196 protein-coding genes, 2 tRNA genes, 5 pseudogenes and 1 riboswitch (2 of these 204 running past the window's edge) are annotated in these 230,686 nt (G+C 54.5%); of the genes and pseudogenes, 91 read left to right on the top strand and 112 right to left on the bottom strand.

The genetic code is table 11. The features are described from left to right. Positions 1–1,778: the 5' portion of a beta-N-acetylhexosaminidase gene (locus I6L40_RS09715; RefSeq protein ID WP_071911756.1), read on the bottom strand. Its footprint begins 886 nt before the window's first position; the window shows 1,778 of its 2,664 coding nt (coding positions 1–1,778); its start codon is at positions 1,776–1,778; its stop codon lies beyond the left edge, outside the window. Between the two features lie 123 nt (positions 1,779–1,901). Then, a complete protein-coding gene (gene nagE / locus I6L40_RS09710; protein WP_043851328.1) occupies positions 1,902–3,380 on the bottom strand; it encodes an N-acetylglucosamine-specific PTS transporter subunit IIBC in 1,479 nt (492 codons plus the stop codon). 272 nt (positions 3,381–3,652) lie between these two features. Between nagE and nagB the strand changes: the two genes are divergently transcribed. The 3 genes from nagB to I6L40_RS09695 are packed head-to-tail and all read left to right on the top strand — an operon-like array spanning position 3,653 to position 6,827. Then, complete coding sequence (nagB, locus tag I6L40_RS09705) at positions 3,653–4,453, top strand: glucosamine-6-phosphate deaminase (protein WP_071911758.1); 801 nt, start codon at positions 3,653–3,655, stop codon at positions 4,451–4,453. Between the two features lie 9 nt (positions 4,454–4,462). Continuing rightward, positions 4,463–5,608, top strand: a complete 1,146-nt coding sequence (nagA, locus tag I6L40_RS09700) for an N-acetylglucosamine-6-phosphate deacetylase (protein WP_071911760.1) — start codon at positions 4,463–4,465, stop codon at positions 5,606–5,608. Between the two features lie 4 nt (positions 5,609–5,612). Further along, positions 5,613–6,827, top strand: a complete 1,215-nt coding sequence (locus tag I6L40_RS09695; RefSeq protein ID WP_033113459.1) for an ROK family protein — start codon at positions 5,613–5,615, stop codon at positions 6,825–6,827. A 71-nt stretch (positions 6,828–6,898) separates the two neighbouring features. On the opposite strand, the gene I6L40_RS09690 is transcribed toward I6L40_RS09695, so the two are convergent. Next, complete coding sequence (locus I6L40_RS09690) at positions 6,899–8,515, bottom strand: phosphoethanolamine transferase (RefSeq protein ID WP_216995359.1); 1,617 nt, start codon at positions 8,513–8,515, stop codon at positions 6,899–6,901. A gap of 230 nt (positions 8,516–8,745) precedes the next feature. Between I6L40_RS09690 and I6L40_RS09685 the strand changes: the two genes are divergently transcribed. The 9 genes from I6L40_RS09685 to I6L40_RS09645 all read left to right on the top strand — a co-directional run bounded on the left by I6L40_RS09685 (position 8,746) and on the right by I6L40_RS09645 (position 19,697). Next, positions 8,746–9,981, top strand: coding sequence for an HD-GYP domain-containing protein (locus I6L40_RS09685; protein ID WP_042032413.1), 1,236 nt, complete (start codon positions 8,746–8,748; stop codon positions 9,979–9,981). A gap of 353 nt (positions 9,982–10,334) precedes the next feature. Next, the gene (locus I6L40_RS09680; RefSeq protein WP_071911764.1) at positions 10,335–12,005 is read left to right on the top strand and encodes a sensor histidine kinase; all 1,671 of its coding nucleotides are present in this window, start codon (positions 10,335–10,337) and stop codon (positions 12,003–12,005) included. Further along, on the top strand, positions 12,002–12,706 hold the full coding sequence (btsR, locus tag I6L40_RS09675; protein ID WP_071911766.1) for a two-component system response regulator BtsR: 705 nt from the start codon (positions 12,002–12,004) through the stop codon (positions 12,704–12,706). The genes I6L40_RS09680 and btsR overlap by 4 nt, the downstream gene beginning before the upstream one ends. 140 nt (positions 12,707–12,846) lie before the next feature. Further along, on the top strand, positions 12,847–14,268 hold the full coding sequence (locus I6L40_RS09670) for a carbon starvation protein A (protein WP_071911768.1): 1,422 nt from the start codon (positions 12,847–12,849) through the stop codon (positions 14,266–14,268). 210 nt (positions 14,269–14,478) lie between these two features. After that, on the top strand, positions 14,479–14,817 hold the full coding sequence (locus I6L40_RS09665) for a DUF3302 domain-containing protein (RefSeq protein WP_033113465.1): 339 nt from the start codon (positions 14,479–14,481) through the stop codon (positions 14,815–14,817). Between the two features lie 3 nt (positions 14,818–14,820). Next, complete coding sequence (locus tag I6L40_RS09660; protein ID WP_216995358.1) at positions 14,821–15,858, top strand: HlyD family secretion protein; 1,038 nt, start codon at positions 14,821–14,823, stop codon at positions 15,856–15,858. A gap of 103 nt (positions 15,859–15,961) precedes the next feature. Then, on the top strand, positions 15,962–17,722 hold the full coding sequence (locus I6L40_RS09655; RefSeq protein ID WP_216995357.1) for a DEAD/DEAH box helicase: 1,761 nt from the start codon (positions 15,962–15,964) through the stop codon (positions 17,720–17,722). 132 nt (positions 17,723–17,854) lie between these two features. After that, positions 17,855–19,291 (top strand): D-alanyl-D-alanine carboxypeptidase/D-alanyl-D-alanine-endopeptidase, encoded by a 1,437-nt coding sequence (gene dacB, locus I6L40_RS09650; protein WP_216995356.1) that lies wholly within the window; start codon positions 17,855–17,857, stop codon positions 19,289–19,291. Between the two features lie 139 nt (positions 19,292–19,430). Continuing rightward, on the top strand, positions 19,431–19,697 hold the full coding sequence (locus I6L40_RS09645) for a GrxA family glutaredoxin (protein ID WP_033113477.1): 267 nt from the start codon (positions 19,431–19,433) through the stop codon (positions 19,695–19,697). A 75-nt stretch (positions 19,698–19,772) separates the two neighbouring features. On the opposite strand, the gene I6L40_RS09640 is transcribed toward I6L40_RS09645, so the two are convergent. Further along, entirely contained in the window at positions 19,773–20,618 is an 846-nt protein-coding gene (locus tag I6L40_RS09640; protein WP_042032407.1) for an endonuclease/exonuclease/phosphatase family protein, read from the bottom strand. Between the two features lie 105 nt (positions 20,619–20,723). On the opposite strand from I6L40_RS09640, the gene I6L40_RS09635 reads away from it, so the two are divergent. After that, positions 20,724–20,948 carry a hypothetical protein gene (locus I6L40_RS09635; RefSeq protein ID WP_005337874.1) on the top strand — a complete coding sequence of 75 codons (225 nt, stop codon included), beginning with the start codon at positions 20,724–20,726 and terminating at the stop codon, positions 20,946–20,948. Here I6L40_RS09635 and yciA read toward each other — a convergent pair whose 3' ends face one another. From yciA to I6L40_RS09610, 5 genes are all read right to left on the bottom strand, one after another. Then, on the bottom strand, positions 20,949–21,353 hold the full coding sequence (yciA, locus tag I6L40_RS09630; protein WP_033113469.1) for an acyl-CoA thioester hydrolase YciA: 405 nt from the start codon (positions 21,351–21,353) through the stop codon (positions 20,949–20,951). Between the two features lie 59 nt (positions 21,354–21,412). Further along, positions 21,413–22,246 (bottom strand): NAD-dependent epimerase/dehydratase family protein, encoded by an 834-nt coding sequence (locus I6L40_RS09625; RefSeq protein ID WP_216995355.1) that lies wholly within the window; start codon positions 22,244–22,246, stop codon positions 21,413–21,415. A 217-nt stretch (positions 22,247–22,463) separates the two neighbouring features. Next, positions 22,464–23,150: a hypothetical protein gene (locus tag I6L40_RS09620; protein WP_216995354.1), complete on the bottom strand. Its 687-nt coding sequence runs from the start codon at positions 23,148–23,150 to the stop codon at positions 22,464–22,466. Positions 23,151–23,357: 207 nt separating this feature from the next. Then, positions 23,358–26,933, bottom strand: coding sequence for a pyruvate:ferredoxin (flavodoxin) oxidoreductase (gene nifJ, locus I6L40_RS09615; protein ID WP_216995353.1), 3,576 nt, complete (start codon positions 26,931–26,933; stop codon positions 23,358–23,360). Beyond that, positions 26,930–28,576 carry an NAD(P)-binding protein gene (locus I6L40_RS09610; RefSeq protein ID WP_216995352.1) on the bottom strand — a complete coding sequence of 549 codons (1,647 nt, stop codon included), beginning with the start codon at positions 28,574–28,576 and terminating at the stop codon, positions 26,930–26,932. The genes nifJ and I6L40_RS09610 overlap by 4 nt, the downstream gene beginning before the upstream one ends. 428 nt (positions 28,577–29,004) lie before the next feature. Between I6L40_RS09610 and I6L40_RS09605 the strand changes: the two genes are divergently transcribed. Beyond that, positions 29,005–30,807, top strand: a complete 1,803-nt coding sequence (locus tag I6L40_RS09605) for an MOSC N-terminal beta barrel domain-containing protein (RefSeq protein WP_254204093.1) — start codon at positions 29,005–29,007, stop codon at positions 30,805–30,807. Positions 30,808–30,887: 80 nt separating this feature from the next. Here I6L40_RS09605 and htpX read toward each other — a convergent pair whose 3' ends face one another. The 5 genes from htpX to bioB all read right to left on the bottom strand — a co-directional run bounded on the left by htpX (position 30,888) and on the right by bioB (position 35,700). Continuing rightward, positions 30,888–31,760, bottom strand: a complete 873-nt coding sequence (htpX, locus tag I6L40_RS09600; RefSeq protein WP_041208392.1) for a protease HtpX — start codon at positions 31,758–31,760, stop codon at positions 30,888–30,890. Positions 31,761–31,871: 111 nt separating this feature from the next. Further along, the gene (gene bioD / locus I6L40_RS09595) at positions 31,872–32,552 is read right to left on the bottom strand and encodes a dethiobiotin synthase (RefSeq protein ID WP_043851316.1); all 681 of its coding nucleotides are present in this window, start codon (positions 32,550–32,552) and stop codon (positions 31,872–31,874) included. Positions 32,553–32,610: 58 nt separating this feature from the next. Further along, positions 32,611–33,426 (bottom strand): malonyl-ACP O-methyltransferase BioC, encoded by an 816-nt coding sequence (bioC, locus tag I6L40_RS09590; protein ID WP_071911780.1) that lies wholly within the window; start codon positions 33,424–33,426, stop codon positions 32,611–32,613. Then, positions 33,419–34,615, bottom strand: coding sequence for an 8-amino-7-oxononanoate synthase (gene bioF, locus I6L40_RS09585; RefSeq protein ID WP_071911782.1), 1,197 nt, complete (start codon positions 34,613–34,615; stop codon positions 33,419–33,421). The genes bioC and bioF overlap by 8 nt, the downstream gene beginning before the upstream one ends. Beyond that, positions 34,612–35,700 carry a biotin synthase BioB gene (bioB, locus tag I6L40_RS09580; protein WP_071911784.1) on the bottom strand — a complete coding sequence of 363 codons (1,089 nt, stop codon included), beginning with the start codon at positions 35,698–35,700 and terminating at the stop codon, positions 34,612–34,614. Before bioB ends, bioF begins: the two co-directional genes overlap by 4 nt. 234 nt (positions 35,701–35,934) lie before the next feature. Between bioB and bioA the strand changes: the two genes are divergently transcribed. Continuing rightward, the gene (bioA, locus tag I6L40_RS09575) at positions 35,935–37,209 is read left to right on the top strand and encodes an adenosylmethionine--8-amino-7-oxononanoate transaminase (RefSeq protein ID WP_071911786.1); all 1,275 of its coding nucleotides are present in this window, start codon (positions 35,935–35,937) and stop codon (positions 37,207–37,209) included. A gap of 177 nt (positions 37,210–37,386) precedes the next feature. Next, a complete protein-coding gene (locus I6L40_RS09570; protein WP_156852154.1) occupies positions 37,387–38,220 on the top strand; it encodes a HAMP domain-containing protein in 834 nt (277 codons plus the stop codon). On the opposite strand, the gene I6L40_RS09565 is transcribed toward I6L40_RS09570, so the two are convergent. Then, entirely contained in the window at positions 38,217–38,558 is a 342-nt protein-coding gene (locus I6L40_RS09565) for a hypothetical protein (RefSeq protein WP_216995350.1), read from the bottom strand. The genes I6L40_RS09570 and I6L40_RS09565 overlap by 4 nt on opposite strands. Positions 38,559–38,745: 187 nt before the next feature. Here I6L40_RS09565 and asnS point away from each other — a divergent pair, with 187 nt between their 5' ends. From asnS to I6L40_RS09545, 4 genes are all read left to right on the top strand, one after another. Next, entirely contained in the window at positions 38,746–40,146 is a 1,401-nt protein-coding gene (gene asnS, locus I6L40_RS09560; RefSeq protein WP_042032530.1) for an asparagine--tRNA ligase, read from the top strand. Positions 40,147–40,255: 109 nt separating this feature from the next. Beyond that, positions 40,256–40,996: an ABC transporter substrate-binding protein gene (locus I6L40_RS09555; RefSeq protein ID WP_041208382.1), complete on the top strand. Its 741-nt coding sequence runs from the start codon at positions 40,256–40,258 to the stop codon at positions 40,994–40,996. Between the two features lie 388 nt (positions 40,997–41,384). After that, complete coding sequence (locus tag I6L40_RS09550) at positions 41,385–42,728, top strand: anaerobic C4-dicarboxylate transporter (protein ID WP_041208381.1); 1,344 nt, start codon at positions 41,385–41,387, stop codon at positions 42,726–42,728. Between the two features lie 135 nt (positions 42,729–42,863). Then, positions 42,864–43,520: a hypothetical protein gene (locus I6L40_RS09545; protein WP_042032529.1), complete on the top strand. Its 657-nt coding sequence runs from the start codon at positions 42,864–42,866 to the stop codon at positions 43,518–43,520. A gap of 100 nt (positions 43,521–43,620) precedes the next feature. On the opposite strand, the gene I6L40_RS09540 is transcribed toward I6L40_RS09545, so the two are convergent. Together I6L40_RS09540 and dcuC are read right to left on the bottom strand one after the other, a co-directional pair. Then, entirely contained in the window at positions 43,621–44,760 is a 1,140-nt protein-coding gene (locus I6L40_RS09540; protein ID WP_216995349.1) for a M20 family metallopeptidase, read from the bottom strand. Positions 44,761–44,899: 139 nt separating this feature from the next. Further along, positions 44,900–46,276, bottom strand: a complete 1,377-nt coding sequence (gene dcuC / locus I6L40_RS09535) for a C4-dicarboxylate transporter DcuC (RefSeq protein ID WP_201930092.1) — start codon at positions 46,274–46,276, stop codon at positions 44,900–44,902. 284 nt (positions 46,277–46,560) lie between these two features. On the opposite strand from dcuC, the gene I6L40_RS09530 reads away from it, so the two are divergent. The 8 genes from I6L40_RS09530 to I6L40_RS09495 all read left to right on the top strand — a co-directional run bounded on the left by I6L40_RS09530 (position 46,561) and on the right by I6L40_RS09495 (position 53,826). After that, positions 46,561–46,875, top strand: a complete 315-nt coding sequence (locus I6L40_RS09530) for a hypothetical protein (protein ID WP_033112827.1) — start codon at positions 46,561–46,563, stop codon at positions 46,873–46,875. 228 nt (positions 46,876–47,103) lie between these two features. Next, positions 47,104–47,454: an ArsC family reductase gene (locus I6L40_RS09525; RefSeq protein WP_201967471.1), complete on the top strand. Its 351-nt coding sequence runs from the start codon at positions 47,104–47,106 to the stop codon at positions 47,452–47,454. Positions 47,455–47,473: 19 nt separating this feature from the next. Continuing rightward, positions 47,474–48,601: a succinyl-diaminopimelate desuccinylase gene (gene dapE, locus I6L40_RS09520; RefSeq protein ID WP_216995348.1), complete on the top strand. Its 1,128-nt coding sequence runs from the start codon at positions 47,474–47,476 to the stop codon at positions 48,599–48,601. After that, the gene (locus tag I6L40_RS09515) at positions 48,598–49,302 is read left to right on the top strand and encodes a M15 family metallopeptidase (RefSeq protein ID WP_041208373.1); all 705 of its coding nucleotides are present in this window, start codon (positions 48,598–48,600) and stop codon (positions 49,300–49,302) included. The genes dapE and I6L40_RS09515 overlap by 4 nt, the downstream gene beginning before the upstream one ends. Further along, the gene (locus I6L40_RS09510) at positions 49,299–49,445 is read left to right on the top strand and encodes a hypothetical protein (protein ID WP_104015276.1); all 147 of its coding nucleotides are present in this window, start codon (positions 49,299–49,301) and stop codon (positions 49,443–49,445) included. Before I6L40_RS09515 ends, I6L40_RS09510 begins: the two co-directional genes overlap by 4 nt. Before the next feature lie 267 nt (positions 49,446–49,712). Further along, on the top strand, positions 49,713–51,440 hold the full coding sequence (locus tag I6L40_RS09505; RefSeq protein WP_041208372.1) for a potassium/proton antiporter: 1,728 nt from the start codon (positions 49,713–49,715) through the stop codon (positions 51,438–51,440). Between the two features lie 44 nt (positions 51,441–51,484). Beyond that, on the top strand, positions 51,485–52,588 hold the full coding sequence (locus I6L40_RS09500) for a beta-N-acetylglucosaminidase domain-containing protein (protein WP_216995347.1): 1,104 nt from the start codon (positions 51,485–51,487) through the stop codon (positions 52,586–52,588). 29 nt (positions 52,589–52,617) lie between these two features. Next, positions 52,618–53,826, top strand: a complete 1,209-nt coding sequence (locus I6L40_RS09495) for a sodium:proton antiporter (protein ID WP_041208370.1) — start codon at positions 52,618–52,620, stop codon at positions 53,824–53,826. A 74-nt stretch (positions 53,827–53,900) separates the two neighbouring features. On the opposite strand, the gene I6L40_RS09490 is transcribed toward I6L40_RS09495, so the two are convergent. After that, entirely contained in the window at positions 53,901–54,533 is a 633-nt protein-coding gene (locus I6L40_RS09490; protein WP_216995346.1) for a LysE family translocator, read from the bottom strand. A 219-nt stretch (positions 54,534–54,752) separates the two neighbouring features. Between I6L40_RS09490 and I6L40_RS09485 the strand changes: the two genes are divergently transcribed. The 3 genes from I6L40_RS09485 to I6L40_RS09475 all read left to right on the top strand — a co-directional run bounded on the left by I6L40_RS09485 (position 54,753) and on the right by I6L40_RS09475 (position 57,528). Beyond that, positions 54,753–56,375: a methyl-accepting chemotaxis protein gene (locus I6L40_RS09485; RefSeq protein WP_216995345.1), complete on the top strand. Its 1,623-nt coding sequence runs from the start codon at positions 54,753–54,755 to the stop codon at positions 56,373–56,375. A 329-nt stretch (positions 56,376–56,704) separates the two neighbouring features. Then, positions 56,705–57,235: a DUF1523 family protein gene (locus tag I6L40_RS09480; protein WP_041208367.1), complete on the top strand. Its 531-nt coding sequence runs from the start codon at positions 56,705–56,707 to the stop codon at positions 57,233–57,235. Then, complete coding sequence (locus I6L40_RS09475; RefSeq protein WP_005337957.1) at positions 57,232–57,528, top strand: helix-turn-helix domain-containing protein; 297 nt, start codon at positions 57,232–57,234, stop codon at positions 57,526–57,528. Before I6L40_RS09480 ends, I6L40_RS09475 begins: the two co-directional genes overlap by 4 nt. An 86-nt stretch (positions 57,529–57,614) precedes the next feature. Here I6L40_RS09475 and I6L40_RS09470 read toward each other — a convergent pair whose 3' ends face one another. Both I6L40_RS09470 and rihA read right to left on the bottom strand, forming a co-directional pair. Further along, on the bottom strand, positions 57,615–58,085 hold the full coding sequence (locus I6L40_RS09470; protein WP_033113507.1) for a hypothetical protein: 471 nt from the start codon (positions 58,083–58,085) through the stop codon (positions 57,615–57,617). Positions 58,086–58,119: 34 nt separating this feature from the next. After that, the gene (rihA, locus tag I6L40_RS09465) at positions 58,120–59,055 is read right to left on the bottom strand and encodes a pyrimidine-specific ribonucleoside hydrolase RihA (RefSeq protein ID WP_216995344.1); all 936 of its coding nucleotides are present in this window, start codon (positions 59,053–59,055) and stop codon (positions 58,120–58,122) included. Positions 59,056–59,294: 239 nt separating this feature from the next. Here rihA and I6L40_RS09460 point away from each other — a divergent pair, with 239 nt between their 5' ends. Next, positions 59,295–59,990, top strand: a complete 696-nt coding sequence (locus I6L40_RS09460) for an RluA family pseudouridine synthase (RefSeq protein WP_216995419.1) — start codon at positions 59,295–59,297, stop codon at positions 59,988–59,990. Between the two features lie 127 nt (positions 59,991–60,117). Here the strand turns inward: I6L40_RS09460 and udp are convergent, their stop codons facing one another. Next, positions 60,118–60,873: a uridine phosphorylase gene (gene udp, locus I6L40_RS09455; RefSeq protein WP_005337975.1), complete on the bottom strand. Its 756-nt coding sequence runs from the start codon at positions 60,871–60,873 to the stop codon at positions 60,118–60,120. 382 nt (positions 60,874–61,255) lie between these two features. On the opposite strand from udp, the gene yiaY reads away from it, so the two are divergent. The 3 genes from yiaY to I6L40_RS09440 all read left to right on the top strand — a co-directional run bounded on the left by yiaY (position 61,256) and on the right by I6L40_RS09440 (position 63,636). After that, positions 61,256–62,407, top strand: coding sequence for an L-threonine dehydrogenase (yiaY, locus tag I6L40_RS09450; RefSeq protein WP_071911816.1), 1,152 nt, complete (start codon positions 61,256–61,258; stop codon positions 62,405–62,407). 137 nt (positions 62,408–62,544) lie between these two features. Continuing rightward, a complete protein-coding gene (bamE, locus tag I6L40_RS09445) occupies positions 62,545–62,883 on the top strand; it encodes an outer membrane protein assembly factor BamE (RefSeq protein ID WP_033113504.1) in 339 nt (112 codons plus the stop codon). Positions 62,884–63,006: 123 nt separating this feature from the next. Beyond that, entirely contained in the window at positions 63,007–63,636 is a 630-nt protein-coding gene (locus I6L40_RS09440) for an NAD(P)H-binding protein (RefSeq protein ID WP_216995343.1), read from the top strand. A gap of 112 nt (positions 63,637–63,748) precedes the next feature. On the opposite strand, the gene I6L40_RS09435 is transcribed toward I6L40_RS09440, so the two are convergent. Together I6L40_RS09435 and I6L40_RS09430 are read right to left on the bottom strand one after the other, a co-directional pair. Continuing rightward, positions 63,749–65,443: a pyridoxal-dependent decarboxylase gene (locus tag I6L40_RS09435; RefSeq protein ID WP_216995342.1), complete on the bottom strand. Its 1,695-nt coding sequence runs from the start codon at positions 65,441–65,443 to the stop codon at positions 63,749–63,751. 186 nt (positions 65,444–65,629) lie between these two features. Continuing rightward, the gene (locus I6L40_RS09430) at positions 65,630–66,646 is read right to left on the bottom strand and encodes a lipoate--protein ligase A (protein ID WP_216995341.1); all 1,017 of its coding nucleotides are present in this window, start codon (positions 66,644–66,646) and stop codon (positions 65,630–65,632) included. Between the two features lie 434 nt (positions 66,647–67,080). Between I6L40_RS09430 and I6L40_RS09425 the strand changes: the two genes are divergently transcribed. Next, entirely contained in the window at positions 67,081–69,516 is a 2,436-nt protein-coding gene (locus tag I6L40_RS09425; protein WP_071911823.1) for a diguanylate cyclase, read from the top strand. Between the two features lie 60 nt (positions 69,517–69,576). On the opposite strand, the gene I6L40_RS09420 is transcribed toward I6L40_RS09425, so the two are convergent. Genes I6L40_RS09420 through I6L40_RS09400 form a run of 5 tightly spaced genes read right to left on the bottom strand, consistent with a single transcriptional unit; the run spans position 69,577 to position 75,040 of the window. Further along, positions 69,577–72,786: an efflux RND transporter permease subunit gene (locus I6L40_RS09420; RefSeq protein WP_216995340.1), complete on the bottom strand. Its 3,210-nt coding sequence runs from the start codon at positions 72,784–72,786 to the stop codon at positions 69,577–69,579. Next, the gene (locus tag I6L40_RS09415; RefSeq protein WP_216995339.1) at positions 72,779–73,816 is read right to left on the bottom strand and encodes an efflux RND transporter periplasmic adaptor subunit; all 1,038 of its coding nucleotides are present in this window, start codon (positions 73,814–73,816) and stop codon (positions 72,779–72,781) included. The genes I6L40_RS09420 and I6L40_RS09415 overlap by 8 nt, the downstream gene beginning before the upstream one ends. Before the next feature lie 36 nt (positions 73,817–73,852). Further along, on the bottom strand, positions 73,853–74,299 hold the full coding sequence (locus tag I6L40_RS09410) for a YeeE/YedE family protein (protein ID WP_216995338.1): 447 nt from the start codon (positions 74,297–74,299) through the stop codon (positions 73,853–73,855). A gap of 13 nt (positions 74,300–74,312) precedes the next feature. Then, positions 74,313–74,726 carry a YeeE/YedE family protein gene (locus I6L40_RS09405; RefSeq protein WP_216995337.1) on the bottom strand — a complete coding sequence of 138 codons (414 nt, stop codon included), beginning with the start codon at positions 74,724–74,726 and terminating at the stop codon, positions 74,313–74,315. Then, positions 74,726–75,040, bottom strand: a complete 315-nt coding sequence (locus I6L40_RS09400) for a helix-turn-helix transcriptional regulator (RefSeq protein ID WP_005338008.1) — start codon at positions 75,038–75,040, stop codon at positions 74,726–74,728. Before I6L40_RS09400 ends, I6L40_RS09405 begins: the two co-directional genes overlap by 1 nt. An 88-nt stretch (positions 75,041–75,128) precedes the next feature. On the opposite strand from I6L40_RS09400, the gene I6L40_RS09395 reads away from it, so the two are divergent. The 4 genes from I6L40_RS09395 to I6L40_RS09380 all read left to right on the top strand — a co-directional run bounded on the left by I6L40_RS09395 (position 75,129) and on the right by I6L40_RS09380 (position 78,359). Next, positions 75,129–75,314, top strand: a complete 186-nt coding sequence (locus tag I6L40_RS09395) for a DUF2892 domain-containing protein (RefSeq protein WP_033136592.1) — start codon at positions 75,129–75,131, stop codon at positions 75,312–75,314. Between the two features lie 54 nt (positions 75,315–75,368). After that, positions 75,369–76,640 (top strand): NAD(P)/FAD-dependent oxidoreductase, encoded by a 1,272-nt coding sequence (locus tag I6L40_RS09390; protein WP_216995336.1) that lies wholly within the window; start codon positions 75,369–75,371, stop codon positions 76,638–76,640. 379 nt (positions 76,641–77,019) lie between these two features. Further along, positions 77,020–77,409, top strand: a complete 390-nt coding sequence (locus I6L40_RS09385; protein WP_042032493.1) for a hypothetical protein — start codon at positions 77,020–77,022, stop codon at positions 77,407–77,409. A gap of 221 nt (positions 77,410–77,630) precedes the next feature. Then, the gene (locus I6L40_RS09380; RefSeq protein ID WP_033113492.1) at positions 77,631–78,359 is read left to right on the top strand and encodes an MgtC/SapB family protein; all 729 of its coding nucleotides are present in this window, start codon (positions 77,631–77,633) and stop codon (positions 78,357–78,359) included. 61 nt (positions 78,360–78,420) lie between these two features. Here I6L40_RS09380 and dnaJ read toward each other — a convergent pair whose 3' ends face one another. From dnaJ to grpE, 3 genes are all read right to left on the bottom strand, one after another. Beyond that, on the bottom strand, positions 78,421–79,563 hold the full coding sequence (dnaJ, locus tag I6L40_RS09375; RefSeq protein WP_033113491.1) for a molecular chaperone DnaJ: 1,143 nt from the start codon (positions 79,561–79,563) through the stop codon (positions 78,421–78,423). 101 nt (positions 79,564–79,664) lie between these two features. Then, the gene (gene dnaK / locus I6L40_RS09370) at positions 79,665–81,593 is read right to left on the bottom strand and encodes a molecular chaperone DnaK (RefSeq protein WP_041208341.1); all 1,929 of its coding nucleotides are present in this window, start codon (positions 81,591–81,593) and stop codon (positions 79,665–79,667) included. A gap of 268 nt (positions 81,594–81,861) precedes the next feature. Continuing rightward, entirely contained in the window at positions 81,862–82,437 is a 576-nt protein-coding gene (gene grpE, locus I6L40_RS09365; protein ID WP_216995335.1) for a nucleotide exchange factor GrpE, read from the bottom strand. A gap of 315 nt (positions 82,438–82,752) precedes the next feature. Between grpE and nadK the strand changes: the two genes are divergently transcribed. Next, the gene (gene nadK / locus I6L40_RS09360; RefSeq protein WP_041208339.1) at positions 82,753–83,637 is read left to right on the top strand and encodes an NAD(+) kinase; all 885 of its coding nucleotides are present in this window, start codon (positions 82,753–82,755) and stop codon (positions 83,635–83,637) included. Here the strand turns inward: nadK and I6L40_RS09355 are convergent. Beyond that, on the bottom strand, positions 83,634–84,575 hold the full coding sequence (locus tag I6L40_RS09355; RefSeq protein ID WP_216995334.1) for a LysR substrate-binding domain-containing protein: 942 nt from the start codon (positions 84,573–84,575) through the stop codon (positions 83,634–83,636). The genes nadK and I6L40_RS09355 overlap by 4 nt on opposite strands. Before the next feature lie 160 nt (positions 84,576–84,735). Here I6L40_RS09355 and I6L40_RS09350 point away from each other — a divergent pair, with 160 nt between their 5' ends. The 6 genes from I6L40_RS09350 to I6L40_RS09325 all read left to right on the top strand — a co-directional run bounded on the left by I6L40_RS09350 (position 84,736) and on the right by I6L40_RS09325 (position 93,660). Then, positions 84,736–86,049: a 6-phospho-beta-glucosidase gene (locus I6L40_RS09350; RefSeq protein ID WP_216995333.1), complete on the top strand. Its 1,314-nt coding sequence runs from the start codon at positions 84,736–84,738 to the stop codon at positions 86,047–86,049. A gap of 138 nt (positions 86,050–86,187) precedes the next feature. Further along, complete coding sequence (gene recN, locus I6L40_RS09345) at positions 86,188–87,852, top strand: DNA repair protein RecN (protein WP_216995332.1); 1,665 nt, start codon at positions 86,188–86,190, stop codon at positions 87,850–87,852. 245 nt (positions 87,853–88,097) lie between these two features. Next, a complete protein-coding gene (locus I6L40_RS09340) occupies positions 88,098–88,988 on the top strand; it encodes a manganese-dependent inorganic pyrophosphatase (protein WP_216995331.1) in 891 nt (296 codons plus the stop codon). A 205-nt stretch (positions 88,989–89,193) separates the two neighbouring features. Then, on the top strand, positions 89,194–90,357 hold the full coding sequence (gene macA / locus I6L40_RS09335) for a macrolide transporter subunit MacA (protein WP_216995330.1): 1,164 nt from the start codon (positions 89,194–89,196) through the stop codon (positions 90,355–90,357). After that, on the top strand, positions 90,354–92,297 hold the full coding sequence (locus I6L40_RS09330) for a MacB family efflux pump subunit (protein WP_216995329.1): 1,944 nt from the start codon (positions 90,354–90,356) through the stop codon (positions 92,295–92,297). The genes macA and I6L40_RS09330 overlap by 4 nt, the downstream gene beginning before the upstream one ends. A 1-nt stretch (position 92,298) precedes the next feature. Then, on the top strand, positions 92,299–93,660 hold the full coding sequence (locus I6L40_RS09325; protein ID WP_216995328.1) for an efflux transporter outer membrane subunit: 1,362 nt from the start codon (positions 92,299–92,301) through the stop codon (positions 93,658–93,660). A 397-nt stretch (positions 93,661–94,057) separates the two neighbouring features. Here the strand turns inward: I6L40_RS09325 and I6L40_RS09320 are convergent, their stop codons facing one another. From I6L40_RS09320 to I6L40_RS09215, 22 genes and pseudogenes are all read right to left on the bottom strand, one after another. After that, positions 94,058–94,468, bottom strand: coding sequence for an H-NS family nucleoid-associated regulatory protein (locus I6L40_RS09320; protein WP_104015297.1), 411 nt, complete (start codon positions 94,466–94,468; stop codon positions 94,058–94,060). Positions 94,469–95,008: 540 nt separating this feature from the next. Beyond that, positions 95,009–96,733: a PglL family O-oligosaccharyltransferase gene (locus tag I6L40_RS09315; RefSeq protein WP_216995418.1), complete on the bottom strand. Its 1,725-nt coding sequence runs from the start codon at positions 96,731–96,733 to the stop codon at positions 95,009–95,011. Positions 96,734–96,851: 118 nt separating this feature from the next. After that, the gene (locus tag I6L40_RS09310; RefSeq protein WP_083593422.1) at positions 96,852–97,910 is read right to left on the bottom strand and encodes an LPS O-antigen chain length determinant protein WzzB; all 1,059 of its coding nucleotides are present in this window, start codon (positions 97,908–97,910) and stop codon (positions 96,852–96,854) included. 48 nt (positions 97,911–97,958) lie between these two features. Beyond that, positions 97,959–98,498 carry a dTDP-4-dehydrorhamnose 3,5-epimerase gene (gene rfbC, locus I6L40_RS09305; protein ID WP_071911856.1) on the bottom strand — a complete coding sequence of 180 codons (540 nt, stop codon included), beginning with the start codon at positions 98,496–98,498 and terminating at the stop codon, positions 97,959–97,961. A gap of 94 nt (positions 98,499–98,592) precedes the next feature. Next, positions 98,593–99,480, bottom strand: a complete 888-nt coding sequence (gene rfbA, locus I6L40_RS09300) for a glucose-1-phosphate thymidylyltransferase RfbA (RefSeq protein ID WP_071911858.1) — start codon at positions 99,478–99,480, stop codon at positions 98,593–98,595. Positions 99,481–99,592: 112 nt separating this feature from the next. Continuing rightward, positions 99,593–100,480, bottom strand: coding sequence for a dTDP-4-dehydrorhamnose reductase (gene rfbD, locus I6L40_RS09295; protein ID WP_071911860.1), 888 nt, complete (start codon positions 100,478–100,480; stop codon positions 99,593–99,595). Continuing rightward, positions 100,480–101,586 (bottom strand): dTDP-glucose 4,6-dehydratase, encoded by a 1,107-nt coding sequence (gene rfbB / locus I6L40_RS09290; RefSeq protein WP_071911973.1) that lies wholly within the window; start codon positions 101,584–101,586, stop codon positions 100,480–100,482. Before rfbB ends, rfbD begins: the two co-directional genes overlap by 1 nt. A 204-nt stretch (positions 101,587–101,790) precedes the next feature. Continuing rightward, entirely contained in the window at positions 101,791–103,752 is a 1,962-nt protein-coding gene (locus I6L40_RS09285) for a nucleoside-diphosphate sugar epimerase/dehydratase (RefSeq protein WP_071911862.1), read from the bottom strand. A 59-nt stretch (positions 103,753–103,811) separates the two neighbouring features. After that, a complete protein-coding gene (locus tag I6L40_RS09280; protein WP_143241733.1) occupies positions 103,812–104,369 on the bottom strand; it encodes a sugar transferase in 558 nt (185 codons plus the stop codon). Positions 104,370–104,371: 2 nt separating this feature from the next. Then, positions 104,372–105,343 carry an SDR family oxidoreductase gene (locus I6L40_RS09275; RefSeq protein ID WP_071911864.1) on the bottom strand — a complete coding sequence of 324 codons (972 nt, stop codon included), beginning with the start codon at positions 105,341–105,343 and terminating at the stop codon, positions 104,372–104,374. Then, on the bottom strand, positions 105,340–106,551 hold the full coding sequence (locus tag I6L40_RS09270; RefSeq protein WP_216995327.1) for a glycosyltransferase family 4 protein: 1,212 nt from the start codon (positions 106,549–106,551) through the stop codon (positions 105,340–105,342). The genes I6L40_RS09275 and I6L40_RS09270 overlap by 4 nt, the downstream gene beginning before the upstream one ends. Beyond that, the gene (gene wecB / locus I6L40_RS09265) at positions 106,548–107,681 is read right to left on the bottom strand and encodes a non-hydrolyzing UDP-N-acetylglucosamine 2-epimerase (protein WP_071911868.1); all 1,134 of its coding nucleotides are present in this window, start codon (positions 107,679–107,681) and stop codon (positions 106,548–106,550) included. Before wecB ends, I6L40_RS09270 begins: the two co-directional genes overlap by 4 nt. Continuing rightward, on the bottom strand, positions 107,681–108,550 hold the full coding sequence (locus I6L40_RS09260; protein ID WP_071911869.1) for an SDR family oxidoreductase: 870 nt from the start codon (positions 108,548–108,550) through the stop codon (positions 107,681–107,683). The genes wecB and I6L40_RS09260 overlap by 1 nt, the downstream gene beginning before the upstream one ends. 2 nt (positions 108,551–108,552) lie before the next feature. Continuing rightward, positions 108,553–109,590 (bottom strand): polysaccharide biosynthesis protein, encoded by a 1,038-nt coding sequence (locus I6L40_RS09255; protein WP_071911977.1) that lies wholly within the window; start codon positions 109,588–109,590, stop codon positions 108,553–108,555. Between the two features lie 11 nt (positions 109,591–109,601). Next, a complete protein-coding gene (locus tag I6L40_RS09250) occupies positions 109,602–110,612 on the bottom strand; it encodes a glycosyltransferase (protein WP_158025283.1) in 1,011 nt (336 codons plus the stop codon). A 1-nt stretch (position 110,613) separates the two neighbouring features. Next, on the bottom strand, positions 110,614–111,828 hold the full coding sequence (locus I6L40_RS09245; protein WP_216995326.1) for a glycosyltransferase family 2 protein: 1,215 nt from the start codon (positions 111,826–111,828) through the stop codon (positions 110,614–110,616). A gap of 623 nt (positions 111,829–112,451) precedes the next feature. Then, positions 112,452–113,603 carry an O-antigen ligase gene (locus I6L40_RS09240; RefSeq protein WP_071911876.1) on the bottom strand — a complete coding sequence of 384 codons (1,152 nt, stop codon included), beginning with the start codon at positions 113,601–113,603 and terminating at the stop codon, positions 112,452–112,454. Beyond that, complete coding sequence (locus I6L40_RS09235; RefSeq protein ID WP_071911878.1) at positions 113,604–114,854, bottom strand: flippase; 1,251 nt, start codon at positions 114,852–114,854, stop codon at positions 113,604–113,606. 624 nt (positions 114,855–115,478) lie between these two features. Continuing rightward, positions 115,479–116,057: pseudogene (locus tag I6L40_RS09230) on the bottom strand (IS5 family transposase); the annotation flags it as partial. Positions 116,058–116,110: 53 nt separating this feature from the next. Further along, entirely contained in the window at positions 116,111–117,028 is a 918-nt protein-coding gene (locus I6L40_RS09225; protein ID WP_216995325.1) for an IS5 family transposase, read from the bottom strand. Positions 117,029–117,581: 553 nt separating this feature from the next. After that, entirely contained in the window at positions 117,582–120,731 is a 3,150-nt protein-coding gene (locus I6L40_RS09220) for an efflux RND transporter permease subunit (RefSeq protein ID WP_071911884.1), read from the bottom strand. Positions 120,732–120,748: 17 nt separating this feature from the next. Then, positions 120,749–121,927 (bottom strand): efflux RND transporter periplasmic adaptor subunit, encoded by a 1,179-nt coding sequence (locus I6L40_RS09215; protein ID WP_071911886.1) that lies wholly within the window; start codon positions 121,925–121,927, stop codon positions 120,749–120,751. A gap of 143 nt (positions 121,928–122,070) precedes the next feature. Between I6L40_RS09215 and I6L40_RS09210 the strand changes: the two genes are divergently transcribed. The 4 genes from I6L40_RS09210 (at position 122,071) to I6L40_RS09195 (ending at position 125,304) form a co-directional block, all read left to right on the top strand. Next, positions 122,071–122,709: a TetR family transcriptional regulator gene (locus I6L40_RS09210; protein WP_071911888.1), complete on the top strand. Its 639-nt coding sequence runs from the start codon at positions 122,071–122,073 to the stop codon at positions 122,707–122,709. Positions 122,710–122,809: 100 nt separating this feature from the next. After that, positions 122,810–123,331, top strand: a complete 522-nt coding sequence (locus I6L40_RS09205; protein ID WP_143241735.1) for a hypothetical protein — start codon at positions 122,810–122,812, stop codon at positions 123,329–123,331. A 286-nt stretch (positions 123,332–123,617) separates the two neighbouring features. Beyond that, positions 123,618–124,799: a dicarboxylate/amino acid:cation symporter gene (locus tag I6L40_RS09200; protein WP_041208319.1), complete on the top strand. Its 1,182-nt coding sequence runs from the start codon at positions 123,618–123,620 to the stop codon at positions 124,797–124,799. 319 nt (positions 124,800–125,118) lie between these two features. Continuing rightward, positions 125,119–125,304 carry a hypothetical protein gene (locus I6L40_RS09195; RefSeq protein WP_071911890.1) on the top strand — a complete coding sequence of 62 codons (186 nt, stop codon included), beginning with the start codon at positions 125,119–125,121 and terminating at the stop codon, positions 125,302–125,304. Between the two features lie 150 nt (positions 125,305–125,454). Here I6L40_RS09195 and I6L40_RS09190 read toward each other — a convergent pair whose 3' ends face one another. Both I6L40_RS09190 and I6L40_RS09185 read right to left on the bottom strand, forming a co-directional pair. Then, on the bottom strand, positions 125,455–126,576 hold the full coding sequence (locus I6L40_RS09190; RefSeq protein WP_216995324.1) for an HD domain-containing phosphohydrolase: 1,122 nt from the start codon (positions 126,574–126,576) through the stop codon (positions 125,455–125,457). Between the two features lie 799 nt (positions 126,577–127,375). After that, positions 127,376–127,615 carry a hypothetical protein gene (locus I6L40_RS09185; protein WP_042024897.1) on the bottom strand — a complete coding sequence of 80 codons (240 nt, stop codon included), beginning with the start codon at positions 127,613–127,615 and terminating at the stop codon, positions 127,376–127,378. A gap of 110 nt (positions 127,616–127,725) precedes the next feature. Here I6L40_RS09185 and I6L40_RS09180 point away from each other — a divergent pair, with 110 nt between their 5' ends. The 4 genes from I6L40_RS09180 (at position 127,726) to I6L40_RS09165 (ending at position 134,344) form a co-directional block, all read left to right on the top strand. Continuing rightward, positions 127,726–127,953 carry a helix-turn-helix domain-containing protein gene (locus I6L40_RS09180; protein ID WP_080768707.1) on the top strand — a complete coding sequence of 76 codons (228 nt, stop codon included), beginning with the start codon at positions 127,726–127,728 and terminating at the stop codon, positions 127,951–127,953. 1,237 nt (positions 127,954–129,190) lie between these two features. Further along, positions 129,191–131,440 carry a hypothetical protein gene (locus I6L40_RS09175; RefSeq protein WP_139459913.1) on the top strand — a complete coding sequence of 750 codons (2,250 nt, stop codon included), beginning with the start codon at positions 129,191–129,193 and terminating at the stop codon, positions 131,438–131,440. Between the two features lie 382 nt (positions 131,441–131,822). Further along, the gene (locus I6L40_RS09170; RefSeq protein WP_216995323.1) at positions 131,823–133,133 is read left to right on the top strand and encodes a hypothetical protein; all 1,311 of its coding nucleotides are present in this window, start codon (positions 131,823–131,825) and stop codon (positions 133,131–133,133) included. 350 nt (positions 133,134–133,483) lie between these two features. Further along, positions 133,484–134,344 (top strand): TIGR02285 family protein, encoded by an 861-nt coding sequence (locus tag I6L40_RS09165; protein ID WP_156854057.1) that lies wholly within the window; start codon positions 133,484–133,486, stop codon positions 134,342–134,344. 139 nt (positions 134,345–134,483) lie between these two features. On the opposite strand, the gene I6L40_RS09160 is transcribed toward I6L40_RS09165, so the two are convergent. The 4 genes from I6L40_RS09160 to norV form a co-directional block, all read right to left on the bottom strand. Continuing rightward, on the bottom strand, positions 134,484–135,701 hold the full coding sequence (locus tag I6L40_RS09160; protein WP_164537383.1) for a 4Fe-4S binding protein: 1,218 nt from the start codon (positions 135,699–135,701) through the stop codon (positions 134,484–134,486). A 108-nt stretch (positions 135,702–135,809) separates the two neighbouring features. Continuing rightward, positions 135,810–136,151 (bottom strand): DUF1971 domain-containing protein, encoded by a 342-nt coding sequence (locus tag I6L40_RS09155; RefSeq protein WP_075112420.1) that lies wholly within the window; start codon positions 136,149–136,151, stop codon positions 135,810–135,812. A 62-nt stretch (positions 136,152–136,213) separates the two neighbouring features. Further along, entirely contained in the window at positions 136,214–137,383 is a 1,170-nt protein-coding gene (gene norW / locus I6L40_RS09150) for an NADH:flavorubredoxin reductase NorW (RefSeq protein ID WP_058055684.1), read from the bottom strand. Next, positions 137,380–138,861 carry an anaerobic nitric oxide reductase flavorubredoxin gene (gene norV, locus I6L40_RS09145; RefSeq protein WP_017408675.1) on the bottom strand — a complete coding sequence of 494 codons (1,482 nt, stop codon included), beginning with the start codon at positions 138,859–138,861 and terminating at the stop codon, positions 137,380–137,382. The genes norW and norV overlap by 4 nt, the downstream gene beginning before the upstream one ends. Before the next feature lie 170 nt (positions 138,862–139,031). On the opposite strand from norV, the gene norR reads away from it, so the two are divergent. After that, positions 139,032–140,558 (top strand): nitric oxide reductase transcriptional regulator NorR, encoded by a 1,527-nt coding sequence (gene norR, locus I6L40_RS09140; protein ID WP_058053329.1) that lies wholly within the window; start codon positions 139,032–139,034, stop codon positions 140,556–140,558. 125 nt (positions 140,559–140,683) lie between these two features. Continuing rightward, positions 140,684–141,346, top strand: coding sequence for a response regulator (locus I6L40_RS09135; protein WP_193860213.1), 663 nt, complete (start codon positions 140,684–140,686; stop codon positions 141,344–141,346). Positions 141,347–141,459: 113 nt separating this feature from the next. Here the strand turns inward: I6L40_RS09135 and I6L40_RS09130 are convergent, their stop codons facing one another. From I6L40_RS09130 to I6L40_RS09120, 3 genes are all read right to left on the bottom strand, one after another. After that, positions 141,460–142,419 (bottom strand): sensor domain-containing diguanylate cyclase, encoded by a 960-nt coding sequence (locus I6L40_RS09130; protein WP_156854051.1) that lies wholly within the window; start codon positions 142,417–142,419, stop codon positions 141,460–141,462. Between the two features lie 257 nt (positions 142,420–142,676). Continuing rightward, positions 142,677–143,429: a hypothetical protein gene (locus I6L40_RS09125; protein ID WP_107683372.1), complete on the bottom strand. Its 753-nt coding sequence runs from the start codon at positions 143,427–143,429 to the stop codon at positions 142,677–142,679. Positions 143,430–143,617: 188 nt separating this feature from the next. Next, entirely contained in the window at positions 143,618–144,577 is a 960-nt protein-coding gene (locus tag I6L40_RS09120) for a diguanylate cyclase (RefSeq protein WP_058055680.1), read from the bottom strand. An 837-nt stretch (positions 144,578–145,414) separates the two neighbouring features. On the opposite strand from I6L40_RS09120, the gene I6L40_RS09115 reads away from it, so the two are divergent. From I6L40_RS09115 to I6L40_RS09105, 3 genes are all read left to right on the top strand, one after another. Further along, complete coding sequence (locus tag I6L40_RS09115) at positions 145,415–146,455, top strand: cache domain-containing protein (protein ID WP_254204092.1); 1,041 nt, start codon at positions 145,415–145,417, stop codon at positions 146,453–146,455. 67 nt (positions 146,456–146,522) lie between these two features. Then, positions 146,523–147,700 (top strand): IS3 family transposase gene (locus I6L40_RS09110; protein WP_216995149.1). Its coding sequence is split into 2 segments (ribosomal slippage): positions 146,523–146,781 and positions 146,781–147,700, totalling 1,179 coding nucleotides; the frame shifts between segments, so codons are not numbered across the junction. After that, positions 147,645–148,241 carry a GGDEF domain-containing protein gene (locus I6L40_RS09105; protein WP_216995322.1) on the top strand — a complete coding sequence of 199 codons (597 nt, stop codon included), beginning with the start codon at positions 147,645–147,647 and terminating at the stop codon, positions 148,239–148,241. The genes I6L40_RS09110 and I6L40_RS09105 overlap by 56 nt, the downstream gene beginning before the upstream one ends. Positions 148,242–148,613: 372 nt before the next feature. On the opposite strand, the gene I6L40_RS09100 is transcribed toward I6L40_RS09105, so the two are convergent. Further along, entirely contained in the window at positions 148,614–149,066 is a 453-nt protein-coding gene (locus I6L40_RS09100) for an antitoxin Xre/MbcA/ParS toxin-binding domain-containing protein (RefSeq protein ID WP_254204102.1), read from the bottom strand. Between the two features lie 111 nt (positions 149,067–149,177). Here I6L40_RS09100 and I6L40_RS09095 point away from each other — a divergent pair, with 111 nt between their 5' ends. Together I6L40_RS09095 and I6L40_RS09090 are read left to right on the top strand one after the other, a co-directional pair. Then, positions 149,178–149,369: a hypothetical protein gene (locus I6L40_RS09095; protein ID WP_058059819.1), complete on the top strand. Its 192-nt coding sequence runs from the start codon at positions 149,178–149,180 to the stop codon at positions 149,367–149,369. A gap of 595 nt (positions 149,370–149,964) precedes the next feature. Next, complete coding sequence (locus tag I6L40_RS09090) at positions 149,965–150,372, top strand: H-NS family nucleoid-associated regulatory protein (protein ID WP_042024860.1); 408 nt, start codon at positions 149,965–149,967, stop codon at positions 150,370–150,372. 397 nt (positions 150,373–150,769) lie between these two features. Here I6L40_RS09090 and I6L40_RS09085 read toward each other — a convergent pair whose 3' ends face one another. The 6 genes and pseudogenes from I6L40_RS09085 to I6L40_RS09065 form a co-directional block, all read right to left on the bottom strand. Further along, positions 150,770–151,597 carry a Fic family protein gene (locus tag I6L40_RS09085; protein ID WP_254204100.1) on the bottom strand — a complete coding sequence of 276 codons (828 nt, stop codon included), beginning with the start codon at positions 151,595–151,597 and terminating at the stop codon, positions 150,770–150,772. 114 nt (positions 151,598–151,711) lie between these two features. Then, positions 151,712–151,915, bottom strand: a pseudogene (locus I6L40_RS21025) (DUF4172 domain-containing protein); the annotation flags it as partial. A gap of 705 nt (positions 151,916–152,620) precedes the next feature. Beyond that, positions 152,621–153,486 (bottom strand): annotated as a pseudogene (locus I6L40_RS09080) (IS5 family transposase). A 343-nt stretch (positions 153,487–153,829) separates the two neighbouring features. Further along, positions 153,830–155,131: an outer membrane channel protein TolC gene (gene tolC / locus I6L40_RS09075; protein ID WP_043146940.1), complete on the bottom strand. Its 1,302-nt coding sequence runs from the start codon at positions 155,129–155,131 to the stop codon at positions 153,830–153,832. Between the two features lie 86 nt (positions 155,132–155,217). Then, positions 155,218–158,358, bottom strand: a complete 3,141-nt coding sequence (locus I6L40_RS09070) for an efflux RND transporter permease subunit (protein WP_034524316.1) — start codon at positions 158,356–158,358, stop codon at positions 155,218–155,220. Then, positions 158,355–159,899 (bottom strand): efflux RND transporter periplasmic adaptor subunit, encoded by a 1,545-nt coding sequence (locus tag I6L40_RS09065; RefSeq protein WP_017778712.1) that lies wholly within the window; start codon positions 159,897–159,899, stop codon positions 158,355–158,357. Before I6L40_RS09065 ends, I6L40_RS09070 begins: the two co-directional genes overlap by 4 nt. A 208-nt stretch (positions 159,900–160,107) precedes the next feature. On the opposite strand from I6L40_RS09065, the gene I6L40_RS09060 reads away from it, so the two are divergent. The 3 genes from I6L40_RS09060 to I6L40_RS09050 all read left to right on the top strand — a co-directional run bounded on the left by I6L40_RS09060 (position 160,108) and on the right by I6L40_RS09050 (position 162,654). Then, complete coding sequence (locus I6L40_RS09060) at positions 160,108–160,431, top strand: hypothetical protein (protein ID WP_021140715.1); 324 nt, start codon at positions 160,108–160,110, stop codon at positions 160,429–160,431. 191 nt (positions 160,432–160,622) lie between these two features. Then, complete coding sequence (locus tag I6L40_RS09055) at positions 160,623–161,309, top strand: heavy metal response regulator transcription factor (protein WP_216995320.1); 687 nt, start codon at positions 160,623–160,625, stop codon at positions 161,307–161,309. After that, a complete protein-coding gene (locus I6L40_RS09050; protein WP_216995319.1) occupies positions 161,299–162,654 on the top strand; it encodes a heavy metal sensor histidine kinase in 1,356 nt (451 codons plus the stop codon). The genes I6L40_RS09055 and I6L40_RS09050 overlap by 11 nt, the downstream gene beginning before the upstream one ends. A 543-nt stretch (positions 162,655–163,197) precedes the next feature. On the opposite strand, the gene I6L40_RS09045 is transcribed toward I6L40_RS09050, so the two are convergent. From I6L40_RS09045 to I6L40_RS09020, 6 genes are all read right to left on the bottom strand, one after another. Then, on the bottom strand, positions 163,198–163,731 hold the full coding sequence (locus I6L40_RS09045) for a cupredoxin family protein (protein ID WP_005303871.1): 534 nt from the start codon (positions 163,729–163,731) through the stop codon (positions 163,198–163,200). Positions 163,732–163,751: 20 nt separating this feature from the next. After that, entirely contained in the window at positions 163,752–164,609 is an 858-nt protein-coding gene (locus I6L40_RS09040; protein ID WP_005303868.1) for a copper resistance protein B, read from the bottom strand. An 11-nt stretch (positions 164,610–164,620) separates the two neighbouring features. Beyond that, positions 164,621–166,579 carry a copper resistance system multicopper oxidase gene (locus I6L40_RS09035; protein WP_080989874.1) on the bottom strand — a complete coding sequence of 653 codons (1,959 nt, stop codon included), beginning with the start codon at positions 166,577–166,579 and terminating at the stop codon, positions 164,621–164,623. Between the two features lie 140 nt (positions 166,580–166,719). Continuing rightward, positions 166,720–167,046, bottom strand: a complete 327-nt coding sequence (locus tag I6L40_RS09030) for a hypothetical protein (protein WP_017778717.1) — start codon at positions 167,044–167,046, stop codon at positions 166,720–166,722. 163 nt (positions 167,047–167,209) lie between these two features. Next, the gene (locus I6L40_RS09025; protein ID WP_367948932.1) at positions 167,210–167,473 is read right to left on the bottom strand and encodes an ArsR/SmtB family transcription factor; all 264 of its coding nucleotides are present in this window, start codon (positions 167,471–167,473) and stop codon (positions 167,210–167,212) included. A gap of 213 nt (positions 167,474–167,686) precedes the next feature. Beyond that, on the bottom strand, positions 167,687–169,507 hold the full coding sequence (locus tag I6L40_RS09020) for a recombinase family protein (protein ID WP_216995318.1): 1,821 nt from the start codon (positions 169,505–169,507) through the stop codon (positions 167,687–167,689). Positions 169,508–170,969: 1,462 nt separating this feature from the next. Here I6L40_RS09020 and rimO point away from each other — a divergent pair. Then, complete coding sequence (gene rimO / locus I6L40_RS09015; protein ID WP_254204090.1) at positions 170,970–172,397, top strand: 30S ribosomal protein S12 methylthiotransferase RimO; 1,428 nt, start codon at positions 170,970–170,972, stop codon at positions 172,395–172,397. A gap of 107 nt (positions 172,398–172,504) precedes the next feature. Here rimO and I6L40_RS09010 read toward each other — a convergent pair whose 3' ends face one another. Beyond that, entirely contained in the window at positions 172,505–173,086 is a 582-nt protein-coding gene (locus I6L40_RS09010; protein WP_216995317.1) for a DUF1349 domain-containing protein, read from the bottom strand. 47 nt (positions 173,087–173,133) lie between these two features. Beyond that, positions 173,134–173,472: a YcgJ family protein gene (locus I6L40_RS09005; protein ID WP_216995316.1), complete on the bottom strand. Its 339-nt coding sequence runs from the start codon at positions 173,470–173,472 to the stop codon at positions 173,134–173,136. Between the two features lie 209 nt (positions 173,473–173,681). Here I6L40_RS09005 and I6L40_RS09000 point away from each other — a divergent pair, with 209 nt between their 5' ends. Beyond that, positions 173,682–174,359: a Crp/Fnr family transcriptional regulator gene (locus tag I6L40_RS09000; RefSeq protein ID WP_216995315.1), complete on the top strand. Its 678-nt coding sequence runs from the start codon at positions 173,682–173,684 to the stop codon at positions 174,357–174,359. A 78-nt stretch (positions 174,360–174,437) separates the two neighbouring features. Here I6L40_RS09000 and tsgA read toward each other — a convergent pair whose 3' ends face one another. The 3 genes from tsgA to I6L40_RS08985 form a co-directional block, all read right to left on the bottom strand. Further along, positions 174,438–175,601, bottom strand: coding sequence for an MFS transporter TsgA (tsgA, locus tag I6L40_RS08995; RefSeq protein ID WP_203977009.1), 1,164 nt, complete (start codon positions 175,599–175,601; stop codon positions 174,438–174,440). A gap of 53 nt (positions 175,602–175,654) precedes the next feature. Next, a complete protein-coding gene (gene deoD, locus I6L40_RS08990) occupies positions 175,655–176,356 on the bottom strand; it encodes a purine-nucleoside phosphorylase (RefSeq protein ID WP_216995314.1) in 702 nt (233 codons plus the stop codon). 283 nt (positions 176,357–176,639) lie between these two features. Beyond that, positions 176,640–177,017: a hypothetical protein gene (locus I6L40_RS08985; RefSeq protein ID WP_216995313.1), complete on the bottom strand. Its 378-nt coding sequence runs from the start codon at positions 177,015–177,017 to the stop codon at positions 176,640–176,642. 584 nt (positions 177,018–177,601) lie between these two features. On the opposite strand from I6L40_RS08985, the gene I6L40_RS08980 reads away from it, so the two are divergent. Further along, positions 177,602–179,512, top strand: a complete 1,911-nt coding sequence (locus I6L40_RS08980; RefSeq protein WP_216995312.1) for an AIPR family protein — start codon at positions 177,602–177,604, stop codon at positions 179,510–179,512. Positions 179,513–179,694: 182 nt separating this feature from the next. On the opposite strand, the gene thrC is transcribed toward I6L40_RS08980, so the two are convergent. From thrC to I6L40_RS08960, 4 genes are all read right to left on the bottom strand, one after another. Then, complete coding sequence (gene thrC / locus I6L40_RS08975) at positions 179,695–180,969, bottom strand: threonine synthase (protein ID WP_216995311.1); 1,275 nt, start codon at positions 180,967–180,969, stop codon at positions 179,695–179,697. Continuing rightward, positions 180,966–181,961, bottom strand: coding sequence for a homoserine kinase (gene thrB, locus I6L40_RS08970; RefSeq protein WP_201930137.1), 996 nt, complete (start codon positions 181,959–181,961; stop codon positions 180,966–180,968). Before thrB ends, thrC begins: the two co-directional genes overlap by 4 nt. A gap of 2 nt (positions 181,962–181,963) precedes the next feature. Further along, on the bottom strand, positions 181,964–184,441 hold the full coding sequence (gene thrA, locus I6L40_RS08965; protein ID WP_216995310.1) for a bifunctional aspartate kinase/homoserine dehydrogenase I: 2,478 nt from the start codon (positions 184,439–184,441) through the stop codon (positions 181,964–181,966). Between the two features lie 260 nt (positions 184,442–184,701). Then, positions 184,702–185,394 (bottom strand): tRNA/rRNA methyltransferase, encoded by a 693-nt coding sequence (locus I6L40_RS08960; RefSeq protein WP_041208306.1) that lies wholly within the window; start codon positions 185,392–185,394, stop codon positions 184,702–184,704. 206 nt (positions 185,395–185,600) lie between these two features. On the opposite strand from I6L40_RS08960, the gene aceK reads away from it, so the two are divergent. Continuing rightward, entirely contained in the window at positions 185,601–187,328 is a 1,728-nt protein-coding gene (gene aceK / locus I6L40_RS08955; RefSeq protein ID WP_043851432.1) for a bifunctional isocitrate dehydrogenase kinase/phosphatase, read from the top strand. A gap of 78 nt (positions 187,329–187,406) precedes the next feature. Here the strand turns inward: aceK and tesB are convergent, their stop codons facing one another. Continuing rightward, entirely contained in the window at positions 187,407–188,273 is an 867-nt protein-coding gene (tesB, locus tag I6L40_RS08950) for an acyl-CoA thioesterase II (RefSeq protein WP_042032451.1), read from the bottom strand. A 172-nt stretch (positions 188,274–188,445) separates the two neighbouring features. On the opposite strand from tesB, the gene I6L40_RS08945 reads away from it, so the two are divergent. The 3 genes from I6L40_RS08945 (at position 188,446) to I6L40_RS08935 (ending at position 190,344) form a co-directional block, all read left to right on the top strand. Beyond that, positions 188,446–189,180: an ABC transporter substrate-binding protein gene (locus tag I6L40_RS08945; protein ID WP_216995309.1), complete on the top strand. Its 735-nt coding sequence runs from the start codon at positions 188,446–188,448 to the stop codon at positions 189,178–189,180. Positions 189,181–189,487: 307 nt separating this feature from the next. Beyond that, positions 189,488–189,564, top strand: a riboswitch (Fluoride riboswitch). Positions 189,565–189,631: 67 nt separating this feature from the next. Continuing rightward, a complete protein-coding gene (gene crcB / locus I6L40_RS08940) occupies positions 189,632–190,015 on the top strand; it encodes a fluoride efflux transporter CrcB (RefSeq protein ID WP_033116160.1) in 384 nt (127 codons plus the stop codon). 11 nt (positions 190,016–190,026) lie between these two features. After that, on the top strand, positions 190,027–190,344 hold the full coding sequence (locus I6L40_RS08935; RefSeq protein ID WP_043851430.1) for a DUF190 domain-containing protein: 318 nt from the start codon (positions 190,027–190,029) through the stop codon (positions 190,342–190,344). Positions 190,345–191,236: 892 nt separating this feature from the next. Here I6L40_RS08935 and I6L40_RS08930 read toward each other — a convergent pair. The 3 genes from I6L40_RS08930 to I6L40_RS08920 all read right to left on the bottom strand — a co-directional run bounded on the left by I6L40_RS08930 (position 191,237) and on the right by I6L40_RS08920 (position 192,355). Continuing rightward, positions 191,237–191,485: a hypothetical protein gene (locus I6L40_RS08930; protein WP_071911913.1), complete on the bottom strand. Its 249-nt coding sequence runs from the start codon at positions 191,483–191,485 to the stop codon at positions 191,237–191,239. A gap of 27 nt (positions 191,486–191,512) precedes the next feature. Continuing rightward, positions 191,513–191,722 (bottom strand): hypothetical protein, encoded by a 210-nt coding sequence (locus I6L40_RS08925; RefSeq protein WP_204378239.1) that lies wholly within the window; start codon positions 191,720–191,722, stop codon positions 191,513–191,515. 291 nt (positions 191,723–192,013) lie between these two features. Then, positions 192,014–192,355 carry a hypothetical protein gene (locus I6L40_RS08920; protein WP_071911915.1) on the bottom strand — a complete coding sequence of 114 codons (342 nt, stop codon included), beginning with the start codon at positions 192,353–192,355 and terminating at the stop codon, positions 192,014–192,016. A 130-nt stretch (positions 192,356–192,485) separates the two neighbouring features. Here I6L40_RS08920 and I6L40_RS08915 point away from each other — a divergent pair. Beyond that, positions 192,486–193,250: pseudogene (locus I6L40_RS08915) on the top strand (IS5 family transposase); the annotation flags it as partial. A gap of 105 nt (positions 193,251–193,355) precedes the next feature. Here the strand turns inward: I6L40_RS08915 and I6L40_RS08910 are convergent. The 10 genes and pseudogenes from I6L40_RS08910 to I6L40_RS08860 all read right to left on the bottom strand — a co-directional run bounded on the left by I6L40_RS08910 (position 193,356) and on the right by I6L40_RS08860 (position 202,061). Next, complete coding sequence (locus I6L40_RS08910) at positions 193,356–194,222, bottom strand: hypothetical protein (protein ID WP_071911917.1); 867 nt, start codon at positions 194,220–194,222, stop codon at positions 193,356–193,358. Between the two features lie 980 nt (positions 194,223–195,202). Beyond that, a complete protein-coding gene (locus I6L40_RS08905; RefSeq protein WP_239693808.1) occupies positions 195,203–195,418 on the bottom strand; it encodes a DUF2247 family protein in 216 nt (71 codons plus the stop codon). A 498-nt stretch (positions 195,419–195,916) separates the two neighbouring features. Then, positions 195,917–196,147 carry a hypothetical protein gene (locus I6L40_RS08900; RefSeq protein WP_071911926.1) on the bottom strand — a complete coding sequence of 77 codons (231 nt, stop codon included), beginning with the start codon at positions 196,145–196,147 and terminating at the stop codon, positions 195,917–195,919. A gap of 284 nt (positions 196,148–196,431) precedes the next feature. After that, a complete protein-coding gene (locus tag I6L40_RS08895; RefSeq protein ID WP_216995308.1) occupies positions 196,432–196,656 on the bottom strand; it encodes a hypothetical protein in 225 nt (74 codons plus the stop codon). 495 nt (positions 196,657–197,151) lie between these two features. Further along, a pseudogene (locus I6L40_RS08885) lies at positions 197,152–197,517 on the bottom strand (transposase); the annotation flags it as partial. Between the two features lie 541 nt (positions 197,518–198,058). Next, positions 198,059–198,982 (bottom strand): 23S rRNA pseudouridine(2605) synthase RluB, encoded by a 924-nt coding sequence (gene rluB / locus I6L40_RS08880; protein WP_042032448.1) that lies wholly within the window; start codon positions 198,980–198,982, stop codon positions 198,059–198,061. Continuing rightward, complete coding sequence (scpB, locus tag I6L40_RS08875) at positions 198,975–199,562, bottom strand: SMC-Scp complex subunit ScpB (protein WP_033113297.1); 588 nt, start codon at positions 199,560–199,562, stop codon at positions 198,975–198,977. Before scpB ends, rluB begins: the two co-directional genes overlap by 8 nt. Positions 199,563–199,586: 24 nt before the next feature. Further along, entirely contained in the window at positions 199,587–200,456 is an 870-nt protein-coding gene (locus tag I6L40_RS08870; protein WP_216995307.1) for a ScpA family protein, read from the bottom strand. After that, entirely contained in the window at positions 200,449–201,069 is a 621-nt protein-coding gene (locus I6L40_RS08865; protein WP_043851425.1) for an L-threonylcarbamoyladenylate synthase, read from the bottom strand. Before I6L40_RS08865 ends, I6L40_RS08870 begins: the two co-directional genes overlap by 8 nt. A gap of 110 nt (positions 201,070–201,179) precedes the next feature. Further along, entirely contained in the window at positions 201,180–202,061 is an 882-nt protein-coding gene (locus I6L40_RS08860; protein WP_216995306.1) for a PHP domain-containing protein, read from the bottom strand. Between the two features lie 448 nt (positions 202,062–202,509). Here I6L40_RS08860 and I6L40_RS08855 point away from each other — a divergent pair, with 448 nt between their 5' ends. The 10 genes from I6L40_RS08855 to I6L40_RS08805 all read left to right on the top strand — a co-directional run bounded on the left by I6L40_RS08855 (position 202,510) and on the right by I6L40_RS08805 (position 213,431). After that, positions 202,510–204,144 (top strand): anthranilate synthase component 1, encoded by a 1,635-nt coding sequence (locus I6L40_RS08855; protein WP_216995305.1) that lies wholly within the window; start codon positions 202,510–202,512, stop codon positions 204,142–204,144. Then, positions 204,137–204,736, top strand: a complete 600-nt coding sequence (locus tag I6L40_RS08850; protein WP_005359135.1) for an aminodeoxychorismate/anthranilate synthase component II — start codon at positions 204,137–204,139, stop codon at positions 204,734–204,736. The genes I6L40_RS08855 and I6L40_RS08850 overlap by 8 nt, the downstream gene beginning before the upstream one ends. 15 nt (positions 204,737–204,751) lie before the next feature. Then, entirely contained in the window at positions 204,752–205,780 is a 1,029-nt protein-coding gene (gene trpD, locus I6L40_RS08845) for an anthranilate phosphoribosyltransferase (RefSeq protein WP_216995304.1), read from the top strand. Further along, positions 205,780–207,288 (top strand): bifunctional indole-3-glycerol-phosphate synthase TrpC/phosphoribosylanthranilate isomerase TrpF, encoded by a 1,509-nt coding sequence (gene trpCF, locus I6L40_RS08840; protein ID WP_216995303.1) that lies wholly within the window; start codon positions 205,780–205,782, stop codon positions 207,286–207,288. Before trpD ends, trpCF begins: the two co-directional genes overlap by 1 nt. A 76-nt stretch (positions 207,289–207,364) precedes the next feature. After that, the gene (gene trpB, locus I6L40_RS08835; RefSeq protein WP_005347359.1) at positions 207,365–208,558 is read left to right on the top strand and encodes a tryptophan synthase subunit beta; all 1,194 of its coding nucleotides are present in this window, start codon (positions 207,365–207,367) and stop codon (positions 208,556–208,558) included. Beyond that, a complete protein-coding gene (gene trpA, locus I6L40_RS08830) occupies positions 208,555–209,361 on the top strand; it encodes a tryptophan synthase subunit alpha (protein ID WP_042032437.1) in 807 nt (268 codons plus the stop codon). The genes trpB and trpA overlap by 4 nt, the downstream gene beginning before the upstream one ends. Before the next feature lie 905 nt (positions 209,362–210,266). After that, on the top strand, positions 210,267–211,022 hold the full coding sequence (locus I6L40_RS08820; protein WP_216995302.1) for a hypothetical protein: 756 nt from the start codon (positions 210,267–210,269) through the stop codon (positions 211,020–211,022). Between the two features lie 141 nt (positions 211,023–211,163). Beyond that, complete coding sequence (locus I6L40_RS21150) at positions 211,164–211,415, top strand: HNH endonuclease (RefSeq protein ID WP_156852227.1); 252 nt, start codon at positions 211,164–211,166, stop codon at positions 211,413–211,415. 2 nt (positions 211,416–211,417) lie between these two features. Next, on the top strand, positions 211,418–211,750 hold the full coding sequence (locus tag I6L40_RS08810) for a hypothetical protein (RefSeq protein ID WP_156852228.1): 333 nt from the start codon (positions 211,418–211,420) through the stop codon (positions 211,748–211,750). A gap of 1,285 nt (positions 211,751–213,035) precedes the next feature. After that, complete coding sequence (locus I6L40_RS08805) at positions 213,036–213,431, top strand: hypothetical protein (protein ID WP_254204089.1); 396 nt, start codon at positions 213,036–213,038, stop codon at positions 213,429–213,431. Here I6L40_RS08805 and I6L40_RS08800 read toward each other — a convergent pair. The 8 genes from I6L40_RS08800 to I6L40_RS08765 all read right to left on the bottom strand — a co-directional run bounded on the left by I6L40_RS08800 (position 213,418) and on the right by I6L40_RS08765 (position 220,506). Beyond that, positions 213,418–213,960 (bottom strand): metal-dependent hydrolase, encoded by a 543-nt coding sequence (locus tag I6L40_RS08800; protein ID WP_216995301.1) that lies wholly within the window; start codon positions 213,958–213,960, stop codon positions 213,418–213,420. The two genes, I6L40_RS08805 and I6L40_RS08800, sit on opposite strands and share 14 nt — an antisense overlap. Positions 213,961–214,150: 190 nt before the next feature. After that, positions 214,151–215,362, bottom strand: a complete 1,212-nt coding sequence (locus I6L40_RS08795; RefSeq protein ID WP_071911985.1) for a NupC/NupG family nucleoside CNT transporter — start codon at positions 215,360–215,362, stop codon at positions 214,151–214,153. A gap of 358 nt (positions 215,363–215,720) precedes the next feature. Then, positions 215,721–216,146: a glutaredoxin-dependent arsenate reductase gene (gene arsC, locus I6L40_RS08790; protein ID WP_081043504.1), complete on the bottom strand. Its 426-nt coding sequence runs from the start codon at positions 216,144–216,146 to the stop codon at positions 215,721–215,723. 75 nt (positions 216,147–216,221) lie between these two features. Then, positions 216,222–217,286 (bottom strand): ACR3 family arsenite efflux transporter, encoded by a 1,065-nt coding sequence (arsB, locus tag I6L40_RS08785; RefSeq protein WP_216995300.1) that lies wholly within the window; start codon positions 217,284–217,286, stop codon positions 216,222–216,224. Positions 217,287–217,377: 91 nt separating this feature from the next. Continuing rightward, positions 217,378–219,141, bottom strand: a complete 1,764-nt coding sequence (arsA, locus tag I6L40_RS08780; RefSeq protein ID WP_216995299.1) for an arsenical pump-driving ATPase — start codon at positions 219,139–219,141, stop codon at positions 217,378–217,380. Positions 219,142–219,168: 27 nt separating this feature from the next. Then, complete coding sequence (gene arsD, locus I6L40_RS08775) at positions 219,169–219,537, bottom strand: arsenite efflux transporter metallochaperone ArsD (RefSeq protein ID WP_071911990.1); 369 nt, start codon at positions 219,535–219,537, stop codon at positions 219,169–219,171. Positions 219,538–219,541: 4 nt separating this feature from the next. Continuing rightward, positions 219,542–219,910, bottom strand: a complete 369-nt coding sequence (locus I6L40_RS08770) for a helix-turn-helix transcriptional regulator (RefSeq protein ID WP_071911992.1) — start codon at positions 219,908–219,910, stop codon at positions 219,542–219,544. 197 nt (positions 219,911–220,107) lie between these two features. After that, complete coding sequence (locus tag I6L40_RS08765; RefSeq protein ID WP_071911994.1) at positions 220,108–220,506, bottom strand: META domain-containing protein; 399 nt, start codon at positions 220,504–220,506, stop codon at positions 220,108–220,110. A gap of 157 nt (positions 220,507–220,663) precedes the next feature. Here I6L40_RS08765 and I6L40_RS08760 point away from each other — a divergent pair, with 157 nt between their 5' ends. Next, complete coding sequence (locus tag I6L40_RS08760) at positions 220,664–221,143, top strand: hypothetical protein (RefSeq protein WP_071911996.1); 480 nt, start codon at positions 220,664–220,666, stop codon at positions 221,141–221,143. A gap of 1 nt (position 221,144) precedes the next feature. Here the strand turns inward: I6L40_RS08760 and I6L40_RS08755 are convergent, their stop codons facing one another. Beyond that, complete coding sequence (locus tag I6L40_RS08755) at positions 221,145–221,624, bottom strand: putative 4-hydroxy-4-methyl-2-oxoglutarate aldolase (protein ID WP_071911998.1); 480 nt, start codon at positions 221,622–221,624, stop codon at positions 221,145–221,147. 42 nt (positions 221,625–221,666) lie between these two features. Next, positions 221,667–222,074: a DUF3293 domain-containing protein gene (locus tag I6L40_RS08750; protein WP_083593455.1), complete on the bottom strand. Its 408-nt coding sequence runs from the start codon at positions 222,072–222,074 to the stop codon at positions 221,667–221,669. A gap of 395 nt (positions 222,075–222,469) precedes the next feature. Between I6L40_RS08750 and arcA the strand changes: the two genes are divergently transcribed. Then, a complete protein-coding gene (arcA, locus tag I6L40_RS08745) occupies positions 222,470–223,189 on the top strand; it encodes a two-component system response regulator ArcA (RefSeq protein ID WP_005338193.1) in 720 nt (239 codons plus the stop codon). A gap of 146 nt (positions 223,190–223,335) precedes the next feature. Here arcA and I6L40_RS08740 read toward each other — a convergent pair. Beyond that, positions 223,336–223,410: transfer RNA gene (locus I6L40_RS08740), tRNA-Gly, on the bottom strand. Positions 223,411–223,425: 15 nt separating this feature from the next. After that, positions 223,426–223,499: transfer RNA gene (locus I6L40_RS08735), tRNA-Gly, on the bottom strand. A 201-nt stretch (positions 223,500–223,700) separates the two neighbouring features. Here I6L40_RS08735 and cydD point away from each other — a divergent pair. From cydD to I6L40_RS08715, 4 genes are all read left to right on the top strand, one after another. Continuing rightward, a complete protein-coding gene (gene cydD, locus I6L40_RS08730; RefSeq protein WP_216995298.1) occupies positions 223,701–225,470 on the top strand; it encodes a cysteine/glutathione ABC transporter permease/ATP-binding protein CydD in 1,770 nt (589 codons plus the stop codon). Further along, positions 225,463–227,193: a cysteine/glutathione ABC transporter ATP-binding protein/permease CydC gene (gene cydC, locus I6L40_RS08725; protein WP_216995297.1), complete on the top strand. Its 1,731-nt coding sequence runs from the start codon at positions 225,463–225,465 to the stop codon at positions 227,191–227,193. The genes cydD and cydC overlap by 8 nt, the downstream gene beginning before the upstream one ends. 162 nt (positions 227,194–227,355) lie before the next feature. Beyond that, a complete protein-coding gene (gene rcsF / locus I6L40_RS08720; protein ID WP_033113362.1) occupies positions 227,356–227,727 on the top strand; it encodes an Rcs stress response system protein RcsF in 372 nt (123 codons plus the stop codon). Between the two features lie 6 nt (positions 227,728–227,733). Beyond that, positions 227,734–228,120: a DUF488 domain-containing protein gene (locus I6L40_RS08715; protein ID WP_043851406.1), complete on the top strand. Its 387-nt coding sequence runs from the start codon at positions 227,734–227,736 to the stop codon at positions 228,118–228,120. A 91-nt stretch (positions 228,121–228,211) separates the two neighbouring features. On the opposite strand, the gene I6L40_RS08710 is transcribed toward I6L40_RS08715, so the two are convergent. Continuing rightward, entirely contained in the window at positions 228,212–229,192 is a 981-nt protein-coding gene (locus I6L40_RS08710) for an NAD-dependent epimerase/dehydratase family protein (RefSeq protein ID WP_071912006.1), read from the bottom strand. 227 nt (positions 229,193–229,419) lie between these two features. On the opposite strand from I6L40_RS08710, the gene tsaA reads away from it, so the two are divergent. Both tsaA and I6L40_RS08700 read left to right on the top strand, forming a co-directional pair. Next, on the top strand, positions 229,420–230,124 hold the full coding sequence (tsaA, locus tag I6L40_RS08705; RefSeq protein ID WP_043851404.1) for a tRNA (N6-threonylcarbamoyladenosine(37)-N6)-methyltransferase TrmO: 705 nt from the start codon (positions 229,420–229,422) through the stop codon (positions 230,122–230,124). Positions 230,125–230,406: 282 nt separating this feature from the next. Then, positions 230,407–230,686: the 5' portion of a cytochrome b gene (locus I6L40_RS08700; RefSeq protein WP_033113337.1), read on the top strand. The gene runs 269 nt beyond the window's last position; only the first 280 of its 549 coding nucleotides appear in the window; the start codon lies at positions 230,407–230,409; its stop codon lies off the right edge, out of view.

Below are 230,686 nucleotides of genomic sequence, written 5' to 3'. Positions count from 1 at the left end.
ACGTCCTTGATCTTGCCATCGTCGATCATCTTCTGGCACATCGGGGACTTGCCAAACGGCTTGTCCTGCTTGCTGGAGTCGACGTTGCCTTTCCATGCCACCAGCTCTTCTTTCTTGGTGACGGCCGGATCCTGATAACCACCGCCCTGCATGATGTTCTTCGCTTCGTCACCACCGTAGTGCCATGCGGTCAGCGGCTGGCCGGCGGCCTGGTGCATCTGGGCAACTTCATCCATCACCTTGGCCACGAAGGTGGCAGCACCCGGCTGGCAAGGGTTGATGAAGGACATCTTGTCGTAGAACTGAACCGAGGTGACGTTGGAGGTATCAGCCGGGTCAGTCAGGCGGAACTGGTTGGCTTCGGCTTCTTTGCCTTCAGCCATCAGACGCTTGTAACGCGCTTCCATGGAGACCACGGCTGCACGGGCGTGCGCCGGCATGTTGATCTCGGGGATAACGGTCACACCGCGCGCTCTGGCATAACGCACCAGGTCGATATAGTCGGACTTGCTGTAGAAGCCGGAGCCCTGGTTGTCGCTGGTCGGGCCGGAGCCCAGTTGCGGCAGCAGGCACTTGGTTTCGGAGAGATCGTGGCAACGCTGGCTACCGACCTGAGTCAGTTCCGGCAGGCCCGGGATCTCGAGACGCCAGCCTTCATCGTTGGTCAGACCCAGGTGCAGCACGTTGAGCTTCATGGCAGACATCTGGTCAACCAGCTTCTTCATGGTGTCCAGGCTGCGGAAGTGACGAGCCACGTCGGTCTGCATACCGCGGTATTCAAAGCGCGGCGCATCTTCAACGGTCATCTGGCTAACCAGCTTGTCGTTGACCCCCAGGAGGGAGATCAGGGACTGAGCACCCCAGTAGGCGCCTTCGATGTCGTGACCCTGGATAACAGTGCCTTTCTTGCCGATGGTCATGTCATAACCTTCGGCCTGCTTGAGCTTGCTGCCCAGCTTGATGGTGACCGGGTAGCCGGTGTCGGAGAGGGTAACACCCAGCTTGGTCAGTTGTGCTTTCAGGGCTTCGGCACGATCGCTCGGCAGATCCAGGGCATTGAGTTTGATGGTGGAGAAGTCAACCTGCGGGCCAGCCTTGACCACCTGCTTCATCGGGGTCGGCAGGATCTGGTTGTCGACCTTGCCAACCGGCAGCAGAGTGCTGGTCTGGTTGGCAGCGAAACGGGTCTCGCTGTTCATCAGGATGTTCTTGTCATCCTTGATGCGCTTCCAACCATCAGCCGGCATCGGCTTCTCGTAGGTGGTGGCATCATCGATGTTGCTCATGCTGGCCAGCACTTTCGGCTCGGCACCTTCGCTGGCGACATACCAGTTTGGCATGATGTCAGATTCGAAAAGAACCCAATATTCGACCACCAACGGTACTTCGACGGTGGCATCCTTGGCGAACCCCTGGAACTTCTCGGTTGGCGTCAAACGATAGAGGTCGCCGGTCAGGTGAGTGATGGTGAACTGGTCGTTGTCCACCCGCTGGATGCGGCGGATGGAGGAGACATAGATGCTCCAGTCCTTGGAGGTGACGTCAGCACCGGTGTTGGTCAGGTGCAGCTTGGCAACGCCACAGCTCGCCCACTCGGAGCCCAGCGCCTGGCAATCGAGACCGGCACCAGCGCCATCGTTGGTGACCACTTCATACTTGACCACCAGATTGTTGGCGAGGGAGTCGACCACGGCTTGCTTGGCAGCATCGGCTGCCTGGACCTGGCTGACGAAAACGGTAGACATGGCAATGGCTAACAGAGAATGTTTCAAGTTCATAACTGCTGCTCTCATTTGAAGTAAAGGTTGGATTTTCTTGGCTTTTTTTTATATGGGGCCCCGAGGCGGGGCCCTTAGTTATGTCAACAATGGACTTAGACTTGAGGTGAGCGAGTCGCTCGATTAACGCAGGGCTTTCATCTCACCGGCGATGATTTCGGCCAATGGGCCCAGAATCACCTGCAGGTTCTGCTCGCCGAGCTTGACCACACCGGCCGCACCCAGGGCTTTCAGCTTGCGCTCATCGACGATGCTGCGGTCTTTCAGGGTCAGACGCAGACGAGTGATGCAGGCATCGATGGTAACCAGGTTGTCCTGACCACCCAGCACTTCCAGATACTGCTTGGCCAGCTCGGTACGGTTGGTGGACTGGGCAGCAGCCGGAGCAGCAGCTTCATCATCTTCACGACCCGGGGTTTTCAGGTTCAGCTTGGCAATGACTACGCGGAACACTGTGTAGTAGAGGCCGAAGAAGACCAGACCCTGAGGGATCAGCATGTACCAGTTGGTTGCCAGCGGGTTGCGGCTGGAGAGCACCATATCCACCAGACCGGCACTGAAACCGAAACCAGCCATCCAGTGCATGGAGGCAGCGATGAACACGGAGATACCGGTCAGCACGGCGTGGATGACATACAGTACCGGAGCTACGAACATGAAGGAGAATTCGAGCGGCTCGGTTACACCGGTGAAGAAGGAGGCAAAGGCAGCAGCGATCATGATGGACGCAACTTTCTCTTTGTTCTCTTTCTTGGCGGAGTGGTAGATGGCCAGAGCGGCACCCGGCAGACCGAACATCATGATGGGGAAGAAGCCAGCCTGGTACATACCGACCACGCCTTTCACCTGATCCAGGCTCTTGCCAGCGGCCAGAGCGGCATCGATGGTAGCCTGACCACCCAGGAAGTTCGGGATGTCGTTGATACCGGCCACGTTGAACCAGAACACGGAGTTCAGGGCGTGGTGCAGACCAATCGGGATCAGCAGACGGTTGAAGAAGGCGTAGATACCGGCGCCGGTGGAGCCCAGGCTCACGATGGACTCACCGAAGGAGACCAGACCACCGTAGATTGCCGGCCATACTGCCATCAGGATGAAAGATACGACGATCATCACGACGGAGGTTACGATCGGTACCAGACGACGACCGGAGAAGAAGGAGAGAGCCTTGTGCAGCTCTACGCTGCTGAAGCGGTTGTACAGCTCAGCGGCGATAACACCACACAGGATACCCACGAACTGGTTGCTGATCTTGGCAAACGCGGCAGGAACCTGCTCCACCGGGATGCTCTTGATCTGGGCCACAGCGCCCGGGCTCAGCAGGGTGGTAACGACCAGGAAGCCGACCAGACCTGCCAGAGCAGCAGAACCGTCTTTATCCTTGGACATACCGTAAGCAACACCAACTGCGAACAGTACGGACATGTTATCGATAATGGCTGCGCCCGCTTTAATCAGGAAGGCGGCCAACGCGCTCTCACCACCCCAACCATTCGGGTCAATCCAGTAGCCAACCCCCATCAGGATCGCGGCGGCAGGCAATACCGCTACCGGCACCATCAGGGCACGGCCGATCTTTTGCAAATAACCGAGAATGTTCACGGTTCCTCTCCTTAGTTAATGTTTTTCTAGAAATTAAGTGCTTATCACGTTTGACGCATAAGCCATCAAGGCTTGATTTGCAGTCTAGGGCTTTTATTTCGCTGCGCAAATTAATAAACCGATAATCGTGATCGTTATCACCCAAACAAGATAAAGGTGGTGGATAGATGTGGCTTAGTTCGCAATCTTTATTTACGCTATAAAACAACTTAAATTCGTCTTAGCCCATTGCCACCGTCAAGCCGGTCGCAACCCGACACAGAGGTATCCATATGCGCCTGATCCCGTTGAAGTCCGCCAGCCAAGTAGGCCTGTGGTCTGCCCGTTACATCGTTGACCGTATCAATGCCTTCAAGCCGACAGCAGACCGCCCCTTCGTACTGGGCCTGCCCACCGGTGGCACTCCGCTCAATACCTACAAGCGTCTGATCGAGTTGCACAAGGCTGGCGAAGTGAGCTTCCAGAACGTGGTCACCTTCAACATGGACGAGTACGTCGGCCTGCCGGAAGATCACCCGGAGAGCTACCACAGCTTCATGCACAACAACTTCTTCAGCCACATCGACATCCGTCCCGAGAACATCAACATCCTCAACGGCAATGCCGAAGATCTGGTGGCCGAGTGCAAGCGCTACGAAGAGAAGATCAAATCCTACGGCAAGATCAACCTGTTCATGGGCGGCGTCGGCAATGACGGCCACATCGCGTTCAACGAACCGGCCTCTTCCCTCTCCTCTCGTACCCGGGTCAAGACCCTGACCGAGGATACCCGCATCGCCAACTCCCGCTTCTTCGGTGGCGACATGGAGCAGGTGCCCAAGCTGGCGCTGACCGTGGGTGTCGGTACCCTGATGGATGCGGAAGAGATCATGATCCTGGTGACCGGCCACGGCAAGGCACTGGCTCTGCAGGCCGCCGTGGAAGGCAGCGTCAACCACATGTGGACCATCTCCACCCTGCAACTGCATCCGAAAGGAATGATGGTGTGCGACGAGCCCTCCACCATGGAGCTCAAGGTCAAGACCGTTCGCTACTTCCAGCAGCTGGAAGCCGCCAACATCGGCCGTCTGTAAGGAGCGCCCATGTACGCATTGACCAACTGCACTCTCTATACCGGCAGCTGTGTGCTGACCGGTTACGGGGTGCTTATTGAGGGCGACAAGATTGTCGCCATCTCCCGCGAGGCCGAGCTGCCTGCGGGTATCGAACAGATTGACCTCAAAGGCGCCAATCTGACCGCCGGTTTCATCGACGTGCAACTCAACGGCTGTGGTGGCGTGATGTTCAATACCGACATCACCACCGAAACCCTAGCCACCATGCAGGCGGCCAACCTGAAATCCGGCACCACCAGCTTCCTGCCGACCCTGATCACCAGTCCGGATGCGGACATGAAGCAGGCCGTCGCCGTCACCCGTGACTACATGGCCGCCCACCCCAACGAGGTGCTGGGTGTCCATCTGGAAGGTCCCTACACCAACCTCAAGCGCAAGGGGATCCACCCTGCCGCGCAAATCCGCCAGCCAGCGGACGAGATGATCGACTTCTTCTGCGCCAACGCGGACGCCATCGCCAAGATCACCCTGGCACCGGAGCGCAACGATCCGGCCCACGTTCGCCGTCTGGTGGATGCGGGGATCCTGGTCTCTGCCGGCCATACCGCCGCCAGTTATGACCAGGCGATGACTGGCTTTGACAACGGCATTCGCTTTGCCACTCACCTCTACAACGCCATGACCCCGACCCTCAACGGTCGCGAGCCGGGTGTTGTGGGGGCCATTTATGACCGCAAGGATGTCTACGCTGGCGTCATCGTCGATGGCCACCATGTGCACTGGGCCAACGTGCGTCTGGCACACAAGATCCTTGGTGAGCGACTGGTGCTGGTTACCGATGCCACTGCTGCGGCAGGTGCGCCGGAAGGGTTTGAGAAATTTGATTTTTGTGGCACCACCGTCTTTTTGCGCGATGGTCAGTGCATTGACGAGAATGGTACACTCGGCGGTTCCTCCCTCACCATGATTGAAGGGGTGGAGAATCTGGTCAAGCAGGTCGGATTACCGCTCGATGAAGCACTGAGAATGGCCAGCCTCTATCCCGCGCGCGCCATTGGATTGGACTCACGTCTCGGTAGTATCCAGGTCGGTAAAGTAGCCAACCTCACTGTCTTCGATCAGGACTTCACGGTCCGTGGGACCGTGGTTAACGGACACTACACACAACAGTGACATCATGACTGGCGGACAAATAGCAAACGTAGATCTTATCAAGCAGGTCAACAGTGCAGCCGTATATCGGCTCATCGACCTGCAAGGCCCCATCTCGCGGGTCAAAATTGCCGAGTTGAGTCAGCTGGCCCCGGCCAGCGTGACCAAAATAACCCGGCAACTGATCGAGCATGGCCTGATCAAGGAGACCTCTCCGCAAGCCTCCACCGGCGGGCGGCGAGCCATCTCGCTGACCACCATCAAGCATCGCTTTCAGTTTGTCTCCGCCAAGCTGGGCCGTGGCTACCTGCAGCTGAGTCTCTATGATCTCGACGGCAAGGAGCTCGACCAGCACGTCATTCAGGTGACCGAGATCGACCAGCAGCCCGTGGTCGACATGCTGCTGCGGGAAATTGGCGCCTTCATCGACGCCAACGCCGAGCGCAGCCGCAATCTCATCAGCATCGCCCTCACCATGCCGGGTCTGGTCAATCCGGAATCCGGCATGGTCATCTATACCCCCAAGTACCAGATCCGCAATCTGGGACTGGCGAAGCTGCTTGAGAACCACTTTAACCTCCCCTGCTACGTGGGCAACGACACCCGCTCGCTGGCGCTGGCCGAACACTTCTTCGGCGAGTCCCGCGACTGCATGGACTCAATTCTGGTGAGCGTCCACCAGGGCACAGGCTCCGGGATCATCACCAAGGGTCAGGTGTTCCTCGGCCAGAACCGCAACGTCGGCGAGATCGGCCATATCCAGGTCGAGCCGCTCGGCAAGCGCTGCCACTGCGGCAACTTTGGTTGCCTTGAGACCATCGCCTCCAACGAAGCGATCATCGACAAGGTGAAGGAGCTTATCAGCCGCGGCCACCAGAGCTCGCTGCAGGAGAAGCACATCACCATTCAGGAGGTGTGCAAGGCGGCGCTGGCGGGCGACGAACTGGCTCGCAGCGTCATCGAGAACGTCGGCGAGCATCTGGGACGGGCGGTAGCCATCACGGTCAACCTCTTCAACCCGCAAAAGGTGCTGATCGCCGGCGAAATCACCGCAGCCGAAGAGATCCTCTTCCCGGCTATCCGCCGCTGCGTAGAGCACCAGTCCCTGCCAAGCTTCCACCGTGGCCTGCCCATCGTGAAGGCGCGCTTCCAGAACCAGCCGACCTATGGTGGCTTTGCGCTGGTCAAACGTGCCCTGCTGGAGGGAGACCTGCTGCAGATCATCATGGAGCAGAAGTAAGGTTTATCTTTTGCAATAAAAAACGGCAGCCAGTGGCTGCCGTTTTTTATTGGGCGAATCTCGACCCCTTATTACTGACTTCTGCAGGCTTTGAAAAGATCCAGCTCCCCGTCGTAGACCTTGGTCTGCACATCCATGATCCCCAGCATCGAGTGGAACAGGTTGTCGTGGGAGAAGCGCTTGCTGCTCGCCTCCCCGGCCAGGCAGCTCATATCCAGCTGACGGGCGGCCACCATTTGCGGAGAGAGCCAGGTCAGCAGGGGGACTTTGGTCTGATCGTCCGGCGCGAACTTGTAGGGTGTGCCGTGCAGGTAAAGCCCCATGGCCCCTAGCGACTCACCGTGATCCGAGAGGTAGAGCAGGCCGGTGTTGTACTTGCTCTCCAGAGCCTTGAGCTTGTCGATAAGCTGCGCCACCACCTTGTCGGTATAGCGGATAGTGTTGTCATAGGTGTTGACCAGCTCCTCGTCGCTGCAGTTTTCAATGTCGCTGCGCGGGCAGTCGGGCACGAATACCCGATCACTGGCTGGATAGCGGCGATAGTAGGTCGGACCATGGCTCCCCATCAGGTGAAAGACCACCAGCTTGCTGCCCTTCATTCGGGCGATCTGCTGATCCAGCCCTTCCAGCAGTACCTCGTCATAACAGGAACCACCCTTGCAGAAGGCCGGATAATCCTTTGGCGCTATATCGATGGTCGGCACATTGCGGCATACCCCCTTGCAACCGGCATCGTTGTCCTTCCAGAGCACCGAGATGCCGGCATGCTGCAGCACATCGAGCAAGCCATCCTGAGCGTTCGCCTGCTGCTCGTCATAGCCACGGCGAGTCAGGTTGGAGAACATGCAGGGCACCGAAACCGCGGTGGCGGTGCCGCAGGAGCGCACATCCCGAAACGAGACGATCCCTTCCTCTTTATCGGTAAAGCTGTTGGTCGGTTTGTCATAACCGTTGAGGGAGTAGTTTTTGCTGCGTGCCGTCTCCCCCACCACCAGAAACATCAGGGTCGGTTTATCCCCTTTGGCGATGACTTTGGCATCCGTCCCCAAGGGTTGATAAGGGATGGGAGTGGCAAATACCACGTCGCGGGCATATTTGTAGATGCCGTTGACATAGTTGGCCGGCACTATCTGTTTACCCAGGATCCGATGATTGCGGCCGATCGAGACGTAATCCTGATAGTAAAGTGCGGCAACACCTCCTACGAACAGCAGCGAGAGGGCCAGTGCGCCAGCCCTGATGGCCAGCCCCTTGTACCAGTTTTCCGGATAGCGCACCTTCAGCGACCAGAGCACCACCATGGGCAACACGCCGGTCAGCAGGAACCAGAGCACAACCGGCACATTCAGGTAGGAGGTCGCCTCGCTGTTGTTGGTCTCCACTATGTTCTGGATCATGCTGGCATCGAAGATGACGCCGTACTTGAGCATGGCGTAACTGACGATGGAGCCCGTCAGGATCAGCAGCGAAAAGAAGGGCTTGAGCAACCAACGGAAGGTAAAGGGGATAAAGACGGCGTTGAGTGCGGCAAGCAGCACCAGAGGAACCGAGATAACGAAACCGGCCCGGACATGTTCCAGGCCACTGATAACAGAATAAAAACGAAGAAAGAAAGGCCAGTTCAGCACCAGTGCAAAAAAGAGCACCAGCAACAAATTCACCTTCATCACACCGAGCGTGATGCGCATAGAAGACTCCTGAATGCCGGACGACACAATAAATGGCGGGGCAACACTACCAGAAACAGTGCCGCCAGCGTAGAAGGCAAAAATTAAGCGCGAATTAAGAGATAACGCAGCGCTCCGTGCGCATCATCACAGCCTCGCATCCAGTCAACCGTTACCTTGGTTTTTTTGTTGTCTATCCATCGGATTTTGCTAGCTTGTTGGGTAGGCATTCAAGAAATGCGAGTTCATCAATGGCACTGATCGAAGCCTCTATAGAACAGCTGAGGGTTGGCCACTTTATCCATCTTCCCACCGGATGGACTAACCATCCATTTATGTTCAATGCCTTCAAAATCAAGGATCAGCAGCAGCTGGACATCATTCGCCACCTTGATCTGAACCTCATGATGGTGGACCCCGACAAGAGCGACCTGCCGATCGAGCCGCTACTGCGCGGCGATGTGCCCGATGCCGGCCCCGACCTCGAAGAGCTGGAAGAGCTGATCGCCTCTGGCCCGCCCCCCTTTGACGAAAAAGCCTTCCGCCGCTCCATGCGTGCCGCCGACAAGGCATTTGGCCAGTCGATGAGCGAGTTGCGCGACGCATTGGGATCCCTCAACCTGAAACCGGACGAGGGACTGGCCAATACCGCCCAGATTGTTCGCAATGCCGCCCTCCAGCTCAGTCAGCATGAAGGGCCGCTTGGACTGCACCTGATCCGCAACCCCCACACCGACATTTTGCTGCAACACAGCCTCAACGTGGCCTTTATCGCCATGCTGATGGCACGCGAGCTGGGCATGAACCCCATCGAACTGGAAGAGACCGGTCTGGCCGGACTTATCCACGATATCGGCGAGCTCAAGATACCGAGCCAGATCATCCAGAAGCGTGGTGAGCTCAGCAAGGCAGAGCAAAATTTTCTCAATATGCACCCGCAATACGGGCTCGACATGCTGACCCAGCTCAATGCCTTCGAGCCCAAGATCCGTCAGGTGGCACATCTGCATCATGAACGGCTCGACGGCAGCGGATATCCGCTGGGGATCAAGGGAGGGGAGATACCACCGCTGGCGCGTCTGATCGGACTGGTGGACTTTTATGACGAGCTGCTGCATCCGCGCAGCAGCGCCAATCCGGCGGCGCCCAGCCAGGCCATCAGCCAGCTCTACAAATTATCTCAGAAGAAGTTCGATCAGACGCTGGTCAAGCTGCTAGTCAAGGTGCTGGGGGTTTATCCACCGGGATCGCTGGTGAAACTCTCGGACGAAACGGTGGCGCTGGTGTTGTCCACCGAACCGACCATGCCGCTCAAACCGAAAATTCTCACCTATATCAAGGGGCAACGCCCGGAAGCCGTACCGATGATCGATCTGCGCGAAGATGAGCGCACTATCACCGCTTTTATCAAGCAGGAAGAGCTGGATGAGGGGCAACGGCTCTTCTTCAATCTGACCCGTCGCTTCTGCTACTACTTTGCGTTTTGAGTTATCCCCAGAAGCTGGGGATAACTCATTGGACAAACCGGAATAATTGCTCGAAGACCCGCCGAAAGGTTGTCATCTGACCATGTATAAAAAACGCCCAGCCATTGGGCCGGGCGGAGCATGCCACCTCCGTGTGGCGTATCCAGCGGATACATTCATGCTCCATCCACCAATACCAACCCCGGTGCGCTTACACAAATATCAATTTAACTTGCTGATTTAATATGGTTTTATCCAGCCGTTCTGGCAAACTGGCAGACCGTGCCGCCCCGTTCGGCAGCCAGAACAAGATCCTGATCACACTTATGCACGGGCTGGCGATTATTTCACCCGACTTATGAGGAGCGTTTTTTATGCAGTTGGTCCTCTCCTTGCTGCAGCAGATGAGCGTCAGTCTGGTGATCGCCTACCTCTTTTCCAAAAGCCCGCTGCTGCGCCCGCTTGCCAACTATTCCGTCAGACTACCTCACAAGGTACTGATATACATTATTTTTTCCAGCTTTTGCATCCTTGGCACCTATGTCGGCCTCGACATCGATGACGCCATCGCCAACACCCGGGCCGTCGGTGCCGTACTGGGCGGCTTGCTGGGTGGTCCGCTGGTGGGATTTCTGGTCGGACTGACCGGGGGTTTGCATCGCTATACTCTGGGGGGATTCACCGATCTCGCCTGCGCCATCTCCACCACCTGCGAAGGGCTCTTGGGCGGCATAGTGCACTGGCGCCTGATGCGGGCCGGCAAGATGGATGCACTGTTCGAGCCACGCATCGCCTTCTTTACCACCCTCTATGCCGAAATCCTGCAGATGGTCATCATCCTGCTGGTGGCGACCCCGTTCGACAAATCCCTGCTGCTGGTGCGCACCATCGCCACCCCGATGATTTTGGCCAACTCCTGCGGCGCGGCGCTCTTTATCAGCATGATCCGCGATCAGCAGCAGATGTATGAGAAGTTCTCCCGGGTCTTCTCCGCCAAGGCGCTCAATATCGCCAACCGCACCGTGGGGATCATGAGTCAGGGCTTTACCCCCGAGGCAAGTCACAAGATAGCCCGCATCATTCAGGAGGAGACAGGCGTCGGTGCCGTAGCCATTACGGATACCGACAAGATCCTCGCCTTTATCGGCACCGGCGAAGATCACCACTTGCCGGGCACGCCCATCACCTCGGCTATCACCATGCGCGCCATAGAGCGCAACAAGGTGTTGTTCGCCGATGGCAATGCCCAGCCCTATCGCTGCAGCCTTTCGCCTCAATGCCAGTTGGGCTCGGTACTGGTGATCCCGCTGCAGGGGGACAAAGGAGTGATCGGCACCATCAAGCTCTACGAGCCCAAAAAGCGGCTCTTTCTCAAGATCAACCACACCCTGGGGGAAGGGATCGCCAACCTGCTGTCACAACAGCTGCTGGCCGGTCGGCTGGAGCAGCAGCAGCGGCTGCTGGTGCAGTCCGAACTCAAACTGATCCAGGCCCAGATCAATCCCCATTTTCTGTTCAATACCCTCAACACCATCAGCGCCATCACCCGCCAGGATCCGGGCAAGGCGCGGGATCTGCTGCTGCATTTGTCGCGATTTTTCCGCAAGAATCTCAAGCGCCAGAGCGGCCTTACCACCCTGCAGGAGGAGCAGGAGCACTGCCGCTCCTATCTGGAGATCGAGCTGGCCCGCTTTGGCGATCGACTGACGGTGCAAAACGATATTCCGGCCCATCTGGCCACGCTGCAGTTGCCAAGCTTCACCCTGCAGCCCCTTATCGAAAATGCCATCAAGCACGGCATCTCCACCCTGCTGGAGAAGGGGTGCCTGCATCTCTACACGGAAGAGACACAGGAGACAGTAACCATCCATGTGGAGGACAACGCCGGTGCCTGGCAGCCACGCCCGGCCGGGGATGGACTGGGAATGACCATAGTGGACCGGCGCCTCAAGAGCGCCTTTGGCGAGCGCTACGGGGTGACCGTGAGCTGCGAGCCGGAACAGTGGACGCGTGTCTCCGTCACCTTGCCCAAGGAGCAACCATGATCCGGACCCTGATTGTCGACGATGAACACTACGCCCGCGAAGAGCTGAAACAGCACCTTGCCTGTGATCCCGCCATCGAGATAGTGGGGGAAGCAGGCAATGCCATCGAGGCGCTGCCGCTTATTCAGCGCCTCAAGCCAGACGTGGTCTTTCTCGATATCCAGATGCCAAAGCTGAGCGGCATGGAGCTGGTCGCCATGCTTGACCCCCTGCCCCGCATCGTCTTTGTCACCGCCTTTGACGAGTACGCCATTCAGGCCTTCGAGGAGAACGCCTTCGACTACCTGCTCAAGCCGGTGGAACCGGCGCGGCTGGCCAAGACCCTCGCCCGTCTCAAGCAGGATATCTCCCCACAACCAGTCGAAGCGCTGGCCCCCGCCATCCGCCATATTCCCGGCTATCTGCACAACCGGGTACGGCTGCTGCCCATCGAGCAGGTGGAGTATGCCTTCTCCGATCTGGGCGGCGTCCATGTCGCCTGTCAGGGCGAACTGTTCCACACTCAGCTCACCCTCAAATCCCTGGAGGAGAAGAGCCCGCTGCTGCGCTGCCACCGCCAGTATCTCATCGCCCCCGACGCCATCTTCGAGATCCGGCTGCTCGATAACCAGCTGGCGGAGATAGTCACCCCGAGCGGCACCCGGGTGCCAGTCAGTCGCCGCTACCTGAAAGAGCTCAAGGAGCAACTGGGACTGGAGTGAACCGTGGAGTGTGCGCCTGATCACAGCCGCCGACCGTTCGGCACGCCATGGCGCCGCTCATCTTTTTTCACCTGCCATTAACAGCTCAACGTCCTAGAGTGGCTGCGCACACCTAAAAATAACAATGCAGGAGCGTAGCAATGATCTGGTTCTTCCTCTGTGTCGGCTTACTTGTGGCCGGCTACTTCATATACGGCAAATTCATCGAACGGATATTCGGCCCGAAACCGGAGCTGAAAACCCCCGCCATCACCATGGCTGACGGGGTGGACTATGTCCCCATGTCGGACAAGAAAGTCTATCTGGTTCAACTGCTCAACATCGCCGGCGTCGGCCCCATCTTCGGCCCCATTTTGGGTGCCCTCTATGGCCCGGTCGCCATGCTCTGGATCGTCTTTGGCTGCATCTTCGCCGGCGCGGTTCACGACTACTTCTCCGGCATGCTGTCGGTGCGTGCCAGAGGCGCCTCGGTACCGACCGTAGTCGGTGAGCATCTGGGCAATGCCGCCAAACACTTCATGAACCTGTTCGCCGTGGTGTTGCTGATGCTGGTGGGCGTGGTGTTCGTGCTGAGTCCGGCAGGGCTGCTCGCCAACCTCACCTCCACCGATCTGGTCTACTGGATCATGGCGATTTTTGCCTACTACATCCTCGCGACCATAGTCCCCATCGACAAGATCATCGGCCGCTTCTACCCCATCTTCGGCGCCCTGCTGGTCTTCATGTCGGTCGGCCTTATCATCGGTCTGATTGTCTCCGGCAAAGGCTTCTACAACACCGGGATGGACTTCTCCAACCTGCACCCGACCGAGCTGCCGCTCTGGCCGCTGCTGTTCATCACCATCGCCTGTGGCGCGGTATCCGGCTTCCACGCTACCCAGTCACCGCTGATGGCGCGCTGCATGCAGAACGAGAAATCCGGCCGTTTCATCTTCTACGGCGCCATGATCGGTGAAGGGATCATCGCCCTTATCTGGTGCACCCTGGGTCTCTCCTTCTACGACAGCACCGAAGCGCTCAACGCCACCATGGCCAACGGCGGCCCGGCTGCCGTAGTGCACGAAGTCTCCACCAGCCTGCTCGGCACCGTGGGCGGCATTCTGGCCATTCTCGGTGTGGTGATCCTGCCTATCACCTCGGGCGACACCGCGTTTCGCAGTGCCCGCCTCATCGTGGCGGACTTCCTGAAGCTGACCCAGAAACCGATGGCCAAGCGTCTGCTGATCGCCATCCCCATGTTCATCCTTGGTTTCATCATCTCCAAGGCCGAGTTCGGGGTGATCTGGCGCTATTTCGGCTGGGCCAACCAGACCACCGCCGTCATCATGCTGTGGGCCGCTGCCGCCTTCCTCATCAAAGAGGGCAAGCTGCACTGGGTCTGCACCATCCCTGCCATGTTCATGACCGCCGTGGTGTTTACCTACCTGGCCAACGCCCCCATCGGGTTCGGGCTGGAGATGGGGATCTCGACCATCATCGGTCTGGCCGCCACTACCGTGATTACCGTGGCCTTCCTGATGAAATTCCGCCAACCGTTGGTCAGCAACCCCAGCGAAGGGTGATGCCGGTATCCGGTTGTAAAAAGGGGGCCAACAGGCCCCTTTTACATTGACAAAAAAGCCAATAAAACAACCCGTTATTCCCTTAAGCTCCTATACAGCACAAGCCCTTAAGATTCCGTGCGGCCTGACGATAAATATGTGATTTTCAATTGCTTTCCCGAATATATGAATCAATGATAAAGCTGTGCTTGAAGCCAGTGGAGGTTATACATGTTCCTTGATTACTTTGCCCTTGGCCTGCTCGTCTTTGTCGCGCTGGTCATCTTCTACGGAGTCATCGTGATCCACGATATTCCTTACGAAATCGCCAAACATCGGAATCACCCTCATCAGGATGCCATTCACGTTGCCGGCTGGGTCAGCCTGTTTACGCTGCACGTGCTGTGGCCTTTCCTCTGGATCTGGGCCACCCTCTACCGCCCGGATCGGGGCTGGGGCTTTAACCAGCGCCTGCAAAAAGATGAAGATGATATCGCGGCCCTCAGAGAGGAGCTGGCCGAGCTGAAAGGCCGCCTCAACCATATCGAACAGCAAGAGCAACAGGGATAAATCATGGACCTGCTACTGATCCTGACCTACACGGCACTCTGCGTGGCCATCTTCAAAATCTTCCGGATCCCGCTCAACAAGTGGACTGTCCCCACCGCAGCTCTCGGCGGCGTCGTGCTCATCGGCACCCTCATCATGCTGATGAACTACAACCACCCCTACTCCGAGATGGCACGCAACTACTACCTTTCCACCCCCATTGTGCCGCTGGTCAAGGGCCGGGTGGTCGAGGTGCCGGTACAAGCCAACCAGCCGGTGAAAAAGGGTGACGTGCTGTTTCGCCTCGATGACGAGCCTTTCAGACTGAAAGTGGATAGCCTGAGCGCCCGGCTCGATGCCAACAAGGATCAACTCAAGTCGATCGATGCCAGACTGCGCTCCGCCAAGCTGGATCGGGATCGCGCCAGCGACCTGATGCGCCGTGGCGTCGGCAAGCAGCGTGACCTCGACGTCACTCAGGCTAGCGTGGACGAGATCGCCGCCCAGATGGATCAGCAACGCGCCATGCTGGAAGATCTGCAAGCCCAGCTCGATGAAGCCAAATACCAGCTGGCCCAGACCGTGGTCTATGCCCCGAGCGATGGCCATGTGGTGCAGCTCGCCCTGCGTCCCGGCATGATCGCCACCCCCTTCATGTATCGTCCGGTGATGACCTTCATCCACAAGGATGAGACCGCCTATGTCGGCTGGTTCTGGCAGAACAGCATGCAGCGTCTGGCGGTGGGTGACGAGGCCGAAGTGGTGATTGACGGTATCCCCGGCAAGATCTTCAAGGGCAAGGTGACCGCGGTGATCCCGGCCATCGCCGCCGGTAACGTGCAGGCCAACGCCATGCTGCTGGATCAGACCAGCGCTATCCGCCCGGGCCGCATGCCGGTGCTCATCTCCATCACCGACCCCGAGTGGGCCAAGTATCAGGTGATTGCCGGTGCCAGCGGCCAGGCCGCCGTCTATACCGAGTACTTCCACCACGTCTCTGTGATGCGCAAGGTACTGCTGCGCATGGCAAGCTGGATGAACTACATCTTCCCCTTCCACTAAGCACACAATCTATTCAACGGGCCGGCATCATGCCGGCCCGCTGTTTTTTGGCGGCAAGACCCCTATAATGGCGCCATCCTGCCCTGCCCCGCGCCAAACCTGCATGTTCATTCTCAGACCCTACCAGACCGACGCCGTCAACGCCGTTATCAGCCACTTTCGCAAACACCCGGATCCCGCCGTGGTAGTGCTGCCCACCGGGGCCGGCAAGAGTCTGGTGATCGCCGAACTGGCCCGCAAGGCACGTGGTCGGGTGCTGGTGCTGGCCCACGTCAAGGAGCTGGTAGAGCAGAACCACGCCAAATACGAGGCGTGGGGGCTCAGGGCCGACATCTTCGCCGCAGGGCTGGATCGCAAGGAGGCAAGCGCCCAGGTGGTGTTTGGCTCGGTGCAGTCGGTAGCGCGCAATCTGGCTGCCTTCGACGGGGCGTTTTCGCTGCTCATCATCGACGAGTGCCACCGGGTCTCGCTCGATGACGACAGCCAGTACCATCAGGTGATCGACCATCTCAAGGCTGCCAATCCGGCCCTCAAGATCCTCGGCCTCACCGCGACCCCCTATCGCCTCGGGTTAGGCTGGATCTACCGGCGCCACTACCACGGCATGGTCAAAAGCCACGGCGAGCGGCTGTTCGGCGACTGCGTGTTCGAGCTGCCGCTGCGCTTTATGGTCAAAAACGGCTACCTGACGCCGCCGCGCATGGTGGATGCCCCCATCGTTCACTACGACTTCAGCAAGCTGGTGCCGCGGGAGAATGGCCTCTTCAGCGAGGCGGAACTCAACGGCGAGCTCAAGCGGCAGGAGCGGGTCACCCCCCATATCCTGAGTCAGGTACTGGAGTATGCCGCCGACCGGCAGGGGGTGATGATCTTCGCCGCCACTGTCGAGCATGCCCGTGAAATTCACGGCCTGCTTGGCGCCCGAGGCCAGCAGGCAGCCCTTATCACCGGCGAAACGCCGGGGCCGGAGCGCGATGCCCTCATCAACGCCTTCAAAGCGCGCGAGCTCAAGTTTCTGGTCAACGTGGCGGTGCTCACCACCGGCTTCGACGCCCCCCATGTCGATCTTATCGTGATGCTCAGGCCCACCGAGTCGGTCTCGCTCTATCAGCAGATCGTCGGGCGGGGCCTGCGTCTCTCGCCGGGCAAGGAGGATTGTCTGGTGCTCGACTACGCCGGCAACAACTTCAACCTGTTTGCCCCCGAAGTGGGGGAACCTCGCCCCCACGCCGGTACCGAGCCGGTGCAGGTGCCCTGCCCCGCCTGCGGCTTTGCCAACACCTTCTGGGGCAAGACCGACGAGGATGGCAAGGTGATCGAGCATTATGGCCGCCGCTGTCAGGGGCTGTTTGAAGATGACGAGGGCAACCGCGAAGAGTGCGACTACCGCTTTCGCGCCAAGATCTGCCCCGCTTGCGGCAGCGATAATGACATCGCCGCCCGTCGCTGCCAGAGCTGCGATCAGCTGCTGGTCGACCCTGACGACAAGCTTAAAGAGGCGCTCAATCTCAAGGATTGCATGGTGATCCGCTGCGCCGGTCTCACCTTCACCGCAGGGCGCGGCAAACAGGGGGAGCGGCTGGAGGTGATCTATCACGATGAGGATGGTCTCACCCTCAATGAGTACTTCGGATTTCACTCCGAGGGCGCACGGCGCTTGTTTCAACAGCACTTTGTGCGTCATCATTGGCCCGCCCCGGGTCTGGAGCCCGAATTTGCCACCCTGGCGAGCGTGCTGGCGGCAGAAAGCCAGTTTCGCCATCCCGATTTCGTCATCGCCCGCAAATCGGGGCGCTTCTGGCAGATAAAAGAGAAGATTTTTGATTATGAGGGTCGCTATCGCACCGCCAACTCGCTGGCGTGATGGCCAGTGGCGACCGGCATAAATCGTATGAATTGCTTTACCACGGCCGATCATGCATCGGCGGGTGAAACAAGGTTGAATTATCAGGGCCAGTGCTATCGGTCTGGCCCCTTCGTCACATTAGAGGATGTTATGCAGCGGCTGTTGTTTGGTTTTTGTGCTCTTTTCTCTCTGGCGGCTCACGCCGCCCCGCTGACGCCCCCTCAGGGTGGCCAGTACGCCATCATAGTGCAGGGCAACAACGGCGTTGAGTTTGCCCGTCATGCGGATCAGATGATCGCCCCCGCCTCCACCATGAAGGTGCTCACCGCGCTGGCGGCCCGCCTTGAGCTTGGCGCCGACTTCCGCTTTGCCACCGACATTCAGGCCCAGCCCGGCGCCAAGCAGGGCAACGTCATCAATGGCGATATCTGGATCAACTTCGTCGGCGACCCCACCCTGTCACGGATGGATCTGCTGGCCCTGTTCAAGCAACTTGGCGTCAACCAGATCAAGGGCAACGTCTACGTCAATACCGGCGCCTACAACGGCTACGAGCGCGGTAACGGCTGGTCATGGGGGGATCAGACCCTCTGCTTCGCCGCTCCCGTCTCCTCGGTCATCATCGACAAGAACTGCGCCTACGGCACCATTACCGCGACCCAGATCGGCAAACCGGCGGTTGGCAATGTGGCCACCGGCGTACCCATCGGCATCGGTGCCGACAACGTGGAAGTGATGAGCTACGCCGACATGGCGCGCCAGTTCTGCGCACTGGAAGTGGACATGGCCAAGGGCAACTTCTACGAGCTCAAGGGCTGCATCACCCCGAACAAGGATCCGCAGGGTCTGCGTTTCGCCATCCACGACGTGGAAGCCTGGGGCTGGGACAACATCCGCTGGGCGATGGACCGTGCCGGTATCAAGCATGACGGCCTGCTGCGGGTCACCCACAAGGCACCGGACAACGCCGAGACGCTGGGCACCCACTACTCGGTCTCCCTGCCGGTGATGCTGGCCAAGATGCTGAAGAAATCGGACAACCTCTATGCCGATACCTTCCTCAAGACCGTGGGCCGCCACTACTACAACAAGCCGGGCAGCTATCGCAGCGGCACCATGGCAGTGCGCGCCATCCTGACCAAGAACGGTATCGATCTGGGCAACGCCACCCTGGCCGACGGCTCCGGCCTCTCCGCTCACAATCTCATCAGCGCCCGCCAGATGCTGTCGGTGCTGAACTTCATCCAGAAAAATGATGCCGAGCTTGGCCTTATCAAGCTGCTGCCAAGCTCGCAGGTGGATGGCACCCTGGCGTGGCGCCGCAGCGTCACCGCCCCCATGATGAAGAACAAGGTGCACGCCAAGACCGGCACCATCACCGGCACCTCCAACCTGGTGGGCTTTATCGATACCGCCGGTGGCCAGCGCAAGGCCTTCGTGATGTTCCAGCGTGGCCTGTCGCAAGACCCGGCGACCCACGAGCGCTACCGCGCCAGCAAGGCCCCCTGGCCCTGGACCGTGTTCGAGAAGGGGGTGCTGGAGAGCATCTACCAGCAGCAGCCGATCCAGATTGCCGACGAGAACTGAGGCAATAGAAGCGCTCGAATCACGGTATCGACAATTTCAACTTTAAGTCGTGACGAGGGGGGGATATGCTGTCCCCTGCCTCTTATCAATGGCCTGACCTGACGGTTTCACACAACGGCCTCACCAACGGAGAGAAAAGATGTTTGCAGTGATTTTTGGTCGCCCCGGCTGCCCCTATTGCGTTCGTGCCAAACAGATTGCCGAGCAGCTGGTTGAACAGCGCGATGATTTCAAATTCCGCTACGTCGATATCCACGCCGAAGGCATCACCAAAGAAGATCTGGCCAAGAGCGCCGGCAAGCCGGTCAACACAGTGCCGCAGATCTTCCTGGACGAGCAGCACATCGGTGGCTGCACCGATTTTGAAGCCTACGCCAAAGAGCATCTGGGCCTCTATCAGCAGTAATGCCTCTGTCGCTGGCAACAGCGCAAAAAAATCCGGCGCCATTGGCGCCGGATTTTTTATGGGGCAATCACAGGATCACGGCGTCAGCGACTGAGCAGCAAAGCGCGCAATGATGGGGTTGTGATCGGAGCTGTCGGTCGCCGGTGAACTCACCTCGACCAGATCCAGATTGCGGTAGTAGAGGTGATCCAGCGGACGACCGAAAGCGGTGCGGCGCAAGTCAGGCACCGGCACGGCCTCCTGCAGACCCAGCTCTTCAACCAGCTTGCTCAACCAGAACTGGCGCTTGTCGCTCCAGGTGTTGAAATCACCGGCCAGGATCACCGGCCCCTGATGGCGGCGCACCAGCGCGGTCAAATCATTGAGCTGCTCGCGGAAGGTGGCCATCCCCAGTTCGAAGTTGACCGCATGGAGGTTGATCACCAGCACGCCGTCAGGATCGCCCTGCAGCGGATAGAGGCTCACCAGCCCGGATTTGGGGATGCGCAGCAAGGGTTCGGGGGAGCGCACGCCACAGACGAACGCCTGCGGGGTCTTGGCCACCGTCATCACCCCGAACGAGACGCCGCCCTGAGTGAAGGCCTGCAGCTGTTGCCACTGGAAATCACCGGCGCGCAGCCAGTCGAGCATCTCGGGACGGGTGGCCGACTCTTGTAGCAGCACCAGATCCTGCCCCTTGGCGTAGCTGTCCATCCCCTCGCGCCAGTTCTTGCGCTGTCCCTTGTAGAGGTTCCAGACCGTGATGCCGAATTCACGGGGCAGCGCCGTGGTCGCCAGCGCCACCAGCGGCGGACGCTGGCAGTCGATACCCGGCACAATCCCATCGGCCGTGACCAGATGGTTCTGATCCGGCACCTCGAAACAGCCTACCAACCCCAGGGTCAGCAGGGAGGTGCCAAGAATGCGATAACTATTTTTCATCGGCTAAACCGCCCGCCTTTGCTTTGTATCTTGACCATCACAAACGTCATCAACGCCGACTAAGCTGATAGTCCCTGTTCCACTCAACCAGAAGGACGCTGTCTCATGGCGAAAGAACTTCGGTACAACGTGACGTTTTATGATCAACAAGGAAACTGTCATCAAGTGGAGCTGGCCACCGTCTACCAGATAAGACGGGACCCTCAATGCGATCTCTGTCTGTTCGACACCCTTCAGTATGTAGGGTCAGAGGAGATGCTGGAACGCATGATACGGCAAAAAACCGGGCTTGAGCAGGAAATATCCATCATCAACGCCCGGCTTATTTGATCAGGCACTCACCGGAACCGGGCGGGATTTGCCGTGTTCGTCGATGGCGACATAGGTGAAGATCCCCTCTGTCACACAGTAGCGCTGGGCGTCGTTTTCCCGCAGTACCGGCTTGACCCACACTTCCAGCTTGAGCTTCATGGAGCTGCGGCCGATCTTCATGCAGCGGCCGTAGCAGCAGACCACATCACCCACCTTGACCGGACTGTGGAAGGTCATGCCTTCGACGGATACGGTACAAATACGTCCTTTTGCCAGCTCCTTGGCCATAATGCCCCCACCTATATCCATCTGGGACATGATCCAGCCACCAAAGATGTCGCCATTGGGGTTGGTATCGGCTGGCATTGCCAGGGTTCTCAGCAACAACTCCCCATCGGGGTGACGTTTTGTATCTACCATCATTACCGCCTCTCTCTCATGGATGGCGGCATGATAGGGGGCGATCACCCCCTTGGCAAACCTCAATTGCCCGAGGCGGCGAGCTCGGCAAACCAGTGGGCCGGATCGGGCCAGCGATAGTTGAATCCCATCTGCTGGCAAATCAGCTGACCGTCGATAGGCTGAAATTCACCGGCAGGCTCGATAAAGACCGGCACAGGCAGCCCCTGCTGGCGCGCCGCAAAGGGGTAGAACTGCTCGCGGCGCGGATGCACCGGCGCGCTCAGGTTGAAGACATCCCCGTCCTTGCCCCGCTCCAGCAGCAAGATGCAGGCCGCCACCACATCGTCCAGATGGACCAGATTGACCGACTGGGCACCGCCATCGAGAGTCTTGCCCGCGAGGAAACGGCCGGGATGGCGATCCGGGCCATAAAGGCCGGAGGGGCGCACTATCATCACCACCTCGAAACCGGCCGCCAGCACCGCCTGCTCCGCCGCCAGCATCCGCTCGCCACGGGCATGGCGGGGTTTGGGCGGTTCACCCTCCTGCTGCCCCGCTCCCCATACCGAGGTGGCGCTGACAAACAGTACCCGCCGGGTGCCATTCGCTTTGGCAAGCGTGCAGGCCCTTGCCACCGCCTGCGGATAGTCATCGGTCTTGCTCGGCGGTACGCAAATAACCAACGATTCGCAGGGGATGGGCCACGGCGCTTGTTGATCAGCAACGGGCATCTCGGCAGAAATCGTCAGCGGATGAGCATCGATCCCCTCCCCCTGCAAACGGGCCGCCTTCTCGGCGCTGCTGACCGTCACCGCCACCGGCTTGCCTGCCGCCAGCAGGGCCCGCGCCAGCGGCAGCCCCAGCCACCCCGCCCCCAGAATGCCGATCGTCCCGGCGATATGTTGTTCTGTCATCGTCCCGTCTCCTGCTTGACGCTATTTGCCCCGCAGCTTACCTGCCTTGGAATAAAAAGATAGCTTTGGCCTGCAGATAGACAAATGCCGCCAATAGTGGCGGCATTTGTCTATCTGCCATATATGAGTTTAAAGCCATAGATGTATTCTAATAAGAACCGTAAATACAGTCTCACATTCAGCTATTGCTCTGTTGAAAATAGTTGCTGGCATTTATTTACAAACTATATTTTTCAAAATACTGTTCCATTACTTCATCTCCCTGAAGTTCCCTGCTTAGTAATCGTAGCCGTTGAATGTTTTTATCATCACCATCATATGGAACATCTGTATAACCTCTAGGTAGCCCCCCACAGGCTTCTACATCCTCAATTGACCAGCCAAGCTGAGAAAGACCTTCAAGAGTAAATAACGCCCTTGGATCAACATAGACCCAATAGTCACGATAACATGCTTCAACAACCTTTAATATATCGATGAAGTAATTTTCAGCTAAGTGTATTACATCTCCTGAAGGCGCTTCTTTTAATCTATCAATAGAGATAAAGAATGAAACATGCCGGAACATTCCATCTATAATAGCCCCTGAGTGACCGACAGGAACCTCACCTACCTTTTGAAGATAATTCCGTAAATCAACAAAATACCTAGCCAAGTCATTAGATTTTAAGCATTCTTGATGTGGCTTATACCAATCATCAAAACCAGGATATTTAGACATAACCGCCTGCAAAGAAAATGTAATACTCCTTGCTGCGGATGCAAATGCGCTTAATAAAAATGAAAATTCTTCATCAAGCCCTCTCGAATCTTTTAGCTTATCTAAAAAATAATCAGCCTCAGCAACTTTGGTTGCAACAATGTGAAAGCCTCTAGATGGAAATTCATATTTTTCAGTATGCACACAGCCTCCCTCTTTACTACTTATCACTGTATTTTCACACTAAGCATTACGTATCATAAAATACTATAATTAAATATACTAAACAGTCCTATTTACCATGTGGTTAAGAATTGGCCAAACATACATTTAAGTTATCTAAACAGACATTTCAAAATCATCCATAAGCGGGCCAATGGCCCGCTTGTTTATATTTCACTCACCTTATCCTCACACCGGCGGATGGAAATGGCTGGCTTCGCGGGTGGCCATCTCCTCGTAGGTGGCCCACTTCTGCCACGCCACTTTTTGCGCCACCTGCATCAGCCGCTCGGCCTCCTCCGGATGGCTCTGGGCCAGCACCCGATAACGGGTCTCCTCCTGCCGGTATTCAGCGAGGGGGATGGAGGGGCGCAGGCTGTCAAGACTGAAGGGGTTCTGCCCCGCACTGCGCAATACCGGGTTGTAGCGCATCAACGGCCAGTGACCGGAGGCGACGGCCCGTTTTTGCTGGGTCAGGCCAAACTCCATATCGATGCCGTGGGCGATACAGTGGCTGTAGGCGATGATAAGCGACGGGCCCGGATAGGCCTCAGCCTCACGCAAGGCCTGCAGCGCCTGCTGCGGGTTGGCACCAAAGGCGATACGGGCAACATAGACGTTGCCGTAGGAGATGGCTTGCAGCGCCACATCCTTCTTGGCCAGCGTCTTGCCCCCCGCCGCGAACTTGGCGACGGCACCGAGCGGCGTCGATTTCGACATCTGGCCGCCGGTGTTGGAGTAGACCTCGGTATCCATCACCAGCACGTTCACATCGCGCCCGGAGGCGAGCACATGATCGAGCCCCGATGAGCCGATGTCATAGGCCCAGCCATCGCCGCCGATGATCCAGACCGAACGGCGCACCAGCTGATCAATCAAGGAGAGCAGCTCGCGGGCCTTGCCAGATTTCACCTCTTCCAGCCGCTCCCGCACTTGCGCGACCCGGGTGCGCTGGGCACGGATCTCCGACTCCAGCCGCTGCGGCGCGCTAATCAGGGTATCGACCAGCTCGGCGCCCAGCTCCCCCTTCATCGCTTCAAGGGCCGCCACCGCCTGACCGTGATGCTGATCGGCGGTGAGACGAAAGCCAAAGCCAAACTCGGCGTTGTCCTCAAACAGGGAGTTCGACCAGGCCGGCCCCTTCCCTTCACCGTTCTTGGCCCACGGGGTGGTCGGCAGGTTGCCGCCGTAGATGGAGGAGCAGCCGGTGGCGTTGGCCACCAGCATGCGGTCGCCAAACAACTGGGTCAGCAGCTTGAGGTACGGGGTCTCGCCACAACCAGCGCAGGCACCGGAGAACTCGAACAGGGGTTCGAGGAACTGGGTGCCGCGCACCGTGGAGAAGTCCACCCGCTCGCGGGCAGGCCAGGGCAGGCTCTCGAACCAGCGCAGCGCCTGTTTCTGGCCAGCCAGATACGGCGCCTTGTCCATCATGGCGATGGCGCGCTCGCCTTCATGGCTCTCATCCGCTCCGGCCCGCACCGGACAGGCCTGCACGCACTGGCCGCAGCCGGTGCAATCTTCCGGATAGAGCTGCAATGTGTAGCGGCTGTCGGGGAACCCCTTGGCGGTGACGGGTACCGACTGCGCCGCCTCGGGGGCGGTCGCCAGCCAGTCCTGATGGTAGAACTTGGCCCGCAGCGCCGCGTGGGGGCAGACAAAGACGCAGTTGCCGCACTGGATGCAGATATCCGAATGCCAAATCGGGATCTCGCGGGCGATATCCCGCTTCTCGAAGCGACTGGTGGCGGTGGGGTAAGTGCCATCCACCGGCAGCATGGAGACGGGGATCAGATCGCCGCGCCCCGCCAGCATCTCGCCGGTCACCCGCTGGACAAACTCGCTGCCACCCGGTGCCAACGGCAGCGGATAGTCGCTGATCTGCTCCTCACCGGCCAGGATGGCCACCTGATGGAGGTGGGCCAGGGTGTCATCCACCGCCGCGAAGTTGCGCTCAACCACCTCGGGCCCCTTGCGGGCATAGCTCTTCTCGATGCTCTCCTTGATCAGCGTAATCGCCTCATCCCGCGGCAAGATGCCAGCCAGCGCGAAGAAGCAGGTCTGCATGATGGTGTTGATGCGATTGCCCATGCCGTTGCGCTCGGCCACCCGATCGCCGTCGATGCAGTAGAGGCGGATATCGAGGGCGCGGATGCGGGCGCGCAGCCGCTCGGGCAGCTCGGCCCAGACACGGTCAGGCTCATAGGGAGCATTGAGCAGCAGGGTCGCCCCTTCGGCGGCATGCTCCAGCAGATCGACCGACTCGACAAAGCCCCACTGGTGGCAACCGATAAAGCTCGCCTGCTCGATAAGCCAGGGGGCGTCGATGGGCTCGGGGCCAAAGCGCAGGTGGGAGACGGTGCGCGAGCCCGACTTCTTGGAGTCGTAGACGAAGTAGCCCTGGGCGTGGAAGCCCTCCAGCTCGCCGATGATCTTGATGCTGTTCTTGTTGGCGCCCACCGTGCCGTCGGCGCCGAGGCCGAAGAAGAGCGCCCGCACCCGACTGGCGGGCTCCAGATCGCCGATGGGGTGCCAGGCCAGACTGAGGCCCGACACATCATCGACGATCCCCACGGTAAAGCGGGGGCGCGGCGCATCGGATGCCAGCTCCTCGAACACAGCCGCGCACATGGCAGGGGTGAACTCTTTGGAAGATAGGCCATAGCGACCGCCACTCAGCCACGGCAGCCGCTTGATAAGGCCGCGCTGCAAACCGTCGATCAGCGCGCTCTGCACATCCAGCAGCAGCGGCTCGCCACCTGCCCCCGGCTCCTTGGTGCGATCCAGCACCGCCATGCGCCGCACGCTCTGCGGTAGCGCATCAAGCAGCGCCTGTACCGGGAAGGGGCGATAGAGGCGAATGACCAGCACACCGGTCTTGCGATCCTGCCGATTGAGCCAATCCACGGTAGTGCGGGCGGTGGCCGCCCCCGAGCCCATCAGCACGATGACGTCGGTGGCATCGGGCGCACCGTGGTACTCCACCAGCTGGTAGTGGCGGCCGGTCAGCTCGCCGAGGTTGTCCATGCACTGCTGCACCCGCGCCGGTACCGCCTCGTAGAAGGGGTTGACGCTCTCGCGGGACTGGAAATAGGTATCCGGGTTCTGGGCCGTGCCGCGCATCACCGGATGATCCGGGTTGAGGGCCCGGGCGCGGTGGGCGCGTACCCAGTCGTTGTCGATCAGCGCGCGAATTTCATCTTTATGCAGCGCGGTGATCTTGTTCACCTCGTGGGAGGTACGGAACCCGTCGAAAAAGTGGATAAAGGGCACCCGGCACTGCAGGGTGACGCTGTGGGCGACCAAGGCCAGGTCCTGCGCCTCCTGCACCGAGCCGGAGGCGAGCATGGCAAAGCCGGTGCTGCGCGCCGCCATCACATCCTGATGGTCGCCAAAAATCGACAGCCCCTGCGCCGCCAGAGAGCGGGCCGCCACATGAAATACTGCCGAAGTCAGTTCACCGGCGATCTTGTACATGTTGGGCAGCATCAGCATCAACCCTTGGCTGGCGGTGAAGGTGGTGGCGAGCGCCCCCGCCTGCAGGGCGCCGTGTACCGTGCCGGCCGCCCCCCCTTCGCTCTGCATCTCTACCACGGTGGGGATGTTGCCCCACAGGTTGGTCTGCCCTTCTGCCGCCCAGGCATCGGCCAGTTCGGCCATGGTCGAGCTCGGGGTAATGGGGTAGATGGCACACACTTCGCTCAGCTGGTACGCCACCCGGGCCGCGGCTTCGTTGCCGTCAACCATGATCAGTTCATGTTTCATTGGGACTCCTCCGGTTGGCGCAGCTCGATGGCGTGGCAGGGACACTGGTCGTGGCAGGCACCGCAGCCGGTGCAGCGCTCGGCATCCACCTGATACCCCAGACCCGGCCCCAGCTTGGCGATGGCCTGCTCGGGGCAACTGCCGTAGCAGCCGTCGCACTCGAAGCAGTTGCCACAGGAGTAGCAGCGCGCCGCCTCGTAGCGGGCGGCCGTCTCGTCCAGTCCGCCGATGATCTCGCCAAAGTCGTCCCGCGCCGAGGGCGGTTTAACCGGCTGGCTGCTGGCTGGCGCATGGGTCTGGAACCAGAGTTGCAACTGCTCCGGCCCCACCAGCGGGTAGGAGAGCGGTTTGTGGTAGTGGCGACCACGCAGCCAGGCATCCATATGGCGCGCCGCCTTCTTGCCGTGGCCGGTGGCGATGGTGACGGTGCGCTCGGAGGGCACCATGTCGCCACCGGCAAAGAGGCCGGGCACATCCGTCATCAGGTTTTCGCCAACCTGCACCACCCCCTCCTTGTTGACCCGCACGCCGGGGATGCTCTCCAGCACGCTCAAATCAACTTCCTGACCGAGCGCCAGGATCAGGGAGTCCGCTTCAAGGGTTTCAAACTTGCCGGTGGGCACCGGTTTGCCCTCGGCATCCAGCGCCATCACCTCCACTTCGATGCTGGTGCTATCGAGCTGGCGGATAGTGCGCAACCAGTTGATCTTGATCCCCTCCTCCTCGGCCTCATCGGCTTCGAAGGCGTGGGCAGGCATATGGTCGCGGTCGCGGCGGTAGATGATCATCGCCTCTTCCACCCCAAGGCGACGGGCGGTGCGGGCCGCGTCCATGGCGGTGTTGCCACCGCCGTAGATGGCCACCCGCCGTCCCAGTTTGGGCGGTGGCAGTCCTTTCTCTTCGGCCAGACTGGCCTGCTCGAGGAAACTCACCGCATCGAGGATCTTGCCCGCCTCCCGGGCCGGAATATCGACCCGCTTGGCCAGATGGGCGCCGATGGCCATAAAGACGGCGTCAAAGCCCCCCTCGTCGCGCTCGCGCAGCACATCCTCCACCTTGTGGTTGAGAGTCAGCGTCACTCCGGCAGCCACGATACGGGCTACCTCCCGATCCAGCACATCGCGAGGCAGACGGTAAGCGGGAATACCGAAGCGCAGCATACCGCCCGCCAATGGCCCCGCTTCGCGGATCTCCACCTGATGGCCAAGCCGGTTGAGGTGCCAGGCGCAGGAGAGACCGGAGGGACCGGCGCCAATGACCAGCACCTTCTTGCCGCTGGCAGGGGCAGGTGGCGCTGGCTGCCAGCCACGGGCCAGCGCTTCGTCGCCGAGGAAGCGTTCGATGGCATGGATAGAGACGGATTCATCCACCTGCCCGCGGTTGCAGGCGCTCTCGCAGGGGTGATAACAGACCCGGCCATGAATGGCGGGCAAGGGGTTCTCTTCGATCAGGGTCTGCCAGGCAGCTTCAAAGCGACCGGCCTGCGCCAAAGAGAGCCAGGCCTGGATATTTTCTCCGGCCGGGCAGGCGTGATTGCAGGGTGGCAGGGCCGGCCGCCAGACGGGTAGCCGGGTACGCACCGGGCCTGTTCCCGTTTTCAGGGAGAGATCCGGCAATGGGGTCATGTCCAGTTGTTTGCTCATACATTGCTTTCTTCTTTTTGTGTGACAGGCCCCACCCGATGGCGCTTGATACCGTTTAGCCGAGGCGGACGGTGGCCGGATGAGGAAGAAGCGAAAGCGTTAGAAACTGGGAACTGACCTGATAATGGCGGCTTTTTTGTACTGATTAGCGAATCAGGATCAAAAAATGTTGCATTTAATGGGTGGTTTTAAACAGAACGTGACCGGGATAACATCTTTCCCGCTTGACTCCACTCCTTATCTCGCCAAGGTTGCGGTCAAGCGGGCAAAAACCGGATAGCCCGGTTGCCCCTCTGCGATTTTTTGCAAAAAAAACTGCATCTATCGAACCCGCATCTCTGCGCCCCGTAAAGAGATTGCCCCTCGCAGTTGGAACCGTTATGTTCCCCTTTTTCCAGGCGAAAGCGCCGCTTCACAAGGATACGAAGATGCCAAGGCTAGACAGCATTCACCTCTACCCCATCAAATCGACCGCCGGCATGCCTCAGACACGCGCCCGGGTCACCCAGGAGGGGCTCGCAGGGGATCGCCGCTACATGGTGGTCAAGCCTGATGGCACCTTCATCACCGCCCGTACCCACCCCCAATTGCAGCAGGTGGTTGCAACTCCAGTTGCAGGCGGCCTGCAACTGAACTATCCGGGGTTCGAGCCCCTCGCCCTGCAAGAGTCCGACTTCAGCCGTGCCCCGCAAGCGACAGGGGTCTGGGGCGACCGCTTCACCGCCCTGCATACCACCCCCATCGCCGACAGCTGGCTGAGCCGGGTCGCTGGCGAACCGGTAGCGCTGCTTTGGCTCGGTGCAGAGTCTGACCGCTTTCGCGAGAAGACCGGCACCCGGGTCAGCTTTGCCGACGGTTATCCGCTGCTGCTGATAAGTCAGGCTTCGCTGGATGATCTCAATCTGCGCTCCGATGCGCTGCACCAGATGAGCCAGTTTCGCACCAATCTGGTGGCGAGCGGCACCCGCCCCTTCGAGGAGGACAGCTGGGTGCGCATCCGCATCGGCGAGGTGGAGTTTCAGGTCGCCAAGCCCTGCAGCCGCTGCATCATGACCACAGTGGAAGCGGGCACCGATCGCTTCAATGCCCTCAAAGAGCCGCTGGCGACCCTCACCCGTTACCGGCGAGGCGAGGATGGCGAGGTCTACTTCGGCCAGAACCTGATCGCCCTGAACGAGGGGTGGATTGAAGCAGGTAGCGAGATCGAGGTACTGGAGCGCAAGCGCCCAGCCCCCTACCCTGACGGCGCACCGAAAAAGCGCGAGCTGATCTGCGTGGCCCGCGAACCGCTGGCGCGGGATCTGGAGACCTTCTGGTTCGAAGCCGCCGATGGCGAGCCGCTGCCCGACTACCTGCCGGGCCAGCATCTGCCCATCAGCCTCGATATCAAACACGAGCGGGTTCAGCGCCGCTATACCCTGAGCTCTACGCCGGATCGGCCGGAGCGCTACAGCATCAGCGTCAAGAAGGTCGGGGGTGGTCGCATCTCACACTGGCTGCACCAGCAGATGCAGGTGGGCAACACCCTGCTGGCCGCAGCGCCGGCTGGCGAGTTTCACCTTGGTGCCGAGCGCTCGCTTCTGCTGCTCTCGGCAGGCTCCGGCGTCACCCCCATGCTGGCGATGGCCCGCACTCTGGCCCTGCGCGGCGAGCTCGGCGATGTCCACTTCATGCACCTGTGCCGCAGCGAAGCGGATATTCCGGCAGCCAGCGAGCTGCACGCCATGGCGCAGCAGGGGATGACCCTCACCATTATCCTGAGCCAGCCGGACAGTCACTGGCAGGGGCAGCAAGGGCGGCTCGGCGATGAGCATCTCGAGCTGGTCAAAGGGTTGGCCGGACGGGAGGTGTTTATCTGCGGCCCCCACGGCTTTATGGCCGATGCGGCGGCAAAAGTGGCTGCGCGCGGCGTGCCTGCCGCACGCATCAGACAGGAGAGCTTTGGCGGCGCCATTCTCTCGGTTGCCCGCGCTCATCAGCCAGTGCAACTGCGCATCGGTGAGCGGGAGTTTGCCGGCAACAATCAGGGCACCATCCTCGATCAGGCCAGCAAGCAGGGGGTGGATCTCCCCTGGAGCTGCCGCGCCGGCATCTGCGGCAGCTGCAAGCAGACGCTGGTCTCGGGCGAGGTGGCGCATCCCGACGCCCCCGCCATCAGCGCCGCCGAGCGAGCCGAGGGCAAGATCCTCACCTGCTGCGCAGTGCCGCTGACCGACCTCGTTATCAAATAAGGTGATAGAGCCGCGATAATGCGCGGACAATGAAAAACGGCTGCCGAGGCAGCCGTTTTGCTTGGTAGCAACTGGCGAGATTAACCGCGCAGAGCGGCGATCCGCTGTTCGATGGGCGGGTGGCTCATGAACAGCTCGCTCATGGAGCGCTTGCCGTTGATGCCAAAGGCCATCATGGAGCCTTCCAGTTGCGGCTCGGCACCGCGGGAGAGGCGCTCAAGGGCGGCGATCATCTTGTCGCGACCGGCCAGCTTGGCGGCACCGGCATCGGCACGGAACTCACGCTGACGGCTGAACCACATGACGATGATGGAGGCGAGCACGCCAAACACCATCTCCAGCACGAACACGGTGATCATGTAGGCAAAACCGCCGGTGCTGCTGCTCTCTTCATCGTTGTTGGAGCTGAAGAAGTTGCTGATGACGCCAGCCACGATGCGGGCGAAGAACATCACGAAGGTGTTCACCACCCCCTGGATCAGGGTCAGGGTCACCATGTCGCCGTTGGCCACGTGGCTCACCTCGTGGGCCAGCACAGCTTCGGCCTCGTCGCGGCTCATGCTGTAGAGCAGGCCGGAGGAGACGGCCACCAGCGAATCATCGCGGCGGGCACCGGTAGCGAAGGCGTTCATCTCGGGAGAGTCGTAGATCCCCACTTCCGGCATCTGGATCCCGGCTTCACGGGCCTGACGGGCCACAGTGCTCACCAGCCAGTGCTCGGTCTCGTTGCGGGGCTGCTCGATCACCTGGACGCCATAGCTGCGCTTGGCCATCCACTTGGACATCAGCAAGGAGATAAAGGAACCGCCAAAACCGAACACGGCACAGAAGACCAACAGGCCGGAAATGCTGGACTTGTTGATACCCAGAACCGAGAACAGGATATTGAGTACCACCCCCAGCACCAGCATGACGGCCAGGTTGGTCACCAGGAATAGTATTATTCGCTTCATATTGACTCCTTGTGAGAATAACGGACATGGCCGGGGTTCATTGAACCTCCCTATCACCATGTTATGGATGGCATTTTAGGGAGATTCGATGAATGTTCGCTGAATATGCCGTCACAGCAGTGGCGAGATATCGAGGCGGCCCTGCAGGTTAGCTTCAAACGGATTGTTTATAAAGGGAATTTCCCCCAGAAACGGAGCTGGCAACAAGCCCCTGAGGGTGTCCAGATTTTCCTGATAGTGGCTCATCGAGCTGTGCAGCCGATTAATAACCCAGCCTGCGACCGGCAGCTGATCGTTGCGAATGGCGGCAAAGGTAAGCAGGGCATGGTTGAGGCAGCCAAGCTTGGCCCCCACCACCAGAATCACCGGCATGTTCTCCTGCTTCACCCAGTCTGACAGCAGGTGCTTGCGATCCAGCGGCAGATACCAGCCCCCCGCCCCCTCGACGATGGCAAGCTCGGCCCCCGCCTGTTCAATTTTTCGCAGCCCCTCGCTCAGCCCCTGCAGGCTGATGGGCTGGCGCGCCTCGCTGGCCGCGATGTGCGGCGCAATCGGCGGCTCATAGGCATAGGGGTTGACCGTCTCGTAAGGCAACGGCAGGCTCGCCGCCTCCTGCAACAGGACGGCATCGAGGTTGCGCAGCCCCTCGGGCGTGCGGGCACATCCGGCCGAGACCGGCTTGTAACCCGCGCACTTGATTCCCTGTGCGCTGAATTCCCGCAGCAGGGTGCGCGCTACCAGCGTCTTGCCTGCGTCCGTGTCGGTGCCGGTGATAAAGAATGACTTCATAATGCTCTCTCCTTGGCAGGAGAGGGCCCAACGCGCCCCTCCCCCTCATACTCTGGCTGGTTCAGCAAGGTTTGCCGAGCCGGCCCAGACAGACCCGGTAACTGGCCACCAGCTGGCCATCGGGCTGACGAAATGCTTCATACGCCTGAGCCAGCCGCTGCAATCTGGCGCGACCGCTCAGTCCAGCCGGTGCACAGCGGGCACACTCATCATTGATCTGATTTGCCCCGATCCCCTTGAGATCGCGCAACAACTGCGGCAATTCAAGATAGGCAAGATCCCAGTTTCTGCACTCAAGCCCCGGGGCAATGGCGCCCGCCGAGAACAACGCCTGCTCCAATTGTGGCAGGCCAAGGAAGCGGTTGACATGGGCTCGGCCATCTACTTGCTGCCAGGCGGCGCGCAGTTGCCAGAGCGATTCATCGAGCAGGGTGGAGAAGAAGATCTGGCCGCCGGGTTTGACCACCCGCAGCAGCTCGGCGAAGGCCTGCTCCGGTCGCTCGCACCACTGCAGCGCGAGGCTGGAGAATACCCAGTCGAACACGTTATCGGCAAAAGGGAGCTGCTCGGCATCGCCGCAGAGCAGGCGGGCGCCGCTGCCACGCAAGGCCGCCTGCTCCAGCATGCCGGGAGCGAGATCCAGCCCGGTCAGTCCGGCGCAGCGGGTGGCAAGATGAGGCAGGAAGAAGCCGGTGCCGCAGCCCAAATCGAGCCCGCAGCCCCGACGCTCCTCACGTACACCAGCCGCGTTCATCAGCTCGAGCAGCGCCAGCCCCACCTCCTGCTGAAAACGGGCATGGGCGTCGTAGTGACGAGCCGCCGACCCGAAACGGCGGGCGAGCTGCGCCTTGTCCACCGTTTGAAAACGCTCAGCCATGGCGAGCCTCCCCAACCGTTGCCTCTGCAGGGCAGGCACCCAAGGCATCGAGCAGGCGATCCACATCCTGCTCGCGGTGGGCTGCACTCAGCGTAATGCGCAGCCGGGCCGTACCGACCGGCACGGTGGGCGGGCGGATGGCACCAGCCCAGACGCCGCGATCCCGCAGTCGCTCGGCCAGTTGCAAAGCAGCAGAGCTCTCCCCCACCAGTAGCGGCTGGATAGGGGTACTGCTGACCCCGAGTTGCCAACCCTGCCCCTCTGCCCCTTGCCGGAAGCGGGCGATGAGCTTACCAAGATGGGCGCGAGCCTCATCGGCGGCACGCACCAGCTCGATGCTCTTGCTGACCGCGCAAGCCTGCGCTGCCGGCATATGGGTGCTGTAGACATAGTGGCGGGCGAAGTTGACCAGATACTCCACCAGCTCGCGACTACCGCCAACAAAGGCACCGGCGATGCCAAGCGCCTTGCCAAAAGTGCCCATCTGGATGTGTACGCTGGCTGGATCTACTCCCTGCGCCGCCAGCGTGCCGCGCCCCTCGGGGCCCAGCACGCCGAGACCGTGGGCATCGTCGATCATCAGCCAGTTGCCGCTCCGGGCTGCCAATGCCGCGAGTTCACCCCAGGGGGCCTGATCCCCATCCATGCTGAACACCCCTTCCGAAACAATCAGTCCGCGATTTGGCTCAATCTGCCGTTCAAGGGCAGCCATATCGTTGTGACCAAAGCGCTTCATCTTGCAGGGGAGCTGGCTGCCCATCTCCTGCAGGGAGGCGTGGTTGAGTTTGTCCTGCCACAGCAGGTGTTCCTTGCCGAGCAGCGCTTTAAGCACCGCCTGATTGGCCGAAAAACCGCAGTTGAAGAGCAGCACCGCCTCCACCCCGAGCCAATCGGCCAGGGTCTCCTCAAGCTCTTGGTGGGCACGGCTGTAACCGGTCACCAGCGGCGAGGCGCCGGCGCCCGCGCCATAGCGCTCAATCCCCGTGTTGAAAGCTGCTTTGATGGCGGGGTGATCCGCCAGACCCAGATAGTCGTTGGCGGAAAAGTTGAGGTAGTCGCGCCCCGCCACCCTGAGCCGCCCGCCACTCGCCCCGTAGGTCGCGATGCGATTGCGCAGCAGACCCGCCAGCTCGCGCTCGGCCAGCGCCATGCCCAACCCAAAGGGGCCCGTTACTGCAGGGCCGTTCATGACTGCGCGGCCCCGGCTCGGGGGCGGGTAGCGTCATAAAACATTTCGGCAGGTTCGTTCTGGCGGCTCACCTCGGCCAGCAACTCCTCTTCTTGAACCTGATCCGGCTTCTGGGCCCGCTGGGCGGGACGAATGCCGAGCCGCTTGAACAGCTGCATATCGCTGTTTTCGTCCGGGTTGGGGGTGGTCAGCAGTTTGCAGCCATAGAAGATGGAGTTGGCGCCCGCCATAAAGCACATCGCCTGCATCTGCTCGTTCATCTTCTCCCGCCCGGCGGAGAGGCGCACATGGGAGGCCGGCATCATGATCCGCGCCACGGCGATGGTGCGGATAAATTCGAACGGATCGAGGTTCTCCTGATCCTCCAGCGGCGTCCCCTTTACCTTGACCAGCATGTTGATGGGCACACTCTCCGGGTGGCGCGGCAGGTTGGCCAGCGCCATCAACAGGCCCGCCCGATCTTTCGCCTGCTCACCCATGCCGACGATACCGCCGGAGCAGACCTTCATGCCGGCGCTGCGCACATGTTCCAGCGTATCGAGCCGATCCTGATAGGTGCGGGTGGAGATGATCTCGCCGTAAAACTCCGGCGAGGTGTCGAGGTTGTGGTTGTAGTAATCAAGTCCCGCGGCCCCCAGACGCGCCGCCTGATCGGCGGTGAGCATCCCGAGCGTCATGCAGGTCTCCATCCCCAGCCCGCGCACCTCCTCGATCATCCGGATGATGTAGGGCATGTCCTTCTCTTTGGGGTTGCGCCAGGCGGCCCCCATGCAGAACCGAGACGAGCCGTTGGCCTTGGCTTCGCGGGCCCGCTCCAGCACCTTCTCCACCTCCATCAGCCGCTCGGCCTCAAGGCCGGTGTGATAACGGGCGCTCTGGGGGCAGTATTTGCAATCTTCCGGGCAGGCACCGGTCTTGATGGAGAGCAGGGTGCTCACCTGCACTTCGTTCGGGTCGAAATGAGCGCGGTGGACACTCTGGGCCTGAAACAGCAGATCGTTGAATGGCAGGGCAAACAGGGCCTGAACCTCGGCGAGGGTCCAGTCATGACGAAGGGCGTGACCACCCGTGGTGAGAGCATTCATACATGGCTTCCGGTTGTTATTGGTGGGATCCTGCGCCCGCCATCCTTGCAAAAGGTCTTTGCAAGAGGTCCTTGCAAGAGGTCCTTGCAAGAGCGTGAGCGCAAAACCCGCTGCCGGGCTCGTGCGAATCGAGATCTGCGCAGAGCCAAGTGGCTGAAATTGTTGGCTAGTGTAGAGAGCCCGCGTAGACTGTCAACACCGACCAGATCAAGCAAATTGACAACAGAATAACAAATGAACAACCAAGAATTCGACCTGCACCATGTGTGGCACCCCTACACCTCTCTCACTCACCCCCTGCCCTGCTATGAAGTGACCAGCGCCAAGGGGGTGAAGATCACCCTCAGCGACGGCCGTGAACTGGTGGATGGCATGAGCTCCTGGTGGGCTTGCGTGCACGGCTATCAGGTGCCGGAACTGGACGCCGCCGCCACCGCCCAGCTCGGCAAGATGTCCCACGTGATGTTTGGCGGCCTGACCCACGCCCCGGCGGTCGAGCTCTGTCGCAAACTGGTGGAGATCACCCCGAAGGGACTGGATCGGGTCTTTCTGGCGGATTCCGGCTCGGTAGCGGTGGAAGTGGCGCTCAAGATGGCGCAGCAGTACTGGCACGCCAAAGGGACGCCCAGAGCCAAATTTGTCGCCCTGCGCAGCGGCTATCACGGCGACACCTTCGGCGCCATGAGCGTCTGTGACCCGGATGGCGGCATGCACGAGCTCTACAAGGGATTCCTGCCGGAGCACCATTTTGTCGAAGCGCCGAGCTGTCGCTTCCACGCCGAGTGGGACGAGCAGTGCGTGGTGGAGCTGGCCACACTCATGGCGGATCATCACGAGGAGATCGCCGCCATCGTGCTTGAACCCATCGTGCAAGGGGCTGGCGGCATGCGCTTCTACCATCCCCGCTATCTGCAGTGGGTACGCGCCCTGTGCGACGAATTCGGCGTGCTGCTCATCGCCGACGAAATAGCCACCGGCTTTGGCCGCACCGGCCAGCTGTTTGCCTGCGACTGGGCGGGGATCAGCCCCGACATCATGTGCCTGGGCAAGGCGCTCACCGGCGGCTACCTCACCCTCTCGGCGACCCTCACCACCGAGCATGTCGCCCGCACCATCTGTGACGGCAAGGCGGGAGTCTTTATGCACGGCCCCACCTTTATGGGCAATCCGCTTGCCTGCGCGGTGGCCAACGCCTCCATCGAGTTGTTGCTCGCCTCGCCGTGGCAGGAGCGGGTGCGCGCCATCGAACATCAACTGCGTACCGAGCTGGTGGAATTGACTCTCAACCCGGCGGTGGCGGATGTGCGGGTGCTCGGTGCCATCGGGGTGGTGGAGATGAAGGAGCGGGTGGACGTGGCGCGCATCCAGCGCAAGTTTGTCGAACTCGGCGCCTGGATCCGCCCCTTTGGCAAGCTGGTCTACCTGATGCCTCCCTTCGTGATCACCCCCGAAGAGCTTAGGGTATTGACCTGTGCCATCAGCCAGGCGATTGCCGAGGGCGAGTTTTAAACATCATCGCGGGCGGCCTCACCGGTCGCCCGTCTGTGGCATCCCCATTTGATATATAAAGAGGGCAAGTTTATGCACCTCACAGCCCGTTCACTTGCCGGAATGTGAGCAAAACACCAGACCTGAGGCGCCAAGAGGGGTAGACTGCTGCGGTTTTACCATCAAGAAAGATTGCTCATGCGCCTCTCCATTGCTGCCAAAATCAACTTTTTCCTGCTCTTCATCTTCTCCATGGTACTGGTCTTCTCCGCCGCCTATCAGGCGGTGCGCGAGCGCGATCTCATCCTGAGCCTCATCAAGGAGCAGAGTCAGGAACAGACCGAAGCCTACTTTGACGGTCTCAACATGCTGATGCTGACCGGCAAGATGGATGCCCGCGACACCCTGCGCGCCAAGTTTCTCGAGCACGCTCATGTGGAGGATGCCCGCATCGTCCGTGGCGACGCGGTGAGCAAACAGTTCGGGCCGGGGCGCCCCGCAGAGCAGGGCAAGGATGACTATGACCAGCTGGCGCTGGCGGGCAAAGGGAGCCTGGAGGTAGTGCACAACGGCATGCACAGCCGGCTGGTGGTGACCCGTCCGCTGCTGGCCAAGAAGGATTTTCGCGGCACCGACTGCACCAGCTGCCATCTGGTGCCGGAGAATACCGTGCTCGGCGCCGTCCGTTTTGATTACTCTCTCGACTCCCTCTTTACCCGGGTCGAGCAGAATATCCTCACCTCGGCGCTGATCCTCACCGGCATCTTCGGGCTGGGGCTGTTGCTGACCCTCTGGGTCATCCGCACCTGGATCGTCCGCCCTCTCAACCAGCTGACCCGCTCCATGGAAGAAGCCACCGATATGCATGACTTCGGCCACCGGCTGGAGGGGGACGATGGCGACGAGATTGGCCGGCTGGCGCTGGCCTACAACCAGATGCTCGACAGCGTGGAGCGCCAGCTTGGCAAGCGTCCCGCTTGCAGCAAGCGGGATCATGAACAGACCCGTACTACGGGCCAACCAGAAGACTAGAGGTAGTAGAAGAGCAGGCAGGCGATAAGGACAAGCAGGAGGATCGCCAGATGGACGTGCCGGGCATCCTCCCGGCGGCGATGACGCTTGCGGCCAACAAATAGCGCCACCAGGGTCAGCAGACAGCAACCCCACAGCCCGTGCAGCAGCCAGGGGGTAAAAACCGGATCCCATCCGGCCCTCACGCTCTCGCCGCCATAGACCAGAAAACCGTAAGCTCGCTCGGGACGGGCGTGGTGATAGATAGAGAGCAGCACGATAAAGCCACCCCAGCAGAGCAGTACCAGCCCCTGCAACAGCCGTGTCAGCCAATCGGGCCCCTGCCGCCGATCTTTCACTCACCTCTCCTGCCCCGCGACCCCATATCGGGTGAACCATGCCGAAAACCCCACCAGAGTCCGACATTTTTGCTTGTTTATCAAACCCGCGCGGGTAAGATTAACGGCTTAGTCTGCCATGATGGGCCCATGATTGCCCGGGCCAGACCCATAGCGCTGCAAAGAACAAGCTGGAGACAATATTTCGATGACGCACGCATCCGTAGTTGATGTGCTGACCGGTAAACATGCGGTTGGCACCACCCTGACTGTACGAGGGTGGATCCGGACTCGCCGTGATTCCAAGGCGGGGATCTCATTTTTGGCCATTTCCGATGGCTCCTGTTTCCATCCGGTACAGGCCGTCGTCCCCAATACCCTGGCCAATTACGAGAATGAAGTGCAGCGTCTGACCACAGCTTGCTCCGTGGAAGTGACTGGCGTCGTGACCGAATCTCAGGGCAGCGGTCAGGCGTTCGAACTGCAGGCTACCGAAGTCAAGGTCGTCGGCTGGGTCGAAGATCCGGACACCTACCCGATGGCCGCCAAGCGCCACAGCATCGAGTACCTGCGTGAACAGGCTCACCTGCGCCCGCGCACCAACATCGTTGGCGCCGTGACCCGGGTTCGTCACTGCCTGGCTCAGGCCATCCACCGCTTCTTCCACGAAGAGGGTTTTGTCTGGGTAGCGACCCCGCTCATCACCGCCTCTGACACCGAAGGTGCAGGCGAGATGTTCCGCGTCTCTACCCTGGATATGGAAAACCTGCCGCGCACCGACGCCGGCAAGGTGGACTACAACGAAGATTTCTTCGGCAAAGAGGCCTTCCTGACCGTATCCGGCCAGCTGAACGCCGAAACCTACGCCTGTGCCCTCTCCAAGGTCTACACCTTCGGCCCGACTTTCCGCGCCGAAAACTCCAACACCAGCCGCCACCTGGCCGAGTTCTGGATGGTGGAGCCGGAAGTGGCCTTCAACAATCTGGAAGATAACGCCGCGCTGGCCGAAGCCATGCTGAAGTACGTCTTCAACGCCGTACTGACCGAGCGCCGCGACGATCTGGAGTTCTTTGCCCAGCACGTGGACAAGGATGCCATCGGCCGTCTGGAGCGTTTCGTCTCCTCCGACTTCGCCCAGATCGACTACACCGACGCCATCGAAGTGCTGCAGAACTGCGGCAAGAAGTTCGAGTTCCCGGTCTCCTGGGGTATCGACCTCTCCTCCGAGCACGAGCGCTATCTGGCCGAGGAGCACTTCAAGTCTCCGGTAGTCGTGAAGAACTACCCGAAAGATATCAAGGCCTTCTACATGCGCCTCAACGACGACGGCAAGACCGTTGCCGCGATGGACGTACTGGCTCCGGGGATCGGCGAGATCATCGGTGGCTCCCAACGTGAAGAGCGACTGGAGGTGCTGGATGCTCGCCTGGCCGAGATGGGCCTGAAGCAGGAAGATTACTGGTGGTATCGCGATCTGCGCCGCTACGGCACCGTGCCGCACTCCGGTTTCGGTCTGGGCTTCGAGCGTCTGGTGGTCTACGTAACCGGTATGGGCAACGTCCGCGACGTGATCCCCTTCCCGCGTACCCCGCGTACCGCCGAGTTCTGATAACGACAACCTGTCGCACAGATCTGAAAAGCCGACCTTTGGGTCGGCTTTTTTATTGCCCGCTTTATGGCGATACTCAGGATCAATCGGCACAAGGGATCTGTAGCCCATGGGATATCGTCTGCTTCTGTTACTGTTACTGCTCTCTCCCCTGCGGCTAATGGCCGAAACCGTCCGCCTGACCACGCTGGAGTGGCCCCCGTTTACCACCCAGAGCCTGCCCGATGGCGGCCTCACCGGTCATATCGTCAAGCGCGTCTTTGCCGAGGCGGGGCTGGAGGTGGAGTTCGATTTTTTCTCCTGGCAGCGGACGGTGTGGCTCGCCTCCGATCCGGCCCACGGCTATATCGGCTACTTCCCCGAGTATCTGGCCGACAACCAGAGCGACAAGTGGCGCATCTCCGCCAGCGTGGGGGACAGCGTGCTGGGGCTGGCGCAGAAGGCGGGCAAGCCCATCCCCTGGCAACGGCTTGAGGATCTGGTGCCCTACCGGATCGGCGTGGTGGCGGGCTACGTCAACACCCGGGAATTTGACGCAATGATGGCGAGCCAGCAGCTCCACACCTTTGCCGTGGATGGCGATCACCTCAACCTGCGCAAGCTGCAGCGCGACCGGCTCGACCTCGCCGTCATCGACCGGGATGTCTTCTATTGGCTGATCCGCCACGATGACAAGCTCCATCCCGAGCAGCTCCAGTTCAATCCGAAGATCCTCGAGCACAAGAGCCTGCACATCATGTTCCGCCCCGATCAGCAGGCATTGCAGCAGCGGGTGGACAAGGCGCTGGCCAGACTCGATATCCAGAAACTGAGCGAGGAGTACCAGCGCCGCTATCTGGCCGATAAATAAGGACTCTTTCGGAATGAGCGGCAAAAGGCCGCCACTGCCGAAAAAAATACCCGAAGAGCCCCCTTTTTACCCCTCTTGTCCTCCTGCCAACCATCTGCAACCCGTTTTCATTTGTCTCCCTTCCTCCATGCTTTTGCACCATCCTATCGGGCAAGATGCCCCAGCTTAAGGGATGGCAACCGGATGAAAAAATGATGAATTTGTTATTAGGTGGTTTTTAAGTGGTTTAATCAAAAATTCATCGAGTTATTGAAGTAACTCAATTTTTTCACTTTTGCAGGGGAGCAAAATAATAACTAACCCTTTTGGGCTAATTAAAAACAGACAATGACAATTCATGGTTCAGGCTACCCGCGGCAACATGGGTTGAATCACACGAGGTAATGGAATGATCTTGATGGAATTTTTGGTGGTACTCGGCTGCTTGCTGCTCGGTACCCGCTTTGGTGGCATGGGGCTTGGTCTCATCAGTGGTATCGGTCTCTTCCTGCTGACCTTCGTTTTCGGTCTGGTGCCGGGCGAACCGCCGGTGCAGGTAATGCTGACCATTCTGGCGGTGATCGGTTGCGCCGCCACCCTGCAGACCGCCGGCGGTCTCAACCTGATGATGCAGGTAGCCGAGCGTCTGCTGCGCCGTCACCCGCAATACATCACTATCCTGGCACCGCTCACCACCTGGACCCTCACCTTCCTGTGCGGTACCGGCCACGTGGTCTACACCATGTTCCCCATCATCGCCGACATCGCGCTGCAGAAGAACATCCGTCCCGAGCGCCCGATGGCTGTCGCCTCCGTTGCCTCCCAGATGGCCATCTGCGCCTCGCCAGTATCGGTTGCCGTGGTCTCCATGGTCTCCATTCTGGCGGCCGGCCACGGTATCGGTCAGGCTTATGGTCTGCTCGACATCCTGATGGTCGCCATCCCCTCCTCTCTGACCGGTGTCATCGTGGCGGCCCTGTGGAGCCTGCGCCGCGGCAAGGATCTGGACAAGGACGAGGAGTTCCAGGCCAAGATCCAGGATCCGGAGCAGCGCGCCTTCATCTACGGTGGTGGCGAGACCCTGCTCAACACCAAATTCCCGAAAGAGGCCTACTGGTCTACCTGGATCTTCTTCGCCGCCATCGCTGCCGTGGTGCTGCTGGGTGCCGATGAGGCGCTGCGTCCCGTCTTCACCATCAAGGACAAGACTGGCCCGCTCTCCATGAACCTGGTGATCCAGATGATGATGCTGATCGCCGGTGCCATCATCCTGATGCGCTGCAAGGTCAAGCCGGGCGAGATCGCCAACGGCGCCGTCTTCAAGGCCGGCATGGTCGCCATCTTCTCCGTATTCGGGGTTGCCTGGATGAGCGAAACCTTCTTCCAGGCCCACATGCCGCTGCTCAAAGAGACCCTGGCCCACGTGGTACAGGCCCAGCCCTGGACCTACGCGCTGGTGCTGTTCCTTATCTCCAAGCTGGTAAACAGCCAGGCCGCAGCCCTCACCGCCATCGCCCCCATGGGTCTGGCGCTGGGCGTAGAGCCGAAACTGCTGATCGCCTTCCTGCCGGCGAGCTACGGCTACTTCGTGCTGCCGACCTACCCGAGCGACCTGGCCTGTATCGGCTTTGACCGCTCAGGTACAACCCGCATCGGCAAGTTCATCATCAACCACAGCTTCATCATTCCGGGGCTGATCGGGGTGGTGACCTCCTGCTCGCTGGGCTTTATCCTGACCAGCATCCTGCTCTGACCGGCGATCGCTGTTCAATCACTGCCACAGGCCCCCGCACGGGGGCCTGTGCTTTGGTGGCGCACACCATACTGCTTTGCCAACCGCCCGCACTCTGGGTAGCATGGCCCCTCTTTTCTTTGCGGAATCTTCCCCATGTCTCGCGTCATCGTACTCTGGAGCGGCGGCAAGGATGCCATGCAGGCCCTCTGCCATGCCCGTGAAGCGGGCCATCAGGTGGTGGCTCTGGCTACCTTTGCTCCCCCTGCCCCCCGCTTTCTGGCCCATCCCCTGTCGCAAGTACGTCGGCAGGCGGCGGCCCTCGCGCTGCCCCATCTGCTGGTCACCATAGAGGCGCCGTTCGATCTCGGCTATGAGCGGGCGCTGGCCAAGCTTAAGGAGGAGTGGCAACTCGATGGGGTGGTCACCGGCGATATCGACAGCGTGGGCGGCGCGCCTAACTGGATCCGCGAGCGCTGCCGCCCGCTTGGTCTCACCGTGCATACGCCGCTCTGGCAGCTATCCCGCGAGGCGCTGCTGGCGGATCTGCTGGCCCGCGGCATCGTCGCCCACCTCTCCTGCGTCGATACCAAAGTGTTGGCCTCCGAGTGGGTGGGACGCACGCTGGATGCGGCCACCCTCGCCGAGTTGCAGCAGCTGGCAGCAACCCGGGGCTTCGATGCCTGCGGCGAGCAGGGGGAGTACCACACCATGGTGACCGACGGCCCGGGCTTTGCGGCGCCGCTGGTGCTCGGCCACTGGCAGCTTGCCCGTCAGGAACAGCTTGCCTATCTGCTGGAGGATGAGGGTTGAGGGTGCAAGAAAAACTGCTCTGCGGGATGAATCTTCGCAGGCACCGCAGATAAAAAACGGGAGGCGATGGCCTCCCGTTTTGCTTGTCCTTAATGCTGACCTATTTGGCCAGCTTGCCCAGCACCCGTTGCAGCAAGCGGATGCGCGGCTCGATGCTATCGAGCAGCAGGAATTCCGCCTCCGAGTGGAAGCCACCGCCCATGGGGCCGAAGCCATCCAGCGACGGCACGCCCGCCGCTGCAGTGAAGTTGGCATCCGAGCCGCCACCGGCCTCCAGCCAGTTGAAGGTGATCCCCTCCTCTTTGGCAGCCGCCTCCACCAGCGCCATCACGGCCTCGGTGTCGCCACTCGGGCGCATCGCCGGCTTGAAGGTCTGGCGATCCACCTCGACCCGACAGCCCGCAAGGAAGGGGTTGTTGGCCATAAAGGTGAGCCGCTCGTGCACCGCTGCCGCCTCTTCATTGCTCCAGAAGCGCAGATCGACGATCGCCTCGGCATAGTCGGGCACCACGTTGACGCCGGTGCCGCCCTGCACCACGCCGACGTTCATGGTAGTGCCGGTCTCCATATTGACCTGTTCGTTGATGGCCAGCACCCAATGAGCGAGTTCGGTGATGGCGGAGACCCCTTCGGTCAGCGCCGAACCGGCGTGGGACGCCTTGCCGTGGAAAGTAATGCGGTACTTGGCATTGCCCTTGCGGGCGCTGATGAGATCGCCGCTCGGGCGCGCCGCTTCGGCCACCAGCACGCAGCCGCTCTGCCTGGCTTTTTCCACCAGCCAATCTTTGGACCAGGGGGAACCAATCTCCTCGTCGCAGTTGCAGCAGACCAGCACCTTGAGCTTGGCCAGCTGCGCCGGATCCAGCTCTTTCAGGGCATACCAGGTGGAGAGCAGGCCGCTCTTCATGTCCGAGACGCCTGGGCCAAAAGCCTGATTGCCTTCAATCTTGAGCGGGCGCTTGGCCGCCGTCCCCTCGGGGAAGACGGTGTCCATGTGGCCCACCAGCATCACGTCGTAGTGATCGGCCCCCGGGGCATTGGTTGCCTCGAGGCAGGGGCCGCACTCGGCGGCGAACTGATGGCGGGTCACCTGCCAGCCGATGGCCTCATATTTCTCGGTCATGATGTCGGCCACTTTGGCCACCCCGGCCGGGGTGCGGGTGCCGCAATCGAGGTTGATGAGCGGGGCCAGATCGGCCAGATAGGTATCGAGGGAAAACGGGCGCGTGAGGTTGGTCATTATCTTCTCCATGAAACAATCTGCGGAAAAAACAGATTGTTTTTGCAACAATGCGGAACGGCGGGCTGTCACCCCCGCCTTGCCAACAGCGGTCGGCCAGCCCGAACCGGGTGGCCGACCGCCCTGTAAACCACAGCTTTTACATGAACAGCAGATAGTTGAGGGTCAGCGCCGTCACCAGCGCCCCCGCCATGGGCACGCAGGTGCGCTTGACCACCACGAAGGGGGAGACCTTGGCGATGCCCGCACAGGCGATCAGCACCGCCGCAATCGGGGAGACGGTGCGGCCGATGCTGGAGGCGAGCTGCATCGGCAGCAGCATGGTCACCGCAGGTACGCCGAATTTGGCTGCCACGGCAGGTGCCAGGGTCGAGAAGCTCAGGAACGCCGCGTTGCCAGAACCCATGATCACCGCCGCCACCATGATGAGGCCCACCATCACCAGGGTCATCAGACCGCTGCCGATACCGGCATTGCTGGCAGAGTGCAGCAGGGTATCGATGGCGCCGATGGCTTTGAGGGATTCGGCAAACAGCTCGGCACAGACGATCAGCGCCACCACGGGGCCAAACACCTTGCCCATGCCGTCGAGGAAGCTGGAGAGCCCGGCAAAAGCGGTGCGCACCGAGCGGGTACGCAACAGCTCGCACAACATGCCGATAAAGACCGACAGCAGCATGGCCACTTCCACACTGACGCTGATGGTGGTCACCAGCAGTTTGGAGAAGGTCATCATCAGCACGAAGGGGATGATGGGCAGCAGGGCATACCAGGTGGGCGCCGCTACCGTGTCGGTGCCCTTCTCGTCCAGCTCGGCGTGTTCGCCGCGATGCAGGGCCGGATCCCAGCCATCCTTGCGGTCACAGTGCCGCTGCCAGAAGAAGTGCAGCACCATGGTCACCAGCAGCATGGGGGCCACCAGCCAGATCTGGTAGTCAACGAAATAGCTGGTCGGATCCATGCCGGACTGGCCGGCGGAGAAGATGGCGTTGGTCTGGGTCGGGCCAATCTCGAACGCCTGGGAGGTGGCGATGACGCCACAGGCGGAGGCCGGGCTGATGCCGAGGTTGCGCATCACCGGATACATGGTGACCATCAACAGCAGACCAAGGCCGGTGGCGGAGGTGACAAACAGGGAGACAAAGACCGCCACCAGATAGCAGATGGAGAGCATCAGGTAGCTGGACTGAATGCCCGCTACCGGTTTGACCGCCACCCGCACCAGCGCCTGGGAGGCACCGATATGTGACATGTAGGTAGCAAAGCCGGCCACCGCCATGATGGTGAGGCCGAGGCCCGCCGCACGGTAGGAGAAGATCCCCTTGAACACTTCGAACAGATCGAACAGGGCGAAGCCGGTGCTCTTGTCAGCGGGCAGAATGGGGTGCAATCCCAGCCAGTAGGCCAGGGTGAAAATGGCCATACCGGCCAATGCCAGCACCGCCTGCGGGTTGTAATCCTTGATGATGCCGTAGACCACGGCAACCAGTACGAGCAAGACGAAGACGAGTTCCAATATTCACTCCTGATAAATTTATCGAAGAGCGAAATCTAGTGATCTGACCAGAACTTGCCTTTGATCCCCATCAATAAAGGGGCCATCACCGTCATCAGACAGCATAATATGTCGAGCAGGTAACACTTTTTCATCATTCACACTACCGAGAACCGTTTTACACGGTTTAATCGGGAATTGTGTAACGCGACTCCCCTCTTTTTTGCGTTGGATCAACATAAGCCGCCCCCGAAGCGGCCAAGATGCGCATCGACAAGAGCGACCATTTCGCGCCGGAGAGAGTTATGACAAACCAAGCCACCGCAGGTGTCTCGACCTGCGATTATCAGCTGTGGGATATCCTCGTCGAGTCTGCAAAGGAACGCACCACCATTCGTTACTCCAAACTGGCCAAACTGGCCGGACTGGAGCAGCGTCAGGACGAACTGCGCACCCTGCTGCAGCGCGTTCGCATGTACTGCACCGAAAACCATCTGCCAATCCTCTCCGCCATCGTGGTGGACGATGTGGGCAAATACAGCGGCCTCTCCTCCAGTCTGCCCGACGCCCCCTGGGAGCGCGCCCGGGTCTTTGATCACCCCTGGCATCCGCTGCACTGATACCAGCTGCCCCGGCAGCACAGAAGAGACACTCTTCTGCCTCTCCAGAGCGCGCCACCCGGCGCGTTCTGGCTATCTGGCTCCCCGCTTTTCCTCCTCCCGGCCCTTCCGACGGTGCCATCAGCGTTGCCATGGGATCGCCACAATGCCAGAATCGGGCCCTTGCACTCTGTTGATTCGGATTTTCGGGCGCGGCCACGGCCAGCGCCCACAAGAGAAGGACTCCCCATGGCCACCACCCTCTATGGCATCAAGAACTGCGACACCATCAAGAAAGCCCGCAAGTGGCTGGATGAGGCCGGCATCGACTACCGCTTTCACGACCACCGCGCCGATGGCCTGAACCCGGACGCTCTCGACCACTGGCTGGCCAAGCTCGGCTGGGAAGCGCTGCTCAACAGCCGCGGCACCACCTTCCGCTCCCTGCCGGATGAGGCCAAACAGGGGCTCGACACCGCCAAGGCGCGCGCCCTGCTGCTGGAGCACCCGGCGATGATCAAGCGCCCGCTGCTGGATCGTGACGGCGAGCTGACCCTGGGTTTCAAGGCCGATCACTACCAATCCCTCTTCTCCCGTTAAGGACAACTAAGGACAACTGATGTCGGATGTCATCGCACTGGCCAAGGATCTGATCCGCCGCCCCTCCGTTACCCCGCTGGATGAAGGGTGCCAGACCCTGATGGCGGAGCGCCTCGCCAAACTCGACTTTGTTATCGAGCCCATGGTGTTTGAAGATACCACCAACCTCTGGGCCCGCCGTGGCAGCGAGGGGCCGCTCTTCTGCTTCGCCGGTCACACCGACGTGGTGCCCGCCGGCCCGCTGGACAAATGGCACACCCCGCCGTTCGAGCCGACCATCAGGGATGGCGTGCTCTACGGCCGTGGAGCTGCCGACATGAAGGGCTCGCTGGCCGCCATGGTGGTGGCGGTCGAGCGCTTCGTGGCCGAGCATCCGGATCACACCGGGTCGATCGCCTTCCTTATCACCTCCGATGAGGAGGGGCCCTTTATCAATGGCACCACCCGGGTGATCGACACCCTGGAAGCGCGCAACGAGAAGATCACCTGGTGCATCGTCGGTGAACCCTCCTCCACCGCCGTGGTCGGGGATGTGGTAAAAAATGGCCGGCGCGGCTCCATCACCGGCGATCTGCTGGTGCGCGGGGTGCAGGGCCATGTCGCCTATCCCCATCTGGCGGACAACCCCATTCATAAAGCCGCGCCAGCGCTGGCGGAACTTGCCGCCACCGTGTGGGATGAGGGCAACGCCTACTTCCCCCCCACCAGCTTCCAGATAGCCAACATTCAGGCGGGCACCGGCGCCTCCAACGTCATTCCGGGCGAATTGCACGTCCAGTTCAACTTCCGCTTCAGCACCCAACTGACCGACCTGGATATCCGCGAGCGGGTCGAGGCGCTGCTGGATAGACACGGTCTCGATTACCAGCTGAACTGGACCCTCTCCGGCCAGCCGTTCCTCACCGACACCGGCAAACTGCTGGCGGCGGCAGTCTCCGCCATCGAGGCGGTCAATGGCCAGCAGCCAGCCCTGCTCACCACCGGCGGCACCTCGGACGGGCGCTTTATCGCCCCTACCGGCGCCGAAGTGATCGAGCTCGGCCCGGTCAACGCCACCATCCACAAGGTGAACGAGTGCGTGAAGGCGGACGATCTGGATCTGCTGGCCGACATGTACCAAGGAGTGCTGGAGCGACTGCTGGCATGACGCAGGAACAACTGATGGGGCTCGACGAGAGCCACCTTATTGTGGTGGGGCGCGGCCCCCACCGCCTGACCCCGGCGGCGGCTGCCTCCTTCAACGACATGCAGGTGGCCGCCGCCCACGCCGGTTTCAACCTGCAAGCGGCGTCCAGCTGGCGCGGTTTTGATCGCCAGCTCGCCATCTGGAATGGCAAGTGGCGCGGCGAGCGGCCGCTGCTCGATGCCAACAGCCAGCCCATTGATGCCTTGCAGCTGAGCGATGAAGAGCGGCTACACGCCATTTTGCGCTGGAGCGCCCTGCCCGGCACCAGTCGCCACCACTGGGGCACCGATCTCGACATCTACGACCCGGACTGCCTGCCCGCCGACACCAAACTGGCGCTGGAACCCTGGGAGTATGAAGCCGGGGGCTGGTTTGCCGACTTGAGCGAGTGGCTCACCGACCATATGGGGGATTTCGGTTTCTTCCTGCCCTATGCCAAACCGGTCGGCGCAGGCAGCGGCGTCGCCTACGAGCCGTGGCACATCAGCTTCGCCCCCGAAGCGGGCGAGCAGCAGCTCGACCCGGCGGCGCTGGCACTTTGCCTGCAACAGGCGGATATTGAAGGCAAGGCGACCATTCTGGCCAATCTGGACAAGATCCTGGCCCGTTACGTCACCTTGCCATCCACTGAATTGCCCTGCGATGAAAGGAGTAGCACATGAATCTCTGGCTCTGGATAGGGCTGCCACTGCTCTTTCTGCTCGGGCTGTTTCTCAATGCCATCAAAGACATGAAACGGCTGGAGAAGCAGTTGCCCAAATACAAGGACAAGATCCGTGAAGTGAAGGACGATGACGACGACTGAGTCGTGCCATCCGGGGGGCACCAGTGTGCTCCCTTCTCTTTGTCTGCTGTTTATCTCCTCCCCTTGCCTCTACTCCCCCGGCGTCAGGTTTCCATCTGACCATCACCGCCAACATCCCCTCTCACCCACTCTGAGGGGTCAGAAGATGGCGCGCGAGTGGTGAAAAAATGTCAAAAGATGCAAATTAATGCACGATTAAACCACACAAGGGGGTCTTAACTGCATATAATGTGCCTACTTTGCCGTTAGTCAGAAAGGAGTTCGCCCTTGGATGCAGTGACCATCAACAGTTTCTTTTTTGTCGGTGCCCTGTTGGTTGGAGCCAGTGTCCTGCTAAGTGCGCTCTCTTCCCGTCTCGGTATTCCCATTCTGGTCATCTTCCTCGCCGTCGGTATGCTGGCGGGGGAAGATGGCCCCGGCGGCATCCACTTTGCCGACTACTCCATCGCCTATCTGGTGGGCAACCTGGCGCTGGCCATCATCCTGCTCGACGGCGGCATGCGCACCCGGGTCTCCTCATTCCGGGTGGCACTCTGGCCTGCCCTGTCGCTGGCGACGGTCGGGGTAGCCATCACCACCGGCCTGACAGGTCTCGCCGCCGCCTGGCTGTTTGACCTCAACCTGATGCAGGGGATGCTGATCGGCGCCATCGTCGGCTCCACAGATGCGGCAGCAGTCTTCTCCCTGCTCGGCGGGCGCAGCCTCAACGAGCGGGTGAGCGCGACGCTGGAGATAGAATCGGGCAGCAACGACCCCATGGCGGTCTTTCTCACCGTCACCCTGATCGAGGTGCTGGCCAGCAGCCAGCAGGATCTCAACGCTGGGTTTCTGCTGCTGCAGCTCATCAAACAGTTCGGCCTTGGTGCCGGGATCGGCCTTGCCGGTGGCTGGCTGCTGTGGCGGCTGATCAACACCGCCCGCCTGGCACCGGGTCTCTACCCGCTGCTCACCGTGAGCGGCGGCTTGCTCATCTTTGCCCTCACCACGGCGGTCGGTGGCAGCGGCATCCTCGCCATCTATCTCACAGGTCTCTTGCTCGGCAACCTCTCCCTGCGCAGTCGTAGCACCACCTTGTCGGTGCTGGACGGCCTGACCTGGCTCAGCCAGATCGGCATGTTTCTGGTGCTGGGGCTGCTCGCCTCCCCCCACAAGCTGCTGCCCATCGCCCTGCCGGCGCTGGCACTGGCGATGTGGATGATCCTGTTTGCCCGCCCCATCTCGGTCTGGATCGGGTTGTTGCCGTTCAAGAACTTCGCCCCGCGCGAGCGCTGGTTTATCTCCTGGGTTGGCCTGCGCGGCGCGGTGCCCATCATTCTGGCGGTGTTCCCCATGATGGCGGGACTGCCCAACGCCCAGCTCTACTTCAACGTCGCCTTCTTCGTGGTGCTGGTCTCGCTGATTTTGCAGGGCAGCTCGCTGCCGCTGGCCTCAAAACTGGCGCGGGTGGAAGTACCGGCCCCACCGTCGCCCATCAACCGCTCGGGGCTGGAGATCGATCTCGACAGCCAGTGGGAGACCTTCGTCTACCAGCTGGGGGAAGAGAAGTGGTGCATCGGCTCGCCGCTGCGGGATCTGCGCATGCCTGCCGGCACTAGGGTCAGCGCCCTGTTTCGCGGCCGCGAGCTGCTCCACCCCTCGGGCAGTACCTGCCTGCAGGCGGACGATATCCTTTGCGTCATCGGCCACGAGCGCGATCTGCCCGCCCTTGGCCAGCTCTTTAGCCAGGCGCCGGAGCAGGATCTCGGCCCGCGCTTCTTCGGTGACTTCCAGCTGGATGCGGCGGCGCGACTCGTGGATCTCGCCCCTATCTACGGGCTGGATGTGAGCGAGGTGGCGGATCAGACACTGGGCGATTTTATTGCCAGCCAGCTTGGCGATAATCTGGTAGTCGGTGACAACATCGAGTGGCAGGGCCTGATCTGGACCGTGGCCGAAATGGATGAGAGCATTCCCGTCAAGATCGGGGTTCGTTTTCAGGAAGAGGATCCGGTCTAGACGACCGGCCCGTATCAAGTCCCCCAGCAAGAAGGGAGAGAGTTATGCCATATCAGAGTTTGCAGTCCGGTCTGCTGCCCCCCTCTGCCAATCTGGGGGTGATCGAGGGCTTTTTTGGCAAGGGATGGAGCTGGCAGGCCCGTGCCCGCTACGCCCAGTGGCTGCCACGCCACGGCTACGGCTTCTATATCTACGCCCCGAAAGAGGATGGCTATCTGCGCAAGCACTGGGCCCTCCCCTGGCCCGAGCAGCAGCTGGCGGATCTCGCCGAACTGGCGCGCCAGTGCCGCGCCAACGGGCTCGCCTTCGGGGTGGGCTTGAGCCCCATGGGGGCGCATCACGACTATGATCGCAAGCGCCCGGCACTGCTTGAAAAAGTGCGCATTATCGATGAAGTGCTGCAACCCGACATTCTGGCGGTACTGTTTGACGACATGAAGGGGGATACCCCGGATCTGGCCCGGCACCAGCTCACCATCGCCCACGACATTGCGGCCCACTGCAAGGCGAGCCGCCTCATCTTCTGCCCCAGCTACTACTCGACCGATCCGGTGCTGGAGAAGGTGTTCGGTGCCATGCCACCGCGCTATCTGGAGGAGATTGGCGAGCAACTCGACCGCCGCTTCGAGATCTTCTGGACTGGCCCCAAGGTCTGCTCGACCGAGTATCCGGCGGTACACCTCAAGCAGGTGACCGAGCTGCTCGGCCGCAAGCCCTTCCTGTGGGACAACTACCCGGTCAACGATGGCAGCAAGGCGAGCAGCTATCTCTATCTGCGTGCCTTCGAGAACCGCCCCGCCGAGCTGGCGGAGCTGCTCTCCGGCCATGCGGTCAACCCGATGAAGCAGGCGGCGCTCTCCGCCCTGCCGCTCGCCACCCTGCCGATGAGCTACAAGCTCGGCAAGCAGTATGATCCCGACAAGGCGCTGCACGCCTCCCTCAACGCCACCTGCGGCCCGCAGATCTCGGCGATGATTGAGGCCGACCTGCCGCTGTTTCAGGATCTGGGGCTGGCCCGGCTCACTCCCGAGCAGATTGCCGCCCTCAAGACGCGCTACCTGCCGTTTCGTGATCAGGCTTGCGTCGATGAAATCGTGCGCTGGCTGGACGGCGAGTATGTGTTCGACCCGGACTGCCTGACCGATTAAACCGCCCCGCGGGGCTGGAAGGAGGTTGTATGGATGCACACCTGCTTTACCAGAATCTGGCGGTGATCGCCGCCTTTTTACTGCTCTACAGCCTGATCGCGGGGCGCTTCGAGTCAAAACTGGTCAACGGCCCCCTGCTCTTTCTGCTGACCGGTTGGCTGCTGGGACCGGGAGGGCTGGAGCTGCTCTCCCTCTCCATCGACAGCGCCGGCATCAAGCTGCTGGCAGAGCTGACGCTGGTCATAGTGCTGTTCAACGATGCCGCCAACACCAACTGGCAGGTATTGCTGGCCAACCGCCAGCTCCCCATCCGGCTGCTGCTGATCGGCCTCCCCCTCACCCTGCTCTGTGGCGCCCTGTTTGGTCACTGGCTTTTCCCTGACCTGCCACTGCTGGAGATGGCGATCCTCTCCACCATTCTCGCCCCCACCGATGCGGCGCTCGGCAAGGCGGTGGTGAGCAACCCGGCCGTACCGGCACCACTGCGCGAAGGGCTCAATCAGGAGAGTGGCCTCAACGACGGCATCTGCGTGCCCGTATTGCTCCTGCTGCTCGCTCTTATCGCCCCCACCGAGGAGCACACCGGCACCGCAGCGCTCGCCATCACCCTGATGCTGGAGGAGATCGGTATCGGTCTTTTGGTCGCCTTCGTACTGACCGCCCTCACCGTCCGGCTGCTGAAAGTCTCCTATCTCAACGGCTGGCAACTGCCGCTCTGGCGTCAGCTCACCATGCCCGGACTGGCCCTGCTCTGCTTTGCGCTGGCCCAGACTCTCGGTGGCAGCGGTTTTATCGCCGCCTTCGTCGGTGGTTTGCTGATGGGACGGCGCCTTGGCGAGCACAAGCACGCCTATATGGATAGCTGCGAAGGGTATGGCGATCTGCTCTCGGTGGTGATCTGGATGGTGTTTGGCGCCACCCTGATGCCCATCCTGCCGGAGCTGCTGCACTGGCAGTTCTGGCTCTATGCCGCCGCCAGCCTCACCCTGCTGCGGATGGTGCCGGTCTGGCTGAGCCTCATCGGTACCGGCCTCAAGCCGGAGCTCAAACTCTTTATCGGCTGGTTCGGGCCGCGGGGCCTTGCCAGCATCGTCTTTGCGGTGATGGTGCTGCAAAACGAGCCGGCCCTTATCGGCCAGCGCCCCATCATCGCCACCGTGCTCTGCACCATTATCCTGAGCGTCATCCTGCACGGCCTCACCGCCAACCCCTGGGTCGAGCGTTTCAAGTCCCGCTGAGCCACTTTGCTTTCATAAAAAAATGCCACCTTGCGGTGGCATTTTTCTTTGGTGGCATGAGTCACTGACGGCGCTCAACCGAGCGCCAGCCAGACTCCCACTCCCAGCATCAGGGTACCGGCGATGCGGTTCATCAGGGTGACGTTGCCGCTCTTGGCAAGGAAGTGGCGCAGGGTGCGGCCGCCGCTGGCGTAGAGCAGCAGGCAGGAGAACTCGATTACCAAAATCAGCGCCACCAGCGCGGTGATCTGCGGCGCCATCGGTCGGCTGGCCGAGATAAAGGGGGGTAGCAGGGAGATCATGAAGGCCCACCCCTTGGGGTTGGCGATGGCGGTGACAAAGCCCTGCAGCGCCAGCCCCATGGGGCTGGTCTGTTGACCGGCCGAGAGATCGGCCGGAATGGCCATCTTCCCCTTGGCCTGCCACATCTGGATGCCGAGCCAGATGAGATAGGCACCGCCCACATATTTGAAGGCGGCGAAGATAGCCGGATAGTTGAGCATGATGGCCGCCACCCCGATCACCGAGAGCACCGATACCAGCCCGACGCCGATCAGCTCCCCCCACATCATGTGCAGGGTGCGGCGCACACCAAGACTCATCCCCAGCGTCATCGCCAGAGTCATGCACATGCCCGGGGTGACGGAGACAAAGAAGAAGGTGGGGATAAAGAGCGCCAGAATGGCCGGATCAATCCAGCTGGACACGACAAACCTCCATGGCAAAACAGGGTAGCAAACGAGGATCAGGCAGCGGTAAACAGCGCCGGAATGTTATTTGAGCAAGCCTGTCATCTTGCCCATCCCGCGCTTTTCAGACAAGAAAAAACCTTTGCTTTCAGCATATTTCAGCAAGAAAAGGCTGTGACACCCCCTGTCGCGGCTGTGTAAGATAGCGCCTCCTTCATTTTCGGGGTTATGTCTCATATGTCATTGAATAATCTATCAATAAGAATTCAGGTACTGATACCGCTGCTGCTGGCCAGTCTGCTGATGATGGTAATGATTGCCATCAGCAAACAGGGGCTGGACGAAGCCATTAGTGACATAGATGAGACGACCCAGAGCGTGGTGCGCAACAAGGACGACATTGCCAGGCTGATCCACGCCACCTACCGGCTGCGCACCAGCGCCATCTACGGTCTCTACGACGCGGCCCAGTTTGCCGCCCTGCCCGCCAACCTCAACAGTGCCGAGCAGGAGATCACCTCCATCCTCGCCCGTCTGGTGATCCCGGGTGCCGAACAGGATAACCGTCAGGTGGCGGCTGCCCTGCAGGCCTACCTTGGCCACACCCGCAACAACATGCTGCCGCTGCTGACCCAAAAGCATCAGGGGGGTGGCGATGCCGCGGCGTATGAGGCCGCCCGCCTCCAGTTCCGCGAGCTGGGCGAACAGCTCATCAAAGAGATCGACACCATGTCGGCCCACATCAACCAGCTGACCCAGAGCGAGCTGGCGCAAGAGCAGGCCCACTACCATGCCACCCTGCTGCGCACCCTGCTGCTCACGGCCGTCGCCCTGCTGGCTGCTCTACTGTGTGGCTGGTGGCTCTCTGGCCGCATCGTCAGCCCCATCGGCCAGCTGCAGAGCGTGATGCACGCCGTCGCGCAGGGTCGCTTCAACGTCCGCGCCAGGGTCGAGGGTGACAACGAGCTGGCCCAGCTGGCCAAGGATATCAACCTCACTCTGGGGCAGCTTGGCAGCACCATCGAAACCCTGACCGGCATCAGCAACAACGTCGCCTCCGCTGCGACCGAGCTGGCCGCGGTGATGACCCAGGCTGAAGCCAACGCCCAGCAGCAGCGCGGCGAAATTGAGCAGGTTGCCTCCGCAGTCACCGAGCTCTCCAGCACCGCCGACAATGTCAACCACAACGCCGCCGTGGCCGACGAGCTGGCGCGCGATGCCAACAGCCGGGTTGAGCAGGGGCTCGCCCTGTTTGGCGAGAGCATTGCCGCCAACAGCCGGATGGCAGGCAGTCTGGAAGATGCCGCCGCCATCGTCGCTCGCCTCAAGACCCAGTCCGAGCAGATCGGCAAGGTGATTGAAGTGATTCAGGGGATCTCCGAGCAGACCAACCTGCTGGCCCTCAACGCGGCCATCGAGGCGGCCCGTGCCGGCGAAACCGGGCGCGGTTTTGCCGTCGTCGCCGACGAGGTGCGGATGCTGGCGGCCCGAACCCAGGCCTCCACCAAGGAGATCCAGGCCATCATCGAGCAGTTGCAAAGCCAGTCCCAGTCCGCCAATCAGGGGGTTCAGGAGACGCTGGAGATCCTCGAGAACAACCAGCGCCTCTCCGCGCAGGTACAGGATCTGCTGAGCGGCATCACGGGGGCGGTACGCCAGATCAACGATGCCAACGCCCAGGTGGCCACCGCCGCCGAGGAGCAGTCCTGCGTCACTGCCGACATCAACCGCAACATCACCAACATCCACGAGATCGTGAGCCAGAGCTCAGCTGGTATCAGCCAGAGCGCCAGCGCCAGCCACGAACTGTCGGAGCTGGCCGAGCAGCAGCGCAAGCAGCTCTCTCACTTCCAGCTCTGACACGCGGCCTGAAAGATAAAAAGAGGCCTGCGCAGGCCTCTGGATAGCAATAAAGCCCCTTATTTTATAAACAAGGGGCTTTATTTATTCGGCTACATATCCCTTCACACACTCCCCTTACGCCTCCATACAGTGTCAATCAACACGTTTTTCCCCTCCTCCGGTAACCGTCCGAACAACGCATTGCGACAGGTTTAACCACGAAGCGTGGTGCAGGAGGCAGTTGTTTTAAACGCCATTTTTTGGCAGTTGGTGCCATAAGGGGCTGGGCTGTGGGGGCAAATGTGAGTATGGTAGAGGCACGTCACTCCCCCTCACGTGAGACCATCATGAGCCTGAGATTCAAGAAACCCGCTTTTATCGCCCTGGGGCTCATTGCCCTCGTTTCCGCCACCTGGCTCGACTACTACCTGCCGGAGCACACCATCGCCACCATCACCGGGGTGGAGGTGAAGCGCACCGACAAGGATGGCCCTATCAGCCAGAAGAACCCGGCTGACGGCCCCACTACCGATGTCTACTACATCTACACCGAGCGTCCCGGCGAGAAGATCCGGGTGTTCCGCAACGAGGATACCGAGTGGGGCTGGCCCTTCTACTTCAAGTTCAACGCCGCCGACGTACAGGCCAAGGCCAAGTCGATGGAGTTTGAAAAACGGCTCGCCATCATCACCTCCTACGGCTGGCGCATCAACATGTTCTCCATGTTCCCCAACGTCACCAAGATTGAGAGCACCGAGCCTGACGCCTCCACCTGGAGCTTCTTCCGCTGGTTCTGGTTCGGCCTCTGGGCACTGGTGATGGGCAAAGCCGCCATCGCAACCTGGCGCTACTTCGATCGTCTCGAGGACGAGCTATGAGTGAGCCGAGCAAGACACGCACCAGCTTCTACCGCCGCCTCTACGTGGCCTGGCTGATCAGCCAGGGCACGGATACGGTGCCCGCCATCATGGAGGCGACCGGCATGCCGCGCCGCACCGCGCAGGATACCCTGACGGCGCTGGCCGAACTCGATATCAGCTGCGCCTTCGAGCAGACCGAAGGGGCTCGCCACCTGCAGGGGCACTACCGCATCAGCGACTGGGGGCCCATCAACCCAGCGTGGATCAAGGCCCAGCTGCCTCTTATCAAGGAGACGCTGAGCTACCCCTGATCCGGGCGCTGGGCAACAATAAAAAAGAGGGGCCAGCCGGCAAGGCTGGCCCCTCTTTTTTCAGGCCGATGGCACGACAGGCAGCCCTACTCGGGCATGGCCGAATCCTCAAGCTCCCCGTCAGATTCGCCGCGGGTGCAGTCGATGATGGAGCGCTTGGGGTTGTTGGGATCGCGCAAAAGCAGAGGGGCTGAGCCCTCGTTGTGCTTCTGTTCGTCGCTAAACTCGCTGCCGTAAGCGTTGTGGGTCAACCGGCGGGCATTGGCGATGGGGGTATCGACAAAGAGGGCGTGCACTTCGAAGCTGGAGGCGGGCACGATAAAACCGACCACCGGCAAGCCGTGCAGCTCCTCGTGCACCTTGTACCAGGCAAAGCCGTCGCTCACCTTGTAGGGGGTGTAGTTGTTGAGCTGCAGATTGGCTGGCCGTCCCGTCTCACCGTCGATATAGAGATCGTTAAAATCACAGGTCGCCAGCCCCTGCCACATCCGCTCGAATGGCGTCGCGCAGCCCGTCAGTTGCAACCCGGCCAGCAGCGCCAACCCTGTCTTCCACATTCCCTGCCCCTTCTTGCAAAAAGTGAATCGGCCCTCAGCCAAAGGCCCGCAGCCGCTCGACCAGCAGATCGATAAAACCTGCCCGATCCAGCCCCAGCAACACCAGCGCATTGGCTGGTTTGCCGGAGAGGCCATAGCGGTCCACCACCGTCATCCCCACGGTATGCTCGCCCCGTGTCTCGATATCGACCCGGCACTCCACGCCATGGAACAGGGCGGGATTGAGCAACCAGGCAATGGTACAGGGGTCGTGCAGCGGCGCGCCAGCAAATCCCCACTTGGGGTCCCGATGGTAGATCATGAAAAAATCGAGCAGACCGGCCACACACTGGGCCACCGGATTGGTGATGGCACGCACCCGTTCGATATCCTCGTCCATTACCTGCGCCTCGTGGGTCACATCGAGGCCGCACATGGTGATGGGGATGCCCGACTTGAAGACCATATCGGCCGCTTCCGGGTCCACATAAATATTGAATTCCGCCGCAGGTGTCCAGTTGCCGGCCCCTGCGGCGCCCCCCATCAGCACGATGCGGGCGATCTTGCCCTTTAGCTCGGGGTGAGCCGCCAGCAGCAGGGCGATATTGGTGAGCGGGCCGGTTGGCACCAGAGTCACGGGCTCCGGGCTCTCTCGCAGAGCTCTGGCCATCAGCTCGATCCCCGTCATCCCCTGCGGCGCAAAGGCGGGATCCGGCAGTTTGGGGCCATCGAGACCCGATTCGCCATGGACGTTGTCGGCGATAATCAGCTCGCGGGCCAGCGGTTTCGGCGCCCCGGCCGCTACCGGAATATCGTCCCGTCCCAGCAAGGTGAGGATGCGCAGGGCATTGTTGAGAGTCTTGTCCGGGGTCTGGTTGCCCGCGCTGGTGGTGACCGCCAGCACCTTCAGTTCAGGACTGGCCAGCGCCAGAATCAGGGCGATGGCGTCGTCGTGGCCGGGATCACAATCGAGAATAACGGGCAGTGCCATGGAGAGACTCCTTACAACATCAAAGGGAGCCCTACCTTAGCAAGCTCGCGGCGGCTGAACTCGGGAGGGGGTCACAAAACGGTTCCTGATTTTTTTCAATCAGTTACCTTCGCACTGTCACAGCTGGCCAGCAGCAGGCCGCAATGAGGGGATGGTGTGGCGAGCGTATCCGCTACGCCGATTCGCGCCTTACCCGCCACTTGGGTATGATGGCCCCCCGTTTTCTGCCCGTGCACCTTATGTCCGTTATCGTCGACACCTTTATCGCCCCGCCCTGCAATGCAGCCATCGAGATCCTGTTCGAGGATGAACACCTGCTGCTCATCAACAAGCCGAGCGGCCTGCTGAGCCTCTCGGGCATGAATCCGCAAAACCTCGACTCGGTGCATTATCGACTGGTGCAGGATTACCCCGGTTGTACCCTGGTGCATCGCCTCGACTTCGGCACCTCAGGCATCATGGTGGTGGCCAGAAACAGGGCCATCAATGCCCTGCTCTGCCAGCAGTTCAGCCTGCGGGCGGTGAGCAAGGCCTACAGCGCCCTGCTGTGCGGTCATCTAGCGGACGACGAAGGGGTTATCGACGCCCCCATCGCCAAGGATCCGGCCATTTTTCCGCTGATGAAGATCTGCGCCGCCAGCGGCAAACCCGCCCGCTCCCGCTATCAGGTGATTGAGCGGCTGGAACCGCTGATGCAGGGACAGACCGTGCCTTTGACCCGGGTGCGGCTGGTGCCGGAGACCGGCCGCACCCATCAGCTGCGCATCCACAGCCAGCTGCTAGGCCACCCCATCCTCGGCTGCGATCTCTATGGTGGCCTGCTGCCACCCGGCTGCGAACAGGCACCGCGGCTGATGCTGCATGCCAGCGAGCTGGATTTTGCTCATCCGGTGAGCGGCGAGCCGATGCAGATCCGCTGTGCGCCTGCGTTTTAGAGGCAATCAGCGCGAGTGCGACGGGATCAGTGAAAGACGTGACGGGAGAGGAAAAGCGGTAAACGGCGGATAAAGATAGGGGCCGCGCTTTCGCAACGGCCCCCACCCCCCACTCTTTGTGGTGCTATCAGATCAGCTTGCGGGCAGCGCCCAGTACGATCTTGATGGCATCAGATTCGGTCTTCGCCATGGTCTCGGCGTTCGGGATCTCTTGCTGGGTACGGTTGACGATAACGCCAGCCACCATACCGGCACGCAGGCCCTGGCTGGAGCACATGGTCAGCAGGGTTGCAGACTCCATCTCATAGTTCAGCACGCCCATGGCTTGCCACTCTTTCATGGAACCCTGGAAACGGCTCACTACGCGGCCGGATACGGTGTCGTAACGCTCCTGCCCCGGGTAGAAGGTGTCGGAGGAGGCTGTCACACCGATGTGCAGCTTGGAGCCCATCTCTTTGGCGGTGTTGACCAGCGCGGTGGTGCAGTCGAAGTCGGCAACCGCCGGGAACTCCATCGGTGCAAAGTGCAGGCTGGCACCGTCGAGGCGCACGGAGCCGGTGGTCACGATTACGTCACCCACGTTCAGGTGCGGCTGGATGGCGCCGGTGGTGCCGATGCGCAGGAAGGTGCGGATACCCAGCTGGGCCAGCTCTTCTACTGCGATGGAGGTGGACGGGCCACCGATACCGGTAGAGCAGATGATCACGGCCTTGCCGTCCATCTCACCGCGCCAGGTAGTGAATTCACGATGGCTGGCCAGGTGTACCGGGTTATCCAACAGCTCTGCGATACGCTTTACACGCTCGGGGTCACCGGGGACGATCGCCAGGGTGGCGCCTTGCAGATCCGCTTTCTTCAAACCCAAGTGAAATACATCAGACATATTGGACTCCTGGTTGCCCCCTGCCAGCATGGTCAGGACGCAAATTAAGATGATTCTTTATGATACTTTCAAGCCTTTACCCCCCTCTTCGGGGAGGCGCCAACTATGGTCGAAAGCGCTTTCCAATTCCTTGAAGCGCCTCACACTTCCACGCATTGACAACATCAAAGAGCAGGCAAAACGTTTTCTAACCTGATGAATTAATTGAAAAACGTTTTTCATGAAATCGGGATGTAACAGGGAAAGTCAAGCCCGGTTCAACGCTTAATTAATGTCCCGTGATCGCCCCCGTAAAGTTGCAAAACAGATGCTTTTGTATCCCCATCAAGATGGTAACGTGGCAACCAATTACCACTTAATGGCTAACTATAGGGAGTCCATCATGGCTACATTCAAGTTCTATATTCCTGCAATCAACCTGATGGGTGCCGGCTGCCTGCAAGAGGCTGCCGCCGATATCAAGGGTTACGGCTACCGCAAGGCGCTGATCGTCACCGACAAAATTCTCAACCAGATCGGCGTGGTCGCCAAGCTCACCACCCTGCTGGCTGAACATGGCATTGAAAGCGCAGTTTTCGATGAGACCAAACCCAACCCCACCACCAGCAACGTCGAAGCGGGTCTGGCAATGATCAAGGCCAACGGCTGCGACTGCGTCATCTCGCTGGGTGGCGGCTCGCCCCACGACTGCGCCAAGGGCATCGCGCTGGTTGCCGCCAACGGTGGCAACATCAAGGATTACGAAGGGGTGGATCGCTCCGCCAAGCCGCAACTGCCGCTTATCGCCATCAATACCACTGCCGGTACCGCCTCCGAGATGACCCGCTTCTGCATCATCACCGACGAAGCGCGCCACGTGAAAATGGCCATCATCGACAAGCACGTTACCCCGCTGATGTCAGTCAACGACCCCGAGCTGATGCTGGCCAAGCCGGCCGGTCTGACCGCCGCCACCGGCATGGATGCCCTGACCCATGCCATCGAGGCCTATGTCTCCACCATCGCCACCCCGGTGACCGATGCCAGCGCCGTGATGGCCATCGAGCTGATTGCCAAGCACCTGCGCACCGCCGTCAACCACGGTGACGACCTGCATGCCCGCGAGCAGATGGCCTATGCCCAGTTCCTGGCCGGTATGGCCTTCAACAACGCAAGCCTGGGCTACGTGCACGCCATGGCCCACCAGCTGGGCGGCTTCTATGACCTGCCCCATGGCGTCTGCAACGCCGTACTGCTGCCCCACGTTCAGGCGTTCAACGCCCAGGTGAGCGCGGCTCGTCTGAAGGATGTCGCCCGCTACATGGGTGTTGACGTGAGCGCCATGAGCGACGAGCAGGGCGCTGCCGCGGCCATTGCCGCCATCAAGCAGCTGGCGCTGGATGTGAAGATCCCGGCCGGTCTGGAGCAGCTCGGCGTCAAGGCCGACGACTTCGATACCCTGGCCAGCAACGCCCTGAAAGATGCCTGCGGCTTCACCAACCCGAAACAGGCGAGCCACGAAGAGATCGTCGCCATCTTCCGCGCCGCCATGTAACGGCTACCGGATTGCCAGAAAGGGTCGCAGTGCGGCCCTTTTTATTGGCTGATGGATCAATGGCTTTTTACTTCCGTGGAGGGAGTCGGTATGATTTGCCGAGCCAAAAAAGACTGTATGGATGATCTGAACTCGTTATGCGGATGAAACACCTGATTGCCGCGGCCCTGACCGCCCTCACCCTCTCCGGTTGCAGCCTGGTCTATCGTATCGATATTCCCCAAGGCAACTATGTGGAACAAAAACAGGTCGACAAACTGCGCCAGGGGATGACCCGCGAGCAGGTCAGCTATGTACTGGGGACCCCCATGCTGCGTGACGGCTTTGACCCCAACACCTGGTACTACCTCTATGAATTCCAGCCAGGCCACGGCGACAAGGAGCGCAAAGAGCTCACCGTCACCTTCGCCAACGACAGGCTCACCACGGTAACGGGTGACTTCCCGCTGCCAGCGGCATTCCACACCCCGCTCTGATATCTCGCAAAACCGGCCTCGCGCCGGTTTTGTTTTATCCCCCGGCAAACAAGTGCAGATTGCAGAGAGCTGCCGTTTGCCCGATGCTGACACTTCCTACCGGAGCGACACAGGAAGAGAATCATGAGCCGGATCCTGATTGCCGGAGCCAGCGGCCTGATTGGCCGCGAGCTGATCAAACAGTTGCCCGCCGAACACGAGCTGACCCTGCTCTGCCGCAAGCCGGGCAAGGAGGCGCACCACTGGCTGCCGGTCGATTTTGATGATCTGGCCAGCGTCTCCCTGCCCCGACCGGTGGATATCGCCTTCTGCGCCCTCGGCACCACCCGCAAGGAGGCCGGTTCAGCCGAGGCGTTTCGCCGGGTCGATCTCGACTATGTGATCACCTTTGCCGAACTGGCCCGCCGCCACGGCTGTCAACGGCTCGTCGTGGTCTCGAGCATGGGGGCCAGTGCCCGCTCACCGGCCCTCTATCCACGTACCAAGGGGGAGATGGAACAGGCCCTGCTGGCCCAATCCTGGCCGCGGCTCGCCATCGTGCGGCCAGCCATGTTGCTGGGGGATAGGCAACCGCCGCGCCGCTCGGAGCAGATCTTTCAGACCATCTACCCGCTGTTTCGGCCGCTGCTGGTTGGCAAGCTCGCCCGCTGGCGCGCCATCGAGGCCAGTCAGGTGGCCCACGCCATGATTACCCTCTCCCGGCAACCCGCCGGGTGCGAGATTGTCGAGAACGAGCAGCTGCTGCGCCTCTGAACAAGCCATCCCGACCACTCATCAACAACAAGGGCAAGCCGATCGGCTTGCCCTTTTGATACCGGCCTGTCTGGTATCGACTCAAGGCGGTCAGTTCGTGATCGAACGGCCGTTAACCGCAGATATGGTCGATAAAGGCGTCGATCTGCTCGCGGGTGCAGGCGGGGTTCATAAAGACAGCCTTCTCCCCGGCGATGTAAGAGTACTTGCCGCGGGCGTCATAGTCGGAGTGGGCCACCGCCTCCACCCAGTTGGTATAGAGACCCACCTTGCCGCGCCCCTTGAACAGGCTGCGGTGATAGTCGGTATTGCGCTGCAGCCGCGCCTTGTAGGCAGGATCGCTGGAGCGGGCCAGCTCGAAGGCGAACTCGGCCTCCGGATCGCTCACCCACTCGGGGTTGTAGATCTTGAAGCCGACGCTCGGCCCCTGATTCTCCTGCGCCACCAGCTTGACGTTGCCAAGCTGACTCAGGCGATAGCGGAAGTAGTTGGCATTTTGCAGGCAGTGGGCCAGCACGATGCGATACCCCTCCACTCCCATGTAGTTGAGCGCCGCATAGGCACCGAACAGGCCGCTCGCGCCACGGGAGCACTCGATGGTGGATTGCAGGTGGGTCTGGCCCTGAATGTCCCGCTCGAAGTAGGAGAAGTTCTCCGGGTCATTCTCCATCGCCTTGAGGTCATCCTGCTCCTTGATCATCACCAGACTGGAGGTGTAGGGCACATAACCCCACTTCTGGAAGTCGACAGTGAAGGAGTCGGCATATTTGAGCTCGGCAAAGCGCACCACGTTGCGCTCGATCCCGGCCAGGGTCGCGGCATTGATGCCAAGCGGGTTGGCGGCAAAGTCGTAATCGAGGAAGAAGATCATCGACCAGCCGATGGCGGCATCGACGTGAATGTGCGGTTTGACCGCCACTTCGAACTGCTCACAGAGGCGATTGCGCAGCTCGAACACGGGTTTCACCTGATCCACCCCGAAGGTGTCGGTGGTACCCATGGTGAGCATGATGGCGGGCACCACGTGTTTCAGGGCAAAACAGGCGGTCAGGGTGCGTTCGAGGTGGTCGAGATCGATGTCGTTGTTCTCGCCGACCTGAATGCGGATGGTCTTGTTCTCGATATCGACCCCGAGCAGGGAGAGGTTGGTGATGTTGGAGTAGTGACCGCCCTGGGAGTTGATGATGCGGTAATCCTGATAGTGGCCAAGCCCCTTGTGCTTGGCTTCCGGCAAGCTTTTGCGAATGCCGAGCAGATAGCCGTAGAGGTTACAGAAGGTCCCCCCCTGGGTGAAGATGCCGGTGGCGCGAGCCGGGTCGTAACCCGCCAGCAGCGCAATCTGGCGCACCACCTTCTTCTCCAGCTCCTCGGCCACTCCGGCATATTCGGAGTAGACCAGATTGGGGTTGGCAAGAATACCCATCTGGGCGCCATAGATAGCGGGATCCGCTGACATGGTGATGACGTTCTCGACGCTGGAGGGGTTCTCCCAATCCTTCGACAGCGCGGCGGCAAACAACAGCTCGGCCATCGGCTCGCCCGGGGTGCGCATGGTTGCGGGCACCGGCATGGTCTCGCAGAGATCGGCCAGGCGGGCGCGGCCATCTGGCCAGGCATTCAAACGGGCATCGGGAGCCAGGCCACGGGCCCGAAATTCATTGAGGGCGGCGAATCCGGGCTCGCGAAAAACTGGCCAGAGATCGGGATTACGTGAGAAAAAATTGGCTTTAACGCTGGCAAACCGGTTGGCAAACAGGGGGGAGACGGCGTTGACGCCTTGGTCTTGAAGGTAAACTAAGTCACTCATTTTTATACCATTAGTACAGCAAATGTGCGGCCCTTATACTCCCGGGTCTGGCGCATCAACAGAGACAATAACTAATGGTCTGCCATACTTTTTGTTATGTTTTAGCCATGGCAAGGGGCAGAAAAAAGGCGCTTTTTATGCGCCTCTTTATATTTCGTGATCCCGATCACTTCAGCAGTTGTGCCTTCAGCGCAGCGCCGCCAGCAGCCAGTCGGCAAACTCGCTCAACGCCTCGCGACTGGCCGGGAACTCCCCTTGCCACCCTTGCAAACAGCTGGCGACCGCATCAGGGCGATAGGGACAACTCACCAGCAGTTGGGCCAGCCGATCGAAGGGTGCCGGATCCAGGGTGTCGCTGAAAATCTGCGCCCGCACTATGCTCCCCTTCTCCACGTCAAAGTGCAGCTCCACCCCGCCCCAGCCAAAGCGCTCTTCCAGCAGATGGGTGAAGGCGGGCGCGTGGCCAAAGTTCCACTCCCAGCTGCGCTGGCGAGCGAAGGTCTCGGCAAAACCGGGCAGATCGGGCATCTGCTCCGGGGAGATGTGCTCGGGCTGCACCCGCTCGCCATAGTGTTCAAAAAAGGCGGCAGCCAGCGCGTCGCTCACCTGATGGTGGTCAATCCCCGGCAGCAGTTCGCACAGATTGGCCACCCGACCGCGCACCGAGCTGATCCCCTTGGCCGCCAGCTTCTTGGGGTCGGGGTTGAGGTAGTTGGCGAGCCGACCGAGATCGGCGTCCAGCAGCAGGGTGCCGTGGTGAAACCCGCGATCCAGGGTCTCCCTGTAAGCCGAACCCGATACCTTGCGCTCCCCGTCCGGAGTCGCCACCAGCAAGTCGTTGCGACCGGAGGCAAAGGCCTCAATCCCCAGTCGCTTGAGCCCGTCCAGCACGATGGCGGTGGAGACGCTCTTGTCATACTCCGGCTTGCCCGCCATGAAGGTGAAGCAGCTGTTGCCAAGGTCGTGAAACACGGCGCCACCACCGCTGCTGCGGCGAGCCAGCGTCACCCCGTCCTCTTCCATCCGGCGGGTGTTGCACTCCTTCCACGGGTTCTGGGCACGACCAATCACCACGGTATTGGCGTTGCGCCAAAGGAACAGCACCCGCTGACGGGGACCCATCTGGCGGAAGATGCACTCCTCGACGGCGAGGTTGAAGAGGGGGTCATGAGAATCGGAGACAAGCAGACGCAAGCGGGACATGAAACAGCCTTATCCGGAACAGGGGGGAACATCATAACACCAGAGCTCGCCAACCGGGCGACGAGGCTGATTTAACCATCAACAAACAACCGGAATACATATTTCCCTCATGTGGAAAACATCGCAGAAGTATCGCGTGATATGACGACACAGGCTGACGCTTTCCCGACAAAAAGCGGCAATTTAAACGAAGATTCGGAGGAAAAAACGGCATGATAATGGCTAAAATGCAGCCATTTTCGCAAGCCATATGACTCCGTGATGGGGCAGGCAAGTTGTGAAAACAGACTTCGCAGGCAATTAGTGTGATGAAAAACACAAAAACAAATTCTTATACCGCTACTGCCCTGCTCCGCTAGCCTTTTTCCCCTATTGCAGGTTACAAAAAATTGTTTGACTCTAGCTCTGATACCGCCTCCCGAGAGACACCCTGTATGACGGAGCTCGAACCCTCCCCACGCTGTACGCTCTGGTTCCTGCCCATGCTGGCCAGCTGGATGTTCTCTGCGCTTGCAAGCGTGCCGCTGAAGGCCGAAGAGCAAGTCACACTCCAGCTCTCCTGGCAGCATCAGTTCCAGTTTGCCGGTTACTACGCCGCCATCGCCAAGGGCTACTACCGGGAAGCCGGGCTCAACGTCACCCTGCGCGAAGCCACGCCCCGCACCGATGTGGTCAAAGCAGTGACCAGTGGCCAGGCGCAGTTTGGCATCAGCGGCAGCGACTTGCTGCTGGCCCGCGCCGCCGGCAAGCCGGTGGTGGTGCTGGCAGCCATGTTGCAGCACTCTCCCTTGCTGCTGTTGACGCTCGATCGACCCGATATCCGCAATGCCGCCGATCTCGCCGGCAAGCAGCTGATGCTGGAACCCGGCTCCGGCGAGCTGCTCACCTATCTCAGCAAACATATTCCCGCCCGGACGTGGCAGATCCTCCCCTACGACAACGGCGTCGAAGCGCTGCTCTCAGGCAAGGTGGATGCCATCAGTGCCTACAGCACCACGGAGCCCTTCTACCTGCAGCGAAAGGAGATCCCCTATCGGGTCTTCAGTCCCCGCAGCGCCAACAACGACTTTTACGCCGACAACCTCTTTACCTCCGAGCGGGAGCTGGCGACCCGCCCCGGCCGGGTCTTTGCCTTTCGTCAAGCGAGCCTGCGCGGCTGGCGCTATGCCATGGATAATCCGGAGGAGATGATCGACTGGATCATGGAGCACTACCCTAGCGGGGCCGGACGGGAGCAACTCACCTTTGAAGCGCGCGAGACCCGCTCGCTGATGCAGCCCGACTTTGTCGAGCCGGGATACATGCAGCCGGAGCGCTGGCAGCAGATCGCCAATATCTATCGGGAGGCGGGCCTGCTCGCCTCCGACATCAGCCTCGATCGCTTTCTCTACAATCCGGCCCAGGAGCGGCTGCGCCAGCAGCGGCAGCTGCTCGACAAGAGCGTGGCCATCGCCATGCTGATCACCTTTACCCTGTTGATCCTGCTCGGCATCTTCCTCCACCTCTACCTGCGTCTGCGTCAGGAGTCGCGCGACCGCCAGCGCCTCACCCGCGAGCTGGCCCAGAGCGAGCAGCACTACCGCTTCGTGGCGGAGAACAGCGCCGACGTGATCTGGACCATGGATACCGCCAGCCTGCGCTTTCGCTACATCAGCCCGGCCATCCAGCCGCTGAGCGGTTACAACGCAAGCGAGCTGTTCGCTCTGCCGTTCAAGAAGCTGCTGCCCGATGCCGCACGCATAAAACTCAAGGAGGAGATCACCGCCACCCTCGCCGCCTGGTATCGCGGTGAACATGAGCAGACCCGCAGCGTCATTCGCACCGATCTGCGCCACAAGGATGGCCATCTGGTCGCCACCGAGACCATCACCACCCTGCATGGCAACGAGCAGGGGGAACCAGAGGCAATTCTGGGGGTAACCCGCGACATCACCGAGCGGGCGGCCCGCGAGGAGATGATGCGCCGCCTCGCCTTCTACGATCCCCTGACCGGTCTGCCCAACCGCCGCCTGCTCCAACAACGCCTGAAAGAGGCGCTGGAGCACAACGCCGACCAGCCTTTGGCTTTGATGTTCATTGATCTCGATCACTTCAAGCCGATCAACGACACCTTCGGCCACGAGACCGGCGATGTGCTGCTCAATATGGTGGCCAAGCGGATGCGCTATTGCGTGCGGGAACATGATCTGGTGGCACGCCTTGGCGGCGACGAATTTGTTATCCTGCTGCCTGACACCAGCGACGAGGCTCTGACCATCGCCGACCACCTCCATCACAGCCTGCGCCACCCCTTCAGGATGAGCGACGAGCAGGAGCTGCGCATCTCCAGCAGTATCGGGATCGCTCTCTATCCGGAGCACGGCGAGGATGCCAAAACCCTGATGCACCACGCGGATCAGGCGATGTATCAGGCGAAAAACCGCGGCCGTGGCCGGGTCTGTCTCTATACCGCCGGGCTCGACCCCGCGCAGGGCTCGCTGGTGTGGCAAGGCAGCCACGAGTGCGGCCATCCCCGTATCGATGCCGAACATCGCCAGCTCTTTGTGCTCACCAACCGGCTGCTGGAGCGGATGAAGGATCACGAGGCCCATCCCGCCCTCTATCTGGAGAGTCTGGAGAACCTGTTCGAGATGGCGCACCACCACTTCACCTTCGAGGAGAGCCTGCTGGCCGAGCTCGATTACGCCGAGCTCGAGACCCACCGTCAGGACCATCAGCAACTGCTGCAAAAAGCGGCCCAGCTGATGAACGCCGCCCGCGCAGGCACCCTCGGCAACGACGAGCTGCTCAACTTCATCATTCAGGAGCTGGTTGTCGGCCACATGAGTCAGGCTGACCGGCGCTACTTCCCGCTGCTGAAGGGACGCTGACTCAGCGCCCCGGCCACCTGAACGTGTGAAACGAGAAGGGCCACCGAGGTGGCCCTTCTGTCATTGTGCGCCCGGCTCGTTTGCCGTGATCGCGACCCCACGGCGCGACATCAGGCTGTAGTAGAGCAGCGGGATCACCACCAGGGTGAGCAGGGTGGAGACCAGGATCCCGAAAATCAGGCTGATGGCCAACCCGTTGAAGATGGGATCATCGAGGATAAACAGGGCTCCGATCATCGCCGCCAACGCCGTCAGCATGATGGGTTTGGCCCGCACCTGCGCCGCCGCAATCACTGCCTGCTCGAACGCCACTCCGGCGCTGCGCTGCTGTTCGATAAAGTCCACCAGCAGGATGCTGTTGCGTACGATGATCCCGGCCAGCGCAATCATCCCGATCATCGAGGTGGCGGTAAACTGGGCCCCCAGCAGGGCGTGGCCCGGCATCACCCCGATGAGGGTGAGCGGAATGGGGGCCATGATGATGAGCGGCACCAGATAGGAGCGAAACTGGGCCACCACCAGCAGGTAGATGAGGATCATCCCCACCCCGTAGGCGATGCCCATATCGCGGAAGGTCTCGTAGGTGATCTTCCACTCCCCGTCCCACAACAGCGCCACCGCTCCCAGTTTGTCGGGCTGCTGCACGTAATATTGGGGCAGGTTGATGTCGGCACCGGCGGCAAACATGCCGTAGAGCGGGCTGTCGGTGTGACCGCCCATGTCGGCCACCACCATCACCATGGGCTGCATATTCTTGTGCATGATATAGCTGGGGGCCACCTCATCGCGGCGGCTCACCAGCTCGGAGACCCGCACCAGCTGGCCGCTCTGGTTGCGCACCTTGAGGGCCAGCACACCCGCCAGATCCCGTTTGTCACCGGGAGCCAGTTCGATGCGGATCGGCACCGGATACTTGGCGCCGTGCCCCTGCAGCCAGCTGGCATCCTGATAACCCACCCCGCCATTGAGGGTGTTCACCAGATCCCCGAGATCGACCCCGAGCAGGGCCGCCTTGCTGCGATCCACCACCAGCCGCCACTTGGGCTGCGGGTCGGTCAGATAGATATCCACATCCACCAGATCCGCGGTGGCTACAAAGCGGGCCTGTACGGCGCGAGCGGCTGCCTCACGGGCGGCCTGAGTCGGGCCATAAATTTCGGCAACGATGGGTGACCAGACCGGCGGGCCGGGCGGCACCTCTACCACCTTGAGATTGCCCCCCACCGCGCTGGCGATGGCCTGCAGCGGTGCCCGCACCGATTGTGCGATCTGGTGACTGCTGCGATAGCGATCATGCTTGTCCACCAGATTGACCTGAATATCCCCCACGTTGGCACCGCTGCGGATAAAGTAGTGGCGCACCAGCCCGTTGAAGTTGATGGGGGCCGCGGTACCGGCGTAGATCTGGTAATCCTTCACCTCGGGCACCCTGGCGAGCTCCCGCCCGACCGCCAGCAGAGTGCGCTCGGTCTGCTCCAGAGTCGCCCCCTCCGGCATGTCGAGTACCAGCTGGAATTCCGACTTGTTGTCGAAGGGGAGCATCTTGAGCACGACCCACTGCACCATGGGCATGGCGGCGGCGCCCGCCACCAGCAGCAGGATGACCAGCCAGAGTTTGTGTCTCGCTCTCCTGGCGCCAGCGCCAATCAGGAAAGGGGTCATCAACCGCTGGAAGAGGCCGGCCTTGGCCTCGCCGTCGGTACCGTGCACCGAATCCTTGAGCAAATGGCTCGCCAGCCAGGGGGAGAAGATAAAGGCCACCAGCAGGGAGATAAGCATCCCCATGCTGGCATTGATGGGGATGGGGCTCATGTAGGGGCCCATCAGGCCGCTGACAAAGGCCATCGGCAGCAGGGCCGCGATCACGGTCAGGGTCGCCAGTATGGTCGGCCCGCCCACCTCGTCCACCGCCCCCGGAATCAGATCCTTGAGCGACCCCCTGCCCAAACCGCGATGGCGGTGGATGTTCTCCACCACCACGATGGCGTCATCCACCAGAATGCCGATGGAGAAGATCAGCGCAAACAGCGATACCCGGTTGAGGGTAAAGCCCCATGCCCAAGAGGCGAACAGGGTCAGTGCCAGGGTGATGACGATGGCAACGCCTACCACCAGCGCCTCGCGCCAGCCCATGCTCACCAGCACCAGCAGCACCACCGCCGTGGTGGCAAAAATCAGCTTGCCGATCAGGGTGTTGGATTTGGTCTCGGCGGTGACGCCGTAGTCCCGGGTCACCGTCACCTCGACCCCGGCAGGGATCAGCCGATTTTTGAGACTCTCGACCCGCGCCTCCACCCGCTTGGCCACATCAACCGCGTTCTGGCCCGGCTGCTTGCCGATGGCTAGGGTCACCGCCGGATAACTGCGATCCCCCTGCCCCATCCAACTGCGCTGCACCGGGGTCTCCTCCCCGAGCGACACGCTCGCCACATCGCCGAGGTAGACCGGCTTGTCCCCCTGCAGCCCAACCACCAGTTCCCGGGCCTCCTGCTCGCTTTGCAGGAACTGCCCCACCTGCACCTTGATCTCCCGGTTATCTTGCTCGATGGCCTGTGTCGGGCCCACCTGATTGGCGGCCGCAAGGCGCTGATTCAGCTCGCCCCAGCTGATGCTATGGGCGCTGAGGGCCGCCGGATCCGGCATCACCCGCAACACGGCGCTCTGGCTGCCCAGCGTGTAAATATCGCGGGTACCGGGAATGCGCTTGAGTTCGGTCTCCAGCTCATGGGCGACCCGGGTCAGTTCGGGAGCCCCCAGTTGCTTGCTCCCCTCTTTGCTCCACTCTTTGCTCCATAAGGTCAAACTGACGATGGGGACATCATCGATCCCCCTCGGTTTCACCAGTGGCTGACCGACTCCGATCCCCTGTGGCAACCAGTCGCGGTTGGAGTCGAGCTGGTTGTTGAGATCGACGATGGCCTGTTCGCGGCTCACCCCCACCTTGAATACCACCACCAGCAGGGCGCCATCGGGTTGGGAAAAAGAGTAGAGGGTATCGATCCCCTTTATCTGGGAAACCACCTGCTCGGCAGGGGTGGTGACGAGAGAGGCCACTTCAGCCGGAGTGGCTCCCGGGAAGGGAATGTAGACATCGGCGAAGGTGACATCGATCTGCGGCTCCTCCTCCTTGGGGGTCACCAGCACCGCAAACAGGCCGAGCAACAGCCCCAACAGCGCCAGCAGCGGCGTGATGGCCGAGCCCTGAAACAGCGCAGCCAGCCGACCGGCAGGCCCCAGCCTCTCCTTGTTGCCGTTCAGCTCGCTACTCATGGGCCACCTCCTGCTGCTGCGCCCAGCCATCGGGAGCCAGCTTGTCACCGGCTTGCAGCCCGGCCAGGATCTCGCACTGCCCTTCAAAGCAATGCCCGACCCGCACCGGCATCAGGGCCCAGCCAGAGGGCTGCTGCAGATAGACGCCGTTGAACTCCCCTTGCCGCAGCAGGGCGCGATCCGGCACCTGCAACACCTGACGCTCACCCTGCTTGAGCTGCACCTTGAGCCACATGCCGGGCAATACCCCGGCGGTTTGCGGCGGCAAGTCGAGGCGCAACCTGAAGGCATGGCTCTGGCTGTCTGCATAGTTGAAGCGGGTCAATTTGACTGGGGTAACAGACTTGCCATCCGGCAGCAGCACCAGCACATCCGCTGGCTGACTGGCGAGTGCGATCACAGATTGGGGCAGGTCTACATCCACCCGCAGCTCATCAAGGGAAAAGCCGGAGAGCAACGGGGTACCTGGGGCGACAGTCTCCCCCAACTCCACCAGCCGTTTGGTCACCACTCCGGCGTAGGGAGCCAGAATGCGGGTATAACCATAAGCCTCGCGGGCCTGAGTGAGGGCCGCATCGGCCGCATTGACCTCTGCGCGAGCGGCGCGATCAGTCGCCTGGGCATTGTCGAGCTGGGCGCGGGTGATCACCCCTTTGGCGATCAGCGCCTGAAAGCGGGCGAGCTGGCGCTCGGCTTCCACTTGCTGGGCCTGCGCCCGCGCCAGCCGTGCCTGCGCCCCCGTGACGGCGGCAAACTGCTCCTTGCCGCTGATCTCCAGCAGCGGTTGTCCCGCCTGCACCTGATCGTTCACATCCACCAGCATGCGGGAGACCCGACCACTGGTCTGGGCCGCCACCGTCCCCTGATTGATGGCACTGACGGTGCCATCCAGCGTCAGCCAGTCGGTCACCTGACGGGGAACCAGAGTCAGGGTGGCATCACCATTCGCCTCGGCAGACCATGTCATCGGAGAGACAAGAGCGGAGGTCACAGCCAGCATGGCAGCCCCCAGCAAGCGGATCTGTTCCATGATATTTCTCCTTCCCCGACACCAGGGGCAATCCATTCAAACAGAGCGGGTGTGGCAGCGCTTCTCCCGCACCTTCACCAAAACCCGATCAACAAGCAAAATCCCGGCCACCATGGCCGCAATAAACAACAGTATCATGGGCTGGCCACTGGAAATGAGACTCAAGGCAGGCCCAGGGCAGATACCCACCAATCCCCAGCCGATACCGAACAGCGCAGCACCGCCGACCAGATTGCGATTCAGCTGGAGGGCAGGTACGGCCGCGATGGGCTCGCCTAACACACTCTGACGACGAGGTTTCACCAGCAGAAAGTAACCCGGCATAAAGACCAGCAGGGCGCCTCCCATCACAAAGGCGAGGCTGGGATCCCAGGCGCCAGCCAGATCGAGAAAACCGGTAACCCGGGCGGGATCCACCATGCCGGAGATGGCCATCCCCAGTCCAAACAGCAGGCCCGCAAACAAACTTGTCAGCAATTTCATGGCGATCAGCCCCTTACAGCAGATGATGAGTGACGAAGACGGTGATAAAGCCTGCCGCCATAAAGGTCAGGGTAGCGACGATGGAGCGCAGGGAGAGTCGCCCCATGCCGCAGATGCCGTGGCCACTGGTGCAGCCATTGCCGACACGGGTACCGATGCCAACCAGCAGACCGGCCAGCAACACTACCGGCCAACCGGGCAAGGTGGTGAATGCAGGCATGGTGGCCCAACCCAGAGTCAGCGCCAACCAGGCGCCCGCCCCCAGTCCCAGCAAGAAGAACAGGCGCCAGGGCGTTTTGCGTTGCAGCGCACCGGCCAGAATGCCGCTGATCCCGGCAACCCGGCCGTTGAACAACATCAGGATCAGGGCCGACAGCCCTGCCAGCATGCCACCGCCCAAAGAGAGCAGCCATTGGCTTTCCATCATCAAGATTCCTTATTTTCTGAGTGACAAAAATGGGTTTGCAGCGCCCCCAGCACATCGGCGGCCGCCTCGCTCACCAACGAGTAGTAGATCTGCTGGGAAACCTTGCGCGAACGAATAAGGCCGTAGCGCTTCAATACCGAAAGTTGCTGGGAGAAGGCCGACTGCCCCAGCTGGCTGTGGGCCAGCAACTCTCCGACCCCCTTCTCCCCCTCCACCAGCTGGCAGAGCACCATCAGGCGTTCAGGGTGAGCCAACGCCTTGAGCAGGGAGGCGGCGGCTGTCGCGTGTCTGTTCATCTCGTCGAATTGGCTCATAGAAGTAAATTAGCAATTGCTGATATTTGTTCTATTGTATAAAACAACACTAAATTAGCAATATCTAAAATAGATAGAAAGAAAGGCTATGACAGTAGATAACGGAGTCAGAATCGTCGCGGGTTGCATGTTGCTGCTCTCTTTGATCCTTACCACCTGGGTTCATCCGGGTTTTGTCTGGTTGAGCGCCTTTGTCGGGGTCAACCTGATCCAGAGCGCCTTCACCGGTTTCTGCCCGGCAGCGATGATCCTCAAAAGGATGGGATTGAAATAACCGGGTCGGATGACCCTGCTCACATGAGCGTGTAATAAACGCAGGAGGCTGAACATGGCAACGGTAATCGTCATAGGCGCGGGTCTGGGGGGCATGTCCGCCGCCTACGAACTCAAGGCCGAACTGGGCAAGCAGCATGAGGTGATCCTCATCAACGACAAGCCGGACTTTGAATTCACCCCATCCAATCCGTGGATTGCCGTCCAGTGGCGGGAGCGCAAGGAGACCTCGATCCCCATCGAACCCCATGTGAAGAAAAAGGGAATCCACTTTATTCATGCGGCCTTGACAGGATTGCAACCTGGCGAACAGCAGATTGCCCTCTCCGATGGCCAGACCCTGAGTTACGACTTTCTGGTGCTCTGCACCGGCCCGGCGCTCGCCTTTGACGAAGTACCGGGGGCAGGCCCCGAATCGGGCGGCACCGCCAGCGTCTGCACCCTCTCCCACGCCGAAGAGTGCCGTCACAGCGTCAGCTCACTGGTCGATGAGCCCGGCCCGGTGATTGTCGGCGCCATGCCGGGGGCCTCCTGCTTTGGCCCGGCCTACGAGTACGCCTTCATCCTCGATCGCCACCTGCGCGACAAAAAGGTGAGAAAAAATGTGCCCATGACCTTTGTCACCAGCGAGCCCTACATCGGCCATCTGGGTCTGAACGGCGTAGGCGACTCCAAGGGAATGCTGGAGAGCGAATTGCGGATGCGCGATGTGCAGTGGATCTGCAATGCCCGCACCGTGGCAGCAAAGGATGGCAAGATGACGGTGGAGGAGCTGGACGATGAGGGCAACATCAAGCGCACCCACACTCTGCCCTACAAACACGCCATGATGCTGCCCGCCTTTGTCGGCATTGCGCCGCTGCGAGGCATCGAGGGGCTGGTCAATCCCCGCGGTTTTGTCATCGTCGACGAACACCAGCGCAATCCCGCCTTCCCGCAGATTTACGCCGCCGGGGTCTGCATCGCCATCCCGCCCCAGCATAAAACCCCGGTGCCAACCGGCGTACCCAAGACTGGCTACATGATTGAGGCGATGGTTCGCACCCTTAGCCACAACATCAAGGCGGAGCTCAGTGGCCAGCCGCCGGTGACCAAGGCGGTGTGGAATGCCATCTGTCTGGCGGACATGGGGGACACCGGCGCCGCCTTCGTCGCAATGCCGCAGATCCCGCCGCGCAACGTCGCCTGGTTCAAGAAAGGGAAGTGGGTCCATCTGGCCAAGATCGCCTTCGAGAAATACTTCCTGCACAAAATGCAGGTGGGCGATACCGAGCCCATCTATGAAAAACTGATGCTCAAATACCTTGGCATCGACAAGACGGAGTAAGCCGCAAAGGGCGGCCCTGCCAACCTCGCAGGGCCGTCAAGCGGTCGCGGCGAAGTGAGAGCTCAAATTTGTTTCAGGATGTTTCCGCCACTGGCTCGGGGTTTACCCTCTGCGTCAGCTCGGCTATCATTCGAGCCTCTTATCAATAGCGGAGACCATCAGTGGGCAACTCATCAAGTGACAGTTGTAGACCGGCCCTGTCAGCCGGTACCAAGGTCGCGAGCTAGCCGCAGGTCTTTCTCTGCCGCATGCTCGCAGCCCTGCGAGAAGCGGAAATCCACTCCCCTCTTCTCTTTTTACACTTGACGTCTGGCGACCATTGGCCAAAAGCCGTGGCCGTCATGCCTGCATAGTTTCTGCTTCCCACAAGGAGGCTGCTATGCGTTTCGTATCAACCAAGTCCGTTGCCAACCCGATGATGGCAACACAGGCTCATCCCCTGCTGAGCAAGCTGGGCCGTGGCTGGCTGCCACTCTGGCTGCGCGGCAAACAGCGCCAGCACCACTACCGGCTGCAGATCCGCTGCGAGGATCGCGCCGATATGGAGCAGGTGCTGGAGATGGTGAACCACACGCTGCAACCTGCCGGCCTGCAGCCCATGCAGTCGATGCGGCCGGGACGCAGCGGGGGCCGGGAGCTGGTGCTCAATGTGCACTGCACACCGCCCCAGCGCCGCTATCTGGTGCAGTTTGTCCATCAGGTGGGCGTTGCACACCCGGTGCGCTGGGAGTTGCGGCCACGCAGTGATGGCAATCCCCAGCTCAACTGAGCCAACCCGTTAACCTCGGGGCTTGCCAGCCCCGTTCAATCCGAGTGAAAAAGTGCCTGCTTCTCCGTGCTAACGGGAGAGGCAGGCCCATTTGACGTGCGTGCTCATCCCCCTTGTGATGGCCTTCACCACGCGCGTCTACTCATCTGCCCGGGTTATGCCAGCACCATCTGACAGCCCGCTCATCCCGAAGGCCATCGGCAACCAAGAAGGAACAGGCCATGAAAATGTGGCAACAACTTGATCTGATCTCCCTGATCGATACCCTCGCCAGCCTGCTGCTGGCCTTCGTGCTGGGGGCGCTGGTCGGGCTGGAGCGTCAGTACCGCCAGCGTACCGCCGGCCTGCGTACCAACGTGCTGGTCGCCGTGGGTGCCGCGCTGTTTGTCAATCTGGCCCAGCGTATCTATGACCTCCATGGCGGCAGCTACAGCGTGGTCCACGTAGTGGCTTATATCGTCTCCGGTATCGGCTTTCTCGGCGCCGGTGTCATCATGCGCGAGTCGGGCAATATCCGCGGCATCAACACCGCCGCCACCCTGTGGGGGGTGGCCGCCGTCGGTGCCGCCTGTGGTGCCGGGCTCGCCATCGAGGCGATTCTGGGCGCCCTGTTCGTGCTCGCCGCCAATACCCTGCTGCGGCCGCTGGTCAATCAGATCAACCGGCGTCCGGTGGACAATCTCGACACCGAGGTGACCTACAAGGTGACGGCGCTCACTCCGCGCGAGCACCAGAAAGAGGTGCTGCACTGGCTCGAAGAGATGCTGGAGCAGGCCAACTACCCCCTGAGCGAGCTCGATATCGAGCCCTTTGGCGAACGGGATCTGGAGATCTCGGCGGTGCTGCTCGCCACCTCTATCGATGGCGACGAGCTCGATGCCCTGATGGGCAAACTGGGTATTCACCCGCATATCAAACAGGTCTTCTGGCGCGCCAGCACCACGGATTGACCGAAAAAGGCCAAAAAAAGAGCCGGCACAAGGCCGGCTCTGTTGATTCGGGTGGCTGAAATCAGCTGGTCAGATCGTCGAAGAAGCGTTTCACCCCTTCGAAGAAGCCTTCCGATTTCGGCTTGTGGGTCTTGGCAGCGGCACCGCTGAACGACTCATCCAGCTGGCGCAGCAGCTCTTTCTGCTGCTCGGTGAGGTTGACCGGGGTCTCGATCACTACCTTGCACATCAGATCCCCCACCTGACCGGAGCGCACGGACTTCACGCCCTTGCCACGCATGCGGAACATCTTGCCGGTCTGGGTCTCCGGAGTGACCTTGAGCTTGACCCGGCCATCCAGGGTCGGCACTTCGATCTCGCCACCGAGGGCGGCTGCGGTGAAGCTGATGGGCACTTCGCAGTAGAGGTTGTTGCCGTCACGCACGAAGATCTCGTGCTCTTTGACGTGCACCTGTACGTAGAGATCCCCTGCCGGAGCCCCCGCTTCGCCCGCTTCCCCTTCACCGGAGAGACGGATGCGATCGCCGGTATCGACACCTGCCGGGATCTTGACCGACAGGGTCTTGGTACGCTGGTAGCGACCTTCACCGTGGCACTTGCGGCACGGATCCTTGATGATCTTGCCGCGACCGTGACAGTGCGGGCACGCCTGCTGCACCGCGAAGAAGCCCTGACGCATCTGCACCTGACCGGAGCCGTGGCAGGTCGGGCAAGTCTGGGCGCTGCTGCCGGTATGGGCACCGGAGCCGTTACAGACTTCACAGTGAACCAGAGTTGGCACCTTGATCTCCTTGGAGACCCCGCGTACCGCCTCTTCCAGCGTCAGCTCCATGGTGTAGCGCAGGTCGGAACCACGGGCCGGGCCACGACGGCCACCGCCACGGCTGCCACCGAAGATGTCACCGAACACATCGCCAAAGATGTCGCCAAAGTCGGCACCACCGCCGAAACCACCGTGGCCACCGCCACCCTGGCTCGGGTCGACACCGGCATGACCGTACTGGTCATAACGGGCGCGCAGGTTGGCATCGGTCAGGATTTCGTAGGCTTCCTTGACCTCTTTGAACTTCTCTTCGGCACCGGCATCGCCCTGATTGCGGTCAGGGTGATACTTCATGGCCAGACGCTTGTACGCCTTCTTGATCTCGCGCTCGTCGGCATCTTTCGATACCCCCAGCACCTCGTAGAAATCGCGCTTCGACATACTCATCCTGTGGTTACGCAGACGGGCGTTGGTCACCCAACGCCCGTGAATTCATAAACTAAACCGATGGGCGAAGCCTGCTTCGCCCATCTGGGTCGGGCTTACTTCTTGTCGTCTTTCACTTCTTCGAACTCGGCGTCGACTACGTCGTCGTCAGCCTTGGCAGAAGAGGAGGACTGACCGGCGTCAGCACCGGCGGCACCTTGTGCCTGAGCCTGCTGCTGGGCAATCTCCATCAGCTTCTGGGACGCTTCCAGCAGAGCCTGCTGTTTGGCTTCGATGGCAGCCTTGTCGTCACCCTTGATGGCGGTTTCCAGCTCGCTCAGAGCGGCTTCGATCTTGGTCTTGTCGTCGGCAGGCAGGGCTTCACCGGCTTCGGTGATCTGCTTGCGTACGGAGTGGACCAGACCATCAGCCTGGTTGCGGGCATGCACCAGCTCTTCGAACTTCTTGTCCTCGGCCGCGTTGGCTTCGGCTTCGCGTACCATGCGCTCGATCTCGTCATCAGACAGACCAGAAGAGGCCTGGATGGTGATCTTCTGCTCTTTGTTGGTCTCTTTGTCTTTCGCAGAGACGTGCAGGATACCGTTGGCATCGATGTCGAAGGTCACTTCGATCTGCGGCAGACCGCGCGGTGCCGGACGGATGCCTTCCAGGTTGAACTGGCCCAGAGACTTGTTGTCGCTGGCGCGCTTGCGCTCACCCTGCAGCACGTGAATGGTCACGGCAGACTGGTTGTCTTCGGCAGTGGAGAACACCTGGGACTTCTTGGTCGGGATGGTGGTGTTCTTCTCGATCAGCGCAGTCATCACGCTGCCCATGGTTTCGATACCCAGAGAGAGCGGGGTAACGTCCAGCAGCAGTACGTCGGTCTTGTCACCGGACAGTACGGCACCCTGAATGGCAGCACCCATGGCCACGGCTTCGTCCGGGTTGACGTCTTTACGCGGCTCTTTGCCAAAGAACTCGGCAACGGTCTTCTGAACCAGCGGCATACGGGTCTGACCACCAACCAGGATCACGTCGTCGATCTCGCCAACTGCCAGACCGGAGTCTTTCAGGGCGACACGAACCGGCTCCAGAGAGTCTTTCACCATGTCTTCTACCAGGGATTCCAGCTTGGCGCGGGTCACCTTGATGTTCATGTGCTTCGGACCGGTGGCATCGGCAGTGATGTACGGCAGGTTGACGTCGGTCTGCTGGGCAGAAGAGAGCTCGATCTTGGCTTTCTCGGCGGCATCTTTCAGACGCTGCAGAGCCAGCTGGTCGTTGCGCAGGTCGATGCCCTGCTCACGCTTGAACTCGTCAACCAGGTAGTTGATGACGCGGTTGTCGAAGTCTTCACCACCCAGGTGGGTGTTACCGTTGGTCGCCAGTACTTCGAAGGTGGTTTCGCCTTCGACTTCGTCGATCTCGATGATGGAGATATCGAAAGTACCGCCACCCAGGTCATACACGGCAACCTTGCGCTCGCCCTTGACCTTGTTTACGCCGTAAGCGAAAGCAGCTGCAGTCGGTTCGTTGATGATGCGCTTAACATCCAGACCGGCGATGCGACCGGCATCCTTGGTGGCCTGACGCTGGGCGTCGTTGAAGTAGGCCGGAACAGTGATAACTGCTTCGGTTACCGGCTCGCCCAGGTAGTCTTCGGCGGTCTTTTTCATCTTTTTCAGCACTTCGGCAGAGATCTGCGGCGGTGCCATTTTCTTGCCCTTCACCTCAACCCAGGCGTCACCGTTGTCGGCCTTGGCGATGGCGTACGGCATGATCTTCAGGTCACGCTGTACTTCGTCATCTTCAAAACGACGGCCGATCAGACGCTTGATGGCGAACAGGGTGTTTTTCGGGTTGGTGATGGCCTGACGCTTGGCCGGCTGACCAACCAGGATCTCGCCATCATCGGCATAGGCAATGATGGACGGAGTAGTACGATCGCCTTCTGCGTTCTCGATCACGCGAGCAGTGTCGCCGTCCAGAATGGCAACGCAGGAGTTGGTAGTACCCAGGTCAATACCGATGATTTTACCCATTTGAGAAATCTCCAAATACTTTGAATAAACTGGCGAGGAACTCGCCTTAATGCGTTAACGGCTAGGTGGGGCCTGCCAATCTGGCTTTCAAGCTCCCGGCATCAAATTTTTTGTGCCGCCGTGGCCTTGCATCCTATATGGGGTCGCAAGCGGCCACTTCAAGCCCTGCCCCGCAAAAACCCCACCTTTTGTCGTGATCAGTCCATGACAGACCAGACAGATAAACAAAAAGCCCGCCAAGCGGCGGGCCTGGGCATCAAGCGCCGACTCAGTCGGCGGCCTTGGATACCATGACCATGGCCGGACGGATCACGCGACCGTTCAGCTCATAGCCTTTCTGCATTACGGCGATCACGGTGTTCGGCGCCACATCGGCACTCGGCACCATGCTCATCGCCTGATGGGCATTCGGATCAAACGGCTGGTTGGTCGGATCCAGCGCAACCAGACCGAACTTGGCCACACCGCTCTGCATGGATTTGAGGGTCAGCTCGACACCTTCCACCATCGGCTTGAGGGCATCGTTCTCCTTGTCGGCGAGCTCGATGGCGCGCTCCAGGTTGTCCAGCACCGGCAGCAGCTCGGCGGCGAACTTCTCCAGGGCGAACTTGTGCGCCTTCTCCACGTCCAGCTCGGTACGACGACGCAGATTCTCCATTTCGGCAGCGGTACGCAGGGCGCGTTCGCGCTCTTCCGCCGCCTTCTGGATGGCGGTCTCCAGCTGCCCTTCCAGTTCGGCGATACGGGCCTGCTCGGCTGTCACTTCACTGTCTACATCGGTCGGCTCGACTGGCTGGGCTTCCACTTGCTCCATCGCTTCAACCTTTTGCTCTTCGTGGTTCATGACATCTCCAGATTCCGGGGTTACTTACGAGGGCCTTGACGTCTGGCTGAGCGACCAGTGACATCAGACCGACTATGTTGGCGCTATTATGGGGATGGATCCCTGTCTTTCAAGGGGAAAAAGGCCAATCCGGGTCACTCAAACAGGACTATTGGCACTTTCCTTGCTGCATCTCTGGCAATCCAGCTCAGCTTTTAATCAGCTGCGTCAAGGAGATAGCCCTCCCCCCTCAGCGAGGGAAGCGCGCGGGAGGACGTCACAAGCGTGACAAACCGCTGTATACTGCCCCCAATACTCACCCAGACCCGACAGACTATGGATTCTCCGTTCAAAACCATCGCCCTGATTGGCAAACCTCACCACGAGGGGGCCAACCAGACGCTGACCGGCCTTCACCAATACCTGACCTCACGCGGTTTCCGGGTACTGGTGGAGAGCCGGGTTGCCCAGACCCTGAGCATCCTCGATGAAAACGTCATGGATCTGGTTCAGCTCGGCCAACAGGCTGATCTGGCCATCGTGGTCGGCGGTGACGGCAACATGCTGGGGGCGGCGCGGGTGCTGTCGCGTTTCGATGTGGCGGTGATCGGGGTCAACCGGGGCAACCTTGGCTTTCTGACCGATCTCTCGCCGCAGGATTATCTGCTGCCGCTGGAGCAGGTGCTCTCCGGTCACTACAAGAGCGAACACCGCTTCCTGCTGGAAGCCTCGGTCTATCGCCACGGCGAGCGCAAGTCGAGCAATCTGGCGGTCAATGAGGCGGTACTGCACCCGGGCAAGATCGCTCACATGATCGAGTTCGAGGTCTATATCGATGGCAGCTTTATGTATAGCCAGCGCTCGGACGGCATCATTGTCGCCACACCGACCGGCTCAACTGCCTACTCCCTGTCGGCAGGTGGGGCCATCCTCACCCCCAAGCTCAACGCCATCACGCTGGTGCCCATGTTCCCGCATACCCTGAGCAGTCGCCCCATTGTACTCGATGCCGACAGCGAAGTGCGGCTGCTGGTCTCGCCGGATAATCAGGACGATGCCATGCAGGTGAGTTGTGACGGTCAGGTGACCCTGGCGGTCCACCCGGGGGACGAGATCCTCATCAAGAAGAGCCACCACCAGCTTCATCTGGTTCACCCGCTCGACTACAGCTACTTCCACGTGCTGCGCAACAAGCTCGGCTGGGGCAGCAAGCTGTTTTAAGCTGCCGGATCAGGCTGCGCAGCAGTGCTCTGACTGAGTGCCACCTCGCTGCGAAGCCAGTCGCTGAAGGCGCGAAAACGCGGCCGCTCGCGGTTCTCCCGCGGCGAGATCAACTCGTAGTTACGCCCGGCCGCCACCGCCGGGCCACCAACTGCCACCAGCGAGCCCTGTACCAGCAAGCTGCGAACCAGCACCTCCCGTCCCATCGCGACCCCCATCCCCCCTTGTGCCGCCTGCAGAGCCATCTGATAGTGATTGAAACCATAGTGGCGCTGTTCATGGGGCAGTGTCATGCCAGCGCCATCACACCAGAGCCTCCACTCCGAGAAGAGTTGCTGCACATCGGTCGATTCAGAGGCATGGATAAAACAGGCCTCCACCAACCGGGCCGGCTCTCTCAGCAACCCCAGCCGCTCGGCATAGGCGGGGGAGCAGACAGGCACCAGGCGCTCCTCCATCAACAGCTCACGGTGCAGATCACTGCAGCGGGTGGCACCGTAGTAGATGGCCAGATCTACCCGCTCCTCGTTGAAATCCACCGCCCCGGCACGAACCCGCATCATCACATTCAACCCGGGCCAGCGCTGCTGGAAGCGCGGTAATCTGGGCATCAGCCAGTTGAGCCCCAGCGTCGGCGCAACCCCCACATGGAGTGTGCCGCGCAGATCCTGAGCACGGATATCTTCAATCTCCTCATTGATCTGACGCAAGGAGTGGCTCAGGGTCGCCAGCAGTCGTGCCCCCTCTTCCGTCAATGCGAGCTTACGGGTCAGGCGAATAAAGAGGCGAAACCCCAATAACCCCTCCAGATGGCGAATACGGTGACTGATGGCCCCCTGGGTAAGATTCATCTCCTCGGCAGCGCGGGTGAAGCTGAGGTGACGGGCCGTGCTCTCGAAGGTGTGCAGCAGGGCAAGAGTGTTCTGTTGAACCAGCATGGAAACCTCATGATGACGCGCGTTGCGGTGCAGGGCATCAGTATGCCACGGTCTCTCATGCATTAAATTGACTAATTCATACTACCCCTTTTTTCGTTTGTCTGGCCGCCTCGCCCCCCCTTTAATAGGGCCACTCCTATCCGTGTAAATGAGGTGGACTATGAAAAACGGACTCAAGATTGTGGTCATCGGTGCCGGCTCCAGCTACACACCGGAGCTGATCGAAGGATTAATCCAGCGCCAGCACGAGCTGCCGCTGCGCGAACTCTGGCTGGTCGATATCGACGATGGCCGCGAAAAGATGGAAATCATCGCTGCCCTCACCCGCCGCATGCTGGCCAAAGCCGGACTGGAGGTACGGGTTGAAACAAGGCTGGATCGGGAAGAAGCGCTGCGCGGTGCCGACTACGTCTGCTCCCAGTTTCGCGCCGGTTGTCTGGAAGCCCGCATCAGCGATGAGCGGATCTCGTTGAAATATGGCCTGATTGGGCAAGAGACCAACGGACTTGGCGGCTTTGCCAACGCGTGCCGGACCATCCCCATCGCCTTGCAGATCGCCGCCGACATGGAGCGCCTCTGCCCCGATGCCTGGTTGCTCAACTTCACCAATCCGTCAGGCATGGTGACCGAAGCCGTCTTGCGCCACAGCAAGATCAAGGCCGTGGGCTTGTGCAATGTACCGGTGATTATGCAAAAAGGGGTCGCCACCCTGCTGGAGAGCCACGATGAACAGGAGTTCATCATGCAGGTGGCCGGACTCAACCACTTTATCTTCGTACGCCAGATCCAGCATCAAGGCGAGGATAAACTCGGCGAGGTGATTGCCCGACTCGCGCAAGGAAAGGATCCGCTGGTTCCGCGCAATATTCCCCCCTTTGCCTGGCCCAAGGATCTGCTGACCAATCTGGGCATGATCCCTTGTGCCTATCTGCGTTACTACTACATGAGCGACGATATTCTCAAGCAGGAACTCGGTGAGGCCAGTGGCGAAGGAACTCGGGGCGAAGTGGTCAAGGCCATCGAACAGCAGCTGTTCGATCTCTATCGCAACCCGGATCTCGCCGAGAAACCCAAGGCACTGGAGGGGCGCGGTGGCCAATATTATTCGGAAGCGGCTTGCGAACTGATGAGTGCCATCCACAACGACAAGCGCATCATCATGCACGTCAACACCCGCAACAATGGTGCCATCAACGGCCTGCCGGACGAATGTGCCGTGGAAGTTAGCTCCCTCATCACCAAGTCGGGCCCGCTGCCGCTCAACGTGGCGCCTTTTCCGCAAGATACCCTGCGCCTGCTGCAATTAATGAAGGAGTTCGAACAACTCACCATCGAGGCAGCCATCAACGGCAACCGCCATACAGCCTGGCGCGCGCTGGTGCTAAACCCGCTCATCACCAGCGGCAGCAAGCTGGAACAGGCTCTGGATGAGGTGATTGCGGCCCATCCGGATCTGCTGTCAGCTTTTCACTGACTTGCCCCTCTGCACTCCCGCAGGCCACCAATCTGGTGGCCTGCATTCGTTAAAAATGACGGAGTCCTCTTTACTGTATATAAGACCAGTATATACTGGATGCATACACAGTAATGTTGGCCTATACAGGATGAGACCATGCTGACCCAGCTGACCGTCAACAACTTCGCCATCGTCAAGTTTCTCGAACTCGATCTGCAACCGGGGATGACCTGCATCACTGGTGAGACCGGTGCCGGTAAATCCATCGCCATCGACGCCCTAGGTCTCTGCCTCGGAGAGCGGGCCGAAGCCAGCATGGTGCGCCCCGATAGCGACAAAAGCGAGGTCAGCGCCCGCTTCCTGCTCGACAACAACCCGGCCGCCCGCGCCTGGCTCGCCACCAACGAGCTGGAGAACGAGGGGGAGTGCATCGTGCGGCGAGTCATCTCTGCCGAGGGGCGTTCGCGCAGCTATATCAACGGCGTGCCCGTCCCCCTCACCCAGCTCAAGAATCTGGGCCAGCTGCTGGTCAACGTACACGGTCAGCATGCCCACCAGATGCTGCTCAAACCCGATTACCAGCTCGCCCTGCTCGACGGCTACGCCGGCCACCATCTGCTGCTCGACGAGGTACGCCAGCACTATCAGCAGTGGCGCCAGCTGCAAAACGAACTTAACCGGCTCAAGGCCGAGCAGCAACAGCGGGAGGCCCGTCGCCAGCTTATCGAGTATCAGGTGCAGGAGCTGGACGAATTTGCCCTGCAGCCGGGCGAGTTTGAAGAGATAGAAGAGGAGCACCAGCGTCTCGCCAACGGCACCGAACTGATGCAGGAGTGCGGCTTCTGCCTCGATCTGCTCTATGACAACGAAGAGACCACCATTGCCGGTCTGCTGCAGACCGTCGTTGATCGGGCCGAGGGGCTGGTCAGCATGGACAGCCGCCTCACTCCGGTGCTGGAGATGCTGAACGAAGCCCTAATCGGGGTGCAGGAGAGCCACAGCGAACTGCGCAGCTACCTCGATCGACTGGAGCTGGATCCCGAACGTTTCAACGAGCTGGAGGCCCGCCTCTCAAAGGCGATCAATCTAGCCCGCAAGCACCATGTCAAACCGGCAGAGCTGGCCCAGTACCATCAGGAGCTGGCCTCTGATCTCGCCCGCCTCAACTCAGACGAGGAACGGCTAGAGGGCATGGAAGACGAGCTGGCCGAGGCCCGTCAGGCGTTTGTTCAGGCCGCCGAGGCCCTGAGCCTGAGCCGCCAGCGTTACGCCCAGGAGTTGGGTGCCAAGGTGACCAGCAGCATGCACGAACTGGCGATGCCCGATGGTCGCTTTGCCATCGAGGTGCGCCCCGACGCCCAGAGCAGCCTCTCTCCGCTGGGTATAGATCGGGTCGAATTTATGGTCACCACCAACCCGGGTCAGCCCATCCAACCGCTTGGCAAGGTGGCTTCGGGCGGTGAACTGTCGCGTATCAGCCTTGCCATCGTGGTGATCAGCGCTCGCAAGGTCTCCACTCCGACCCTGATTTTCGATGAAGTGGATGTGGGGATCAGCGGCCCGACCGCCGCCGTGGTGGGTCGCCTGCTACGTCAGCTTGGCGAGTCGACTCAAGTGATGGTGGTCACTCACTTGCCGCAGGTAGCGGGCAATGGCCACCAGCACATGGTGGTGAGCAAGCACACCGACGGCAAGACTACCGAAACCCGGATGGATGCGCTCGATCAGAGCGCCCGGCTCAACGAGCTGGCCCGCCTGCTGGGGGGCGATCAGATCACCGACATTACCCTGGCCAATGCCCGCGAGCTGCTGCACCATTAATTCCCTGGCCAGCCTGATGGCAACATAACCACCGGCAGGCTCTGGCTCTGGAAAAGCATCCTGAGTCAGTAGGGCAAATGCCCCCCCAGCCATTTGTCAGAGCGGTGAGATCACCGACCCAGATCAATAAAATGGTGGATTTGGCCAAGCAGGCAGCAACATCTGCCGGGATCGGGTTGCCTTGACGAGGGGGATTTCGCATAGTGTTGCCCCCTTTATGGGTATCCAATTGTGAGGCTTTGTCTATGATCCACGTTTTTGGCCACAAGAATCCCGACAGTGACAGTATCTGCAGCGCTCTGGTGATCGCTGACTGGCTCAATGCACAAGGCCGTCAGGCCACCCCATGGCGCCTCGGCGATCTGCGTACCGAGACCCGCTTCATTCTGGAGCAGGCTGGTGTTGCCGAGCCCGAGCTGCTGACTCAGGATCTGACCGATAAAGATGTCTGGCTGGTCGACTTCAGTGATCTGGAGCAGGGCCCAGCCACCCTCTCCCAGGCCAATGTACTGGGACTGGTGGATCACCACCGTCTCGGCTCCCTGATCACCCAGTCTCCGCTGGATGCCTGGATCCGGGCCGTCGGCTGCACCTGCACCATCGCTTTTGATCTGCTGAGCCAACAAGGTGCCGTGACCCGCAGCCAGGCTCGTCTGATGCTGGGTGCCATCATGAGCGACACCCTCTGTCTCACCTCGCCAACCACCACCGAGCAGGACAAGATCGCCTGCGAGCGTCTTGCGCCGCTGGCCGAGGTGTCGCTGGCCGAGTTTGGTCAACAGCTGCTGATGGCAAAAACCGATCTGAGCGGTCTCACTCCTGCGCAGTTGCTGCAGCAGGATGAGAAAGCATTCCAAGCCGAAGGTCTGAACTTCATCATGAGCCAGATTGAAGTGGGCAGCGAACAACAGCTTGCCGACCAGATCGACACTCTGCAGCAAGAGATGGCACACCGTGTTGAAGCCGAAGGGCTCGACTTCTTCGTCCTGATGGTGACCGACCTGACCGCCGCCGCCAGCCGCATCTACTTTACCCGCCATGCCAAAGTACCGGCAGAGTCCAGCTACCACCTGGGCTTTGTCAGCCGCAAGAAGCAGGGTCTGCCTTGGGTGATGGAGTTGCTGGCCAAGGCTTAAGCACGCCTATCACCAAGCCTCAGCAAAAGCCCCGCCTCTGTGCGGGGCTTTTTTATTTCACCACCGCTCGAGTCGCGACTTGCCACCCAATTGACAGGTAACACCATAACTTTGCTTACATATTTTCGGCTGTTATTTGCCATGGCTTTGCTGCACGATTGTCGCCCTATAACCCTTTCGTGTTCTGATTTCATTCAGGTGTTCAATGAAAATAAGCTCCAAGCTGAGAACCCGGGCGATCTTCACTCTGCTCGGGCTGGCACTGATCGGCTGGCTGGTATGGCCAAGCGACCCTCCCAAAGCGATCCTCAAAGCGCCGGTTACCCGGGAAGATATTGCCCAGACCGTGCTGGCCAGCGGCGTGCTGCAAGCCGTTGAACAGGTTGATGTAGGCGCTCAGGTTTCCGGCCAGGTCACCAAGCTGGCGGTCGAGGCAGGCGATCGGGTCAAGAAGGGGGATTTGCTGGCGGAGATTGATCCGCTCATCGCTCAGAACAACCTGAAAACCGCCGAGGCCGAGCTGGCAAGCAACCGCGCCCAGCTCAAGATCAAGCAGGCTCAGCTCAAGCAGTATCAGCTGGCATGGCAGCGCCAGTCACAGATGTTCAAGCAGGAGGCGAGTTCGCGCGCCGATCTGGAGAGCGCCGAAGCGCAGCTGGCCGTCACCCGAGCTGATCTGCAAAGCAGCCAGGCCAACATCGACAACGCCATCATCAAGGTGGAGCGGGCCAAAACCGAGCTCGGCTACACCAAGATCCTGGCGCCGATGGATGGCACCGTAATTACCATTGTCACCCGCCAGGGCCAGACACTGGCTGCGAGCCAGACGGTACCAACCGTGCTCAAGCTGGCCGACCTCGATACCATGACGGTCAAGGCACAGATCTCCGAAGCGGATGTCACCAAGGTGAAGGCGGGGATGCCGGTCTATTTCACCCTGATTGGCGATCCGGACACCCGCTATCAGGGGCAATTGCGCGCCGTGGAGTTAGCGCCTACCAACATCAACGATCAGGCTGCAACCGGTACCACCACCAGCAATGCAGCCGTCTACTACTACGCCCTGTTCGATGTGCCCAACCCCGACCATACCCTGCGGGTCGCCATGACAGCCCAGGTGACCATAGTGCTCGGCGAACGCAAGCAGGTACTCACTGTGCCGCAAACCGCCCTCGGCAAGTCGCTGGGAGACAACGAGTATGAAGTCACCGTGATCAAGGACGATGAGACGACCGAAACCCGCCATATCAAGACCGGCATGAAAGATGAAATCCGGATCGAAGTCGTGAGCGGTCTGGACGAAAAAGAGCAGGTGCAGCTCAATCACGGCGCACCTGCCGCTCAGGATGATGTGGCGGTCATGCTATGAGTGAGCCCCTGATCCAGCTAAAAGGGATCGAGCGTCGCTACCAGAGCGGCGAACAAGAGGTGACCGTCCTCCATCCCCTCGATCTCGTTATCGAAGCTGGGGAGATGATCGCCATCGTTGGCGCCTCCGGCTCCGGCAAATCGACCCTGATGAACCTGCTGGGCTGCCTCGATCGCCCCAGCGGTGGCCAGTATCTGTTCCGGGGAGAGGATACCGCGACGCTCGATGCGCTGGCGCTCGCCCGCCTGCGCTGCCACCACTTCGGCTTTATCTTCCAGCGCTATCACCTGCTGCCCCATCTCGATGCGGCCGCCAACGTCGAGATCCCGGCCATCTATGCCGGTACCGGTCGCCATGACCGACAAGCACGGGCACGTCAGCTGCTCGGTCGCCTCGGGCTCGCCGAGCGCAGTCACCATACGCCGGGACAACTCTCCGGCGGCCAGCAGCAACGGGTCAGTATTGCCCGGGCACTGGCCAATGGTGGCGAGGTGATCCTGGCGGACGAACCAACCGGCGCGCTGGACAGCCAGAGCGGCAAGGAGGTGATGGCTATCCTCAAAGAGCTCCATCAGCAGGGGCACACCATCATTCTGGTGACCCACGACATGGAGGTGGCCAGCCACGCCGACCGGATCATCACTCTCAAAGATGGTCGGGTGCAGGAAGATAGCGGACGCAAGGTCGCTGCCAACCAACCTGTCCTCAACGTGCCGCCAGCCGCTGGCGGAGGGGCCAGCTACGACTGGGATCGCTATCGGGAGGCGGGGCGAATGGCAGTTCACGCCATGCTGGCCCACCGGATGCGCACCTTCCTCACTATGCTCGGCATCATCATCGGTATCGCCGCCGTGGTGAGCGTAGTGGCGCTGGGGCAAGGAGCGAGAACCAAGGTGATCGACCAGATCAATGCGATGGGCACCAACACTATCGAGATATTCCCGGGCAAAGGGTGGGGTGATGAGAAGATGGCGAGCATCCAGACCCTCAACAAGGGGGATCTCGATGCCCTGCTGGGGCAGCCCTATCTGGCCGGCGCCAGTCCCGAGATTGCCAGCCCGGGCCAGCTGCGTTACCGCAACAAGACCAGCAGTGGCAGCGTGACCGGAGTGAGCAATGACTACTTCAAGGTGAAAGGAATGACGCTGGTGAGCGGACGCCTGCTCGAATGGCAAGATATCCAGCAGCGTGCTGCCGTCGCCGTGGTGGACAAGAAGAGCATTGGCAGCCTGCTTGGCAAGGATGATCCCGTTGGCAAAGTGGTGATGGTCGGCACGCTGCCGGTGCGCATCATCGGGGTTGTCTCGCAGGAGACAGGTTTTGGCCCCTCCAGCCAGTCGGTCAATGTCTGGCTCCCCTACAGTGCGGTGATGAGCCGCCTGATTTCGCAGCATCACTTCAGCCAGCTCACCATCCGGGTCAAGGATGGCATACAGCCGGCACTGGCGGAGCAGGCGGTAATCGAGCTGTTGACCAAACGCCACGGCGTGAAGGACTTCTTCACCTTCAGCAGCGACAGCATCATCAAGTCAGTGGAGAAAACGACCGCCACCATGACCCTGATGGTCTCGGCCATCGCGCTGATCTCGCTGATCGTCGGCGGCGTCGGGGTAATGAACATCATGCTGGTGTCGGTGGTGGAGCGAACCCGCGAGATCGGCATCCGCATGGCGGTCGGTGCCCGTCAGTCCGACATATTGCAGCAATTCCTGATAGAAGCAGTGATGGTAAGTCTGCTCGGCGGGATTTGCGGGGTTGGCCTCTCCCTTGGGATCGGCATGCTCTTCTCCCAGCTGGTCGACAGCATCAAGATGCAGTTCTCGCTCTTCTCTATCCTGATGGCGTTTGGCTGCTCGTCACTCATCGGGATCCTGTTTGGTTATCTGCCAGCACGCAACGCGGCAAGACTCGACCCCGTGGTCGCACTGGCGAGGGAATAACATGTACAAATTATCCTGGCTGGCCCTCAGTATCGCCCTTGGTGGCTGCAGCCAGCAGAGCACCTATCACCGGCAAGATCTCGCCATCGCTCCCGTCTGGCAGCAGGCGAACAGCGAACAGCTTGCCACCCAGGCTGGCCCCTGGTGGCAAGCCTTTCACGACCCGCAGCTCAACCAGCTGGTTGAGGCTGTGCTGGCCGCCAACCCGGACATGCGCATTGCCGCCCTCAAGCTCAAGAGCGCCCGGCTGGGTGCTGATCAGGCCGATACCAATCTCACCCCCTCGGTCAATGGCAGCCTGGGCGCGAGTAGCAACAAGGATCTGAAGAGTGGTAAATCAACCAGCAGTATGGGGCCATCACTTGGCCTGAGCTATGAAGTGGACCTGTGGGGCAAGCTGGCATCGGCGCGGGATCAAGCAAGCTGGGAAGCTGCTGCCAGCGAGCAGGATCTTGCCAGCACCCGTCTGCTGCTTATCGGCAATAGCCTTGAACAATATTGGCAGCTTGGCTATCTCGCTTCGGCCATTACCTTGAGCGAACAACAGCTGACCAACCTGGCCCGCACCGAGCAGCTGACACAGGCCAAATACAAGGCCGGAGCCATCACCCGACTCGATCTGGCACAGGCCCGCCAGCAGCAAGCGGGCAAACAGGCTGAGCTCGCCTCTCTCAAGGCACAGCAGGAGCAGGCCCGTAATGCCTTGCGCCTGCTGCTTGGCCGCAGCCACGGACAGCTGGAGTATGCACCGACTTCGCTGACAACCCGGCCCATTCCTGAACTGGCTGTCGGCATTCCCGCCGATCTGCTGGCCCGTCGCCCCGATGTGAAAGCGGCGGAGCTGCGGCTGCGCAAAACCCTGGCCAGAGGGGACGAGATCCGTACCGGTTTTTATCCGGGCCTCACCCTGACCGGCAGTGCCAGCACAGCCTCGGACAGACTGGCGCAGGTGCTGCAAAATCCGGTCGGCTCTCTGGGTGCAACCCTTGCCCTCCCCTTCCTTGAGTACAACCACACCCGTCTTGCTATTGCGAGCTCACAAGTTGATTACCAGATTGCCGAAACCGAGTTTCGCAAGCAGCTCTATACCGCACTGGTCGAGGTAGAAGACAATCTGGCAGCACGAAGCTACGGCCAACAGCGGCTCAGCTACCTGCAGGAACAACTCGGGTATGCCAAAGAGTCTGAGCGATTGGCCAAGGCGCGCTTTGAAGCTGGGGCTACCGGAGTTCAGGCCTGGCTCGACGAGCAGAACCGCCTGTGGGACGCCGAGCAAAGCCTGCTGGCTCAGCAGAAGGAACAACTCAACACTACAGCGAAGGTCTATCGTGCCATCGGCGGCAGCGATAACCTGACCCGATAATCAACATGCCCCACCTCGTGAAAGCGGGTGGGGCCTTGTAGATTCCTCTCAAATTTTTCTCTCTTTTTACTTCCCCCCTCCAACGCGCCCCCTTGTCTAGAAATATGCAGAATGAGAGATAACGCTTGATGAACTTGTATTTCTGTTGTCATATCTCCCTTCCCATCATTTTTGAAGCAAAGACATACAAGGTAAACAACCCTTGTCGGGGTCGAGGCGCGCACTACCTGCATTTACCGCAGCTCATAAAATGCTAGAGATAAGGTTTACGGAAAACCAGTTCACAAAGAGGGAAGAAAAATAGTGGCAAGCGGATTGAATAATCCAGTGAGAATATGCAGCAGACAAAAATAATGCCGCACAGAGGCGGCATTATCGGATATCCAAACTGACAAAATCAGATCAGGAAATCGTTCAGGTCTTTGCCCAGCGCTACTTGAGCAGCAATGGCTTTCGGCATACGGCCTTGACCGGTCCAGGTTTTTTCCTGACCATCTTCTTCGTACTTGTATTTAGCAGGACGCGGAGCACGCTTGCTCTTGGCAGCACCAGTCGCAGCAGCCGGAGCAGCGGCACTAGCCAGCAGCTCACGAGGATCAATGCCAGCCTGCTGCAGCATTTCGGTGAATTCACTCAGCTTGCGCTGACGCTCTTCCTGCTCGGCACGCTCCTGCTCAACAGAATCAGCGCGCTCTTGATAAACCAGATCAAACTTCTCTTTAGCTTCCAGCAATTGCTCAAACGGCAGCTCACGAATAGCCGCACGCAGACTACGAATGTTCAGCAGAACTTTCAGAAACTCGTTCATTATTTCCTCACAAAAATCGGTCACAGAGATAACGGTTTTAGAATAGCATGGACAATTCACGACAACATACAGTTTTTATTTACTTCAAGCTTTTTATTCGCAGTTAAGTCAGCAGTGGTTGTCTGTGTTCGCAAAAGAGAACACAGATAATAGATGAAACACGCTTATGCTAGGCTGCCGTTCTGAAAAAACAAGGATAAATAAACGACAGAGATAGACTCATAATTACCACATAGTGCCGATGACCCCACTCTGCATCGGCCAAGTCTATGTTTGATAGTCATGAGAGATATCTCAGTAAAAAGCACAGCGCAACACGATCCACTATATCAAATCAGGAGAGTAGGTCTGCAAACTCAGTGGTTAATGATATACCCCTTCCCCTATTAAACCCTCGAATAAATTGCCATCAAAAAATTATCTTATCCATATAAATCATCATGTTATGATGACCCTGATAGCTGGTTCTTGATTTCTACAGCGGCAAAGGTAGTAACCAATAGGAAAGGCAGCACTTTAAGAACTGGCTTTCCCGTGAGATTACTGTCTCTTGGCTTCCTTTGCTGCACTATTGGCTCGCTGATCAACGCTATTGATCACTGAGGTGGCTATAGAGCCTGTCAATAAAGGCTCGGTTGGGTATAGCACCAATGCCTCACGGCGCAGTGCATTGGCCTCCTCAATCCGCCCCAGTGCATTAAGAGCTATGACCATATTGGCGTATATATTGGCTCTTGGCGTATGGCGAACAAACTCTTTACCCCAATCAAGATAAGCTTCAAGTTCACCTTTGTTATGGGTCTGCAAACCAACCATAAGACGAACCGAGTTCACATCGAACTCGACTCTGGTCAACCATGCCATTGGATTAACTATATCCAGCAACAAGGTCGGTTCCTTATAGCCACCTCGCTCATATTTGGTAACTACCCAGGCGGTATGGATCGCAGTCAGCATAAAAGGAACCACGACCAAAGGGATCGCAATTGCCATAAAACGTAATAACAACCAAGGGCGATACTCAAATTCCCACCATGTGGTACGCCCATCATTGGTAAGGGCGGCTTCTTCAACCTCAGCATCAATGAAGTAAATAAGCGTCAGAAGCAGCCACCACAATGCGATAGCATGATAGAGAGGATATTCTGTCTGGGTATGCAACAAGATGGGGGTAACCAGCGCCAACAACGCCATTCCATGACTCAATCTAGTCTTACTCAGCCGCCACAATAGTGCGCCTCCCATGATCACCATTCCGACCATAGGGGCAATGCCACCTTCAACAGCCCAGTAGAGAAATTCATTGTGTGGATGATCCAGGTTGTATTCAATCTGAACCATACTAGGATTCAGCGCTTTATCCGCCATATAGTGATGCAGAAATACAGACTCAAAACTGCCATACCCCCACCCTGTCCAGGGTGCCTGCAAAATCAGCTTTATCGCATATGGCCAATAAATGGAACGCATGCCACCAGACTGGTAGATCTCCAGCCCACGCTTGGCTCCTGCCATCCAGTATTGTGATAGCAGGCCAATCACTACCGCCGATATAATCAGAGCCAATACGCGCCAGAGCAATTGGTGACGATACAGTTGCGGCCACAATAAAAACAGGGCTAAAAGGCCACCTAATTGGCCCACTCGGGATTGTAAAACAACCAGTAACAGTGCCGCAGATAGAATGACGCCATAGCGCAGAGTCATCAGCAAGCGACTCCCCTCGCTACGTAATTCCAGCCAGATAGCAAGGGCAACCCCTGTTGCCATAAAGGTTGCCATCACATTTGGCTGCTGGAATATCCCATATGGGCGATTGACCTTGGTGTCATAGCCAATCCAGTTACCTGGCGTCAATAGATAGAATTGCACCATACCAATCACAGCCTCTATTGCGATTGCAATCAGGACGAGATAGAGCAATCGGTCACGCTGCAACCGATTAAATCGCCATTGGTAGAGACCGAACAAAAACAGCAGACCAGCAAAAAGCCCCAGCAATCTGGGAATGGCAAAATCCTTAAGTTCAAACCCTAAATAGAGCATAGGGAGCAACAGTAAGAAAGCACCTATCCATAAACCTGCTTGCAAAGGAGAAAAGGCCAGACGCTGGCGTAGCGTCACTTGCCACAATCCCAGCCCAATAGCGAACGAGGCAAATACCCATCCCCATGCGTTAAATGGCAGATACAGCGCTGCACCTCCCGGATTGTGCATAAAAAAGTGCATACCCAGCAGCCAGTAGAGCACACATAAAACCATCATGATTCGTGTTAACGTCACAGCCCAGCTCCTTAGGCCAACCCAACATTGAAAGGACACCGAAGATATCAATAAAAAGAAAGGGGGCAAATTGCCCCCTCCACTCAGTCAACCACTCACATTATGCCGCTTCTGGCCGACGAAAAGCATGGCGTACCAGCACAATTGCGACCCCAAGCATACCACCGAGAAGGGTTGCCAATACCACTATCAATGGACGTTTGGGTTTATCACGGCTTAGTGGCTCTTCTGGAGCATCAAGATACGAGAAGGGTCTGAAGCTAATATCATCCATTTTGACAAGCTTGAGACGATCAATCTTCACCTGAAGCTCGGTTAATTTAGGTTGATATGTGGTCAGATCTAGAGTTTTGAGCACCTTCAGTTTTTCTTCCAACCCTTTAGTGCCTAAAGTGGGTGCAAAGCGATCATCGTTATTATAGTTAGTCAGTGGTTGCTCAACGCCAGCAGCTTTGGCAATTGATATAGTCAGAGCCAGATTATCAATATCATTTTTTAACGCACGTTCGGCATCTTCTTTGATTAATTGCAAGCTAGTGCTCAAAATAGAAATATCAGCTGACTGTTTTTCCTTCAGTTTACTGACTATTTCGTGCTGTTGCTTTGAAATAATGAATTGAATATAGGTTTCCAGCAACGTTAATGCCTGACTTGAATTTTCTGCACTGCTCGTAATGATAATCCCGGGTCTTTCCCCCTTTCTATCCACGGCCTCAGCAGTGATTAACTCGGCCCACTTACGTAACCACAGGCGTTGTTCACGCGAATCCAACTGAGCCGACTGGACTTGTTCTTGGAAGAAGGAACTGCTCTTCAAAAAATCGCGACGATTCTCATAAGAGTTGAACTCACGAACGAACTCATCATACAACTCCTGTCCACTGGGAAAACCGCTTATCCCAAATAGTGTAGCTTGGTTGGCCATTCGTGATAGAGGACGCAGATCTTCGCTACGCGGCTCAAAGATCACCGCCTTGGCCGACCAAACTTGTGGCGACAATAGAGCGTAGGCAATACCCCCCATAGCAAACACGCCAGTCACCAACAATATCAGAACTTTTTGACGCCACAGCACCAGCACCAACTCTCGCAGATCTATCTCATCTGATGTCGGTACTTGTACCCACGGCTCAGGAATGATTGGCGTTTTTTTGCTCATTTCTCTCTCTTCATTATTAATGTTAAAAATTTTACAACAGGAATACCATTAAGGGGCACCAACAAAAAAAGGTGCTTGGCGGTCTTTATCCGATAGCAATAAAGGCCACTGTTCAGATAGTGGCCATTTGATCGCCAGGTTAGGGCTATCCCATCGAATAGCAGCTTCATCACCGGGATGATAATAATCACTACATCTGTAAAAAACATCAGCTCTATCGCTGACCACATAAAAACCATGCGCAAAACCGGGGGGAACCCAGATAAGCTCACCAAGTTCTGCATTTAATAGACAACCCAACCATTGCCCGTACGTTGGTGACGCAGGCCGAATATCGACCACCACATCAAAAATGGTTCCGCTGATGACCTGCACCAGCTTGCCCTGTGGTCTGCTGCATTGGTAATGCAAGCCACGTAACGTGCCCCCGACCGAGCGGCTCAGATTGTCTTGCACCAGCGGATAATGACCACAGTGCTTTTCAAACTCATCTTGACGAAAACACTCACGAAATTGACCACGATGATCCGAAAAAGTCGTAGGCGTAAGGATCATCACCCCCGCTAGCGATGTTGCACGATATTGCATTGATAACCCCATGCGAAAAGAACCAGATGACCACTTGCTTACAGTTTGACTTCTTCGACCGAACGTCCCCTTAAGCTCGAAAATCCCACCTGACTCACACATCAGGCTGCGCGGCAAGTAACCTTAGCAGGTATTGACAATATTCATTTTTTGCCAACGGGATAGCAAGTGCGCGCAACTGCTCGGCATTGATAAACCCCTTGCGAAAGGCAATCTCTTCCGGACACGCAACCTTTAATCCCTGACGCCTTTCGATGGTCTGAATAAAGTTACTCGCTTCAAGCAGGGCTTCATGGGTTCCGGTATCGAGCCAGGCATAGCCGCGCCCCATTATGGCGACTGTCAATTGCTCTGTAGCAAGGTAATGATTACTGATATCAGTTATTTCCAGCTCACCACGAGGCGATGGCTTCAGGCTCTTGGCAATCTCTACCACGCTGTTGTCGTAGAAATAGAGGCCGGTGACCGCATAGTTGCTCTTGGGCTCCAGTGGCTTCTCTTCCAGAGAGATAGCGGTACCCTCTTTATCAAATTCCACCACCCCATAACGCTCGGGGTCATGCACGTGGTAGGCAAAGACGGTAGCGCCACTCTCTTTGGCTGCCGCCGCTTCAAGCTGTTTCTGCAGGTCGTGACCGTAGAAGATGTTGTCGCCCAACACCAGCGCACAGGGGTCTGAACCGATGAACTCTTCACCCAGAATAAAGGCCTGAGCCAATCCGTCCGGACTTGGCTGCACCTTGTATTGCAAGTTCAGGCCCCACTGGTTGCCATCACCCAGCAGTTGCTCAAAACGGGGGGTATCTTGCGGCGTGCTGATGATCAAGATATCGCGAATACCCGCCAGCATCAGAGTGCTAAGCGGGTAGTAGATCATCGGCTTGTCATAGATGGGCAGCAGCTGCTTGCTCACCGCCATGGTCACCGGATAGAGACGGGAGCCTGAGCCACCGGCCAGAATAATGCCTTTACGTTTGGTCATGATGCTTGTTTCTTATTTTTAAATTGCAAAAGAAAAGGGTGGCTAGTGGCCACACCTTTCTGTTTTATCCCTGCCAGCCAGGGAGGTGTTCAACACATCCCTGACCAGTGATTTATTTGCCCAGGATCTCGGTTAACATCCGCTCTACACCGACGGTCCAGTCCGGCAGCACCAGATCGAAGGTACGCTGGAATTTGCTGGTATCAAGGCGGGAGTTATGGGGGCGTTTGGCCGGGGTCGGAAAGGCACTGGTCGGCACAGCGTTGAGTTGCGTGACAGCCAGTTCAACCCCGGCTTCTCTGGCTTTGGCAAACACCAGCTGGGCGTAGTCAAACCAGGTGGTGGTACCGGAGGCAATCAGATGGTACAGCCCGGCGACCTCGGGTTTGCACTGCGCCACGCGGATCGCATGAGCGGTACAATCGGCCAGCAACTCGGCGCCAGTCGGGGCGCCGAACTGGTCATTGATGACTGACATCTCGTTACGCTCTTTGCAAAAACGCAGCATCGTCTTGGCAAAGTTGGCACCACGGGCGGCGTAGACCCAGCTGGTGCGGAAGATCAGGTGACGGGAGCAAATAGCGGCGCCTTGCTCACCCGCCAACTTGGTTTCGCCATAGACGTTGAGCGGTGCCGTTGCATCGGTTTCCACCCAGGGGCGCTCGCCGCTACCATCGAACACATAGTCGGTGGAGTAATGCACCAACCAGGCACCCAATGCTTCCGCTTCTTTGGCTATCGCTGCCACGCTGGTTGCGTTGAGCAGCTCGGCAAACTCCCGCTCGCTCTCTGCTTTGTCCACTGCGGTATGGGCCGCTGCGTTGACAATCACATCCGGCTTGACCAGACGTACCGTTTCGGCCACCCCTGCCGGGTTACTTAAATCGCCGCAATAGTCGGTGGAGTCAAAATCAACGGCCGTGATGCGCCCGAGCGGCGCCAGTGCGCGCTGCAGCTCCCAGCCTACCTGGCCGTTTTTGCCAAACAGCAGAATATACATCAGGCACGCTCCCCATCGTTCTGTTCAATCGCGGAATAGTGCTGCTCAATCCAGGATTGGTAGGCACCGCTCTTCACGTTGCTGACCCACAGCTGGTTATCCAGATACCACTGCACGGTTTTGCGAATGCCCGACTCGAACGTTTCTTGCGGTTGCCAAGCAAGCTCACTGCTCATCTTGGTCGCATCGATCGCATAGCGGCGATCGTGACCGGGACGATCCGCCACATAGGTGATTTGCTCACGATAAGAGCCCGCTTTTGGCACCATCTCGTCCAGCAGATCGCAGATGGTGTGTACCACCTCCAGATTCTGCTTCTCGTTGTGACCGCCGATGTTGTAGGTCTCCCCGACCAAGCCAGTAGTCACCACCTTGTAGAGCGCGCGCGCATGATCTTCTACATAGAGCCAGTCACGGATCTGGTCGCCCTTGCCATAGACCGGCAGCGGCTTGCCATCCAGTGCATTGAGGATCACCAGCGGGATCAGCTTCTCGGGGAAGTGATAAGGGCCGTAGTTGTTGGAACAGTTGGTGACGATGGTCGGCAGGCCGTAAGTACGGCGCCAGGCGCGTACCAGATGGTCGCTGGAAGCCTTGGAGGCAGAATAGGGGCTGCTGGGGGCGTAAGGAGTGGTTTCGGTAAAGAGCGGCAGTGGCTCACCGGCAGCCACTTCATCCGGATGGGGCAGATCCCCATACACCTCATCGGTGGAGATATGGTGGAAACGGAAGGCCGCCTTGCGTACCTCGTCCAGACCGTTCCAATAGGCACGTGCCGCTTCCAGCAACATATAGGTGCCAACGATATTGGTCTCGATAAAGTCAGCCGAGCCTGTGATGGAGCGGTCAACATGACTCTCGGCGGCCAGATGCATCACGGCATCCGGCTGGTGCAGGGTAAACACCCTATCCAGCTCGGCACGGCTGCAGATATCGACCTGCTCAAACACATAACGCTCGCTTGTCGATACATCGGCCAAGGATTCCAGATTGCCGGCATAGGTGAGTTTATCGAGATTGATAACGGCATCCTGGGTATCACGGATGATATGGCGCACCACGGCAGAGCCGATAAAGCCTGCGCCACCGGTAACGAGAATTTTCAACATATTCAAGCTAGCATTTCTGCGATATAAGGCTGACTGACAAGACATGCTTAAAGGCTACACCCTGACAGAACATTGCCCCTGATGAGGACAGAGGATTGCTTCGGCCCAAACAAGCTATTGATCCTCAACATGTTGTCCCTCTGTCCATCTATCAGTTCCATCATTCACACAAGCACTGTGCATTACATAAAGTACGCCGTTTTAATGCATAGGCTGATGACTCTCTGAATTAAGAAAATCAATATCCTCGACCACACTAAGGCTCGGTTCATGAGGCAAAGTATTTTTTGCCTGCCACACCAGATCGCAGATCCCGTCGGTAGGATTAAAACCCGTCGGCATACTTAACAGCAGGCTACGGATCTGCTCATGATCAAAACGGAAACACGCGCTATCGAGCTCGGTCAAAAACGCCCGCAGTTGTGGCCATGGCAACATCGACTCCGATGCTTTCATGATCCGGGGATGGGCAGTGCCCTCAACCTGCTCACCAATTAGCAGCTCTTCAAACAGCTTCTCACCGGGGCGCAAGCCGGTTATCTTAACCTCAATATCACCAGTAGGGTATTTGTCGCTCTTGAGCTTTAGGCCACTCAAACGGATCATACGGTGCGCCAAATCAATGATCTTGACCGGCTCCCCCATGTCCAACACAAACACATCCCCCCCCTGCCCCATGGCCCCCGCCTGGATCACCAATTGCGATGCCTCAGGAATGGTCATGAAATAACGAATGATGTCAGGGTGGGTCAAGGTCAATGGGCCACCATCGCGGATCTGCTTGCGAAACAACGGTACAACAGAACCCGAAGAGCCCAAGACATTACCAAAACGCACCATGCAAAAACGGGTTTGCTGCTGCGCGGCAGCCAACGATTGCAATACCAATTCGGCCAATCGCTTGGTGGTGCCCATGGTGTTAGTGGGCCGTACCGCCTTATCAGTTGAAATCAGCACAAAGGTTTCAACCTTGGCCCTGATAGCTGCCTGTGCACAATAAAGGGTGCCAAAAACATTATTGCGCACACCCTCAACCACGTTATATTCAACCAACGGGACATGTTTGTAAGCAGCTGCATGGTAAACCGTCTGGATTTGGAAGGTACTCATAACCGCTTGCAAGCGATGCTGCCGCTGCACCGACCCCAGCAATGGCAATATCTCAACCTGCAACCCTTCCTGCCTGCTGATTTCTTGCAGTTCTTTATCAATGGCATATAGACCATATTCAGAAAGCTCAAACAACACCAGTTGCGCGGGTTTGCAACGGATTATCTGGCGACATAACTCAGAGCCGATTGAGCCACCAGCGCCCGTCACCATTACCCGTTTGCCAGATATATTGGCATTGATCAGTTCAGGGATCGGGGCAACAGCATCACGCCCCAACAAATCCTCAATACTGACTTCTTTAAGCTCATCGATATGAGCATTCCCCTCAACCAAGTCTGCCATACCAGGGATAGAGAGAACCTCACATGGGCATTGCTCCAATCGATTGATCACTGCTTGCCTGACACTACGCGAAGCACTCGGCATAGCCAGCAAGATTTTTTTAATATCAAAACGCTCAATCAACGCCTCAATAGCATCAGTGCTGTAAACGTTCACCCCTTGGATCACGGTCTTAACCAATGCGGAATCATCGTCGACAAACGCCACTGGCAGGTACTCCTGCCCTTGATTCAACGCAAGTTGCAACTGCCGACCGGAAGAACCTGCACCATAAATCAGCACAGCCACTCGTTGCTGACCGGAGCGTTGCACTAATGCACGGAAAAACAGCCGCACCCCACCGATCAACAACACCGAAAAAGCAAAATAGATAACAGACACAGTACGAGGAAGTGGAACCCCCATAAAAAATGCCAGCATAACCAACGACATCGTGGAAAGAAGAGCACCAAGCGACACAGTCCACAACACCTTGAAACCGACATAACGTAATACAGCGCGATACAGCCCTAACCGTATAAAGATCACGATAGTGATCGGTAGTAACAACGCCAGCATTTGCCAGTGCAGCAGACTCTGCAATGGAATATTGTCATCAAGGCGAACCCAATAACCACCCCAGAATGCCAAAGTTAGCAATAGCAGATCAGCACAGATGCTAATGGCCCGTTTATAAACACGGGGGATAGCCAAGAAAGAGGTCAACATAATGGAACCATCTCGTTAACAGCGGTAAGTAAGATTAGGTGAAGCAACTAGTTATAATATTATTTCGGTCCAACCGCATCGCCTGCACCGCTACCAGTTGCCGTCATGATGATATAACGAAAGTAGCTAGTTAAGGTGAGGCTATCGATCATCTGCCGATCTGTTTTGGCAAGCAATGCAGGGGTCGACATATCGATATTTTGTACCTGCGCCAAGCCTGTAATCCCGGGTAAAACTTCATAAACGCCTAGGGCATCACGCTCTTTAATCAGCTCCTCCTGATTAAAGAGGTTAGGTCTCGGCCCAACCAAGCTCATCTCACCTTTAAGTACATTGATCAGTTGTGGAAGTTCATCAATTTTAGTCTTGCGTAGAAAGGCACCTAACTTGGTGATCGAACTTGTGCTCGCCAAGTGGCTTGCCACCGACTGGGTATCGACCGACATAGTGCGAAACTTAATCAGCTTGAAAGGCTTTTTGTGTTTACCAACTCGGGTTTGCACAAAAATTGGCGAACCAGTGTCAAACTGGCCAATAATAATGACGATAAGCAAAATGGGCCACAACAGCACCAAACCAAAAAAAGCTGCGAAAAAATCCAACAACCGGATCAACATAGTTATTCTTCCTCAATAAAACAGCGCTGGATACCTTCTGCTACTGATATAGGTGGTTGCCAACCCAACGTATGTTTGGTGTGACTAATATCTACCTGAAGATTACCACACAGTCTCTCTATCACAGCCTGTTTTCCAGTCATGCGCCCCAAGAACTGCAGCCAACTCATCGGCACCGGTAATAACCGTGGCGGTTTACCCGCTGCACGCGTCATCATCTCAAGCAATTTGGTTGTTGAAATATCGTCATCATCACTGACTAAAAAGGTTTGATTCGCCGCATGTGGATGACGGATACAGGTGATGATCAAATGAACCAGATTAGCCAGCGCTACCATGCTGCGTTGGTTATTGATAGCTCCCAATGGCAATGGAAGATTTTTTTTTGCAATAGTCAGCAATGAAGAAAAATTACCTTTAACACCAGGCCCATAAACTAGTGGTGGACGAATGATAACCAGCTCCATTCCTGAGCTGGCCACCAATTGTCGTAACCCATCTTCTGCCGCTTGCTTTGATCGCCCGTAGGCATCCTCAGGGGCTGCAACACAATCATGCGTAAAAGGCTGGTTATAAATCGTCGATTCGCCATTCACTTTAATAGAACTGATAAAGATAAAACGCTTCACGCCCGCAGTAATTGCCTGGCGCGCCAATTGCAATGTGCCATCTACATTAATATCCCGATAAATATCTACCCCATTATCCTCTAAATTATTCATCATATGCGCTTGTGCTGCACAATGAATGACCAGTTCAACATCAACCAAGGCGGTGCCATAATCCACCGCAGCGCTAATCTCCCCCATCACATGGCCAATCATTTGAGCACTGGTATCGGCAGCACGGTTAGCGTTCATTCCAACGGGTGCATGACGACCATAAGTACGTACTGTTACATCAGGTTGCAGCATTAATTGCTTCAATACTGCATTACCCACAAAGCCGGTGGCACCGGTTAGCAATATTGTCATTTTTTTGACTCTAAAAATGTATTAATTATCTGTTGAGCCGCAACCTTAACTGAAAAGTTAGCTGTAAGAACAGCATAACCACGCATCCCCATTTCAACACGCAACGTTTTGTCATTTAAAAGATTAATTGCTGCCGTTAACAACGCATCATCCTCACCATTAATATATGCCCATCCAGCACCTTGGCCATTAATGAAATCAATCACATCATTACCTTGATTCACACTACCAAGAATAGGCAAAGACTGAAGCATATAACCAAGTAACTTCCCTGGAAAGTTATGCGCTTTATGCGTTTTAGCTAATGAAAACAAACCAACATCAACCTGCGTCAAGACTTCCTTATATGCATCTTGGTTAATTGAAGGGAGCAGTGTTAGGTTGTGAAGGTTTTCAACAGTTATAGCCTGCTTGACCAATTCGAATTCATCGCCTTGTCCAATAAACAAAAAATGGGCACTTGAGTATGGCACCATATTTTTTACTAAACGCAATAAATTACGCATATCTTGAGCGTGACCAATGTTACCGCCATAAAAAAATATGACTTTGTCATTTAAATTATATGTCTTCCGGATGTCTATAAGCTGTGACGAAAAACTGGCAGGATTAATATCAGCCCAGTTCCTTAGCACTTGTAGATTATTGTATTGGGAATGCAGAGTTCTAAAATAATCAACATTAGCAGGAGACATTAAACCAATGCAATCTGATGCATTGTAATTGAGTTTTTCAAAAAAATGGAAATATGAAGCGATTGGCGATTTAGCAGAAATCAACCCTTCATCTATTACCCATTGTGGGAACATGTCCCGCAACACTAAATAATTAAATGTCTTCACATTACGTTTAAGCCAATGCATTAGTGGGCCAAAAAAAATAGTTGGCGAATAATTAACACATAGTTCGAATGAATATATATCCTTTGCATCCTTAATTGCTAAGAAAGCACTGAGAGATAGCAATGTTTCACTTATAGCTCTTTTAACCTTGCCCTGTCCCCGCATAGGCGGGTTACGAAAACGCCATATTTCTATACCATCTAAATAATCGACCTGAAGGCGCTTGGTTTGTTTGCCATGACTGGGCGTAATTATCACCGGATCATGGCCAAGCCTTTTAAACTCTAATGCCAGTTCATGGAACATTTTGGCATGCACTAAAGTGCTATCGGGTAAATAATCATCTGGGAACAGGGCTATCTTCACAGCGACTTTCTCCACACCACTCGATTAACATAATCGGTGTAGCTTAAAATGGTGCGCAGCACTTTTTCTGATACATTCGGAGCAATGTAATCTTGTACCTTATTGATCAAACGCGTTGCACCACGCGGTTGTTGCTCCAAAACTTCAATCGCTTGCAGGATCCGCTCAACACTCATGCCGGTGAACATCACCGCCCCTTCTTCGAACCCTTCTGGGCGCTCTTGTGCTTCCCGAATATTGACGGCAGGGAAGTTCAAGATGGATGACTCTTCCGTAATGGTACCGCTATCGCTTAGAACTACCTTGGCATCCATTTGCAGGCGCACATAATCACTAAAACCAAGTGGCTTTAACAAATTAACTAAAGGGTGGAAAGTTAAATTCAATGCTTCAATTTTTTTGCGGGTACGTGGATGGGTTGAAACAATAATCGGATACTGATATTTCTCTGCAAGCTCATTTAATACTCTCACATAACTGTGAATATTTTTATCGGAATCCACATTTTCTTCACGGTGCACGCTCACCAAAAAGTATTTCCCCTTAGTGAGTGAAAAACGAGATACCACATTAGCAGCGTGTATTTTACCCTGATAAAATTCCAGCACCTCATCCATCGGGCTGCCGGTTTTAACGATCAAATCAGGCTTGATGCCTTCGCTTAACAGATATTCACGTGCAATATCGCTGTAGGGCATATTTACATCAGAAATGTGATCGACAATTTTACGGTTAATCTCTTCCGGCACCCGCAAATCAAAACAGCGGTTGCCTGCTTCCATATGAAAAATCGGGATTTTTCTACGCTTGGCCGAAATGGCGGCCAATGCACTGTTGGTATCGCCCAAAATAAGGAGAGCGTCCGGCTTTAACTCAGCAAAAACATTATCTGACTTGCTGATCACTTGCGCCATGGTTTCGGCGGCGTTGCCACCGGCACACTCTAAAAACACATCTGGAGCCCGAATACCTAAATCATCAAAAAATATTTGATTGAGCTCATAATCATAATTCTGACCAGTATGCACCAAGGTATGATCACAAAACTCATCCAGCTTGGCGATAGTACGCGATAACCGAATGATTTCTGGGCGCGTACCAACAATGGTCATCACTTTTAGCTTTTGCATTACACATACCTTGTCAAATAATCGTTATGCATAAATTCAATCAACTCACGCCAACTGGGCACAGTCAAATCCAGCGCTTGGCGCAAGCGGCTAGAATCGAGCGAACGATTAATCACCAGTTGGGTTGACTCATTAATCTCAATATCTTTGCCATAAATGTCGGCCACCAACGAGATTAAACTGTGCTTATTAATCGGTTCGACAGACAGATGGTACAACCCGCAAATCTCAGGCTTGTTCAGAATGTTGTCTGCCAGTAGTTTGGCGATATAACAAGTAGGCATCCCAGAAAACACAGCCTTAGAAAAACCATTCACAGCACCGGATTGGCTTAAAAACCAATCAATCAAGCTAACAGCTGAATCCAGCTCATGCCCAATGATCGAGGTACGTAAGGTTAGGTGGCGGCCATAGTTAACCTCACCTAGGCACTTAGATTTTCCATACAGATCCGTTGCAGTCGGCAAGTCAGCTTCCTGATACATGCCTTGCTTGCCATCAAACACACAGTCAGTCGAAAAATGGATTAACCGTGCATCATATTGGTCACACAAAGCAGCCAACCGATGTGGTAGTAGTGCATTAATTTCAATCGCAGCCACATGCTGCTTGGCAATATCGTGCTGTTTAATCAAGCCAATACAATTGATCACCACCTCTGGCTTGGTAGTGAGAATTGCTTGTTCAATGCTGGCAATATCGGTGACATCAATACCTTGCAACAGTTGCTTTTGGTACTGCGCAAAAAAGGCCGCCTTGCCGGTTAAGCTGCGCACTGTACCCGTGACGTTCAATGCTGGGTTGTCAGCCAAATTGCTAAACAGGCTGTAACCCAACATGCCGGTGGCACCCAAGATTAACACATTCACCGTTATACCCCTTCCGGTACGATTATATTACCGGCTTCGATCTCACGAATGAAGTCGAGCTTGCGTAGTAATTTCTTCATCCCGGCCACATCGAGGCGCTCGGTATTATGTGAGTTATAATCTTTAATCTGCGACAGATCTTGCTCACCCTCTTCAAAATACTTGGAGTAATTAAGGTCACGGTTATCGGCAGGCACTCTAAAGTATTGCCCCTGCTCCTGTGCGACAAACATCTCTTCACGGCTACAGAGTGCTTCAAATTGCTTCTCGCCGTGGCGTGTGCCAATCACATTTACCGGATGTTGCGGTTGATTAAGGATTTCCAGCAAGGCGTTAACTAATACCTCAATAGTGGCGGCTGGTGCTTTTTGCACAAAAATATCGCCATTTTTTCCATGCTCAAAGGCATGCAATACCAGATCGACCGCATCATCGAGGGTCATCATAAAACGGGTCATCGCAGGGTCGGTAATGGTAATAGCATCGCCATTAACAACCTGGCGAATAAATAACGGGATCACTGAACCGCGCGAGGCCATCACGTTGCCATAACGGGTGCAGCAAATGGTGGTATTGGTGTGTTCCAGGTTACGACTCTTGGCAACAATTACCTTTTCCATCATCGCCTTGGAGATACCCATGGCATTGATCGGGTAAACCGCTTTATCGGTACTCAAGCACACCACCCGCTCGACCCCATGACTAATGGCAGCTTCCAGAACATTCTCAGTACCCAGCACGTTAGTTTTTACCGCTTCCAGTGGGTAGAATTCACAAGACGGCACCTGCTTTAACGCTGCTGCGTGGTAAACATAATCCACCCCACGCATGGCATTAGCCACGCTTTGGTAATCGCGTACATCACCGATATAAAACTTAAGTTTTTCCGACTTAAATAATTTACGCATATCATCCTGTTTCTTCTCATCACGGGAGAAGATGCGGATCTCTTTAATATCGGTATTTAAAAAACGACGTAGCACCGCATTACCGAAAGAGCCTGTACCGCCGGTAATCAATAAAACTTTATCTTTAAACACACCAACCTCCATTATTGTTTTACTAAATAGTTTAAAAAATCAATTGGCTTCTTAACTTCAATAAGTTCGTCTGTCTTTCCAAGATAACGTAGCACTGCGAGATATATAGAAAAACTCGAACAAGGATTAAAGGTTTCATCAGGGTGAGCAACATCTCTAACATAATCCAGCTCCCCAGCTAAAATTGGTATACCAAAATACTGCGCTTCTATCAGCGGCATTCCAAAAGACTCTACAAGAGATGGGTATATTAATGCTCTTGATTCATTGTAAGCCTGACTAACTGCATCTTTAGAAAGAATGCCAAGATTTATAATTAAGTTACCGTATTTTTTATTAAAAATGTCTATCATGGATAACAACTTGCTATTTATGGGCAATGTCAACGCAAGAGTAACAGCATGTCCATTAATAGCTAATTGCTCCCAAGCATTTATTAGTGCCACATGGTTTTTATGTTTTCCATCATCAGCAACATATATGAAGTCGTATTTTTTATCATACTTATATGCGCCAACCTTACATTCCGATTCTATAAATGGAAAAACCGTTACTTGGTGACTATCTTTTCCAAGCCAACATTTCAAATCTCTCTGCATTGATCTTGACTGTACTATGAACTCCCTGACTTTAAAAACAAACTTTTTAAAAACTAACCTTTCAAAAAACAGCCTTATAGATATTTTAATTCCATATCCTTGACCTGAAAAGCTGTTTATGTATAACCTATTTTGTAAAAATACAGTTATATTTTCACTTTTTGCCAGTATCGGAGGTAATCCATGAAAGCAAAAAATTTTAGTGTCATAACGAGATATTTCTTTAAGTTTTAACTCAGCATGCAATCTTGACTGTACATTTGGTTTAACAAAAAAAACGCAACTAAAGCCGGACGTATCTATTTTATCTGATATTCTAGAATCTAGAAAGAAAATTATATCCTTACCATCAATTGATGTTAGTAAAGACTTTAATAATTCAAACCCACCACCAACATGAACATTAGGTGCATAAAAAATCATACTATGAAACTCTTTTGTGTCTAGCCAGTAAAGAAGAAAGAGAAAAACCATTACTCTTTACATAAGCTAGTAATAGCTTAGGGGTGTCCGCAACAGTTTCAACCCCTGGAATATACTTTTTCCCTCCTGCGGCAGTTGGCTTTAAAATTCTAGAAAGAATATATAAAATCCTATGATAATAATATTTGATTTTTAATGTAAAAATTATAAAATTCATCCTTGCTTGTCGAGAAACACACTCATTAGAGTAACACTCTTTAGACGACTTTATCTCTTCAAAAAAATCAGAATGTTTTATCTCACAAAGAGAATATAAACTTAGCCAGTTAAAAGCACACACATAATTTGGTGCTAGTTTTTCTAATGTTTTAACGGCCGCGTGAGACCAAACAGTTTCAACCGAAAAGAATTTTGGGATAAAAGGATTCCAACCAGAGTCAATGAATGCACTTGTCTGGGACTCTGAAGACATCTTACCCTTGTGTTTGTTTAGTGCACTCCTCCCAGTATTACTTCCACCTGAAGCTCCTGGTATGGTTAGTGGATAATCTATTTCATAGAACTCTTTAGTTATCAAAGCTAATCCTATAGCAGCAGACATGTCGGGGCTAGAACCGTGAACATATGCGCCTGTTCTATTCCGCAGTTCTTCTAACAAAGCTCGACTAACTAATCCATGATACAACTTTGGTAAGCCATCCGTTCCTTGACAGGCTCTGTCAAGTGCGCTTATTAACGCCTCCTGAGAGTTCTTCTTTATCAAGCCACCTACACAGGCAGGTAAATACAGTCGCTTTGCATGTTGTTTTCCATATACCTTTGTTACAAAATCAGGCCAGTTATAGCTGGCCTTTACTTTAGGTGTTATTAACTTTACATTTTCACTTTTTGCCCATTCAGCCAACTCGCAAAGCTCTGGAGATATGGAGTCATCATCCCCGATTAAGCAAACATATTCTCCTGTAGCCTGTGATAATGAAAAGTTATGGTTTTCTGTCATATCTAGACGAGTTTTATGCTTGATATAACTTAGCCTAACCTTTGTTTCACTTATATTTAATTTGGAGATCCATTCTTCCAGAGCACAATCCGAACTGGTATCACTCACAACTAATTCAATATTATCACAGTTCAGATCCAAAATAGACTTTATTGAGTGTACAGCATACTGAGCTCTATTGTGAGTAGGTATAACTATAGAGAGTAATATTTTCACTTAATTTCCACCTAAAAAAATAAATCGGTTCCAGATTACCAATTATCAACCGTCTCTCTAGAGAAAGATGACAAGCCTCGCGCCCCATAAAGACTTGCAGAAAATCGAATTCAACTCCGAAAGGCGTAACCGTTCGCCGGCATGGGCTTGACGCATACACCCCGGCAGGGATGGGGTAATCAGTTTTCTCGATATAGACACAAACAATGTCTCACAGCCACTCCTAAGGATAGCATCCGGTCGTTTGGCCACCTCCACCAACTACAGTGTATTCGCTGATGAAACAGCTTCCCACGATGTGAGCACATGCCGTAGCTTCCTTTGCGCCACAGCACATAAGTCACGCTCGTTCCGCCTCATTAATGTTTGAGCGGATATCGTCATCTGCCCCTCCCTAGCACCCTAGACACCTCACAGCCTTAAAATGATACAACCATTGGAGGTGTGATGAGTGGTCCCCGCCATTCCGAAACGTTCAAAATTCAAGTAGCAAAGCAAGTCACCAAACGAGTGTGCCCTGTGCCTGAAGCGGCAAAGGCGCATATCATATCCAACCATAGCTTCTATATCTGGCTAAACTCAAGCAGTATGATACATAGTAGAAGCAGTACTATTCTGAGTAGTTATTGAACATAAACCACGTCTGGATAAAACGTTTTTTTCCGCTCTCGCTCACGGATAATTAAATAACCTAACACCAACAAGACCTCAAATGAACCCGAACCAATCAATGGTTCAAATAGAGAGAATAAAAAAATAGAGATGAGCATCGACTTCAGCCTAATGCTGGTCAAGAAGGAGTAATTTCCTTTACTAGCCTTTTCCCATATTTTATAGAAAAAATAAAGGTAAAACACGCAACCTAAAAAACCATAATTCAATAAAATTTGCAATATAGAGTTATGAGTGCCCCATACATCCTCTATGCCATGTGTACTTTCTACATAGGTTCTAAATGAATTAGGTCCTATTCCAAGAGCGAGGTTGTCACTGTATAATTCGATTGAAAAAAGCCATAAATCAAACCGATTAAAAACAGATCTGAAGTCAAACGATTTAAAAAAATCAATGTGTGATATTATAATAAAAATAAAAACTAATGACACTAAACAGAACACGATAAAAATAAAGTATTTTACGGTCATGCTAGCTTTGTGATTAATATAGTATAGTGCCATTATGAGATACATTACTAACATAATCAATGCACCTCCACGCGACATTGTGGCAAACACAGCCATGGAGATAAACACGAATACAAAAACATTTCTCTTTATTAAACCTAATGAGAAAATCAAAAAAGCTGCCAAAAAATTGGAACGACCAAGCCAAGTTTCAATAAATAATTTCTTTTCATAATAATCACCATCACTAAGTTGCGCATGAATAAAATCAATATATATTTGAATAGATAATAGCATTACACCTACTGTTAAATATTTCAATGCAACTTCTTCATCAAGATTAACTTGAGCGTAAGAAAATAGCATCATAATCATATAAATAACAGGCAGCATTCCAACAAGCCCACGAGAAAATTCAGCTACGGGATTATAAAGAATCGAGGCGAAACCTAATAAGGCTATAAAAGAAAATATCAAACACAATTTATCTACAATGTATTTCTTATTTGCGATAACACCAGAAATTAAAAATGGGGTAGTAATAAAAGAAAGTGGAAGTGAGAATGTACTTCCTCCGACAGGCACCTTTAGCTCCCCTAAAAATATAAGAAGAAATGGGAGGTAAATAATATTTTGGTTCAGAAATTTCATTTAACGAATTTTTCTTTCAAGATAAAAAAGTAAAATAGTATCAATAAAGTTTCTCAAAGACCATGCGACCGCGACCCCTACAGCCCCCCAGCTTTCTGCTGCGATAAATATTAATAAAACATAAATTGGAAATTCTATCAGGTGCAGCTTTGCTGTATATTGTGCATATCCTTGACTTTGGATTAATGTAAATGGCACTTGTGCAACACATGTAAACAACATCCCTACCGAAAGAATTTGAAGTATCTCAAAACTATTATTAGAAAAATCCTCATTTATCCACAAAGTCAATATATCCTTTGAAAAAATAAATATAATAATAGTTAGTGGCAGAACAATAAACACAATGCCTAATATGGATTTATAATAGAGCTGATATTTTTTAGTTTTGTTCTCAATGTTTTCAGCTAATGATGGGAACAAAACTGAGGTTACTGATGTTGGAATAATTGCAAGTTTAGTTAAAAGTTCTTGCGGTGTAACATAGTATGACACCGATGCTGTTGATATCGATGCACCTATCAAAAATCTATCAATGTAACTCATAAGGGGGCTCACAACATTGCTTATTGTCATCCACCCCCCTAGGCGAAGGAGTAGACTTAACTCTGCCATATTAATATTACTAAGATAATAATCAAGTTTTATATACTTATTGGCATATATTATATGAGCAAGCAGGGAAATATAGCGGCCAATAACTAGAATCCAAGCAACACTACTAATATCAGGCCCAAAAAAATAGATAGAAGCTAATGGCCCAACAAAGGTAAATATGCCCATTGGAAGCCTAATAACATTAATTATTTTAAATTTACCTAAAGATTCAAGTATTCCTCTGAAGCAGGCTGTTAAAATGACGGCGGGCATTGCTATTGACATTGCTGACAAAGTTGAAAACAATAAACTCTCTGATACTTTTGTTTCAATTTTATAAAATAAAGGGGCTGATAGAAGAAGAATCACCCCAGCTAAAACTCCAGTTATAGAAAGAAAAGTAATGGTCGTAACGACAAGTGGTGATATTCGATCAGATTGATTACTACCTATATAAAACGACAGCTTCTGTGTTAAAGCCCGACCCAAGCCAAAATCAAATAAACCAAAATAGCTCACAATAGCCCAGATCATGGTCAATATGCCAAACTGATCTACTCCTAACTGTTGAATCAATACAGGAATGGCATAAATAGCAACCAGTAATGGCAACCCTAAACCTAATAGATTATATATACTATTTTTAATTAACAACTTAAACACCTATTTGTATTTTTTAAAATTTGAACACACAGTCTTCAGTGATACTTAGATTATGGTGCAGAGCGAGAGCATGAGTTGATTTTTGTTGTTTTTCATGACGAGATAGGTGACTAGGCCAATGCTGAACAAATTTGGCATCGCATATTCAGCACCCACCTGTAAAAAATACGAGTAGGGAATGTAATAGCACCTTGGGATGACAGTGGTTAAAGTTTTTTGCTTAACATGCCAGTAACTCATGCTCTCGCCCTGAGTTTTTATCGCACAGACCCCTCGTTCTGCTTGGGCTAATTCATCACGTCCCAGCACCTTTTGAACTGATGAAATAGCGCATCTCGAGTATGGTTTTCTTTATTCAATACGATATGAAACGGCTACACCAATGGTTTTCAGGCTTGACCAATCAGGCGCACTGGCTCGCCAGTGCGCCTGCTGCCAACACATTATATTCTCTTGACTCAATGCAGCCATGATGCTGCGCTCTCTTTGTGAGGTGTCTAGGAAACTGGGGACGATTCAGATCGCCATACACATCTTTGGTGGAGATGTTATGTAAGCGGAAGGTCGCCTTGCGCACCTCGCCCAGCCCGTTCCAGTAGACGCTAGGCTGCGTTCTCAAAATGCTGGTTTTCTGTCCACCAATAGTTCCCGCAAGTAACGACGGCAGAAAGCCTGCTTGATAAAAGCTGCAAAGCTTACCGCCAGCTTTTCATACCTCGTTGAGAATCGGCGTAACTTCTTCAGCCATCTGAAACACCGCTCGACCACATTTCTCCTGCGATAACGAGCTTTGTCTAATACCAGTGCACGCCCCTTATGGTGCCGCGGCTGTTCGCTACGTTGCGGGATGACCGCTTTTATCCTTCTGCGCCGGAGTTCGGCCCGCATAGCCCTGCTGCTATAGGCCTTATCTGCGGTAAGATGCATTGCCCTCATGCGATGACGGCCTGATGAGGTCGGTATCCTTGCCATGGCCAACGCCTTGTCGCATATCTGATTTCCGCTGATTGCCTCGGCGAAAGGCAGATCACAGCGGCAAACCATTACCATCTGTGACCAAGTGAATTTTGCTGCCAAAACCGCCACGTGATCGACCAAGAGCTTGATTTAACTGAGTGTTTTTTTACGCGCTCCAGCAGCATTTTTGGATGCCCTGACATTGGAGCCGGCAATGCTCCACAGGTCGAAGTCGACGTTGTTGCCCAAATCAGACAGCAAGTCATGATTTCCCCAGCTCCTAGTGACCATTACACTCGGGGCTTTCTGACTGGTAGGCCAAGGGTATTCAGTTTGTTGATGGCGCTTACATACGCCATGACTTCTCCCACTTGGCCGTTGTAGTTACGCAGGCTGATTTTCCCCGCCAGCAACTGCTTGAACCGATACATCGCCGTCTCTGCCAGTGAGCGACGGTGATACCCCGATATCTTCTTCCAGTGCGCCAGTCCTTCCTTGTGCATCACCAGCACCGCGTCATTTTTTGCGTGTCCTTTTTTCCATAACCCCGCGCTTTTGCGAGGCGGGATACAGGCTGTTGCCCCTTTGCGCAAGATAAGCTGATGGCTGGCTTTGCTGTCATAGGCGCCATCCGCATAAACATGCCCCAGTTTGCGCCGCACAGGGTTGAGCAAGGTGGGCAATACCTCGGCATCATGGACATTTTCCAGTGAGACTTCCGCCGCCACGATATTGTGGGTCACCGGGTCTACCGCCAGATGCAACTTGCGCCAGACTCGCCGTTTCTCGGCGCCGTGTTTTCTGACCTTCCACTCGCCTTCACCAAACACCTTCAGCCCGGTTGAGTCGATAACCAAGTCGGTGATGCGTCCCTTTGGGGGCTGTCGATAAGCCACAGCCACCGTGCGAGCCCGCTTACTGACACAGCTATAGTCCGGTGCGCACAACGGCACATTCATCAACTCGAACAGGGAGTCAAGTAGTCCCTGAGTGGCCTGCAGAGTGAGGTTAAAAATCCCCTTGAGCATCAGAAAGGTGCAGATGGTCTGGTCAGTGTAGAGCTGGCTGCGGCCCCCGCGCCCATGATGGTCGTGGTGAAACCAGTTGTTCATGGCCTCGACATCAACCCAGAAGGTGAGTGAACCACGGTTAATCAAAGACTTGTTGTATTGGGGCCAATTGGTGATGGGGTGAAGCGACGTGCCCATGATGCAGACTTGAAGGGGATGCTGGTGATCAGATCACCGTGTCCTCAGTTAGTCCCTCAAGCTGTATCGATTTGGGCAACAACGCCACAAAAGCTAAAAACGATGGCTACCGCCCTTGGGTTACAGCCCCCAATTTGCTGCTTTTAACCAGATTTTGTTCGCTGTTGGTCATCGTGTCCTCCAGCATTTTTATGTTTTGATGGTCGATAACAGTGTTACCCGCTCGCATTTTTAGCCAAAAGAGGGGTACCAAACCAAACGACACATAGTCTACCAGCCCGATAAGCGGCAGATTCTATCTCGTTTTCTACAAATCTGCACACCAAAAAGTGCCTTCATCAAGGGTTTTGAATCAAGATTCGATGGAGAACCGACCGCACTTGATGAACTCATCCGAATCACCTTTCAAAATCGAACAGATCACAACCAAGTTACCGTTTTTTGGGCGAAAAAATGGGGCAACCGCTCGTGTTGCCCCATTTTATAGCCAGCTTTAACTGACTCTTTTATCAAATTGTAATCTGTCGCTCAGAACAGATGGACACACTTTTGCTCAGTCACCTTTTGACTCAACCGCTGCAGCCATGCGCGCCTCTTTGCTCTGGTGGCTAGTGAAGTAGCGCATCACCAGCACAAAGAAGAGTGGGACAAAGAATATGGCCAGCACGGTGGCACTGATCATCCCCCCCATCACGCCGGTACCGATGGCGTTACGGCTGCTGGCGCCGGCGCCGGAGCTGATCACCAGCGGCAGCACCCCGAGGATAAAGGCAAGCGAAGTCATCAGGATCGGGCGCAGACGCAGACGCGCCGCCTCCACCACCGACTCACCCAGCCCCATCCCCTTGTCATAGAGCTCTTTGGCAAATTCCACGATCAAAATCGCGTTTTTCGCCGACAACCCTATGGTGGTGAGCAGGCCGACCTGGAAGTAGACATCGTTCTCCAACCCGCGCAGAGTAGCAGCCAAAATGGCCCCCAGAACCCCGAGTGGCACCACCAGCATCACCGAGAACGGAATGCTCCAGCTCTCGTAGAGGGCCGCCAGGCAGAGGAACACCACCAGCAGCGAGATCGCATAGAGCGCTGGCGCCTGCGAGCCCGCCTGCCGCTCCTGGAAGGAGAGCCCGGTCCACTCGATGCCCACCCCTTCCGGCAGCTTCTTCACCATCTGCTCGATGGCGGCCATGGCATCACCAGTACTCTTGCCGGGCGCCGCTTCCCCGACGATCTCCATCGCCGGCACGCCGTTGTAACGCTCAAGACGCGGTGAGCCGAAGCTCCACTCGGTGCTGGCAAACGCGGAGAAGGGCACCATCTGACCGGCGCTGTTGCGCACATACCAGAGCTTCAGATCTTCCGGGTTCATCCGGAAGGGAGCATCCGCCTGCATATAGACCTTCTTGATCCGGCCACGGTCGATGAAGTCATTGACGTAGGCAGAACCCCAAGCGCTTGCCAGCGTGTTGTTGATCTCCGCAATTGAGAGCCCCTGCGCCAGCGCCTTCTCGTAGTCGATCTTGATATCGAGCTGCGGCGTATCTTCCATCCCGTTCGGGCGCACCCGCACCAGAGTGGGATCCTGCGCCGCCATGCCGAGCAGCTGGTTGCGCGCCGCCATCAGCTTCTCGTGGCCGATACCGCCGCGATCCTGCAGGAAGAAGTCAAAACCGGTCGCCGTCCCCAGCTCCGGGATGGGAGGCAGGTTAAAGGCGAAGACTTGCGCCTCCTTGATGCTGAACAGATAGCCCATGGCGCGGCCGATGATGGCATTGGCGCTGCGATCCGGGCTCTTGCGCTCGCTCCAGTCCTTGAGTTTGATAAAGGCCATACCGCTGTTCTGACCGCTACCGGCGAAGCTGAAGCCCGCCACCGTCAGTACGGAGTCGACGTTATCCTTCTCGTTTTTCAGGAAGTAGTCGCGCATATCCGCCAGAACCACCTCGGTGCGCTGCTTGGTCGCGCCCACCGGCAGTTGCACCATGGACATAATGACCCCCTGATCCTCCTCCGGCAGGAAGGAGGTAGGCATCCGCATAAAGAGCACCGCCAGCACCGCCAGCATGGCACCGTAGATGAGGCTGTAGCGCACGCCCTGCTTGATCACCTTGCCCACCCCGCGCTGGTAGCGCTGGGTGCCGGCATCAAAGGCGCGGTTGAACCAGCCAAAGAAGCCGCGCTGGGCACCGAACTCACCGTGTTTCATCGGCTTGAGCAGGGTGGCACAGAGGGCCGGCGTCAGGATCAGCGCCACCAACACCGACAAGGTCATGGCTGAAACGATGGTCAGCGAGAACTGGCGATAGATGGCACCGGTCGATCCGCCAAAGAAGGCCATCGGCACGAATACGGCGGAGAGCACCAGCGCAATCCCCACCAGCGCGCCGGTGATCTGGGTCATCGACTTGCGGGTCGCTTCAAGCGGGGAGAGATCCTCCTCGCTCATCAGGCGCTCCACGTTCTCCACCACCACGATGGCGTCATCCACCAAGAGGCCGATGGCAAGCACCATACCGAACATGGTGAGGGTGTTGATGGAGAAGCCAAATGCCGCCATCACCCCGAAGGTACCGAGCAGCACCACCGGCACCGCGATAGTCGGGATCAGGGTCGCCCGGAAGTTCTGCAGGAACAGATACATAACGCAGAACACCAGGAAGATCGCCTCGATCAGGGTCTGCACCACCTCCTCGATGGAGATCTTCACAAACGGCGTGGTGTCGTAGGGGTAGACGATCTTCATGTTGGCCGGGAAGTACTCCGACAGCTCGTTGAGCTTGGCACGCACCTTCTCGGAGGTATCCAGCGCGTTGGCACCGGTCGCCAGCTTGATAGCCACCGCCGCGGTAGGCTGCCCGTTGTAGAGCGCCTCGGCGTCATAGCTCTCGCCAGCCAGCTCGACCCGGGCCACATCTTTCAGCCGCACCTTGGCGCCATCCTGAGTCACCCGCAGCAGAATGTCTTTGAACTGCTCGACGGTGGAGAGACGGGTCTGGCCCATGATGGTAGCGGTGAACTGCTGATCGGCCACCGAAGGGGTTCCCCCCAGTTTGCCGAAGGCTACCTGGGCGTTTTGCGCCTTGATCGCCAACTGCACATCACTCGGGGTCATCTGCACCCGGTTGAGCTTGTTGGGGTCGAGCCAGATCCGCATGGAGTACTGGCTGCCGAACAGGGTGATATCCCCTACCCCGTCCAGACGGCTCAGCGGCTCCTTGATGTTGGAGACCACATAATCCGCCAGGTCGTCGTTCTTCATGCTGCCATCGCTGGAGATGAAGGCGGCCACCATCAGGAAGCTGCTGGAGGTCTTCTGCACCCGAATGCCCTGCTGCTGAACTTCTTGCGGCAGCAGCGACATCGCCTGTTGCAGCTTGTTCTGCACCTGCACCTGGGCGATATCGGGATCAGTCCCCGGCTGGAAGGTCAGGGTCACTGACACCCGGCCGGCAGAGTCGGACTGGGAGGACATGTAGAGCAGGTGATCCAGCCCCGTCATGTTCTGTTCGATGATCTGGGTCACCGAGTCCTCTACCGTCTTGGCAGATGCGCCCGGGTAGCTGGCGGAGATGCTCACCGCCGGCGGCGCAATGCTCGGATACTGGGCGACCGGCAGCTTGATGATGGCCAGGCTGCCAGCCAGCATGATCACCAGCGCGATCACCCAGGCAAAAATGGGTCTGTCTATGAAAAATCGAGCCATGAAGCGACTACTCCATCCTACTTGTTGGCCGGGGTGGCGGCAGTTGCCGGCGCCGCAGCCTGTTCAGCCGGATTGACCACGGCCCCCGGACGCACTTTCTGCAAACCGGCCACGATCACCCGCTCGCCGGCATTGAGGCCGGACTCCACCACCCAGCTGGTATCGACGATGCGACCCAGCTGAACGTTGCGCAGATCCACCTTGTTGTCAGCGGTCACCACCAGCACGGTAGCGCCGCCGTTAGGGGTGCGGGTTACCGCGGTTTGCGGCACCAGCAGCCCTTTGGCCCGCTCGCCCTCTTGCAGGGTGGCGCGCATGAACATGCCGGGCAACAGCAAGTGGGTGGGGTTGGGGACAATCACCCGCAGGGCCACCATGCCGGTGGTCTCATCTACGGTAACGTCAGAGAACTGCAGCGAGCCCTCTTCGCCATAGGTAGTGCCATCTTCCAACTGGAAGCTCACCTTGGCCCCTTTATGTTCGTCTTGCACCACCTTGCCCTCGGCCACCAGCCGCTTGAGACGCAGCAGATCGGCGGTGGACTGGCGCACATCGACATACATGGGGTCGAGCTGCTGGATGACGGCGAGGCTGTCAGCCTGCTGGGCCGTCACCAGTGCCCCTTCGGTCACCGCCGAGGTACCGATGCGGCCGCTGATGGGGGCCGTGATGCGGGTGTAACCGAGGTTGATCTCGGCGGTGCGCAGGGCCGCCTTGCTCGCCATGATCTCCGCCTGCGCCTGCTTCCAGCTGGCGTCGGCATCGTCATAGTCCTGGCGGCTGATAGAGTTGACCTTGAGCAGCTCCTGATAGCGCTTGGCCTTGAGGCGGGCGCTCTGCTCGTTGGCCTGCGCCTTGGCCAGATTGGCCTTGGCACTGGCGACGGCAGCCTGATAGACAGCCGGATCGATCTGATAGAGCAGATCGCCAGCCTTCACATCGCTCCCTTCGGTAAAGAGGCGCTTGAGGATGATGCCCCCCACCTGCGGGCGCACTTCGGCCACCCGCAACGGGGCGCTGCGACCGGTCAGCTCGCTGGTCAACTTGAGCGGAGCACTCTGCAGGGTCACCACGTCAACCGCAACGGGAGGCATGCCCCCCTGTCCCTGCGGCGCGCCCTTGTCGCCACAACCTGCCAGCAAGCCTGTTGCCAGCAGGGCAAGACCTACCGAACGAGCAAGAATATGTTTATGCATGAAACACCTGAGCCTTTGCCAGTCAATGAACAATCAGGGCCACGTGGGCCCTGTTGGTAAAAATCGGAAAGATGAGGCAATATACATACATTCATAAATGTATGTAAGTGACTTTTTTTGCTGATTAAGGGGCGCAGAAGCAGATGGCCAGACGGACCAAAGAGGAGGCACAGCAGACCCGCTGCACCATCATGAAGACGGCGCTGGATCTCTTCTGCAGCCAGGGGCTGGCCAAGACCAGCCTGACCGACATTGCCAGAGCCGCTGACCTGACGCGCGGGGCCATCTACTGGCACTTCAAAAACAAGGAGGAGCTCTTCTTCTCCCTCTGGGAGGAGCTCTGCCAACCCCTCGCCCATCAGCTCGACGCCTGCGTCAATGAAGAGGAGCCCGACCCCCTCGGCAAGCTGCGCGACTTCCTCAAAGAGGTGCTGACCCGCATCACCCGGGATCAGGCCCACCAGCAGATGTTCACCATCCTCTTCAATCTCGAATCGCTGGAGGGGGAAGCCATCTCCCTGCGCGAACATATCCGCAGCCAGTCCAGCAACTTCTTCCGGGATCTGGAGACCACCCTCACCAACGCCATCCGGCGCGGACAGCTGCCCGCCAATCTGGATCTGCGGCGAGCCTCCACTCTGCTCCACTGTACCCTCGATGGCTACATCATCAACTGGCTCCACTTTCCGGAGCGGATCGATCTGGCCGCCGAGTCGGAGTACCTGCTCGACTGCATGTTCACCATGCTGACCCAACCCCGCAATCCGGCGGTTCATTCCTAGTGTTCACCCTCTGCGCCAACTTGCAGGCCGCTTTGCCAGCGCAGCCCCCGATTTGCTAAGGTAGCGCCCCCTGTAGCCGCCTCGGCCCGAGACCATCGCTGTGACATCCACTGACGCCATCACCCACGATAACGACCATTCCGCCAGCCCGACTCCGGCGCACACCGCCTTTACGGCCCGGCTGGCCGCTGGCGCCCACCTGCTCAACCTTGACTGCGGCGACGGGGTGGATCTCTGCTGGCTGCGGGATGGCGGTTTTCGGGTCACCGCCTGCGAACCCGAGCTGGCGCTGGCCCGCAGCGCATCGCGCCGCTCGGGTCAGGCCGTGCGGGTCTGCCCTATCGCGGGGATGCGCAGCGTGCTCCCCTATGACGGCATCTGGCTCAGTCGCCCTACCAACCTTGCCGGGCAGCAAGCAACTGACACCCTGCGCCATCTCGCCACCCTGCTCAAACCGGGTGCGCTACTGGCGTTGCCGGTGGCAACCGATCTCGCGGCCACCATGGCGCAACTGGCCGAGCAACTCACAGAGGATGAGATCCCGCTGGCGATCTGCGCGGAGCAGCCTGCCCAATCCGCGGCGGCGTCGAGTTATCTGCTGCTGACCCGCACGACCGCTTGATTGGCGGCGCCGGTTAACCCCTTAACGGCGCTCGCTTTTATCCCGCGCAGGCTCTGACCCCGATGCCCTGTACGCCCTCTGTCAGCCCACCATGTTCGATACACCATGCCGCATCTTGCGCGTTTAAATATGGGCGTTTTCCGGTCGGGAAAAACAGTCATTAACAATATTTAACTCGGCGTTAACCCATTCAAGACAGACATAATGCGGATTCTGTGTTAGAAAGTGTGATTAATATCAAAATTTAATAACAAATCAGACAATACAACCAACACCGGATTTCCTTATGAAACTTGTCCTCAAACTCATTGCTGGCATCCTTGCCGGTCTCTTGCTCGGTCTCTACGCCCCTGAGTGGGTGGCGCGCGTGCTGTTTACGGCCAAGACAGTCATAGGTCAGCTCATTACCTTCACCATTCCGCTCATCATCCTCTTCTTCATCATGAGCGGTATCGCCAGCCTGCCGAAGAACTCCGGCAAGCTGCTGGGCAAAACCGTGGCCCTCTCCTACTGCTCCACCATTCTGGCGGGCCTGTTCGCCTTTACCGTGGCAAGCCACCTGATCCCGCAACTGACCACAGCTGCCGAGCCCACTACCGCCGAGGCGGTCAAGCTCGCCTCCTACGTCAATCTGGAGATCCCGCCGCTGTTTGGCGTGATGTCCGCGCTAGCCGCCGCCTTCGTGTTCGGTATCGGCATCAGCGCCACCCAGGCCACCGATCTGCGTCGGGTCGCCGATCAGGGCCGTGACATCATCGACCGCCTGCTGGCCAAGGTGATCATTCCGCTGCTGCCGTTCTACATCGCCGGTGTCTTTGTCGAGATGACGGTGGAAGGCACCGTATTTGCCACCCTGAAGACCTTTGGCGTGGTGCTGGTGATGGCCATCCTGATGCACTGGGTATGGCTCTCCGTATTGTTCGTCGGTACCGGTCTGGCCCTTGGCCGTTCACCGGCCCAGCTCATCAAGAACATGCTGCCAGCCTACTTCACCGCGCTGGGGACCATGTCGAGCGCCGCCACCATTCCGGTTGCCCTGCAGTCGAGCAAGAACAACGGGGTGAGCGATGGCATCGCCAACTTCACCGTGCCGCTGTGCGCCACCATTCACCTCTGTGGCTCCACCATTACCCTGGTGACCTGCGCCACCGCGGTGATGTTCCTCTCCGAGCATCTGGCCATTCCGGGCATCGACACCATGCTGCCCTTTATCATGATGCTGGGTGTGATCATGATCGCCGCCCCAGGCGCACCGGGTGGTGGCGTGATGTCGGCACTGGGTCTGCTCACCTCCATGCTCGGCTTCGGTGAAGCCTCCATTGCTCTGATGATCGCCCTCTATCTGGCACAGGACAGCTTCGGCACCGCCTGCAACGTCACCGGTGACGGCGTGATTGCCCTCTGGGCCGATCGCTTCGCCAATGGCAGCGAGAGCGCTGCCCCCGTGGCCGAGGCCGAACAGGCGTAAGCTCGCCAGGAAAGCACTCTGCAAAAACCACAGGCCCGAACCTCTGTTCGGGCCTGTGTCGTTTCCCTTTCCACCAATCCCACCAGAGCCAATAAGGCATTCTCGGCGCAAGTCGGCACCCCACACCATCAAATCGGCATCATAGGGCCACCCGCTGCACTCGTCAGATTGTTACTCTAGCGAAACAGTTGCTTAGTCGACTGTTGCACCCACGATAACAATCAAGCGCATCAACCGCCGCAGGGCCATACTTGCTGCCAGCATCACAGCCGCCCGATCACCACGCTGGCGGCCGCCATCACCGCAAGGAGAAGAGATCATGTCCATCTGGTTGTTGAGTCTGCTCGCCTCGTTTGTGCTGATCCTCGCCATGACCACCATCATCTGGTGGCGCCAGTATCGGCTGGCCCAGCAGCGACCGGACAAGCAGATCCGCCCCTGCGGCTGCTCGGGTGCCAGCGCTGACCACCTCGACCAATCAAACGAATTGCCGCGCAAACCATAACGGACTGCGGATGACGAGCCGAAGAACTGCGACCATCCAATCTGACAAATGCAAAGGGGACGCTCGCTGGCGTCCCCTTCTCTTGCTCTGCATCGTTGCCCCTCTTGCTTGTCCCTTATCCCCCCTTGCGCTGGCTTTGCCGCCCCCATCTCACTCAGCCGATTTCGCCTCGTCCGTCTCCGGTGTAGTGGCCGGATCCTGATACTGCTGATAGATGGCATAAAACTCGGCCTTGTTGCGCAGGGCCGCGGCGACACAGGCGGGATCAAACTGGCTGCCGGCATGCTCCTCCAGATAGGCAAAGGCCGTCTCGAACGGCCAGGGCTGCTTGTAGGGGCGCTCGCTGGTCAGGGCATCAAACACATCGGCCACCGCCACGATGCGCGCCGCCAGCGGGATCTCCTCCCCCGCCAGCCCCAGCGGATAGCCGGTGCCGTCAAAGCGCTCGTGATGGCTGGCGATGATGTTGGTCAGCATGTCGGTGTGGTGAATGCCGTCGAGGCCAAACTCGCTGATCATCAGGTTGATCATCTCCTGCCCCTTGCCGGGGTGGCACTTCATGATCTCGAACTCTTCCGGGGTCAGCTTGCCCGGCTTGAGCAGGATGCCGTCCGGCACCGCAATCTTGCCGATGTCGTGCAGCCCGGAGAAGAGATAGAGAAACTCCACCTCCTCATCGCTAAGGCCAGTGACAGGGGCCAGGGTTCTGGCGATCAGCCGGGAGTAGGCCGACATCCGGTGCAGATGGTTGGCGGTCTCCTCATCCCGATAGCGGCTGAACTCCCGCGCCGTGGTCAGCGCCCCGCCAAGGGTCTGAATGGAGAAAAACTCCACCGCAATGATCGCCGAGAGCATCTGGGCGTAGGCCGACAATTCGCTTCGGATCGGCTCGTTGAAATAGTCCGGCTCCATGGCATCGCAAAACAGAAAGCCAAACAGCTTGCTGTTGAACAGCAGCGGCTCGGTATAGCTGGAGGCATAGCCCGCCTCCAGCAGCTTGCGGCTGTGCTCCGATGCCGAGTCACGCAGGGCATCGAGATTGCCGAGCACGCGGGCGTGGTGGTGCTCAGCCAGATAGCGCAGGGAGGGCACATCGCTCAGCTTCACCTCGTACTGCACCAGCGGAGAGTGGCCTTCGGTGCTGTGGGCAAAGGTCTTGAGCTGATCGGTATGAGGGTCGTAGATTGCGATGGCCACCCGGCTCAGCTTGTCAAAACGCTCCCTGAGGGTGGCGTGTACGCTCTGCATCCTTTCGCCAAATGAACTCTCCATGACCTTCTCCACCGGATCTCCGTGGTGGGATTATAGTGACTCCCTCTGTCCCCCTCACCTCTGTTGACAGGAAAATCAACAAAGCGAGATCCCGATAACAACCCCTCGCCGTGGGGTCAATAGCCCCATTAATGGCAGGCCATTGGCGGCGATTCACGCCGTCCAATCCTGCCCACTCGGAGATATTGTTCGGTTCTCCCGGCTCCGCTGTATAGTTTTTGGTTAGCCATTTAGGTAAAATCCGCGCCCTTAAAGAGAAGCCACCTAAGAGTGATTGAGCGATGTCCAACACAAAACAGGCCCCCAAAGTAGGATTCGTCTCCCTGGGTTGACCCAAAGCAACAAGACCAATCCATGGCTAATACTGTCAGTAAGGCTTGTGCTGGCGGGCTCCCATCACTGTACCGGTGCCGGAGTTGCAAGCTGTAGTACTGACATGTTGCTCAACACAGGATCATATATTCCGTTACCTAGGATGTGTTCGTCCGTTCAACCATCAGGATACGCCCGAACTCGCTCAGGCTGTGCTCGACCTCCTCAGCCGCATCGAGCATGGGATCCTGACTGAACGCCTAGGCTAGGATGTTATGTTGGGTTTACCGATATTAAAGAGGTGCTTAATGACGTCCGTCTCTATGGAGACTCATAAGGCGATAAAAACGCTAATTGGCGCCGGTTATAATCCAAAGAAGCTGAGGCTACGTTGGCATTACTTTACGAGGATGAGCTACAAATAAGTCCACCAATACAGCAAACCGCGAGAAAGACCCGAATGCCCTCCATCATGTCAGAGACTTGTTCACTTTCTTAGCTCCTGAGGTATCGGCCATTGCTGCTTAAAATCCATAAATTCGGCAACAAACGAAACCATAATGCTCTTAACAAATTCATCATATACGGATTGATTGATAGTGACATGTACGAATGACTCCACTCTCAAAGAATCTCCTACTGCGGCTAGGAAATCCGCATCTTGAAAGGTTAGTGTCACTGTGCCACTTTTTTGATTCTGGCTCAGAACGATCTGCTGATTGGACATTTTCCACCTCGAAATGATGCTTATATGCAGTGTCATTATATGCGTGTACTCACAGCCGTGTACAGCACGCCGTATAACGTAGACCATAGATCCTCTAGTGAGGAGATAAAATGGATTCTGACGAGTTTGAGCTGGCGATGCTCGCAACTGCATTCGGTAAAAATGTACGAGAGCTGCGGTCTGCACGAGGTATGCAACAGGAAAAACTAGCACTAATTGCTGGTATAGACCGTGGTCATATGGGAAAAATCGAACGTGGGGAAACTAGGGTAACCCTGGAAAAAGTTTATCAGATCGCCAAGGCCCTAGGGGTCTCGCCTGCATCATTGCTGCCATAACCATAGCTGTTGCTCTAACCAAATGGCCTGCCAATAAACTCGAACATGCCAAACACCTAACCTTATAACTGCATACAAACCACCCAAGTCTGGTCTGGTCTGGTCTGGTCTGGTCTGGTACAGTTTCAGCCAGTGCCAGGCGAAACCACATTCGTTGTCATCAGAAGCATCGTCCAGATGGCCAACTAGAAACCGGCAGGTTTCTCAATCCCCTCATTGTTGACCACAACAAAACCATTGAAAACAATAACCCTGAGCTTGGGGGCATTCTGAAAATATCGATGATACTGAGGTTGGTGTACTCAGACTCGACTGCACAGGCATTACACAGCGTATCGAGCGCTGAAATTAATTTAGCTCGACCGGTATGAATCGCTACACCGCATCGTACAGCATCATCCAATCTGCCATCTCAAGCCCTATCCATATCACCAAAAAATGTATTCTGGCTCATAGTTAGCCAGTTCTGAGTGTGCAGCCAAGCTGGGCTGGCTAACATTTCGTTTTAATCATATACACAACCCCGTAGTTCTCATTTCTACTCTGCCACCAGTACAGCGACAAATAACTATGGGGAACGATCCTACCGGCTGAAATAGATAGGACTGCAACGCAGAGCCAAACGGCGTTGGAGCACTCTTGCATCCTAGGTCACATATTTTCATGTCAGATACAATCATAGGTAGAGACATTGTGCAGTCACCTTCGTTTTACCATTTACAACGCGGGCAGACAGCCCACTTTTTGCTTGATATAAAGAGGGTTCAAGCAAGCAGGCGTTGTGATTCTCTATAATCTAAGAGATTTTGTTGTAAAAATAGAAAGTCACATGCAAATCAATAACTTATTACTATATGATTTGTTGACATTTTTTTAGCTAACCATATGTTTTTATGATGCTTTTGTTTTTACAACAAAATGTCCTTCCAACTTAGCCCCTTACACCATAATTACAACAAATCAGAGAAATACAGTCATAGTTTTTCCGATTCAGGAATTAAAGAATATAGCTAAGTGTCTAATTTTAATTGATTATTCATCACTGTTGTAAACTTCATGTATTGTTGTTTAATGCTGATTGCAACCTAATCAATCTTTGCTTCATTGCCAATTTTAAAAATCATGAAATCCCTCGTAAAACTCACAAAAAACCAAAAAAGACATTGATATATAAGAAATTTCAAATAAGTCAAAAGCTATTTTGCGATAATTTTCGTTTTGGTGTGGCGATTGATGTTTGCAGCACTATAATGAACAAAAAGACCAGTTGTTGTATTTTTATGGAGTGGCAATTATGAGCATTAGGCAGTTGAGAGAACGGATCATTCAAGGCATTGAGAGTAGCGACAAAACTGAAAGTGCGCGTTATAGGCACCATCAGACAGCACTCAACATGTTACTGAAAACATCAATTGTGCAGTCCGAGGATGAGCTGGAAACTGCACTGTTAGAAAATCTCAGTGAAACAATAGAAAAGCTGAAAATGACCTTGGCACGTCAGAGCAGGAGTGATACGCGAGGCCCACTGACACGAGTGCGTCGGTTGGCAGAGTTCTACGCTCAAATAAACAACATAGATTTCAGCAAAATGACTTTTTGTGAGGCTCTGGCAGCAGCAGTTCAGAGGAAATACGGTGAGCGTCTCTGGCTCGATGAGGTCACTCCTAAGACGCAGAATAATATTAAGAAAAGCTTCATTACATACAGAGAAGTAGCACGTGAAATTATCAACGCGTCATTATCTAACTGCCCAGAGGCATGGCCAATTCTGAAAAGTAGCCCACAAGCGATTGGCAGCGCAACAAAAGTTTTGCGCGATTATATGATGGGTACATCACACCCTGCCGAGCGAGTACCTGACGTTCGCATCAATTTCATTGAAAGTTATTTCAATTTACCAAAAAACTTGTTGTTAGATAAAATTCATAGAAAAGTTGACCATCAACGCAGAGGAAAAAATCGGTCAGATCTTGATCTGTCGGCTATCAATCGCAGCACATTCATTAGCTCGTCACTGAATCCAAATCTACAGAAGGTTTATGATGAGTATTGTGAGTATAAAATAAATAAAAAACAACCAGCGATAGTAAACATTTCTGACGAGCTTAGGTCAGATCGACGCTATGAGATACGAGCAAAAGTCAATGAAAAAAACAGAAGAAACAATGAATGGACAATCAACGCGAAGGGCGAATGCGGCTCTGCTATCGCATTTAAAAGTCAGCTACTTTCATTTCAACATTTTTGTCATACTGAATTAGCTATTGATTACATGTCTGTTAGCAGTTATCACTTGACAATACCTGAGATTATGCAGGCTATGGCTGAATATTCGGAAGGACTGCAAACGGGTACAAGCCAATTCTCTAGAGTGCTAAATTTTGTAAAACGAGGGTCGGATTCGAAGGGCTACCTAAGGTTTTGTGCCGATCGTGGTAACAGAACAATCGAGGAGTTTTTTAAAGACCTAGATTTTATTATCGAGGAATATCCTAATTGGTTTAAGATGGCAGAGAAAGGCATCAACAGTCGCGGCCAAGCGGGCAAGAAAGGGAAACTGAACATTCAATTCTTACTCAACATACCTGCGTCAGATCGCCGAAATGCGGTTTATAGGGCCAGCCAGTGGTTATTCGATAAAGCAAAAGTATACAAGACCAATGCTGAGCAAAAAAATTTACTTTCGAATAACACAGACGATAAAAAACTAGAGCTGGCGCATAGAAAAAGTGCAGCATCTCAGATTGGCCGTGCGTTGCAGTATTTTAGAGCAGGACTGATACAAACAATCAGTTTTTATCAATCTCCACGCAGCGCAAACTGGACTGAATTGAAATTTTACCCTAATGCGACATCACAGAACAAAAACTATGCAAGTATAACATATCATCGTCAGCGTAACCGATTCCAACTATATATCCCATGTTTTGGTACATCGATGGTTAGTGACGATAACACAAAGTACAGATATCTTAAAAACGCAAATGCAAAAAATAGCGTGGATGTTGATGTTGAGTTACCAGAACAGCTTACCCCGCTGATCAAAGAGTATTTGAACATAAGGCGCAGCTATATTGAGTTTGATCTCATGACCTTTGCGGGCGTTCAGTCAATTGACGATATTGATATCTTTTTCCCTTGGCGTAGCATTCGACAAAGCCAAGTAAACAACGAGGAAAACCTTAAAATAAGAAGTAAATATATAGAAATATCATCAAAACTGTCAGATAATTTCATATCACTGACATATCAGGCCTATCTGATGACGATGCCTCATGATAAACAACATGGTATCAACATTCATGCGTTAAGACACCTTGTTGCAGAAACGCATCTCGAGGAACATCCTGGTGATTTTATTGGTGCAGCAGCGAAGCTCAATGATGACGTGGAGCAAATAATTAAGACCTACGGTGATAAGGATAGAGCTAAAGCGATGCGCAGAGTATCTGACAATGAAACGCTGGACTTCTCATTTACGTTATAATAAGCAGTAGAGAATATTTATACAGTTCTAGTTATCACCTGACACCGACCTAAAATCGGTGTCTTGTTTACGCTACTTTCGTGCGCCCTTCCTTTGGTATCAATATCAGAGCCTTCCACCGTACTGCATCCATCCCCCCTCCCTGATTACCAGCCCGCTCCTACGCACCCTCTAAAGCTCAATGAGCTCACCTGGGGAGTGGTCATACATCTAAATCCAATTGGAACTTGATGAAGTTCAAAGTAATTAACTGTAACTGTATGATTTTTCATAAAAATGTTGTAGTTACTCATGTAGTGAAAGCATCTAAATGAACTAAATAAAATGATGCGTTCTATTACATAATTCATTTATGGGTTGGATAGATATGGCAAGAATCCTGATGACTCGCGCCCTTGATGGCAACGGCCATATCGTTGATGTCAAAGATGTTGTGAGTGGAAAAGCATGCAATTGCACATGTATCGGTTGTCGGGGTGCTGTCTGGGCAATGAAGGGGCAAGTTAAAGCCCATTATTTCTCTCATGAGCCTAATTCAGTCGAACAGAATGCCTGTACCTGGAAGCCGGAAACGGAAATACATATCCTAGCTAAAGAGGTTTTAGCAACTGATAGGCAGTTGTTACTGCCTATTGGAACTATAAACCCAATCCATAAAAACATAGTTTTTGATGAGATGGTATGTGAGGTTTATGAAGGCAGAGTTATACCTGATGTTATTGGGTTCATCGAGGGAGAGAAGGTTCTCATCGAAATTGCAGTTACGCATTTTTGTGATCGAGGGAAAGTTAAAGAATTAAAGAGGGTGAATGCAACCTGCATTGAACTTGACCTGAGTGGATTTCGTGTGAAAGGAGAGATAATATCAAAAGAAGAGATAAGAGATTATCTAAAAAAATGCCCCAAAAAATGGGTGTCTGTAGCCCCTGTAGGCAACTTCTCCGAAATGATTTACTCCCATAATAGACAACAATTATTATCTTTACAGCATCAGTATTCATCTTTGCGTTCAAAGCATGATGCAGAGGTTAAAAGTCTTAATGCAGAATACAATGCGATAAAGAATACAAGTCAATCTGAGCTAAGTGATATGCAACGAGTCATTCAACAGTCTCGGCATGCAGAAGGCAAGGCTAATGCCATTTTAAAAAGATGGGAGAGAGTATTAAAAGAAAAAGAGTCGTCCATTATAGAGGCACAGGAAAAAATAATCCTATTGGAAGATCAATACAGAAGCTTTGAAATGGAATTGAAAGACCGTCTCTATCATATACAAGATGAAGTTGATCAAAAGCAAGACTTACTACGCGATCTTCTCAATTTAGATGAACTTAAGGCTGAGTTTTATTCACAGGTTGATGATATAAATAGAACCATTAAAGCCAAAGAGGCTCAGCTTGATGCTAATGAAGTCGAAATACGTAGGCGTTCAGCTTCCTTAGATCTAATACAGAAAAATTTAAATGATAGCCTCATCTCGCTGCAAGAACGAGAAGAGGCTCTAACAGAAAAATCAAAAGACTTGGCAAGCATCATTGATATTAAAGCAAGAGAGCTGGCTAAAGTAATGTTTGAGCAGTTGTTGAAAGAAAAATCAAATGAGATAAAAGCACTAGAGGAAAAAGAAAGGAAAGCAAAAAAAGATATTGATGATTTAAGGCGAAAATATAGTTCATATATCAAAATTCCATGATTTTCAAATACTGATTGTGTAGGTGTGGTTCTCACCTGAAAACCATTTTTTATCTAACCATTGACTGACAGCACTTGATCTCAAGAGCACGCCACATAGCGTACAAGCTCTATGGGCTCTATGGGACAGCAACAATCAAGCCTCATGCTGCCGTGTATGGCGACAAGCGGGAGAGTCCGGCGTATCAACGTTCAGCACCATCCTTGACGATACAGAAAACCAGAAATTTCTACGTTAGTAGGTTTACGAAAGCGCATACGTATGCCAATATTTTCTTGTGAAGATGTTAGTGTTGCTGACTAATCGCCGCACTATGGTTTATATCAGTATAATAGAGAGGTGAAATTGCCATGAAAAGGATTCTTCTAATACTCATCTCTTTTATTATATCTGTCGATGTAACTGCAAAAGAGACAATCCATTGGGTTCAATATGATATCCCTCCATTTTATATTAAGGATGGTAGCTATTCAGGTAGAGGTGTGGTTGATGTTACTGACGCTATGATCAGAGCTGAATTGCCCCAGTATAACCATGTGATCATATGGGCTAACATCGCCAGAATCCGGCATATGATGGAGCAAGGACAGAAAGTTGTTTGTGGAAATATGATAAAGACACCTGAAAGAGAGAAGTATCAAACATTTTCTACTTTTCATAAAACACTATCAACTGCACCACATGTAATCATACCATCCAGTGAGCTTAACACTTATAAGCAGTATATAATTGATGGAGACGGTGTTGATTTGCTTCGGTTGATTCAATCGAAGGATAAACTTGGCTATTTCATAGCATCTCGTTCTTATGGAAGTAAATTTGACCTCGCAATTAAAGATAAAACAAATAAGAGAGTTAACTACTCGCTCAATGCTCCGATGGGTAATGTCCTGGATATGCTATTAAAAGATGTAAATGGTTTTACCGTTGCATACCCAGAGGAAATTATCTATTACACAGAAAGTAAGTTTGGGTATGGCTCATCAACAGTATCTGATTTAAATAAAAAGGCTTATCTAGGGAAGTTCAAAGTTCTTCCGATAGCTGGACAGCCAAAAGAAATATCAACTTATGTTGCCGCACCGAAAACTGAGTGGGGTTATAAAGTTATATCTGATATCAATGAAGCGCTATCAAAGTTAAAATCCAATCCAGCATATATTAACGAAGGCTATATGTGGCGTGACTTACCTAACCATGATATGCGTTAGGTATATAGTGATTCTATCCATTGAATACATATACCCTAACGCTATCTAAGTTCATATACCAACTATCACAACCTAACCTGGATACACCTTATTTCATCAATGTTGATTATTTATGCTTTTGTGAGATAAGACATCAACTCTAATGTGAAAGACTCGACAGAATATCCAATAGGTAGCGGCGTTGTTCTAATGGTGTTTTGCTTGTCCAAAAATCGAAAATCACATGAGCTAGCAATGGCATTAAGAGAAGTAAAACACACAACATTGCAAGCAGTTTCTTTGCTGAAACCTTTTTATTCGCAGTGCCAAAATGAATAGCATTAGCTTGTTTTGGGCATGCAGAGATACAAGTTAAACAGTTTGTACACTCAAGATTTCTGACTGATATAAGTTCATGAACCTGTATTCTTGATGGACATGCTCTACTGCATTTATCACAATCGTATCCCTTGCTTCGTAAACAGCTGCTGGAAGACCTGCGAATACGCAATGGTGTCAGAATCCCCAGCAAGGAAAGCCATCCACCATAAGGGCATAGGTATCTACAGAAACCTTGCTTGAAAAACATCGTGACACTTAATACCCAGACAACAAAAATACCTGATATGAAGTTCAAGTTGAAAAAGAAGGCTCCCATTTTCATGTCAGCAGCTTGGTGATACTGACTCATCAAGTACCCTGGCAGTGCAACATTTGGAACAGCAAGAATAACTATGAACATCAGAAATGATAGAACTAGAAATTTCTGAGACTTGAGCAGTAGGTCTAACCATTTTGGCGGAGTCCACTCACCAGGTAGCAGCAAATTTCGAAAATGATGCAGCCATTCACCGACAACCCCAAGAGGGCAAAACCATGAGCAAAAGGCACGACCTAAAATGAGTCCAGATAAGGAAATAACCAAGACTGTGATTGTTGCCGCTGGGTGGTGGTAATCAGTAATGCCCAAACTCAACAACGCTCGCAAGCCAAGACCGCCCGCTATAGGTAGAAAGCCATCTACGATATCAGGTCTAGACAGCCAAGGTAGGTCACCCTGGTGGAGTTGAAAAATATAAACACCATACTGTATTGTTACAAACCCCCACGATATAACTAAGAAATATCTAACTAAACTACGAAGTTGTTGATCTCTTGAATCATAAAATACGGATATTAATTTATATCTATAAAGCATGCCAATAGCGACAGCAAGTACGATTAAACTACTTAGTGGTGGCTTGGCTGCTACCGTCAACCATACAGCAGCGGTTAGCATCAGGAATGGCAGCCAAGACCAACCTGAACGCTCATGCCACTGGAACAACAACAGATACACCAAGCCACTCAGCATGGTTATGGTTTCAATCCCACTCATCTAGCCAACCCCCATCGAAAAAACAGCCAATCATAAACAACATTCCAGTTGTTTATTTTGATCTGGATGGGTAGTTAGCCTTGTTTGTGGCGATGACCAGATTGTAATTTATTCTCTCGTCTTAATGAGCGGGGTATCTGAGCTTACGTTTTCAGCCCAAAAGTGGATATTGAATCTAGCATCTTCAGATAGTTCAACCCTGTGCCAATACTGAGGTGGGCTGGTTGCAAACTCTCCGGCTCGGATTACAAGCGTAATTTCAGGAGTCTCCGCTGTTTCATCAGCAAAACCGTAATATGTTACCGTCCCCTCCATTACACATAACTGACCGAATACGCCAGCAGCTGTATTGTGATGGGTTAATAGAGCCTGTGGTACGTTTTCATTTGTAAAGAATGGGGTTGAACGGCGAACAACCCAATGAGCTGGTATACTATGCAGTAGCGACATGTTTTATCCTTAATAATCTATGAAATTAAGTAAGGCTGAGCATATGCTCAGCCAGCAATTATTCATCTAGAAAGAAGGCGTAGAAGTGGGAATGCAGCTCCCATTTGGTCTCCACCTACGACAAAGCCGCACATTTCACCATCCTCGCTGCGAGCTTCTGCGACCATTCCATTTTTATTCCATCTAAACTGCCATGAAAGGTCTGTACCTTTTGTTCTACCAGCTAACTGCAAAGGATATTGAAGTGTTTTTACCTTCACTAGCATTGGAGGAAGCGTTAGTGGTGTTGGCTTACCAATCAGAGTTTTAGATAATGCATTGGCACCGAGAACAATTGGCTGCAAAAAGGGGCGTAATTCACCTTTCCACTCAACGCAATCACCAAGCGCATAAATGTGCTCACTCGATGTTCTCAGGTATTCATCCACTACAATTCCACGCCTTACAGCCAGTCCCGCATTCATCGCTAAGGATAGATTCGGTTGTAGACCTATAGCTGAAATGACAAGATCCTGTTCACTGAAACTGCTGTCAGTGAGCTCTATCGTAAAGGATTCGTTGGCATCTCCTCTTTGTATCGACTTGATACCTCGACCAAGTTTTAGGTCAACCCCCTGCTCCCGTAAGGCTTGCAGTAACGGTTGACTCAATGCAGCTGGCATTAATGTACTTAGGGGGCTGTCCGCCAGATCTACAAGCGTCACAATTCGGTCTTGGCCCACCATATCCATAGCCAACTCACAGCCGATCAAACCTGCTCCGAGTACCATAATGCGTTTTGCATTCTTAATTAATTGTTCGGCATTGGCATAATCATTTTGGCTATTGAGGGTTACCATTTTATCCGAGTTGGGAACGGGAGGCAGTATAGAACTGGCCCCAGTTGCCAGCACTAGCTGGCCATAAGAAAAATCGCCATTATTTGTGTGTACCATTTTGTTATTCGGACTAATGCTATGCACAATCGTATTAGGTGACAGAATGATACGTTGCTGCTCAGCAAATTGAGCCCCCGTCAACTTTGTCATTGCGCTGGCGGTGTAACCACGACTGACCACATGACTCAAGTCCGGTTTGTTATATTCATTGCCATTATCAGCGGTAATAAGACGGATCGGTCTTTCACCATCTAATTTACGCAAGCTTTTTACCAACTGCTGAGCGGCAAAGCCGCTACCGATGATGACTATATCCTGGCTGGAACCAGCATAATGCTCATTTAATGCGCTCATACACATGCCTCCACTGCGCATGGTTCGAATACCTCCTTGCCGATGCCGCAGCCAGGGCAAAGGAAACTCTCCGGTACAAGGCTCCAGGGAGTGCCAACCGCAACCAATTGATCCGGTTCACCTAAGGCGGGGTCATAAACCCACTGGCAGACTGTGCAAAGCATTGCTTGCTCATCGTCTACTCCGGCTACAACTGACTGGGTGGTCTCCTCTACAGGGGAGATATCAACAGTGAATGGCACTTGATGGGCTGCTTTTTCTGGGCGAGGCACCTCAATAGGATGTAACGCCCATTGACGAGCGAGCTGGCGTCCATGCTCTCGGCACTCTGCCAGTGCAGAACCATCTGGTCGCCATTTGGCTTTCAGAGAAATGCTGATATCAAAGCCTGCATCCATCAATCGGGTCTGGATACGATCTACTGCACCACCAGTCCAGCCGTAACTGCCGAATGCAGAAGCACGCTTGTTTCTAAAGCGCAGGCCAGTTATCTCCTCCAGCATGCCTGCCACCTTAGGCATCATGACGTTGTTCATTGTGGATGAGCCCACGAGTATTCCCTTGGAGCGGAACACTTGTGTCAGGATCTCGTTCTTATCGTGGCGGGCTACGTTGTAGATCTTGACTGCGACCCCAGGGTCAACTTCGTGAATACCCTGTGCGATGGCATCGGCCATCATACGGGTGTTGTTTGACATCGAGTCATAGAACAGGGTGATACGATCTTCTTGGTAGTGGTCTGCCCACTCCAGATACTTGAGAATAATTTGGGTCGGATCCTCACGCCAGACAATACCGTGGGAGGTTGCCACCATGCTTACTGGCAGGTTGAATCCAAGCACCTCTTTGATTTTAGCTGTCACAAGTGGGCTGAATGGGGTGAGGATATTTGCGTAGTACCGTTGGCACTGCTCCATCAATTCGGTTTGATCTACTTCGTCATTGAACAGATGCTCATCACAATAGTGTTGACCGAAGGCATCGTTAGAAAACAACACTGCGTCCTCAGTCATGTAGGTCATCATGCTGTCGGGCCAGTGCAGCATAGGTGTTTCAATGAACACCAGCTGCTTGCCATTACCGATGTCGAGACTGTCGCCTGTTTTGACTGGATGGAAGTTCCATTCAGGATGATGATGGTGTCCCGTGATTGAGTCGATAGCGTTGTGAGTGCAGTAAATCGGAGTGCCTGGGATACGAGCCATCAATTCGGTCAGTGCCCCTGCGTGATCTTCCTCAGCATGGTTGATCACTACATAATCGATAAGGTTAAGGTCGATCTCTGCTGCAAGGTTTTGAACGAACTCTCGGCTGAACTTATGATCGACTGTATCAATCAGCACGTTCTTCCCTTCACGGATGAGATAGCTGTTGTAGCTCGTCCCCTTGTTTGTCTTGTACTCAGTACCATGAAAATCTCGAACTTCCCAGTCCCGTTGGCCGACCCAGTGAATGTTGTTTTTGACATGAATGGTCATCTGGCAATTCCTCAGTATGTAATAGTTGGTATTTCTTGATATCAACTATTGCAGCTAACATGCCAACCCATAACTTATTGTTTTTATGAGATTTAATTTATTGATTTGTTAAAATGACATAGCGTTGATATTGTTTAAATGACAGCATTAATGTCATTTGGACACTAACGATGATTTCGACAGACAGTTTGGCTCGTATTGCTATAGACATACAGCTGGGGATTTCACATCAAGACAGATTCCACCGCCTTATCCAGAGTATTCGCAGCCTACTGAACTCAGATGCGTCAGCCTTGCTACGGTACGAAGGAGGCCAGTTCATCCCGCTCGCCATCGATGGCTTAATGCAGGACGTATTAGGACGCCGTTTCGCCATCAAGGAGCACCCACGCATGGAGGCAATTGCTCGTGCTGGTGACGTAGTACGCTTTCCGGCAGATAGTAACTTGCCAGACCCCTATGATGGCTTGATCCCTGATCATGCAGAATTTAAGGTGCATGCTTGTGTTGGTTTACCTTTGTTCTCCGATCAAGTCTTGATTGGTGCATTGACCATCGATGGAATGAATCCTGCCCAGTTTGATGACATTAGCGATGAAGAGTTGCGTTTAGTTGGTGCGCTAGCGGCAGCGGCGTTAAGTAACTCATTACTACTAGAGCGTTTAGCTCGCCAGAGCAGTGAGCCATTAATACCTTCAACACCAACAGGTGCAGATAGATTCGAGATAATCGGGCATTCTCGGGCGATGCAGCAGCTAAAGCATGAAGTAGATATAGTTGCTAATACTGATTTAAACGTCCTAATTTTGGGCGAAACGGGTGTAGGTAAGGAGTTAATAGCAAAAGCTGTACATCTTGGCTCGCCACGGGCAGATCGCAAATTGGTATATCTCAATTGCGCAGCTCTACCGGAATCCGTAGCAGAGAGTGAACTATTTGGACATGTGAAGGGAGCGTTTACAGGCGCTATTCATAACCGTGCGGGTAAATTTGAACTAGCGGATAAGGGCACATTGTTCCTGGATGAAATTGGTGAATTATCCTTATCATTGCAGGCAAAATTGCTACGTGTCATTCAATATGGAGACTTGCAGCGGATTGGTGATGACACTCCACTAAAAGTCAATGTACGTGTGCTTGCTGCAACGAATCGAGACTTGAAGAAAGCGGTCATCGATGGCGAGTTTCGAGCAGACCTCTATCATCGCCTGAGTGTTTTCCCTATACATGTACCAGCCTTGAGAGACAGAGAGGATGATATCTCCTTGCTGGCTGGTTACTTTTGCGAGTGCTGTCGAGTGAGTATGGGGTTAGAGCAACTGCGGATCCAACCTCAAGCACTGCATCTTTTGAAGGGCTATGACTGGCCTGGTAATGTGCGCGAACTGGAGCATGCCATTCATCGTGGTGCCGTATTGGCTAGAGCAGAGCAACGAAGTCCGGTTCTGACGCTTGCAACCCATCATTTCAGTATAGCTATACCACCAATGCCTCAATCTGGCATAAGTCCTACCGAAAATATGGATGACTTCGCTAGTAACCAAATGGGTTTGAGAGCATCAACTGATGCATTTCAGTCTGCGTTAATTAAAAAGGTACTAGCAGATCATAATGATAATTGGGCTGCAACAGCACGAGCCTTAGACATTGATTGTGGTAACTTACATCGTCTAGCCAAACGACTGGGGTTAAAATGATAAAGATACATAGCTATGGGCCATTATAGAGTTGCATCCTGCATATTGGTTAACGTGTTGATTTATAGTGTTTTTTATGCACGTATGGTGTAATGTGACGCTAGCATGGTATTGAGAATGTAGTTATGGATAACAAAGTTTCAATCGAAGAAATGCAAGCATTAAAAGTATTGCTTGTAGATGACCACGCTATATTGCGGGCAGGAGTCAAAGCTACACTCTCAACAGATCACCTTATGAAGGTAATTGCAGAGGCTGGCAATGGTAAAGAAGGATTAGATCTGGCAGTAGAATATGAACCAGATTTAATATTGCTTGACCTTCAAATGCCAGTGCTTAATGGATTAGAAACGCTGAAGAGAATAAGAGCAAAGAAAATAAAAAGCAAGGTCGTTATCTTCACCGAGTCAGATTTGGAAATTGATGTTGTAGAAGCGTTTAGGTTCGGAGCCAATGGATATCTTTCAAAAGATATTGAACCGCTTGATTTAATCAGCTGCATTAAGAGTATATGTGCAGATGCATCAGTTGAAAGCCCTCAGCCAAAAAATAAACCCATGTTAAGTTTATCATCAGAAATAAATGTTGGCATTATCGAATCATTAAGCCATAGGGAAATTGATGTAGTAAAGCTTCTTGCTGAGGGCCACTCGAATAAAGTTATATCCAAACTTTTATTCATATCACCAGGGACTGTAAAAATACATGTGAAAAATATTTTAAGAAAACTTAATCTAAAATCAAGAGTCGCCGTCACTATATGGGCGCACAACAGAACTATTAAGTAGATTTAATAATCTGAATGAGCACAGATAAAAAAGTTCATGTTGCTCTTATCATTGTAACTCATTAATCTCCTGCTGAGAACACATAATTAATTTACCCATGGCTAGCATCTAATTTATCCATCTTGCTTGCAACGATACATTTCGTCATCTGCTAATCGAAGTAACATGTTTAGATCTGGTGGGGTCGTGGGATTATAGCTCACTATACCTACTGAGCAAGATAGGGTGTAGGCTTTTCCGCTGTGTAAGTTGAATTCATCAAATGAGATATTTATCCTACTACGCATATATTGTAAATACTCATTGTTTGTCTCAGGAACTAAAACTACATATTCATCACCACCTAATCTTGCACAAATATCAGAGTTTCTAAAAACCATATTTATTAGTCTGGCAGCTTGGCACAATGCATCATCTCCCACATCATGACCAAAGCGATCGTTTATCGATTTAAAATTATTCAAATCGATAAACAATAATGAAAGACTTCTCTTTGTTCTAAATGCATGCTGCAAATATTTCTCAGCTAAAAGAATAAACCCTCGTCTATTAGTGATCCCAGTAAGTTCATCTATTGTAGCCATTTGTACAGCACGTAACTCGCTCTCAACTGTAGATGCTAAGTCAGTAAATAAAAGTCTCTCTTTGTCACCAAAAACCCTTGGCTTCCGATCTATAATGCACAAGGAACCAATGTGCAGTCCATTCGTTATGACTAATGAGTGTCCAGCATAGAAGCGAATATATGGCTCCCCAATAACCATCGGATTCTCAGCATATAGGGGATCTTGAGTTGTATCCTCTATAACAAGCATGCTCTTTGTGAGAAACCCTTTTTTACAAAAGGAGATATTCGGAAGTGGTTCATGCATGTTTAGACCATAACAAGGTTTAGCCCATCCATGCTCATTATCTTCAAAGGATATTAGGGCAATAGGCACGTCAAAAATATTACGAGCCATCCTTGTTATACGAATGAAACGTTCCTCTGTAGGGGAATCAAGTGCTTGAAGACGGCGTAACGCATCTAGGCGTAGAAAGTCGGGCTCTGAGGTTTCATGAAGAGGTTGCATCCTTGCTTCCTTTTTTCATATCGGTTTTAAACGCGAATAGTATGGCATTCTTTGAGATGCAACAGAATGGAATGTAGCATTACATATGACGGATTTTAGTTGTAGTGTGATCGTTAACACATTAGCTTCTCGCATGGGATTCAACTCGACAGGAGACCAAGCCAGCATCACATCATGAGCGGCCTCAATGGAAGCCTTGCGGCTAAGGGGAGACCATGGAGGATGATATTACAATGCGCGGCAAAAAATATTTCTAGTTAATCATGGTAGCAATATTTATCTTTCAACTGTTCAATCTTATTTTCCACTTTCATCATGTTTAGCGTAGAGGCTAATCTTTGTGCTAGCGTAAAATGCCTATTATTAAGATAGGCATAGCCTTCTAATTTATCTACAACGCCAGCCGAATGTACTTTTTCGTATTCTGGTGAGCTTTCAAGTAGGTCTTTTTTGTTTTTATCAAATACAAGGGTTTGCTCAATAAATATATCTGTACGCCCTTTTATCAGTTTTTTCAATCCCTGTTCTGTCGTATTCACATCAGTAAGTAAAGATGGTTTAATCAACTTTGAGAGAACCTCTCCTGCGCGCTTAGAACCTCTTCTAAACTCAATCTTTAAACCATCTTTGTTTAAGTCATCCCAAGAATTAAATTCTAACTTTTTATCATATACATATGCCTCGATAGTCACATAAAAATGTGACTCGTTCACTCTAATCATATTTTTTGTTTGTTGCTGATATTCTAATGGTCGATGTATCTCTCCATCGACACTTCCATTCTCAGCCAGAATTGGGGCTCGTCCACCAGGAACGCCACGATAAATTAGTTTATATCCTAGTCTGGAGAATGCCTCGCTGTAAATATTATGAAGCCAACATCCATACCTTGATTTGAAGGTGTCATCTGAACTCACCAAAACTATAGTGTTTTCAACAGCACTTACACCTAGCGAGAATATAATGAAAAAAATATAAAATATGTTTTTTATAAGGTTTTGTGAAAACATATAGATCTCACATTGACATATCATACGCTCAATATAGCTCAAAATTAAACTTTCTTCATTTTTAAATGAAAAATATATGATGACTACTGGATTGCTTTGTAATATTTACATATTTAACTTTAAAGATTACTCGCACGCCCTGTATCTAGAGTTACAACGCCGAACGACATAGAATGAATCGATGCCTATTATGAACGCAGCCCTTTGCATACATACATCTCCTCATCTGCTTGCCGGAGTAGTTGATCTAAATCAGGTGGAATACTAGCATCGTAAATAACAATTCCTAAGGAGCATGACAACTGGTATGGCTTACCACTATGACTATTGAAGTCATCTATTGCATGATTCAGCCGCTCTTTAATTCTCTGACAATGTTCACTACCAGTGCCAGGTAAAAGGACAACGAATTCATCCCCACCAAGGCGAGCGAATATATCAGCATCGCGGAATACTCGGCATAACAACTCGGCAATATGTCGCAACGCGTCATCGCCAATGTCATGACCAAACTTATCGTTAATTAGTTTGAAGTGATTTAGATCTAAAAAAAGTAAGGCCGCTGGGTGTTTTACACGAAATGCATATTTCAAACTTTTTTCGGCGAGCAGCATGAATCCTCTACGGTTAGTTATCCCCGTCAATTCATCTATGGTTGCTCTCTGAACGGCTTGTAACTCACTCTCAACCATGGATGCCAAATCAGCTAACAGCGCTTGGTCTCGTGGGCTAAAACCCCTGGGTTTAGAGTCTATGATGCACAATGTACCCAGCTTCAAACCGTTCCCAACTTCTAGTGGATGGCCTGCATAGAAGCGAATGTGTGGTTCCCCCGTGACTAAGGGGTTGTCAGAAAATCGTGGATCTTGGGCCGCGTCTTCAACTACAAACAGTTCTTCACCGAGAATTGCATGACCACAAAAAGAAATGTCTCGCGGTGTCTCCAATACCGGCAACCCACAACATGACTTGAACCACTGTCTGTTTTCATCCACCAATGAAACCAATGCGATGGGCACATCAAACATGTTGCGAGCCATCCTGGTAATCCGGTCAAAACGCTCCTCTGCGGGGCTATCAAGTATCGCTAAACGGCGCAATGCGTCTAAGCGAAGCGGTTCGTTATCCGGTACTACAGGGCTTTGCATCAACATCTCCTTGTTGTGTGGGCACTGTACGCTGCCAACATATACTGTGCATCTGTAGATCTGATGTACTGACAGTATATTACAGTAGGTAGACCTATGATTTCGAGCCATCTCATCTTTGATGACAGGAGCAGTGTTTGCACTCTTGGTAGCGTGGTTGTCGCTCGCTCGACAAACAAGAGCTCGCCTAGAATCCCCCTAGTTTTATTCGACCATCCTAGCAAAAAGCCATTCCGCAGTTAACTTGTTTGTCATTAATGAACTAACCTCATATCATCAAGTCTCCCAGTTTTTGCATCTGGATGTTTCACGATGGTCAGAGTCATTTTTCAAGCCAAGGTACATACCTCCGTTGACTCAGGCGGGTGGGTCGAAGTCCCACATTTATGCTTGCAACACTGCGTTATAGAGGACTTTAAGGCTCACCCTCGCTGGAGAAGATCCATCTCATCTTTAGAGCTGGATGAGATTCTCGAACAGCACACCACTAGGTTGTTTGGGGAGGCCAGGCGATTAGATCTGAACACTGTGCCTGAAGGTGTCTCTGTAGATGTGTTCGGGGCTTTGGCTATTGTTACTATAAATTTGATGCAGTGTGACACATACCATTGAAAATATAATATATTCAGACACTTATGACTTTAAAGCTCAGGCCATCGTCTTCATCGTAGACAAACCTTAACGTTCAGATTGTATGAACGGTAGTAAGTAGTTATCGAGCAAGTCGTCCTGAGGGGGCTCGTTCAGGTTCGAGGAGGGTGATCACAATGATGGGCTCATTTAAAGCTTTCTGGTATGGTTAGCCCATCAGATTTTTTCAGACAGGATGTCTGTGTAATGAGTGATAAAACCCAGTGGAAAACATGGTCATTGATTTCCCGCATGCGTCTTGGGTTAGTTCTGCTTTTCGTCCCCATATTAATTCTCGGGGCCATTTATTACTATCATATGACCGTCACTCTGCAACGTGATTTACAGCAACAGTTAGTATCCAAGAATGATCAACTTCATAATGTTTTGATTAAGCCATATCTTGATACCCTCACAACACAGTTTGAGCTTATCTATCGCAAGGTTGATTATAAAGACTTTATAAATAATAAGATCACGCATCAATCTGAATACTTACACGACTGGCGGCGTTATCAGGAAACTGCTGGGCTACAATACATCTATGTTGGCACAGAGCATCGACAATTGCTTGTTCATCCTGAATGGCAACCAGACTCAAATTTTAACCCACGCATAAGGCCATGGTATCAACTTGCCGTTAAAAATAAAGGCAAGATGGTTTGGACTGAACCATATTATGACTACATTTACGGAACGCTATCCCTCTCATTAGCTAAAACAATTGAAGACCCGACAGGGAAGTTAGTTGGTGTCTTTTCAATTGATACATTACTTCAACCTATATCAAAGTGGCTTAATTATAAGCAAGATGCTGGGTATCAGATGTTGGTGAATGGGGCTGGTAAGATGCTAGTTCATCCTGATAAAGAACTAATGTTTACTCCCATGAAAGATATGACCTGGCTTTCAAAGTTCACAAAAGAAAAAGGCGTATTCCATGATAAAGAATCTGGGATGTTTGTGGCATATAACAAAGTCGATGGTCAAGACTGGATCTTGGTTAGTGTTGTTCCAGAATCTACATTACAAGGTGTCATTGAGAGTGTGTCGCTTAATGTTCAAGGTGTCATCGCGCTAACATGCATCCTTTATTTGTTACTCGCATTGTCATGGTCTCGTTATTTTCAACGCATGCTCAATGAGCTATACAATGTTATAAGGTCAAGTCGTAACAATTCATTAAAATCACCTAAGAATAGAATGGTTGAGTTATCACATGTGTATGACGAAGTGGCAAAATTGTAGTGGCATAGTGAATTTGGCCACCTGATTAGAGGTGATACTCTCACCTCATACACTGACAGGTGGCATGATGACGCAATCAAAAAGACGTACTTTTACTCCTCAGTTCAAACTCGAGTGCGCGCAGCTCGTCCTAGACCAGGGATACGCCATTCGCGCTGCCTGCGAAGCGATGGGCGTTAGCAAATCAGCCATGGAACTATGGGTGCGTCAATTACGTTCCGAGCGGGCTGGGAATTCTCCCAAGGCGACACCTCTGACTCCAGAACAACTTCGGATCCGTGAGCTAGAAAAGCGCTTACGTCGCTTGGAAGAGGAAAATACCATTCTAAAAAAGGCTACTGCTCTCTTGATGTCCGACTCCCTGAACAGTTCTCGCTAGTCGAGAAACTCAAGCAGAGCCATGCAGTTGCCCGTGTTTGCGAGGTGTTCGGGATCCACCGCAGCAGTTATAAATATTGGGCTGGCAGGGTAACGACCATTTCTCCCCAGCTTGTCGAACTGCGCAGCGAAATACGCCGTGCGTATGAACTCAGCAATGGGTCTGCTGGCGCACGCACGATAGCGGGGATCGTGACTGAGAGGGGATGGCCTCTCAGTCGTTATCGAGCAAGTAAGCTAATGAAAGTATTGGAATTAGTGAGTCGCCAGCAACCACAGCACAAGTACCGTAAGGCACAGCAAGAGCATGTCACTATCCCTAATTTACTGGAACGACAGTTTGCCGTGACGGCCCCCAATCAGGTGTGGTGCGGCGATGTGACGTACATCTGGACTGGCCAACGCTGGGGCTATCTGGCGGTAGTAATGGATTTGTTTGCCAGGAAACCGATTGGATGGTCGTTCTCGCTCGCACCTGATAGTGAGTTGACGATGAAGGCCCTGACCATGGCCTATGAGCAACGGGGACAACCACAGGGGGTGATGTTCCACTCTGATCAGGGCAGCCATTACAGCAGTCGTCGATATCAACAACTGTTATGGCGGTATCGGATAAAACCGAGCATGAGTCGACGAGGTAATTGCTGGGATAACGCGCCGATGGAGCGGCTATTTCGTAGTTTGAAAAGTGAATGGGTTCCTGAACATGGCTACAAAAAAGTGGTCGATGCCAGGGAGAGTATCAGTGAGTATTTGATGGGCTATTACAGCAACATTCGTCCCCATCACTACAACGGTGGTTTGACACCAAATGAATCCGAGCGGCAGTATTGGGCTGCTTATAAAACCGTGGCCAGTTTTACTTGACCACTACAAATCGACACATGAATTATCAGAAGCTCGCTTACAGGCTAATGTTGACCAACTGACAGGTTTATACAACCGTAGATTTTTTGACATAAAGCTTTCTCAGCTATTAAAAAAGCAAGAGCCATTTTATTTAGCACTGTTAGATTTAGATGACTTTAAAAAAGTGAACGATACGTTCGGACACCAAACTGGTGACTCTGTATTAAAAAGAGTAGCGAAACTTGGCAATTCAATTTTTTATGAGCATGGCTGGTTCTGTCGATATGGTGGAGAAGAATTAGCTGTATTGTTTGAAGTGGGCTCTGGGAACTTGGCGATATCTTTACTGGAGGCATTAAGGCATGGTGTTGAGCATCTGGACTGGCGTGAAGATGCTCTTCGAGTAACACTCAGTGGTGGGGTTGCTGTTAGTAAAAAAGATATTAGTGCAAAAGAGCTTATAAATGCAGCTGACATTCAGGTTTACAACGCTAAACGCGATGGTAAGAATCGAATTTACGAGTGCATATCAATAACTACTCTTCATGACACCATGTAGCGTGAATCCCATATGATTGATATATATGCAAGAAATAAATTGAAGTTTTACTATTCAGTGCCTTAGGCACTAATTTAACCAGTTATTGTAAGGGTATCTCCTTCGATAGAATTCGTTATTAGATTGTTATGACCTTCAATTATGAGTGTTTATTGATGAAATAATAGCCGTGGGTGTACAAAACTGGTTTATCTTCGCTGCGTAGCAGCGGAATAATGGTGAGCGGCTTAAATTTCATTGAAGCTCTCATAATTAGTAAATGGACAGTTTTCCGAATTTTTCAAGTGGGGTAAATGAAATAAATTTCAAAAAATGATGAGATTGGTTGTTTTTGAAGCATTCTGTGGGGATTCGCCTATCAGAACCCTCGATTTAGTTGCACACCCCATGCTGAATCCGTCCCACCAAATTCACAACAGCCTGAACCCCCATCGGTGTATTCAGCAATGTGGCTGGAGCCACGCCACCGAGGCCCCAGGCTGGTCTGTTTAGCCATGACAACGCCTTGGCAGTATCGTTCTTGTTGAGGGATAGTGCCGCATTGAGGGCCTGTACAACGCCGTATATCCTGGCACCCTGAGAGATTGATAGGGGAGCCCCAATCCTCAGCTTGCGAGCAACAGTGTGGCGGCTAATGCCTGCTAAGCGGCATATCAAACCTATGTCTGCACTCATCAATTCAGCCAGTCGATGAATGATGCCAGGAGCAACGCCAGCCACGATCCATAGATGTGCTCCTAGTGGGTCACGAGGAATACCAAGACCTTCTAGGAGACGGTTCGGAGTAACTGCGTCACTACTAGGATGATAGGTTGCATAGGGCATCATGTAGCACTCCTCATTGTACAAACACGACCTCTCATGAGCTATCCTACCCCAAACTGTCGTTTTGAGTGGAAAATTAACAACCAAATGCCCCTGCATTGAGGAGGGCTGATGACCGAGTTGGTCTGTACTGAACCAGGTTTAGGCATTGAGCTGGGGACTACTTTTCAGGTTCTATCGGAGAACGGCTCTGAATGGGAAATCCTGTTGGGGAATGAATACCGCAGGATCAACAAACGCAGCGGGCGCGTTACAGGTTGGAAAACACCTCCAAAATTTGAGTGCAAAGGCATCCAAAAATAACATATCAAATAAGTGCTCAATGCTGGTTATGCCAGTAATAATGTTGACTAGCGGCTTCACCTTTCATAGAATCAAGGCACAGGGAGATTCGCTACCCTAAGTGCGAAGTTGAAACAAGGGAGAGTCGCTACCCTGAGTGCGAAGTTGAAAAAATGCTGAAACCCTGCCTCGTTGCGGGGTTTTTTGCTTTCTGGAGACATGGATGTGTAGTGGCCTAGTCATCCAAGACTTCCTCTTAAGTTAAGAGGGGCGAAGTGTCTGGATCCTCAAGGGGCAAATCTAAAATTTCTTATCATCGACTCATTCTGTGAGCCAATGATATTGTCCTATCGGCTCATTTCGTGAGCCGAACAAGATCCTTCATCGGCTCATCTGGTGAGGTGGTCTCAACGCTCACTACCACTTGGATTTAATTTTTAGCTACATATTTTCATAGCAGATTGGAGCTAGGCCAATAAGTAGATCCAAACGCAATTTAGCTCAGGATTTTTAAATGATGCTTTTTCGAATCATCTTGGTGCCAAAAACAGTGGAGCTGATGCTGGGATTGAGAGATAATTTTCCTGATATAAAAATGTGATACATGAGGATAAAAATGAACGATTTTTTGAAAATACTGATGAATATTCGTAGTCTGCGAGCTGCATTGCGCGAGCTCTCTTTCGAGCAGCTGGTCGAAATCAGAGAAAAATTCGAAGAGATTTTTGCTGAGCGTGAGCAGCAAGAGAGCAAATTGAGAGAAGAGTCCGCTGAACGCCTGCAAAAACTGGCTGAGTTTACCGAGCTGCTGAAACAAGCGGGCATAGATCCGAGTGAGCTTGTTGGTACTGCAACCACTGCAAAAGCAGAGGGTACAGTAAAGAGCAAGCGCGCTCCTCGTCCTGCAAAATACAAATACACCGAAGACGGTCAGGAGAAAACCTGGACTGGCCAAGGTCGCATGCCCAAGACCATCGCAGAAGCAGTGGCTAATGGTCGTGCATTGGAAGAGTTTTTGATCTAGTGCTGAGAGCCCATGCCAGCTCGGCGTGGGCCTTTAATTCTATCTGTAGTAGGAGCACCGTATGGGGAGGACATTGGAGGATATGATTTCATCCGAATCACCCGAGGTTGTCCAGAGAGCCAAGGCTCTGGCCGAAGAGCAACTGGTACGTCTCAGTGTGACCAAACTGCTTTCAAATCTCGGGCCTGGTGATGTTCCTACAATAGATCCCGATGTTCTCGATAGTTTGTTATCACTCAAAAGATTAGTTGAGAGCCATGACTGTCGGTTAAGTCTATTCGTTCATATGCCTGACGGCACACATCATGGCGTCAACATTTAACTAAATAGCGTCATTTGTACACCAATCGCAGCTTTCATCTACCAGATGAAATTAACGCCCCATGGCGATGCTTTTTCAAACTCCCTCGGTGTGCAAGCGGATCTGATAGCGTGTATTGCGTCCGCCACCAGGTAATTTCTCAATGCACCCCCTACCCACCAATTCGGCCAGATGGCGTGTAGCCGTCGCCTTGCTGACTCCGGCGACTTTTTGATATTGGCTGGCGTTGATGCCATTTTCAAAACCTTGTTGGCCGCCATCCAATAAACGGTTAATAACCTTGGTTTGCTCTGGACTCAGACCATCATGACAGTGCTGCAACCAGAAATGTTTTTTGGCAAGAGAACGCTCAATAACCTGTAATGCCAGCTCTATGGCGTAATCCAGTGTGTCGAGGAACCAACAGATCCAGGAGGTAATATCTAGCGAGCCCCTCTGCGCTGACTCAAGCGCTCGATAGTAGTCACCCCGCAGCTCTAGAATCGCAACTGACATGGCATACAGCCGGATGCTGTGGCTGTCAGCCTGTGACAGCGCGAGATCGGTCAATGCCCGCGTGAGCCGCCCATTACCATCATCAACGGGATGCAGGGTCACGAACCAGAGATGGCAAATCGCCGCACGAAGCAGTGGATCCATCGTGGGGTCATGCCGAGTCTGGTTAAACCAGGGGATGAACTCGGCCAGTTGATCGTCCAGAGTTGCTCTGGGCGGTGCCTCAAAATGCACGGTGGGGCGATCAACACGCCCAGAGACAACCTGCATCGGCTCATCTCCTCGCAACTGCCCTACGTTCACTGGCTGCACCGACCATTCGTTGACGGGGAACAACCAACGATGCCATTGGTAAAGCCGCTCAATCGTCAACGGCTGTCCATGATTGTCGATGGCATCCAGCATCATGACCGCGAGCCCCTCTGAGCGCTCTGATACTGGATAGGACTGAGTTTGTGAGCCTCCTAACCGCCTATCCAGAGAGGAACGCACGGATTGTGCATTGAGGCGTTCGCCTTCGATAGCGGACGAGGCGATGATGTTAGCCAATAACGTGTCCAACGTTTGGTCGGGGTTCCCCAACCTGGAATGACGACCGATTAGAATTCCCTGCCTGCGTTGAACCTGCCGTAATCTGGGCAATATCTCGCTATCCCGCCAACGAAAATGGGGCCAGTCTGCTTGTTGCCAAATCCAAAATGATTCCACTATTTCCTCATCCAACATGCTAGGGTCTCAATAATGAGCCGACCCAGCCCATCATTCAGCTCAATGTTTGAGCCGAATATAACACATGCAGCAGACCAGCAGAGCTGGTAATGAGGATGGAGATACAGGCTGAAAATCTCAGACCGGAGCTGATGAAAAACTGGATTTATTGCTGCTGGGTGGAGCTACTGCAACCAGTTGATAGACAAGGCGGGAGCTCGTTTTCGTTTCGAATGGTTCTTGTGAGCTTGCAGCTTGCGCTTCATGAAGTAAATTGAAACACCTTGATAGCGAAAAACCACCAACAATCGTTTAAAAAAACAGCAATACAATGAATTTTTAACTTTTTTTCATTTGTACCACTTGAAAAATTCGAAAAACTGTCCATTTACTAATTATGAGAGCAAAAAAATTTTTTCCGACATTCCGCTGCTATGCAGCGAAGATAAACCAGTCTTTCAACCCCCTTATATCCATGCTCTTAGACGCTAAAAGCAGCTATCCCTTATATCATACTAAAAAATACTGATTTAGATCATTAACTTGAATAATAGAGCAAGGTTTACAAATCGACTTTATATACACGCAAGATGACAAAATAACCTTTACCAAAAAATACGCACACCCATATCAAAATGACAAAGTGGCAATATAAGGGGATGAAAGATGCGTTGTTTCCTAAATCAGCTATCAAGCTACGACTTCCTCAGCCCCAAGTGACTGCTACACTCGGTACTTCCTGACAGGAAGTCTAAAGATGCTCAGTTTGTTTATCTCGCGCACATACTCCATCGCCCTACCTGGCCGTTGTCGATACGCAGGCAGGTTGTGCCTGACAGCAACTGTTTGAACCGATACATTTCCGTTTATGCTAGTGAACAACGGTGATACCCAGGCATTTTCTTCCAGTGTGCGCGTCCTTCCTTGCGCATCACCAGCGCGACCTCATTTCTTGGTGCCCCTTTTTCCATGGCCCCTGTTGCAAGGCAGGATACAGGCCGTCACTCCTTTGTGCGCTATCAGCTGATGGCTGGCTTTGCTCTCATAGACAGCATCAGCATAATGCGCCGTAGTGTATTGAGCAGTGTTGGCAGCGCCTCAGCACCATGAATATTTTCCAACGACACTTCCGCTGCCACGACCTCGTGAGTCGCTAGGTCAACCGCGAGATACAACTTACGCCAGACGCAACCTTTCTCGGCACCGTGTTTTCTTACCTTCCACTCACCCTTTCCAAACACCTTCAGGCCGGTCGAGTCGATAACCAAGTCGGTGATACCCCTTTTGTGGGCTGCTGATCGATAAACTTCATTGTGCGGGCACACGGCAGCACATTCATCAGATAAAACAGGGAGTCGCATAGTCTCTGAGTGGTTCGCAGGGTAAGGCTGCAAATCCCCTTGAACATCGAAAGGTACAGGTAGTCTGGTCGGTGTATAGCTGACTGCGGCCCTATAACCCATCACAGCCATGGTGGAACCAGTTGCTTATGGCATCGGCATCAATACAGAAGATGAGTGAGACACGATTAATCAGAGACCTGCTATATTGAAGCCAATTTCAGTGATGGAATGAAGTAACTTGCCCATGATGCTGGCTGGAAGGGGATGGTGGTGATCAGATTACCGACTTCTCAGTTCGTTCCACTCAAGAAGCATCGATTTGTGAAATAAAGCGGATGAAAGAACAAATGGAGCAATTCGCACGTATAGTGCGGATTATTTAAACAATGGTCTTTATAAAACTTAAATCCACATTAAAAACTACAGCCCTATAGGTCGCTATATTTTCTGCATGAGTTTATAGCTATGCACTAATAGTAACAAGTGCTAAAAACCTTCCGAAAAAAATAAATAAGAGAAATGAATTTCCAGGTTAAATAAAAGGCATCAGTGCAAAACTGATGCCTATTGAAAAATAGATTACACACAACTACCTTAAATTAACTAAACCATTATCAATATCAATTATTTCTTTTTTACCTAAAGACCCTGAATTTAATTTCAATGTGGCAACGTTGACTATGTAACTATATCTAGAAATAGCTAACTTTGTCTTTGCATCATACAATTTTCTATTAGCATCCAATACATCAATGATAGTCCTAGTGCCAACCTCATATCCTGCCTCGGTCGCTTTTAAAGCACTTTCAGCAGAAACTACAGCTTGTTGGTATGCTCGAACGGCTCCTATGCTTGCATTAACATTGTTATATGAAGACTTAACTGCACTCATGACCGAGCGATAACTTTTCTCCAGCTGCTCACTGGCAGCAACATAGTCAAAAGAAGATTGTTTGACTTGTGATGCTGTTGCACCACCTGTATATAGTGGCAATGAAAATTTAATACCAATGTCGCCTTGATTGGAATAACCGTCCGTATTAACTGTATTATCTTTGTAGTTATTATAAGTTGAAGATAACCCCATAGTAAGATCAACTAATGGCTTATGTCCTGACTTAGATAAATCGATCTGCATCTTCGCAAGTTCTTTTTTAATCCGAGCCTGATGTAATGCCAAATTTTTTTCAATTGCTGCATCAGTCCACTTATCAATTTTCCATAAAGTTTTTTGAGGACTGAAACGCTCTGTATCAAGCTTATTAAGCTTTCTATGCTCAAGACCAGTTAACTCACGTAGAGCCTCATAGCTATTTTCAAGCGTGTTCTCTGCATAGATCTCATCGGCAAAAGACTGATCGAAGGCGGCCTCTGCCTCATGTACATCAGTAATCGCGGCCAAACCTACCTCAAAACGCTGCTGGGTTTGAGCAAGCTGCCTCTGAATTGCCTTTTTCGTTGCCTGAGAATAAATCAGCGAATCTTCAGCCTGGAGAACATTAAAATATGTCTGTATTGTACGAAGCACTAAGTTTTGATGCTCAAGAACATAAGAAACATCTGATAGTGTCGCATTCTTCGCAGCTAAATCAAGATTAATCCAATTAGCACTGTTGTAGAGAGATTGCTCTAGATTGATTGCACTATTCGTTGCGCTCCCAGTTTGCATATCCAGATTATCGTCAACATAGTTAGCACTAAGACCAAGATTTATCTTTGGTAGAAATGATGCTTGCTCTTCATTGATTTTTTCGAATGATTGGTCACGCATTGCCTTTGACTCAAGAAGTTGCGGATCCTTTTGCTTCGCCAAGTTATAAATATCTAGCAAGCCCTCCGCATGCGTGTAACTACTAAGAAGAGCGAGTATAGGTAAAAACATTTTGTTCATCATGATAGATACCAACAGATTGTAAATAAAGAAAACGAAAGTAGCGGATGCATATTCATATAATGCATCCGCCTGTGCACCAACCGTTATTCAGGCATATCAACACCTGTAGTATTAGTGATGCTCTTCAGAGTACGTCTACGCCATAAGTAAAATGCCGCAGGTAGAACTAAGAGAGTTAAAACGAGTGCGCTTACCATCCCACCAATCATTGGCGCGGCTATTCGTTGCATAACCTCAGAGCCAGTCCCATGACTCCACATGATAGGTAATAGGCCAGCAATTATCGTTACCACTGTCATCATTTTAGGACGTAGTCGCATTGCAGCTCCATGGATAACGGCACCATGTAATCCTGCATTATCAAGTTTATCGTTCTTAACGAGATCATCCCAAGCATGGTTGAGATAGATCAACATCAATACACCTGTTTCTACAGCGACACCTGCAAGTGCTATGAATCCAACTCCAACGGCCACTGACATATTAAATCCAGCTAGCCACACGTACCAAATGCCACCAACTACAGCAAGAGGCAAGGTCGTAAGAATAAGAAGCACTTCTTGAACACGCCGAAACGCCAAGTAAAGCAATAGAACTATGATGGCAACGGTTAATGGGACTACATAGGTAAGGCGAGCTTTAGCTCGTTCCATATATTCGTATTGACCAGACCAAGTAATAGAGTACCCAGCAGGAAGAACTAATTGTTCTCCGACCATTTTTTTTGCATCCGCGACAAATGATCCAATATCTCTATTACTAATATCAACATATACCCAACCATTTAACCTAGCATTTTCACTTCGCAACATTGGGGCTTCATCGCTAATATAAATTCGAGCAACATCAGCTAGAGCAATTCGTTCACCTTTGGGAGTGATCAAAGGAAGCAACTCTAGACTAGCGACTGAGTCGCGATAGCTTTGTGGATAGCGTATATTGATTGGATATCGCTCTCGCCCCTCTATCGTCTGTCCAACATCCATGCCGCCCACAGCCGTTGCTAGTACTGCTTGAACATCCGCAATATTGAGTCCATATCGGGCAGCCTTCAGTCTATCGATATCAACTTTGACATAACGACCACCGGCGACACGCTCAGCATACACGGATGATGCCCCCTCTACACTGCCAACAATTTTCTCAAGTTGCTGTCCTATTTTTTGTATCACTTTAAGATCTGGACCAGCAATCTTGATCCCAACAGGTGTTTTAATTCCTGTTGCGAGCATATCTGTTCGAGTCTTGATTGGGGGGACCCACGCATTTGTCAAACCAGGAAATTGAATTAATGAGTCTAGCTCTTCCCGTAATTTCTCTGGTGTCATCCCAGGACGCCACTCTGATTGAGGCTTCAGCTGAATAGTGGTTTCCATCATAACAAGATCAGCTGGATCTGTTGCACTATCCGCACGGCCAGCCTTACCGAATACATTCTTTACCTCAGGGACAGTTCTAATCAGCTTATCTGTTTGTTGTAATATCTCTCGCGTTTTCCCTACCGAGATATTTGTTGCCGTTGTCGGCATATACATCAGATCCCCCTCATCAAGTGGAGGAATAAACTCAGACCCTAAATATTTTAAAGGCAAGAAACCAACAACGGTCACGATAAATGCTAAAGTAAGAGTCACCTTCGGCCATGCTAAGACGCATTTCAGTAAAGGTATATAACCCTGACTTAGCCATCTATTAATTGGGTTCGCTTGTTCAGCAAGTACCTTACCACGAATAAAGTACCCCATTACAACAGGGACTAACGTTATTGCAAGTGCAGCAGCTGCGGCCATAGCATAAGTCTTAGTATATGCGAGCGGAGCAAACATCCGCCCTTCTTGTGCTTCAAGAGCAAATACTGGTAAAAAGCTCATGGTAATAATTAATAGAGAGAAAAATATAGCAGGGCCGACTTCTGCACTGGCCTCTCCAATTACCTTCCATCTGTTTTCATTAGTTAGGGGTGTCTGTTCCATATGCTTATGGACATTTTCAATCATTACAATTGCACCATCAACCATTGCTCCAATTGCGATGGCTATCCCTCCCAAAGACATTATGTTGGCGTTGACACCCTGTATATTCATTATTATAAATGCAACTAGAATTGCGATTGGTAGGGTGATAATCACTACTAACGATGACCGTAGGTGGAATAAAAATGCTAAACAAACTAATACAACAACAATAAACTCTTCCAGTAACTTCCCTGAAAGGTTGTCGATTGCTCTTTGGATTAGATCTGAGCGGTCATATACAGTTATTATCTCAACCCCATCTGGTAGACTACTTTTTAATTCATCAAGACGAGTCTTAACTCCATCAATAGTGTGTTGTGCATTTTCGCCATAACGCATGACGATAATGCCCCCAACGACTTCACCTTCACCATTGAGCTCTGCGATGCCTCGACGTACTTGAGGGCCAGTTACCACATCCGCTACATCACCTAGCAATAGTGGAGCACCACGTACATTTGTTCCTAATGGAATGTTTTTTAGATCAGAGACATTTTTCAAATACCCATTGGAGCGAACCATATACTCAGCTTCGGCCATCTCGATAACTGAAGCACCTGTTTCCTGGTTACCTTGTTCTATTGCTGTCTGAATTAAAGACAAAGGTACACCATATGCACGCAGCTTATTGGGGTCTACACGAACCTGATACTGACGAACCATTCCTCCAACCGTAGCGACTTCAGAAACCCCCTCTACAGTCTGTAATTCATACTTTAAAAACCAGTTTTGCAGTGAGGTTAATTCACTTAAGTCATGCTTACCTGTTCTATCGATCAGTGCATACTGATAGACCCAACCAACACCAGTTGCATCAGGCCCAAGCTGGGGCCTCGCAGAAGATGGTAAATTAGGAGCAACTTGGCTCAAGTATTCTAAAACTCGCGCCCGCGCCCAATACAAATCCGTATTGTCATCGAATAGAACATAAACGAAAGAATCACCAAAGAAAGAATAACCACGGACGGTAGTTGCACCAGGAACAGCAAGCATGGCGGTGGTTAATGGGTAAGTTACTTGGTCTTCAACTACTTGTGGTGCTTGCCCAGGATAACTTGTTTTGATAATAACTTGAACATCCGACAAATCAGGCAGCGCATCAACAGGAGTTTGCTTGACTGACCATATTCCCCATGCAGTGAGCAACACACTTAACAAAAGAACAAGGAATCGATTGCCAATAGACCATCGAATTATTGATGTGATCATTTCTGACCTCCTATCTCATCCATTTCGGCCATATCATGCTTGGAATGGTCCAATTGTGGAGCAGATGGAGCCTTACCTTTCCCGTTGCTACTATTTGAATCTGAATTTTTAATATTTGTTTTAGCAATCGGCTCCTTGATACCAGTTATAATGTATCGTTCCCCATCCTGCCTTAGCAAAACACTCACGGAGTGACCCATCTTTAAACTTGAAGGAGCAATACTCTTATCAAGTTCAAAGCTCATACGCATTGCTGGCCATTGCCATTCTGGTACTTGTTGGTGTGCAATTGTGATCTGCCTATTCTGACCAATATCAACGATGTCAGCATTGACCCAGACTTGAGCAGGACGAAATGCAGTCATGCGCTGGAAGTCGGAACTGATACTTGACTCAGAGTCTAATAAAAACTGAGCAGACCTTACTATCTCATCACCTTCTTCAACTCCAGATGTAACAACGATATGTTCCCTAAACTGAGAACCGAGAGTGACTTCAACAGATTTGAAGCGCCCATCACCTAATGACAGCACTACTCGATTCTGCGTTCCTGTTCTAATAATAGCCTCACTAGGCACCACAAGATTAGACTCGGTTCCACCGGCTTTTATGTTGATCTGAGCAAACATATTCGGCTTAAGGAACTCGTCTGGATTATCAAAGCGTAGCCTGACCTTAAGCGTTCTAGTTGATGCGTCTAGGGTGGGATATAAATAATCAACTTTACCGACCCAAGTTCTGCTTGGCGCATAATCAAGAGTCATGGTAACTGGATCTCCCAATTTCAATACGGTAGCTTGGCGCTCAAAAATTTCTGCACTGACCCAAACTTGTTGTAATGTGCTGATATTAAATAGCGCCTCAGCTGGTTCTACGTACTGTCCCTCTCGAATTTTTAGCTCAGAAATATATCCATCACTAGGTGCATAGAAATTAATTGTTTCACGCACTTTCCTAGTTCGCTTTAAAATAGATATTTGATCACTTGGAATTTGTAGCGCCTTGAGTTTCCCTTCTGCGGCTCGAATCAACAAAGGGTTACTGCTATTCATGGCCAACAAGTATTCATGCTGCGCATTTACTAAATCAGGGGCATATAATGCGTAAATAAAACTACCTTTGGTAACCCTTTGCCCCTCACTTTTAATTGCAAGGGTTCGTACCCAGCCAGCCATACGTGAGTTGATAGCTTCAAGACGGTCTTCATCATATCCAACATATCCAACAGTATCAATTTCCTGATAAGTAGGAGCTCGTTTGACTTGATCGAGACGAACACCAAGATTCTGCTGTATTTCCGGTGATATTGTAACTGTGCCAGCTGACCCTTGACCTTGAGCTTTCTCTTCATAAACAGGAATGAAATCCATTCCCATTGTGTCCTTGGCTGGAGAAGGTCTCTTATCAGCTGGATCCATCGGGTTTACCCAATAAAGAGGTTGTTTTTCCTTTAATGTATTTACATCTTTAAAATTTGTGAGCAGGTAGACACTACCACCTCCTGCGACAAAAACTAACAACATTGCAATAAATTTCATCATGCCATGCCCCTTAAGATATATTCAAAATATGGAAAACCAGGTGGTGTAAAATCATCTCTCATACCCCAATAGGGTGAATCATACATACTTGCCCTCTTAAAGATCTATATCCTTACGGTAATGTAATCTTGCTGACAGCAGCATGTAATGTTGATTGTATATAGTGATTAGCGATAACCGTGCAATAACAACGAAATGAGGTAATCGAATGAAAATCAAGACCATCTTAGCTGCGCTCACCATGTTGATTAGTAGTTCAGCGGCTTTCGCTAATGCCCCAATGCCTTTCGATCTTAGAGCAGGGCATGGAGTAGTCTATGTAGAATGGAAAATATCTGCATTGCCTACTGACTCCGTGGACGTATCCACCCCCGATGGCACGAAACTGGGCGTTGTGAAGGCTCTCCCTGGTAAGACCAAGCAGTTAACACTTCCTTCTGATAAAAATATTACAGAAGTTATCGTGGACTATAAAGGAACCATTCATAACGTCTCTCTCCCGCATGGTATGGGAAGCGGTAGTAACCGTTAAGATCTTCCACATGTAAAAAACGGCCAGCTTATGCTGGCCGTTTTTTAAACATTAAAAATAATCATTCTAGATTTTATAATTTCGATATAACCTTCATTGAAACTCTTGATGCAGCTGGATTTTTTTTATTTTTTAGTGTATGTAGTAGCATAGACTACTGACTATCTTAATACTGCATATTGGAGAACATAATGAATATTTTAGTTGTTGAAGATGAGCCAAAGATAGGTGAGTATTTAAAGAAAGGACTCACTGAGTCAGGCTACATTGTTACTCTCGCCACAAATGGAATTGATGGTCGCTTTTATATACTTAGCCATGAATTTGACTTAATAATACTAGATATTATGTTACCTGGGATTAACGGATGGCAGCTTCTTGATGAAATTAGAAATATAAACATTCAAGTACCTGTCATGTTCCTGACGGCAAAAGATGGTGTCGGAGATAGAGTAAAGGGGCTAGAGTCTGGAGCTGATGATTATCTTTCAAAACCATTTGCATTCACTGAACTACTAGCCAGAATAAAAAACCTTCTTAGGCGATCCAAAGACAATCATATTGAAGAGGTTATATCAATTTCAGATTTGATTATAAACATCAAATCAAGAACAGTTAAGCGGTCGGGTAAAAAAATACATCTCACCCCTAAAGAATATCTATTACTTGAGTTATTAGCTCGGCGGCATGGTGAAGTATTACCTCGCTCATTAATTGCCTCTTTGGTATGGGATATGAATTTTGACAGCGATACAAATGTAATAGATGTTGCAATCAGAAGATTAAGAGCCAAGGTTGATGATGATTATCAAATAAAATTAATTCATACTATTCGAGGAATGGGATATAAATTAGAAGGTGCTGGCGATGAAGAGTAACATGCCTATAACTATACGTGCTATGCTTTTTGTTTCTGTCGCCATAACGATCAGTATGATTTCCTTGTTATTTTTGGTAGAGACATCTATCAAAAATCATTTCTTAGACCTTGATAATGAAACGATAGATAACAAAACGATTATTATCGAGCAGTTTTCAAAGCGCATAGATGCAGTTCAAAGAATTATCAATTGGGATACAATCAATCCTGACTCTAATTTTTATATCGAGATATTAAAAGATGGTAAAAAAATATATAGGAGTGAACGAGACAGCTTTAATTTGAGAAAGTTCAGCAATACACTAATTCATGTATCTGAAACTGACACTTCCGCTCCACATAAATATCTCAGTAAAAACATTAATTTTAAAAAAAATGATAACTCCTATTCAGTCGTGTTCTATTTAGACTCAAGTGTTCACTCTCATTTTTTGTCTGACTTTAGGATGCAGCTATTAATCATAGTCTTTGGTGTTTGGGCGATCATAATATTGTCTACATACTTGGGTATAAGGCAAGGCCACAAACCTATTTATATATTAAGCAAACATATGTCGACTATTCAGGCTGAACAGTTGAGCTCAACATTAGAACCCAACCAATATCCGAGAGAGTTAAGGGAGTTGGTTGACTCATTCAATACCATGCTATCTAAACTAAACAATAGTTTCGTTAAGTTATCTGATTTTTCAGATGATGTAGCGCATGAACTAAGAACCCCATTAACCAATATAATCATGCAGGCTCAAGTTGGGTTAAATCAAGACAGGAGCATCTCCGAATATAAAGAGTTCCTATATTCAATTCTGGAAGAGCTTGAGCGTTTGGCAAAGATGGTTAGCGATATGCTGTGGATTGCCAGGTCAGACAAAGGTTTGATTTCTGCAAATAAAGAATTTTTAGATTCAGAGAATGAACTTTCTTCTATTTTAGATTTCTTTATGTATTTAGCAGAAGAAAAAAGCCTTACGTTTAACGTTGCAAATACTAATAAGATTATATTTGCTGACAAAATAATGTTTCGTCGTTCGATATCCAATCTGATATCTAACGCAATAAAATACTCAGAGAGCAACTCTGCCATTAGCATCTCAATATCAAACGATGAAGGAAATAATTCTATCATTGAAATAAAGAACAAATGCAAAGATATATCTTACGATGAATCCTTGAGAATGTTTGATCGATTTTATAGGGCAGATTTATCAAGATCTAGCAATAACGATAGTGTCGGGTTGGGTCTATCGATTGTTAAATCGATAACCGAAGTTAATGGAGGAAAGGCTTGGAATAAATTAAGTGGTGACTACATTTCATTTTATTTATTATTCCCAGCCAAATAGCTTTTAGCTATTTAACGTAGGACGGCACTAGCATTATTAAAGAGCATGGTTGCCAAAATCAGCCAGTAAGTCATGACTTCCCCAGGGCGCTGTTTCCCAAGGAAAGTGCGAACAAGTATCCCACGAACAAAAAATGAAAATTTTAGTCATTTAATATCAATGGGTTACCAGTAAATGCTCTCGTGCCATATGACTTATTCGCACCTTCCCTAGAACGCCAGAAACCTGGTTCATCAGATTGGTTATGCTCGTGATGTGAATTCATTGACATCCCTCCAATTAATATTAGATGCTGTAGACAACTCATTTTCTCTCAGCACCACGTCCTGTACTCACTCACCCAATAAGTCACACTATCTGAGTGATGCGGTATTTTTTACTTAATATTAAGTATAGTTATACTGCCGAGCATTAATTGGTATTTAGATCTTTTTGTGTCAGCAGATCATCAAACTGTGATATTGGCAAAACTTTTTAAATAAAAATACAAAAAATCAAATAAAAAAAGAGGGGAGCCCCCTCTTTTTTTGTTTGAAAAGTGGATTATTTCACTACCACTTCACCAAGCATTCCAGCCTCCATATGCCCAGGTACAAGACAAGCAAATGATACTGTACCTGCTTTATCAAATTTCCATAGCACTGCACTCTTCTGACTGGGTGCAAGAGAGATCATGTTTGGCATGCTATGTTTCATCTGCATACCTTGCATTTGTTGCATCATTCCCGCATGCTCTTTGAGCTCTGAGGTTGTTCCGAGAACGAACTCATGTGGTAGTTTTCCATTATTCTTTATAAAGAATCGGATTGTTTCACCTTGTTTGACCGATATCGTTTTCGGTGTAAACCGCATGGTGTCATCCATAGATACGTCAATGGTTCTAGACACATCTTTGGCAACACCAGGGGAACCAGCCATACTCCCCATGTCATGCCCCATAGGAGCTGGATTCCCCTTCATTGAACTCATGTCATGGTTCATGCCATTCTTCATTGAGTTCATGTCATGACCTTGCTCAGAAGCCATCACACCCGTAGAAATTACTATCACAGCAGCAGTAATCATTTTGAATTTCATACATTACCTTCCTTATGTAATCAGAACCAGAATCTGGCACCTGCAATAAATCTCGTATCAGATGTACTCTCCCCATGATCTTTTGCTAGATCGTATGTATTGCCAGCGAGAGTTTTCCATTCAACGCCTATGTAAGGAGCAAACTGCCTACTTATTTCATAACGTAACCGCAAGCCAGTGCTGATGTCTGAGATACCTCGCCCAACAGACATATCATCATTATCTTTACTGTAAATATTCATTGCAGCTTGGGGCTGTAGTATCAATTTCTGAGTAAGTAAGAGGTCATATTCCGCCTCTAGGCTTAAAAGCATTAGACCATGCTGATCTACAAATAAAGAGGAGTCAACCTCAAACCAATATGGCGCTAATCCTTGTAGGCCAAGGGCAAGCCATCCTTTATCGCTTCTAGATTGATATGTATCATATCTTGCTCCAAAAAGGATGTCCCAGTATGCAGATGTAGCATACCCATAAAGAACTTGGTTTTCTGTATCCTGTAATGAATTTTTATATTCACCTTCAGATTTAAACCATATTTTTTGATAGTCTTTCCCTACCCAAGCAAGGGCTTTGTAGGAAGCATAATTTTCCTCTCGTCCATTTGAATATTCAAGCCTGTCAATTAACAGAGAAGAAAAGGTATGTTCATCTGCTAAGGAAAGCTGCTCTCTGCCTTCAAAAAGGCTTGGGCCTGAACTAAGTGTGAGTCCATCAGAATATTCATCAGGGCTTCTTTGTTCGCTATCCTCAGATGCGGTTAAATCAGGGTGATAGCCGCTAACAGCATCTTTTGACTCCTCAGAAAAAGAAAGAGAAGCAAATAACCCAAGGCTGATCAACCATATTCCATTTTTTACTATACTTTGAATTAGCATTATTTATTTCCTCAAGAAACCACTACTTCACGGAACATTCCAGCATCCATATGGAACATAATATGACAGTGCCAAGCCCAACGGCCAATGGCATCAGCGGTCACAAGAAAACTAATTCGTTGTGCTGGCTGCACAGGTATTGTGTGCTTTCTTGCCAAAAAGGAGCCATCTTCATTCTCAAGTTCACTCCACATACCATGTAAATGCATGGGATGGGTCATCATGGTGTCATTGTGGAGAGTAATTCTAACTCTTTCTCCATAATTAAAATGAATTGGTGTTGATTTACCGAACTCAACGCCATCAAACGACCATGTATAGCGTTCCATATTTCCAGTCAAATGAAGTTCAATTTCGCGTTCTGCTGGTCTTGGATCTATGGGCCCACCTTTAGTTTTCAGGTCTGCTAACGTAAGCACTCTTCTCCCATTATTACGTAGCCCTACACCAGGGTCATTCAGATTGCGTCTTGGTGTATCTACCCTCGCATCAACACTGGGCCCAAACTCTGTACTGGCATGCCTAACCTTGCTTGGCGGTGTAGCATTACTCATACCAGCCATAGAACCATGATCCATACCAGCCATGGAGCTATGATCCATCGTTGGCATTGCCCCCGATGCCATGCCAGGCATTGAGCCATGATCCATACCTGCCATAGAGCTATGATCCATCGCTGGCATTGCCCCCGATGCCATGCCAGGCATTGAGCCATGATCCATACCTGCCATAGAGCTATGATCCATCGCTGGCATTGCACCTGATGCCATACCAGGCATTGAGCCATGATCCATACCTGCCATGGAGCCGTGATCCATTCCGTCCATGGAGCCCATCATATCTTCCATTGAAAGAGGCTCAGGTTTGTCTACAGTAGGAATCGGAGCTGAAAGGCCAATCGCCGTCGACAACGTACCTCGGGCAAAACCAGTACGATCCATCGACTGTGCGAAAATCGTATGGGCGTTATCGATGGGTTGAACAATGACATCGTAAGTTTCACCAGGGCCGAAACGAAACTCATCTACGTCTATAGGTTCAATATCAACACCATCGGTTTGTACAACCGTCATTTTTATGCCTGGAATTCTGACATCGTAAAAAGACCCTCCAGCACCATTTATAAATCTAAGTCTGATCTTCTCACCTTTATTAAAGACACCAGTCCAATTTCCATTAGGGGTTGTCCCATTCATTAGATAGGTTAAAGTTGCGGAGGATAAGTCAGCCAAATCTGTAGAATTCATTCTCATTTCATTCCACATCTGGCGTTTGGTGAAGGCAACTTTTAATCCACTGTTGCTGACATCGTTAATGAAGTCGATAGCTGTAGGCTGATTAAAATTATAGTAATCACTTTGCGATTTCAATTTTGATAAAATTCGCATCGGGTGCTCATCTGTCCAGTCTGACAAGAGAACAACATAATCTCTATCGGCTGATATAATCTCGCCTTCTTTTGGCTCTATAATTAAAGCGCCATACATTCCCGTCTGTTCTTGAGAACCAGAGTGAGAGTGATACCAATATGTACCGGACTGTTCCAACGTGAATTTATATGTGAATGTCTCTCCTGGTTTAATACCATTGAAACTAATACCAGGCACGCCATCCATTTCAAATGGAAGTATTATACCATGCCAATGAATAGAGGTAGGCTCACTGAGCTTATTGGTAACACGAAGAGTAACCTCATCGCCTTCCTTTAAGCGTAATGTCGGTGCAGGTATGGAGCGATTGACAACCGTGGCAATTCTTGTACTTCCAGTAAAGTTGACAACAACTTCTTCAACTACCAGATCGATTACTGTTCCACTTAAAACTGAGCTGTAAACCTTTTGCGGCAGTTCTTCTTTAGCGTTAATTGACATAGGAATCGATGCCACAACTCCGCCAGCAGCAATCCCTTTAACAAACTTTCTTCTTGAGATAGAAGGATTAAATCCATTTTTACTATGAACATCATTCATAAGCGCCTCCATTTCATCACAGCTGTGATGTGTGATGATGCTCATTATAGAAATCAATGTACAATTACAATACTGTCATTTTTCTCAATGCGTAGAAAAAAATGCGCCAAACTTACGTTAAGCGCATGATTTTATTTGCTTTATCTGTTTCGCCCACTACCCATTCCATGCTGAAGTGCAATCACATGGACATCACCGTTGTAGCTGACTTTGACTGTGTTGATACTTTTGCCCATGGGGAGTTGCAGTTGCTTTGTCTTCCCAGGAGTAGCCATTACAGTACCCAGTTTAGTGTCATCCAGGGTAGATACACTCACAGTGTCGGTACTAAGTGCGTTGGCACTCCAATCCATATATATAATGTTGTGCCCAGCACGAACGTTATAAGGCACCGGAGCCTGAGCAAAAGCGGAGAAGCTTCCGACGACCAGCGTACATGCCATTAATGCACCAATTTTAATATTCATAAACCACCTCATTTAATTATGACTCAAGTTACGTGACTAACTATAAACTCTGAGTCATTACATGAAGCTGTCACAAAAATTACAAATTAGTAATAAACCTATTGAAGAGCGCTTGGGGAAAGCTGGATGACTGGATCAGGACATACGCTATTTTTTGACCTGCTCAGATAGAGATTCGGTTCATGCAGCACTCTTCGCGGAGAAATATGATGATCTCTTCCAGCACTTCGTATTGAGAGACGCACAGTAGGGTACGACTTTCCCGATTCTGCTTGACCAGGCCAACCGAGACCAGCGCGGCAATGTGGTGGCTTAGGGTCGATGCGGGAATGGCGAGCTGCTTTTGCAAGTCTCCAACAGGCAGGCCCTGCTCTCCCGCTAGATGCAGCGATACCGGAAATTTAATGTCATAAATATTAAGATGCATCAGGGGATGGGTAACTTTAGCCATTCCCCATATTTACCTTGCCATGCACAGCTCAAAAGATGTTGGAAGCAGCTATAGGGTAGATTCATATGCCATATGGTTAGCATCATGGTGTAAATATATGGTATTGCTTGTCTTATCAGGATAACTTAGTAAGTTGACATATCAACCATTGGTAATGGTCAAAATCTTTTCAACCAACTGACACAATAATTACTGGATTTTTGGAACCCAACATTCAAATTTTTCAATCGCTGCACACATTTCATCAGTTATAGATTGTTCCTTTAAAGCTTTTATCCTTTTATTGAGATATAGATCATCAGAAATGCTTAGATCAGTGCCATTAACTAAGTCTAACATTTTAATCATCGTGCCATCTTTATCTATACACTCAAAATTATTGACAAATTTGTTGTAAGCTAGGAATGCTTCCTCGTTCTCCTGCTGATGATGCATGTCAAAACCGAAATCAGCGATGTACTTATTGTCAATGACAATACCATCAGTACTCATCCCACCAAATAACTCAACCTGAATGTAGAAACAGCTAGTAACAGAATGTACTTTTATGGATTTAACGGTCTTATATATTGTATCTCTGACCTCATTTCTTATATCAGTCTGATTGTAGTCAATGAAGCTTGGTGGTATATGCATATATATATCTGGATTGATAGAGATCTCTGCATGACTTCTTTCAATGATCAACTCTTCATTTAACTTTTTGCGCTCCCTAGATAGGCTATTTAATCGTTCAGTAAACAAAATCTCTATATCACCCTCTGTGGCAGCCTCAATAGATTGAAATGTACTCTTTATTTTTGAACTTATCGCATCTATTTTATTCTTTAGTAAAGCAACCTTATTCTCATTTTCATTTTTTTTGGGCTGAAGAATGACACTGCCAATCAGCAACATGAGTGCGTACTCAAAATAACGGTTATCAAATGTTGCAGCTGTGCAGCTTTTCACCGATGTGTCTGATCTACCGCTGCATTTATAACGAAGTTTTTCATCTTTTTTTCCAGCTTTACTGCGGTAGACCTGTAGTGAACTGCCACAATCACCGCAAGTGGCGATACGCATTCCCGTAATGATGCCCGCAGCGCTTTTCAGCTTACTAGTAAATTGCTTTTTTTCACTACGCACATGCCTAGCTTGTGCGAATTCAGCCTCAGTGCAAGCTAGGGGGTAATAGCTTTCCAATAGATGCTCACGACCATCAATATGAATTATTTTTTCACCTAAGACTGCCCGATCACTGATAACCTTTTTAATAAGGTTTATCCCCCACCCTTCCTTATTAGAATTTTGAGCTATTGTAGGGGGAGTATAGTTTTCATCTAAATATTTTTTTATTGTTATATGCCCCTTCCCTTCTCGAATCATCATAATCATTTCTTTAACTATAGAGAAATAATATGGATGAGGGCGTACAAACCCAGTTGTCGTATCAACCCAAAATTTATTTTTACCGAAGCCATTAATTGCAGCTGGATAACCATCTGCATCGCACTCACCATTTTGATGACGCTTTAATGCAACACGAGCTGCACCAGTAACCCGAGCAGAAAGTTTATTTGTATAATCATTGCTGCTTTCAAGTTTAACTAGTGACAAAATCGCGGATGCAAGATTATCTTTTTGATATACTGCCCCATCAATCCATGTATAAACAACAATATTGGCTGCGAGAATACAGGTTAAGAACTCACTGGCTCTTGTTAACGCTAAGCGAGAGAAACGATCGATGTTTTCCATGGCCAATACAGAGCCGGGTGCAATATGACCTGAACGACTTAGTTCAATAAACCTCCCCAGACATCCATGTTCAATGTTTTCCCCCTTACTGGCTGACATTCCGTTATCTGACATATAGATAACGGGCATGTTACTATATTTTAACTTTGTTGCATCAACCAAAGCCCCCTCAGTCTGACGTTGTACGCCAGTTTTATTACCGGCGGCCTGCTTATCCGTACTTACACGACTATACAGATATAGTGTTGGTGCAGACGACCTTAAATCCATAACATCTCCAAAAATTGATTCTATGACGAGGCTATATATGCTAGATACACAACTATACTTGTACGCTACCGGTACAGTTGAATTAAATTAAAGCAGACATGCCTAGACCAGATGCCCAGCTACGACACAATCACTTAGCGCCGTTCATTTTCTGAACACAAACACTATTGCCGACACACGGTATATAACCACTAGCAAACATTTAAATGGAAGGTTATATCCAAAAACACTAGATATCAACCCCCATCAAAAAATAATCACCTCATCAGAAATAAACTATCCATACTCTCTATTATTAATTTCCACTTATATATTTCAGGCTAGGAAGTAGCAAGGAGAAACGAGGGTTCGCAGTCATACTGCCGTAATAATACCACCACCATGGCGATGTCTTGTTCTTTCTCAAGATACGCTTGCTCAAGCGCGAAATGAAGGTTGCGCATATTCGGTGTAGATGACGATAGACTCCAATGATAAAAAGATACTTGACCAAAGTCCGTGATGGTGTGGCACCGAGAACATGATGGTCAGCCGATGAGTTTGGTCAAAATAAGCAGGAAGAACGTGACCACGTAAACATATTAATTATATTGAATGTCACTTCTTTGACCAACTGGCAAGTAAGGAAGATCGGCACATTTCTGCTTTCTGCTTTCTGCTTTCTGCTTTCTGCTTTCTGCTTTCTGCTTTCTGCTTTCTGCTTTCTGCTTTCTGCTTATCAGTGATAAGCGTACTTATTGCATGCCCCATGCATAATAAACTTTAATATACAAGAGAGACTTTCATATTTTCTCTTCAATAAAAAGCCTGCGAGGGGTAGTAAAACTGGTTTCTCTTCGCTGCGTAGCAGCGGAATGTTGAAACGCTAAAATTTTATTACCTCTCTTATTATTAGTAAATGGACAATTTTTAGAATTTTTCAAGTGGGGGGATGTGAAAAGAAGTTAAAAATCACCTCCCTTGACTAAATTACAACCAACAATGCTGGTTTTTACCTATCCCCCCCGTCGACTTATTACTTATTGACAAACCCCATGCTCAATACAGACTATCAGATCGACAATTACCTGTGCCCCTATCGGTGTAGTCAAGAGTTACTCTGCTTACGAGCAACTCCTGGTACTGGCAGCGAAGTTCGCGGCAACCAGCAGGATGATCAGCACCAGACTGCGATCCATGACGCAGGTTGCAAGCAAATCGGCACTGCCTAACTGTTTAGTGTAGATCTCCCCCTCATGCTGTAGGCTGTAGACACTGGCATGAGGAATTCGAGTCAGAACTCGTGACCGAGGACACTGTTGTTGATGATCGCATCGTCATCACCTCTCAAGAAAAGACACAAAATATCGCGCATTGAAATCTAATATCACAGGTTAAAAAATGCACACATCACTTCTTCCTCTTTCCCGCTCATCAGGTATAATCCGCAATCTTTTTTTGCATTAGTGACCAGCGATCCTCTATGACCGTCAACCGTTTTGACCCTAGCTCAGACAGCCTGACACCTGCAACTACGCGGGTTCAGCCATCGGACGACCAACCTGTCCAACAAGCGACTTCCAGCATTATTAGGTCTCACCATCCAAGGATTGGTTTTGTGAGCTTGGGTTGCCCGAAAAACCTGGTCGATTCCGAGCGCATCCTGACCCAGCTGCGTACCGAAGGGTACGACGTGGTGCCCAGCTATGACGATGCCGAGCTGGTTGTCGTCAACACCTGTGGCTTTATCGACAGTGCCGTGCAGGAGTCGCTCGAAGCGATCGGCGAAGCGCTGGCCGAGAACGGCAAGGTGATCGTCACCGGCTGCCTTGGCGCCAAAGAGAATCAGATCCGCGAGATCCACCCCAAGGTGCTCGAGATCACCGGCCCCCACGCCTATGAAGAGGTACTGGGCCACGTCCACAAATATGTGGAGAAGCCGCAGCACAACCCCTTCACCAGTCTGGTACCGGCCCACGGCGTCAAGCTGACCCCGCGCCACTACGCCTATCTGAAGATTTCCGAAGGGTGCAACCACCGCTGCACCTTCTGCATCATCCCCTCCATGCGCGGGGATCTGGTGAGCCGCCCCATCGGCGACGTGCTGGCCGAAGCCAAGCGCCTGAAAGAGGCGGGCGTGAAGGAGCTGCTGGTGATCTCCCAGGACACCTCCGCCTACGGCGTCGATGTGAAGCACCGCACCGGTTTCTACGACGGTATGCCGGTCAAGACCAGCATGGTCGCCCTGTGCGAAGAGCTGGCCAAGCTCGATATCTGGGTACGTCTGCACTACGTCTACCCCTACCCGCACGTGGATGACGTCATCCCGCTGATGCGCGATGGCAAGATCCTGCCATACCTCGACATCCCGCTGCAGCACGCCAGCCCGCGCATCCTCAAACTGATGAAGCGCCCGGGTTCGGTCGAGCGCACCCTGGAGCGGATCCAGAAGTGGCGCGAGATCTGCCCGCAGATCACCCTGCGTTCAACCTTTATCGTCGGCTTCCCGGGCGAGACCGAGGAAGATTTCCAGATGCTGCTCGACTTCATCGACAAGGCGGAGCTGGATCGGGTCGGCTGCTTCAAATACAGCCCGGTCGAAGGTGCCCTGGCCAACGAGCTGCCGGATCCGGTACCGGAAGCCGTGCAGGAAGAGCGCTTCCAGCGCTTTATGGAGCTGCAACAGCAGGTCTCCATCCGCAAGCTGGCCCGCAAAGTAGGTCAGGAGATGACCGTTATCATCGACGAAGTGGACGAAGAGGGCGCCACTGGCCGCTCTTTTGCCGATGCACCGGAGATCGATGGTCTGGTCTACCTCAACGGCGAAACCGGCCTCAAGCCGGGCGACATGGTCAAGGTGCGGATCGACGAATCCGACGAATATGACCTGTGGGCCAGCCTGATTGGCTAACCCTGCCATGGGTAAACACGCCGCATGTTGAGCCGATAGCGTTCAACGTAACTAAACAAAAAGCGCCTGATGGCGCTTTTTGTTTAACAACTACCGGCGATAAAACCCTAGCCGAGGTCGTGCAGCGCCTTGCCAAGGGGCGGTGTGAGGCGCAAATCAGAGAAACGCACCGCCAGTCCCTGCCGCTCCGGCGTGCAGCACATCACCCCGATAAAGCAACTTTCGCTTGGCGGAAACGGGGCGAGGCGCAGCAGCGGCCACACCTTGCCATCGGTGGAGTATTGCAGGCGCAGACAGTCCGCCAGCCGGGTCAGCCGCAGCCAGAAACGGCGCGGATTGCCGGTAAAAATACCGGTAGCCCAGTCAGAGCGCGGATTGGTCAACACGCTGCCGATCATCGGCTGATCGTCGTTGTACTCGATACCGGCCTTGAGCCAGTGTTCATCGTCTTGCAGCAGCATCAGACCCGCCTGATCGTAGAGGGTGGTGAACTCCCCCTCGACGCAGACCTGAAAGGTAAACTCACCCGCCACCTCGCAGCCATAGACATGGCCGCTGTGGCGCTCGAAGCCATACCAGGTGCTGCGCCAAAAATCGGTCTGCTGGTCCGTGACTACCTGCAAGCCATCGCTGGTCTGGTGCCATTCGGCGGGCTCATTGAGCCAGCGCCACTGCGTCCCTTCCATCATCTCGTTTAACTCCTGTTGTCTCGCCAACTTTGCCTCCAGCGGCCCGCTTACTTGCCCTGCTTGAAGAGGATGGCGGTGAAGTGGCTCTCTTTGGTGCGCGGGAAGTAGCGATCCTTGTAGCACTGCTGCTCGCGGCTCTCGCAATGCACCCCGTTGCTCAGGGTGTAGCTGCCAGAGTCGGCCCCTTGCAGGTTCTTCTGCAAACGGCTGGCCGCCTGCTCCCCGAGATGGGCGCGGGTCAGGCCGATGGAGATCCCCTGCGGGTCGGCGCAATAGCCGCCCTTCTTGTCGCACACCACCTTGGCGGCGGGAGAGAAGACTGCCGGAGCCGCGTGAACGCCCCCGATTAGCAGCAGCGCCACCAGCGCAGCCGAGCGTTTGAACATGGTGTTACCTTGATAAACCTTGCAAATCAGGGCGTTAATTTATCACTCCGATTCCGTGATGGCCAATTGCAACCGCCCTATCCGCCGGTTGCCACGCAAAGCCCACATGGAGGCTTGGCGCCAAGCGGGCCGCCACCGCTGCGGGGCTGGCTTATCGGGGGGCGAACATGTGTAATAGCCGCCTCTACACGTCAGTCAAAGAGTCCGCCATGCAACTCAAACCCCTTCTCAAGGGGCGCTTTCAGCCCCACTGGCAGGCCAGCCACGATCTCATTGAACAGGTGGTCATCTCCTGCATCACGGAGCGGCGCCTGATCCCCGAGGGGGAGCCCCTGATGCGTCAGGGGGAGCAATTGCGGGATCTGGTGCTGGTGCCGAATGGCCGCATCGCCATGGGCCACACCGCCATGAATGGCCGCCGCTTTCAGCTCGGCACCCTGGAGTGCGACAACCAGCTCTTTGGCGAGATGGAGTTCTTCACCGGCTACCGCTGCCAGCTCGACATCGTCGCCGAGGAGCCGCTGGAAGTGGCCCGCATCGACGGCGAGCAGCTGGAGCAGGCGCTGGTCGCCCACCCCAAGGTGGCGCTCTTCTTTGCCACCGCCATAGCCATCGACTATCAGGACACGGTGGATATCTTCACCTGCCGGATGCTCTACCCCATCAGCTACAACATCGCCCTTGACCTCTATCACAGCCACTGCCACGACAACCCGGTGAGCGGCTTTCGCAAGGGGTATCAGGAGGCGGAACGCTTCGGCACGACCGACCGGGTCTACCGGCGAGCGGTGAAGGAGCTGATGGATAAAGGATTGGTGGAGCGCGGCGAGGAGGGGTTGCAGATCCGCGATCTGGCGGGGCTCAGGGCCTTTCTGGAGCAGCCATAAGTCGCAGGCATCAGTTGCCGGTTAAAGACAAAAAAGAGGGGCGGTCGATACCGCCCCTCTTGCTGTTTACTCTCCCGCTCAGGCGAGACATGGCTGGGGCCGGGCCATGCGCAGCGACGCTACCAGCATAGCGAGGATCACACCATAGATAAGCGGGATGGCGTACATCACCGCCTGCAAGCCGATCACCTGCTCGAACATAGCGCTGATGGCCGGGCTGAACATGGCCCCCGCGCTGCCGCTGATAAGGATGTAGGAGACGTTCTTGCTCGATGCCTGCCGTACAAACGACACCCCGTAGGCGATAAAGGCGTTGTAGAGGGCCGCGCAGACAAAGCCGTAACCGTAGGTGAGGTAAGGCAGCTGGCTCAGGTTGTCGGTGGTGACGATAAGCGCCGTCATCCCCATCGCCAGCGTGATGATCACCAGGAGGAAGGTGCGGATCGCAACGCGGGTCACGATGGCGGTCGAGACCAGCGCGCCGAGCAGGGCCGCAGTCCAGTATTGGGTGATGATATTGCCCGCCTCCTCGAAGGGGATGCCGAACTTGTTCTTCACGAACATGGGCGCCCAGGTGAGGAAGGTGTAGAGCGCCAGCATGCCCAGAAAAAGCCCCAACCCGCCGCTGATGATGCCGAGGTTCCACTCCGAGTGCTCGTTGCCGGCGCTCTCGCCACCCGCCTCGCAGCTGCGGAAGTTGGTCAGCACCGCCACCAGCATGGTTGCCAGCGCCACCACACCCACCGCCAGATAGCTCCAGCTCCACGCCATGGCGTGGGTCAGGGTGTAGGTAGTGATAAGCGGAAAGACCACCCCGGCCACGTTGAAGGTGGCATCCTGCACCACCAGCATGGTGCTCTGCATCCGCGCCTGCCAGACGCTCACCACCAGAGTCCCCGCAATGCAGAGCCCCACCCCGCCGCACAGGCCAATCACCGTCATGGCCGCCATCACCACATAGAGCGAGCCGGTCAGATGAAGCGAAGCCGCCGCCAGCGCGATCAGGCCGTAGCAGAGCAGCGTCATCCGCTTGAGCCCCACCTTCTCGATGAGGAAGAAGGCGGCAATGGTGCCCGCCAGCGCCCCGCCGTTGAGCAGGGAGAAGATGGAGGCCACCTGATTGACGTCGGCGCCAAACTTGGCGGCGATGGGGTCGATCAGCATGCCGAACTGGGTCGCAAAACCGGCCATCACGAAGTTGGCCAGGAAGCTGATGGCAGTGAGGGAGAGCTTATTGTTCATATTGGATCTCTCTTGGGGTCAGGGTGCGTGCAGGGTTGGGCGGGCCGCGGCGCTTACAGCGCGGTGTGCAGCGCCAGCTCGATCATCTGGTTGAAGGAGAGCTGCCGCTCCTCGGCAGTGGTCTCTTCACCGGTCAGGCAGTGGTCGGAGACAGTCAGGATGGCGAGCGCCTCGATCCCCTGCTGATGGGCCAGCCCGTAGAGACCGGCCACCTCCATGTCGATGCCGAGCACGCCGAACTTCTCCAGCGCCGGAATGAGGTTTTCGTCCGGATCGTAATAGAGGTCGCCGGTGAAGATATTGCCCACCTTGACCGGAATCGCCTTCTCCTGCGCCTTGGTAAAGGCCTTGTGCAGCAGGGCGAAGTTGGCCGAGGTGGCCATCTGGTAACCGGCGCTACGCTTGGCGTTGGTCGGGGAGTCGGTGCCCGCCGCCTGCGCCAGAATCACGTCACGCATCTGCACGTGGCGCTGGGTCGCCCCCAGACTGCCGATACGGATGATCCGCTTGACCCCGAAGTCGTTCACCAGCTCGTGGGCGTAGAGCACCATGGAGGGGATCCCCATGCCGTGGCCCATCACCGAGATACGCTGGCCGTTGTAGTAGCCGGTGTAGCCCAGCATATTGCGCACATTGGTCACCTCGCGCGCATCGGTCAGAAAGGTCTCGGCGATGTAGCGGGCCCGCAGCGGGTCCCCCGGCATGATGACGGTCTCGGCGAAATCGCCCGGGTTGGCATTGATATGAGCGGTCATTATTGTTGTGCTCCAGTTTGACTCGTGTGGATGAGGGCATCCTAGCCCCCGCCCCCTCGCCCCTTGCAGGACAAAAGTCCTGTTGCCCCGATCGAGATCCCAGTTCCGGCAACTTCTCCATGACTGCTCCGCTTGCCTCCCCTGCACCGCCGCTGTTCCGCCCTTAATCAGCCCTGCCCTTGCGGCAAGGGCCGTGTCACTCGCTCAGTGATAACATCCCTGTGCCCCAAAAAGCGCGGGGGGCCTGATGGCCCCCCGCAAACACACCGGATGAGAAAATGCCTTACTTGGCGGCGCTATCCTTCACGCACTTCTGGACAAAGCTGTTCTTGGCCGCGCCAGCCAGCTTCTTGTCGGCTGCCGCCTTCTCGCACTTGGCCGCCGGATCCACCGCCGCGCCCGTCTTCACGCACTTCTGGATAAAGCTGTTCTTGGCCGCACCGGCCAGCTTCTTGTCGGCGGCCGCCTTCTCGCACTCGCCGGTCGCGGCGCCCGCGGCATCTTTCATGCACTTGCCGACAAAGCTGGTCTTGGCGGCGCCGTTCAGCTTTTTGGCCGCGGCCTGCGCCTCGCACTGCAACTGGGCTGTGTCGTTGGCAAAGACCGGATTGGCCAGCAGCACGCTGCCGCAGAGCAGGCCGAACAGGATGGTACGCTTCATGGGTGATCTCCTCTCTATCTGGTGATGTGTTTGCATGGTCATATCTGCATGACGATGTGTTGCAAATGGCTGTGATTGCAACAGCTGATTGTTGCCCCAGATCCCCCGCCTCGCCAGCTTGGGAGACGGAGCAGAGGGCAACCAGCGCCCGCACTATAGCGCCGATTGCCCATGCGGGATTGCCCCCAGCCAGCCATCCCTAAACGGCAAGCCAGCCGAGTTCCTTCCCGTCAGGCTCGCCAACCCCAATAAAATCAAGGGCCATGGGGATCCAGTGCCCGCTTCAACAATTTCTTGAGCCAGCTCATAAAACGTATAGATCTCGGATGGTTACGTCATTTTCTGACTGGCGCAACCGGATTCGATTGGCCTATCATAGCCATCCGGTGCCTATTGCTGCGATGGGCTGCTGCCCCCGCTGGTTAATGGAGCATATTGGAAGCTGTAATCCACGGGCGGTAGCGTGATTTTTGGTGAGGTAGCCACTTGCTGAAAAGAATGGTTGTTCCAGATTTTCCTTATATATTGAAATATCACATAGTAAAAATGATTTTATCTTCAAACTTTATTGATTGGTAACTTCTATGAAGAACCGTGACTTTTATAACCTTTTAGATCAAGACCTAGCAACAATCGTTAATGATTTTGACCAAGAACTAACAAACAAATTAAAACAAGATCAACAAAAAAAATCATATGCACTCCTAATTTGGTTTTTGCATTTTTACTCTGGCATTTCAGATGTTAATGACTATATAACTGATGGCCATGGTGACCATTCATGCGACATAATATTAGATAAAAAGAATAGCCAGGGTGATAACGTATTTTATTTAATACAATCCAAATGGAATAATATAAACAATTGTTCAGGTCAACTTGAAAAAGATATCGTAAAGTCATATCTCTCTGATGCACAAAGTATTCTTAGGGGTGATAAAGAAGAAACAGCAAACAAGAAATTTAATTCTCGCTATGATGCACTTAAAAATCACATTAGATCAAATGGAGAGGTTAAGGTTATCTATTTGACATTGAAAAATGATTGTATCGAAACGCAATCAAACATAAAGTCTTTTGAAAGTTTTTTTGGAGGTCGTGTAACAGTAGAGTGTTTTGACATCAATAGATTAAAACTTGATTATATTGATAGAAACTTTAAAAAAAGCACGCCTCCTAATCCGCTAGAAAAAATTTATAACCCAGAATTCGAGAAAATCACAATAAATATAGTCAGAGATGATCAGCAAAATCTACTTAAGATAAATAGCCCTTTTCCAGCGCATGTATTTAATGTACTACCTAAGACCATTTATGAACTAGTATTGAGATATGGCGTCTCTTTATTTGACAAAAACATCAGAAATCCTTTGGTTTCATCAAAGATAAATGCAGAGATAGTTAACTCATTAAAAAATGACCCATCTTACTTTTGGTACTATAACAATGGCATAACAGCAATCACTAGGGCAATACCAGCCATTAATAGTCAAGCAGAATCATTCCAGATAACAGGTTTACAAATAATAAATGGAGCCCAAACAGCGTATTCAATTTACCTCGCTTACTCACAGGCAAGCTTAGAAGAACGAGAAATAATTGATTCAGAAGCAAGAATAACATTACGTTTACTGAAGTCTGGTGGTAAAGACTTTGACTTAAAAGTTACTAAGTATACAAACTCACAGAATCCAGTATCAGAAAGAGATTTCTGGTCTACCGATCCACTACAGATTCAGATTCAAAATTATTTCTACAGTACTAATGTTTGGTATGAAAAAAGATCAGGAGAATTCAGAAAACACCCCAAAGATATAATTAAAGTCCCAAATACATTCGTGGCCTCAGCTCATCTTGCATTCTGGTTATCCAATCCGGTTTTAGTTTTTGACGCTGCAATGCAACGAGAAAATAAGGGTATAGACCTTATTTTTACATCATATAAAGAAAATAAAGATGGTCTCTATGAGAGGATCTTTAATAAAGACACAAAAAACGAACATATATTTGCATCCTTTTGTATATTTGACATCCTTACAGACTCAGCTCCATTTCCTGTTGATAATGTATACTTCACGAATGCATTTCATATTATGGCCATTTCAAAGATAATACTTAAAAAATACTTGTCAGCAAAATACACCAAAGAAGTTAACATTTGTAACTATATAATTAATGCGTATCAGGATGGCAGTAGAGAAGTTATAAGGAAGTGCATACAACACTCATCCAATTTAATGAAGAATGAGGTTAATCCAATAAGTGCGCTCTCTACAGATGGCGAAGTTGAAACAACTGAGCTTGATGATGACATGACTGAAAAGATGATAAACCTAATGACCAAGTCAGCTCATTTTGAAATGCTTATGGAAAAAATAGAAAAGATGGAGCTAACCACAGATGACATTGATAACATTGTACTAAAGGAACATGAAGCAGACATCAATGAATTTAATGAGGATTTAGATTTAACAGACGTAAAAATAACACACTAACAATCTCGAATGCATAGTCTGTATGTACAGCACGTAGGTTCGATTAGCGAAGCGTAATCGGACGCTCGCGATACAAATATTTCATGATATTGCCAGTTGCCTTTAGATACCGACTTTCACCCACAAAAATCCCCCGTTTACCGGGGGATTTTTATTTCTATCGGTTATCTCAGCTCAGCGGCTTACCCCACCAAAAACGCCCTTAACCGGGCAAACTCCGCAGGCAAATTAACAGAGAGCAGCGGCAGCTCGGCATGCTTGGCGAGCGGGCCGGGCAGCGGTACATCGAGACTCAGGATCTCGTCCACCGACTCCTTGAACTTGGCGGGATGGGCGGTGCAAAGGAATACCCCCACCTCGTCCTCGGCCAGCTGTTCGCCCAGCAGATCCCAGGCAATGGCGCCGTGGGGCTCGCAGAGGTAATCCAGCTGGTGCAGCCGTTTCAGCGCATCACGGGTGTGGGCATCGTCACGCATGCCAGAACCCAGGGTCTCCAGCGCCCAGCCCTTGCGACGGCAGAGCTCTTCTACCCGCGGCCAGTTGTTGGGGCGGCTGACATCCATGGCATTCGACAGGGTTGCCACTGTCTGGTGCGGCTCCCACTGACCGGTTTTCAGGTAGCGCGGCACGGTATCGTTGGCGTTGGTGGCGGCGATAAAGCGCTTCACCGGCAGCCCCAGCGCCTTGGCGATGAGACCTGCGGTGAGGTTGCCAAAGTTGCCGGACGGCACGCTGATCACCGCCTTGGCACGATCGGCCTTGGGCAGCTGGGCCACCGCCTCGAAGTAGTAGCAAACCTGCGCCAGCAGACGGCTGATATTGATGGAGTTGGCGGAGTTGAGGCCAATGGCCTTTTTCAGCGCCTCGTCGTCAAAGGCCTGTTTTACCAACGCCTGACAGGCATCGAAGTCACCGTCGATGGCGATGGTGCGGATATTGCCGCCGAGGGTGCAGAAGAGCTTCTCCTGCAAGGGGCTGATCTTGCCCTTGGGATAGAGGATCACCACCTCGATCCCCTCCAGCCCATAGAAGGCGTGGGCCACGGCGGCGCCGGTGTCGCCGGAGGTGGCGGTGAGGATGGTGATCTTGTCGTTGGTGCGAAACGCCGCGAGGCACTGGGCCATAAAGCGGCCGCCGAAATCCTTGAACGCCAGGGTCGGGCCGTGGAACAGCTCAAGGGCATAGGTGTTGTCCTTGAGTTTCACCAGCGGCGCCGGGAAGGTGAAGGCGGCGTTGACAAGCTCGCTCACTTTGGCGGCGGGCACTTCGTCCCCCAGCAGGTGGCTCAGGATGCGGGCAGAGCGTTCGGCCAGCGGCAGATCGAGCAGGGCATCCACATCGGCGAGCGGTTCGAGTTGTTCGGGGAAGAAGAGCCCCTGTTCGCGACCCAAGCCCTGACGCACCGCCTGCGCGAAGCTCACCTGTTCGCTGTTGTCCTTGATGTTGTAGAGATTCATAGCTCGCTTCCTGTTACCCGTGCCCCGGCCATGTCCAGTTTGCAGACCCGGGCAAATCCATCTTCGTTCTGCACGAAATGTGCTTCCATCCAATCCTTCATCCGCTCGGCCTGCGCCAGCTCCTTCATCACCACAAACACGGTGGGGCCGGAGCCCGAGATGCCGGTGGCCAGCGCCCCGTTCTGGGCCGCCTGCGCCCGCACCTCGGCAAAGCCTTCGATCAGCGCCGCGCGGTAGGGCTCGGCAATCACGTCTTTCAGCACACTGGCGGCCAGCGGCTCCTGCCCGGTATAGCTGGCGTGAACAAAGGCAGCCAGGCGGCGGCCATAGGTGAGGCAATCCTGACGGCGATATTGGGCCGGCAAAATGGCGCGGGCCGCGGCGGTGGAGACCACAGTGCCCGGGTAGCAGACCACCCAGTACCACTCGTCAAACACCGGAATGCCCTGGCTGATAACCCCCGCCTCCTCCACCACCAGCTGCATGCCGCCGAGATAACAGGGGGCCACGTTGTCGTAGTGAACGGAGCCGGAGATGCGCCCCTCCATCTCACCCATCAGCAGCAGCAGGGCGTGCTCGTCGAGAGGCTCGCCGTGAAAGGCGTTGAGCCCCTCCAGCGCCGCCACCACGCTGCAAGCGCTGGACCCCAGACCCGAGCCGACCGGCAGGTTCTTCTCCAGCACCATTTCGAGCGGCTTGAGACCAAGGCCGCGCTTCTCCAGCGCCTCGCCATAGGCGACCCAGCAATCAAACAGGATATTCTTTTTCGGATCGTCCGGCAGCTTGTGGGCGTAGCGGCCCACGGCGGAGAGGGCGAACGGCACGTCAGCCGCTTTTACCTGCACCCGATCGCCGAGCAGAGAGCCATCCACGGGGGCGAGCGCCGCCCCCAGTACATCGAATCCCACGCTCAGGTTGGCGCTGGAGGCGGGGGCGTAGGCAACGACACTGCCGCCTTCCGTCATATAAGAGGGGTACATGTCTGAACTCATGCTTATAGCTCCTGCTTCCAGTTCTGGGTGCGCAGCACGTCGGCAAAGACGCCTGCTGCGGTCACTTCGGTACCGGCGCCATAGCCGCGCAGCACCAGCGGGATCGGCTGGTAGTAGGTGGAGAAGAAGGCGAGTGCGTTCTCCCCGTCTTTGACCTTGAACAGCGGCTCGTCGGCACCGACCGCCTTGATGGCGACCTTGCACTTGCCACCTTCAATGGAGCCCACATAGCGCAGCACCTTGCCTTCACGCTGGGCGGCGGCGAACTGGTCGCGGAACCAGCCGTCGGCTTCGGGCAGACGGGCCATAAAGGCTTCCACGTCGCCGCTGGCGTCAAATCCGGGCGGCAACGCCTGCTCGACCTCAACATCGGAGAGCTCCAGCGCCATGCCAGCTTCGCGAGCCAGAATGAGCAGCTTGCGCGCCACATCCATGCCGTTGAGATCGTCGCGGGGATCCGGCTCGGTAAAGCCGTTGCCGCGGGCGATCTTGGTCGCCTCGGAGAAGGCCATCCCCTCGTCCAGCTTGCCGAAGATAAAGGAGAGGGAACCGGAGAGGATGCCGTCGAAGGCGCGCAGCTTGTCACCGGCCATGATGAGGTTCTGCAGGTTCTCGATAACCGGCAGACCGGCGCCCACGTTGGTCTCGTACAGGAACTTGCGGCGAGTCTGGCGGGCGGTGCGGCGCAGCGCCTTGTAGTAATCGAGCGAGCCGGTGTTGGCCTTCTTGTTGGGAGTGACCACATGGAAACCGGCGGCGAGGAAGTCAGCGTACTGGACGGCCACCGCCTCGGAGGAGGTGCAGTCGACGATCACCGGGTTGATGATATGGCTCTCTTCCACCAGCTTTTTCACCCCGTCCAGCGAGAAGCTGTCGCGGGCTTCCACCAGCTGTTCGCGCCAGTTGGCGAGGTTCAGGCCATCCTTGTTGACCGCCATCTGGCGGCTGTTGGCGATGCCGACCACCCGCAGACCGGTGCCCTGCTCGGCCAGTACCGGCTGCTGGCGGGCAATCTGATCCACCAGTGCGGCGCCGACGCCGCCCACCCCGACCACAAAGAGATCGATAAAGTGCTGGCTGCCGAAGAAGTTCTGGTGACACGCCTTGATCGCTTCCGCCACCTTGCCGGAGCGCACCACCGCAGAGATGGAGCGCTCGCTCGAGCCCTGTGCGATGGCGACGATATTGATGGAGGCCTGCGCCAGCGAGGTGAAGAAGCGGGCGGCCATCCCCTTGGCAGTGCGCATGCCGTCACCGATCAGGGAGATGATGGCTAGATCGTTCATGATCTCGAGCGGGTCGAGCAGCTGGTTCTTGAACTCCAGCTCGAACTCGCGCTCCAGCACCTTGCGGGTCTTGTCGCTGTCGTAGCTGTGGATACAGAAGCTGACGCTATATTCGGAAGATGACTGGGTGATCAGCACGATGCTGACCCCGGCGCGGGAGACGGCAGAGAAGATGCGACCGGCCATGCCGACCATCCCCTTCATACCGGGGCCGGAGACGTTGAACATGCACATGCCGGCCAGATCGGAGATGGCCTTCACTTTCAGGTCATCATCGCCGCTCTCGGGGCCGATCAGGGTGCCCGGCCCCTGCGGGTTGAAGCTGTTCTTGATGAGGCAGGGAATGTGGAACTGGGCCACCGGCGCGATGGTTTTCGGGTGCAGCACCTTGGCGCCGAAGTAGGAGAGCTCCATCGCCTCCTTGTAGGAGAGAGTTTTCAGTAAGTAAGCATCCGGCACCAGACGCGGGTCACAGCTGTAGCAGCCCTCGACGTCAGTCCAGATCTCGCAGCACTCGGCATCGACACAGGCGGCCAGCACGGCGGCGGAGTAGTCGGAGCCGTTGCGCCCCAGCAGCACGGTTTCGCCCTTGTCGCTGCCGCCTGTAAAGCCCGGCATCAGATAGAGGCATTGCTGCTTTTCTGCCACAACAGGACGCAAGCCCCTGGCGGCAAAGCGCACCCGGGAGGCTTCGATATCGACGTGGGCTTCCAGATAGCCGCCATCGGTCACCAGCAGCTCTTCCGGCACGATGAGACCCAGCTCGAGGCCACGCACCCGCAGCAGTTCGTGCATAAAGGCGATGGAGAGGTTCTCGCCACGGCTCAGGATGCGCGCCTGCACGTTGTCCGGACAGAGGCCCAGCAGGCGGATGCCCTGCATCAGCCGCTCCACCTGATCCAGTTCGCTGGTCAGGCGTGCCTGCAGCGCCTTGTCATCCAGCGCCGGATAGGCCGCCTTCAACCCGGCCAGCAGGCGGGAGAAGATACCGTTTACTTCAAACAGGGTACTGCTGGCATCCATGCCACGGCTGGTCTGCTCTACCAGCGCCACCAGATGGTTGGTTACCTTGGCAGGAGCAGACAGCACCAGGGCTACCTGAGACTGGCCATGGGTATTCACCGCAATGTCGGCAACCCGTAAAAAACGCTCTGCGTCGGCCAGAGATGACCCGCCAAACTTCAACACTCTCATCGCTTTCTCTCCCTGTAATCCCTGCTGTATAACCGAAAAACCGGTCTGAAAATCATCCAACAAAAAGGCCCGTACTGGGTGGGTACGGGCCTTTTCTGATTTCTGTGCTTGTTCGTCAGCGCATCAACCGGCCCCAGTGCCACCTGTGGTGGTACCGGTAATAATGGTGGTGGTGATGATGTTGGTGAATAGCTGCATGACGAACACTCGTGAACGAAACTGGCTTTTAGCAATACCGCGCCGGGCGCAGGGCTGTCAACTTAAACCTCTTTGCCAAGTTTGCGGGCAAGGTCCTTGCAGAGCAGGTGGAGCATGTTCAAATCCCGCTGCGGCAGCATGGGCACCCGGTCCATCACCCACTGATGCAGTTTTTCATCCTGCGAAACCCCGAGTTCACCCAGAATTTCTGCTGTTTTGCTTTTAAGCACGCGAACCTGTCCGCTGTTATCAATATTTTCTGCTGCGACACTTGCCTCATCGAGCAGCGGGCTCAGCTCGTAGGCGTAGAGCATGATCGCCTGCCCCAGATTGAGGGACGGGTAACTCACCTTGAGCGGCAGATAGCTGATGAGGTCGACCTCGGCCAGTTGCTCGTTGGAGAGGCCCGACTCCTCGCAGCCAAAAACGATGGCGACCTTGTTGAGGGAAGGCTTGGCGCGGATCTGGTCGCGAATTTCAGCTGGCGTGAGGTAGTGCTGGTAGCGGCCACGCTGGCGGGCGGTGGTGGCGATCACCAGATCCATATCGGCCAGCGCCTCGGGCAGGGTATCGAACGCCTCGGCCTGAGCCAGGATCTCCTGCGCGCCGTGGGCTACCCAGCTCGCTTCATCCTCTTCGTGCACCCGGCTTGCCACCAGTCGCATGGCATCAAAGCCCATGGTTTTCATGGCGCGGGCGGCGGCGCCGACGTTGGCGGGGCGGGCAGGTGCCACCAGGACAAAATAGAGCTTCATCGGGTTTCCTCACAGGCCGGACGGCCTCTCAAACAGACGGCAAACAGTCGCTGAACCATCGCCAAAACAGGGGCGCAATCTACCGTTTATCCACGAAAATTGCCACTTGAACAGATGTTTCAATGTTGCCATAGTGGCCTGACGCACGCCTTTTTTGCGCCCGTTTTCCGGCGCATTCGGCCCGAAGAATCACAAGGAAGAGAGAGATGCAGCAGCCATTGGAACAGGCCGTCGCCGAGACCATCTTGCAACGGTTCGAGTCGTTTTACAGCCGGTTTCTCGAGATAACTCGCGGCAGCAAGAGCCGCTTCGAGAACAGCGACTGGCTGGGAGTGCAGCTGGCGGGGCGCGAGCGCATTCGCCTCTATGACCACCATGTAGGGGCCACTGCCAGCTCCATTCGCCAGATGATGGGAGAGCACCACGCCACCCAGGAGTTGCTCAAGCGGGTGAAGGGGGCTTTCAGCGATCTGCTGCCCAAGTGCGAGAACTTCGAGGTGGCGGAGTCCTTCTTCAACTCCGTCTATCGCCGCATCTTTCGCCATCGCAATATCCGCGACGAGAACCTCTATATCCACCCCTTCGTCAGCCGCGGCGACAAGCCCGATCTCAGCGCATTGCTGCGCATCTATCGCACCGATCTGGCCCATCTGCCGCAGACCCTGAGTCAGCTGCTGGGGGATTACAGCTTCACCCTCCCCTACGAGGACAAGCAGCGGGATATTGTGGACATCCACCGCCATCTTGCCGAGAACGGCCCGCAAATCCTCCATGATGAGCCGTTTGCCATCGAGCTATTGAAAGAGGTGTTCTACCGCAACAAGGGGGCCTATCTGGTGGGGCTGATCCGGGTGAAGGATCAGGTTTTCCCCTTTATCCTGCCCCTGCTCAGCACCGGCCAGAGCATCTATGTGGACACCGTCATCTTCGAGCCGGATCTCGCCTCCATCGTCTTTGGCTTCGCCCGCGCCTACTTTATGGTCTATGCCCGCGAACCGGCGCTGTTTGTCGCCTTCCTGCGCCAGATCATGCCCCACAAGCCCGATTACGAGATCTACAACGCCATCGGCTGCCAGAAGCACGGCAAGACCGAGCTCTATCGCCACTACCGCCACCATCTGGCCCAGAGTCGGGATCAGTTCATCATCGCGCCGGGCATCAAGGGGATGGTGATGAGCGTGTTTACCCTCCCCTCCTACGACGTGGTGTTCAAGGTGATCAAGGACGAGTTCACCCCGCCCAAGGAGGTGAGCCACGAGCAGGTCAAAGAGAAGTACCGGCTGGTCAAACAGCATGATCGGGTGGGCCGGATGGCCGATACCCAGGAGTTCACCAACTTCGAGTTTCCGCTGGATCGCATCTCGCCCGAACTCCTTGCCGAGCTCAAGACAGTGGCGCCCTCGGCCCTCACCATCACCGACGACAAGCTGGTGATCAAGCACCTCTACACCGAGCGCAAGATGATCCCGCTCAACCTCTATCTGGACAAGGCGGACGAGCAGCAGACCCGGCTCGCGCTGGAGGAGTACGGCAACGCCATCAAACAGCTGGCGGCGGCCAACATCTTCCCGGGGGACATGCTGTTCAAGAACTTTGGCGTCACCCGCCATGGCCGGGTGGTCTTCTACGACTACGACGAGATCTGCTACATGACGGAGTGCAACTTCCGCCAGATCCCGCCACCGCGCTACCCCGAGGATGAGTGGAGTGCCGAGCCCTGGTACTCGGTGGCCCCCAACGACATCTTTCCCGAGGAGTTCGCCACCTTCCTGCTGCAAAAGCCGCAGGTGCGGGAGATCATGCTGCAACTGCACAAGGAGATGTTCGACGCCAACTACTGGAAGATGCTGCAGAGCAACATCAAGGTGGGGGTGTTCGAGGATGTCTATCCCTACCGGCGCAAGAAGCGCTTCAAATACCAGCGCGGCGGCTGATCCCGCTGGCCCAGCGCACATCGCAGCAACGAAAACGGGGTGGCCAGTGCCACCCCGTTTTGCTATCCGCTTTGCGCCTTAACTGCCGCGACGGCGGATCACCCCCTCCTGCATGGTGCTCGCCACCAGCACACCATCGCGGGTAAAGAACTGGCCGCGCACCAGACCGCGACCGCTGCTGGCGCTCGGGCTGTCTACCACGTAGAGCAGCCAGTCGTCGAAGCGAAAATCCCGGTGGAACCACATGGAGTGATCGATGGTGGCTACCTGCATATCCGGCTCCCAGTACGACACCCCGTGCGGCTGCAGCGAGGTGAGCAGGAAGTTGAAGTCGGAGGCGTAGGCCAGTAAGTATTTGTGCACCCGCAGATCGTCCGGCATCTGGCCGTTGGCCTTGAACCAGACGTGGCGCACCGGGTCCTGCACCGTCGGCCGAATAGGGTCGACCAGGGTCACCGGGCGCATCTCGATGGGCTGCTCGCAGAGGATCTTGTCGCGCAGGGAGGCCGGGATCAGGTTCTCGTAAGGGCGCACCAGCTCCAGCTCGCTCTTGAGCTCCTCCGGCGGAGTGATGCCGGTCGGCATCTGCGCCTGATGCTCGAAACCATCGGCCGGCACCTGAAACGAGGCGTTGAGATAGAAGATGGGCTTGCCGCCCTGAATCGCCTTGACCCGGCGGGTGGAGACGGTCTGGCCGTCGCGGATATTCTCCACGTCATAGACGATGGGACGGGTCACATCCCCCGGACGCAGGAAGTAGGAGTGAAAACTGTGAACCTGACGGCCGGTCTCGACCGTCTGCTTGGCGGCTGACAAGGCCTGCCCCATTACCTGTCCGCCAAACACGGCCCGCAGACCGAGATCCTGGCTCTGGCCCCGAAACAGGCCCTCCTCGATTTTTTCCAGCGCCAGCAACGCCAGCAGCCCATCAAGTACCTTGCTCATTGTTCACTCCTCTGTCAGAGCCGCACAGGCTAACAAGCTCACCGGAGCAGAGCAACCGCCACACGTCCGTTCATGTCGCCCGGAAGGCGCAGAAACAGTGCGCTTCGAATCTGTTTTTTCCCCGGTGAAACCGTTAATCTGAAAAAAGTCGATAGAGGCGAGGTCACCAGCCATGCACATTCGTTATCCACTCACCCTCTCTGTCGCTCATCCCTCTTGTTTGCGCCTGCGCCATCCGCTGCTTGCCCCTCTCCTTGCGCTCTCGCTGCTCCCTGCCAGCGCGGCGCAGAGTGCGGTGATCATCACCGGCGAACTGCCCCCTTACTCCTCTGCGGAGCTGGCCAATGGCGGCGAGCTGGCAAGCAAGGTGCTCACCATTCTCAAAGCGGCTGGCCACCCGGATCTGCAGATCTCCTATCAGCCCTGGCCACGCGGACTTAAAAACATCGAGCTGGGCAACGCCATCGCCGCGTTCCCCTTTACCTGGACCAACGAGCGCAGCAACAGCCTGCTGTTCAGTACCCCCATCGCCTTCGATATCCAGTCCTGGTACACCACGCCCGACAAGAAGGGGCTGGAATCCCCGCCCTGGCAGCAAAAAACCGCCTGCGTGCCCAAGGGGTGGTTCTCCGACGCCATCGAACGGGTCATCAACGATCAGGGGCTGATCGTCAGAACCACCAACCGCCTCAACCAGTGCGTCGAGCTGCTGAAAAAGGGCAAAGTCGATCTGGTGCCCATCAACGACACCTCGAAAAAGAACCTCTCCGAAGAGGACAGCGCCGCCCTCTACCGCCTCTCGCTGTTTCGCCAGAACGTCACCTTCTATCTGGTCACCTCCCGCAACGAAGAGGGGGAGAAGTTTATCCACGACTTCAACGACAAATGGAATGCCCAGGCCTACTGACACGACCGCCCCTCCAGCTCGCAGACACCGCCGCATATCCCCGCCCCCTGGCCGAAGAACACAGCCTGGCCGCATCGGCACCATCAATACCGCAGGATCGGAGGCCGTTGCCACCCCACTATTCGGTGACTCACTCTGCAACCACTTATGGGATTATTTCACTGGTGATACAGCGAGCCAGCAACTCGTTACATGGATGCAAAAATCATCGCATCGGACGGGAGCTTGGCTGGCCGACCCGCTTGCCACCATGGCTGGCCGACAAGACCAAACCGCGGCTCGACTTTTTCTCTGCGAAAGATACAATCCATGCACTGGAGATGGCATTCCTCCACATGCATACGCACACAAACCGCCGTTGTGGCTAATGATGCCTACGTTTCAGTCCAGGTCAGGGCTGCGTAGCATATGCACCACTGTCCTGGAGTCTCTGCACTAAAGGACGATTTATATGCTTAATTCGATTCTTGCCATCAGCGTTGGCGCCTCGTTCGGTGCCATATTTCGCTGGCTACTCGGCACATCCCTGAACGCTATCTTTCCAACCCTCCCGCTGGGCACTCTCGTGGCAAACTTGCTGGGAGGCTATCTGATCGGGATCGCTATCGCTTTCTTTTCCGCAAACCCCAATCTCCCCCCTGAATGGCGGCTGCTGGTGATCACCGGTTTTCTCGGCGGGTTGACCACCTTTTCAACATTCTCTGCTGAAGTCACTTCATTACTGCAGGCCGGTCGATTGGCCTGGGCAGGTGGGGCGATTTGTGTCCATGTACTGGGTTCGCTGGCTATGACTCTTGCCGGCATGTGGTCAATGTCAATGCTGCAACGGATGTGACAGGAGTATCTATGCAAGGCTATCAATTAACATTTTACACTCGCCAGGATCGCTCAATCGAGGGTCAACCATTGGCACAATGGCTGGTCGAGCAGGCTAAAGAGCTCGGTATTCAGGGGGCCACCCTGTTGGCTGCCAATGAAGGACTTGGGCATGATCGGCGTCTGCACTCGGCTCACTTTTTCGAACTGTCAGACCAGCCATTGGAAGTGACGTTTTCCGTCACTGACAACGAGGTAAACCTCATATTCGACCTGCTAAAGAAACACAACACGAGTGTGTTTTATACCTTGATGCCCATAGAGTTCGGGATGTCTGGCGATCGCTAATCTGGTAATCAAATCGCTATATCGCCTCTTATCTGGCATAAGAGGCGATATCGAAACCCACTTTTGGGGCTACCCCCCTGCATAGCAAGCACCACAGCACATCCGCCCACTATCAGCAGCATCGGCATCACGAATACCGCAGGATCGGAGGCAGTTGCCACTCCGCCATTAGGCTATCGACTCTTCCACCACGTCTCGGATTATTTCACTGGTGATACGGCGGACAAAAATTCGTTACATGGATGCAAAAGTCATCTCGGCAGATGGGAATCAGGTTGAACGACCAGCTTGCCAGCATGGCAGGCCGATAAAATAAAACACCGGCGCTAGGCCGGTATCTGGTGATGACTATGTCTTTACACCCCGCTAATACGCGTTAACAACCATAATAAAAGAGCATGAAAAATGACACCAAATAACATAATCTAGAAAGCCAAATTAAAACCGAAGAACTAGAAAACTCATATTTCAAAGTCAATTCGTTTAAAAAGGAAAAATCACCTACCTCATGACTTCTAACATACTGCAACCTACAATGAAAAAACAATAAAATAACACAAAAAAAGCCGACACAATAAGAAATAATTCGTTGATGAGGCTCACCATTAACCCATGACAAAGCTAATCCCATAGCACATGATATAAAAAAGAATATAGATGCCAGATTAGTCAGCCAACAAGACTTAAACATCACGCTATCCATAAACAAAAACACAGATCTAGAATCATTAAATTTTAATTTATTCCTAACATAAAAAACACCTGACAAAAAAATCAGCAAAACAAGAAAGGTTATCATTCCTGATGCAAACAATATCTTCATACGACCTTCCTTTTAACATGCATTAAAAAATATGGGTGCAAAATAATCCTCCTAATCGAGACTACGGCCCTAGCCTTTCTGTTTCTGTCGCTCTTGTAATTTGTGTTTGAGCCAAAGACCAATACCCAACACGGTTCCTCCTGCGAGAGCTTTATCTAAAGAGCCATATAAAAAATCATCCAAGTCAAATATAAAAATACCAGTTTTAAAATATACCACAACTAATACCAGCGCATTACCAAAAACATCAAGAAAAATCATAAAAATATTACTTAATATAATAAATTTGATGAGATCCCAGAGGTTAATTTTTTTCATTTTTTTCTCCGCACCATCAAGGACGTGTCAAAAAGGTGGGTGTCCCGGATTATCTTCTGGAATTTCTGGCCAAGTCTCCAGTCGAAGAATTATTTCAGAATCCTCTACAATAGAATCAAAAAAACTTGACAGACTCATCGCATGAGTTCTTATTCTAAATAGAGCCGATTGCATTGCAAGATCATCATGTTTTTCTTTGGCTATGCCCAGCAAGTTAACTTGTTCCTCAATAGGCATAGATATTTTACAAATCTATCATCTAGCTCACCCCCATAATCGATGAATAGATCATTCTTATCTACTGAGTTATGAGATTTCTCCCCCTGTATATATAAAAAATTTCCCTTGATGCTGTCAAAGGGAAAATTTATTTTCATTTTGTCAATCTCCGCCCTTCTTTAATTGCAGATTTTGTCTTCGAGTCATTGTAAGAACCGTCAGTATTTAGGACAGCTTTGACTCTTCCTTTGCTATCAAAACTTCAATGTGATCTTTATGTAATCCACAAAAAGGTGGGGGTCCCGGATTTCAATAAAAATCCGGATCTATGCTGCCTTCAGCTTTCAGGATCTCAAGGAACCGCTTATAAGCTGTTTCGTCATATTCTCGAAGATCATCGAGTAAATTCTCTTCAATTAATGATTTGTGATGAATCCCTGAATAGTAGTAGATAAAGCCATCGGGTACGGATGGTTCAATAATATCAACACTATCAATAACCTTACCTGTTATGCGATAAGGAACTAAGCCACCACTATTTTTAGGTAAACCAAGCAATATTGTTTCAGTGCAGGAGCCATCCACAGACAAAACCCAGTAAATACCAAATATGTCAATGATATGCCCACTAATTTGGCTTTTAATCTTCATTCCCCCCCCCCCCCAAAGATGGGCCTGGCTGTAACTCAGAACGTTTAGGCGTAACGATTTTCATATCATATGCTTTATTAGTCACTGAGTGGATAAGCGATTAGGAACGATTAGGACACCCACCTTTTGTACCGACCAGACCATCTGTACCTTCCTGATGCTCAAGGGGATTTTTAACCTCACTCTGCGGGCCACTCAGGGGCTACTCGACTCCCTGTTCGAGTTGATGAATGTACCGTTGTGCGCACCGGACTACAGTTGTGTCAGCAAGCGCGCTCGCACGGTGAAAGTGGCCTATCGACAACCCGCCAAGGGGCGTATCATCGACCTGGTTATCGATTCGACCGGCCTGAAGGTATTTGGTGAAGGCGAGTGGAAGGTCAGAAAACACGGCTCGGAGAAGCGGCGAGTCTGGCGCAAGTTGCATCTGGCGGTAGACCCGGTGACCCACGATATCGTGGCGGCGGAAGTCTCGCTGGAAAATGTCCATGATGCCGAGGTGTTGCCCACCTTGCTCAACCCTCTGCGGCGTAAGCTGGGACATGTTTATGCGGATGGCGCCTATGACAGCAAAGCCAGCCATCAGCTTATCTCGCGCAAAGGGGCAACAGCCTGTATCCCGCCTCGCAAAAACGCGGGGTTATGGAAAAAAGGACACGCAAGAAATGACGCGGTGCTGGTGATGTGCAAGGAAGGACTGGCGCACTGGAAGAAGATATCTGGGTATCACCGTCGCTCACTGGCAGAGACAGCGATGTATCGGTTCAAGCAGTTGTTGGCGGGGAAAATCAGTCTGCGTAACTACAACGGCCAAGTGGGAGAAGTCATGGCGTATGTAAGCACCATAAACAAGCTGAATACCCTTGGTCTACCAGTCAGAAAGCCCCGAGTGTAGCGGTCACTAGGAGCTGGGGAAGTCATGACTTGCTCGTTGATATGGGCAACAACGCCGATTATCTCCTAACCGAACCTGCGACCTTGGTACTTCCAGAATCTACTATTAACTAAAGAAATTGTTGTACGCCATCTCAACTTTTATAGCCACATCATCCGGTTCAAAAAACAAATTTTCCAGTGCGGCTGAGTCAACAAATAACAGATTGTTCGAAATGGAAAGTGATGACTGGCCGATCTGTTGACGAACTTTTAAGATGGCAACAACCTCTAATGGCAATAAATCAAAAGGTGGGCTTTTAAATTCTGGATCCCATCCCCCCCCTTTATCTTCAGAGTTGGCTAAGTGATATTTACATACCTCTTCAATTATACTGGGGAAATTTTCCTCATCGTCCCAATTGTCGATTACCTTCTGGTAAACCCCTATATTTATAGGTTCAGGTAAAGGAGATACAATCCGTCCCGAATAGACAGAGTAAAGCCACAACATGAACGGTTCGAATCGGCACGTTTTCTGATAATCAGGATCAACAGCACCATTCATAGTCAACATTCCTCCAAGAATATCAGCGACCGATTCAGCTAAATCATGTCGATCCGCTACAATAAATGCTGCCAACAAACAACTAGCACTAGTCAACTGATTCGTCAGGTTAGGGACACTTCTAATGCCCTTAAGAAACCTCGTTGTGGAGAAAACCTTTACTCTAAGCCTCAACGCCCAGTAACGGTAAATAATCGCGCGGGATATGTCCTCCCAACCAGAGCTATCCCCGCCATAGATAGCTACCTCTCCCTTAATACCGTGATAGATCGCCAACATCCCCAACGAGTCAGGCACATTCTCGAGGCCCACCAATGAGTCACAAGCAAGATCTTCATCAAGGTATTCAAGCTCTTGGGCTACCATACTACTCATCTGAGCAAGCCAAGTCTGATGCTGATCAAGGATTCTCTCAATTTTACTCATCCTATATGCCCTCTTGTATCCACATAGTATCAATTACAAAAAGGTGGGTGTCCCGGATTATCCCTTCCCTAGATTCCCCCTTCAAATATCAGAATCCCTTTAGCTTTAATAATCGAGCCCCCCACATCACTACACCAACAAAACTCCCAACACCAAAACTAATCTGACAGATTATAAAAAAATTATCTATTGTAAAATTAACAGGTATACCTCTAAAATAAAAAAACAATAGCTCGCCTGCAACATATAGAGTAAAAGAAGTCAAAAAAATAGAGGTGACACTTAACGCAACAAAAAAAATCAGAAGCGTAAACGTATTGTTCTTCCTCATTGTTTGCTACCCTTTTGCGAAGATTTTTGTTCAATATATTTCCCGCTTAGCTCTGCCCCCAAGCCATCTCCAATATCACCTGTTGTCAAAAAGGTGGGTGCCCCAGATTTATTCCTGCTCATAAGAGTAGTTACCAGACGTAGCAACTACCTCTGTCGTCTGTCTCATAACGCCAAGAGCGAATGACCCCTTTGTCATCAACCAGTACGGAGTATTTACACTGTTTCATCCAAGTAAGATAATATCTTTTCCATGAACTTTCATAGACTACTTTATCTGCAAACCTTTTTTCTTTATTAGAGTAAATTGGAGCCCAAAAAAGACTATGTGGATTTTTGTAATGTCTTTCAAAGGCATCTCCAATCACCTCATTCAACCCCCCTTCCCAGGTTGAATATGATGGAGCACATCCTGATAATCCAATGGAATAAAAAAAACATGACAACAAGTACTTTATTGATCACCAACATCCTGAGCCCCTTAAACTATATTGATTTACTTATCACACAACGCACTATATTTAATTAGTAACGCAGGGGGAATTGAACCTATATTTCCAAAAAGGTGGATGTCCCAGAGTCCCGCTCGCACACAGGGTGAGCGAGTAAGTTGCCTGATAATAACGGCAACTGATTTCGCGAGGGCCCGATTACGCTTTGCTAATCGGGCCTGCGGTCTTTGAAATAAGACTAGCCATTTCTTTACTCAACCATTCCCTATGGCTATTCATAACCATTTTTAAGTTTTCATCAGAATAGTATACATCAGGATAAATAGCGTTTCCTACACCTTGAATAATATTTTGACTATTTTTTTCTTCTCCCCACCCTACCCAAAACTCGTTTAGCGCAAGTAATGCATACATATAGTCTTCTGGCAAAGAATCTAATGTGCTCTCTAAGCAAAACAATTTCCATTTCTTTTTGCCAAATAGAGGTCAACCTCACTAATTTGACATACTTGCTCTAGCAAATAAAGAGTTTCATTCGTAATCTCAGTACAACAAGATAATTCAGCAACCAAAGGAAATAATGAATCTGAATTATCAATTAACATTAGGCGATCACATGGATAATCACTAAGTGTTGTGCATGATAATTTGCCTATTGGTAAACCTCTACAGCCAAAGTAGATAACGCCCCAATCCGCAATGCCCATCTTATTAGTTTTATTAAAAACGTTATTAATCATGGTTTTGTAGGTATCCCATTCACAGTTCCGTTCGGCACAAAAATTCTATCAAAAAGGTGGGAGTCCAAGATCCCAGTAACATAGCCGAGCCAATACCGCTAAAATCGCTCCTTTATTAACCGAAAGCCCCTATGCGCGATAGCCCGATTACACTGCTCTAATCGAACCGGCCCTACATCTGTCGAATCTCTGATAGTAAGATCCAAAATTCTTTTTCTATCATTTCGAACTCTGGCCCATCCTCCATCGCTATCAGCGATAACAACGCCATATTTAAATTCTCTGTGAGGGAGAGCTCTGGATCCTGATAAATACTAAATGCCTCTTTTGATATTTTAAAAACATCAAATCCACCGACAGCTGTTTTTTCAAGCCTATCGGCCACTACGTTTCCTAGAGTCATTGTTGTCCCCAACTCTTCAATTCAGCTCCCGTTGGAAGGTAATGCTGAGCGTCAACTGGTTGTCCATTGATACTCTTTGGGTGGACACGAATTACACTTCCTGAATGATCATAACTCTCCATCCATTGCCTCGTATTGCCGGTTTTTGGATCAAACTCTGTAACAAAAGAAGCCCCTCAGGTAGCACCTTCCAAAAAGGTGGGTGTCCCAGATTATCTTCGCACTACCATACTTATCTAACCAGTTTGTTATTTGTTTATTTCAAAATTCATATATACTTTATCTCACTGTTTTTTCACTTTTTTAAAAAGAGAGACGACAAAAAAATATATTGATATCGATGTTCCCGCTATAAAGCCAAATATAACAGCCCGTTCAACCTCTCCTTTAGGAACAAGAAGCTCGCCTTCTTTAAAATAAAAAAATATGGAATTTGTCCCTCCGATTAAAAAACATAAAAGGACACAAAAAAAACATGAGTAAAGCCATAACCCAAGATAATACTTCATTTCATGACCTCTTTTTTCAACTCTCTCTAAAAGCAACTTATTAGAGTACCCAGTAAAAAACTCACCACGAAAACAACGATTAGGACGCCCACATTTTGTAGCAAGCCACTATCGAACAGCTTGCAGGCATTATAAGGGGGTATGCATTCGAACTGATGCCTGCAAAAGTCCACTGGAGGGAGAGATTTTCAGGTTTGGAAAGCAACCGCCCCTGCACAACCATTTACTGGACTATGTGCAATACCCGGAGCTATCAGCAGGGTAAATGCAAAGCAATCAAATCCGTGATTGATGGCATCGCCGCTGGCCACAGTGGCGGGCAAACTGCTGACATTGATCTCTGCCTCCCACCACGCTGATCCCTTGTCGCCTGAATAGCGCCACCTGTTTCAACCAGAGAACACCATCAAGGCCCAACCGTTCCAGAATGGGTCCAAGTTGAGCCGGAATATGACCCCGCTTGTCGGGCCGAATAGCACGGCCTGTCTAATCAAGCGAGTCGATAACCAAATCGGTAATACGTTCTTTTTGGGGGATACGATAAGCCACGGTCACCGTGCCTGCACGCTTGCTGGCATAGCTATAGTCCTGTGCGTACAACGGCACATTCATCAACTGGAGCAGAGAGTCGAGTAGTCCCTGAGTGGCCCGCAAAGTGAGGTTGAAAATCCCCTTGAGCATCAGGAATGTACAGATGGTCTGGTCAGTATCAAGCTGGCTGCGGCCCCATCGTCCGTAATGGCTTTGGTGAAACCAATTGTTCATTGCCTCGGTGTCAACCCATAAGGTGAGTGAACCACTGTTGAGCAAAGACTTGTTATATTGAGGCCAGTTGGTGATGGGGTGAAGCGACGCGCCCATAATGCAGAGTTGAAGAGGATGGCGGGATCAGATCACCAAGTTATCAGTTAGTTCCATTCAAGCTGTATCGATTTGGGCAACAACGCCGCAAACAGAGCTAATTCTAGCAAATAGCTACCGCAGTCCCTGAGCATATTTAATTGCTCGGCGACACTGCTGTAAGCCCAATAACAGTGAGACGCCCCTTCGGCGCGAGTCATGTATCACTATTGGCAAGCAGAACTCTTCAACGAAAAACTCATGCATCCGGCATGAAAAGCTGCGCTTGGAACCCGGCCATATTATTCACCAATCCATCCGGTGTTGTGAATAAAAAAGAACCGTTTATCTGTTAACTGAGCCACAAAAAATAACCATGAAACAAGAAAAACGTTTTCTCATTGAGATCAACAAATAAGCGCTTTTATTGATAAAAAGCCAAATAAATATTTATTTGTCCAGGTAGTTATATTGTTAAGGATATAAAAAAGCCCGCACCAGTTGGTGCGGGCTTTTTGGCAATTTTGCACGCCTATCAGTGTGCTTCACTGATAAACGGCGCTTATTTGCTGCCGGTGCCGGAGTTGCGGGTAGAAGCTTGCGGCTTGCGACGGGCGGTGGTGGCACGGGCACGCGGCTCTTTACCTTGCAGCTCCTTGTGGCGCTTGACGGCTCGACGGATCTGGGCGGCCTGCTTGTGGCGGCTGCTCTTGCCATCCTGCTGCAGATCGACCTTGGATTCGGTCTCCGGCGGCAGGTTGACCAGACCGCGCAGGTAGTTCACTTCCGGCAGTTTCAGCTCTTGCCAGCCGCCGCGCGGGATAGCACGATCCAGCTTGACGTCGCCGTAGCGGATCCGCATCAGGCGGCTCACCTGCACTTCCTGGGATTCCCACAGGCGGCGCACTTCACGGTTGCGACCTTCGGTCAGGGTAACGTTGAACCACTGGTTCAGACCTTCGCCGCCAGCCGGCTTGATCTTGTTGAACTTGGCCATGCCATCTTCCAGCTGCACGCCCTTGCGCAGGCGCTGCAGCATGGCTTCGGTGATTTCGCCAAACACGCGCACCGCGTATTCCCGCTCCACTTCGTGGCTCGGGTGCATCAGGCGGTTGGCCAACTCACCATCGGTGGTGAACAGCAAAAGACCTGAGGTGTTGACGTCGAGGCGACCGACCGCAATCCAGCGGGCCCCTTCCATCTTGGGCAGGCGATCAAACACGGTAGGACGACCTTCCGGATCGTGACGGGTACACATCTCCCCTTCCGGCTTGTGGTAAGCCAGCACGCGGCAGATCACTTCCTCTGCGGCACGGGTCTTTACCTGGTGACCATCCACCCGGATCACGGCGTTCACTTCGACGCGATCCCCCAGCGTGGCGACCTTGCCATCCACACTGACCCGACCTGCGGTGATCAGGGCCTCCATCTCACGACGGGAGCCGTGACCCGCGCGGGCCAACACTTTTTGCAGTTTTTCACTCATCGGGGTTACCTGATTGTTGATCGCTGCCCGTAAACATGGCGGACAACGGGGGTTGCAGCTCGGGATCCAGCTCGGGGAGCTGCTCCAGACTCTGCAGATTAAAGTAATCCAGAAATGCTCTGGTGGTGGCGAGCAGCTCGGGGCGACCCGCCACCTCTTTGTGGCCTATGCTGCGCACCCAGCCACGATCTTTCAAGGTATTCACTATCTGGCTTGAGACCGCGACCCCGCGGATCGCTTCGATCTCGGCCCGGGTGATGGGTTGACGATAGGCGATCAGCGTCAGCGTCTCCATCACGGCGCGCGAGTAGCGGGGCGCCCGCTCGCTCCAGAGCCGCGAAAGCTCTTCGGCATAATCCTGACGAGCCTGAAAGCGCCAGCCGGAGGCCACTTCCTTGAGCTCGACGCCCCGTTCGCTGTAATCCTGTTTGAGCTCCGCCAGCAGCAGTTGCACGTAGCGGGTGGTGACCGGATAGTCGGCCAGCACGCTGCCTTTGAGCTCGCTGACGTTGAGCGGACGCCCGGCGACAAAGAGGGCCGCCTCGATCAGCGTCTTTAATCGTTCAGCTGGCAGCGCCATTGGGCGTTCCTCGCAAAAGCCATCTCAATGGGCAAGTCCACGCTCCCCCTCCTCGCTCTGGCTGGCCAGGGCAAAATGGATTGGACCCAGAGGCTCGGCCTGCAAAATCCAGATCAGCTGCTCCTTGCACAGCTCCAGCAGCGCCAGAAAGGTCACCAGCACGCCCATGCGCCCCTCTTCGGCACGCAGCACCTGCTCAAGACGCAGGGTCTGGCCCAGCGAGAGCATGGCGAGGATCTCCGCCATGCGCACCCGGGTCGGGATCTGTTCGCGGCGGATCTGGTGATGCTCAAAATGAGTCGCGCGTTTTACCACACTTTGCATGTAAAGGGCGAGCTCAACCAGCGAAACATCGGGCGCCAGCGGCTTGAGATCGCCAAAATCAGGCGGCAGGGCGGCCGCGATAAAGATCTCCCGCTCCACCCGTGGCAGCTCGCTGACCCGCTCCGCACCTACCTTGTAGCGCTCGTACTCCTGCAACCGACGAATAAGGGTGACACGGGGATCTTCCCCCTCCTCTTCATCCTCCAGCTCGGGGGCCTTGGGCAGCAACAGGCGGGATTTGATCTCGGCCAGCCAGGCCGCCATCAGCAGATATTCGGCCGCCAGCTCCAGATTGAGCCCCTGCATCAGCTCCACGTACTCCATGTACTGGGCGGTGATCTGCAGGATCGGCAGATTGAGGATATCGAGCTGCTGACGCCGGATGAGGTAGAGCAGCAGATCGAGCGGCCCCTCGAAGGTATCGAGGAACACCTCCAGCGCATCGGGCGGGATGAACAAGTCCTGGGGCAGCTCGTGGTAGGGCTGCCCCAGGACTTTCGCGATGGGAGGTGTGACGCCCGCGCCGTTACCGCCGGTGCTGGTCGTCACAGGATCTGCGGTATCACTCAAACGGGGTCGGGTCTCCGGCACCGCGACGACGCACTACCGGGTCGTCGTCGGAGAAGTCCACGACAGTGGTGGGCTGCTCGCCCAGATAACCGCCGTTGACCACCAGATCGATCTGCTTGCCCAGCTTGTCGTAGATCTCCTCCGGGTCGAACTCCGCCATCTCGGAATCCGGCAGGATCAGCGAGGTGGAGAGCAGCGGCTCACCGAGGGCTTCCAAGAGCGCCTGAGCAATCCTGTTGTCCGGCACCCGGATACCGATGCTCTTCTTCTTCTCGTTCATCAGGCGGCGCGGCACCTCTTTGGTCGCCTTGAAGATGAAGGTGTAGGCACCCGGGGTGTTGTTCTTGATCAGGCGAAACGCGCCGTTATCGACCTTGGCGTAGGTGGCGATCTCGGAAAGATCGCGGCACACCAGAGTGAAATCGTGGTTGGCGTCGAGACGACGGATGCGGCAGATGCGCTCCAGCGCCCCCTTGTCACCCATGTGGCAGCCCAGCGCATAGCCTGAGTCGGTCGGATAGACGATAACGCCACCGTTCTGGATGATCTGCACCGCCTGGCTGATCAGACGCGCCTGCGGGTTTTCCGGATGTACGTAAAAGTGCTGACTCATACCTTGTTCTCGCAATGGGGGCAGCAACATCTGCCCGCTTGATGGCCATGGAGCCGGGCTCCACGGCACTCACTTACAATTCTGCTTTAAAATTCGTCTCTTGCCGCCGGTCAGCGGCTGGCCACCAGAGCCGCATGCTCTTCCTGACTCAGCCCGAAGTGATCGGGAGAGACCAGCCAGAGCGGCGTCCCCTCTTTGGGTAGCCAGAGGTGGCGGCCCAGCTCGGTCCAGTTGGAGGGGAAGTGAAAATCGGACCCCACCGAAATGGCCAGACCATATTCGTTCGCCCACTGGCCCAGATTGGCCCGCTCCTGCGGACTCTGCTGGGGCAGCGAGACCTCCATGGCATCGCCGCCTGCCGCCTTGAAGGCCACCAGCAACCGCTTGATCCACTTGGCGGTGAGATCGTAACGGCTGGGATGGGCCAGCACCGCCAGCCCGCCCGCGGCGTGAATCGCAGTGATCGCCTCTCCCATCTCGGGCCACTGGGCAGGAGCATACCCCTTGTTGCCCCGGCTCAGGTACTTCTTGAATACCTTTTGCATGTTGTCGGCCACCCCGCGCGCCACCAGCACCCGGGCAAAGTGGGCTCGGGTCACGGCGGCATCACCGGCAAGCGCTTTGGCCTCTTCATAAGTGCCGGGGATGAGGCACTTCTCCAGACGGCGCCCGATCTCCTGCGCGCGCTCTTCGCGGCGGGCCTGCTGGCCGGTCAGAAAGTCGGTCAGCTGCGGATTTTTTTCATCCACCCCCAGCGCCACAATATGGATCTCGTGATGCTCCCAACCGGTGGAGATCTCGACCCCGTTCACCAGTCGCAGCGGCAGCTGCTCGGCGGCGATGGTGCTGCGTGCCTCATCAAGGCCGGCAAGGGTGTCGTGGTCAGTGATCGCTAACACCTCGACCTCTTTTTCGGCAGCGCGGCGCACCAGTTCGGCGGGGCTCAGCACGCCATCCGAAGCGGTAGTATGACAGTGAAGATCGAATCTCATCGGGTTATTCCGCTCTCGTGGTCAGGTCACCATTCATGAAAAATCGGTGAAAGAAGGCTAAAAAGCGACTTGACTTGGCCGCGGCTTTATCGTTTTCTGTAGGCACTTCATTGCAAACATCTTTTTACAGGACTTTATCATGCAAACGACTTCCATCCTGACCATTTGGTGGTGGCACACTCCCTGACATGCGGGCGTGTGGTCGTTGCTGTACCTGTAAACTTACAGCAAATTAAGAACCCAAAGAAAAAGCCCGCTGACCCCAGCGGGCTTTTTTATTATCCGGCAAATGGAGCTGTGATGAAACCGAGAATTCAGACAAGCGTAATGACCAGGCGATGGCGCCCCTGCTGAAACCGCCAGAACCCACCTCATTTTCAAGGCACTTTTTCAAGGTATTAGACGTCATGAACATCGGTAACACGCATCACACGCAAGGGAACGCACTATGACAGCCACACACCGCCTTCCTCTGGGTGAATTCGATACCCTCAAACTCAACGCCCCCTATGTGGCCGATCCGCTGGCACTCTACAGCGAGTTTTGCCAGGAGCGCCCCAACACCCTGCTGCTGGAATCGGTCGAGATCGACTCCAAGGCGGGCAAACAGAGCCTGCTGCTGGTCGATGCCTGCCTGCGCATCGAGTGCCGCGGCCGCACCGTGCGGGTACGCAGCCTCAATGACAACGGCGCCCAGTTGCAGAGCCTGCTGACCGAGCGTCTGCCCGCCGCCGTTATCCAGAGCCTGGTGGCCGGCGAGCTGCAGCTCGACTTCCCGGCCTCCGATCGGGAGCAGGATGAAGATTCCCGCCTCAAGGGGATCAGCGTGCTGGACGTGCTGCGCACCCTGCAGCGGGAGCTCGATTGCCAGCTCGGCAAAGAGGCGCTGTTTATGGCGGGCAGCTTTGCCTACGACCTCATCGCCTCTTTTGAAGATCTGCCCGAGGTGCCGGAAGGGAGCAACGACTGCCCCGACTACTGCTTCTACGTGGCCGAAACCCTGATCACCATCGACCATATCGAGCGCACCACCCAGCTGATTGCCTGCATCTTTGGCGGCGACAGCGACGAAAGCCGGGTGGAGGACAGATACCACCGCCTGAGCGAGCGTCTCGGCCAGTTCAAGCAAGCCTGCCAGCAGGCGCCACAACAGGAGCCGGCAACCCCGGCCCTCACCGGCGGCATCAGCGTGGACAAGAGCGACAAGCAGTTCTGCGCCGAGGTGGAGAAGCTCAAGGGCTTTATCCGCCGCGGCGACATCTTCCAGGTGGTGCCGTCCCGCTGCTTCTCACTGCCCTGCCCCAGCCCCATCGCCGCCTATCGCCGCCTCAAACAGACCAACCCCAGCCCCTACATGTTCTACGTGCAGGATGAGGGCTTCACCCTGTTTGGCGCCTCGCCGGAGAGCGCGGTGAAGTTCTGCGCCACCAGCCGCGATGTGGAGATGTACCCCATCGCCGGTACCCGCCGCCGCGGCTTCAACCCCGATGGCAGCATCAACCGGGATCTCGACGGCCGCATCGAGCTGGAACTGCGTCAGGACGAGAAAGAGGTAGCCGAGCACCTGATGCTGGTAGATCTGGGCCGCAACGACATCGCCCGCATCTCGGAGCCCGGCACCCGCTACGTCAAGGAGCTGCTGAAAGTGGATCGCTACAGCCACGTGATGCATCTGGTCTCCAAGGTGGTCGGCACCCTGCGCGCCGACCTTGACGCCCTGCACGCCTATCAGGCCTGCATGAATATGGGCACCCTCACCGGCGCCCCCAAGATCCGCGCCAGCGAGCTTATTCGCATGGTGGAAGGCAAGCGCCGCGGCAGCTACGGCGGCGCGGTCGGCTACATCAACGGTGCCGGCGAGATGGATACCTGCATCGTCATTCGCTCTGCTTTCGTGAAAGATGGCGTGGCCCACGTACAGGCCGGTGCCGGGGTGGTCTATGACTCCAAGCCCCAGGCCGAAGCGGACGAAACCCGTGCCAAGGCGGCCGCCGTGCTGGCCGCCATCGCTGCCAGCCATGGCACCTCCCTGCAAGCCCTGAGCGCCCAGCAGGAGCAACATAAGGACGTGAGCCATGACTAACATCTTCCTGCTCGATAACTTCGACTCGTTTACCTACAACCTCGTCGACCAGTTCCGCTCCCTCGGCTATCCGGTGCGGATCTACCGCAACAGCCTGCCGGCCAGCCGCATCATGAGCGAAATCGCTGCCTGTGAAGGGGACGCAGTGCTGGTGCTCTCGCCGGGCCCGGGCGCCCCCCATGAGGCGGGTTGCCTGATTGACCTCATCAAGCTGGCCCGTGGTCAGGTGCCCATCCTCGGCATCTGCCTCGGCCATCAGGCCCTGTGCGAAGCCTACGGCGGCACCGTCGGCGCGGCGGGCGAGATCGTCCACGGCAAGCGCTCGCTGATTGAGCACAACGGCCACGGCGCCTTCGCCGGTCTGCCGAGCCCGCTGCCGGTAGCCCGCTACCACTCGCTGGTTGCCACCTATGTACCGGAAGAGCTGACGGTGATTGCCCACTATCAGGGCATGCCTATGGCCATCGAGCAGCAGGATGAGCGGGTGCTGGGCTTCCAGTTCCACCCGGAATCCATCATGACCTCGGAAGGGGCCCGCCTGCTGACTCAGGCGCTCGCCCATATCACCCGTCCAGAAAGCAGCGTGCGGTAAGGTAAGGAGACCAACATGCATCATCATCTCAACACCCTCTATCAGGGTCAGTCTCTGAGCCGTGAAAGTACCCGCGACGCCTTCGGTCAGGTGGTACGTGGCGAAGTGGACCCCATAGTTCTCGCCAGTTTATTGACCGCTCTCAAGATCAAGGGGGAGACCCCGGAGGAGATCGCCGGCGCCGCCGAGGCCCTCTTGGCAGAAGCGCGCGACTTCCCGCGTCCGGACTATGAATTTTGCGACATCGTCGGCACCGGTGGCGATGGCCTCAACACCATCAACGTCTCCACCACTTCGGCGCTGGTCGCCGCCGCCTGCGGCCTGAAAGTGGCCAAGCACGGCAACCGCTCAGTCTCGAGCAAGTCGGGTTCGAGCGATCTGCTCGACAAGATGGGCATCAAGCTCGACATGAGCCCGGCACAGGCGCGCCGCTGTCTGGACGAGCTCGGTATCTGCTTCCTGTTCGCCCCCCAGTATCACGCCGGGGTGCGCCACGCCATGCCGGTGCGTCAGGCCCTCAAGACCCGCACCCTGTTCAACGTGCTGGGGCCGCTTATCAACCCCGCTCGCCCCACCTATCAGCTGATGGGAGTCTATGCCCCCGAGCTGGTGCGCCCCATCGCAGAAACCCTGCTGGCACTGGGGCTGAAAACCGGTATGGTGGTGCACGGTGCCGGGCTGGATGAAATTGCCATCCACGGCCCGACCCAGGTGGCCCAGATCCGTGACGGCGAGATCCGCGAATTTATGATCACCCCGGCTGACTTTGGCCTCGAGACCTATCCGGTCAGCGCCATTCAGGGCGGGGAACCGGAAGAGAACCGCGCCATCACCGCCGCCATTCTGGAAGGGCGCGGCACCCCGGCCCACAACGCCGCCATCGCCGCCAACGTGGCACCGCTGCTGCTGATGGCGGGCAAGGCGAAGGATCTCAAGAGCGCGGCGGCCGATGTGCTGGCGGTGCTGGCGAGCGGCAAGGCAGCGGATCTGGCTGCTCGGCTGGCTACTCTGAGCCATCAGGAAGCGGGCCATCAGGAGGCATGATGTCAGCCACCACGTTGCACAACAGTCATTCAGAACGCCCGCAGGGCAAGAGCCAGCTTCGCAAGGATAACGAGATGTCAGACCTTATTGCCCCCCATGCTTTTCTGAACATGGCCTCCATCAGCCAGACCATTCTCGGCAAGATCGTGGCGGCCAAGCAGGAGTGGGTCGCCGCCCGCAAACTGGCCCAGCCGCTGGAGAGCTTCCAGAGCGCGCTGACCCCAAGCGATCGGGATTTCGTCGGCGCGCTCAAGGCGGGCTCCACCCGCTTTATTCTGGAGTGCAAGAAGGCCTCCCCCTCCAAGGGCTTGATCCGCGACGATTTCAGCCCGGAGGCAATCGCCGACATCTATGGCAAATACGCCACCGCCATCTCGGTGCTGACCGACGAGAAGTTCTTTCAGGGGGATTTCGCCTTCCTGCCGCGGGTGCGCAGCCGCGTCAGCCAGCCGGTGCTCTGCAAGGATTTCATGATTGACCCCTATCAGGTCTATCTGGCCCGCCACTATCAGGCGGACGCCATCCTCTTGATGCTCTCGGTGCTCACCGACGAGGGCTATCGCGCCCTGTTCGCGGTGGCCAAAGAGCTGGGTCTTGGCGTGCTGACCGAGGTGAGCAACGAAGAAGAGCTGAGCCGCGCCATCGCGCTGGGAGCGCCGGTGATTGGCATCAACAACCGGGATCTGCGCGACTTGAGCGTCGATCTCGCCCGCACCAAACAGCTGGCCAAAGACATTCCAAGGGATCGGGTGGTGATCAGCGAGTCCGGCATCAACCACCGCGCTCAGGTGGCGGATCTGCGCCACCACGCCAAGGGCTTTCTGGTGGGCTCATCTCTGATGGCCGAGCCGGATCTGGAGGCTGCGGTGCGCAAGCTGGTACTGGGCCAGAACAAGGTGTGCGGCCTGACCCGCGCCGAGGATGCCGCCACCGCCCATCAGGCGGGTGCGGTATTTGGTGGCCTTATCTTTGTAGCCAAAAGCCCGCGCTATGTGGACATCCCCGCCGCCCGCGCCGTGATGGCGGGCGCGCCGCTCTCCTATGTGGGGGTATTTCGCAACGCCCAGCCCGCCACCATCGTCAAGACGGTGGAGGCGCTGAGGCTCGCCGCAGTACAGCTGCACGGGGATGAAGATGCCGCCTATATCGAGGGACTGCGCGCGCTGCTGCCGGCTGGCTGCCAGATCTGGAAGGCGGTAGGCGTCTCTCTCGGCAAAGAAAGTGGCGAACCGCTGCCTGCCCTCGACTACCCGGCCGATCGGCTGCTGCTGGATACCAAAGTAGGCAGCCAGAGCGGCGGCACCGGTCAGGCATTTGACTGGGCCATGCTGGCCACGCTCGACAAGAGCAAACTGATGCTGGCGGGCGGCCTTAATCCCGACAACGCCCTGCAGGCGGCGCAAGTGGGCTGCCTCGGTCTTGATTTCAACTCCGGGGTGGAGAGTGCCCCGGGCCAGAAGGATGCGCACAAGATTGCAACCGCCTTCGGCGCTCTGCGCCAACTGTGAAAGAGCGCTGCGAACCAGCTAAATACATGCACCAAATGAATGAATCGCTTAAGCCTATAAATACAAGGAATAGTCTATGACCCTGCTCAACCCGTTTTTCGGTGAATTTGGTGGCATGTATGTGCCCCAAATCCTTATCCCGGCCCTGCTCCAGCTGGAGAAAGCCTTTGTCGATGCCAAGGATGATCCGGCCTTTATCGCCGAGTTTCAGTCCCTGCTGACCGAGTATGCCGGTCGCCCGACCCCGCTCACCCTGACCCGCAATCTGACCAAAGGCACCAAGACCCGCCTCTATCTGAAGCGCGAAGATCTGCTGCACGGCGGCGCCCACAAGACCAACCAGGTGCTGGGTCAGGCGCTGCTGGCCAAGCGGATGGGCAAGAGCGAGATCATCGCCGAGACCGGTGCCGGTCAGCACGGCGTCGCCACTGCCCTGGCCTGCGCCCTGCTCGGCCTCAAGTGCCGGGTCTATATGGGTGCCAAGGATTGTGAGCGCCAGAAGCCCAACGTCTTTCGCATGAAGCTGATGGGCGCCACCGTCATTCCGGTGCACTCCGGCTCGTCCACCCTGAAAGATGCCTGCAACGAGGCGCTGCGCGACTGGGCTGCCAACTACGAGTCGGCCCACTACCTGCTCGGCACCGCCGCCGGTCCGCACCCCTTCCCCACTATCGTGCGGGAGTTCCAGAAGATGATCGGCGAAGAGGCCAAGGCCCAGTGCTTCGAGAAAGAAGAGCGCTTGCCCGATGCGGTGATCGCCTGCGTCGGCGGCGGATCGAACGCCATCGGCATGTTTGCCGACTTTATCGATGAGCCGTCGGTGCGCCTCATCGGCGTCGAGCCGGGTGGTCACGGCATCGAGAGCGGCGAGCACGGTGCACCACTGGGTCACGGCAGCAAGGGGGTCTTCTTTGGCATGCACTCCTACCTGATGCAGGACAATCAGGGCCAGATTCAGGAGTCCTACTCCGTCTCGGCGGGGCTCGACTTCCCCTCCGTCGGCCCGCAGCACGCCCATCTGGCCGCCATCGGCCGCGCCGAGTACCCCTCGGTGACAGACAAGGAGGCGCTGGACGCCTTCCAGGAGCTGGCCAAATCCGAAGGGATCATACCGGCACTGGAGTCCTCCCACGCGCTGGCCCACGCCCTCAAGATGGCCCGCAGTGAACCGGAAAAAGAGCAGGTGCTTATCGTCAACCTCTCCGGCCGTGGCGACAAAGATATCTTCACCGTCGCTGACATTTTCGAGAAAGAAGGAACCTTGTCATGAACCGTTACGCACAACTCTTCTCCCGTCTGGACGCGGCCAATCAGGGCGCCTTTGTGCCGTTCGTGATGCTGGGTGACCCGACTCCCGAATTGTCGCTGGCCATCGTCGATGCGCTGGTCGCAGGGGGCGCCGATGCCCTCGAACTCGGCATTCCCTTCTCCGATCCGGTAGCGGATGGCCCCACCATTCAGGGCGCCGCTCTGCGCGCTTTTGCCAGCCACACCACCCCGGACGACTGCTTCGAGCTGCTTGGCCGCATCCGCGCCAAGTACCCGCAGCTGCCCATTGGCCTGCTGGTCTACGCCAACCTGGTTTATGTGCGCAAAATCGATGGCTTCTACGAGAAGTGCCAGCAGGCGGGCGTGGATTCGGTGCTGGTCGCCGACGTGCCGGTGCAGATGTGCGCCCCCTACAAGGCGGCCGCCGACAAGTTCGGCATCGACAGCATCTTTATCGCCCCGCCCAATGGCGACGCCGAGACCCTGAAACAGGTAGCGGAGCTCGGCAATGGTTACACCTATCTGGTGAGCCGCGCCGGTGTCACCGGTGCCGAGACCAAGGCCGGCATGCCGGTGGAAGGTCTCATCAATACCCTGCGCGAGTTCAATGCCCCCCCCGCCCTGCTCGGCTTTGGCATCAGCGAACCGGCTCAGGTGCGTGAAGCGATCGCCGCTGGCGCCGCCGGTGCCATCTCCGGCTCCGCCGTGGTGAAGATCATCGAGACCCACCACCAGAACCCGGAACATATGCTGACCCGCCTGAAAGAGTTTGTGGAAGGGATGAAGGCCGCGACCAACCGATAAGGGGCGGCATGGGTCAAAATGCCATTGGCCGTGAGTGATCCGGCTGCGTATCCACATTACGCATAGCAGCCATCGTTGCATCACCGCATCAAAGGGAGCCTGACCGGCTCCCTTTCTTTTTATCTCGCTTGTACCCGCTAACAGCTCCCGACATGTTGCTCCCATCTCCCTCGTTGATCCCCTCGCCCTCTGGGAGAGGGTTAGGGTGAGGGGCCTGACACATTGCTAGCCAAACCAGCGGCTAACCCAAAGCACAACCGATGACTAATTTGTTGATCCAACACAGATTCCCACCAAAACCCGCTTCTCAACACTCAGCCCTCGCCCTTAAGATAGCCAAACGACAATCAACCTCTCGGAAGGACGCCATGACAGCGATTGTTGCTATCTCGCAGGTTAAAAGCAGCAGGCTGGGAGCTGTCACTCAGGGCGGTAGCGTGGTTTATGTAGGCTGCTGCAGCGAGTAGCAAAGCCCAACAGGCAAGCATTATTGCGCCAACCAGATCGGGATAAACAAGGATGTGGTAGATCGGTACAACAGATTTACAGATATATTCGCGGTAAACGTTGGGCTTCACTTCGTTCAGATCCAACCTACGATTTTTAGCCCAACATACGCGATGTTTAAGAGTGATTCGCAACGCGTGGCATTTTTACTATACGTTGATTTTAGTGATTAAGGTGGTGTGCGGCGGCATCGGTATTGCGTACCTCATATTTCTGGGGAAATCAGGACACCCACCTTTCTGAGCAAGACGCTGTATAGTCAGCACACAAAAAGGGGGGGCCTAAACAGCTCCCGCAACACGCGGTTGATCATGTGGTGAGATTGATTACGAATATGCTCATTCAACACAAAATAAAGAGCGTTAAAGCAACGACTCTGATGTGTGTCGGGGACGAAAATGAATTTTAAAAAATTTTGGCGTTGGATGATACCACTCGCTATTTTATTTATCATCATCCTATCTTGCACTGCCTCTGACATTGTGAGTTGGCAGGAAGAGGTCGTGCTGCACGATGGTAGCAAGATCATGGTTGATAGATCCCAGAGTTATGGTGGCCGCCGCGAACTAGGACAATCGCCTCCTATAAAGGAGCAAACGATTTCATTCGTCATACCTAATACTAATGAATATATTTCATGGAAGAATGAGTATGGGAATGATATCAAGAGAGCAAATTTCACTCCACTTGCCCTTCATATATTAAATGGGGTGCCATATATTATATCAACAACCACATCATGCCTTTCTTACAATAAATGGGGTAGGCCTAATCCCCCTTATGTTATTTTTAAATTCCATAGTAAAGCATGGCAACGTATTTCGCTGGAAGAACTTCCCATTGAATTGAATAGCATAAATTTAGTGATAATCACCAAGTCTAATGAGAAAACTCTACTGGATGAATCCCCAATCAATCCAGTGGTAATGAAGGAAATAAATAGAGATATCAATCAACCTGAATTGAATGGCATTCTGAGAAAACCAGTTTATACAGGTGATTGCTCAGTCATGATCCACGATGGAAAAGGGAATTGGAGTAGTGATGATTCATTTAAACGCCAACCAGATATTGACGCTTGTTTAAATTATTGCAAACGAGAAGGGTACGATGCTAAACATTGCCCTTGCAATCAGATTTTTGGAGAAAAATAAAATTGATAGTAACATACAATATGCACTGATGGCGGGGCGTGCCTACCAAAGTACCCGTGGAAACGATAATTTATTTCCCGAGGGAAATCAGGACACCACCTTTCTGAGCAAGACGTCACATAGCCAGAATCACAGAGATGGGTGTCCAAGTTTTTATTGAGAGACAAATATACATGTCAGGTGTGTAGCTACAAAGTAAAAATTAACGAAACTTATGTAATTGACTGCCACCATACTAATCCTTTAGCTACTACAGGGGAAACTAAGACAGAACTCGACACTTTAGTTTGCTTGTGTCCAAACTGCCATCGAGTCGCTCATCTAAAGAGCCCGCCCTATACCGTCTTGGAATTAAAAGAGTTGATTGTTCCCTCACAAAGAAATTCAAGGTAGCTATGAAGTTAGAGATTGCCAATAGATATAAAACTGACTTTCTTATTCTTCTCGAAGAAGAATATGGTTATCGCTGTTGGTTTTGGTTTCCCGATATGCACCTAGTGGAATTAGAGTCATGGTGGCGGAATCTGGAAAGTGTAGATCCATATTTTATGACACCAGAACCATTACCTGGCGATCTTTATAAAGTGGAAACTGAAGACGAGTTTTATCTGTTCTGTGAATTAGAATCATCTTCAAAATATCATTTTGCACACATTCATTGTGATGACGATAGTGTTTTAGTTCAACCAGACAAAACTAAGATATTTCATAAAGGCTATGAAAGTTAGAAAAAGGATTTACATTAACTGAAACCGAGGTTATAGAAATCAGATACAACATTGTCTTCATGGTCCTTCCAGCTTCAGTAAAAATGCAGATGGATGAATCTAGAGACTATCCAGACCTACATCTAGAATATGCTTTAGAACAATCAAAAACGGCAAACTTTGAGTTCTGTGACGGTTCATAAAATTAGTTAAAGTCGTTCACTCCGCTCACTCTAGACAGGCTAACGCCAGCCCATTAACCAAACGTTAGGTATTCACTATGCTTCGTAGAGTCATTGATACCATAAATAGAATCGCCGGTTCAAAACCATCCAAACCTGAAAGTAAACCCACACACACCAGAGAACAATTAATTCAATGGGCAACGGGGTGTATGTGGGAGGGTTTGCCAGACTCATTTTATTCCGCATGGGTCGAATACAGCAGGTCGGCAAGCAATGAGATTTCTCTCTCTTATAAATGCATCCTTGTTGAGGGCTCTGAAGTTACAACATTCCAACCGGCTGACGACCTTTATCCAGCTCAATGTATCGAGCAGCTTAGTTCTTACCTCGATGCATCAAAGAGAAACTGGAAATCATGCAAAATTGAGTTCAACCCCCAAAAGGCAGCTATTACATACGAGTATTGAAAACTTAACAATTGTTTCAAATCGTTCGCTGCGCTCACTCGGGATACCCCTTAAGCGAGCGTTAGGAGTTTCCATGCTGAAATTGCTTAGTAAATTATTCAATAAAAAGCTTGTTACATCGTCTGTACCCATAGACACGAACGTCTCTGACAATGAAATTTGGGAAGTATTCCCCCCCCCTCTGGTCAAGCAACATTGTCACACAAAAAGGAAAATTTAAGTAATTTTCTGAAATTCATTACTTCACACTTAAATAAAAGTGAGTCTCAACGCCTCACAAAAGCTGCAGTAAAAGCCTCAAATGAGTAGACACCCCATTTGATGCATTAACCGAAGTCATTTCTGGAAATGATGGTTAAAAAAGAGAGCAGTGGGTATTTATCCAAGTAGCTTGGAAAGCTGACGATGAAATTTATTGGCAGTCATCTTAAATATTGAGCCTCTATAGCGTAGAAGATAAATGGACATATACTGATACCTCTCAACATAGCGATGTGCCAAAAGTTCTTCAAAATTCATCCGAATGGCTAGATAACCATGGTTTTTCGCTCGTCCATTTAGAAACCGAGAGTGATCGGTATTGCTGTTTTATTGTGAAAGGCCCAGAATTAATAACGGTTAAAGATCTCGCATCTATTGCTGGATTGCAAATATATGACGCCGATGAGTTTGCAAGTAGAAATCCATCCAATAATTGAACTTTCATCAGCTGCTACTAATGGAATGACAGACATCAACCGCAAAACAAAAAAACTGGCCACACTCTGCTTTTCCCTGTATCTGATCAGACTCGGATTTCGCGCCTTTGGCTATGACCTGCTTTATCACAATCCGAATGATCCCTACGGTATATCGGATTTAATTGAAGTGACGTTAGCCCTCATATATCTGGTGAGTCTGGGTCTCTGCATACTGCATGCCCTGTGGGTATTACTCCAGAAGCGGGATCGAGGTGCCCTGGCAGCATCAGCCCTACTCGCTCTCTGTGCCATACAGTGGCACAGTTATGACTATCTTCATCACTTGGCCACCAGTCTCAGCATCCCCTAGGGCCCCAGCCCCACACCCGCCATCCCATCAACACCAGCATCAATACAACCCCCGGCAGCCAGACCCAGTAGAGCTCGGAGAGGATCACTGCTTCCCCTCGGGCGGTGAGATAGGCCTCCAGCTTGAAGGGGGCGACCCGGATCACCTGCCAGGGGGCAAAGAAACGCTCGTCACGCCACGGCCAGAGCCAGCCAACCCCCTTGCCGCCGGTGGTGAGGGAATCGAGCAGGCTGTGGGAGAGTAGCGACACCAGCAGAAACGACCAGACGGTGGCGGCGCTGGCCCGAAATTGGCGGTGAAACAGCATGGCCAGTGTGGGCAGGACAAAGGCGAACAGCAGTGAGTGGGTAAAGCCGCGGTGGCCAAAGACATGGCCGTAGGCGACCCCCAGTTTAAAGGCGAGCACATCGGCATCGGGCAGCATGGCGATGGCAACCCCAGCCAGCAGCAGGCGTGGCGGAATAAGCCTGCTGCCAAGCCCGAGCCCAAGGCAGAGAGGTACGGCAGCGTGGGTGACGATGGTCGGCATAGGATAAAGCTCCAACTGAAAACATTATCCTACCCTACCCCCACTCGGTGAAGTGAAGGTGAAGTGCACCACCACATCGATAGCGCCCTCTTGTCGCCATCAACCAGCCATAAAAAGACCCCCTCTTGCCAAGCGGCAAGAGGGGGTCTTTTGTTTGAACCGCCGGCTAACCGGCTATTGCCTCACGCTATCAAGCCAGCGAGACAAAGATCCCGGCCAGGGTGGCGCTCATCAGGTTGGCCAGGGTCGCCGCCAACACTGCCTTGAAGCCCATATTGGCCACATCGTGACGGCGTTCCGGCGCCATGGTGCCGATGGAGCCGAGCTGCACCGCAATAGAGCCCAAATTGGCGAAACCGCAGAGCGCGAAGGTTATGATGATCTGGGTGTGGGCGCTCAGATCCGCCTTGATATTGGCAAAATCCAGATAGGCGACGAACTCGTTCATGATCACCTTCTGACCAATCAGGGATCCTGCCGCCATCATCTCGCTGGCGGGCACACCAATCAGCCAGGCCACCGGAGCGAAGAGATAACCCAGCAACTGCTGCAGGGAGAGATCGGCCCAGCCGAACCACTCGCCAACCGTGGTGAGACCGGCGTTGATCATGGTGATAACGCTGACAAAGGCCAGCAGGATAGTGCCGATGGCCACAGCGATCTTCATGCCGCCCATGGCACCGCCCGCCAGTGCGTCGATGGCGTTGCTGTAGTCGCTCTTGTCGAGGGTGATCTCGGTCTGATCGCTCACCTGCTGCTGCTCCGGCACCAGCAGTTTGGCCATCAGCAGGCCACCCGGCGCAGCCATAAAGGAGGCGGCGATGAGGTATTTCAGATCCACACCCAGACCGGCGTAACCGCCCAGTACCGAGCCCGCTACCGAGGCCATGCCGCAGGTCATCACCGCGAAGAGTTCGGAGCGAGTCATACCAGCGAGGAAGGGACGAATAAGCAGCGGCGACTCCCCTTGCGACAGGAAGATATTGCCGGTGGCCACCAGTGACTCGGCGCGGCTGGTGCCGAGCAGACGATGAATGGCGCCGCCCAGTACCCGGATCACCCACTGCATGATGCCGAAGTGGTAGAGCACGGCGATCAGCGCGCTGATAAAGATCACCAGCGGCAGCACCCGCACGGCGAAGATAAAGCCGTTGCTGGCCAGATCGCCAAACACAAAACGGATGCCGCTGTCGGCAAAGCCGAGCAGGGCGGAGACGCCATTGCTCATGGCACCGAGCATGATTTGTCCGGGGGGGAAATAGAGCACCAGAGCAGCAAAACCGGTTTGCAGGGCGAGCGCCCCCAGCACGGTTCGCCAGCGGATGGCTCGGCGGTTTTCACTGGCCAGCCAGGCGATAAACATCAGGGCCAGCATACCGACCAGACTCAATAACAGTGTCATCTTGCACCTATGAAGAGAGGAGTTTCATATGGCAAGTCTGCAGACAGGCGTCGCGGGCGATCCGGCGGGAGAGGTGCCGACCCACGCGACACGCAGACCACAAACCTACAGGTTAGTGGCGGGTCCCATCCTGGGGTCATTCACGTTCCGGGTGACAGCATGTATCGGGTGACGCCAGCGCCATCGCAGGGGGAGATGCGGCTGGGTGGCAGGTCGGGCGGCGATGGTACAGTGATCCTCGTCACAGAAAAAGCGGTAAAACGATTGGCCGCAATAACTTTTTCAACTTGTTCACACAACGAAACAGGGCCAGCGTGAAGCTGGCCCTGTTTCAATCCGTACTTGAGTACTCAGATGATTACTTGAGGCGCTTGCCGCTCGCATCCACCACCTGCTCGCCATCTTCCTTGGCGAAGGCCCCTTTTTGCTGATCGGGCAATATATCGAGCACCACCTCGGATGGGCGGCACAGTTTGGTGCCGAGGGGGGTAACCACGATGGGACGGTTGATGAGGATGGGGTGGGCTAGCATGGCATCGATCAGTTCATCATCGCTGAAACGATCTTCCGCCAGACCGAGCGCCTCGTAGGGTGGCACGTTCTTGCGCAGCAGATCCCGCACCGGCATACCCATGGCAGCGATCAGCACCACCAGCTGGTCGCGGGAGGGTGGCGTCTCCAGATAGTGGATGACAGTGGGTTCCACGCCGCTGTTGCGGATCAGCTCCAGGGTGTTGCGGGAGGTACCACATTCCGGGTTGTGATAGATGGTGATTGCACTCATTTGCGTGTCTCTCATGAATCAAGTGAATAGAAAATGGATAGCATCAGTTCGCGGCCATTTGTTAACGGCCATCAGTTAGCGGCTCAGCCCCGCTTCGTACCAGGGTTTGCTGGCGTTGACGATGCGCACCACCAGCAGCATGACCGGCACCTCGATCAGCACCCCGACCACGGTGGCAAGCGCCGCGCCTGAGTGAAAGCCGAACAGGCTGATGGCGGCGGCCACCGCCAACTCGAAGAAGTTGGAGGCGCCGATCAGGGCGGAAGGACAGGCGACCGAGTGCTTCTCCCCCACCTTGCGATTGAGCCAGTAAGCCAGCCCGGAGTTGAACAGTACCTGGATCAGGATCGGCACCGCCAACAGGGCGATGACCAGCGGCTGCTCGATGATGGCGTTGCCCTGAAAGGCAAACAGCAGCACCAGAGTGAGCAGCAGGGCTGCCACCGACCAGGGCTGGATGCGGGTCATGACGCCGTCAAAATGTGCCTCTCCCTTTTTCAGCAAGGCCTTGCGCAGCAGCTGGGCAATGATGACCGGGATGACGATATAGAGCACCACAGAAGTGAGCAGGGTATCCCACGGCACTATGATGCTGGAGACCCCGAGCAGCAGCGCCACCAGCGGCGCGAAGGCAAACACCATGATGAGGTCGTTCACCGCCACCTGCGACAGGGTGAAGTAGGGATCGCCGTTGGTGAGGCGACTCCAGACAAACACCATGGCGGTGCAGGGGGCCGCCGCCAGCAGGATCAGCCCCGCCACATAGCTGTCGAGCTGATCCGCCGGCAGCCAGTCGGCAAACAGCACGCGGATAAAGAGCCAGCCAAGGAAGGCCATGGAGAAGGGTTTGACCAGCCAGTTGATAAAGAGGGTGACGCCAATCCCCTTGAGGTGACCCTTCACCTGATGCAGGGCACCAAAATCGATCTTGAGCAGCATGGGGATGATCATCACCCAGATAAGCAACCCCACCGGCAGGTTGACCTTGGCCACCTCCATGGCACCGATCGCCTTGAAGAGATCCGGCAACCCCTGCCCGAGGCCAATTCCCACCAGAATGCAGAGGGCGACCCAGGCGGTCAGATAACGTTCAAAAAAGCCGATGGCAGGCACGGCATTGGCGTTACAGTTTGCAGACATCACAGCTCCCGATACGGCGCAATCCCGCATCTTCTAAAGATTCAAAAAAGGTTCAATTCAAACCGCCCCGGCAGCAGGCCGGGACGGCAACTCAATGGTGCTGGCAGAGGCGACGCAGGGCATCGGGCCCCACCGGCTCTTCGGCCAAGAGCGGCACCACGGCGTAGCGGCTGGCGTGTTGCTGCTCGACCGCCTCGATATAGGGCAACTGGCGCTCAGCCCGCAGTTGCAGCAGCGGCGAGCTGACCGCGGCTTGCTGCAAGCTGTGGTTGATGAGCCAGCCCCAGGGCTCGATGCCGGCTCGGCGCAGGTCGGCCTGCAGATTGGCAGCCTCCTGCACCGGCGTCGGCTCGGGCAGGGTCACAATCAACACCTTGGTCTGCTTGGGATCCTGCAACTGCATCATGGGGGTGGTGAAGTGCAGCCCCTTGTTTCCCATCTGACGAGCGATCTCCCTGTGGTAGGCTCCGGTGGCGTCGAGCAGCAGCAGGGTGTGGCCGGTGGGGGCAGTATCCATCACCACGAAACGCTTGCCCGCCTCGCGAATAATGCGCGAGAAGGCCTGAAAAACGGCGATCTCCTCGGTACAGGGGGAGCGCAAGTCCTCCTCCAGCAGCGCCCGCCCCTGCTCGTCCAGCGCAGCCCCCTTGGTGGCCAGCACCTGGGCACGGTAACGCTCGGTCTCGGCGTGGGGGTCGATGCGGCTCACCTCCAGATGGGGCAAGCTACCGGCCAGGGTCTCGCTCAGGTGTGCGGCAGGATCCGAGGTGGTGAGGTGCACCGGCAAGCCGCGGCTGGCCAGCTCCACCGCCACGGCGGCCGCCAACGTGGTTTTGCCCACCCCGCCCTTGCCCATCAGCATGATGAGGCCGTGACCGTCGGCGGCCAGCTCGTCCACCAGCGAACTCAACTCGGGCTGGGCAGGCAGATGGGATGACGTTGTCAGTGATACCTGCGCACCAGCATCCTGTGGTTGCAGCAGCTGGCGCAAACTGTCGAGCCCCACCAGATTGGTGGCCAGCAGCGGGATATGATCCTGCGCCAGCCCCTTTATCCCCTGCGGCATCTGGGCGAGAGCCTGTTGCTCGCGCTGCCAGAGCGCTATTGCCAGCGGATCTCCGGCAATGGCGCCTTCGGGGAAGAGGCCATTGATCACCAACTGCTGATTCAACAAGCCGATGGCGGCCAGCTCCTCGTGGGTGCGGGCCACTTCCCGCAGAGTGGAGTGCTGGGCGCGTGCCACCAGCACCAAGCGGGTGCGGGCGGCATCGGCCAAGGCGGCAACCGCCTCGGCATACTGGCTGCGCTGTTTCTCCAGCCCCGCCAGCGGGCCGAGGCAGGAGGCATCCCCCTTGCCTTGCTCCAGAAATTCGCTCCAGGCTCCCGGCAGTTGCAGCAGCCGGATGGTGTGGCCGGTAGGGGCCGTATCAAAGACGATGTGGTCATACTCGGCCAGCAGCGTTTGGTCGGTCAGCAGCGCGGTGAATTCGTCAAAGGCGGCGATCTCGGTGGTACAGGCGCCGGAGAGCTGCTCCTCGATGCTGCGCACCACGCTCTCGGGCAACTTGCCGCGCACCGGCCCGACGATCCGCTCCCGATAGGCTTTGGCCGCCGCGGGGGGATCTATCTCCAGCGCCGACAAACCGGGCACCGCGGCGATGGCGGTGACGCGATTGCCGATCTCGGTGGCAAACACCTGCCCCACGTTGGAGGCAGGATCTGTGCTCACCAGCAGCACCCGCTTGCCGGCGTCACAGAGAGCCATCGCACTGGCGCAGGCCAGCGAGGTCTTGCCCACCCCGCCTTTGCCGGTGAAGAAGAGAAACGGCGGTGGATTGGTCAGAAAGTGGTACATAGTCTCTCCCGAGTGGTACGTCGCGACTCAGCAGCAACCGCTGCCAGAGCAGCAGCCACCCTTGACGATCCCCTTGATGGCCGCTTGCGGCGCAGGCAGCCCGGCATAACGGGCCAGCTCGCTGCGACTCGGATAACGACCGGTCAACACCACCAGCCCTTCCACCAGCACCAGCGGCAACCCCTCCTCCCCGGCGTGGGTCAGAAAAGCGCTGACGGCAGGTGTCTCGGCAAACTGCATCGGCTGCTGTGCCAGATTGAAACGCTCGATGGCTACCCCCTGCGCCTTGGCCCAGGCAAGGTCGGCTGCGAAGGTGACCAGTGCCTGATCAACCTCGGTACCGCAGACACCGCTGGAGCAGCAGAGGGCGGGATCAAAAATCTGAATGGCAGACATGGCATTACTCCTTGGTGCAGCAGGGCTGCGCAGGCAGAACATGGGGGGAGCAGGCTGACTCGGCACGCATCACGCCGCACGCCTCGGGATGACCGGCGCAGCACTCCTCGGTGAGGTAGGCGATCACATCAAGCATCAGGGGAATATTGGCGCGGTAGCGCAGAAAGCGCCCCTCCTGCTCCACTGACAACAGACCGGCATTGAGCATCGCCTTCAGGTGAAACGAGAGGGTATTGGGGGCAATATCGAGCTCGCTGGCTAGTTCACCCGCGACCCGCCCCTCCAGTCCGGCCTTCACCAGCAGCCGCCACACATCGAGCCGGATACCGGATGCCAGCGATTCAAAGACCTTGGTGGCCGTCTCTTTGTTCATAGTTGCCTCTCGTTGGATGCTCTTTTATTTCAACTATACAAGAATTATTGAAATGATCAATTTGCAGACTCTCATTTCGCCATCATCAGAAGTAAGAGCAAAAGTATCGGAAGGAAAAGCAGGAAGGGGATTGCATCGGATGAAACAGAGACGCCCTCCGGCAGGGAGGGCGCCAGCCAAGGGTCTGCAACAGACTCTTACTTGGTCACGGGAATGGCGTTGAAGGTGAGCAGGGCCGCCTTGTTGGCATCGCTCAGGGTCAGCTGGTTGCCGTTGATGGTGTAGGTGGCCACCTTCTCCAGCTTTTGCAGGAACTCGGTCTCTTTGTTCATGGCATCGCCGATGCACATCATGCGAGTGGAGCCCATGGCTCCCAGCGTCAAGACACCGTCACCCTGCTTGGTGATACCGCCAAAATAGCGGTTGCAGCCGCCTTTGCCCGCCACCTTGCCGTCGACAACTTGCAGGGTAAAGGTATCGCCGGTGGCACCTTGCAGTTGCCAGCCGGATGCCTGCAGTTGAGTCATGGTAGAACCGGTCGCCATGGCGCAGCCTCCCAGTGCCAGCGCGGCCAGCAGAGTCAGTTTCTTGTTCATGGATTCACCTCTTAATGATTGGACTCATCAATATGGCAGCCTGTTTAACATGCTCAGCGCCTCAGCCAAAGCGATTTATTGTGATCAGAGTTCACTTAACTCCGCTCTGGCATGTGCCATGCTTAAGCTCAGTTCCGGACCCAGGGAGGGGAAAAGAATGACCAAGGCGCTTCTCATCACACTGCTCGCATCCTGCACCAGCGTGGCCGCTCAGGCTGCCGACTGGGATCTCTTCAAGCAGCCAGCCGATCCCTCACTCTATGTCAAAAGTTACTCCGGGGTACTGCTCAACAGTCAGAGCCATCACAGCGACAGTTTTGATCTCTGGCTGGTCAACAGCGGCTATCAATATCCGGTGATGGATGATGTCAGCCTCTTTATGGAAGCGGGGCCGGCTGTTGCGGATCAGAACCGCCAATCAGGTTTCAATATGAGCTCGGGGGTACGCTATCAGCTCTCCCCCGCCTTCAATGTCGGCAGCCAGATCCGCCATCTGGAGCTCAATCAGGGCCGCACCCTGCTGGAGCTCAACTCTAGCCTGCTGCTGACGCCCAGACTCTCCCTTACTGCCAATTACGGCGTCAGCACCTTTAAAGCCGATCAGGCGCTGAGCCTGGGTGTTGGTTTCAACTTCTGAATCAGATCAGCGGCGTGGCACTCACCACCACGCCGTTGCGATCCGCGTAGATGTAATCCCCTTCATGAATGGTCACGCCGGCAAAGTTCACTACAGCGCCAAGCTCGCCCTGCCCCCGCTTCTCCGTCTTGACCGGGCAGGCCGCCAGCGCCTTGACCCCGAGCGCCAGCGTGGCCAAAGTGCCCACATCCCGCGCCGCGCCGTGGATCAGGATCCCCTCCCACCCCTGCTCCACCGCCTTGATGGCCAGTTGATCACCAAGCAGTGCCCGGCGCAGTGAACCACCACCGTCGATCACCATCACCTTGCCCTGGCCGGGTCGAGTGACCAGCTCCCGCACCAGACTGTTGTCCTCGTAGCAGGAGAGGGTCACGGCGCGACCGTAGAAGATGGCCTTGCCACCGAAATCGTGAAAACAGGGTTCAGCCACTTGCAGCATATCGCCGTGCTGATCGCAGAGGTCAGGCAGAAGATCCAGCATGATTTGATTCCTTTCAGATGCATGAAGATGTTCATTCTTTCATCAACAATTGGCTCTGACAATCCAGAAAGCAGCGATATCTCCCAGACAAACTGCTGATTTATCGCTTAATACCGGCACCAGCCAGAGTTGTCCCTTTTCGATCCAGTAGATGGCGTTCTGGCCAAAGCGGGCAGCCAGTGCGCAAGCCTCTGGCAGGGGCAGCGCCACAGCGAGCGAGGACTCGCGCCAGCTTTCGTCCGGTGCGGCTCCCCATACAGGGCCAGCCATATTGACGCCCGGCATGGACTCCAGATGACGCCAAAGTGCCAGCTCGCGACGCCGGTTGCGACGATCTCCGACCCATTGGCTGGCAGGATTCCAGGCTGTAACGATGGCAAATTCAGGCCAGGAAGGCATTCCAAATGGCGCTAAAAAGCAAATTTTCTTGTAGTTTTCCCACAAAATCATGTCAATCACATGTTACATTCCATTACATTTTATAGGGGCGAAAACCCGGTTAAGGCCAAGTATGATGCTGTTGTGCCACGGTTTGACCTATATCAAAACAGAGTTAAAAAGTTGCTATCTGACGGCAAAGGGTGTTGTTATGCTCCTGTTAACTGATAAAATGCGGCAACTTCGTAATGGATGACCTTTCCAGGCTTTGCTCGAGTAGTCTTCTCGGGAACCTATAAGTGGCACAGGGATATTTGCCGATACTGATGCCAAATTCACACTATGCCGACCTGACCTTCATACCCAGGATGACGTAATTAATTTTCAGGATCAGTCAGGAAATCGGCTTGAAACGCCAAGAAGTGTTAAATTTAAGATAATTAACTGATAAGAATCTGGGAATACTCATGCAAACACCACACATTCTGATCGTCGAAGACGAACTGGTCACTCGTAATACCCTGAAAAGCATTTTCGAGGCAGAAGGCTACATCGTACTCGAGGCCAACAACGGCGACGAGATGCATCAGGCCCTCACCTCTCACACCATCAATCTGGTGATCATGGACATCAACCTGCCGGGTAAAAACGGCCTGTTGCTGGCCCGCGAGCTGCGCGAGAACGACAACATTGCCCTGATGTTCCTGACCGGTCGCGACAACGAAGTGGACAAGATCCTGGGTCTGGAGATCGGCGCCGATGATTACATCACCAAGCCGTTCAACCCCCGTGAACTGACCATCCGTGCCCGCAACCTGCTGAGCCGCACCATGAATGTGGCTGCCGGTGGCGAAGAGAAGAAGCTGGTCGAACGTTACCTGTTCAACGGCTGGGCGCTGGATATCAACAGCCGCGCACTGGTCAGCCCCACCGGCGACATGTTCAAGCTGCCGCGCTCCGAGTTCCGTGCCATGCTGCACTTCTGCGAAAACCCGGGCCAGATCCAGACCCGTGCCGAACTGCTGAAGAAGATGACCGGCCGCGAGCTCAAGCCCCACGACCGTACCGTCGATGTGACCATCCGTCGTATCCGCAAGCACTTCGAAAGCGTCAACGATACCCCGGAGATCATCGCCACCATCCACGGCGAAGGTTACCGTTTCTGCGGCGAGCTGGAGCAGGAGTAATTCCGCACCGCTTACCCATCCGAAGAGGCGCCTGTGGCGCCTTTTCTTTTTTCCGGATTCCGGTGCGCCATGAAGAGTGGCAAAGAGAAGCAAATTGCGGACAAACAAAAAGCCCACTCGCAGGAGTGGGCTTTTTGCTTTGAAGCTGGAGCGGGCAGCGGGAATCGAACCCGCATCATCAGCTTGGAAGGCTGAGGTAATAGCCATTATACGATGCCCGCCTGGCATCTGAAATTTGGAGCGGGTGATGGGAATCGAACCCACGTATGCAGCTTGGGAAGCTACCGTTCTACCATTGAACTACACCCGCGTCAGGGCTCCTACTATATGCATTTTGCCGGTGAGCGCAATGCCGTCCTTGCCACTTTTTTCAATAAATCAATCTGTTCGGACAAGGATTGAACAGTCGGTTGCTTTTTCAAGCAAACATTTTCAACACAGATAATTTACAAGGTTGCCAAGGCCAAACGGCGAGGATAGTCTTGCGCCACTCGACGCGAGGATGGTGGTAATGGATAAAAAAACGCAAAAACGTCTCTATGGCTGGTTGCGCAAGCAATCGAGTCACGGTCGCAGCTGGATCACGATATCCATCGCTTTTGGCCTGGGCCAAGGCATTCTGATGGTGGCGCAAGCCTGGCTGCTGGCGACCCTGTTGCACGGCTTCATCATCGAAGGCTCGACCCCTGAACAATCCATCACGCTCTTTATTACCCTGCTGCTGGTGACACTTGGCAAAGCGGCGCTGGCCTATGGCCGCGAAGTGGCCAGCTTCAAGGCCGGCAGCGCGGTGCGCCAGACCATCCGCCAGCTGGTGCTCACTCGCTTAAGCCGTCTCGGCCCTGCCTATATCCAGCGTCGCCCGGCCGGCAGCTGGGCCAGCCTGCTGCTGGAACAGATTGAAAACATGCAGGATTTCTTCTCCCGCTATCTGCCACAAATGGCCATCGCGGTCTTTATTCCGGTAGTCATTCTGGTGGCCGTATTCCCGGTCAACTGGGCGGCGGGCCTGATCCTGCTGGGCACAGCACCGCTTATCCCCATCTTTATGATCCTGGTCGGTGTCGGCGCCGCCGATGCCAACCGCCGCAACTTTCAGGCGCTGGCTCGTCTCTCCGGCCACTTTCTCGATCGCCTGAAGGGGCTGCGAACCCTGCAACTCTTTATGCGTACCCAGGCTGAAGGCGATGCCATTCGCGACGCCTCGGAAGATTTTCGCGAGCGCACCATGGAAGTGCTGCGCCTAGCGTTTTTAAGCACCGCCGTACTGGAGTTCTTCGCCGCCATCTCGGTCGCGCTGGTCGCCGTTTACTTCGGCTTCTCCTATATCGATCACCTCGATTTTGGCCACTATGGCAGCAAAGTTACTCTCTTTACCGGTCTGTTCGTGCTCTTCCTCGCCCCCGAGTTCTACGCGCCTCTACGCGAACTGGGCGCCCACTACCATGCCAAGGCACAGGCCATCGGCGCGGCCGAACAGCTGCTCGAATTCCTCGAAGCCGAGGTGAGCGAGCCAGCCGCAGGCAACGCTCCTTTCCACGCCGACAGCCCCATCAAGGTTGAAGCCAAAGGTCTTGAAGTACTGAGCGCCGAGGGCAAGGTGCTGGTCGGCCCCATCGACTTCACCCTTGCAGCCGGTTCACGCACCGCCCTGGTCGGCATCAGTGGCGCCGGCAAAAGCTCGCTGGTCAACGCCCTGCTCGGCTTTGCCCCCTATCGCGGCGAGCTCAAGGTAAATGGTCAGGAGCTGGCCACCCTCGACATGAGTCAGTGGCGTCTGCAACTGGGCTGGCTCTCGCAAAACCCGCAACTGTTCCACGCCTCTCTTCGCGACAACCTGCTGCTAGCCAAGCCAACAGCCAGCGATGCCGAGCTGGAGGAGGCTCTGAAACGGGCGCAGGCATGGGAGTTTGCCATGGAGAAGGGGTTTGACTATCCGGTTGGCGATCAGGCAGGCGGCCTCTCGGTCGGTCAGGCCCAGCGCCTCGCACTGGCGCGTACCCTGCTCAAGTCAACTCAGCTGATGGTGCTGGACGAGCCGACGGCCAGTCTGGATCGCCACTCGGAGCGGGCCATCATGGCCACCCTTGAAGAGGCGATGGCCAACCAGACCCTGCTGATGATCACCCACCGCCTCGACCAGCTCGGCCAGATGGATCAGATCCTGGTGCTGGAGCGCGGTCAGCTGGTGGAACAGGGCAACTTCCAGCAACTTTGTCAGGCAGAGGGGCCATTCGCCCGGCTGCTCTCCCAACGTTCCGAGGGCACTCTCGATGACTGATCTCTTGCCGTTTCTGCGCCTCTACCGTCAGCACTGGCTCAGCCTCTCCCTCGGCCTGCTGCTGGCACTGGTCACCCTGATTGCCGGGATGGGGCTGCTCTCCCTCTCCGGCTGGTTCCTCTCTGCCGCCGCCGTTGCCGGGATGGCTGTCGCCAGTCGCGACAGCTTCAACTACATGACGCCGGCTGGCGGGGTGCGCTTCTTCTCCATCATCCGCACCGCCGGTCGCTGGGGTGAGCGGGTAGTGAGCCACGATGCCACCTTCCGGGTACTGACCCGGCTGCGGGTCTGGTTCTGGCAAAAGCTCTCGCCACTCTCCACCGGTACGCTGGCAGGCTTTCGTCAGGCGGATCTGCTCAACCGGCTGGTGGCCGACATCGACGCCATGGACCATGTCTACCTGCGCCTGCTCACTCCCATCGGTGCCGCACTGCTGGGCACGGGCGCCATGGTGCTGTTCCTCTCCCTGTTCGACAGCCGCCTCGCCCTGACCCTTGGCGCCATTCTGCTGTTTGGCATGATCGCCCTGCCGCTGGTGTTCTACTTCCTCGGCCGTCGCCCCGGTCAGGCTCTGATCGCCGAAAAGGCCAGCCTGCGCACCCGCATGGTGGACTATCTGGATGGTCAGGCCGAGTTGCAGATGTTTGCCGCAGCCCCCAAGGCGCTGGGTGAACTGCAACAGGCCGAGCAGGCACTGCTCACTGCCCAGGCCCGCATGGCCAAAGTGAGCGGGCTGGCCAACTTCTCGGTGCAACTGCTGAGCGGCTGGACCCTGACCCTGATGCTCTGGATGGCAGGCCACGGGGTTGCAGGGGCTGCGCCCGATCCCGTTACTGCCCTGATGGTATTTGCCACGCTGGCCAGCTTCGAAGCGCTGATGCCGCTGGCAGGCTCCTTCCAGCACCTCTCCACCAGCCTCACCTCGGCACGCCGCCTGAACGAGATCCTGCAGGAAGCCAAAGCCCCCGAGTGGGGCAGCGAGCAGGCTCACGCCAGCCAAGGTTCGCTGCAGATCAATGACCTCTACTTCGGTTATCCCGGCAATCCGCAGCCGGTGCTGCGCGGCTGCACCCTGCAACTGCATGCTGGCGAGAAGCTGGCGCTGCTGGGCCAGACCGGCTGTGGCAAATCGACCCTGATGGGGCTGCTGACCCGTGAGTGGAGCCCGCAGGCGGGCAAAATCCTGCTCGATGGCAAACCGCTGACCGACTACAGCGAAGGGGCGCTGCGCGCCTCCATCTCGGTGGTGAGCCAACGGGTACACCTGTTTGCCGATACCCTGCGCGGCAACCTCAAGCTGGCTGCACCGACCGCCACTGACGAGCAGCTGGTCGAGGTACTGACCCGGGTTGGCCTTGCTACCCTGCTGGAAGATGAGGCGGGTCTGGATGCCTGGCTCGGCGACGGTGGCCGCCCGCTCTCCGGTGGCGAACGCCGCCGTATCGGTATCGCCCGCGCCCTGCTGCACGATGCGCCGCTCTGGCTGCTCGATGAACCGACCGAGGGGCTCGACAGCCAGACCGAACGGGAGATCATGGCGCTGCTGTTCACCCTGGGAGCCGACCGCTCCATGCTGCTCATCTCCCACCGTCTGCTGGGGCTGGAGCAAATGGATCGCATCGCCCTGATGGAAGAGGGGCAGATCCGCCTCTGCGCCCCCCATCACGAATTGCTGGCAGATGAGTACTATCGCAGCCTGCATCAGCGGCTGGCACCGGTCTGATGTCCACCTGATGGCGGTCACACCCTGACATTCGGGGTCAAAACGGGGCTGGCCGCCACAGGCGACTGGCCCCTATAATGGCCCCTCATTATTCAACAAGATGCCGACATGGAGCGCCTGCGCCTTTCTACTGTCCTCATCACCGACACAAGATACGAGATGATGAAACGCCTGATCCTGATGATGCCCCTGATTGCCTCCGGCTGTGCCAACTACGCCTTCAACAGCAATCTGGATAAAGAGAACTTCGACGACTACTTCAAACCGGGTAGCGTGCGGATTTACGAGCAAGCTCAGCTGGCCGATCTCAACTACCTCTACCTCGGCACCGTCGAGGGGGAATCGTGCCAGGCCGATGCCAAGCAGCCGGTGCCCAACGCCGGTGAAGCGCGCACCCTGGCTCGCCGCCGCGCTGCCGACATGGGCGGCAACGGCGTCACCTTCGACAAGTGCAGCGAATTCAGCGATACCCCCGGCTGCCTGAAGCAGGTGATCTGCTACGGTCAGGCGCTGAAAGTGGCTGAAGAGAAGTAACGAACCATGGCGCTCGCCATCGTCCGTCTCGGCTCACCCCGCCTCCCCGACGAAGGACTTCGGATCGGCACGGTACGTCGCCCGCCCCGCGGCGTGCCAAAAACCGAGTTTGCCAGCCAGAACTGGTATGACGTCTGGTTCCCCAACCTGGCCCCCAGCAGCGAAACCATGAAGCTGGGGCAGGCCGCGGAGACCCCGGCCCAGTGGGCTGCCTTTGGCAAGGCGTACAAGGCGGAGCTGGCGACCCCGGCAGCCAAACACGATCTGGCACTGCTGGCCGCCCTCTCCCACACCACCAACCTGTCGGTGGGTTGCTACTGCGAGCAGGAGTCCCGCTGCCACCGTGCCATTTTGCGGGAGTTGCTGGCGGCTGCAGGTGCGGACATCCGCTAACACTCACGTGCTATGTCAGTAAAAACAGGAGGGCATCATTACGATGCCCTCCTGTTTTCAGGTATTGCATGGCGCGCCAGTTCGTTATGCGCTATCGCACCTGCTGGCGCAGCAGCATCTCTTGCTCAACGGTCATCCCTTCGGCCACCGCCGCATCCGGCGTCCGTGCCAGCCACTCGGCCAGATCGGCGGCCGTCTCCTCTAGCGGCCGGAAGTTGAGACCATGCACAATGGCCGCCTCGGCGCTGATCCGGCCATAACCGGCATACTCCGGCAACATATTGGGCAGCAGGGTCGGATAGCTCAGCCAAGGCTCGACACCGGCCGCAAGCAGTGCCTGCCAAGGCGCCCAATCAGCCTCTATGGGGGTGGCAACTCCCACTCTCGCCGCCAACCGTTCGACCCAATCTGCCAGCGCAATGCCCGGCTTGACCAGATTGAAAACTCCCGTCAACTGCTGCTCGGCGGCCCGCAGCACAAACTCGGCGCAGTCGCGCACATCCAGATACTGCAGTCGATCCTGCCCCTCCCCCGGCAGCAGCCAGCGCCCGCCCTGCTGCACCCGCTTCACCCACCAGGTCATACGGCCGGTGTGATCATGGGGGCCGCACAATACGCCCGGGCGCAGGATGCAGAGCCGCTCGCCCCAGCGGGCGCGATACACCTCTTCGCACAACACCTTGAGCGGGCCATACTCCTCGGGCTGCTCGCCCGCACCGATGACATGCAGTGGCGCCGATTCATCCATTCCGGGTTGGGCAAAGTCGCGATAGACGCTGATGGTGGAGATAAAGATGAGCCGCTCGCAGCGCCCGAGCAGGGCCGCCGACAGGCTCGCCGCCTGCTCTGGCCGATAGCAGCAGGTATCGATGACCAGATCCCACTGCAGCCCCTCTCCCTGCAGCGCACCCAGATCGCCATTGCGATCGCCGATGAGCAGTACCAGCTCCCGCCAGTCGGGATGCTGGTGATGGCCGCGATTGAACAGGGTCACCTCATGGCCCCAGTCAAGCGCCAGCGCAGTCAGGTGGCGCCCCAAAAATCCGGTGCCACCGATAATCAGCAGTTTCATCCCTCTCCCTCCCCATCCGGCTTACTGTTGCGGTCTTCGCACCGTGGCGAGCCAGCACCGCTCCTCCTGTTTGTCCCACCCTACGCAACTTGGCGCCAAGGCACAGCCCTCGGTATACCGGGATGGGACGGGGATCACGGCAGCCGACGGCGAGGGCGCCGCACGGGGAAGCCTGCGTTTTGGGGCCGCATGTGCTAAATTGCCAGGGTTTTCAGCCAGGATCCGCCATGAAGTTCGAAATCGACACCCTCGGAATTATCCGCTCTCCCTACAAGGAGAAGTTCGCCATTCCGCGCCAGCCCGGCCTGGTCAAATCGGCCCGTGCCCGCCTCGAGCTGCGCCCTCCCTACGATCAGCCGGACGTGCTGCGCGGCATCGAGCAGTTCTCCCATCTGTGGCTCAGCTTCGTCTTTCACCAGACCATGGAGCAGGGGTGGAATCCGACGGTGCGCCCGCCGCGCCTGGGCGGCAACGAGCGGGTCGGGGTCTTTGCTACCCGCTCCACCTTTCGCCCCAATCCGCTCGGCCTCTCGGTGGTCGAGTTGCACGGGGTGGGTCGCGAGCGCGGCAAACTCTGGCTGGAGCTGGGGGCCGTCGACCTGCTCGATGGCACTCCCATCGTCGATATCAAACCCTATATTCCCTATGCCGACAGCCTGCCGGAGGCCCGTGGCGGCTTTGCCCCCGATGCCCCGACCCCGCCGCTGGCGGTGAGCTTCAGCCCGGACGCCGAGTTGCAGCTGCAAACGTGGAGCCAGCGCTACCCCGAGCTGCGCCAGCTGGTGAGCGAAGTGCTGGCACAGGATCCACGCCCTGCCTACAAGAAGGGCAAGCCGGACGAGAAGGAGTACGGCGTGCGGCTGTTCAACTGCAATGTGCGTTTCCGGATCAGCGAGCCCGCCTGTCTGGTCATTGCCATCGAACCGGCCTGACCATCAGGGTCAGGCCAATCTTTTCACGGGCGCTTCACACTGCTCACGGTTTAATTAACCTGTAAATTGTGTGGTATTGATCAGCTCCTCAACGAGCCGGCAGTGATACCATCTCCATGGCAGTATCATGCGGAAAATACAGACGATTTTCCTCTAACGGGCGCTCCGGCCTGCACCAGTGTGTATCCGGCAGGCGTCGCCAATGGAACTGGCCTCCTCCGATCGTTTCGCTCATCGGGAGATGCCACACGGATGTGACTCTTTGACTGAAGGAAACCAACCATGCTGATGAACAGTGAACAACGCTACGGCACCCTGAGTCTCGGGCTGCACTGGCTGACCCTGTGGGCCATGATCGCCGTCTATGCCCTGATCGAATTTCGCGACATTTTTCCCAAAGGAGACCCGGGCCGGGATCTGATGAAGGAGTGGCACTTCATGCTGGGGCTGCTGATCTTTGCACTGGTCTTTGTCAGACTGGCCCTGCGCTGGATGAGCCCGACGCCGCGTATCGTGCCCGAGCTCTCCCCCCTGATGCACAAGCTGGCCAAGCTGGCCCATA

Origin of the sequence: Aeromonas sp. FDAARGOS 1410, from assembly GCF_019048745.1 — a bacterium.
GTDB lineage: Bacteria > Pseudomonadota > Gammaproteobacteria > Enterobacterales > Aeromonadaceae > Aeromonas > Aeromonas jandaei.
Note: the sequence above shows the minus strand (reverse complement) of the source record. Positions and strands in the feature narration are given on the sequence as shown.

What these genes read in the sequence shown, in the direction of transcription:
- nagB (WP_071911758.1), top strand. Translation starts at nt 3,653, where the DNA reads ATGCGCCTGATCCCGTTGAAGTCCGCCAGCCAAGTAGGCCTGTGGTCT.
- nagA (WP_071911760.1), top strand. Translation starts at nt 4,463, where the DNA reads ATGTACGCATTGACCAACTGCACTCTCTATACCGGCAGCTGTGTGCTG.
- I6L40_RS09695 (WP_033113459.1), top strand. Translation starts at nt 5,613, where the DNA reads ATGACTGGCGGACAAATAGCAAACGTAGATCTTATCAAGCAGGTCAAC.
- I6L40_RS09690 (WP_216995359.1), bottom strand. Translation starts at nt 8,515, where the DNA reads ATGCGCATCACGCTCGGTGTGATGAAGGTGAATTTGTTGCTGGTGCTC.
- I6L40_RS09685 (WP_042032413.1), top strand. Translation starts at nt 8,746, where the DNA reads ATGGCACTGATCGAAGCCTCTATAGAACAGCTGAGGGTTGGCCACTTT.
- I6L40_RS09680 (WP_071911764.1), top strand. Translation starts at nt 10,335, where the DNA reads ATGCAGTTGGTCCTCTCCTTGCTGCAGCAGATGAGCGTCAGTCTGGTG.
- btsR (WP_071911766.1), top strand. Translation starts at nt 12,002, where the DNA reads ATGATCCGGACCCTGATTGTCGACGATGAACACTACGCCCGCGAAGAG.
- I6L40_RS09670 (WP_071911768.1), top strand. Translation starts at nt 12,847, where the DNA reads ATGATCTGGTTCTTCCTCTGTGTCGGCTTACTTGTGGCCGGCTACTTC.
- I6L40_RS09665 (WP_033113465.1), top strand. Translation starts at nt 14,479, where the DNA reads ATGTTCCTTGATTACTTTGCCCTTGGCCTGCTCGTCTTTGTCGCGCTG.
- I6L40_RS09660 (WP_216995358.1), top strand. Translation starts at nt 14,821, where the DNA reads ATGGACCTGCTACTGATCCTGACCTACACGGCACTCTGCGTGGCCATC.
- I6L40_RS09655 (WP_216995357.1), top strand. Translation starts at nt 15,962, where the DNA reads ATGTTCATTCTCAGACCCTACCAGACCGACGCCGTCAACGCCGTTATC.
- dacB (WP_216995356.1), top strand. Translation starts at nt 17,855, where the DNA reads ATGCAGCGGCTGTTGTTTGGTTTTTGTGCTCTTTTCTCTCTGGCGGCT.
- I6L40_RS09645 (WP_033113477.1), top strand. Translation starts at nt 19,431, where the DNA reads ATGTTTGCAGTGATTTTTGGTCGCCCCGGCTGCCCCTATTGCGTTCGT.
- I6L40_RS09640 (WP_042032407.1), bottom strand. Translation starts at nt 20,618, where the DNA reads ATGAAAAATAGTTATCGCATTCTTGGCACCTCCCTGCTGACCCTGGGG.
- I6L40_RS09635 (WP_005337874.1), top strand. Translation starts at nt 20,724, where the DNA reads ATGGCGAAAGAACTTCGGTACAACGTGACGTTTTATGATCAACAAGGA.
- yciA (WP_033113469.1), bottom strand. Translation starts at nt 21,353, where the DNA reads ATGATGGTAGATACAAAACGTCACCCCGATGGGGAGTTGTTGCTGAGA.
- I6L40_RS09625 (WP_216995355.1), bottom strand. Translation starts at nt 22,246, where the DNA reads ATGACAGAACAACATATCGCCGGGACGATCGGCATTCTGGGGGCGGGG.
- nifJ (WP_216995353.1), bottom strand. Translation starts at nt 26,933, where the DNA reads ATGAAACATGAACTGATCATGGTTGACGGCAACGAAGCCGCGGCCCGG.
- I6L40_RS09610 (WP_216995352.1), bottom strand. Translation starts at nt 28,576, where the DNA reads ATGAGCAAACAACTGGACATGACCCCATTGCCGGATCTCTCCCTGAAA.
- I6L40_RS09605 (WP_254204093.1), top strand. Translation starts at nt 29,005, where the DNA reads ATGCCAAGGCTAGACAGCATTCACCTCTACCCCATCAAATCGACCGCC.
- htpX (WP_041208392.1), bottom strand. Translation starts at nt 31,760, where the DNA reads ATGAAGCGAATAATACTATTCCTGGTGACCAACCTGGCCGTCATGCTG.
- bioC (WP_071911780.1), bottom strand. Translation starts at nt 33,426, where the DNA reads ATGGCTGAGCGTTTTCAAACGGTGGACAAGGCGCAGCTCGCCCGCCGT.
- bioF (WP_071911782.1), bottom strand. Translation starts at nt 34,615, where the DNA reads ATGAACGGCCCTGCAGTAACGGGCCCCTTTGGGTTGGGCATGGCGCTG.
- bioB (WP_071911784.1), bottom strand. Translation starts at nt 35,700, where the DNA reads ATGAATGCTCTCACCACGGGTGGTCACGCCCTTCGTCATGACTGGACC.
- bioA (WP_071911786.1), top strand. Translation starts at nt 35,935, where the DNA reads ATGAACAACCAAGAATTCGACCTGCACCATGTGTGGCACCCCTACACC.
- I6L40_RS09570 (WP_156852154.1), top strand. Translation starts at nt 37,387, where the DNA reads ATGCGCCTCTCCATTGCTGCCAAAATCAACTTTTTCCTGCTCTTCATC.
- asnS (WP_042032530.1), top strand. Translation starts at nt 38,746, where the DNA reads ATGACGCACGCATCCGTAGTTGATGTGCTGACCGGTAAACATGCGGTT.
- I6L40_RS09555 (WP_041208382.1), top strand. Translation starts at nt 40,256, where the DNA reads ATGGGATATCGTCTGCTTCTGTTACTGTTACTGCTCTCTCCCCTGCGG.
- I6L40_RS09550 (WP_041208381.1), top strand. Translation starts at nt 41,385, where the DNA reads ATGATCTTGATGGAATTTTTGGTGGTACTCGGCTGCTTGCTGCTCGGT.
- I6L40_RS09545 (WP_042032529.1), top strand. Translation starts at nt 42,864, where the DNA reads ATGTCTCGCGTCATCGTACTCTGGAGCGGCGGCAAGGATGCCATGCAG.
- I6L40_RS09540 (WP_216995349.1), bottom strand. Translation starts at nt 44,760, where the DNA reads ATGACCAACCTCACGCGCCCGTTTTCCCTCGATACCTATCTGGCCGAT.
- I6L40_RS09530 (WP_033112827.1), top strand. Translation starts at nt 46,561, where the DNA reads ATGACAAACCAAGCCACCGCAGGTGTCTCGACCTGCGATTATCAGCTG.
- I6L40_RS09525 (WP_201967471.1), top strand. Translation starts at nt 47,104, where the DNA reads ATGGCCACCACCCTCTATGGCATCAAGAACTGCGACACCATCAAGAAA.
- dapE (WP_216995348.1), top strand. Translation starts at nt 47,474, where the DNA reads ATGTCGGATGTCATCGCACTGGCCAAGGATCTGATCCGCCGCCCCTCC.
- I6L40_RS09515 (WP_041208373.1), top strand. Translation starts at nt 48,598, where the DNA reads ATGACGCAGGAACAACTGATGGGGCTCGACGAGAGCCACCTTATTGTG.
- I6L40_RS09510 (WP_104015276.1), top strand. Translation starts at nt 49,299, where the DNA reads ATGAATCTCTGGCTCTGGATAGGGCTGCCACTGCTCTTTCTGCTCGGG.
- I6L40_RS09500 (WP_216995347.1), top strand. Translation starts at nt 51,485, where the DNA reads ATGCCATATCAGAGTTTGCAGTCCGGTCTGCTGCCCCCCTCTGCCAAT.
- I6L40_RS09495 (WP_041208370.1), top strand. Translation starts at nt 52,618, where the DNA reads ATGGATGCACACCTGCTTTACCAGAATCTGGCGGTGATCGCCGCCTTT.
- I6L40_RS09485 (WP_216995345.1), top strand. Translation starts at nt 54,753, where the DNA reads ATGTCATTGAATAATCTATCAATAAGAATTCAGGTACTGATACCGCTG.
- I6L40_RS09480 (WP_041208367.1), top strand. Translation starts at nt 56,705, where the DNA reads ATGAGCCTGAGATTCAAGAAACCCGCTTTTATCGCCCTGGGGCTCATT.
- I6L40_RS09475 (WP_005337957.1), top strand. Translation starts at nt 57,232, where the DNA reads ATGAGTGAGCCGAGCAAGACACGCACCAGCTTCTACCGCCGCCTCTAC.
- I6L40_RS09470 (WP_033113507.1), bottom strand. Translation starts at nt 58,085, where the DNA reads ATGTGGAAGACAGGGTTGGCGCTGCTGGCCGGGTTGCAACTGACGGGC.
- rihA (WP_216995344.1), bottom strand. Translation starts at nt 59,055, where the DNA reads ATGGCACTGCCCGTTATTCTCGATTGTGATCCCGGCCACGACGACGCC.
- I6L40_RS09460 (WP_216995419.1), top strand. Translation starts at nt 59,295, where the DNA reads ATGTCCGTTATCGTCGACACCTTTATCGCCCCGCCCTGCAATGCAGCC.
- udp (WP_005337975.1), bottom strand. Translation starts at nt 60,873, where the DNA reads ATGTCTGATGTATTTCACTTGGGTTTGAAGAAAGCGGATCTGCAAGGC.
- yiaY (WP_071911816.1), top strand. Translation starts at nt 61,256, where the DNA reads ATGGCTACATTCAAGTTCTATATTCCTGCAATCAACCTGATGGGTGCC.
- bamE (WP_033113504.1), top strand. Translation starts at nt 62,545, where the DNA reads ATGCGGATGAAACACCTGATTGCCGCGGCCCTGACCGCCCTCACCCTC.
- I6L40_RS09440 (WP_216995343.1), top strand. Translation starts at nt 63,007, where the DNA reads ATGAGCCGGATCCTGATTGCCGGAGCCAGCGGCCTGATTGGCCGCGAG.
- I6L40_RS09435 (WP_216995342.1), bottom strand. Translation starts at nt 65,443, where the DNA reads ATGAGTGACTTAGTTTACCTTCAAGACCAAGGCGTCAACGCCGTCTCC.
- I6L40_RS09430 (WP_216995341.1), bottom strand. Translation starts at nt 66,646, where the DNA reads ATGTCCCGCTTGCGTCTGCTTGTCTCCGATTCTCATGACCCCCTCTTC.
- I6L40_RS09425 (WP_071911823.1), top strand. Translation starts at nt 67,081, where the DNA reads ATGACGGAGCTCGAACCCTCCCCACGCTGTACGCTCTGGTTCCTGCCC.
- I6L40_RS09420 (WP_216995340.1), bottom strand. Translation starts at nt 72,786, where the DNA reads ATGAGTAGCGAGCTGAACGGCAACAAGGAGAGGCTGGGGCCTGCCGGT.
- I6L40_RS09415 (WP_216995339.1), bottom strand. Translation starts at nt 73,816, where the DNA reads ATGGAACAGATCCGCTTGCTGGGGGCTGCCATGCTGGCTGTGACCTCC.
- I6L40_RS09410 (WP_216995338.1), bottom strand. Translation starts at nt 74,299, where the DNA reads ATGAAATTGCTGACAAGTTTGTTTGCGGGCCTGCTGTTTGGACTGGGG.
- I6L40_RS09405 (WP_216995337.1), bottom strand. Translation starts at nt 74,726, where the DNA reads ATGATGGAAAGCCAATGGCTGCTCTCTTTGGGCGGTGGCATGCTGGCA.
- I6L40_RS09400 (WP_005338008.1), bottom strand. Translation starts at nt 75,040, where the DNA reads ATGAGCCAATTCGACGAGATGAACAGACACGCGACAGCCGCCGCCTCC.
- I6L40_RS09395 (WP_033136592.1), top strand. Translation starts at nt 75,129, where the DNA reads ATGACAGTAGATAACGGAGTCAGAATCGTCGCGGGTTGCATGTTGCTG.
- I6L40_RS09390 (WP_216995336.1), top strand. Translation starts at nt 75,369, where the DNA reads ATGGCAACGGTAATCGTCATAGGCGCGGGTCTGGGGGGCATGTCCGCC.
- I6L40_RS09385 (WP_042032493.1), top strand. Translation starts at nt 77,020, where the DNA reads ATGCGTTTCGTATCAACCAAGTCCGTTGCCAACCCGATGATGGCAACA.
- I6L40_RS09380 (WP_033113492.1), top strand. Translation starts at nt 77,631, where the DNA reads ATGAAAATGTGGCAACAACTTGATCTGATCTCCCTGATCGATACCCTC.
- dnaJ (WP_033113491.1), bottom strand. Translation starts at nt 79,563, where the DNA reads ATGTCGAAGCGCGATTTCTACGAGGTGCTGGGGGTATCGAAAGATGCC.
- dnaK (WP_041208341.1), bottom strand. Translation starts at nt 81,593, where the DNA reads ATGGGTAAAATCATCGGTATTGACCTGGGTACTACCAACTCCTGCGTT.
- grpE (WP_216995335.1), bottom strand. Translation starts at nt 82,437, where the DNA reads ATGAACCACGAAGAGCAAAAGGTTGAAGCGATGGAGCAAGTGGAAGCC.
- nadK (WP_041208339.1), top strand. Translation starts at nt 82,753, where the DNA reads ATGGATTCTCCGTTCAAAACCATCGCCCTGATTGGCAAACCTCACCAC.
- I6L40_RS09355 (WP_216995334.1), bottom strand. Translation starts at nt 84,575, where the DNA reads ATGCTGGTTCAACAGAACACTCTTGCCCTGCTGCACACCTTCGAGAGC.
- I6L40_RS09350 (WP_216995333.1), top strand. Translation starts at nt 84,736, where the DNA reads ATGAAAAACGGACTCAAGATTGTGGTCATCGGTGCCGGCTCCAGCTAC.
- recN (WP_216995332.1), top strand. Translation starts at nt 86,188, where the DNA reads ATGCTGACCCAGCTGACCGTCAACAACTTCGCCATCGTCAAGTTTCTC.
- I6L40_RS09340 (WP_216995331.1), top strand. Translation starts at nt 88,098, where the DNA reads ATGATCCACGTTTTTGGCCACAAGAATCCCGACAGTGACAGTATCTGC.
- macA (WP_216995330.1), top strand. Translation starts at nt 89,194, where the DNA reads ATGAAAATAAGCTCCAAGCTGAGAACCCGGGCGATCTTCACTCTGCTC.
- I6L40_RS09330 (WP_216995329.1), top strand. Translation starts at nt 90,354, where the DNA reads ATGAGTGAGCCCCTGATCCAGCTAAAAGGGATCGAGCGTCGCTACCAG.
- I6L40_RS09325 (WP_216995328.1), top strand. Translation starts at nt 92,299, where the DNA reads ATGTACAAATTATCCTGGCTGGCCCTCAGTATCGCCCTTGGTGGCTGC.
- I6L40_RS09320 (WP_104015297.1), bottom strand. Translation starts at nt 94,468, where the DNA reads ATGAACGAGTTTCTGAAAGTTCTGCTGAACATTCGTAGTCTGCGTGCG.
- I6L40_RS09315 (WP_216995418.1), bottom strand. Translation starts at nt 96,733, where the DNA reads ATGATGGTTTTATGTGTGCTCTACTGGCTGCTGGGTATGCACTTTTTT.
- I6L40_RS09310 (WP_083593422.1), bottom strand. Translation starts at nt 97,910, where the DNA reads ATGAGCAAAAAAACGCCAATCATTCCTGAGCCGTGGGTACAAGTACCG.
- rfbC (WP_071911856.1), bottom strand. Translation starts at nt 98,498, where the DNA reads ATGCAATATCGTGCAACATCGCTAGCGGGGGTGATGATCCTTACGCCT.
- rfbA (WP_071911858.1), bottom strand. Translation starts at nt 99,480, where the DNA reads ATGACCAAACGTAAAGGCATTATTCTGGCCGGTGGCTCAGGCTCCCGT.
- rfbD (WP_071911860.1), bottom strand. Translation starts at nt 100,480, where the DNA reads ATGTATATTCTGCTGTTTGGCAAAAACGGCCAGGTAGGCTGGGAGCTG.
- I6L40_RS09285 (WP_071911862.1), bottom strand. Translation starts at nt 103,752, where the DNA reads ATGTTGACCTCTTTCTTGGCTATCCCCCGTGTTTATAAACGGGCCATT.
- I6L40_RS09280 (WP_143241733.1), bottom strand. Translation starts at nt 104,369, where the DNA reads ATGTTGATCCGGTTGTTGGATTTTTTCGCAGCTTTTTTTGGTTTGGTG.
- I6L40_RS09275 (WP_071911864.1), bottom strand. Translation starts at nt 105,343, where the DNA reads ATGACAATATTGCTAACCGGTGCCACCGGCTTTGTGGGTAATGCAGTA.
- wecB (WP_071911868.1), bottom strand. Translation starts at nt 107,681, where the DNA reads ATGCAAAAGCTAAAAGTGATGACCATTGTTGGTACGCGCCCAGAAATC.
- I6L40_RS09250 (WP_158025283.1), bottom strand. Translation starts at nt 110,612, where the DNA reads ATGATTTTTTATGCACCTAATGTTCATGTTGGTGGTGGGTTTGAATTA.
- I6L40_RS09240 (WP_071911876.1), bottom strand. Translation starts at nt 113,603, where the DNA reads ATGAAATTTCTGAACCAAAATATTATTTACCTCCCATTTCTTCTTATA.
- I6L40_RS09225 (WP_216995325.1), bottom strand. Translation starts at nt 117,028, where the DNA reads ATGGGCACGTCGCTTCACCCCATCACCAATTGGCCCCAATACAACAAG.
- I6L40_RS09220 (WP_071911884.1), bottom strand. Translation starts at nt 120,731, where the DNA reads ATGGCTCGATTTTTCATAGACAGACCCATTTTTGCCTGGGTGATCGCG.
- I6L40_RS09215 (WP_071911886.1), bottom strand. Translation starts at nt 121,927, where the DNA reads ATGCATAAACATATTCTTGCTCGTTCGGTAGGTCTTGCCCTGCTGGCA.
- I6L40_RS09210 (WP_071911888.1), top strand. Translation starts at nt 122,071, where the DNA reads ATGGCCAGACGGACCAAAGAGGAGGCACAGCAGACCCGCTGCACCATC.
- I6L40_RS09200 (WP_041208319.1), top strand. Translation starts at nt 123,618, where the DNA reads ATGAAACTTGTCCTCAAACTCATTGCTGGCATCCTTGCCGGTCTCTTG.
- I6L40_RS09195 (WP_071911890.1), top strand. Translation starts at nt 125,119, where the DNA reads ATGTCCATCTGGTTGTTGAGTCTGCTCGCCTCGTTTGTGCTGATCCTC.
- I6L40_RS09190 (WP_216995324.1), bottom strand. Translation starts at nt 126,576, where the DNA reads ATGGAGAGTTCATTTGGCGAAAGGATGCAGAGCGTACACGCCACCCTC.
- I6L40_RS09185 (WP_042024897.1), bottom strand. Translation starts at nt 127,615, where the DNA reads ATGTCCAATCAGCAGATCGTTCTGAGCCAGAATCAAAAAAGTGGCACA.
- I6L40_RS09180 (WP_080768707.1), top strand. Translation starts at nt 127,726, where the DNA reads ATGGATTCTGACGAGTTTGAGCTGGCGATGCTCGCAACTGCATTCGGT.
- I6L40_RS09170 (WP_216995323.1), top strand. Translation starts at nt 131,823, where the DNA reads ATGACTCGCGCCCTTGATGGCAACGGCCATATCGTTGATGTCAAAGAT.
- I6L40_RS09165 (WP_156854057.1), top strand. Translation starts at nt 133,484, where the DNA reads ATGAAAAGGATTCTTCTAATACTCATCTCTTTTATTATATCTGTCGAT.
- I6L40_RS09160 (WP_164537383.1), bottom strand. Translation starts at nt 135,701, where the DNA reads ATGAGTGGGATTGAAACCATAACCATGCTGAGTGGCTTGGTGTATCTG.
- I6L40_RS09155 (WP_075112420.1), bottom strand. Translation starts at nt 136,151, where the DNA reads ATGTCGCTACTGCATAGTATACCAGCTCATTGGGTTGTTCGCCGTTCA.
- norW (WP_058055684.1), bottom strand. Translation starts at nt 137,383, where the DNA reads ATGAGCGCATTAAATGAGCATTATGCTGGTTCCAGCCAGGATATAGTC.
- norV (WP_017408675.1), bottom strand. Translation starts at nt 138,861, where the DNA reads ATGACCATTCATGTCAAAAACAACATTCACTGGGTCGGCCAACGGGAC.
- norR (WP_058053329.1), top strand. Translation starts at nt 139,032, where the DNA reads ATGATTTCGACAGACAGTTTGGCTCGTATTGCTATAGACATACAGCTG.
- I6L40_RS09135 (WP_193860213.1), top strand. Translation starts at nt 140,684, where the DNA reads ATGGATAACAAAGTTTCAATCGAAGAAATGCAAGCATTAAAAGTATTG.
- I6L40_RS09130 (WP_156854051.1), bottom strand. Translation starts at nt 142,419, where the DNA reads ATGCAACCTCTTCATGAAACCTCAGAGCCCGACTTTCTACGCCTAGAT.
- I6L40_RS09125 (WP_107683372.1), bottom strand. Translation starts at nt 143,429, where the DNA reads ATGTTTTCACAAAACCTTATAAAAAACATATTTTATATTTTTTTCATT.
- I6L40_RS09120 (WP_058055680.1), bottom strand. Translation starts at nt 144,577, where the DNA reads ATGCAAAGCCCTGTAGTACCGGATAACGAACCGCTTCGCTTAGACGCA.
- I6L40_RS09115 (WP_254204092.1), top strand. Translation starts at nt 145,415, where the DNA reads ATGAGTGATAAAACCCAGTGGAAAACATGGTCATTGATTTCCCGCATG.
- I6L40_RS09105 (WP_216995322.1), top strand. Translation starts at nt 147,645, where the DNA reads ATGAATCCGAGCGGCAGTATTGGGCTGCTTATAAAACCGTGGCCAGTT.
- I6L40_RS09100 (WP_254204102.1), bottom strand. Translation starts at nt 149,066, where the DNA reads ATGCCCTATGCAACCTATCATCCTAGTAGTGACGCAGTTACTCCGAAC.
- I6L40_RS09095 (WP_058059819.1), top strand. Translation starts at nt 149,178, where the DNA reads ATGACCGAGTTGGTCTGTACTGAACCAGGTTTAGGCATTGAGCTGGGG.
- I6L40_RS09090 (WP_042024860.1), top strand. Translation starts at nt 149,965, where the DNA reads ATGAACGATTTTTTGAAAATACTGATGAATATTCGTAGTCTGCGAGCT.
- I6L40_RS09085 (WP_254204100.1), bottom strand. Translation starts at nt 151,597, where the DNA reads ATGATGCTGGATGCCATCGACAATCATGGACAGCCGTTGACGATTGAG.
- tolC (WP_043146940.1), bottom strand. Translation starts at nt 155,131, where the DNA reads ATGAACAAAATGTTTTTACCTATACTCGCTCTTCTTAGTAGTTACACG.
- I6L40_RS09070 (WP_034524316.1), bottom strand. Translation starts at nt 158,358, where the DNA reads ATGATCACATCAATAATTCGATGGTCTATTGGCAATCGATTCCTTGTT.
- I6L40_RS09065 (WP_017778712.1), bottom strand. Translation starts at nt 159,899, where the DNA reads ATGATGAAATTTATTGCAATGTTGTTAGTTTTTGTCGCAGGAGGTGGT.
- I6L40_RS09060 (WP_021140715.1), top strand. Translation starts at nt 160,108, where the DNA reads ATGAAAATCAAGACCATCTTAGCTGCGCTCACCATGTTGATTAGTAGT.
- I6L40_RS09055 (WP_216995320.1), top strand. Translation starts at nt 160,623, where the DNA reads ATGAATATTTTAGTTGTTGAAGATGAGCCAAAGATAGGTGAGTATTTA.
- I6L40_RS09050 (WP_216995319.1), top strand. Translation starts at nt 161,299, where the DNA reads ATGAAGAGTAACATGCCTATAACTATACGTGCTATGCTTTTTGTTTCT.
- I6L40_RS09045 (WP_005303871.1), bottom strand. Translation starts at nt 163,731, where the DNA reads ATGAAATTCAAAATGATTACTGCTGCTGTGATAGTAATTTCTACGGGT.
- I6L40_RS09040 (WP_005303868.1), bottom strand. Translation starts at nt 164,609, where the DNA reads ATGCTAATTCAAAGTATAGTAAAAAATGGAATATGGTTGATCAGCCTT.
- I6L40_RS09035 (WP_080989874.1), bottom strand. Translation starts at nt 166,579, where the DNA reads ATGAATGATGTTCATAGTAAAAATGGATTTAATCCTTCTATCTCAAGA.
- I6L40_RS09030 (WP_017778717.1), bottom strand. Translation starts at nt 167,046, where the DNA reads ATGAATATTAAAATTGGTGCATTAATGGCATGTACGCTGGTCGTCGGA.
- I6L40_RS09025 (WP_367948932.1), bottom strand. Translation starts at nt 167,473, where the DNA reads ATGCATCTTAATATTTATGACATTAAATTTCCGGTATCGCTGCATCTA.
- I6L40_RS09020 (WP_216995318.1), bottom strand. Translation starts at nt 169,507, where the DNA reads ATGGATTTAAGGTCGTCTGCACCAACACTATATCTGTATAGTCGTGTA.
- rimO (WP_254204090.1), top strand. Translation starts at nt 170,970, where the DNA reads ATGACCGTCAACCGTTTTGACCCTAGCTCAGACAGCCTGACACCTGCA.
- I6L40_RS09010 (WP_216995317.1), bottom strand. Translation starts at nt 173,086, where the DNA reads ATGATGGAAGGGACGCAGTGGCGCTGGCTCAATGAGCCCGCCGAATGG.
- I6L40_RS09005 (WP_216995316.1), bottom strand. Translation starts at nt 173,472, where the DNA reads ATGTTCAAACGCTCGGCTGCGCTGGTGGCGCTGCTGCTAATCGGGGGC.
- I6L40_RS09000 (WP_216995315.1), top strand. Translation starts at nt 173,682, where the DNA reads ATGCAACTCAAACCCCTTCTCAAGGGGCGCTTTCAGCCCCACTGGCAG.
- tsgA (WP_203977009.1), bottom strand. Translation starts at nt 175,601, where the DNA reads ATGAACAATAAGCTCTCCCTCACTGCCATCAGCTTCCTGGCCAACTTC.
- deoD (WP_216995314.1), bottom strand. Translation starts at nt 176,356, where the DNA reads ATGACCGCTCATATCAATGCCAACCCGGGCGATTTCGCCGAGACCGTC.
- I6L40_RS08985 (WP_216995313.1), bottom strand. Translation starts at nt 177,017, where the DNA reads ATGAAGCGTACCATCCTGTTCGGCCTGCTCTGCGGCAGCGTGCTGCTG.
- I6L40_RS08980 (WP_216995312.1), top strand. Translation starts at nt 177,602, where the DNA reads ATGAAGAACCGTGACTTTTATAACCTTTTAGATCAAGACCTAGCAACA.
- thrC (WP_216995311.1), bottom strand. Translation starts at nt 180,969, where the DNA reads ATGAATCTCTACAACATCAAGGACAACAGCGAACAGGTGAGCTTCGCG.
- thrB (WP_201930137.1), bottom strand. Translation starts at nt 181,961, where the DNA reads ATGAGTTCAGACATGTACCCCTCTTATATGACGGAAGGCGGCAGTGTC.
- thrA (WP_216995310.1), bottom strand. Translation starts at nt 184,441, where the DNA reads ATGAGAGTGTTGAAGTTTGGCGGGTCATCTCTGGCCGACGCAGAGCGT.
- I6L40_RS08960 (WP_041208306.1), bottom strand. Translation starts at nt 185,394, where the DNA reads ATGAAGCTCTATTTTGTCCTGGTGGCACCTGCCCGCCCCGCCAACGTC.
- aceK (WP_043851432.1), top strand. Translation starts at nt 185,601, where the DNA reads ATGCAGCAGCCATTGGAACAGGCCGTCGCCGAGACCATCTTGCAACGG.
- tesB (WP_042032451.1), bottom strand. Translation starts at nt 188,273, where the DNA reads ATGAGCAAGGTACTTGATGGGCTGCTGGCGTTGCTGGCGCTGGAAAAA.
- I6L40_RS08945 (WP_216995309.1), top strand. Translation starts at nt 188,446, where the DNA reads ATGCACATTCGTTATCCACTCACCCTCTCTGTCGCTCATCCCTCTTGT.
- crcB (WP_033116160.1), top strand. Translation starts at nt 189,632, where the DNA reads ATGCTTAATTCGATTCTTGCCATCAGCGTTGGCGCCTCGTTCGGTGCC.
- I6L40_RS08935 (WP_043851430.1), top strand. Translation starts at nt 190,027, where the DNA reads ATGCAAGGCTATCAATTAACATTTTACACTCGCCAGGATCGCTCAATC.
- I6L40_RS08930 (WP_071911913.1), bottom strand. Translation starts at nt 191,485, where the DNA reads ATGAAAAAAATTAACCTCTGGGATCTCATCAAATTTATTATATTAAGT.
- I6L40_RS08925 (WP_204378239.1), bottom strand. Translation starts at nt 191,722, where the DNA reads ATGCCTATTGAGGAACAAGTTAACTTGCTGGGCATAGCCAAAGAAAAA.
- I6L40_RS08920 (WP_071911915.1), bottom strand. Translation starts at nt 192,355, where the DNA reads ATGAAGATTAAAAGCCAAATTAGTGGGCATATCATTGACATATTTGGT.
- I6L40_RS08910 (WP_071911917.1), bottom strand. Translation starts at nt 194,222, where the DNA reads ATGAGTAAAATTGAGAGAATCCTTGATCAGCATCAGACTTGGCTTGCT.
- I6L40_RS08905 (WP_239693808.1), bottom strand. Translation starts at nt 195,418, where the DNA reads ATGTATGCATTACTTGCGCTAAACGAGTTTTGGGTAGGGTGGGGAGAA.
- I6L40_RS08900 (WP_071911926.1), bottom strand. Translation starts at nt 196,147, where the DNA reads ATGACTCTAGGAAACGTAGTGGCCGATAGGCTTGAAAAAACAGCTGTC.
- I6L40_RS08895 (WP_216995308.1), bottom strand. Translation starts at nt 196,656, where the DNA reads ATGAAGTATTATCTTGGGTTATGGCTTTACTCATGTTTTTTTTGTGTC.
- rluB (WP_042032448.1), bottom strand. Translation starts at nt 198,982, where the DNA reads ATGAGTGAAAAACTGCAAAAAGTGTTGGCCCGCGCGGGTCACGGCTCC.
- scpB (WP_033113297.1), bottom strand. Translation starts at nt 199,562, where the DNA reads ATGGCGCTGCCAGCTGAACGATTAAAGACGCTGATCGAGGCGGCCCTC.
- I6L40_RS08865 (WP_043851425.1), bottom strand. Translation starts at nt 201,069, where the DNA reads ATGAGTCAGCACTTTTACGTACATCCGGAAAACCCGCAGGCGCGTCTG.
- I6L40_RS08860 (WP_216995306.1), bottom strand. Translation starts at nt 202,061, where the DNA reads ATGAGATTCGATCTTCACTGTCATACTACCGCTTCGGATGGCGTGCTG.
- I6L40_RS08855 (WP_216995305.1), top strand. Translation starts at nt 202,510, where the DNA reads ATGACAGCCACACACCGCCTTCCTCTGGGTGAATTCGATACCCTCAAA.
- I6L40_RS08850 (WP_005359135.1), top strand. Translation starts at nt 204,137, where the DNA reads ATGACTAACATCTTCCTGCTCGATAACTTCGACTCGTTTACCTACAAC.
- trpD (WP_216995304.1), top strand. Translation starts at nt 204,752, where the DNA reads ATGCATCATCATCTCAACACCCTCTATCAGGGTCAGTCTCTGAGCCGT.
- trpCF (WP_216995303.1), top strand. Translation starts at nt 205,780, where the DNA reads ATGTCAGCCACCACGTTGCACAACAGTCATTCAGAACGCCCGCAGGGC.
- trpB (WP_005347359.1), top strand. Translation starts at nt 207,365, where the DNA reads ATGACCCTGCTCAACCCGTTTTTCGGTGAATTTGGTGGCATGTATGTG.
- trpA (WP_042032437.1), top strand. Translation starts at nt 208,555, where the DNA reads ATGAACCGTTACGCACAACTCTTCTCCCGTCTGGACGCGGCCAATCAG.
- I6L40_RS08820 (WP_216995302.1), top strand. Translation starts at nt 210,267, where the DNA reads ATGAATTTTAAAAAATTTTGGCGTTGGATGATACCACTCGCTATTTTA.
- I6L40_RS08810 (WP_156852228.1), top strand. Translation starts at nt 211,418, where the DNA reads ATGAAGTTAGAGATTGCCAATAGATATAAAACTGACTTTCTTATTCTT.
- I6L40_RS08805 (WP_254204089.1), top strand. Translation starts at nt 213,036, where the DNA reads ATGACGCCGATGAGTTTGCAAGTAGAAATCCATCCAATAATTGAACTT.
- I6L40_RS08800 (WP_216995301.1), bottom strand. Translation starts at nt 213,960, where the DNA reads ATGCCGACCATCGTCACCCACGCTGCCGTACCTCTCTGCCTTGGGCTC.
- I6L40_RS08795 (WP_071911985.1), bottom strand. Translation starts at nt 215,362, where the DNA reads ATGACACTGTTATTGAGTCTGGTCGGTATGCTGGCCCTGATGTTTATC.
- arsC (WP_081043504.1), bottom strand. Translation starts at nt 216,146, where the DNA reads ATGAGTGCAATCACCATCTATCACAACCCGGAATGTGGTACCTCCCGC.
- arsB (WP_216995300.1), bottom strand. Translation starts at nt 217,286, where the DNA reads ATGTCTGCAAACTGTAACGCCAATGCCGTGCCTGCCATCGGCTTTTTT.
- arsA (WP_216995299.1), bottom strand. Translation starts at nt 219,141, where the DNA reads ATGTACCACTTTCTGACCAATCCACCGCCGTTTCTCTTCTTCACCGGC.
- arsD (WP_071911990.1), bottom strand. Translation starts at nt 219,537, where the DNA reads ATGTCTGCCATTCAGATTTTTGATCCCGCCCTCTGCTGCTCCAGCGGT.
- I6L40_RS08770 (WP_071911992.1), bottom strand. Translation starts at nt 219,910, where the DNA reads ATGAACAAAGAGACGGCCACCAAGGTCTTTGAATCGCTGGCATCCGGT.
- I6L40_RS08765 (WP_071911994.1), bottom strand. Translation starts at nt 220,506, where the DNA reads ATGAACAAGAAACTGACTCTGCTGGCCGCGCTGGCACTGGGAGGCTGC.
- I6L40_RS08760 (WP_071911996.1), top strand. Translation starts at nt 220,664, where the DNA reads ATGACCAAGGCGCTTCTCATCACACTGCTCGCATCCTGCACCAGCGTG.
- I6L40_RS08755 (WP_071911998.1), bottom strand. Translation starts at nt 221,624, where the DNA reads ATGCTGGATCTTCTGCCTGACCTCTGCGATCAGCACGGCGATATGCTG.
- I6L40_RS08750 (WP_083593455.1), bottom strand. Translation starts at nt 222,074, where the DNA reads ATGATTTTGTGGGAAAACTACAAGAAAATTTGCTTTTTAGCGCCATTT.
- arcA (WP_005338193.1), top strand. Translation starts at nt 222,470, where the DNA reads ATGCAAACACCACACATTCTGATCGTCGAAGACGAACTGGTCACTCGT.
- cydD (WP_216995298.1), top strand. Translation starts at nt 223,701, where the DNA reads ATGGATAAAAAAACGCAAAAACGTCTCTATGGCTGGTTGCGCAAGCAA.
- cydC (WP_216995297.1), top strand. Translation starts at nt 225,463, where the DNA reads ATGACTGATCTCTTGCCGTTTCTGCGCCTCTACCGTCAGCACTGGCTC.
- rcsF (WP_033113362.1), top strand. Translation starts at nt 227,356, where the DNA reads ATGAAACGCCTGATCCTGATGATGCCCCTGATTGCCTCCGGCTGTGCC.
- I6L40_RS08715 (WP_043851406.1), top strand. Translation starts at nt 227,734, where the DNA reads ATGGCGCTCGCCATCGTCCGTCTCGGCTCACCCCGCCTCCCCGACGAA.
- I6L40_RS08710 (WP_071912006.1), bottom strand. Translation starts at nt 229,192, where the DNA reads ATGAAACTGCTGATTATCGGTGGCACCGGATTTTTGGGGCGCCACCTG.
- tsaA (WP_043851404.1), top strand. Translation starts at nt 229,420, where the DNA reads ATGAAGTTCGAAATCGACACCCTCGGAATTATCCGCTCTCCCTACAAG.